Source organism: Dinoroseobacter sp. PD6 (assembly GCF_028807315.1).
In the GTDB taxonomy this organism is placed as follows: Bacteria; Pseudomonadota; Alphaproteobacteria; order Rhodobacterales; family Rhodobacteraceae; genus Dinoroseobacter; species Dinoroseobacter shibae.
Genome location: NZ_JARAMN010000001.1, coordinates 286,664 through 510,417, shown reverse-complemented (window position 1 = coordinate 510,417; position 223,754 = coordinate 286,664). Strand labels below are relative to the sequence as shown.

Below are 223,754 nucleotides of genomic sequence, written 5' to 3'. Positions count from 1 at the left end.
CCGCCATGTTCACCAAGAAGCTCACGCGCACCGAGACTACGGTCTGCATCCTGTTCTGGTTGACGGTGATGCAGAGCGGCTTTGGACTGGTGGCGGTATTCCATGACGGACAGGTCACCTGGCCGAGCCTCACCACCCTGCCTTGGTTGTGCCTTGTGGCGCTGTGCGGGTTGGTGGCGCATTTCTGCCTGACAACGGCACTAAGCATCGCCCCCGCCGTGATCGTGATGCCCTTCGATTTCCTGCGGCTTCCGCTCATCGGCATCGTCGGGTTCATGTTCTACAACGAGGCCCTGGGGCTGGGCCTCATCCTGGGTGCGGCCCTCATTATCGGCGCAAATGCCATAAATATCTGGGTCGAGCGCCCCAAACCGCGTCCTGACGCCGCGTTATAGATTGACGGTTTTTTCCACATTCGCATAAGTTTCGATCCAGGCACACGCAAGACGTGCGCAAATGGGATGGAACACATGCGAAAAATTCACCTGGCGTTGGCCAGTGGTACGGCAGTCGCACTGGCGACACAGGCCTTCGGCGGTGGAGTTGAACGGTCCACACAAAGCGTTGGGATTCTCTTTGAAGAGGGCACCTACGCTGAGCTGTCTTTCGGGCAGGTTGATCCGGATGCAAGCGGGGATTTTGTGCTCGACCGGTCCGTGTCGACCGGTGACATGCTCGCCTCGGAGAACATCTTTACCCTGTCGTTCAAGACCGATCTGAGCGACCGGCTGGTTGCCGCGCTGGTCCTCGACCAGCCCGTGGGGGCGCGGATCCGCTACCCCGAGGGCACCGGCCATCCCTTTGCAGGCTCCAAGGCGGATCTCGATGCGCGGGCGCTCACCGCGATGCTGCGCTACAAGTTCGACGGTGGGTTCAGCGTCTATGGCGGCCTGCGCGCCCAACAGGTGGAGGGCTTCGTCGCTCTGCCCACGATCCCGGGCTACGAGTTGACGACCAACAACGACCGCGAGTTGGGCTATATGGTCGGTGCGGCCTATGAACGTCCCGAGATTGGTCTGCGGGTGGCGCTGACCTATAACTCGGCCATCGACCATAATTTTGAATCTTCCGAGAGCTTCCTGACCCCGGGCGGGCCTGCCGTTCTGGACGACGGGTTCAAGACGACAATCCCGCAGTCGGTGCATCTCGAGGCGCAAACCGGAATCGCGGCAAACACGCTGCTCTTCGGCTCGATCCGCTGGGTCGATTGGAGCGAGTTCGAGATCGATCCGCCGGTCTACGCCGCTGGGATCGCATCGCTCGGCCAAGACTATGCCCTTGCCGCCTACGAAAGCGACACGATCACTTATAGGATCGGCGTCGGGCGACGTTTCAACGAGAATTGGGCCGGAGCGATCACCTATATCCACGAACCCGACAGCGGCGATATTTTCGGAAACCTAGGACCGATCGACGGTCGCGACGCAATATCGCTCGGGGTGACCTACAGCCGGGACAACATCAAGATCACCGGCGGTGTCGAATACAGCTGGCTTGGCGATGCCCTGTCCTAGGCGCCCAACGGACCGCCGGGAACGCCGGTCTCGGACTTCCGCGACAACACTTCGATCAGCTACGGGTTCCGGATCGGCTACTACTTCTGATCCGCCCACGACGGAAAAGGACCCCGCCCCGCGTGGGTGGGGTTTTTCTTTGCGCAGGTTTCGGATCGCAGGGCAGATTGTTTGGCGGTAGATGCGCCCCATGACGGTACAGAAATCTCTTTCGCTTCGCGCCTGGGCCGAGTTGGGCCTGCTTTCACTGATCTGGGGCGGCAGCTTCCTGTCGATCCGGATCGCGCTGGATGAAATCCCTTTCGTGACCTCGGTCGCCTACCGGGTGGGCATCGCGGCCCTGGTATTGTGGGCGGTGATCCTGTGGCGCGGAACGGCCGTGCCACGAGATCTGCGGCTTTGGGGCGCGTTCCTGGTCATGGGCCTTCTGAACAACGTCTTGCCGTTCTCGCTCATGGCCTGGGGGCAGCTTCATATCGAGACCGGGCTGACCTCGATCCTGAATGCGGCCACGGCGGTTTTCGGGGTGGTGGTGGCGGCCCTGGTCTTCGCCGATGAACGCCTGACCCTTAACCGGGGGTTTGGCGTCGCCCTCGGATTTCTCGGGGTGGCCACGGCCATCGGTTTGCACAACTTCCGGCATTTCGATCTGCGATCATTGGCGCAACTCGCGGTTATTGCCGGGACGGTGTCCTACGCGTTCGCAGGCGCCTGGGCACGCACACATCTCAAGGGGCTGGCCCCTGAAGTGGCGGCGGCCGGCATGCTGACCGCGTCCAGCCTGGTGATGATCCCCGGAGCGCTGATGTTCGACGGGGTGCCCACGGCCCTGCCTTCCGGTACCGCGATGCTGGCCGTGGGATACTATGCGCTGGTGGCGACGGCCTTTGCCTATCTGCTCTATTACCGGGTGCTGGCCGCGGCGGGCTCGGGCAACCTGATGCTTTGTACCCTTCTGGTGGCCCCGGTGGCGATCACGCTGGGTGCATTGGTGCGCGGCGAGGCGCTGCCGGGGTATGCGTTCCTCGGCTTCGGGTTGCTGGCGCTGGGGCTGATCGTGCTGGACGGACGCTTGACCCGGCGGCTGCTTTCCGGTTGAACCCGGGCACTTGTTCGCCCGCGACGGAGGCCCGCCAATGCTCTATGACACGCCCGCCGCCTGGGCTTCCGCGCCGGAAAAGCACGTTTTGTTGTTCGGCATGTCCGGCCTTGGCAAGACTTTCGTGTCCAACCGGCTGCGCGAGTCCGGCAACTGGTTCCATTACTCCGTCGATTACCGGATCGGCACCCGGTATATGGGCGAGCACATCGTGGACAATTTCAAGCGCGAGGCCATGCAGGTGCCCTTCCTGCGGGACCTGCTTATGTCGGATTCGATCTATATCGGGTCCAACATCACGCTGGAGAACCTCTCACCAGTCTCCACCTATCTCGGCAAGCCCGGCAATCCCGCGCTGGGGGGCGTGCCGATCGACGAATACCGCCTCAGGCAGGCGCAATTCCGGCGCGCCGAGATCGCCGCATTGCAGGACACCGCACATTTTATCGACCGCGCCAAGGCGCTCTATGGCTATCCACATTTCGTGTGCGACAGCGGCGGGTCGATCTGCGAATGGGTGGACGCCGAGGACCCCGAGGATCCGCTGCTCCGCGATCTGTCGGCCGTGACGCTGCTGGTCTGGATCAAGGGTGACGCGGCCCATACCGAGGAACTGATCCGCCGTTTCGACCGGGACCCGAAGCCCATGGCCTACCAGCCGGAATTCCTCGACCGGGTGTGGGCGACGTACCTGGCCGAGAATGGTGTGGCCCCCGAGGCGGTAGACCCGGACGCCTTCATCCGCTGGACCTATGCCCAGGCACTCGCGCACCGTCAGCCGCGCTATGCGGCCATGGCGCAGAACTGGGGCGTGACGGTCGAGGCCGACGATATCGCCCGGATGCGCGATGCCGCGGATTTCGAGGCACTGATCGCGCACGCCCTTGGCAATCGGAGCCCAAACGCCTAAGTCCACACCTCCACGCGACAAGCCGGACCCCTCTCATGCCGATCAAGATCCCCGAGACCCTGCCTGCCTTCGATGTGCTGTCCTCCGAAGGAGTGATGGTCATGGGCCAGGGGCGCGCGGATCGTCAGGACATCCGGCCCCTGCAGATCGGGCTTCTCAATCTGATGCCCAAGAAGATCCAGACCGAGACCCAGTTCGCCCGGCTGATCGGCGCCACGCCCCTGCAGATCGACCTGACCCTGATCCGGATGACCGAGCATCAGTCCAAACACACCTCAGCCGCGCATATGGAGGCGTTCTATCGTCCCTTCGCCGAGGTCCGAGACCGCAAGTTCGACGGGTTGATCATCACCGGCGCCCCGATCGAACATCTGGAGTTCGCGGATGTGACCTACTGGGACGAGCTGCGCGAGGTCTTCGCCTGGACCCAGACCAATGTGCACGCGACCTTCGGCGTTTGCTGGGGCGGGATGGCGATGATCAACCATTTCCACGGAGTGCAGAAGCACATCCTCCCCGCCAAGGCGTTCGGCTGTTTCCGGCACCGCAACCTTGCACCCGCCTCCCCCTACCTGCGCGGGTTTTCGGACGATTGCGTCATTCCCGTGAGCCGCTGGACCGAGATGAAACAATCGGAGATCGACGCGGTACCCGGTTTGACCACACTCCTGGGCTCGCCCGAGGTCGGTCCGTGCTTGGTCGAGGACCCCGGGCACCGCGCGCTCTATATCTTCAACCATTTCGAGTATGACACCGGCACGCTCAAGGAAGAATACGACCGGGATGTGGAGAACGGCACGCCGATCAACGTGCCCACGAATTACTATCCCGACGACGACCCCGCTCGCGCACCGCTCAATCGGTGGAGATCGCATGCACATCTTCTATATGGCAATTGGTTGAACGAGATATACCAGACCACCGAATATGACCTCGAGAAGATCGGTACTTAAGGCAGCCATCGGAGTGACCGCTTTGGCGGGACTGACGGCCTGCGCTGCGACCGGCAAGGACACCGTGACACGTTCTGACAAAACCCCGCCGCTTGGCGACCTGATCCAGGTGGATGGCAAGACCGTGCATGTGGCCGAGGCCGGACGCGGGCCTGCGGTCGTGCTGCTGCACGGCGCGTCGGGCAATCTGCGCGACCTGACCTTCGATCTGACCGGGCATCTCAACGAGGCGGGGTTCCGTACGCTGGCGTTCGATCGGCCCGGCTTGGGCTATTCCGATCGCCTGCATGACCGCGGCGAAAGTCCGCAGGAACAGGCGCGCCATCTGGCCAAGGCGCTGGACGCGCGCGGCGTGGATCGGGCGATAATCGTCGGGCACAGCTTCGGCGGGTCCGTTGCCATGGCCTGGGCGCTGGAACGACCGGACCAGGCCGCGGGCGTCGTGACCCTGGGCGGTGCGACGATGCCCTGGCCCGGAGGCCTGGGTCCTTGGTACAGCATTGCGTCGAGCGATCTTGGGGGCGCCACGCTGGTGCCGTTGCTGGTAGCTCTCGTGCCGCGCAGCCGGGCGCCCGATTTCGCGCAATCGCTGTTCAATCCCGACCCGCTGCCGACAGGGTATATCGACTATGTCGGCGTCGATCTGACACTGCGGCCTGCGCAGGTCCGCACGAATGCACGCCAGGTCAATGGCTTGAAGCCTCATATTCAAGTCATGTCTCAGAAATATCCGGGGCTCACCTTGCCGGTCGAGATCCTGCACGGGACCGCCGACAAGGTGGTGCCCGAAACGGTGCACGCGATCCCGATGTCGCGAATCCTGCCCAATGGCAACCTCGTGCTGCTGGAAGGTCGGGGCCACATGCCGCATCACGCCGAACAGGAGGCAGTCGTCGCGGCAGTGGCGCGGGCGGCACGGGCCTCCGGATTGCGCTGAGCCGCGCAATCGTCATACTGCCCGGACGACCGTGACAGGCGCCCTTCGGATCTGCGCGCCCCTGAGACGAGGACCGTCCCGATGTCCCTGCCCTTCGATGGTGCCATCTCCCATTTTGCGACCCATGATGCGCCGCCGGATGTCCAGGCGGCACTGGCCGGTGCCAAGAAAGGAGAGATCCTGTCACCGACCTACCCCTACGCGACGCGCATGGACAAGGACGACTACGAGGACACCCTGAGGGCGCTGCAGATCGAACTGGTCAAGCTGCAGTCCTGGGTCAAGGACAGCGGCGCGCGGGTCTGCGTGCTGTTCGAGGGGCGCGATGCGGCCGGAAAAGGCGGCACGATCAAGCGCGTGCGCGCTCATCTCAATCCGCGTTCCACGCGGGTGGTGGCCCTTTCCAAGCCCACGGACCGCGAAGCATCGGAATGGTACTTTCAGCGCTATATCAGACAATTGCCCGCAGGTGGTGAGATCACCTTGTTTGACCGCAGCTGGTATAACCGCGGCGTGGTGGAGCATGTCTTTGAGTTCTGCGCGCCCTCCGAACGGGAGGCGTTCTTTCGCCAGCTGCCGGAGTTCGAAGCCATGCTGGTGGATGAGGGAATTCACCTGGTCAAATTCTGGCTCAACGTCGGACGCGCCGAACAGCTGCGCCGTTTCCTGAGACGCGAGAAGGATCCGCTCAAGCAATGGAAGCTGAGCTGGATCGACGTGGAGGGGCTGAAGAAATGGGATGCCTATACGGGCGCGATTTCCGAGACTCTGACCCGAAGTCACACCGAGGTCGCGCCATGGACGATCATTCGCAGCGATGACAAGCGGCGTGCGCGTCTTGCCGCGATCCGTCAAATCCTCTCGGGTCTGGATTATACCGGCAAGAAGACACAGCTTGTTTCTGCCCTCGACCCGCAGGTCAGCGGAGGCCCGGACATCTGGGATGCCTAAACGCGGCTATCACCATGGCAATTTGCGTGCGGCGCTCGTCGATGCCGCCCTCAAGCTGATCGAGGAGAAGGGGCCGACCGGATTCACCCTGTCCGAGGCAGCCAAGAATGCCGGCGTGACCCCGGCAGCGGTCTATCGCCATTTCTCCGGCCGGGACGAGTTGATCATCGAAATCGCCGTGCAAGGGCATTCCATTTTTGCGGACCTTATGGAGTATGCGTTCAACGCCGGACAGCCCTCGGCGTTGGCGGCCTTCGAGGCGACGGGTCGGGCCTATCTCGCTTTTGCACGCAAGCATCCCGGGCACTACATGGCGATGTTCGAGAGCGGGATTTCGAACCAGGCAACACCGGAGCTGGCCACCGCGTCGGCCCGGTCTCGGCAGGTTCTGGAGCGCGCAGCGGAGGAACTGTCCAAGCATATTCCAGAGGACAAGCGCCCGCCGGCTTCGATGTTTTCGGCGCATATCTGGGCCATGAGCCACGGGGTTGTGGAACTTTTCGCCCGTGGCGCGCCGGGGTCCAAAGCCCCCTTCCCGCCAGAGGATCTTCTGGAAACCGGGATCGGGATCTACTTGCGCGGGCTGGGACTGATCGCGCCGGACGACTGAGCGGGGCTGGGCAATCAGGCTGCGAAATAGCGCAGTGCCTCGGGCGACCATTGGACCCGGGTGCGCGCGCCGGGATCGAGCACAGGAATGCCGGGCCCGTTCTTCATGGCGATCTCAACCAGGCGATCGGTCCCGTCGAGGCGGACATGGTAGCTGGTCATGTCCCCGAAATACTCCCGCTCGACGACCTCGCCCGGGGTGCCCTGCCCGGTCTCGTCGAAATCGAGCGCCATGCCTTCGGGGCGCACGCCCGCCACGCAGGTCCCCGTGGCGCCCTCAGCACATTGATCCGCCGTCACCGGCACCGTGCCGAGACCGGCGACATCAGCCCGATCGCCGCTGATCTGCGCGGGCAGGAAGGACATCGTACCGATGAATTCGGCCACCGCCCGGCTTGCGGGTTGCGCATAAAGCGTCTGAGGGGTGGCGAGCTGCGCGATGCGTCCCTCGAACATCACCGCGATCCGGTCCGACATGGTCAAGGCTTCCTCCTGGTCGTGGGTCACCAGGATGAAGGTGATGCCGACATGGCGCTGCAGCCGCCGCAGCTCGGTCTGCATCTGCTCGCGCATCTTCTTGTCGAGGGCCGATAGCGGTTCGTCCAGCAGCAGGACCTTGGGTTTCAGCACCAGCGCCCGCGCGAGCGCCACACGCTGCCGTTGCCCACCGGAGAGTGCATGGGCCGCGCGCGCGCCATAGCCCTTCAAACCCACCATGTGCAGGGCGTCGGCGACGAGACTGGCGCGCGCCTCCCCGGTCAGGTCGGTGCGTCGCCTCAAGCCGAAGCCCACGTTGTCGCCGACGCTGAGATGCGGGAAAATCGCATAACTTTGGAACACCATATTGGTGGGCCGCTTGTTGGCGGGCACCCCCACCATGTCCACGCCGCCGAGGGTGAGTGTACCACTCTCGAATTCCTCGAAACCGGCGATGGTGCGCAACAGGGTCGTTTTTCCGCAGCCGGATGGGCCAAGCAGTGAAAAAAACTCCCCCGCGCCGATATCAACCGAGACATCTCGCAGGGCGTGATAGCTGCCGTAGTATTTCTGGACGTTCTGGATGCGGATCAGGGGTGCGGTCACAAGAACCCTCCGGTGTCGGTCTGGCCGCTCTTGCGCAAGCCGCGTCGGCGGAAGGCTTCGGCGGTGATGATCAGAACGAGAGACAGCAAAATGAGGATCGTTCCCAGCGCCATGATCACAGGCAGCTTCTGCGGGAAGCGTAGCTGGCTCCAGATATAGACCGGCAAGGTCGGGTCGGTGCCGGTCAGGAAAAAGGCAATGATGAACTCGTCCAGTGAAATGGTGAACGAGATAAGAAGCGAGGCGACGATGCCGGGGGCCACCAGCGGCAAAATGATGAGCCGGAACGCGCTGAGACGCGTCTCGCCCAAATCGATGGCGGCTTCTTCGAGCGACCTGTCGAGGCCGCTGAAGCTGCTCGACAGAATGGCAATGCAGAACGGTGTGCAGATCAGGGTATGCCCAAGGATAACCGCCCAGAGCGACAGGTTGAGGCCCATTTGCAGCAGCACGACCAGCAATGAGACCGCGACAATGATCTCGGGCAGCACCAGCGGGATCATGATGAATCCCATGATCCCCGCCTTGCCGGGAAACTCGAACCGCGTGGCCGCACGCGACGCAAACACTCCGAGCGCTGTGGAAAACACGGCCGTCGACAGCGCGATGATCAGCGAGTTGCGCACCGCGTCATGCAACGCCGGGATCTGGGTCAGTTCCACGAACCAGTTTGTAGTGAAACCACTGAGTGGAAAGGCGATGATTGTGCTGTCGTTGAAAGCGAAAACCGGCAGCAAGGCCACCGGCAGGTAGAGGAAAACCAGATACACCACCGCATAGGTCCACAACACCCGGCGGCTCATTTGGGGGCCCGCCCGAAGTTGCGGGTCACAAACACCACAAGCAGGGCGATGGCGCTGACGATGGTCATGGCCGAGACCGCCAGGGCCGCGCCCATGGGCGCATCATTCAGACGCAGGAACTGGGTCTGGATCATGTTGGCGATCATCAGACCGTCAGGCCCCCCAACAAGCCGGGGTGTAACGTAGTCGCCGATCACCGGAATGAACACAATCAGGGTCGCGGCCACGATCCCGGGCATGGCTAGGGGCAGCGTGATCCGGCAAAACGCGCCCCAGGCGCTCTCGCCCAGGTCGCGCGCGGCCTCCAGCAGGGAGCGGTCGATTTTCTCGAGCGCCACGTAGATCGGCAGGATCGTGAAGGGCGCGTAAGCGTGGGCAAGCGTGATCACGACCGCATTGGCGTTATAGAGCAGGAAAGTCAGTGGCTCCTCAATGATACCAAGCCCTTGCAGACCAGAGTTGAGAACTCCGTTGAAGCCGAGGATTACCTTCCAAAGGAACACGCGGAGCAGGTAGGAGGTCCAGAACGGGACCGTGATCAGAAAAATCCATAGCGCCTTACGGTTCTGCGGGACGTGGAAGGACACGAAATAGGCGATGGGAAAGGCCAGCACCACGGTCACCACAGTCACCATCCCGGCGATCCACAGGGACCGGCCCATCAGCGTGCCATAGATCGGGTCTGTGACCGCTTCCCGGTAGTTCGCCAAGGTGAAGCTGCGATCGAACTCCATGAAGTTCTGGGTCCAGAAACTGAGCACCAGAATTGCAACGAGGGGAACGGCAAGCAGCAGAATCGTAAAGATCAGCGGCGGGCTGACCATGACATAGCCTTGCATGGCCTCACTGCGCAGCGCTGTCGTGTTTCGTGTTGTCATTTTTTCAGTTCCCTGCCCATTGCAGGATGCGGAGTTGCCTCGGCGGGAACAAGAGGTTTCATGCATGCAGCGGCTGCTTTGGATGCGGCTCAGACTTGCGGCTGTTTTATCAGCACGGGGTTGCGCCCTTCCAGAACAGTGTATTCGGGATGCGCAGCAAGGAATTCGTCCGTCGCGGTCCGGCAGCCGCCATAGTCATGATAGTCGTCCAGAACGATGCGCCCCCCTGGCGAAAGAGCAGCGTGCGTCTGCTCGAGACAGAACTTCACGGGATCGTACCAGTCACAATCCACATGGGCGAAGGCAACCGGAGCGAGGGGCACCGTAGGTACGGTGTCTTCGAACAATCCACGGTGCAGGGCGACCGCCTCATCCTTCAACGGCACATCATGGGCGGCCATCGTGGCGCAGACCCTCTCGTGGAGATCATCCATATAGCCGTAATACAGTCCCCCGTTTATGCCACGGGATGCGCCCGAAGCGATCATTTCATAACGTTATTTGGATTTTGCATCGTCCTTGTCAGAGGTCGGCTCTGGTATGGTGGAAAAGACGTCGAACCCGTGAAACGACCTGCCCCCCGCGCGCGCCGAATGCGCCAGAAGCACCGCCGAACCGCCAAGGGCGACGCCGAATTCGACAAAGCAACCGGGTACCTTTTCGGCGTCGACGGTTGCCGTCGCCGCCTCGATCCGCAGCAGTTTGTCGTTATTTAGATATGTCAGGCCCTCGTTTTTTAGCGTTAACGCCAAACGACTGGGCACCTGTTTCAACCCGAGGATGCTCAGGCCACGCTGCAAAGACAGTTTCACTGACCTGAGGTTTTGCATACCGCGCCTTTCCTGCGGACAAGATGCCGGGAGACTAGCTCAGCTCCTGCACGCTGTCGAAGACCTCCAGAACGGGGGGGCCATCATATAGCTCCGCACTGGATTTCGCGCCCTTGTGAGCCATGCGGAAAGCTTCGGATTTGGTCCAGCCTTCGAACGCTGCCCGATCGCGCCACAGGGTGTGCGACGCATAGAGGCGGACACCATCGCTCTCTTCGCCCTTCATGAGGTGGAAGGATACGAAACCATCCACGGTTTTCAGGTGGCTGTCGCGGGACTTCCAGACATCTTCGAACGTGTCTTCCTGACCGGCTTTGACACGAAAACGGTTCATGGTGAGAAACATCGGCTAAACTCCATAATTGCTGTGCGAGTCTGCGAGCGACGGCTGGCGCGGCGAGAGAACCGGATGCCCCGTGCAGGGTCAAGGGGCGAGCAGCGAAAAGGGCGCGCCACCGGCACGCCCTTCGCAAGCTCGAATGCAATCGGAACTCAGCGCTTGGAGAACTGGAAGCTCTTCCGGGCCTTGGCCTTGCCGTATTTCTTCCGCTCGACCACGCGGCTGTCGCGTGTCAGAAAACCCGCCGCCTTGAGCGCGCCACGCAGGGAGGGCTCATAGAGCTGCAGCGCCTTGGATACACCGTGACGCACGGCACCGGCCTGACCCGACAGCCCACCGCCCTTGACCGTGGCGGTGACATCGAACTGGTCCTCGACCCCGGCGACCTGGAACGGCTGGCGCAGGATCATCTGCAGCACCGGGCGCGCGAAATAGGTGTCCATGGACTTGCCGTTCACGGTGATCTTGCCGGAGCCCGGACGAATCCAGACACGGGCAACCGCGTCCTTCCGCTTACCAGTCGCATAGGACCGGCCCAGGTCGTCGCGGACAGGTTCGCGCGAGACGGTGGTTTCGGGGGTCGCCTCGGCGACGGAGCCCTCAGCGACGGCACTCAGGTCGTCGAAGGATTTGATCTCTTCAGCCATCTACTCAGCTCCGGGTGTTCTTGGGGTTCTTGGACGCGAGATCCAGCACTTCGGGGCTCTGTGCCTCATGCGGATGCTCGGCGCCGGCATAGACCCGCAGATTGGTCATCTGCTGGCGCGAGAGCGGACCGCCGGGCAGCATGCGCTTGACGGCCTGAGTGACAACACGCTCGGGGAACTTGCCTTCGAGGATCTGGCCCGTGGTGCGGGACTTGATCCCGCCCGGGTAGCCTGTGTGCCAGTAGTTCGGCTTGTTGCGCTTGTTGCCGGTCAGCTGGATCTTGTCCGCATTGATGACGATAACGTTGTCACCCATGTCCATATGCGGGGTGAAGGTGGCTTTGTGCTTGCCACGCAGGCGGGTGGCGACGATCGAGGCGAGGCGGCCAAGAACGATGCCTTCGGCGTCGATCAGGATCCACTTCTTCTCGATATCCGCCGGTTTTGCGGTAAAGGTTTTCATAGTCGCGCCCTATCAGAACGGTTGCCGGGCTGGGCCCGGTTGGATGCCGCGGTTCTAAGGGTTCTGACGGTCGCGTCAAGAGCGCTCTTGCGGGATTTTATGTTGCAAAACAACGGACTGGAAATAAGGTATCATTTTACCCCACATAATTATCGATATTTGGAACCGACAGAAGCCGCCAGACCGCTCGTTGGTTGGATTTCAGGCGACCGGTCGTACGGGTTTTCAGCTCGAAGGCGGAATCGAATAGGTCAGCGAAGCCCGGGCCACGACAGCCTTGGAGCCTTCCGAGCGGATCAGCACATCGCCCACCGCAAGGCTGCGCCCGAGCTTGAGCAGGCGCGCCTCGCCAATCAGGTCCTTTCCCGCCGCCGGCTTTCGCATGAAGTCGATGTTGCAGTTGGTGGTCACCGCCAAAGCGACGGGCCCAAGCCGCGCCAGCACCATCAGGTAAAGCGCGACGTCCGCCAGTGCGAACATCGAGGGACCCGACACGGTCCCGCCGGGGCGCAGATGTTTCTCGGTTATCACGAGGCGCACGCGCATTTGCTCTGCTGCGACCTCTTCGATGCGGAAATCCTCGGCGACTTGCGGAAAGGCCTCTTGCAGAAACCCTTCCAGCGCGGGTCCATCCATCTTGACGCTCATCTTGTCCCCCTGCCCTTTTGCCCCGTAAGGTCGCGCCAAATGAACGGGAGGACAAGATGGCCGAGGATCTTCTTTTACGCAGCGATGCGGACGGGATCGCAACGTTGACGCTGAATGCACCGCAGAGCCTGAACGTGTTGTCGGACGCGATGCTGGCTGCGCTGCAGGCACAGATCGACACACTGGCCGAGGACCGCACCACCCGGGTGGTCGTGCTGCGCGGGGCCGGACGGGCGTTCTGCGCGGGCCATGATCTCAAGGAGATGACGACCGCGCGGCAGTCCGAGGATGGTGGGGCCGCGGCCTTCAAGGATCTCTTCGATCGATGCGCGCGCATGATGATGGGACTGCAAGCTCTGCCCCAGCCGGTAATCGCCCAGGTCCACGGCATCGCCACGGCGGCGGGGTGCCAATTGGTGGCCACCGCCGATATGGCCGTTGCCGCCGAGGGGACGCGATTTGGGGTGAACGGCGTGAATATCGGGCTGTTCTGTTCGACCCCGATGGTGGCGCTCAGCCGCAACATTCCGCGCAAGCAGGCCTTTGAGTTGTTGACGACCGGCGAGATGATCGAGGCGCAGAAGGCGCAGGCTCTCGGCTTGGTCAATCGGGTGGTGCCAACCGAAGATCTGGAGGCGGAGACAAACGCGCTTGCCACCAAAGTGGCCGAGAAGCGCGGGGCCGTGGTCGCCATCGGCAAAAGGGCCTTTTACGAGCAGTCACAGATGAGCCTCGCCGACGCGTATGCGTTTACAGGGAATGTCATGGTGAAGAACATGGCGTTGCGCGACACCGAGGAAGGGATCGCCGCATTTCTTGATAAACGCCCGCCGAACTGGTCGGACGGCTAGCGCCGCTCAGAGCGTGCCGAGGATGCGCCGCACATAGTTGCGCGTCTCTTCGAAGGGGGGCACGCCGTTGTGGCGTGCGACAGCCTCGGGGCCCGCGTTGTAGGCGGCCAGAGCCAAGCGCCAGTTGCGAAACCGCAGGTATTGCGTCCGCAGATAGCGCGCACCGCCTTCGAGATTCTGTTGCGGATCATGGGGGTTCACGCCCAGCATGCGCGCCGTGCCCGGCATCAGTTGCGCCAGCCCGATGGCCCCCTTGTGCGACACCGCCTTGGGGTTGAAGCCGCTCTCCTGCTGGACAAGGCGCAGGAACAGGTCCTCGGGGATGCCATGCCGACGCGCCGCGTTGCGCGCCATGTCCAGGTAGGGCCCCCGATAGCTGCCACGATAGGAGGGGATCTCGCCGTCGCGGGAGATTGACCGGGGCTGCAGACGCACCGAATGCGAATACTGCGTCGCCCCGCGCCGATCGAGGACCGATGTCTGCGAGGAAAACAGGGAGGCGCGTGAATTGGTCGACCGCGTGGTGTCCGCGAGAGCCTGACCGATCGGGACAAGAGCCACGGTCGCCGACAAGCAGAACGTCGCAAGCGCCTTCGCGCGAGATGGTGGCGTCATCACTGTCTCCCCTGGTATCCCGAGGTTATAGAGCTTGAGATAAAAAACGCCAAGCCGCCCGGTGCAAGACGCGCATTGACCTTTCCTTTACGGTTTGGCGATGGTGTAACCTCGCCACAGAAACAGTGAGACAAGACGCGGGATTCGCGGGGAGACAGCAATGGCAGGTTCGGTCAACAAGGTCATTTTGGTCGGAAATCTCGGGCGCGACCCGGAAGTGCGCACGTTCCAGAATGGCGGCAAGGTTTGCAATCTGCGCATTGCCACCTCCGAGAACTGGAAGGATCGCAACACCGGCGAGCGGCGCGAGAAGACAGAGTGGCACTCCGTCGCGATCTTCTCGGAACCGCTCGCGCGGGTGGCAGAACAGTATCTGCGCAAAGGCTCCAAGGTTTATATCGAGGGCCAGTTGGAAACCCGGAAATGGCAGGACCAGTCTGGCCAGGACCGTTACTCCACCGAGGTCGTTCTGCGCCCCTACAAGTCCGAACTGACCATGCTGGACGGTCGCGACGGCGGCGGCGGTGGCATGGGCGGTGGTGGCGGCTACGTCTCGGACCAGTCCGGCGGCGGCGGATACAGCGATGACCGGTTCGGCGGCGACAGCGGCAACGCGCCTGCGGGAGGCGGGCGCCATAACGATCTCGACGACGAGATCCCGTTCTGATCGGGATTGCTGCCCGGCGAAAGGAGACCTGACGCCGGGTGCCATGCGCTCAGAGCAGGGTGTCCTCTGCGACAATGCGTTCAAAAAGAGAACCGACGCCATCCAAATGCTTCCCCGGCACCCAAGGCTGTGGCGCTGCGGACATGTGTTCGCGTTCAGGGCGTAGGCCCTCCACGAGCACGCTGCCGTCCGCATCGACGTCGACCGTTACCGCGCTGACACCGTAGAAATCGGAGCCCTCCCGGGGTTGGACCATCTGGAACACCACCAGGTCTTCGGTGAAATATTCCGGCGCAGCCATGCGTGTCAGCGCGGGAAAAACCCGGTCCTCTACTTCGATCTCCGCCTCGATTTCCCAGGTTAGGCCGCCATCGAGGCTTTCGAGAACCCGAAGCGTCGAGTCGCCAAAATCGTCGAATGTCAGGTAGAGATGGCCCTGCGGATTGCTGCTGATCTGCACATAGGCCTCGGCGGCAAAGGTGTTCTGAACCTCCAACTCGCGCCAGGCCCGGGTCGCACCCTCAAACACAAATAGCTCGACCTGGGGCAGATCCTCGGTCGTGATATTGGCGAGGTAGATGTCGTCTTCAACGACCGTCAGGCTGTAATGGCTCGCCAGAACCGCAAAGGAGCCGTTCTCGGAAATGTCGACGAGTGGGGCGTCGGGATCTGTCGCGTCGTACCAGGCGAGACTGTTATCTGTTGCCACGATCGCGCCAGTCACATCCGGGGTGGATATCCCCCGGACCGAAACCACAAGATTACCAAAGAGCTGAATATCGCTGGTCTCCCAGGTCATACCTTCATCGGCGGACATTGCGATATTGATCTCCGGTACGAAGAAGGCGTCTCCTACAGCCAAGGTATAAAGAAGCCCGTCCACCCCCATGACATGGTTCGGCAAGCTGACCCGTGCGGATTGACCCGCCTCGAATACCGTGACCGGAGCGGTCAGCGCCGACCAGTTTGCAAGGTGGGCGTCATAGCTCAGGGTCTGGTAGAAAACCTCGCGGTTGGCTCCCTGATAGGAGACTGTCAGCGTTCTGCCATCTTCGAGCAAATCCAGATGAGCGGTCGAGAAGAGATCACTGTTTTCAAATTGAAAACTTCTGTCCCAGGTACCTCCGTTATCCACGCTCGTGAACAGTGTCAGCCCGGAAAAACGCCCTGCATTCAGAACTACATGGAAGGCGCCGTCCGGGGTCTCGACGATCTTGTCCTGCATTCGGGACACGGTGATCGCCCGTGCCTCCCAGCCCCAAAAACCCAACCAGTGCGAAACGAGAGATTGCATCTCAAAGCCCTGTACAAGCCCCTCGGGCTCAGAAATGTGCGCTCCCTGAAACTATCAACCTTTGGGAAACCAAAACCTGAAATCCACTAGCAATGAATCGTATAGGGAAACAGTCGGCGCGAAAAGAACATCGGGTCGACGCGATGCAAAAATCATTGTCAATGCGCACAGAACGGGTGGAAAGCCTAGGCTTTGGGCGCAGACACCATGCCCGATGCCGACGCGCGTAATACGCTCAGAACGGCTTCGGACGGCACTTCGGAGGTTATAAATGCGTGCCCGATGCCCCGGGCCAGGATGAACCGAAGCGTGCCATCCATGACTTTCTTGTCCTGCCCCATCAGATTCAGCAAGGCCTCGGCATCGGGCAGATCTCCGGAAATGTCGCGCAGGTCCCGTTTCATACCCATCGTTTGCAGATGGGCGCGCACGCGACTGGGGTCTTCTTGCGCACAGAGACCCAAACGCGCCGACAGGTCGAAGGCCAGCGCGCAGCCGATCGCCACCCCTTCGCCGTGCAACAGACGGTCGGAATACCCGGTTGCCGCCTCGAGCGCATGGCAGAACGTATGGCCGAGGTTCAGCAGCGCGCGGTCGCCCTGTTCGGTTTCGTCTCGCACGACGATCTCGGCCTTCATCTCGACTGAGCGGCGCACTGCGGCGACACGCGCCGACCCATCGCCCGCCGCAAGCCGCGGTCCCTCGGTTTCGAGCCAGGCGAAAAAATCCGCGTCACCAAGCAGGCCATATTTTACTACCTCGCCGTATCCCGCCAGGAAATCCCGCGGCGTGAGTGTGCCGAGAACATCCGTATCTGCCAGAACGAGACGTGGCTGGTGAAACGCCCCGATCAGGTTCTTGCCATGGACCGAGTTGATCCCCGTCTTGCCGCCGACCGAACTGTCTACCTGTGCCAGCAGCGATGTGGGGATCTGGATGAACCCGACGCCACGCCGCAGAACCGCCGCCGCGAACCCGACAAGGTCCCCGATCACACCGCCCCCGAACGCGATCACCAGATCGCGCCGCTCTATTTTCTGTGCCAGCAACCAGTCCACCGTGCGGCTGAATTCCGGCCAGCCCTTGGTCGCCTCTCCCGCTGGGAGGATCAGTGCAGTGCTGTCGATACCGGCGGTCGCAAGGCTGTCCTGCAGGGTGGCAAGGTGCAGCGCTGCAACCGTCTCGTCACTGACAATGGCAACCTTCGGGCGCGGCAAAAAAGGCGAAATATGCGCCCCCGCCTGCGCAAGCAACCCGGGACCGATCACCACATCATAGGCCCGATCCTCCAGCGGGACATGAACGGTTTGTGGCGCTGGGGCGGCGGACATAGTCATGAAACGCGGCTTTCGATTGATTTGCTGAGAGGCGTCTAGCAGCCCGGGCCCTCGGGCTCCAGCCCCCGGCTCACGACTCGGCCATCAGACCCGGATGCGCCCGCAGGGCTGCGATCACCCGGCTGGCCATCTGGTCGATGGAGAGCTCCGGTGCGGCTTTCACATGCAACGCGGCCTTGGCATAGACCGGGACACGCTGGGCGTAAATTTCGGCCAGCGTCGCCTTGGGGTTGTCAGTCAACAACAGCGGGCGCGTCGACTTGTGCCGGACCCGGCTCCATAGCAGCTCGAGCTCCGCGTCGAGCCAGACAGACACGCCCTTCTCGGCAATCAACGCCCGATTGCGTTCGGCCAGGAAGGCCCCGCCGCCCGTGGACAGGATCGCAGGCACTCCACCAAGAAGCCTGGCGAGAACTTCGGTCTCACGGTCGCGAAAAAACGCCTCCCCGTCCCGTTCGAAAATCTCCGCGATCTTGGCATTGGCGGCTTGCTCGATCTCGTGATCGCTGTCGATGAAGGGCACGCCGAGCTGCGCGGCCACTGCCCCTCCGACGGCGGTCTTTCCCGCGCCCATCATCCCTACGAGCACCACCGGCGCGGTCAGCTTAAGAGTTGCTGCCTCGGCCACTTACCGCCACTCCTGCAAAAATTCACGCCAATGTGCTAGCATAGGCCTTGAATGGCGGGAAACACCGCGAAATACCATAGAGAAAAAACATAACACGCAGGCAGGCAAAGGTTTCGAGGCAGTGATCAGAAAACTCTTCTTGTTCGTGCTGATCCTGATCGCCCTCGGGGCGCTGGGACTGCTCGGCTATGGTTATTTGGGGGAGCTTCCTCCGGAGAGCACACCCACGAAGATCCCGGTGCAACTGGATGCGCAGTAACCCGGGCATCGCGCTATTCGTCGGCTTGGCGCTGGCGGGTACACCCGCGCTGGCGCAAGAGCCGATGTCGGCGATCGATTGGCTCTCAGACGTGATCGAAGCCCTGCCCCCGCCGGAAATACGCCAGAACAGCGACGTGGCCCCCACCGCAGGTGTGGAGCAGATCGAGGTCGCGCCCCTCGAAGACCTTGCGATCGATGGTGTCGGCATCCTGCCGCAATCCGTTTCGGGGCTGCCATCGGATTTCTGGGGCATAACGCCGGCGGCCGATCTGGCCACGCTGTTGCGCGTCCAAAGCACGGCCCTGCCCCTGCCCGCGCGCCGCCTGCTCAAGCGGATCTTGCTGGCTGAGCTTGACCCGCCGGTGGATACGGGGCCGGATCACACCTTGTTTCTGGCACGGCTCGATACCCTGTTGGCCTTTGGCGCGCTGCCCGACGCGCAAGCGCTTATCGAACGCGGCGGCCTGAGCGACGATCCGCAGATCTTCCGCCGCTGGTTCGATATCAGCCTGCTGCGCGGCGACGAAGCCCGGGCCTGTGCCACCTTGCGCGCGGTGCCGGACATCGCCCCCACCTTCTCGGCGCGCATATTCTGTCTTGCGCGGAACAATGACTGGCCAGCAGCGGCGCTCAGCCTCGAGACCGCGCGCGCCCTGGGCTTCGTGAGCGAGGCGGAAGACTTGCTCATGGCGCGGTTTCTCGATCCAGAGATTTTCGAGGGCATGCCGATGGCGGCCCCGCCCAACCCTCTCACACCGCTCGACTACCGGATGCTTGCCGCCCTGGGAGAAGCACCACCGGCCCGGTCGCTACCGCTGGCCTTCAACCACGCGCTGTTGGCGCCGACGCAAGGCTGGAAGCCCCGTCTTGAAGCGGCGGAGCGATTGGCCCGCACCGGGGGCATCACACATGGTCAGCTCTTTGCGCTCTATACCGAACGCAACCCGGCGGCCTCGGGCGGGCTCTGGGACAGGGTGGCGGCAGTGCAGGCATTTGATCTCGCCCTTCTGGCGGGGGATGCGCAGGCGGTGGCGGATACGCTTCCCAAGGCCGTGCAGGAAATGGCGCAAGTCGGCCTGACGGAGGTGTTTGCGGCCTATTACGGCTCGCGCCTGACGCGTCTTCCGACCCCGGACGCAACGCTGGACCTGGTACTGTCGCTCGTGCTCCTGACACCCGAAGCAGAAGGATACGCAGACAAGATCAGGGACCCGTTGCTCGCCGCCATTGCCCGCGGGCGCGCGCCTGAGGCGCTACCGAGCGAGGCGCTGCCTGCAGCGATGGCCAGCGCCTTTGCCGAGCCCGCACCCGACCTGCCCCCGATGTTCGCGCGGCTTTTGGCCGGAGGCCAGTACGGCGAAGCAACCCTGCGCGCGCTTGGTTTTCTGGGCCAGGAGACGCCGGATCCGGACGATGCCAGCACCGCAGTGCAAGTGCTGCGCGCCCTCGGGTTCGAGCAGACCGCGCGCGACATCGCTTTGAACCTGCTCTTGCGGGACCGGGTCGGATGAGCCTGCATTGGATCGACGCATTTCTCGATGCCCAGGCGGCAGAGCTGAACGCGGCTGAGAATACGCGCCTTGCCTATGCCCGCGACCTGATGGATTTCCAAGGCCATATCAGCCGTTGGGGGCTGGACTTCGACCAGGTCCAGCGCGCCGATATCGAAACCTATCTCATCGCCTGCTCCGATGCCGGTCTCAGCCAGGCCACTCGCGCCCGTCGGCTGTCGGCGATCCGGCAACTCTATCGTTTCGCCTATGAGGAAGGCTGGCGCACCGACAATCCCAGCCTGCAGATCAAGGGACCGGGGCGCGCGAAACGCCTTCCCAAGACCTTGTCGGAGGCGGATGTGGATCGTTTGCTCGCGGCGGCGCGGAACACGGGTCGCAGTCCGTCCGACCGGCAGCGCAATGCCTGCATGCTGGAACTGCTCTATGCGACCGGCTTGAGGGTGACGGAGTTGTGCGGACTACCGGTCGCGGCTGTGCGGGGCGATCCGCATCTGATCCTCGTGCGCGGCAAAGGCGGCAAAGAGCGGATGGTGCCCCTGTCGACACCAGCGCGCACCGAATTGCAGGCTTGGCTGAAAGTTCGCGACGCTGCCGAGCAAACCGCGATCAGCAAGGGGGCGGCGCCCTCGAAATACCTCTTTCCGTCACGCGGCAAGCTGGGGCATCTGACCCGGCACCGGTTCTACGCGCTGATCAAGGATATCGCCGTGGCAGCGGGCGTGGACCCGTCCGGGGTCACGCCGCACACCTTGCGCCATGCGTTCGCGACACATCTCTTGGCACGGGGCGCGGACCTGATGTCGATTCAGGCGCTTCTGGGTCATGCGGATGTGGCGACCACCGAGATCTACACACATGTGCTGGACGCGCGGCTCAGGGAACTGGTGCTGACCCATCACCCCCTGGCGACAAAGGGCTAGCCCGCGCGGCGCAATTCGGTCGGAAGAACGTCCTCGCTGGGCCAGAGCCCGGTTTTCAGCGTGTCATGGTAGCCTTGGGTCAGACCGGCCCTGGTCATCGCCGAGATGGCCGGGCGGGCATTGTAATCCAACCGCTCGATCGTGATCTTGTCCCCGGCCAACAGCGCGAAACGGGTCTCGGGCCGCCCGTCATTGGGCGGCAAGCCGATCGCACCGGCATTGACCCAGAGCACGTCGCCGATCTGACGTTGAAACGCCAGCCCGCAATGCCCGGCAAAAACGACATCCACCGCCCCCACGGCCGCCTCGATCAAGGCGATCTCTTCGAAGAAGTCGGCCTCGGGGGACGACGGCCAGAGAAACCGGCTGATGTCGCTTAGCCCCCCATGGATCACGGCGCAGCGGCGCGTGCCATGCTGGAACACGACCATATCCGGCAGTACGGCCATCCAGTCCTTCGCATCTTGGGGCAATTCGCGGCGGGCATAGGCGTACCAGGCGCGCGAGAGCAGATCGCAGGTCGTATCCGCCCCGAACCCGCAACCGCAATCCTCGGCATTCTCGGCCAGGTTGCGTTCGCAATTGCCCGCGACGACGGTGCCGCCCGTGGTGCGCATCAGCGACCAAGTGGCCTTGGGCTCGCCGCCATAGGCCACCGTATCTCCGGTGCAGATCCGGTGCGACGCGGGGATCCGATTGTCCGCGCAAAACGACAGCAGCGCGAGCGAAGCCTGCAGGTTCGAGTATGGGCCGCCATAGACGACCATCTTGCCCTGAAGCGCGCCCAAATCCCGTACGTCCATCTCAGTCCCTTGAACCGGCCCCTGCCCGCGCCCATAAGAGCATAAACACCACAAGGATACAGCCGCGAAATGGACCCGACTTTACTCGATTCGTCTTTCTGGATTTCCTGTGCCGTCATCCTGGTGCTCTTGTGCTGCTCGGGGTTCTTTTCGGGCAGCGAGACCGCCTTGACCGCCGCCTCCCGCGGCAAGCTGCATGCCATGGCCGACAAGGGCAACAAGGGCGCCGAACGGGCCCTGAAGCTGAAGGAGGACAATGAACGGCTGATCGGCGGGATCCTTCTGGGCAACAACCTCGCCAATATCCTCGCGACCTCATTGGCCACCGCAGTGTTCACCAAGGCTTTCGGTGACAGCGGCGTGGCCTTGGCGACCCTCGTGATGACGGCGCTGGTGCTAATCTTTGCAGAGGTTCTGCCCAAGACGTACGCGATTACCAACCCCGAGAGCGCCTCGACCCGGGCGGCGGGCCTTGTGGGCATGGTCATTACCGTGCTGGCGCCGCTGGTTGCGGCCGTCCGTTTTATCGTCCGGGGTGTGCTGCGCCCACTTGGGGTTCGGATCGAGGCCGGGGCGAACATGCTGTCGGTGCGCGAAGAGATCGAAGGGGCCCTGCGCATGGGGCATTCCGAAGGGGCCGTGGAAAAGGAGCATCGCGACCGGCTGCTCGGCGCACTCGACCTCAACGAGCGCAACGTGGAGGAGATCATGTTGCACCGCTCGAAAATCGAAATGATCGACGCGGAAAACACACCCGAACAGGTGCTCAGCCAGTGCCTGCAATCTCCCCACACGCGCTTGCCGATCTTTCGGGAAGATCGGGAAAACATCATCGGTGTGATACATGCCAAGGATCTGCTGCGCGCGATGGACAAGGTGATGCGCGGACCGGACGCCTCGGAAAAGGCATTGGAAGCGTTCGAGGTCACCGATGTGGCGATGAAGCCCTATTTCATTCCCGAGACCACGACTCTCGATGAGCAGATGAAGGAATTTCTGCGCCGCCGGACTCATTTCGCCCTGGTGGTGGACGAGTACGGCGCGTTGCAGGGGCTGATCACGCTGGAAGACATTCTCGAAGAAATCGTCGGCGAGATCACGGACGAGTTCGACCCGGATGCGGACCACCCGGTGCGCAAGGCCGAGGATGGCAGTTTCATCGTGGACGGAGCCATGACGATCCGCGATCTCAACCGGGCGACCGAATGGAACCTGCCCGACGAAGAGGCCATCACCGTCGCTGGTCTGGTGATCCATGAGGCGCAGATGATCCCGAGCATCGGCCAATGCTTCAGCTTCCACGGATTCCGCTTCGAGGTCGCCGGCCGCAAGGACAACCGCTTGTCCAAGCTGAAGATCCGCCCCCTCTAATCCCTGCGCCGTCTTTCCTAGCGGCCCTTGAAGAGACCGCCGATGATGCCGCGTACAAGGCGGTGTCCGGTAGTGCCCGACAGTTCCTTGATCACGGCCTGGGTCATGGCCTCGCCGAGGCTCTCGCTCTTGCGGCTCTTGCGCAGGGGGCGCGACGTGGACCGGCCGACTTTGGGCGCCGAGTAACGACGCGCGGCGCTGTATTCCCGCACGGCTGGGTCAGCCTCTTCCGCCCGAGCCTCGATCGCTTCGGCCTCCCGGGCCGCCTGCTCTGCGCGCGCGGTGAGCTTCTCGTAGGCGGATACCCGGTCGATCTCGGCCTCGTATTTTCCCGAAACGGGAGACGCGGCCATCACCTGGGCGCGCTGCGCAGGCGTGATCGGGCCCAGCTGGCTGCAGGGCGGTCGGATCAACGTGCGTTGCGCCATGCCTGGTCGGCCCTTTTGATCCAGCAAGGAGGTCACCGCCTCCCCCGTGCCCACCTCGCGGATCGCGGTTTCGATGTCGAGGTCGGGATTGTCGCGATAGGTCTCGGACGCCGCGCGCAATGCCTTGCGATCCCGCGCGGTGAAGGCCCGCAACGCGTGCTGCACCCGGTTGCCGAGCTGACCGAGGATGTCTTCGGGCACATCGTCGGGGTTCTGGGTGATGAAATACACGCCGACCCCCTTCGACCGGATCAGCCGCGCGACCTGTTCCACCTTGTCGACAAGCGCCTTGGGCGCGTCCTCGAACAGCAGATGCGCCTCATCGAAAAAGAAGACCAGCTTGGGTTTGTCGGGATTGCCGACCTCGGGGAGCGTCTCGAACAACTCCGACAACAACCAGAGCAGGAAGGTCGCGTAGAGCCGCGGCGCGCCCATCAGCTTGTCGGCCGCCAGGATGTTCACCTGCCCCCGGCCATCCGGCGCGCATTTCAGAATATCGCTTAGATCGAGGGCCGGCTCCCCGAAAAGCTTGGCGCCGCCTTCGTTTTCCAGCACCAGAAGGCGACGCTGGATTGCCCCAATGGACTGAGGCGACACGTTGCCATAGCGCAGGGACAACTCGGCCCGATTCTCTCCGACCCAGACCAGCAGCGATCGCAGATCTTTCAGATCATAGAGCGCCAGGCCCTGCTCATCCGACACCCGGAACGCGATGTTAAGCACCCCCTCCTGGGCATCACTCAACTCCAACAACCGGCTGAGCAGGAGCGGACCCATTTCCGTGACCGTGGTCCGAATCGGATGCCCTTGCGCGCCGTACAAGTCCCAGAAGACCGTGGGGAACCCGGCATAGCGATAAGTGTCAGCGATCCCGATGGTCGTGGCGCGTTGCATGAAGGGCCCGTGCAGCTCGTGCGCCGGATCCCCGGGTCGCGCGAGACCGGAGAGATCGCCCTTCACATCCGAGAGAAGAACCGGAACCCCCATGGCAGAGAACCCTTCGGCGAGGATTTGCAGGGTCACGGTCTTGCCTGTGCCCGTGGCACCAGCGATCAGCCCATGGCGGTTCGCAGCCCGCAGAAGCAGGTGTTGCGCCTCGCCGTACTCGGCCCCGCCACCGCCCACAAAAATCCGGTCGTCCAGATGCATATGTTCGCCTCCGCCCATGCATTTGGCATGAACATACATTGTTAACCATTTCGTGCCAGACTGGGCATGCGTCGGGGGTTTCTCCTCTTTCCTCCGGCAGAACTTCCTCCCTGTTGGACTGACCGCGCCATATTTGGTGCGGTCTTTTTTTCGCGTTTCGGGCTGCGCGGCCAACAAGGATCACAAAGGTCCGAAGGCCCGGGATCGCCAAGGCCCCGCAACCATGAAAACTGGCAAAAATGTGAGAGACGGGCTGTTGACCCCTGCGGCGTAAGGTCGTAGCGTCGCGCTATAAGTCGGCCAGTCCGACAGGGAGCAAAAAATAAAAAAAGGGTCTGTTTCGCAGACCCTTTTTCAATGGGCAGGACCGCCAGAACATGACCTCCGCATAGCAAGCGGCACGTCTGGCGTTTAAAACTCGTCAGACCAGAAGGACCCCTTCCAAGATGATCCGTTCCTCTTTGTCTCGCATCACGATCTTTGCAGTTACCGCGCTGCTTGCGGGACCGGCCTTGGCACAAGACGCCAGCAGCCCCGCCGAAGACGCCGCAGCCAACGAGGAGGTGGCGACCGGACAGACCTATATCCGCGAAACCATCACGGATTGGAGCTTGCGCTGCATTCGCGGCGAGGGCGCGCTGGAGGATGACAACTGCCAACTCTATCAGCTTCTTCTGGACACGTCGCAGAACCCGGTGGCGGAGTTCACCTTGTTGCCTGCGCCCGAAGGCAGCCAGGCAGCCGCAGCCATCACCATCGTCACACCTCTGGAGACGATCCTGACAGAAGGGCTGATCCTGTCGATTGACGAGACCACCTTGCCTCCACAGCCGTTCCTCTGGTGCAATCGGACTGGGTGTTATTCGCGGTTCGGTGTCTCGGATGTCGAGATCGACGCCATGAAGCGCGGCTCCGTGGCCACGGTGTCGATCGTGGCGCTGGCTGCACCGCAGCAAAGGGTCGAAGTCACGGCGTCGCTGCGGGGGTTCACGGCGGCTTTCGACAAGTTGAAAGCGGAGCTCACGCCCCCCGAGTAAGCACGCGCATCAGGGGGCTTTGCGCAGGGCCAGAACCGCGTTCAGCCCCCCGAAAGCAAACGCATTGCTCAAGGCAACCGAGACCTCGGCTTCGCGTGCCGTGTTCGGCACCACGTCCAGGGCGCATTCCGGGTCCGGTTCTTCATAGCCGATCGTCGGCGCTATGATCCCGTCACGTAGTGCCATGATACACGCCAGAAGTTCGACCGCGCCGGTGCCGCCGATCAGGTGTCCATGCATGGACTTGGTGGAGGACAGCATGACCTTGTCGGCGTGATGTCCAAACGCGTCCGCGACCGCTGCGCACTCGGTCTTGTCATTCGCAGCCGTTCCGGTTCCGTGTGCATTGATATAGCCGACCTCGTCCGGGTTGACGCGCGCATCTCGCATCGCCCCCGAAATGGCTCGCGCCGCGCCCTGTTTCGATGGCATTACGATGTCTGCAGCATCCGAGGTCATGGAAAATCCGATGACTTCGGCCAGGATCTCGGCCCCCCGTGCCTTCGCATGTTCGTAGTCTTCGAACACGAAGACGGCGGCGCCCTCGCCCTGCACCATGCCGTTGCGATTTGCGCTGAAGGGGCGGCAGCCATCCTTAGACATCACCCGCAGGCCTTCCCAGGCTTTCACGCCGCCAAAACACAGCATGGACTCCGACCCACCGGTGACCATCACCTTGCTCAGCCCGGAGCGGACGAATTGAAACGCCTGGCCCATGGCGTGGTTCGAACTGGCACAGGCGGTCGCGACCGTGAAACTCGGCCCCTTTAGATTATGAGCCATGGAGACATGGCTGGCCGCCGCGTTGTTCATCAGCTTCGGTACGACGAAAGGATGAACGCGGTTCTTACCCTCCTCATACACGGCCCGGTAATTCTCGTCCCATGTGTTCACCCCACCCCCGGCAGTGCCCAGAACGACCCCGGCCTCGGACGCGAGATCATCGGAAAAGAGGAGGCCTGATTGCGCGATCGCTTCTCGTGCTGCGATGAGGGTGAACTGCGTGAATCGGTCATAGAGGGAAATTTGCTGCCTGTTGAAGGCGGCTTCCGGATCGTAATCCTTGACCTGCCCCGCAATCCGGATCGAGAGGCGATCCACGTCCCGGATATCCAGCTCGGAGATCCCGCAGCGTCCCTCGCGGAACGCCTCCAGGGTCTGCGCCACGTTGACCCCGAGGGCGTTGATCGTGCCTTGGCCGGTGATCACAACGCGGCGCACGAATCAGGCGTCCGTCTGCTCGGCCACAAGGGTTTCCACCGCCCGCGTTATCGCGGCGACGTTGGAGATGTCGAAATCGCTTTTCTCGGGTTCATTTGCGTTGAACGGCACGGACACATCGAAAGTCTCCTCGATGGCGAAGATCGCTTCGACAAGCCCGAGACTGTCGATCCCGAGATCCTCCATCGTGGCCTCGGGCCGAATATCCGCAGGCTCCAGAACTGCCTGTTCAGCGATGATCGCGATGACCTTTTCGCGCACGGTATCGGACATGATGGTCACCCCCTGACGGTCTCTTGGCGTCGCAGCCCCACTCACGATGCCGCTGATTTAGTCATTACGCGTCAGTTTTGAAACAGCTTTCTGAAGCTCTGCGACCTGCTGAGCCAGCCGCGGGAGGCGGCGGATCGCCTTGTAGCTTTCCACATGGGATTGCATCTTCATCGCCGGATAGCCGAGCAGCACCCGGCCTGCAGGGGTCTTGGTGAAGATCTTCGTCGCCCCCCCGGCGATCACATCGTCTCCGATGACGATATTGTCGTTCACACCCACCTGCCCAGCCAGCACCACGCGGTTTCCGATCCGGCTCGACCCGGCGATCCCGACCTGACCGCACAGCAGGCAGTCCTCGCCGATCTGGACGTTGTGGCCAATGTGCACGAGGTTGTCCAGCTTGGTACCCCGCCCGATGGTCGTGTTGCGGATCGTGCCCCGGTCGATGCAGCTATTCGCGCCGATCTCTACATTCGCACCGATCTCGACCGAACCGAGAGAGTGGATGCGGGTCCAACTTTGTCCAACAGCATCGCCCCGGGCGCCGACAGTTTTGCGCACTTCCTCCACCGCCGATGTCTCCGGCGTCACGAAGGAAAAACCGTCCGACCCGATGCTTGCCCCGGGCTGGCAGATCGTCCGGTCCCCGAGGATCACGCGCGCGCCGATCTTGACCCCGGCATGGAGCAGGATGTCCCCCCCCAGCACGGCCTCTTCGGCAATGACGCAATGGGCTGCTATGCGGGCGCGCGGGCCGATCCGTGCTGCGCGACCGATCACGACGAATGGGCCGATGGCGGCGTCCGGTCCGATCTCGGCGGTCGGATCGATCACGGCGGTCGGGTGAATCCCCTGTGCGATTTCCGGGCCCGGGTCCATCAGCGTCGTCAAACCGGACATGGCATACCGGGCGCGTGACACCAGGATCGCGCCTTCGAGCCCGAAGTCCTGCCAAGGCGCATCGCCCCACAACATCGCCGCACGGGCCTTGCCTTGGGCAAGGCCGTCCGCATATTTCGGATCCATCGCAAGCGCCAATTCGTCGGGCCCTGCGATAGCAGGCTCTGAGGCGCCTCGAACCGTCAGGTCGGCGTTGCCGACGACCTGTGCTCCAAGCGCCTCAGCGATCCGGGATAGGGAATAGACCATAGCGCGTCCTCAGAGACCACAGAGGGCACGTCCCCCGGGGCTCTCCGAGACTTAGCTTTGAACCGCGCGTAGCACCACCCCGGCCTGCGCCAAGGCATCCCAAAGTCTGGCATCGCGGCCGTACACATCGCGGCGGTATTGGGTGTTGCCCTTGGCCGGGGCGAAAGCAGTCTGGTAGACCAGATGCACCGGAACTGGCTTGTCGAGGTAGACCCAGGTTTCCTTGCCCTTCGCGAGGGTCGTCTTGAAGAAACCCTCCGGATCCCGCTCCTGTTTGGACAGCAGTTCGTAGGCAAAATCGAACGGATCGGCGACACGCACGCAGCCATGGGAATACGCGCGGCTTTCACGCCCGAAGAGCGACTTGGCCGGCGTGTCATGCAGATAAATATTGTGCTTGTTGGGGAACATGAACTTCACCAACCCCAGCGCATTGCGGTTCGAAGGCGGTTGCTTGATGTCGAACGGAAAAGATCGCGCATTGAACTGAGTGAAATCCACTTCTGCCCGGTTCACTGTCCGTCCCGAAGCATCCACCAGTCGCATGTAACTGTGAGCGTTCGGGTTTTCCTGGAGCTTCGGCAGGTATTCCTTCGTGGCGATCGACCGGGGCACATTCCAGGTCGGGTTGATGACCATGTGATCCATCTCGTCGGAGAACTCCGGCGTGCGCCGGTCCGAGGTGTTCTTGCCCACGACCACGCGGGTCGCGAAGACCTCTTTGCCGTTTTCCATAACGCGGGCGTGGAAATCGGGAATGTTGACCATGATATGGCGCGGACCCAGCTCGAAGTTCATCCAGCGTTCTCGCTCCAGCCCCACGATGATGGATTTAAGACGCTCAGTGGTTTCGGTGTTGATCTCGCGCAGGGTGATCTTGGCGGCGACGCCGTCGGCGGCCAGCCCATGATCCTGCTGAAACCTCTGGACCGCGACTTGAAGCGCCGCGTCATAGGTCGCCGAAACCGTGCGCTTGAGGTAGCCCATGCGGATCAGCCGGTCACGCAGGGCAACAACCTGCGGTCCGGACTGCCCGGGTTTCAACGCGGCGGCCGTGACCTTGGGACCCCATCCACCTGCGCCGATGGTTTTCTCCATCTCCAGCTTCGCTTTCATCAACCGTGCATACCCGTTGGATTGCGGCGGCAACGCTTTGATGAATCGGCTCGCATTGCTTTTGGAGAAGGCCGTGATCTGGGCAAGCCGGTCACGCCGCGGCAAACTGCGGACGATTGTCTTGTCGATACGCGAGGGCGAGAGCGCGCCGCTTTGCACATCTTGCGCATATTGCAGGAAGACCGTACTCGCCTGAACGTCCAGCAGGCCGCGGGCACGCGGCGAGTCGGCATCGCGGAAAGCTGCCCTGAGCCCCTCGACGTCGTATCGCATCTCGGGCAGCCCGTGGACCCAAGCCGTATCCAGCGCCTTGAGCAGCGCAGCGCGGCGGCTCCTGTCCCCCGAAGAAGTCCAGAGCGGAGCGAAATCGCGCACGCGATAGAACTCTGCGAGAGCCGGATCGCCAGAGGCGGCTTCCGCGACAGCTTGCTTGAAGGCGGTCGACTGGGCCTGCACGGGCGCACCCAAAAGAGGCAGCATCATGGCGAAGGCGGCGACCAGAACTCGGAACAGCGCGAATGTGGGATGGGTAACGGAACGCGACACGGATCAATTCTCCTCGGGAAAGCACCAAAAACAGCATAAACGCAGGTTTTCTTAGACGGACCTTCACTTTTTGCCGCTACGCAGTGATTGCACGCGTTTCTTTTTTTCCCGCGACCAATCTGCAACGTGTTTGCGGCGGGACTTGGGCGGAAATCCGCCCAATAGGTAGAACTACCGGGGGTGTAGCGCCCTGTCACTTGGCGAGGATTCCAATTTGTGGCATGACACCAACACGTCTGGGGATGACTGTAATAGAGGCTGCGTCAAGCGGCCCTGGGCTATGGGGCGAGACGACCTATGAGCGACTTCAATGCTGGCCGCGTAACGCGGCGCGCGTTGCTCGGAGCATTTGCGGCAACAGCAATCTCTGCAGCACCGGTGTATTCTAATGCCTTCGGCTTCCTGCGCGGCGGCGGCGACATCCGTCGGCTCAAGATGCATTCAGGGCGCACCGGCGAACGCATCGACACGATCTACTGGGTCGAAGGCAAATACGTCAAGGAAGCCCTGAAGGAAATCAATTACTTCATGCGGGATTGGCGCCGGGACGCCGTTGCGCCGATCGATCGAAGGACAATCGATATCATGGCCGCGGCCCACAACATGCTGGACGTGGACGAGCCTTACTTGCTCCTGTCCGGGTATCGTAGCCCGCAGACCAACGCGATGCTTCGCAGTCGGTCGCGCGGCGTAGCCAAGAATTCGCTTCACATGCAGGGCCAGGCGGCAGACTTGCGGCTCGGCTCTCGCAGCGTGCGCCAGATCGCAGCCGCCGCTGCAGCGTGCAAAGCGGGCGGCGTTGGCAAATATTCCGGAAGCCAGTTCGTGCACATGGATTGTGGACCGGTACGCGTCTGGGGCCGCTGATCACTCAGAGTTCCGTCACGGTGGACAGCGCAGCGTAACGTTCCGCGGACGCGCCGTCGCACAAGTCCGTATCAGGCGTTGTCACAGCAGAAGCTGCAGCGCCGACCCCTCTCACAGTCGCTTCCAGATCGGACGAACCTTGTGCGAGAGCCAGCGTGAACCCCGCCACGAAACTGTCTCCAGCACCGGTCTTGCTGACCACGCTCACCTTTGGGGGGCGCACATGCCAGCCCTGCCCGCGTGATGTGACAAGAATACTGCCCTCCGCTCCCTTGGCTACAATCACGCTTTTTGCAGCCCCCGCGTCCACCAGCTCCCGCCCGAACTGCGCCACATCCGCAACTGTGTCGAGGTCCCGGCCTGCAAGCGACTGTGCTTCCTCGAGATCCATCCGCAGCACATGAAGGGTTTTGGCCCTTCCTGTTGCGAAGGCCTGCAAAGCGGCCCCGGACGTATCAAGAACGATCCGAACCCCCAGCACAGCAAGGCGATTGGTCAGCGCTACGAGATCACCCGGGCCGACACCTGGTGGCAAGCTGCCCGATGGCACGATCAGATCCCCGGCTCTCGCCAGTTTGCAGAGCGCCTCACATGATCGATCAACATCCACGTCCGTCCAGGTCTGTCCGGGCATGATGAAGCGATACTGCGCGCCGGTATCCCGCGCGATGACCGACAGGTTCTGGCGCGTTTCCACAGCCACGCCTAGATCATGCACCGGAATACCTTCGCCTCGAAGAAGCTGTCGAACCCGCTCCCCTGGCCCGCCGCCAAGCGCGAGCGCCGCAAGAGATTGTCCGCCGAGAAACGCAATGGCTCTGGAGACATTGACGCCTCCGCCCCCCGCATCGGCGCGGGGCGCAGAGCAACGAAGTTTCAGGTCCGGCGCAACGTGTTCGGCATTGGTCGACAAATCCAAGGCTGGATTGAGGGTCAGCGTCACAATACGAGTCACAAAGCCGCTCCGGTCAGGCTGGGGCCGCGTAGCCCTTCGCCCACCAGACAACCGCAGGCTCGTGCACTGCGCAACCGGTCAGAAGCCCCGTGTCACACGAGCCCCCAAAGGTCCGCCTCCGCGAGACGCGCATCGCTGGAAACATCCACAAGCTCGAGCCGGTGCGCGACAAGAACGACCTCCTCGATACCTGTTGCGACGATCCCGATCTCGGCAAGGCTGCCCGTTGTCTCGAAAACCTGTCGCTGCGCATCTCCCAAGGCGAGGTACAGAATATCATGGCCTTCTCCTCCATCGAATGTGTCGAAGTCGGTGCCGCTTTGTCCTCCGATGAGCCTGGGATCGCAAAACAGGAACACGTCATGACCGATACCACCGAGAAGTGTATCGGACCCCAGCCCGTCTATCAGAACGTCATTGCCATCCCCGCCCATAAGCAGGTCATCCCCCGTGCCACCGGCCAGAACATCGGCGCCGACACCGCCATCGAGGCTGTCATCACTGCTGCCGCCGGAGAGGAGGTCATCGCCCGCGCCTCCCGAAAGACTGTCGCGGCCGACACCGCCAATGACAGTGTCTTCCCCTTGCTGCGCCATGATAGTCGCGCCATCGCCGCGCACGAGCACCATGTCTCCGGCAGCACTTCCTTGAAAAACTGCGCCATCTTCTTCGAGCACGGTTGTCGCCTTGGTCAGGCTTTCCGCCTGAAAGACCCCCATGACACCGTGATATGCCGTGCTGGGATGGAATGGATCGAAGAACGCGACCTGATCCGGATCGTAATCGTCAGGCGCCGACGAAGCAGATAGCCAGAACCGCACCGAAGAACTTATGAAACTGCCAGCAGAGGCCACGAACCCGAAGGCGCTGGGATCGTCATCGATGGCCGCAGTAAGAGCATTCATGTCAACCACAACAATGTTCTCGCCGGCCGCGGCGCGTGTGGCCACCTCTGCCTGCAGCATGTCATTGTGATGCGCGACCGCATTGTCGACCTTGCGCAGATAAAACGATGGCATCCAGGACATGAAGACGAAGTTGCTGGGATCCGGCAGAGTGTTCAGAACCACCTGCCCGACGCCTGCATCCATCATCCGATCGACGCCGTCAAAAACACTGCCGAGCACTTCGACCGTGAACTCGCTATAAGAACTGGGCCCGCCACGACTGAAGTTTGGAAAGAAATTCATGTAGTCGACAAGACCCATCTGGATCAGCGACATCGTCCCGGACAGGTCCACGCCTGCGTTGGCCTCCAGGAACCGATCGACCTGCGCGGTATAGTTTAACTCAGCCTTCAGGCGAGGATCATCCCGATCGACCTTGATCGTGTAGGCGATGAACTTCTCTTCCAGAAAATCCTCGAGGATGGTGGAGCCAAGCGCCGAGGCACTGCCGATCGCGTAGTTCTCAAGGGTCGGAATCTCCAACAAATCCGAAGCATAGACCGTGTAGACGGACCCGTTGGAATAACCGATGGAGTAGCCGTTTTTCGCAAGCGGCAGGGGCACGCGGATGACATCCTTGGTCAGCCCGTACATGCCGCCCCAGTCGGTCAGACTCGCTCCGAATGTCGCAAGGTTGGAAAAGGAAAGTGTACTCGTCATTGCACGCGCCTCCAGCGATGTCCGCAGGCGCCAAGAGCCAGACTCAGCGTTTACAACCGTGAGGCCAGGCATCGGGCTGAGTGTGCTCCGATCCCGAGTGGCCCACTGTCAAACGCCGGTCTTGTTCGGAGCGTCCTGCAGTTTCCGTGCAAGAAGGAGTAGCCATCGATTATGGCCGAACTCGGAAGCAATTCAGGCGTTAGCTCGGATGGCTCGTTCAAATTGCTTTGATACAAGTCGGGCGGTGAAGATCAGCACGCGCATCAAGTCGATGGAAATATGGCGCACCTGAGAGGATTCGAACCTCTGGCCTCTGCCTTCGGAGGGCAGCGCTCTATCCAGCTGAGCTACAGGTGCCTCGGGGTGAGTTACAAGGAAAGCCGGGAGGCCGCAATCCAAAATCGCACTGCCTCGGTCAGGCGCCACGCGGCGGAGGTTGCGGGCGGGGTTATCGAGAACACTTCTTCGGCCGTCCGTTTTAGCAAACGTGAAAAAGCGCTGATGCCCACCGCATAGCTACCCGAACAGCTCGTGACAAAGCTCCAGCGCATCCACCAGCACATCCACCTCGGCCTCTGTATTGTAGAGACCGAAGGATGCGCGGCAGGTTGCTGGAACGCCCATATGTTCCATCAAAGGCTGGGCGCAGTGATGGCCAGCGCGTACTGCAACGCCCTTCTTGTCTAGCACGGTGGAGATATCATGGGCATGTGCTGCCCCCTCCAGCGTGAACGAGAAAATAGCAGCCTTGTCCGGTGTCTGACCCTGCACATTCAACCAGTTCAATCCATCGAGCCGGGTGCGCGCATAATCCCGCAGCTTGTCTTCATGGGCGGCGATATTCTCCATCCCAAGACCCATCATGTAATCGAGAGCCACGCCAAGTCCGATGGTCTGCACAATACCCGGTGTGCCGGCCTCGAACTTCATCGGCGGATCGTTGTAGGTGACAACCTCCCTGTGAACCTCGCGGATCATATCCCCACCTCCGATGAATGGCCGCATCTCAGCCATCCGCTCGGACTTGATGAAGATCGCACCGGACCCCGAGGGCCCATAGAGCTTGTGCCCTGTGATGGCATAGAAATCGCAGCCAAGATCGTCGACATTCACGGGCATATGAACGGCCGCCTGGCTGCCATCCACCAAAACAGCCACGCCCTTGGCGTGGGCCCCCTCGGTGATTGCCTTTACATCGACCTTGCAGCCCAAGACATTCGACAGTTGCGTGATGGCTACGAGCTTGGTTTTCGGACCGATCGCGTCGATGACTTTCTGCACATCGAGCGCACCGGTGGCATCCACGTCGACCCATTTCAGGACCACGCCCTGTCGCTCTCGCAAAAAATGCCATGGCACGATGTTGGCGTGGTGCTCCATCACCGACAGAACGATCTCGTCGCCAGCCACCATCCGGGGCATGGCCCAGCCATAGGCGACGAGGTTGATCCCTTCGGTGGTCCCGGAATTCAGGACAATCTGGTTTTCGTCTGCCACGCCCAAGAACCGCGCGATGGTACCACGCACGCTTTCGTATTTCTCGGTGGCGAGATTGCTCAAATAGTGCAGACCGCGGTGTACATTGGCGTATTCCTCAGCGTAAGCGCGGGTGACTGCCTCAATCACGACCTGTGGCTTTTGCGCCGACGCCCCATTGTCGAGATAGACCAGTGGCTTGCCGTTCACTTGGCGCGACAGAATCGGAAAATCAGACCGGATCTCATCAACGTTGTACATTCAGAGGCTCCCGGGGATAGACAGGCCAAGCATGGCGAGCAAAAGGCTCATGGCGAACAGAACGCCGAAGGCAGAGATGAGCACGCCCGCGAAGACGAGGCCGAGCGATGCGAACCCGTGGATCACGGCGACAAAATTTACCAACAACCACATGAAAAGGGCAATGCTCGCCAGCCCGATCAAGCTGCCGATGACCGGAAATAGGATCAGCGCCGCGAACTGAACCACTTGCAGGCAAAGCAGGATGAATTGCAGCCAGGTGACGAGTGCGAGCGACTCTTCGAAGGATCCGGTGCCCCCGAGGGCGCGACCGATCACATGCACACAACTCACCAGCACGATCAGCAACGCGAACTGGATGAAGGTCGCCATCAGCGGGCTCATCACGAAGGGTCCAGTCATCGCCCCGTCTTCGAAGCCGCCGCCGAGGGCGAACACGCCAAGTTGGCCCGCGATCACCGATAGCACCACGACCAGCGACAGCAGTTGCATCAGCACGTGGCGCGGCAGACCGAGCGACAGCACGGTCGAAGCCCCTTCCTGCGGCGCTTTGAGGGTCTGAACCACGAGGCTCAGCAGGTTGTTCAGGGTCAGGGTCATTCGTCGCCTCTGGTCCGTCGCGGACGCCTTCACGAAGTTTGAACCGGGGGGCGCTCGGCCTCCCATAGTCCACTCCCCCAGATGTAGAGGAAAGCTCCGAGAAGCAACAGACCCGTGGCGTTTTGTGCCGGGCCCTGTCCGATGAAGCCCGACACGAGTCCAAGCAGCAGAACGAGGGGCGAGATCACCAGCAGGCTCCAGAAGAGTGTCAGGCGTGCGCCATAAAAGCTCCCATGGCCGCCGAAAAGCCGTGCAAGCAGGCGCGTCAGAGCAGCGACGCCATAAAGCGCGAGGGGCGCTATGAACAACCAGCCCAGCAAAGCTCCGCCAAGACGGGCTTCGAGCGGAATGCTGGGGTCAAGAAACGCCTCTCGTGACAACCGAGGCCACTGCGCAACGAAAAACAACAGGCAGGCGACCGTGAGGTACATCAGAACCCGTCCTTCGTTCTTTTCCGCCGCAAGCTGGCGCCGCAGGACATCCCGCGGCGCCCGGTAAGCGCGGACGATCTCGGCCGAGACAGACATCAGCGGCGGCGCGCCAGCCAGTTTCCGAGACGTTCGGTGATCTCTTCGGCGAGGGCCTCTTCCTCGATCTCTTCGATTGCTTCGGCGAGAAACGCCAGCACCATCAGATCAGTGGCAAGACCTTCCGGGATGCCGCGGGAGCGCAGGTAGAACAGGCCTTCCTCATCTATCGCCCCCGAAGTCGAGCCGTGAGAGCACGCGACATCATCGGCGTAGATCTCCAGCTCGGGCTTGGCGAGGAACTGGCTGTCCTCATCGAGAAGAAGCGACTGGCTGATCTGATAGCCGTCGGTTTTCTGCGCGCCCTCCTTCACAAGGATCTTGCCCTGGAAAACGCCAGTCGCACCATTGCGCAGCACTTTCTTGAACACCTGGCGGCTTTCACAGTTCAGCGCGTCATGGGTCACGAACACCGTATCGTCATGGTGAAAATCCCCATCCCCGACACAGCAGCCCGCCACATGAGCAACACCATTGTCGCCAGTCATCTCGATGATGACCTCGTTGCGGGTCAGCACGCCATTGGCGGTCATGGTGAAGGACTTGAATACCGATTCCGCCCCGAGCCTTGTGAACATGTGGGTAGCGGCCTGTCGTTCGTGATCACGGCCTTGGGTCCGCACATGGTGGAACTCACCGCCATCGGCGATCTCGATCTCCATGCATTTGTTGAACCGCGCCGCTGCTGGCCCGTTCTCCAGAACAGTAAGGGAGGCGCCGGTCTCCACCTTGATCGCATGGTGCAGGATAGCGTCCGACGCTTCGTCCTTGTGCAGATAGATCAAAGAAACCGGCTTGGAGACCGGGCCTGTCGCATGGATCAGCACGCCATCGGTGGCAAAAGCCGTGTTCAGCGCCGCGAGGGGACGCGCAACCGGGGTCTGCCCACGGGTCTCCAGAACGCCGTAGACCTCCTTGGCCCAGTGGATGTCTGCCAATTGCGCCTCGGCGAGGCGCTCGATCACCACATTCTCACCGCTCAGGTCGTCGGAAGCACCTTCATCGAATACGCCGTCGACGAACACGATCTTGATGCGGTCCATCGTGCCAAACACAGGCGTTTCGTTCGGCTCGAACAGGGCCGCCGGGGTCGGCGCGGCGTCTGTCAGTCGCGTCGGGTTGGTGTACTTCCAATACTCGTCCCGACGCCCCGGCAGGCCCATGTTCTGCACTCGCGAAAGAGCTGCGGCGCGGGCCTCGCTGGCCCAGGTACCGCAATCCGGCATCGAAAGCACCGCGATGCGCGCCTCGGTCGCGGTCTGTTTTGTCTGCGGAAGCGCCATTACGCCACCTCGGCCAACAGGTCGGCATAGCCGTTGTTCTCGACCTCGAGAGCCAGTTCGGGCCCACCGGTCTTGATAATCCTGCCATCCGCCATGATGTGGACAACGTCCGGTTTGATGTGATCCAACAGGCGCTGGTAGTGCGTGATCACGAGGAAGGACCGCCCCTCGGATCGCAAGGCATTCACGCCCTCGGCCACGAGCTTCATTGCGTCCACATCGAGACCGGAGTCGGTCTCGTCGAGAATGCACATCTTCGGCTCCAGCATGGCCATCTGCAGAATCTCGTTACGTTTCTTCTCACCGCCCGAGAAGCCGACATTGACCGGACGCTTGAGCATGTCTGCATCGATCTTCAATGCTTTGGCCTTGGCACGCACCTCCTTGAGGAAATCGGCGGCCGAAAGTTCGTCCTCGCCGCGCGCCTTGCGCTGCGCGTTCACCGCGGTGCGCAAAAATGTCATGTTGCCCACGCCCGGGATTTCCACCGGGTACTGGAATGCCAGAAAGAGACCAGCGGCCGCGCGCTCTTCGGGCTCCATGTCGAGGATGTCCTCGCCCAGCAGCGTGGCGCTGCCCCCGGTGACCTCGTAGCCGTCACGCCCCGACAGGACGTAGGACAGGGTGGACTTGCCCGACCCGTTCGGTCCCATGATCGCATGAACCTTGCCCGGCTCCACGCTCAGGTCGACACCCTTGAGGATCTGCTTGTCCTCTTCTTCAAGTTTCACGTGCAGGTTTTTGATTTGCAGCATTTTTCTCGCTTCCCATCTTATTCCAAGACGACAGCCGTACCCGAGGCCGAAACCATGAGCATGCTGTCGCCGACAACTTCATAATCCAGATCGACACCGACCACCGCGTTTCCGCCTGCCTCGCGCGCCCGGTCTTCAAGCTCGCGCAAAGCGGTGTCGCGGGCGTCCTGCAACTTGGCCTCATAGGCCCCGGAGCGCCCACCGACGATATCGGTGATGCCGGCGAAGAAATCCCGCACGACATTGGCTCCCATGATCGCTTCGCCCACCACGACGCCGCGATAGGCAGTGATCTTGTGCCCTTCCACAGAGTTCGTGGTGGTGATGATCATGCGGCCGGGTCTTTCTTGTTGGCATAGTGCAGCTCATGGCCGAACCAGACGATGGCCAACAGCCCGCCCGACCAGATGAACTTCTTCAGCGGGCCGAAGTTTTCGGCCGATACACCGAAAACCTGAGGTACGAAGAAGCACAGAACGAACAGCAGGACGAAACCCGCGATATATCCACCCCGATAGAGCCAGTTCATGAGAATATTCCCTTTGCGTTGATCGGCGCCGCTTGAGGACGCATTTTTTGGCGCAGAGGCGCCGATGACAGGCTTCGGTCCGGGGCATGTTCCGAAGCCTTGGAGTCATCCGTGGGAGCGCAGATCATTTGCGCGTCTCCAGGACGATCTTGCTGAGCACCGAGGACAAGGCGACTGCGAAGGCCGCGGCAAGGGCGGCCACAACGGGCCCGCCTGCCCGCCAGAATGGTGCGGTCACGACCATCAAGCCAAATGTCATCAAGGCTGTCATTACCGCCCAGGCGCCACGCGGATGCCCTGCGGTCAGGAGCCATTTCCAGTTCATTTCTCTCCCCTCCGGCATATGATCTGCCCGACAAGGCTGCCGAGGAAGCCCGAAACTCCGGCCAGCGCAAGCGCTTGCGCCATGCTCAAGGCGTTCGTGAGGGCGCTCACTACCCACGCAAAAGACGCACAGAACACTCCCGCGACGCAGGCAGTCAGCAGGATCGGTTTCATCCCACATCTCCCGACTTGAAGACCCACTTCGTCAAGGCCCAGCCCGCTGCCACAGCGAGAACGATGCCGAGAATTGCGCCGAGCGGCCCCAGCATTTCAGCCCCGATGAAGGACAGGGTGAAGGCCAGCGCAAGCATGCCGGGCAGGAACCATTTCGGCCGCTCCGGCGTGCCCGCCGGTTTGAGGTCAGGCGGCTGTGTCATCAGCAGTCTCCAGGCGAGGTGGTGGGCCGTCAGCCCACCGACCCTTCGAGAGAGATGGCAACAAGCTGCTGGGCTTCCATGGCAAACTCCATGGGCAGCGCCTGCAAGACGTCCTTGCAGAACCCGTTGACCACAAGCGCCACCGCCTCTTCCTCGTCCATGCCGCGCTGGCGGCAATAGAAGAGTTGATCTTCGTCCACCTTGGACGTGGTCGCTTCGTGCTCCACCCGGCTCGAGTTATTCCGAACCTCTATATATGGCACCGTATGCGCGCCGCACTTGTCGCCGATCAGCAGGCTATCGCACTGGGTATAGTTGCGCCCGTTCTTCGCCTTGGGGTGCATCGACACGAGGCCGCGATAGGTGTTCTGTGCCTTGCCCGCGCTGATCCCCTTGGAGACGATCCGCGACTTGGTATTCCTGCCCAGGTGCACCATCTTCGTACCGGTATCGGCCTGCTGCATGTTGTTGGCGATCGCGATGGAATAGAACTCGCCTTGCGTGTCGTCGCCGCGCAGGATGCAGGACGGGTATTTCCAGGTCACTGCCGAGCCGGTCTCCACCTGGGTCCACATCACTTTGGACCGATCGCCCCGGCAATCGGCGCGCTTGGTGACGAAGTTATAGATGCCGCCCTTGCCGTTCTCGTCGCCGGGATACCAGTTTTGCACCGTAGAATACTTCACCTCGGCATCTTCCAGCAGAACGATCTCGACGACCGCAGCGTGCAGCTGCGCGATGTCGCGCTGAGGCGCGGTGCATCCCTCGAGATAGGACACATACGATCCCTTGTCCGCGATGATCAGCGTCCGCTCGAACTGGCCGGTGTTCTCGGCATTGATGCGGAAATAGGTGCTCAGCTCCATCGGGCATTTCACGCCCGGCGGCACATAGACAAAAGAGCCGTCCGAGAACACGGCCGAGTTCAGTGTGGCATAGTAATTGTCCGAAACCGGAACGACGGAGCCGAGGTACTTCTTGACCAGCTCGGGATGTTCCTTGATGGCCTCGGAGATCGAGCAGAAGATCACGCCGGCCTTTTTCAGCTCGGCCTGAAAGGTCGTGCCGACGGATACGGAATCAAACACCGCATCCACAGCGACGCGGCGGTCTTCCTCGGGCGCCTCGACACCGGCCAGGAGCGCTTGCTCTTTCAATGGAATACCGAGTTTCTTGTAGGTTTCCAAGAGCTTGGGATCGACTTCGTCCAGAGACTTCGGCTTCACCTCCATGCTCTTTGGCCGGGCATAGTAGTACTGGTCCTGGAAGTCGATTTCGGGGTAATCGACCATGGCCCACTTCGGCTCTTTAAGCTCCTTCCACCGCGCGAAGGCCTCAAGCCGCCACTCTGTCATCCATTCGGGCTCTTCGTTCTTTTCCGAGATCAGGCGTACGATGTCCTCGTCGAGGCCCTTCGGCGCGTATTCCATCTCGATGTCGGTTGCCCAGCCGTGCTTGTAGCGCTCTCCGACCGATTGAACCGCCTCGACCGTTTCGCGGTCCACACCCTCGCGCACTTCAACTTCTGTCAGAGCGTTCATCTGGTCATCCTCTCTGGCCCCCATACTCACCTTGCGGGGCGGTTTGTCTCGTCCCGATCAGGCGGCCCGGGCCGCATGTCGGTTCTTTGCTTTCCCCCAAGCTTCAGCGAAGCGCAGGGCGTCCTCTTCTTTCGTGTCCGGGCCGATGGAGACCCGGAGAGCACAGGCTGCGTCCTCGGGGCTGAAGCCCATGGCCTGCAGCACGCGGCTGGGCCTCACCTTCCCGCTGGAACAGGCGGAGCCCGCGCTCACCGCGAAGCCTGCGAGATCCATCTGCATCACTTGTGTCTCGCCTCGCCAGCCGGGTGTCACGGCACAGATCGTGTTCGGCAGACGTTGCACGTCTTTCCCGACAAAAATAGTCTGTGAGCTGGCAGAGTGAAGGGCTGTTTCTAGAATATTTCTAATTTCAGAAACTCGCGCCCAGACACCTTTGTCCAGATCTGCCTGCGCGGACTTGGCTGCAGCCGCAAATCCAGCGATACCGATCAGGTTTTCGGTGCCAGAACGCCAGCCCATTTCCTGCCCGCCACCGCGGATTTGTGCCAAAAGATCGACCCCGCGCCGCATCACGACAGCGCCGATTCCCTTGGGGCCGCCCAGCTTGTGGGCGGAAACGAAGCCGATGCGTGCCCCCGTCCAAGAAAACGCGACCGGAAGCTTGCCGAACGCCTGCGTCAGATCGCTAACCGCGAGCCCCTGGGGCAGGTCTTGCACGATCCCGGTCTCGGAATTTGCCATCTGCAGCGCCGTTCTTCCCGCGGTTTCGACCTTGACCGCACCATCCGCATCAACCCCGAGACCGGGGTTCGCCCAAGACGCCACCGCATCATGCTCGATCGGGGCGCAGTCGAGGTCCTGCCCGGCGCAGGCGAGGGCTGCGGCCTCCGTCGCGCCGGACGTGAACACCAGGTCGCAATCCTGCGCACCCAATGCCTCCAGGATCTCCGCCCGCGCCCGTTCGATCAATGCCTTTGCCGCGCGCCCCTCGCCGTGCACCGAAGATGGGTTTCCCACAAGGTCCATGGCCGCGCACATCGCCGTGCGCGCCTCGGTGCGCAGCGGGGCGGTCGCATTGTGATCGAGATAGACGCGTGGCTTCACGTTCGGGATCCTCAGTTCGCAACCGCGTCTGCATCGTCGACCACATCGTCGACAACGGTGAACAGCGTCGGTACCGCCGGGCATGGCGTCAGCTGGTTGGTCACCACGTCGGACAAGCGGGTCTGATGTAGAAACACATAGACATGCGCGCTCAACCCTTCCCAGAGCCGGTTGGTCATAGACTGCGCCCGTGAGCCGGACTTGGCACCGGACGCCCCCGCCCCGGTATGCATGGCACTGACCGTTTCGTCCACGGCCTGCAGGACATCCGATACGCGGATGGCATCCGGCGCCCGTGCCAGCCGATACCCTCCGCCGGGCCCGCGCACCGACTCGACCAGCTTTGCCCGACGCAGCTTGACGAAGAGCTGTTCGAGATACGTCAGCGAGATACTTTGCCGCTCGGCAATCTCCGACAACGTCACCAGCTTGTCGGCCGGGGCTTCGGCCAGATCGGCCATCGCCACCATCGCGTAGCGGCCCTTGGTACTGAGTTTCACGATCCCCTCCCCTGCAAAGGCCGCCGCACATTGACCTGCGCCCCTGCTTTCCTTAATTGCACAGGGCCGGGCTCCACAACGCTCGGTTTAGAATGGTTCTAGATTGCTCGATTGAATTCGTCAAGAAAACAGACGACGCAAACGGCAACGGCGGTGAGAGGACAGGCATCCATGCCCGAAGTGATTTTTCCGGGGCCCGAAGGACGGCTCGAAGGCCGTTACCATCCGCAGAAGGAAAAAGACGCCCCGATCGCGATCGTCCTGCATCCCCATCCGCAGTTCGGCGGGACCATGAACAACCGCGTGGTCTATAACCTGCATTACGCGTTCTACAACATGGGTTTCACGGTGCTGCGCTTCAATTTCCGCGGCGTCGGGCGCAGCCAGGGCGAGTACGACCAAGGGGTTGGCGAGCTGTCGGATGCCGCCAGTGCTCTGGACTACTTGCAATCGATGAACCCCAATTCCAAGCATTGCTGGGTCGCAGGCTTCTCCTTCGGAGCCTGGATCGGGATGCAACTTCTGATGCGGCGGCCCGAGATCACTGGTTTCATCTCCGTGGCGCCCCCGGCGAATACCTATGATTTCAGTTTCCTCGCGCCCTGCCCGTCTTCGGGACTGATCATCAACGGCTCCGCGGACCGGGTTGCGGCCCCGGCGGATACCGTGTCGCTGGTCAACAAGCTGCATGAGCAAAAGGGGATTACGATCACGCACGAAGAGATCCCCGATGCGGGCCATTTCTTCGAAGATCCGCATATGGAAGAGATGATCACCACCGTGGATGAATATGTTCGCCGCAGGCTGACGGAGACGACGCGCTAGCCATGTCGATCATTGACGATCTTGCGGACGCCTTGGCCAAGGACACGCTGGCGGAAGTCGCGCGGACCGGTAACGAACAACTTATCGTGGATGTCGGCAGACAGCTGGGGGCGAGTTCATCGACCATGGAAGAGGCGTATCAGACCTACATCCGCGTGCGTCAAGCCGAGGCGCGCGCACGCGCCTTTCTCGAGGCGCAATCTGCGCCACGCGCCTGAGGCGACAGCTTATGCCGACCCGCGACGGCGCGGTCTCTTGTGCGGGGCGGCGCAGAGGTCCTAGGCTATCGGCGGGAGACCACCCTTGGACCTGAAAGCCCACATCAAATCCGCACACGGGATCAGCGCTTTGAATGCGCGCCTCCGCCAGATCGTCTATGGCGGCAATGACGGTATTGTCACCACCTTTGCCGTGGTCGCGGGCTTCGCAGGGGCCGGTGCCGAGGGCACCGCGCAGATCGGGGCCGTGGCAGTGATCCTCTTCGGCCTTGCCAACCTGTTCGCGGATGCGGCCTCCATGGGCCTTGGCGAGTATCTGTCGTCCCGCGCGGAGCGCGACGTCTACCGCAAGAATCGTCGGGAGGAGATCCGACGCTTCCGCACGGAAACCGTATCAGAACGCAAGGAGGTGCTCGCGATTCTGGCTGAGAAGGGCCTGAGCGGTTCAGACGCCCGCGCCTTCGCCGACCAGTTAGAACACCATCCCGAGTTGATGGCCGATTTCATGATGCTCTACGAATTCGGCCTGTCGGCTCCAGAGGATGGCGAAGAAGTCTGGAACGGCCTGACCACCTTCATTTCCTTTCTGGCCTTCGGGGTCTTGCCGCTGCTGCCGTTCTTTTTCGGTGTGGCGGAGGCGGATGCGCTGGCCGTTTCCGCAGGCTCCAGCCTCGGGGCGCTCTTGCTGCTCGGATTGCTGCGCGCTCAGGCCACGGGGGAGCGGCACCTGCGCTGCGTGGTCGAAACCTTGCTTGTGGGTCTGGTATGCGGGGCCGTAGCCTATGTCGTGGGATGGGTCGTGATGAGCGGCTGAGGCACCGGATCAAGCCTGCTCGCTCGCGCAAGAATTGTCCGTTTGACCACAAAGCCGGTTCAACTGAGCGGCAACAACATCGCATCACGCAAGGCATACGTGAAATCCACTGGCAGTTCCCGTGGCGCTGAGGCTTAGTCCGACCATGCCAGCACCTGTCCCCCTGCCAAGTCCCGACGATATTCGGCATTCCGCCCTTGATGACGCGCAAGGCCTTTGCATCGGTGTCCTTCTTTGCGCGGTCGGACTGACCTTCCTGAGCCATCTCGGCCTCGTGACAGGCCAAACGGCGGGTCTGGCCTTGGTGATCAGTTATGCGACCGGCTGGTCTTTCGGCCTCGTTTTTTTCGTGGTCAATCTGCCGTTCTATTGGCTCGCCTACCGCAAACTAGGGCTCGAGTTCACTTTGAAATCTCTGGCCTGTGTCACGGCCCTGTCGCTCGCGACCGAAGCCATGCCGCTCGGGTTCACGATCGAGAAGATTACTCCCGTACTGGGCGCGGTGATCTTCGGCGCCACAACGGGGCTCGGGCTGCTGGCGATCTTTCGGCACAGAGGCTCTCTGGGCGGTCTCGGCGTGGTCGCCTTGCTTGTGCAGGATCGAACCGGAGTCCGCGCGGGATACGTGCAGTTGCTTTTCGATCTTGTCCTTTTTGCCGTGGCAGCCTTCCTGTTTCCGCTGTCGATCATCGCCTATTCCCTTGTCGGGGCAGCGGTGGTGAATGGGGTTATCGCCTTCAATCACAATCGGAAACGCTATATCGCGACGTGACTCACGTCCGTTTAGGGAGGCTTGTCATGCATTACGTCGCACTGTTTTGTGCCATCATCGCCGAGGTTATCGGGACAAGCGCGCTTCAAGCCAGCCAGCAATTCACGAAACCCGGCCCCTCAGCCGTGGTCGTCATCGGCTATGGTCTGAGCTTCTATTGCATGGCACTCGCACTGAAGGTGATGCCCCTCGGCATCGTCTATGCGGTGTGGTCGGGCATGGGGTTGGTGTGTATCGGCGTGATCGGCTGGATCGTCTTCGGTCAGAAGCTTGACCTGCCTGCGCTACTGGGGATCGGATTGATCCTGTCCGGTGTTCTTGTCATCCACCTGTTCTCGACCACGACAAGCCTTTGATCGGGCGCGAAACTGCAACATCCCCTTGACGCTGCCGTCCGGATACCTCGACACTGCGGCCATGTTGAGACCCGTTGCAATCTGCGCGCTCTTCGCGCTTGCCCCGCCTGCCCTGGCCGATGTCCGCCTCAGTTATTCGGACGCCGGTCGTACCTTGTTTTCGTTCGACGTGCCTGCCTTCTGGACAGTTGAAAGCGGCGGCGAACGCGCGATCACGCCCCCGGGGGAGGAGATAGCGCGTACAACCCCCCAGCTGGTGTCGATCCGGCCGACCGTCGATCCGACCGTCTGGATGGGATTTTTCTCCCCAGACGGAGTGCGCACTGTAGAGGAAGGCGTCGACTACCTGTCGGAAATCGAGAAGTTTCTGGCCAACGAACCGGAGGTGACATCGGTCGCGCCGGGACGGGTTGGCGGCCTGGCCGCTCAAATTATCAAGGGCAGCGGGCGTCGTGACGGGCAAGCCATCACCTTTACAATTGCGGTCGTTGACTTGCCCGGATCTCGTGTCGCGATCGCGGCGGGTGTCGCCGAAGCCCGCGCCGACCCGGAACTGGTTTTCGAGATCAACAGCGTATTCTCCAGCATGAGGGCAGGCCAATGACCCCGCGCACCATCATGAAAACAGGACTCGCGCTGCTGGTCGCAGGGGCTGTGTCCGGCTGCCAAACCGCGGTCGGCGTCAGCTATGGCTACGGGTATTCCGACCCGTTTTACTGGAACCACTACTATCGAGACGATGTGGATGTCGATATCGACGTGAACCGCCCCTCACGACCCGACCGGCCAGAGCGCCCACCGATCGCCAAACCCAAGCCGCCGATCGCGAAACCGCCAAGCATCCGGCCGCCCATGCACAAACCGTCGACGCGCCCTGCCCGTCCCGGAGGTGGACGCTTGCGCTAAGGCGGCCCTCACTCAGGTATTGTCGAGCGCGTCCACGATCACGAGTTCGCGCTCGGCCGCGCCACGCGCGTAGCTGAGGGCTTCTTGGTAGGCTGAAGAGGCATAGCATTTTTCGGCCTGCGCGCGGCTCTCGAAGCGCACGACAACGTGGCGTTCGCGCTCAGGCCCCTCCAATTGCGTGAAACTACCGCCCCGGGCGAGAAACTGCCCGCCGTGTTCCGCAATGGCGACCGTGGCGCGCTTGGCGTATTCGCCGTAACGGTCTGCGTCGGTGACATGCACATGTGCGATCCAGAATGCTGACATCTTGTTATCCTCCAATCACTGACTTGGCGGCGGCGATCGCCGCATCCGCTCTGCTCGCGTCCTTGCCCCCGCCCTGAGCCATGTCAGGACGACCACCGCCGCCCTTGCCCCCAAGCTCCGCCACCGCGGCTTTGACGAGATCGACGGCCGACAGGCGGTCGGTGAGATCCGCTGTCACACCGGCGGCAACAGCGGCCTTGCCCCCGGTATCGGCAATCAGCAGGATCGCCCCGGAACCGAGCCGCGCTTTGTGCTCGTCGATCAACGATGGAAGATCGCGCCCGGATACCCCGGACAGGGACTGCGCCAGAAAGGGCACCCCCGCCACATCTTCGGCCTCGGGTGCAGCGGTGCCTTGCCCGCCTCCAGCCATGGCCAGTTCCCGGCGCAACTGCGCCACTTCGTTCTGCAAGGCCTTGCGTTCGTCCAGCAGGGATCGCACGCGCTCCGGAACATCCGCAGCCTGCGCCTTGAGGCTGGCTGCAACTTCCGCAAGCCTGTGATCCTGAGCACTGAGATAGGCGAAAGCGTCTTCGCCGGTCAGCGCCTCGATCCGGCGCACCCCAGAAGACGACGCCGTCTCTCCCACCGTGACGAACACACCAATATCGCCGGTCTGCTTCACATGGGTGCCGCCGCAAAGCTCGAGCGAATAGGTCTCGCCCGAAACACCTTTGCCGGAGCCGGTTTGGCGGCCCATCGACACAACACGCACCTCGTCGCCATACTTCTCGCCAAAAAGGGCCTGCGCACCGAGATCACGTGCCGCGTCAGGGGTCATGATGCGGGTCTCAACGGGACTGTTCTGGCGAATGTAGGCGTTCACCTCGGCCTCGACTTTTTGCAGCTCTTCGAGCGTCAGGGCCTTGGAATGGCTGAAATCGAACCGCAAGCGGTCCGCGGCATTCAGAGATCCACGCTGCGCCACATGAGCGCCCAAGGCCTGGCGCAGCGCCTCGTGCAAAAGGTGCGTCGCGGAGTGGTTGGCCCGGATCGCCGTGCGCCGCGCGGGATCGACTCGCATCTCCAGCACGTCGCCGGCTTTCAAGGGTTGCGCTTTCGGGGTTACCTTGTGCGCGAAGAGGCCGTTCCTTTTCTGGGTGTCGTGGATCGCCCCGGAGCCATTGGACTTCAGATAGCCCCCGCTATCTCCGACCTGCCCGCCGGATTCCGCATAGAACGGTGTCTGGTTAAGCACCATCCATCCGGTCTCGCCCTCGGCCAGTTGCGCGACCTGCGCACCATCCTTGACCAGTGCCAGAACCTGTCCTTCGGCGACCTCGGTGTCATAGCCCAGGAACTCGGTTGCGCCATGAGTCTCTGCCAGATCGAACCAAATGCTCTCATCGGCAGTTTCACCGGAGCCTGCCCAAGCCGCGCGAGCTTTGGCCTTCTGATCCGCCATGGCGGCATCAAAACCCTCGGTTTCCACGGCACGTCCCTTCTCGCGCAGCGCATCCTGAGTCAGATCGAGCGGAAAACCATAGGTGTCATAAAGCTTGAACGCTGTCTCGCCCGGCAAGGCACCCCCCTCGGGAACATCGGCCACGGCCTCGTCCAGCAGCTTCAGGCCCCGGTCCAGCGTCTGCCGGAAACGGGTCTCCTCCAGCATCAGTGTCTCTTCGATCAACGCCTGCGCGCGCCCCAGCTCGGGGAAAGCCTGCCCCATCTGTCCGACAAGCGCGGGAACGAGTCGATACATGACCGGGTCCTGAGCGCCCAGCAAATGCGCATGACGCATGGCACGCCGCATGATCCGGCGCAGTACGTAACCGCGCCCTTCGTTCGATGGCATCACCCCGTCTGCGATCAGGAACGAGGTCGAGCGCAGATGATCGGCGATGACGCGGTGATGAACGTTCTTGTCGCCGTAAGGATCGACGCTGGTGGCATGCGCAGAAGCCTCGATCAAAGTCTTGAACAGGTCCGTGTCATAATTGTCATGGCTGCCCTGCAGCAATGCGCCGATCCGTTCAAGTCCCATTCCCGTGTCGATGGACGGCTTTGGTAAAGGCTCCCGCGTGCCATCCTCGAATTGCTCGAACTGCATGAAGACGAGGTTCCAGATCTCGATGAAACGGTCGCCGTCCTCTTCCGGGCTGCCCGGGGGCCCGCCCCAGATGTGGTCCCCATGGTCATAGAAAATCTCGGTACAAGGTCCGCAAGGCCCCGTCGGGCCCATCATCCAGAAATTGTCATTGGTCGGAATCCGGATGATGCGGTCATCGCTCAGGCCCGCGTGCTTCTTCCATATCTCGGCCGCCTCGTCATCGGTGTGGTAGACCGTGACGAGAAGTCGGGACTTGTCGATGCCGAACTCCTTGGTGATCAGGTCCCAGGCGAAGGGAATCGCATCTTCCTTGAAATAGTCCCCGAAGCTGAAATTCCCCAGCATTTCGAAGAAGGTATGGTGACGCGCGGTATAGCCCACATTGTCGAGATCATTGTGCTTTCCACCTGCGCGCACGCATTTTTGGCTGGTGGTGGCGCGGTTGTAATCGCGGTGCTCCAGGCCAGTGAAGACGTTCTTGAACTGCACCATCCCCGCATTAGTGAACATCAGCGTCGGGTCGTTGCGCGGCACAAGCGGTGAGCTGTCGACGATCTCGTGGCCGTGGCCACCGAAGAAGTTCAAGAACGTACTGCGGATTTCATTAAGGCTCGGCATCTTGGCATTCCCGGAGAGTTGTTCAAGCCGGTGTACCGCTGGCTTGCGGGGCTGTCCACACCAAGGCGCGCGGCGCCACACCTCATGAAAACGGCCCCGCGAAGGGGGCCGTTTTCATATCACTTCGTGCTCCGCAGATGCATATCAGTCGTCGAGGATCTCGGCCTCGCTGTCGGGCATCTGGAAATCCAGCCCGTGCGCTGCGCGGATCTTGTCCTCGAGCTCAAGCGCCGTCCTCGTGTTGTCGCGGAGATACTGCTTTGCGTTCTCCCGTCCCTGACCGATCCTCTCGTCTCCATAAGAGAACCAAGACCCCGATTTCTGCACGACGCCAGCCTTCACGCCGAGATCGATCAACTCGCCCATTTTGGAGATGCCTTCCCCGTAGATGATGTCGAACTCAACCTGTTTGAAAGGCGGGGCCACCTTGTTCTTCACGACCTTGACCTTCGTGGTGTTCCCGACGATTTCGTCGCGATCCTTGACCGATCCAATGCGGCGGATGTCGAGCCGGACAGACGAATAGAACTTCAGCGCGTTGCCGCCCGACGTGGTTTCGGGTGAGCCGAACATCACACCGATCTTCATGCGGATCTGGTTGATGAAGATCACCGTGCAGTTGGATCGCGATATCGCGCCGGTCAGTTTGCGCATGGCCTGACTCATGAGGCGCGCCTGGGCGCCGACTTGGGCATCCCCCATATCGCCTTCGAGCTCGGATTTCGGGGTAAGCGCAGCCACCGAGTCGACGACCACCATGCTGACCGCCCCGGACCTGACGAGAGTCTCCGTAATCTCGAGAGCCTGCTCGCCGGTATCGGGCTGAGAAATCAGCAACTCGTCCAGATCTACACCAAGTTTCCGGGCGTATTGTGGGTCCAGCGCGTGCTCTGCGTCCACAAACGCGCAGACACCACCCTTTTTCTGCTCTTCGGCAATGCAGTGCAGGGTCAGCGTGGTCTTGCCGGAACTTTCAGGGCCGTAGATCTCGATGATGCGGCCCTTGGGAATACCCCCGATTCCGAGCGCGATATCCAATCCGATCGACCCGGTCGAGGTCGCTTCGATCTCAGCCACGGGACTGTCGGCGCCGAGCTTCATGATGGAGCCCTTGCCGAATTGCCGCTCGATCTGCGCCAAGGCGCTGTCGAGAGCTTTCTGCTTGTCTGCGTTACGATTGTTGGTCACGTCCAAAAGACTCGCGCTGGCCATGTTTTGCCCCTTATTTCATACCGCCATCATCGCGGCAATCGCTGCGTTGTTCTTGCCCTGTTCTCTTTTTATGGGACCATAAAGAGAACAATTCAAGTGTAATCTAAGCCAGTTCAGATTGACCAAGCAGGGTTAAGAAAAGGTTTCCACATACGATCTCCGTCGGGGAACGGGTTAGCTCGCGTCTTTGACCGAAAGCACACCATCCCGCATCGCGGATTGCGTCTGCACAGTGGCGATCAGCTGTTTCAGGGAAAAAGGCTTAGGCAGGAAAACCGAATTCGGGATTGGATCCTCTTCCCCGGAAAGCAGGTCTTCAGCGTAGCCTGATACGAAAACAACAGGGATACCCGGACGCAGCGCGAGAGCCTGCCGCACCCAGCTCGGTCCATCAAGCCCGGGCATGATGACATCTGTCACAAACAAATCGACCTCGAGCGCGGGATTTTCCAACAACTCCAGGGCAGCCTCGGCATTTTCGGCCTCAAGCACGGTAAAGCCGTTCAGACGAAGCGCACGGGCAGCGAAAGCACGAACCGGGGCTTCGTCTTCAACCAGCAGAACGACGCCGTCCCCGGTCGCGGCTGGCCGCTCCGGCGGGGCGGCGGTACTTTCGGTCGGTATGACGGTCTGTCCATGGTAAGCTGGAAAAAAGATCTCGAACGCCGTGCCCTTACCGACGACGCTTTCAGCAAAAATGAAGCCACCGGACTGCTTTACGATCCCGTACGCGGTCGACAGGCCCAGCCCGGTACCCTCCCCCGTTCGTTTCGTAGTGTAGAACGGCTCGAAAATCTTCGTGATCTTGTCCTGCGGGATCCCGATGCCCTGATCCGTGACCGTAACACATGCGTAGTCGCCAGCGGGCAGCGTGACGCGCGCTCGCGTTATCGGGTTATCCAGGACAACGCTCTTGGCCTCGATGGTGATCTCCCCCCCTTCGGGCATCGCATCCCGTGCATTGACAACGAGGTTCATAAGCACCTGTTCCAACTGGCGCCGATCTGCCCGCATCGGGCTGAGATCGGGGTCAGTCATCAAGGTCAGCGATACCCGCTCACCGACAAGACGGTTCAGCAAATGGGTCAGGTCCGACAGCGTATCGCGCAGGTCGATCAACTCGGGCTGCAAGGTTTGTTTGCGCGAAAACGCCAGTAACTGGCCCACAAGACTCGCCGCCCGGTTCGCATTCTGATTGATCTGCACGAGATCTCCGTACTCGGGGTCTCCCTGATCATGCCGCAGCAGCAACAGATCGCAATGGCCTGAGATTGCGGTCAGCAGATTATTGAAATCATGCGCGACACCACCTGCAAGCTGCCCAATTGCCTGCATTTTCTGGCTCTGAACGAACTGGGCTTCCAAGGTCTTCAGCTCTGTCGCATCATGAAGAACCGCTGTCAGAACGGGGCCCTCTGCACTTTGGGAGCGCATCAGGGAGACCTGTAAAAAGCTCTCCTCTGTCCGGTCGCGAACGCGCAGTACTTCGGGCTGCAAGGGGTGGTGTGCGTGCAATGCATCTTGAAGCCATGAACGAACGGATCGCCCCAGCCCCGTGACAAGATTGGCAAAATTCATATCTGGGTCGATATGATCGATGCTCAGAAGGGATCGAGCAGATGCATTGGCCTGCAACAACTGACCGTCCACACCGAGTTTCAGAACCGCAACCGGAAGCTCTTCGAGACCCGTCTTTAGGTCATGAACACTGGAGAGGTTCTCGATGGGGATCATCGCGATCTCACGACGGCCCGCCGAAAGCGATGTCTGCTGCAGGTACACGGTTACGTGTCCATCTGGCGTGATGATCTCCGCGGTCGAGGCCGTGTCTGTTGGTGGGGTCACGAACACCGCAGTCAGATCGCGAGCCCGGATGCCGATCATGCGCCTTAGAGCATCGTTCATCGACAGGACCGTCCCGGTTTGCGAGACGGTCAGTACCGGAACCGAGCCGGAGCCGCCACCATTTCCCCCACGGGTCGCCAGCGCCTCCATCCGGAAGAGCATTTGACCGCTGGCATAGGATCGCAATGCGAACCGAGCATGTCCCTGCCGGACAGCCACATCCTCAATACTCATCGAGCCGCGCTCAAGGCCACGTCGCAACCGGCGCAGAAGCCCGGACGCATCGGGCATCACGCTCTCGACCGAGGCAACGATGCCAACATCTGCAAGCGCCGGAAACTGCGCCTTGGCCGCCCCGTTTGCCCAGAGAACCTGCTGGTCTGGGTCAACGACAATCGAAGGTGCGGAGTCACCCTCCAGAAAGGGAAAAAGCGCCACGAGTTTGGGATCAATGCGCGTGCCGGCGAAGCGCGCGCGCAGTTGCAGGAGAATCAGCAAGGCCACGAGGGTTATGGCCGAGACAGCCAACGACAACCTGATGGTCTGATCCTGCAGCAGGATCGCAACGGCCGAGATGACAGCGGCCGACCCGAGCAACAAGACAGCCTCCCGGGTGCCCTTGCCCGGAAAGATCCTTCTGCTTTGCCCCTGAAGCGGCTGATCGCTCACTCTGTCCTCCGGTTCACCGTTTGCCGCAGTCTTGGTCCGGTTGGATTAAGCTACGCTTAACAGCCGCCGCAATTCAACCTTTGGTTGAGCGTTCATTCCGAAGGATACCGAAGTAGAATCCGTCCCCCGGGTTTTCGGGCAACATCTGCGATGCCTCCAGAAGCGAAAATGCGGGAAACGCCTGCAAGAACCAAGCAGTCTGCGCGGCATTTTCCACCGTCAGTATTGAGCAGGTCGCGTAAACGAGGAAACCGCCCGGCCGCACCAGGGGTGCGGCGGCGGTCAGTACGGTTCTCTGGGTTGCAACGTACTCTGCAAGCCGGTCTGGCGTCAGCGTCCACTTGGCCTCGGGTGAGCGCCGCCAGGTGCCGCTGCCCGAACATGGCGCATCACAGAATACAAGGTCGAACGCGCGCGCCTCCGCGCGATTCCACATTCGCAGGTCTGCCCCTGCACGAGCTGCCCGATCTGGCAGGTCCCGCATCCTTTTGAGGTTTGCGTCGTGCACATGGATGCCCCCCCCACTTTGTGCCGCGAGGGCCAACGCCTTCCCGCCACCGCCGGCACAAAAGTCGAGAATGCGGCCCTTGTGAGGTACAGGGCTGCGCAACACGGCCAGTTGCGAGGCGGCGTCCTGCAACTCCACAAGGCCTTCTGTAAAGGCGCGCGACCTGACAACACTCCGAGCGCCCTCCACAACCCGAAGAGCGGTCGCCACGTCCGCAACCCGTTCAGTCGCGATTCCGTCTTCATAAAGGGCTTCTGCTGCTTGCCCCAAAGATGCCTTCAAGGTATTGACCCGCAAATCAACCGGGGCACGCTGCTGCAACGCCGTGCAAACGCCCAAAGCTACTTCGCCAAAGCTTTCTTGCAACTGGGCAAAAAGCCAGCCCGGCATATCCAGGGCCACATCATCCGGCATGTTCTCGGCTTGGCCGAATTGAGCGATCTCGTCCCCGGTCACCGGAAAGGGTGCGTAGGTTTGTCCGTTGAACAGGTCCTCAGGCGCCTGCCCGCGCTTTCGAAGCGCGCCGAGCATCAAACCTCGCGCGCTTAGACCACCGCCAAGCCAAGCGTAACTCGCCCGACAGCGCAAGGCATCAAACACGAGATCGCGCAAAGCGGCACGGTCTTTGGAGCCTGCAAAACGATGCGACCGGCACCAACGGCTCAGGGCCTGCTCCGCAGACTGCCCCGAGAGATATGCCTCCAGAATCTCGATGGCGCCTTGCACCCGCGCGGCAGGTGTCATGGATCAGCCCATCCGGTAATTTGGGCTCTCTCGGGTGATCTGCACATCGTGCACATGGCTTTCCTTCAGGCCCGAGCCCGTGATGCGCACGAAATTCGCCTTGCTGCGCATCTCGTCAACGGTGGCGGCACCGGTGTAGCCCATCGCCGCGCGCAATCCCCCCACGAGTTGGTGGATGACCGCGCCTGCCGAGCCCTTGTAAGGGACTTGCCCCTCAATCCCTTCGGGCACCAACTTGTCGGAAGCTGCATCTTTTTGAAAGTAACGATCGGCCGAGCCGCGCGCCATCGCCCCAAGACTGCCCATGCCCCGATAGGATTTGAACGACCGGCCCTGATAGAGGATCACCTCCCCGGGGGACTCGTCGGTGCCCGCGATCATCGAGCCGACCATGGCGCAGCTTGCACCTGCGGCGATGGCCTTCGCGAAGTCGCCGGAATACTTGATGCCGCCATCGGCAATCACCGGGGTTCCCGTGGCCTCTGCCGCTTCCGCGCAATCCATGATGGCCGTCAATTGCGGCACCCCCACGCCGGCCACGATCCTTGTCGTACAGATCGATCCCGGCCCGATGCCGACCTTGACCGCATCAGCCCCTGCATCGATCAATGCGCGGGTCGCCTCGCCGGTCGCCACGTTGCCCGCCACGACCTGCACCGAGTTAGACAAGGTCTTTGCGCGTTCCACGGCCTTGGCGACGCCCTCGGAATGACCATGGGCGGTATCGATGATGATCAGGTCCACACCCGCCTCGACCAGCGCCTGCGACCGCTCGAACCCGGCATCGCCCACGGTCGTGGCCGCGGCCACACGCAGGCGGCCCAACGCGTCCTTGCAGGCCTGCGGGTTCAGCACCGCCTGCTCGATATCCTTGATCGTCAGCAAGCCCGTCAGCTTGCCGTCACCATCGAGAACCAGCAGTTTCTCGATCCGGCGCGCGTGCATCAGGGACTTGGCCTCGGCGAGATCCGCGGGCTCTCGCAGGATCGCAAGGTTATCAGAAGTCATCATCACCGAAACCGGGGTGTTGTCATCAGACGCAAACCGCATATCCCGATTGGTGACAATCCCGAGAACCCGGCGCGTTTCGTCAACGACTGGAAAACCGGTGATCTTGTAGCGCTCCATCAGCGCCTTGGCGTCGGCCAGGGTCTGATCCGGGCGCAGCGTGACAGGGTTGTAGACCACACCGGATTCGAACCGCTTGACCTGCCGGACTTGGCGTTGCTGTTCGTCTATGGACAGGTTCCGGTGCAGCACCCCCATGCCACCGGCCTGAGCCATTGCAATCGCCATGCGCCACTCCGTCACCGTATCCATAGCGGAGCTCAGAAGCGGAATGTTCAGGGCGATGGATTTCGTGACTCTTGTGCGCGTGTCGGCCTCCGAGGGCAGGACGGAACTCGCCCCGGGAACCAGCAGAACATCATCAAATGTAAGGGCCTCGCGAATCTCCATCACGCACTCCTGTCGGGGGCTTCGTTAGGCACGTCCCCCTCGCATGGATTGCTCCGCACGGCAAGTGCTTGGCTGCGGATCAGGGGGCGCCCAGGCGCGCGCGCGAAGACGCAGACAGCCCGCGCAGGGCCGCCGACAGCGACGTGACATCGGCCCCAACCCCAAGGAACCGGGCGCCCGCGGCCGCAAAGCGCGCCGCATCTGTCTCGGAGAAGGCGAGCACACCGGGCACCTTGCCGCTGCGCGCGATCTCGCCGAGAGCGGCGCAGATCACCGCATCCACCTCGGGCGCGTCTGCGCGCCCGGGATAGCCCATGTCCGCGGCAAGATCCGCGGGACCGATGAAGAGCACATCGACCCCCTCCACCGCCGCGATCTCCGGAATGGCCCGCACCGCGGCATGGCTCTCGATCTGCACGATTGTGCAGATCTGCGCGTTTGCCGTAGTGACATACTCGGCATCGAGAGAATACCCAGATGCCCTGGCAAGGGCCGCTCCCACGCCGCGCACGCCGTCGGGGGGATAGCGCATGGCACGCACAATCTGCTGCGCTTGCGCGGCTGTTTCGACCATTGGCACCATGATCGTCTGGACCCCGAGATCGAGCGCGCGCTTGAGCACCCAGTCCTCGCCCACAGGGACGCGGACAATCGGCATGGCGCCCTGCCCGACCATGGCGCGCAGTTGGTCGATCATCTGCGCCGGATCGTTGGGCGAATGCTCTCCATCCACGAGGCACCAATCGAAGCCACAGCCCGCCGCCAGTTCCGCTACCGCGGGCGCGCCGAAGCCCAGCCAGATGCCGATCTGAACGTCGCCGGCCAAGAGGGCTTGTTTCAATTGGTTTTCAGGCGCTGCCATGCCGCGTCCCTCCTGACACCGCTAATACGAGCCGCACCCTAGCCACTCTGGCGCGCGCATCGCAAGACGCCACCGGGAGAGTTCCAGCCAAGACTTGGGGTTTCTGAGCCTGAGCGTACCGCACCGTACCTGATGATCCAGCTCCTCCGCGTCGGCCGAATGATCGTTCCCTTTTTCGCGCCTCTTAGACATGGGAACAAGTCAGGACAAATGAGCTCGGCCCGGTCATGATCACGCTGTGCGCCATCATTGACGGGAAACGCCTGGCACTGGGTCAATGGGGCGCGAAAGTAACGTGCTTGCCGTGGGGGTAATGCAGCGAAACGCCGTCCTTGAAGACGTGGACCTTTGCCGGCTCCGCGGTCAGGCGCGTGACCTGACCCTTGAGATCCTTGTGAATGCCCTGCAGCTTGCCGATGGTCGGATCCGCACCCGAGGGTGCCTCGAAATAGAGGAGCGTGACCTCACCCAGTGCCTCGGTTATGGCCACCTTTCCTTCGAAGACATAGTCGCCACCAGGCGCGGCTTCGACCATGTCTTCGGGCCGCACGCCGACATTCACCGCTGCCCCCATGAGGCTGTCGTCGGAAGGGTAATCCGACACGGCCCGCCCGCCGTCTGTCATCTCGACCGTGGTCTGCGCCCCCGTGCCGATGATCTTTCCCGGCAGAAGGTTCATCTTAGGCGAGCCAATGAACTGCGCCACGAACTCGTTTTCGGGTTTCTCGTACAACTCCAGCGGTGAACCAACCTGTGCGATCCCGCCCCCGGCAAGGACCACGATGCGCGTGGCCAGGGTCATCGCCTCCACCTGGTCATGAGTGACATAGACCATGGTGGATTCAGGCATCGCCTCCTTCAGCTGGGCGATTTCCAGCCGGGTCGCCACCCGCAAGGCCGCATCGAGATTCGAGAGCGGCTCGTCGAAAAGGTAAACCTTCGGATCGCGCACGATAGACCGACCGATCGCCACCCGCTGCCGCTGTCCCCCCGAAAGCGCCTTGGGCAGCCGGTCGAGATATTGCCCCAGTTGCAGCTTTTCGGCCGCCGCCTCCACCGCCGCGTCGATCTCGGCCTGACTTTTCTTGGCGATCTTGAGCGCGAAGGACATGTTCTCCCGCACTGTCATGTGGGGATAGAGCGCGTAGGACTGGAACACCATGGCAATGCCACGCTGCGCAGGCGGAACATCGTTGACCACGGTGCCATCGATCTCCAGCGTGCCGCCCGTGATTTTTTCCAACCCCGCGATCATCCGTAGCAGCGTGGATTTTCCGCATCCCGAGGGGCCGACGAACACGATCAGTTCCCCCTGCTGGATGTCGAGGTTGATGTTGCTCAATACCTTGACGTCGCCATAGGCCTTCTCGACACCCGTCAGTTTCAAATCCGCCATTGTCCCCTTCCACTCCTGATATTCAACACCGCGACCGCGTCACGGTGCCTTCAGCGCAATGCAGGGCTGCCAAGGCCCGAGATGCACGCGCCCGTCCGGGCTTGTCCCGCCTGAATTCAATTCCGCCCCGATCTGCATCCAGTTGCCCGGAGGCAGATCGACCGCACCGGGCGCATCGCTCATGTTGATGGCGACGAATACCGTCTCTTCGGGGTCCTTGCGCAGAAAGCTAATGACGTCGCCGACAACGGTCACATCCGAAATATCGCCTTTCACCAATGCCGGATGGGCGCGGCGGAAGGCCAGCGCCCGGCGGTAATGGTGCAACAGCGCGTCCGGGGCTTCTTCCTGGACCGCGACCGCTAGGCCGAGATGCTCGGTCGAGACCGGCAACCAGGGCCGGTGAATAGAGAAGCCGCCCGACATGTTGTCCGATTGCCAGACCATCGGCGTCCGGCAGCCGTCCCGCCCCTTGTATTCCGGCCAGAACTCGATGCCGTAGGGGTCCTGCAGGTCGTCGAAGGCCACTTCCGCCTCCGGCAGGCCCAACTCTTCGCCCTGATACAGGCATACGGACCCGCGCAGACACATCAGGAGGGTCAGCATTCCCCTTTGTGCGCCCGGGGTCAGGTCCCAGCGGGAGACATGGCGCATAACGTCATGGTTGGAAAACGCCCAGCACGCCCAACCGTCGGACGCAACCTCGTCGACCTTGTTGAGAACCTCCGCCACCCGCTTGGCGGTCAGCTTCTCCTGCGCAAGAAACTCGAAGGCGTAGCACATATGCACCCCGGCCTCTCCCCGGGTGTACTGGCCGAGGATCTCCAACCCGTACTGCGCGTCACCGACCTCGCCCACAGCCGCGATGGCTGGGTATTCCTCCATCATCGCGCGGAATTTTGCCAAGAATTCCAGGTTCTCCGGCTGGTTCTTGGAGTAAAGATGCCGCTGGTGATTATAGGGGTTCACTTCTGGCGCGATGTTGGAGTTGCGTTCTTCCGGCGGCAACGGAGGATTGTCGCGCAACTCTGCGTCTTGGACATAGAAGTTGATGGTATCGAGCCGGAAGCCATCCACGCCCCGGTCCAGCCAGAACCGCCCCACACCTAGCAGCGCATCCTGAACGTCGGCGCAGTGAAAGTTCAGATCCGGCTGCGAAGTCAGGAAGTTGTGCAGGTAGTACTGGCAACGCCGCGCGTCCCAATGCCAGCCTGAGCCGCCAAAGATCGACAACCAGTTGTTCGGCGGCGTACCGTCTGGCTTGGCATCGGCCCAGACATACCAGTCAGCCTTGGGGTTGTCGCGACTGGATCGACTTTCCTCGAACCAGGGGTGCTGGTCACTAGTATGGCTGAGAACAAGGTCGATCATCACCCGCAGCCCATACATATGCGCGGTCTCGATCAGGGCATCGAAATCCGCCAAGCTGCCAAACATAGGATCAACGTCGAAATAATCGCTGATGTCGTAGCCGAAATCCTTCATCGGCGACGTGAAGAACGGGCTGATCCAGATCGCATCCACTCCGAGCGAGGCGATATAGGGCATCCGCTCCACAATTCCCAGAAGATCGCCGATCCCGTCGCCATTGCTGTCCTGGAAGCTACGGGGGTAGATCTGATAGATCACCGCCCCACGCCACCAATCCGGATCGGCAGCGAGGCTCTTGACCTCGCGCATTTGCGCCTCTGCGTTCATCGGCAGGGGTTCCTTACTTGACCGAGCCGGCCAAGAGGCCGCGCACGAGAAAACGTTGCATGGAGAAAAACACCAGGAGCGGCACCGCGATGGATACAAAGGCCGCCGTGGCGAGGATCTCCCAGTTGCCGCCGCGGGTGCCCAGAAGCTCGACGATCTGGTTGGTCATGACCGTCGTCTGGCCCGTGGCATCGATCAGGAAGACCTTGGCCACCAGCAGGTCGTTCCAGGTCCACAGGAACTGGAAGATCGCGAAGGAGGCCAGCGCCGGGAAGGATAGCGGTAACACGATCTTGGTGAAGATCTGGAAATCCGTTGCCCCATCGACCTTGGCATTTTCGATGATGTCCCGTGGCAAACCGACCATGTAGTTGCGTAACAGATAGATCGCCAGCGGCATGCCAAACCCCGTATGGGCCAACCAGGTGCCAAGATACCCCTTCCCGATCCCGATCGCATTGTGCAGGGTCAGAAGCGGGATGAGTGCCAGTTGCAAGGGCACGACCAGCAAGCCCACAATAAGCGCAATCAGCAGCGCACGACCCGGGAATTCCATCCAGGCCAGCGCATAGGCCGCGAAGGCCGCCACAAGGATCGGGATGATCGTCGCCGGGATCGTCACGGTCAGCGTGTTGAAGAACGCCCGCGCCATTCCTTCCGAATTGTTCGGATCGAGGAGCATGTTTTCATAGTTCGCGAAGGTGAACTCCGGCGGTGTGGTGGCGGTCACAAAGACCCTTTGGCCGCGCCCACTGATCTGATCGTCAGTGCCCGACCAGACATAGGCGCCATCACTCTGCACGGTAATGGTTTCACCGTCTCCCAGGTCGGCCGTCTCGCCCGCGGTATAGGCGGCCACATCGCGGCTGGACGTGCCCCATACGCTGATTTCCGCCTCCGAAATGCCCTCGTCCTCGAAGAGATTGCCCTTGACTACGAACAGGTCGCCCTGTGGCATCCGGAAATCATCCGGGTCCGCCGCGCGCAAGGTGAGGTTCTGTTCCGACGGGAACATCGCCTTCCACCAGCCGCTCGACGAGATCTGCTCCACCGTCCGGAAGGACGACACGAACAGCCCGAACGTCGGCAGCAGCCACAAGACCACCAGCCCCACCACGGAGAGTTGCACAGCCCAGGTCAGCGAAGATTTGCTTCCAGCGATATTGTCCATCGGTCCCTCCCCGCGCCTCAGCGCATTTCCTTGCGCGCGCTGTGGATGTTCCAGATAAGGATCGGTGTCACCAGAAGCATGATCACCATGGCACTGGCCGACCCCACGCCCCAGTCATTGGCGCGGAAGAGCTTGTCGAACATGTAGTTCGCCAGCACTTGCGTCTCCCATTGCCCGTTGGTCATGGCGAAGACGATGTCGAACACCTTGAGCACCACGAGTGTGATCGTGGTCCAGACCACCACCACCGTGGGCATGATCTGCGGTACCTTGATCTTGAAGAAGATTTGCAATGGCGAGGCCCCGTCGATGATCGCGGCCTCGATGGTCTCTTCGGGAATGCCCCGCAAGGCGGCCGACAGGATCACCATGGCAAACCCGGTCTGCACCCAGACCAGCACGATCATCAGGAAAAAGTTGTTCCAGAACGGGATCGTCAGGAACGTCACGGGATCACCGCCCAGTCCAACGATGATCGCGTTCAGGATACCGATCTGCTCCTGCTCGATGGGGCGGCCGTCATAGACCAGCTTCCAGATCACCGAAGCCCCCACGAAGCTGATCGCCATGGGCATGAAGATGATCGACTTGGCGACGTTGCCCCATTTGATCCGGTCGGTCAGTTGGGCCGCCAGCAAACCGAAGGCGGTCGAGAGCGCAGGCACCACAATGAGCCAGAACATGTTGTTGCGCATGGCTTCCCAGAATTTCGGCTCCGAGGCCATCTGGGCGTAGTTGCCGAGCCCGACCCACTGATACCCGCCGCCGGGCACCCGTTCGAGCAGCGACAGGCGCAGCGTTTCAACCACCGGGTAACCGAGATAGAGCAGGAGAACGAACAGCGCCGGAAACAGGAAGATCCATGGCCGGATCTGGTTGGCGCGGTTTATGTTGCGCCCCGCCTTCGGACCCTTGGCCGGGTAGAGCACCTTATCGAGAAACTGATTGGCAAAGTAGAAATAGCCGACACAGCCGCCGACGCCGATGATGATGGTGATCAATCCCTGAAATGCCGGATGCATGACCACTCCCCCTCTTAAAAATGCCGCGTGGGGTTGCGGGCGGCCCGATCAGGCCGCCTGCCGTTTGCGCGTTTACTTGAGAGATTCCCAGGAGGCCTGGATCTCGCTCGCCACGTCGGCGGCGGATTTCGCACCGGAGGAGTAATCGACCATACCAGTCCAGAAGGTCCCTGCCCCGACGCCGCCAGGCATCAGGTCCGAGCCGTCGAAGCGGAAGGTGGTCGCATTGGTCAGGATCTCGCCCTGCCCGCGCAGCGTATCGCTGGCATAAGCCGCGGGGTTCGCGCCCTTGAACGGGGTCAAGAACCCATCCTGCGCCATCATGATCTCATGGGCGAAGGGCGTCTTGAGAAACTCGATGAAGGCGCTTGCAGCCGGGTTCTCGTTGGTGATCGCGAACAGCGTACCGGCACCCAGAACCGGACGCCCCAAGTCCTTTTCCTCAAAGGCCGGGAAGTAGAAGAAATCCGCATCCTCGCCCAGCTCGGTGCCCTCGGGGAAATAGGCGGGAATGAAGCTCGCCTGGCGGTGCATCATGCAGGCGGGGGGCGAAGCAAACAGGCCCAGCGGGCTTTCGCGGAAATCGACAGACGCGGTGTCGTTGGCATTGCCCACCACGTAATCGTCATTGCGGGTGAAGCTGCCGTACTCCTCGATCGCCGCAACCACGCGCGGGTCGTCGAAGGGCATCTCGTTGGACACCCAAGCATCATAGACCTCGGGCGGCTGGGTGCGCAGCATCAGATCCTCAACCCAATCGGTCGCCGGCCAGCCCGTAGCCCCCCCAGAGCCCAGTCCGACGCAAAGCGGCGTCTGACCGTCCTCGACCATCTGGTCCATCAACGCTTTGAACTCTTCCATGGTTTCGGGAACTTCGTAATCGAAATCCTCGAAGTTCTCGGGGATGTACCAGACCAGCGACTTCACGTTTACATTGAAGAAAAAGCCGTAGAGCTGGTCGTTGCCCGACCCGTCCGCATAGGTGCCAAGATCGATCCAGGACTGCCCGGCGGCATAATTCTCACGCAGCCAGTCGTCGGTGCCATCGGGAAGCGGGGTCAGGAAGCCGCGCGCTGCCATGGTGGTCGCCAGACCCGGCTGTGGAAACACGGTCAGGTCCGGGGCGGAACCCGCCTCGGCGTCAATCACGATCTGCTGCTCGAGACTGTCGGAGCCCACATAGGTCGCATTTGCCCCGGTCGCTTCGTTGAAGAAGGCCACAAGGTTTGAGAATGCATCGGCCTCCCCGGCGAGCCAGGGCCCGAAGATCGACAGGTCCTGCCCGGACAGGTCGGTGGCCTCGGCGAACGCTTGATAGCTGTCCCAGTTGAACTCACCCTCTCCCGGCGTGAACGCAAGATGGCCTCCGGCTCCGGCCATGCCAGCAGACAGGGCGAGCGCAGCCGCACTCGCGTGAAGTGTGTGTCTCATGTCAGTCCTCCCAGACCGGCGACATCCGTGGTCGCTCGTGTGTTCGATGCGCGCCCGACTCACGCTCAAAGCGCTTTGAATGCGCAAGCCTTCGTCCGTTAGCGCAAACCTGTCAATCTCAGAAATTCGCAACATGCGAATATTTTCATCGTGGCCTCACCGGGAAATCAAAATCAAGATCGAAAATTAAGCTTTTGACGCAGATCGCTTTTCCCGCTTAGGGTGAGGATCAAGCTGACCCCGCGCGACAACGGACACATGAACCTCAAGCAGCTTTCGGAAAAACTGGGCCTGTCTCCGACCACGGTGAGCCGGGCGCTGAACGGCTACCCGGAAGTGTCCGAAAACACCCGCCGCCGCATCCAGGAGGCTGCGGAACAGTACAACTATTTCCCGAGCGCACGAGCCCGGTCGCTGGCCACAGGGCGCGCCATGGCCATTGGACACGTGCTGCCGATGACCATATCCTCGGAGATGGTGAACCCTGTTTTCGGCGATTTTCTCGCCGGGGCCGCCGAGACCTACTCCAAGTCCGGGTATGACATTACCCTGTCGAGCGTGCGCGCTGAGGATGAGTTGAAATGCTACCGCGATTTCGCGGCCAAACGCATCGTCGACGGGGTGATCGTCCATGCACCGCGCACCGATGATCCCCGCATTGCGCTGCTGAAAGAGTTGGGGTTGCCCTTCGTCGTCCACGGACGCGCGCCCATCGCCGATGACAGTTATGCTTGGCTCGACATCAACAATCGGCGCGCCTTTTATCGTGCCACGAAGCTGCTGATCGACCTCGGCCATCGGGAAATCGCCCTGATCAACGGCCAGGAGCAGATGGATTTTGCACAACGTCGGCGTGCCGGCTATAGCGCCGCGATGCACTCTGCCGAGCTCACCCTGCGCCCTGAATTGATGGTATCGGAGGAGATGACCGAAGGCGTTGGATATGCTGCGGCCAAACGGATGCTGTCGCTGAAAAAGCCACCCACGGCGTTTCTCGTCTCCTCCATCATCACCGCCATAGGGGTCCGCCGCGCTGTCAGCGATCTCGGCCTGCGGTTGGGACAGGACATCTCGGTGGTCATCCATGACGACGAGATCAGCTATCTGCGCAACGGCGATACGGAACCGTTGTTCACTGCGACCCGCTCTTCGGTGCGCGCGGCGGGACGGCGCGCGGCGGAAATCCTGCTGCAGCAGATCGCACAGCCCGAAGCCGCCCCCGTGCAAGAACTCTGGGAAGTGGAGCTGTCCCTCGGCCAATCCACCGGACCCGTCCGCCACAGCTAGGATGCCGCCATGAGTTTCGATCGCAACACCTATCCCGACGGTTTTCTCTTCGGGGTCGCCACCTCGGCCTACCAGATCGAAGGTCACGGGCAAGGTGGTGCCGGGCGCACCCATTGGGACGATTTCTCCGCCACACCTGGCAACGTGGCGCGCGCCGAGCACGGCGCACGCGCCTGCGGACATCTGGACCGGCTGGAAGAAGATCTCGACCTGATTGCAGGGCTCGGCGTCGATGCCTACCGCTTCTCGACCAGTTGGGCACGGGTTCTGCCCGAGGGGCGCGGCGCGCCGAACATGGAGGGGCTCGATTTCTACGACCGGCTGGTCGACGGGTTGCTCGCGCGGGGTATCAAACCGGCCGCCACGCTCTATCACTGGGAACTTCCCTCGGCGCTCGCCGATCTCGGCGGTTGGCGCAACCGGGATATCGCGTCCTGGTTCGGCGATTTTACCGACACGATCATGGATCGCATCGGCGACCGGGTCTGGTCCGCCGCCCCGATCAACGAGCCTTGGTGCGTCGGCTGGCTCAGCCATTTCCAGGGTCACCACGCTCCCGGCCTGCGCGATATCCGTGCCACTGCCCGCGCCATGCATCACATCCTGCTCGCCCATGGCACCGCCATTGCTCGGATGCGCGACATGGGGATGCGCAACCTCGGGGCCGTGGTGAACATGGAGTACGCGCAACCTTTGGACGACAGCCCGACCGCGATGGCCGCTGCCGAGCTTTACGACGCCATCTACAACCAGTTCTTCCTGTCAGGTATGTTCCACAACACCTACCCGGAGCCTGTGCTCGCAGGACTTGCCCCGCATCTGCCCGACAGATGGCAGGATGATTTCGACACGATTGCCACGCCGCTCGACTGGGTCGGGCTGAACTATTACACGCGCAAGATCATCGGCCCCGGTGACAGCCCCTGGCCCGCTTATCGCGAGATCGACGGGCCCCTTCCCAAGACCCAGATGGGATGGGAGGTGTTTCCAGAAGGGCTGCATGCGCTGCTCACCATGATGCAGGCGCGCTTTACGGGCGACTTGCCGATCTACATCACCGAGAACGGCATGGCCTCGGCCCTCCCGGTCAACGACGCGGACCGCCTTGCCTATCTCGATGCGCATCTGGCGCAGGTCCGACGCGCTATTGCGGACGGCGTTCCGGTGGACGGCTATTTCATCTGGTCGCTGATGGACAATTACGAGTGGTCCTTCGGCTACGAGAAACGCTTTGGTCTCGTGCATGTTGATTTCGACACGCTGGTGCGCACGCCGAAAGCCTCTTACCGGGCGCTGGCATCTGCGTTAAATCGTTAGCGCTACCAAAAACGATCAGTGATTCCGCGGAGCCCTGCGATGACTTCCTTGCGAGACGCCCCTGCCCTTGTGGCCGATATCGGTGGCACGAACACCCGCGTGGCGCTGGCCGACGGCCCGGTCCTGCGCGCAGGCAGCGTCGAGAAGTACCGCAACGCGGACTACTCGTCTCTCGACAGCGTTCTGCGGAGCTATCTGGAGAAGATGGAAGTCGCCGGTTGCAGCGGCGCCTGCGTGGCGCTTGCCGGACCAGTGCGCAATGGGATCGGCCACCTGACCAATCTCGACTGGCGCATGGACGAGGACCTGCTGTCGGAGGCCACCGGGGCACCGGTGGTGGCCCTGCTGAACGACTTGCAAGCGCAAGGGTTCGCCTTGGGTCATCTGGAAGCTGCTTGCCTGCGCCCGGTGATCTCGCGCCCTCCCCCCGCCGCGCAAGAAACCCGCCTGATGATCGGCCTCGGTACCGGGTTCAACGCCGCGAGTGTTCTCTACACTCCCGCGGGCCGCATCGTGACCCCGTCGGAGGCCGGGCATGCAAACCTTCCCGTACGCACCGAACAGGAGTTGCGCCTATGTCGCTTCGTAGAGACCGCCCACGGCTTCCCCGCAGTCGAGGACGTGCTCTCGGGGCGCGGACTGGAGCGGGTTTATAACTTCCTCAGCCCGACACCCGATCAGCCGCAGCGCCTGTCCGCCGCCGAGGTCATGGCCGCCGCCGCCCGCGAGGAGCGGCAAGCACTGGATGCGCTGGAACTGTTCATCGGTCTGCTCGGGACGGTTGCGGGCAATCTCAGCCTGATCCACCTGCCATTCGGGGGCGTGTATCTTTGCGGCGGAGTCGCCCGGCATATCGGCCCCTATCTCGGCTCCATGGGCTTTGCCGAGGCCTTTGCCAACAAGGGCCGCTTTGCCGATTTCATGCGCGATTTTCCGGTGTGGCTGGTCGAGGACGATTTCGCCGCCCTGACCGGCTGCGCCAGCTTTCTGGATGAGCGCTGCCGCAACTAAGGGGCCGGCAAAGGCTCGGTCCGCTGTTCTGTCCGGCCCGCGCGCCAGAGCTTATGCACGAAGGCTGCCACGAAGACCGCCGACAGGATCAGAATGATTGTCGGTGCAGGCGCACTGTCGAGCCAGAAACTGGCATAGACACCGGAGATTGACGCGAGGCACGTCACCGCCACCGCAATCCACAGCATATGCACGAACCGCTTGGTCACAAGAAACGCAATCGCCCCGGGCGCGATCAGCAAGCCGATGGCAAGGATGATCCCGACCGCCTTGAGCACCGCAACGATGGTCAGCGAAATCAACGCCAGAAGCCCGTAATGAAGCCAGGCTACCCGTAGCCCCACCGCCCGCGCCTGCGCCGGATCGAAAGCATGAAGCAGGAAATCCCGCCATTTCACCAACAAGATGCCCGCAACCACCACAGCAATGATGCCCGCGGTCGCCAGATCCCCGGACCCGATCCCCAACATGTTGCCGAAAAGGATGTGGTCAAGGTGCATGTTGGTCTCGATCTTGGTGTAGATCACCAACCCGAGCCCAAACATCCCCGAGAACACCACCCCCATCACCGTGTCCTGCTTCACCCGGCTGTGGGCCTGCAGATATCCCGTCGCCAACGCGCAGGTCATTCCCGCCGCGAAAGCCCCGAAGATCAGCGGGATGCCCAGCACATAGGCCAGTACGATCCCGGGCAGCACCGCATGGCTGATCGCGTCGCCCATAAGGCTCCAGCCCTTCAGCACCACGAAGCACGACAGGATCGCCGTGGGCACCGAAATGAGCACCGCGATCAGGAATGCGTTCTGCATGAACGGAAACTGGAACGGCGCAAAGAGAGTATCGATCATTCTGCCGCCTCCAGGGGGCGCGTCGCACCCTCCGACGGCTGTGCCATGACCATGCCACGCGCGGCCCGCCGCCGCGCGGCCAGACGCCCGTGCTTGGGCGCAAAGAAGAACGCCAGCAGAAACAGGAGCGTCTGCAAGCAAATGATGATCCCGCCCGTCGCCCCGTCGAGATAGTAGCTAAAATAGGCCCCAACAGCCGCACTCCCCGCTCCGATGCAGACCGCGATGATCAACAGCCGTTGGAACCGGTCGGTCAAAAGGTAGGCGGTCGCGCCCGGTGTCACCACCATGGCGATCACGAGAAAAGCGCCAACCGTTTGCAACGCTGCGACCGTACAGGCCGAAAGAAGCACGAAGAACAGGAACTTCAATCGGACCGGGTTCAGCCCGATGGACCGCGCGTGGTTCTCGTCGAAGAATGTGACCATCAGGTCCTTCCACTTCACCAGAAGCACCGCGAGCGACACGCCTCCGATTAAAACCAGCTGCACTGTATCAGTCGGCGTGATCGCCAGGATATTGCCCAGCATGATGGTCTGGATATCCACGGATGTCGGCGAGATCGACATCATGAACAGGCCCAGCCCGAAGAAAGAGGTGAAGATCAGACCGATGATCGCGTCCTCCTTCAGCCCGGAGCGCTGGTTCAGAAACAGCATTGTACCTGCCGCCAAGCCCCCGGACAGGAACGCCCCGAGTGCGAACGGCAGCCCCAGCATGTATGCGCCCGCCACACCCGGCACGATCGCATGGCTCAGCGCGTCGCCGATCAACGACCAGCCCTTGAGCATCAGGTAACACGACAGGAAGGCACAGACCGCACCAACCAGCGCGCTGACCCAGATCGCATTTGTCATGTAGCCGTAACTGAACGGCTCCAGAAGCGTCCCGATCACCGCGTGTCCCCCTCATCGGGCGAGGTCAGCGTACGGGTCTTCTCGTCATAGGTAACGAGCGGGCGTTCGTCGTCGGTAAAGATCATCACCTTGCGCGCGTCGTCATCGTCATGCAGGTCCGCGCCCTCAAGAACGAAGTGACGCAGCACTCCGCCGAAGGCTCGCTCCAGGTTCGCTTGGGTGAAGGTCGTCTCCGTCGGACCGTAGCCGAGAACCGTGCCCTTCATCAGGATCGTCCGATCGCAGAACTCCGGCACCGAGCCGAGGTTGTGGGTCGAGACCAGCATCACGCGGCCCTCATCCCGCAGATCGCGCAGCAGGGCGATGATGGCCTCCTCGGTCTGCACATCCACCCCCGTGAATGGCTCGTCGAGCAGGATCACCTGCCCGTTCTGTGCCAGTGCACGCGCCAGAAACACCCGCTTGCGCTGGCCGCCCGACAACTCGCCGATCTGGCGCGTCCGAAACTCTGCCATGCCGACGCGCGCCAACGCCTCCTGCACCGCCTGCCGGTCCTTGGCGGAAGGAATGCGCAACAGTCCCATATGGCCGTAACGGCCCATCATCACCACGTCCTCCACCAACACAGGGAAGGACCAGTCGACCTCTTCGTTTTGCGGAACATAGGCGATCTTGTTGGCCTTCAGGGCAGCCGCGACCGTGCCGCCCATCACTTCGATCTCGCCCTTGGCGACCGGAACGAACCCCATGATCGCCTTGAACAAGGTAGATTTGCCCGCCCCATTCACCCCCACCAGTGCGGTGATAGAGCCTTGCGGAATTTCGAAACTCGCATCGTTGAGCGCGGTCAGCCCGTTGCGATAAGTCACTGTGACCCCACGCGCGCGCAGCCCGATCGGGACTGGGGTCTCAATGGCAGCGGCTTCGGGCATCGGGGCGGGCTCCTTTACAGGCTCAGTTGAGAGGGGTTGTGAGACCTTCGGCAACGGTCTCGGAGGTGACTCGCAGCAGATCGAGATATGTGGGCACCGGACCATCGGGCCCCGTCAGGCTATCCACGTAGAGCACACCGCCAAACCGCGCCCCGGTTTCGCGGGCAACCTGCTCGGCCGGGTCGTTGTTCACGGTGCTCTCACAGAAAACCACCGGGATCTCGTTGGCGCGCACGCCGTCGATGACCTTGCGAACTTGCTGGGGGGTGCCTGTCTGATCCGCGTTCATGGGCCAGAGATAGAGCTCCTGCATCCCGAAATCACGGGCGAGATAGCTGAACGCCCCTTCGCACGAGACCAACCAGCGCTGGCTGGCGGGCACCGCCTGCACCATCTCACGCAGCGGGGCGATGGTCGCGGTGATCTCGGCCTTGTAGGCCTCGGCATTCGCAAGATAGGTCTCGGCGTTGTCCGGATCGTGCTCGACGAAGGCCGCTGCGATATTGTCGACATAGACAAGCGCATTATCGAGCGACATCCACGCATGCGGGTTCGGCTTGCCCTCGTAACTGCCCGACCCGATGGAGACCGGATCGATCCCGTCGGTCAGCGTCACGGCAGGCACGTCGCGCAGGTTCGACAAGAACTGCTCGAACCAAAGCTCCAGGTTCAGCCCGTTCCACAGGATCAGGTCCGCGTCCTGAGCCTTCAGAAGGTCCCGCGGCGTCGGCTGGTAGCCGTGGATCTCCGCCCCCGGCTTGGTGATGGACACGACCTCTGCCGCGTCGCCGGCCACGTTTTGTGCCATGTCGGCGATCACTGTGAAGGTGGTCACGGCCTTCAACTTCTCCGCATCCGCAAGGGCAGGCAGGGCAAGAGCGGCGGCAAGGGTCACTCCAGATAGCAAACGCATCAATGTTTCTCCGTCGATGGGGTTTGCGGGGCTGGAATGAATATGAGAATGATTTGCAAGAAAGTAAAGGACATGCGTGTACAAAGGGCCCACGCAAGGCGTGCGCCCCAGTCACTTCATAGCAAATCGTCAGGCTGGCGCTGTGACCGGCTCCACACCCAGAAGGTCCTTGAGCCCGGTGTTATCCTTGACAAGACTTTCGAGCGTGATTGCGTCGAGAGAGCGATAAAAGGCCATCAAGGCTTCGCCAAGGGCCCCTTTCAGCCGACAAACCGAAATCAGCGGACAAGTGCACTCCTTGGCGTCGAAACACTCGGCAAAGGGCGTTCCGGCTTCGAACACCCGGAAAACACCGCCCACGGTGATGTCCTGCGCGTTGCGGGCCAGTCGAATGCCGCCCCCGCGTCCACGTACGGTTTCGATGAAACCGGTCTGGCCCAGCATGTTGATGACTTGTCCGAGATGGTTTTCCGACGCGTTGGTCGCCTTTGCGACCTCCGAAGTCCGGATGTTCCGCCCGGTATGCACCGCACAATACATGAGCGTCCGCATGGCGAGGTTGGTTCGGGTCGTAAGGCGCATGGACCTAAGATCCTTTTCGGGGGCGAGGACGCAGTCACGTCCACGTTAAGGATAGTCTAAGAGGTGTCTTTGATTTGGATCAAGCAGAAGAATCCAAGGCGACTGCACCCCACAAGCGACACGAGCAGCCCGGCAAGCCCGGCCGACAGCGTCGAATAGAATGCCCCGGTGAGTGGCACGAAGCATTTGGTAACGCCCAAAATCTGAGCAGACCGTAACACCGCGCAGGCGCAACGCGCGCGAACCCTTGCGAGTCCTTCGGAAAGCCCAAACAGCTTCGGCATGCCGAAGCCCCTCAAGATACTCGTGGTAGAGCCTGATGAATCCCGTGCGCGGATGATCATGGATGGCCTTGCGGAAGCTGGCGAGGCGGAAGTGATGGTGCTCGGGTCTGCAACAGGGCTTGCGCGGCACATGGCGGAACTGGGACCGGACGTCGTGTTGATCGCCATGTCGAACCCCTCTCGCGATACGCTCGAAGCGCTCAGTGTGGCCTCCGGCTTCAACGAGCGACCGGTGGCAATGTTCGTGGACCGCTCTGACGATGCCACGACGCGCGCGGCCATCGAGGCAGGCGTCAGCGCGTATGTCGTGGACGGACTGCACAAGGAACGTATCAAGCCGATCCTCGATGCCGCTATTGCGCGGTTCAACATGTTCGCCCGGTTGCGTACCGAGCTTGCCGCGGCCAAGACCGCTCTCGCCGAGCGCAAGACGATCGAACGGGCGAAGGGCCTGCTGATGACCGCGAAAGGGATCACGGAAGATCAAGCCTATGCCATCCTGCGCAAGACCGCGATGGATCAGGGCCGGAAGGTCTCCGAAGTCGCCGAAGCACTGGTCACAGCGTCGGACATGTTGCGATGAGCCGCGCGCCTTTGAACATCGGTTACCTCCCGCTGGTGGATGCCGCGCCCCTTATCATCGCCCAGAAGATGGGCTTTGCAGATACAGAGGGTATCAGGCTCGCGCTCCACAAGCAGCCGTCCTGGTCGGCACTGCGGGACGGCGTGGCGCTCGGCACGCTGGATGCGGGGCACATGCTCAGCCCCCTGCCCGTGGCGATGTCCCTCGGTCTCGGAGGACTGCCGACAGCGATGGACGCGCTTCTGGTCATGTCGGTGAACGGCAATGTCATCGGCGTGTCCAACGGCCTTGCCAGCAAGATGCGCAGCAATGGCTGGCGCGAGGATTTCAGAGATCCGCTAGCAACCGGCAAGCACCTGATCCGCGCCAGCGGACGCAAACTGCGCATCGGCGTTCCTTTCCCGTTCTCGATGCATGCCGAACTTGTCTATTTCTGGCTGAATGCACTGGGTCTGAAGACCCCCGACGAGTTGGATGTCCGCACCGTCCCGCCGCCGCATATGGCCGATGCCATCGCCGCCAACGAGATCGATGCTTTCTGCGTGGGCGAACCCTGGGGCTCCATTGCGGTCGAAACCGGCGTTGGCGAATTGATACTGCCCGCGAACTCGATCTGGACCTTCAGCCCGGAAAAGGTACTCGCTGCGCGACGCGACTGGATCGAGACCAACCCGGCAGAAACCCGGGCCCTGATGCGCGCCGTCGTGACCGCGGCGCGCTGGCTCGGCGACCCCGAGAACCGCCTTGTCGCCTCCGAAATCCTCGCGCAACCGGGGCTGATCGATGTGCCTTCCGAAGTCATCGACCGCGCTTTGTCCGGGCAGATCACTTCGAAACCGAAAGCGCTTGCTCACCGGGTGCCAAGGTTTCTCGAGTTTCATGCAAGTGCGGCGAACTTCCCGTGGCGCAGCCAGGCTGCCTGGATCGCCAGCAACATTGCCGCGAGGGTGGGGTTGGATCGCACCGAGGCGATGCGCATTTCCATGGCGTGCTACCGAAGCGATCTCTATCGCGCGAACCTGACCGATCTCGGGCTCGATATGCCCGGAGCATCCGCCAAGATGGAGGGCGCCTTGGCCCAACCCACGCCCGTTGCATCTGCGAAAGGTTCGATCATTCTGGGACCGGATGCGTTTTTTGACGGCTCGATTTTTGATCCGGGCAAGGGTTTGTGATCAATTACTGTGCAGGTGCAGCATTTTTCTGACATGAATCGGCCAGCCTGCTTCATGAGACTTTGAAAACCACGCGACTCGCTGCAATGGTCTAGGCATCGCGACGAGCAAAGATGTTCGCGCCAAGCCTCGTCCCCACAGCCGGGGATTTCCGGAGCAAAGCCGCTCAACCGCTTGCGTCACATGACGCGAGACAGGTTGATGCGGCTTTTTTGATTCTTGTCCCCGCCCGCCCGCTCGGGGATCAACCGAAGGAACCAAGATGAGACGAACGTGTGCTGCCCTCCTGGCAACCTCCGCCCTGATGTCCCCGGCGCTGGCGGAAATGCTGCCCGTCGAAAAGGACGAACTGAAATTCGGCTTCATAAAGCTGACCGACATGGCGCCCCTCGCCATCGCCTACGAGCGCGGCTACTTTTTCGATGAAGGCTTGTTCGTAACACTCGAAGCTCAGGCAAACTGGAAGGTGTTGCTGGATGGCGTGATCTCCGGCCAACTCGACGGCGCGCACATGCTTGCAGGCCAGCCGCTGGCGGCAACCATCGGCTACGGCACTCAGGCCCATATCGTGACGCCTTTCTCCATGGACCTGAACGGCAACGGCATCACCGTTTCCAACGAGATCTGGGAGCAGATGAAGCCGAACATCCCGAAAATGGAAGACGGCCGCCCGCAGCACCCTATCTCGGCCTCCGCGCTCAAGCCGATCGTGGACGACTACAACGCCTCCGGTCGTCCATTCAACATGGGCATGGTCTTCCCGGTTTCGACGCATAATTACGAGCTGCGCTACTGGCTGGCGGCCGGCGGCATTCACCCGGGCTTCTACTCGCCAGAGGACGTATCCGGCCAGATCAACGCCGAGGCCTTCCTTTCGGTGACCCCCCCGCCGCAGATGCCCGCCACCCTCGAGGCCGGCACGATCTACGGCTATTGCGTGGGCGAGCCGTGGAACCAGCAGGCAGTGTTCAAGGGGATCGGCGTGCCGGTCATCACCGACTACCAGATCTGGAAAAACAACCCGGAAAAGGTGTTCGGCCTGACCGCCGAGTTCGTTGAAGAGAACCCCAACACCACCCTCGCGATCACCAAGGCGCTGATCCGCGCGGCGATCTGGCTGGACGAAAACGACAATGCCAACCGGCCCGAGGCGGTCGAGATCCTGAGCCGTCCGAACTATGTCGGCGCCGATTATGACGTGATCGCGAATTCCATGACCGGGTTTTTCGAGTTCGAGAAAGGCGACCGCCGCGACATCCCGGATTTCAACGTGTTCTTTCGGTACAACGCGACCTACCCGTTCTACTCCGACGCAGTCTGGTACCTAACGCAGATGCGCCGCTGGGGGCAGATATCCGAGGCGAAACCCGACAGCTGGTACGACGAAGTGGCTCGCATGGTCTACAAACCCGAGATCTACCTCGAAGCCGCCCGGCTGCTTGTGGATGAGGGTCTTGCCGACGAAGCCGACTTCCCTTGGGACAGCGACGGCTACAAGGCCCCAACCCCAGCCGAGGATATCATCGACGGCATCGCCTATGACGGCAAGCAGCCCAATGCTTATCTCGAGAGCCTGACCATCGGCCTCAAAGGTGCGCAGAAGGTCGTCGGCAGCGAAATCCAAGGCTGATCGCACACAGGCGCCCTGCCCTCGCGGGGTGCATCCCGCCCGCAGTTCTCCTGACCCCTGCGGGCGGGCCTATTCCCCGAATGCCACAACCCCGCCCGCGGCGCGCTCTTCTCGCCGCCCCAGACCCGGAGCAGACCAGATGACTACCATCGATCCAGACTTCGCTGCGAAAGAGGCCAAGCAAGCCCGCCGCGAGCGCCTCTTCACCCGCATCAACAAGGCCGACGCCTGGCTGAAGGTTCTGGGCCTCGGCTGGATCACACCGATGGTCAAGGCCGCCGCGGGCGACAACCCCAAGGCTCAGATGAAGGACATCTGGCAGCTGTTCTGCGTGCCGATCCTGGCCATCGTGCTCTTCCTGACCGCTTGGGGCACGCTGGCGCCCAAGGTGCAGACATCGCTCGGCGCGGTGCCCGGGCCGGCGCAGGTCTGGGAACAGGCCGTCGCCCTGCACGAAGACGCCCAGGCCAAGGCCGAAAGCGCCCGTGTTTTCGAGGAACGGGTGGAGCAGCGCAACCAGCGCCTGATCGACGCGGGCCGCGCCGACGAGGTCAAGGACATCGCCTATACCGGTGCTCCCTCCTATTACGACCAGATCTGGACCTCGATCCAGACCGTATTCTTCGGCTTTCTTGTGGCGACGGTGGTTGCGGTGCCGCTGGGCATTTCCGCGGGCCTGTCGGTGACGGCCAACGCCGCGCTCAACCCGATCATCCAGATCTTCAAGCCCGTGTCGCCTCTCGCCTGGCTCCCCATCGTCACCATGGTCGTCTCGGCGGTCTACACCACCAATGACGGGCTGTTCGAGAAATCCTTCCTCGTCTCGGCGATCACGGTCACGCTCTGCTCGCTGTGGCCGACGCTGATCAACACCGCGCTGGGGGTGTCGTCCATCGACAAGGACCTGGTGAACGTCTCCAAGGTGCTGAAGATGAACACCTATACCAAGATCACCAAGCTGGTGCTGCCCTCGGCCCTGCCGCTGATCTTCACCGGCCTGCGCCTGTCCCTCGGGGTCGGCTGGATGGTGCTGATCGCGGCCGAGATGCTCGCGCAGAACCCCGGCTTGGGCAAATTCGTCTGGGACGAGTTCCAGAACGGGTCTTCGGACAGCCTGGCGCGGATCATGGTCGCCGTGCTGACCATCGGCATCATCGGCTTCCTGCTCGACCGGCTGATGTTCACGATCCAGTCGCTCTTCACCTTCACGAACAATCGGTGATCCCACATGACCGCGATTGAATTCAAGAACGTCTCCAAGAGCTTCGGGTCCGGCCCCAACCGTGCCGACGTGCTCCGCGACATCAACCTGACTGTGAAGGAGGGCGAGTTCCTTGTTCTGCTGGGCTTCTCCGGCACCGGCAAGACCACATTGATCAACCTGATGGCCGGGCTGGAGGTTCCGACCAAGGGCGAGGTCCTCTTTAAAGGGGCCCAGATCACCGAACCCAGCCCCGAACGCGGCGTGATCTTCCAGAACTACTCCCTGATGCCTTGGCTGACGGTGAACGGTAACGTGCGCCTCGCGGTGGACACCATGTTCCCGAAACTCAGCAAGGCAGCGCGCCAAGCGAAGGTCGACCACTACGTCAAGATGGTCGGGCTCAGCCATGCGACTACCCGCCGTCCGGCGGAATTGTCCGGCGGCATGCGCCAGCGTGTGAATGTCGCGCGGGCGCTGGCCATGAACCCCGAGGTCTTGCTGCTGGACGAGCCGCTTTCGGCGCTCGATGCCCTCACCCGCGCCAATCTCGCCGACGAAATCGAAGGGATCTGGGAAAAAGAGAAAAAGACCTGCGTCCTGATCACAAACGACGTGGACGAAGCCATCGTGCTTGCGGACCGCATCATCGCGCTGAACCCCGACGGCACGCTGGGCGACGAATTCGCCGTGACCATCCCCCGCCCCCGCGACCGGGTGGAAATGAACACCCATGTCGGCTTCAAGAAACTTCGCGCCGATATCACCAAGTACCTGATGGACGTGGGTATCGAGGCGAAGGTCGAGGGCACCAAACTGCTCCCCGATGTCACACCGATCCACGGCGTGCCTGCCGCAATCGCCAAGGCCCAGGCAGGCATGCTCAATGAGCGTTTTCTCGACTTCTCCCAACTGCACAAGGTCTATCCGACCCCCAAGGGCCCGCTGACCGTGGTCGAGGATTTCGACCTCAAGCTCAACAAGGGAGAGTTCATCTCGCTGATTGGGCACTCGGGTTGCGGCAAGTCGACGGTGCTGACCATGGCCGCCGGGCTGAACGAGATCTCCAAGGGAGCGATCAAGCTCGATGGCCGCCATGTGGAAGGCGCCGATCCCGAACGGGCCGTGGTGTTCCAGTCGCCATCGCTCTTCCCGTGGCTCACCGCGCGGGAAAACGTCAGCGTCGGTGTCGACCGGGTCTACCCCAACGCGAGCCAGGCCGAGCGGCAGGACGTGGTCGAATACTACCTCGAACGGGTCGGTCTGGCCGACAGCATGAGCAAATCCGGCGCCGAACTGTCCAATGGGATGAAGCAGCGGGTCGGCATCGCGCGCGCCTTCGCGCTCAGCCCGAAATTGCTGCTACTCGACGAGCCCTTCGGGATGCTCGACAGCCTCACGCGCTGGGAGTTGCAAGAGGTCCTGATGGAGGTCTGGTCGCGCACAAAGGTGACCGCGATCTGCGTCACACATGACGTGGACGAAGCGATCCTGCTGGCCGACCGTGTGGTCATGATGACCAACGGCCCACGGGCCACGATCGGCAAGATCACTGATGTGAACCTGCCCCGTCCGCGCACCCGCAAGGCCCTTCTGGAGCATCCCGACTACTACACTTACCGCCAGGAAGTGCTCGATTTTCTTGAGGAATACGAGCACGGCGCAAAACCCAGGAAACCCGCTCCGGCCCCTGAACCCATCGCCGCCGAATGACAGGCGCGTACTGAACCCACGACTTGAGAGAAGATTGAAAATGTTTGCGCTGAACCACGGATATCCACGGAATGTGAAGGATTGTTGCGCAGACTGGGCCCCTCACCTGCACCAGCCGGGGTCTGTCCATGACGCAAGACGAAATCATTCTTATCCAAAGGTCCTTCTCGCGGATCTTCGCACAGAAGGCGCGCTTCGGGGCCCTGTTCTACGAGCGTTTCTTTGCCTTGAACCCCGAAGCACGGGCGATGTTTCAAACCTCCATAACGCGACAATCCGAAATGCTGATCGAGGCGCTCGCCCTCGTGGTACGCGGCATGCGTACGGATGGCGCCCTGCCTCCGAAAGCGCTGCAAATGGCGGCGCGGCATGGCCGCTACGGGGTGACACCGGATCACTACGCGCAAATGGGCGAGGCTCTGATGGACACACTTGCGGAGGTTCTGGGCGACGCATTTGACACCGAGACGCGCGAGGCCTGGCAACGGGCTTACGGGCGCCTCTCCGAAATCATGATCGCCGCCGCGGCCGAACCGGCCCCAGACGCGATGGCGGCAAATCGAAACACCAGTTGACGAGCTGACCCTGCGGATCGGGCGGCCAGTCAACTCCCTGGCTGGAGACCGCCCATGAAGCAGAAACTGGTAATCATCGGCGCAGGCATGGCGTCGGGCCGTGTCATCGAGCATCTCCTCAAAGAGGACCCGGATGCATTCGAGATCACGCTGTTCAATGCCGAACCACGCGGCAACTACAACCGCATCATGCTCAGCCCCGTCCTGTCCGGCGACAAGAGCTACGCCGACATCATCACGCACACGGATGATTGGTACGCACAAAACGGCATCACCTGCCGCTTTGGCGAGCACGTGGTGCGGATCGACCGCGAGACCGGAACCGTCGTCGGACAAAGGGGCGCCCTGCCCTATGACAAACTTCTGATCGCTACGGGCTCCGCGCCGTTCATCATTCCCGTCGAGGGCAAGGATTTGCCCGGCGTCATAACCTACCGCGACCTCGACGACACCAATGCAATGATTGAGGCGGCGGCCAGCGGCGGCAAGGCTGTGGTCATAGGGGGCGGCCTGCTCGGGCTCGAAGCCGCCGCAGGCCTCAAGGAACGCGGCATGGATGTGACCGTGCTGCACCTGATGGGGCACCTCATGGAACGCCAACTGGACGAAAGCGCGGGCTTTCTGCTGCGAAGGGATCTGGAAAAGCGCGGCATCAAGGTGAAATGCCGCGCCTCCACCGCCGCGATCCTCGGAGAGACCCGGGTCGAAGGCGTGCTCCTGGAGGACAACGAGGGACTGGAAGCGGACCTCGTGGTCATGGCCGTGGGCATCCGGCCCGAAACAAGACTTGCAACGGATGCGGGGCTCGACGTTGCCCGTGGCATCACTGTCGATGCAGAGCTCCGGACATCGGACCCCGATATCCATGCGGTCGGCGAATGCGTCGAGTTCGACGGCCAGCTTTTCGGGCTCGTGGCCCCGCTCTACGACCAGGCTCGGGTGGTTGCCGACAGCCTGCTGGGCCGCAGCGCAGCTTTCACCCCGAAGGAGCTTTCGACCAAGCTGAAGGTCACCGGCTGCGATCTGTTCTCCGCAGGCGACTTCGCAGATGGCGCGGGCCGCGAAGACATCGTTTTCCGCGACCCGTCACGCGGCGTCTACAAACGCCTCGTGCTGGAGGAGAACAGGCTGGTCGGCGCGGTGTTCTATGGCGACACGCGTGACAGCAATTGGTTCTTTGGCCTGATCCAGTCCGGTGAGGACATCTCCGAGATGCGCGACACGCTCATCTTCGGGCCGGCCTACCAGGGGGGGGCCGCGCTGGACCCTATGGCGGCCGTTGCAGCCTTACCGCTTGATGCGGAAATCTGCGGCTGCAACGGCGTATCCAAGGGCGACATCGTGGCCGCGATCGAAGGCGGCGCGACGGATCTGGGCACCGTGCGTTCCTTGACCAAAGCTTCGAGTTCCTGCGGGACCTGCACCGGGCTGGTGGAACAGGTGCTCGGCGTGACCCTGGGGGACGATTTCGTGATCCCCGCCGCCGCGTCCATCTGCGGCTGCACCGACCTCAGCCACGAAGACGTGCGCCGCATGATCAAGAGCCGGGAGCTCAAGTCCATGGCCGCCGTCTGGCAGGAGCTGGGCTGGAAGACCTCCTGCGGCTGCCATGTCTGCCGCCCGGCACTGAACTTCTACCTGCTGGCGGATTGGCCTCTGGAGTATCGCGACGACCCCCAGAGCCGGTTCATCAACGAGCGCAAGCACGCCAATATCCAGAAGGACGGCACCTACTCCGTGGTCCCGCGCATGTGGGGCGGCATGACCACGCCGGACGAGTTGCGCGCCATCGCCGACGCAGCCGAAAAATACAACGTCCCGACGGTACATGTTACCGGCGGCCAGCGAATCGACCTTCTCGGCGTACGCGGCGAAGACCTGCCCGCGATCTGGGCCGATCTGAACGCCGCCGGCATGGTCTCCGGCCATGCCTATGCCAAGGGCCTGCGCACCGTGAAAACCTGCGTCGGCAAGGATCACTGCCGCTTCGGCACCCAAGACAGCACAGGACTGGGCATTGCGCTTGAGAAACGCCTTTGGGGGTCCTGGACACCGCACAAGGTCAAGCTTGCAGTCTCGGGCTGCCCGCGCAACTGCGCCGAGGCGACCTGCAAGGATATCGGCGTGGTCTGCGTCGACAGCGGCTACCAGATCGGCGTCGCCGGGGCCGCGGGGATGGACGTGAAGGAGACCGAGCGCCTCGCCGATGTCGCCACCGAGCAAGAAGCCCTCGACCTCATCACGGCCTTTTTCCAGCTCTACCGCGAGAACGCGAAGTACCTCGACCGCCCCTACAAATGGGTGGCCAAGGTCGGGCTCGATTGGGTCAAGGACCAGGTCTTCGACGCGGACACACGACAGGGCTTGATCGAAAGGTTCGAACTCTCCCAGTCGATCTACCAAAAGGACCCATGGGCCGAGGAAGCCCGAAAATCCGGAGAGAAATATCAGCCTCTGGCTGACTTCAAGTTGGAGGCGGCGGAATGAGCCAGGACTGGATCGACATCGGCGAACTCTCGGACATCCCTGCGCGTGGCGCGCGAGTGGTCAGGACCGCCGTGGGTTGCGTGGCGGTGTTCCGCACCGGATCGGACGAGGTGTTCGCACTGCAAAACCGCTGCCCTCACAAGGGTGGGCCTCTGTCCGAGGGAATCGTGCATGGCAAATCGGTGACCTGTCCACTGCACAACTGGGTGTTCAGCCTGGAAACCGGCGAGGCCCAGGGCGCGGATGTGGGGCATGTCCGCACCTATCCCGCGCGGATCGAGGCGGGACGCATCCTGCTGGAGACCAGCTTCCTGCAAGCTCGCATGGCGGCGGAGTGAGCGGCATGACGGACCAGAGCGTCTGCACCACCTGCCCCTATTGCGGCGTCGGCTGCGGGGTGCTTGCAAGTCCAAACGGGACCATTGCCGGCGATCCGACACACCCGGCCAATCTGGGGCGGCTCTGCTCAAAGGGCTCGGCCCTCGGCGAGACCCTAGATCTCGAGGGTCGTCTTCTCGCGCCGCGGATCGGCAACCGGCGCGCGAGCTGGGATGAGGCGCTCGATCTGGTGGCCAATCGGTTCCGGGCCGCGGCGGAGACCCATGGCCCAGACAGCGTGGCCTTCTACGTCTCCGGCCAGCTGCTTACGGAGGATTATTACGTCGCCAACAAGCTGATCAAGGGGTTCATCGGAACGGCTAATATCGACACGAACTCGCGGCTCTGCATGGCCTCTTCCGTGGCCGGTCACAAGCGCGCCTTCGGGACCGACACCGTGCCGGGACAATACACTGATTTCGAGACCGCGGAGCTTGTGGTACTAGTGGGCTCAAACCTCGCCTGGTGTCACCCGGTGCTCTTCCAACGGTTGCAGGCCGCGAAGGCCGTGCGCCCGGAGCTGAAGGTCGTGGTGATCGATCCCCGCCGCACCGCCACATCACAGCTTGCCGATCTGCACCTGGGCCTGCGCCCGGATGGGGACGCGGTCCTGTTCAACCTGCTGCTGACCGAGCTTGTGCGACGTGATCTCGTGGACCGTCGCTACGTGGCCGAGGCAGTGTCCGGGTTCGATGCCGCCGTGGCCGAGGCCGAACGCGCGGAAGCTGCACAGACCGGCCTCGATTCTTTCGAGTTAGCGCAGTTCCTCGACCTGTGGTGCCGTACCGAGAAGGTCGTCACCCTCTACTCCCAAGGCGTCAACCAGTCCGCCTGCGGCACGGACAAGGTCAACGCGATCCTCAACTGCCACCTTGCGACCGGGCGCATCGGGCGCCCCGGCATGGGCCCGTTTTCCATGACCGGACAGCCCAACGCCATGGGAGGCCGCGAAGTGGGCGGGCTGGCCAACATGCTGACCTGTCATCTCGATCTCGAAAACGCCGCGCACCGGGACGCCGTGCAGCAGATGTGGTCCGCTCCGACCATGGCCGACAAACCGGGCCTGAAGGCGGTGGAGCTTTTCGACGCTTGCGCGCGGGGAGAGATCAAGGCGCTCTGGATCATGTCCACCAACCCGGTCGTTTCCTTGCCCGATGCCGATGCGGTCGCCGCCGCGATCCGAGCCGTCCCCTTCACTGTGATGACCGATATCATGGCCGACACGGATACGGGCCGCTGCGTCGATGTTCTGCTGCCCGCCACCGGCTGGGGCGAAAAATCCGGCACCGTCACCAATTCCGAACGCTGCATCTCACGGCAACGCAGGTTCCTGCCCACCCCCGGCGAGGCCCGCGCCGACTGGAACATCCTCGCCGATGTCGGACGCCGCATGGGCTGGCCCGAGGCGTTCGACTACCGCTCCGAGGCCGAGGTGTTCCGCGAATTCGCACGCCTGTCGACCTTGGGCCACACCTTTGGCAAGGATTTCGACATCTCCGGGCTCGCAGACCTAACCGATGCCGAGTATGATGCCTTGCCTCCCACCGTTTGGCCGGTGCCGACCGAGGGGCCTAGCGGGGGTAGGTTCTTTGCAGATGGCGGGTTCTATCATCCCGATGGCAAGGCTAAGATGCTGCCGATCGCTGCCCCGGCCTCTGAGGCCCCAAACACCGCACGCCCGGTTCGATTGAACACCGGGCGGGTGCGCGATCAGTGGCACACAATGACGCGCACCGGCAAGGCGCCGCGCCTCGGGGCGCATATGGCCGAACCCTACCTGGAAATTCATCCCGGTGATGCCGCCGCGGCGGGCCTGTCGGATGCCGACCTCGCCAAGGTTTCCTCCGCCCACTGTAGTGCCATCTTGCGGGTCATGATCACCGATCGCAGCCAACAGGGCAGCGTCTTCGTCCCGATGCATTGGACCGATATCGTCTCCAGCACCGGGCGGATCAACGCGGTCGTGGCCCCGACCACAGACCCGGTCTCGGGCCAGCCGGCCTCCAAGGGCACTGCCGTAGCGCTCGAACAGGTCGCGGCGCACTGGTACGGCTTTGCGGTCAGCACCGCGACCATGACCCCGACCCGACCTTATGCCGCCATCGCCCGCACTCGGACCGGAACACGCGCCGAGGTTGCCGATTTCAAGCTCCCCGATAACTGGGAAGCCGAAGCCCGCAAAATCCTTAGCCTGCCCGGCGGCAGCGCCAGCGTGATCGAGGATTCCGCCCGCGGCACGGCCCGCGTCGCGATTCACGAAAAAGGCACGCTGACAGGGTTGTTCTTCGCGGCGGCCACCCCGGTGGCGCTGTCGCGGAGCCACGTGGTCGCGCTGATCGGTACGGCGGCCGATCCGATTCAGGCTCTTGCCGGGGTTCCCGCCGCCGACCGTCCCGATCCGGGTGCCATGGTCTGCGCGTGTTTCGACGTGGGGGCCAACAGCCTTCGCCGCGCCATCGACGGCGGGGCCACCACGCTGCACGCGCTTGGGGTCTGCACGCGCGCGGGCACCAATTGCGGCTCCTGCCGTCCGGAACTGGAGGCGATTCTGACCGCCGCGACAGCCATGAAATTGGCCGCAGAATGAGCCTCGCGTCTTATATCGCCATCGTGGCCCGCGGCCCGGGCCGTGCGCGACCGTTGACCGAGACGGAGGCGCGCGCGGCCATGGGCCATGTGCTGGACGGCACCGGCGCTGCGGAGGCCGTGGGCGCGCTCCTGATGACCCTGCGGCTGCGCGGGGAAACCGAGGACGAGATCACCGGATTCGCGGGCGCTTTGCGCGACCACATGCAGCGATGGCGCGCGTTGGACGTCGATCTCGACTGGCCCAGCTACTCGGCGGGACGCACGCGCGGGTTGCCATGGTATCTGCTGAGCGCACGGCTCGTGGCCCAGGCGGGCTACCGGGTGATGCTCCACGGGCGCAATGGGGGTGATGCCGCCTTGCGCAGTTATCTTGCGGCGCAAGGTGTGGCCATCGCGCAGACTCCCGCCGCGGCCACCGCAGCTCTCGACGCGTCCGGCCTCGTCTATATCCCGCTGGAGGCGCTATCGCGTCGGACCACGGACCTGCTGGCACTGCGCGCGCATCTGGGCCTGCGCTCCTGCGTCAACACGTGTCTGCGCGTGGCAAACCCAGCGGGCGCCCGAGTGACCGTCCAGGGCGTGTTCCACCCACCCTACCGCGCCCTGCAGGAAACCGCCTGCAAGCGGCTCGGTGATACCGCAGCGATGATCATCAAGGGGGGTGGCGGGGAGTTCGAGCGCCACCCGGGCAAAGCTGTCGTTTGCCACGGCCACGGACCGACCGGTGCCTGGACCGACGCGCCGGCGCTTCTCAGAGATCCGCGGCGCCTGACGGAAGTGACCGACAATCCGGCGCATCTGACCGCGCTCTGGAACGGGACGTGGCATCATCCATTCGCCTTGGCGACCGTGCTCGGGACTGCGGCCCTGGCTCTTTGGAGCCTGGGTGCCAACCAGACCCTCGCCGATGCCGAAGACCACGCCGCCCGGCTCTGGGCAACCCGCTCATCCCGCCGCGCCGCGTAACCCAGGAGGCCACCCCATGAAGACCTTCCCCATGTTCCTCCGGATGCGCGACAGGGATGTCGCCATCTTCGGTGGTGGCGAGCAGGCCGCCCAGAAATGCCGCCTCATCCTCAAGAGCGAAGCTCGCCTCACCGTTTGCTGGCCGGATCTCGACCCGGAACTGGCGGGTCTCGCAGCAGGCGGTCGGATTACCTGGCGACGGTCGATCCCGCAAGCTGCAGAAATGGAGCATCTGTCGCTCTGCTTCATCGCCACGGGCTGTCCGGGACTCGATGCCAGCCTTCACGCCCTGGCCGAGGCCGCGCGCGTTCTGGTCAACGTCGTGGACCAGCCAGAGCTTTGCGAGGCCTACACCCCCTCAATCGTAGACCGCGACCCAGTGGTGGTGGCCATTGGCACCGAGGGTACCGCTCCAGTTCTGGCGCGCCAGATCAAGTCCCGGATAGAAGAGTTGCTCGAGCCGGGTTTGGGTCGTCTCGCCGCCCTTGCGGGACATCTGCGCCCAGCCGCTGCCGCCCGCCTCGCCCCGCGTGCCCGCCGCGACCTGTGGCGCTGGGTGTTCAACGGCGCGCCAAGAGAGAGCCACAGGACCGGGGCGGAACGAAACGCCGCGCGCCTGATCAAGGATGCCATCGCAGCCGGAGTGGCGCCGAAGGCCAGCACGGGTACCATCGCGCTGGTGGGCGCAGGCCCCGGTGGCGCAGACCTGATCACCCTGCGCGGGGTGCAGCGATTGCAGGAGGCCGATGTCATCTTCTACGACCGGCTCGTGGACACTGCGGTGCTGGAACTGGCGCGGCGCGATGCGGAACGGGTTCTGGTCGGCAAGACGCCCGGCGCGCAAAGCTGGCCGCAAGACCGCATCAACCACGTCATGGTGCAAGCCGCCCGCGAGGGCAGAACCGTCGTCCGGCTCAAATGCGGTGACCCGGCGGTGTTCGGGCGGCTCGAAGAGGAAATCGCCGCCATCCGCAATGCGGGTCTGAAGCTTGAGATCGTGCCGGGCATCACCGCCGCCTCTGCCGCTGCGGCCCGGTTGGAAACGGGACTGACCCAGCGCGGGGCGGTCGACAGCGTGACATTCATCTCGGGTCAGCTCCGAGACGGGGACGCCAGCCCGGACTGGGGCAGCCACCTCAAACCGGGCACGGCGCTCGCGATCTACATGGGGGTCGGCCACGCGGCCCAGATCCGCGACAACCTGTTGGCCAAAGGCCATCTGGGCACCTGCCCTGTGGACGTGGTCGCCCGCATCGGCCATCCGGGCGAAACACTGCTGTCCACGACGTTGGCGGACATCGAAGGCGATCTTGCCCATGCCAAGATCACGAACCCCGCCATTCTGTTCATCCGAAATCCGAAGCACCCCGCGGCAGCCCAAACCCCGATCCCTTTGCGCGTTGCAGGCTGAGCGCAGACAAGGTTTTTCAAGAAAATCCTTGTGATGACTTTTACTTAAAAGTCATCCCGCGCTTCCGGCAGGCCGCGAAAACCAGTGGCCACAACGAACTTCTCCGAGCTGTCGGATCGGCTGGCATCCGGCTTGACGTTGATCACCTTGGTGAAGGCGCGCTTGAGCAGGGTCTGCAACTCCCGCTCCGCCCCGCCTGCCAGCACCTTGGCAACGAAGGTGCCGCCCTCTTCCAATACGTCGAAGGCGAGATAGGCCGCCGCCTCGCAAAGGGCGACGATGCGCAAATGATCGGTCTGCTTGTGTCCCGAGCTGGCCGCGGCCATGTCCGACATCACCACATCGGCCTTGCCCCCCAGCCACGCTTTGACCTGCGCGTCCGCGCCGTCCTCCATGAAGTCGAGCACATGGGTCTCTGCCCCCGGCACCGGGTCGATCTCCTTGAGGTCGACGCCCAGCACGCGCCCCTGCGCCTTGCCCGACTTCTCGCCCAGGGCATTGACCCGCCGAACCGCCACCTGGCACCAGCCCCCCGGCGCACAGCCCAGGTCCACCACGCGCGCCCCGGGCACCAGGAAGCGGAAGCGCTCATCGATCTCAAGGATCTTGTAGGCTGCACGCCCACGATACCCCTCGCGCTTGGCCTTCTGCACATAGGGGTCGTTCAGCTGCCGCTCCAGCCACAGGGTCGAGCTGAGCTTGCGGCCCCGCGCGGTCTTGACCCGCACACGCAAGTCCCGCTGCCCGCGGCCCGAATTTCCGGCTTTCTTCGGCATGATCCCGTTTCTCTCAGTAGGGCCCGTCTTCGAGCACGCCATCGGCGCTCATCTGCGCGTAGAGCAGCCCCTCGCGCAAGCCTCGATCCGCCACCGACAGCCGATCCGTGGGCCAGACCCGCAGCAGCGCCTGCAGAATCGCGGCCCCCGACATGATCAGCGAATGCCGATCGCGCCCGATCCGCGGATCCTTGCGCCGCCCCTCCGGCCCCATGGCCAGGTAGGTCTGTATCACCGTGTCGATCTGGTCCGAGGTCATCCGCAACCCGTCGACCTTGTTGCGGTCATACCGGCGCAGGTTCAGATGGCTCGCCGCCACTGTCGTCACCGTGCCCGAGGTGCCGATGATCTGGAAGCCTTCGCGCACCTGGTCGGTTTCATTGTAGGGCGAGAATTCTGCCAGGTTCTCTTCGAAGAACCAGCTCATCAAGGCAAACCGCGCCGCGTCGTCATCCACGTCGCTGAACTGGTCTTTCAGGGTCGCAACCCCCAGCGGCACCGAGATCCAGTCGACCACGCGCGCCGGCACCATGCCCGGCGTGACCTCGTCGAACCCAGCATGGAGCCGCATGATCGCCCCGGGACGCTCCAGCCTTGGCACCGCGCTCAGATCGATCCAGACCAACTCGGTGGAGCCGCCACCGATATCGACCACCAACAACTGCTCGGTCCGGGTGGAGACCAGCGGCGCGCAGGACACCACCGCCAGCCGCGCCTCCTGCTCTGGTTCGATGATTTCCAGCGCAAGCCCGGTGTCCCGCTGCACCAGCGAGATGAACTCCGGCGCATTGCTGGCCCGGCGACACGCCTCGGTCGCCACGAGGCGCATCCGCTGCACGTTGTGGGTCTTGAGCTTGCGCTGGCAGATCTTCAACGCCCCCACCGTGCGCGCCATGGAGGCCCGGCTCAGCCGCCCGGATGCCTCCAGCCCGTGGCCCAGTTGCACCGACTTGGAAAAGCTGTCGACCACGTGAAACTGGTTGCCCTTGGGCTGCGCGATCAGCATCCGGCAGGAATTCGTGCCCAGATCGAGCGCGGCATAGAGATCCGCCGGGTCCGGCGTGCCCTCCACACGCGACCGCGCCAGCCCATGACCAGCGAGGGCCGGGTTCTGAGACAACAATGGTGCCGGGCCGATCAGGTCGGGTACCGCGCGCAGGTGGGGAGTGGCCCGCCTGCGGGATCTCTTGGACATGTGTTTTATCCTTGCTTGCAAAAATTATAGAGAATCAGGGTGTTTTCAGCAAGCGCCGCAAACGCGGACGCCGCCTGCGCGCGCGCTTCATATAAACCATGAGTATTTTTCCGACCCGCGTCTCTGGCTTGCTGCCGCCGCCCTGCGTAGAAGCGAGGCATTGCAAATGGTCGGTCCTGTCGCGGCGCAGGTCGAAAACGTACCGCACCCCGCGCCCACGGCGCGGCATACAGGACATAGTTGGAGAGGAGCTTGGGCATGCCCGACGTAACCATCGTCTATTGGCGGGACATTCCGGCCCAGGTCATCGTGGGCAAAGGTCGTCGCGGCGCCAAGAAGCAACTGAGCGAACGCTTCGAGCAGGCGATCGACCGCTGCGCGATGAAAGTCGGCGCTTCCGGCAGCGATGCCTATCTGGCTGAATGGAGAAAGGCAGCGCCCTACCCCGTCGAGGGCGAGCAGGCCGAGATCGCGGAGGCGGAAGCTGCAAAGCTCGAAGCCGCCTACGACAAGGCCCGCCTCAAGGCGTTGATCGACAAGGAAGGCTGGGCCTGACCCCCCGCCGGATCAAGGAGGCCTTGATGGCTCTGTTGCAGTTTCGACGCCCCGCGCCGGGCACCCCCGGCTCGCCCGCCCTGGCGCGCATGCTTGATGGCTACTCCATCGAGGTGATGCCGCGCACCGCCGAGATGGTGGAAGATTTCAAGGCCCTGTTGCCCAAAGGCACGCGGGTTTATATCGCCCATATCGATGGCACGCCGATTGCGGACATGGTCGCCACGGCATCGCGCCTGTCTCGCGACGGCTTCCAGGTGATGCCGCACTTTCCGGCTCGGTCCATCCCCGACGCCGCCACCTTGGCCGACTGGATTGCCCGTTACCAGGACGCGGCGGGCATCACCCAGGGCCTGATCCTCGCAGGCGGGCGGGCGGAGCCTGCGGGCGCCTTCGCGGACTCGATGCAACTGCTGGATACGGGGCTTTTCGACAAGGCCGGCTTCACCCATCTGCATGTTGCCGGGCACCCGGAGGGCAGCCGCGACATTGATCCCGCCGGCGGCACCGCGGCGACGGACACCGCGCTCGCCTGGAAGCAGGGATTTGCCGAGCAGACCGATGCGCGCATGGCCATCGCGACCCAGTTCGCCTTCGACATGGGCCCCATCGCCGCTTGGGAAACGCGCCTGCGTGCCTCCGGGATCAGCCTGCCGATCCATCTCGGGATCGCGGGACCAGCCAAACTGCAAACGCTGATCAAGTTCGCAATCGCCTGCGGAGTGGGCCCTTCGCTGAAGGTACTGCAAAAACGCGCGATGGACGTGACCAAACTGGTGCTGCCCTACACGCCCGACGAGGTTCTGCGCGATCTGGCCGACTACCAGGTGCGCACCCCCGACAGCCTGATCACGCAGGTCCACCTCTTCCCCCTCGGCGGGATCAAGACAGCCGCGACCTGGGCCGCCGAACAGACCGCATCAGCAGCGGGCACCAAGGCACAGCGAGGCTGACAACGCCCAACATGATCCACGCCCTGCTCTTTGATCTCGACGGCACCCTGCTGGCGTCCGACCCGCTGCACGCAGAGGCCTTTATCGCGCTCTTTGCCGAGCATGGCCGCACCATCGATACCGCGTTCTACAATGCGCGCATCCACGGTCGCCTGAACGCCGAGATTTTCGCGGAATTCTTCCCCGATGCCGACGGTGCCGCCATGGCCGAGGCCAAGGAGGCCGCATTTCGCGATCTCTTGGGCCCCTCGGCATCGCCGATGCCCGGGCTCACAGCCCTTCTGGACCGCGCCGACGCACAAGGCTGGCGCACCGCAGTCGTAACCAACGCGCCCCGCATCAACGCAGAATTCATGCTGAAGGCCATCGGCCTCGCGGATCGGTTCGACACCGTGGTGGTCAGCGATGAATGCGCGGCGGGCAAACCCGACCCAGCACCCTACCGCGAAGCCCTCAGGCGGCTCGACTGCGCGCCGCGCGCCGCGCGCGCATTCGAAGACAGCCCCTCGGGCATCCGCTCCGCGGTTGCCGCCGGGATCACCACTCTCGGCCTTCGGTCCAGCCTTCCGGACATTGCATTGCGCGACGCGGGCGCCGCAGCCTCTCTTGCCGATTTCACAGACCCCACGCTGGAGCCCTATCTCCAACGCCAATCAGGAGCCGATCCATGACCCGTACTGTCATCGAGTCGAAAACCAAGACCGTCACCATCGGGTTCGACGAACCCTTTTGCGTGATCGGAGAACGCATAAACCCCACAGGGCGCAAGAAGCTCGCCGCCGAACTGGAGGCGGGCGATTTCTCTACCGTCGAGAAGGACGCACTGGAGCAGGTCGCCTGCGGTGCCATGGTGCTCGATGTGAACTCGGGTGCCGTTTTCACCAACAAGATGGCCGAGGACCCGCGCTACGCAGACAACAACTTCGTCGAGCCGATGCTCATGAAGGAGCTCGTCGCCCGGGTGCAGGCGCTTGTGGACGTACCGCTCTGCATCGACAGCTCGGTGCCCGGCGCGCTGGAGAACGGGCTGGAGATGGCCGAGGGTCGGCCACTGCTCAACTCCGTAACCGGCGAGGAGGACCGCCTCGAAACAATCCTGCCTCTGGTGAAGAAATACAACGTCCCCGTGGTGGCGATCTCGAACGACGACACCGGTATTTCCGAGGACCCTGACGTACGCTTCGCCGTGGCCAAGAAGATCGTGGAGCGGGCGGCGGATTTCGGCATCCCGGCCCATGACATCGTCGTCGACCCACTGGTCATGCCCGTGGGCGCCATGGCCACAGCTGGCCGGCAGGTCTTCACCCTGGTCGCCCGCCTGCGCGAAGAGCTTGGCGTCAACACCACCTGCGGCGCATCCAATGTCAGCTTCGGGCTGCCAAACCGCCACGGCCTCGGCGCGGCGTTCCTGCCCATGGCCATCGCCAGCGGCATGACCAGCGCCATCATGAACCCGATCCGCCCGCAGGAGATGGAGGCCGTCCATGCCGCCAACTTCCTGATGAACCATGACCCCAACGGCGCGACCTGGATCAATTTTGCCCGGGTGATGGAGGCGCACAAGGCCGGCATGCCGTTCCCCGAGGCCACCAAGGCCGGGACCAGCGGGGGTGGCGGGCGCTCCGGCCGCCGGGGCGGTCGGCGTCGGTCGGGCTGAGCCAGCCCACTCAGGATGCATCGGCGCTTGCCGCGCCCCGGGCGCTGGCGCAGGGTGACCTCATGGCTCCACCCTCTCCCACGCCGACGCGCGACATCTCTCCTGGCCTGGCGAGGTCCCTGGCCCGCCTGGCTTTGCGGGTGGCGATCCTTGTCATCGTTGCCTATGCCGCCCAGGCGCTCGTGCTGCATGCTATGCGCCTGACCGAGGCGTTGCCCGCCGCGAGTCGCGGGACCGCGCAAATGTCGGTCCTGCTGCTCGCCTTGATCCTTTACGCGATCCTGATCGCAATCCCCTTTGTGCCCGGTGTCGAAATCGGTGTCGCCCTGTTGATCCTGCGTGGGGCCGAGGTCGCACCCTTCGTCTATCTCGCAACACTGACCGGGCTGACGCTGGCCTACACTGCTGGACGGATCCTGCCCCATGGCTGGCTGCAATCGACCTTCGCGGACCTGCGCATGCACCGCGCAAGCGCGCTTCTCGACCGCCTGTCGGAACTGGGCCCAGAGCGCCGTCTCGCCCTGCTGCGCAGCCGCCTGCCGACCTGGCTCGGCCCGCACGTGGTACGCTTGCGCTATCTCCTCCTCGCACTGGCTCTCAACTTGCCCGGAAACGCTCTGTTGGGCGGCGGTGGGGGTTTGAGCCTCCTTGCCGGCTTCAGCCGCCTCTATCGGCCCGCAGGCACCTTCGTGACCCTTGCCCTGGCCACTGCGCCCATCCCTCTGCTGGTCTGGGCGGTTGGCCCCGAAGTGCTGTCGCGGAACTGATCACCGCCGCCCGCCTCGGGCAACACAACACCGCCGATCCATTCATTCAGCGCGTGATTGCCTTGACTTTTTCGATGCAATCGCTTCGATCTTTTCGGTGTTGGCCAATGTCTTAACCATTTAGATGTTAGTCATCGCAGTAGAACTTGTGAAAGAGAGTCCATGAGAGCTTTCCTGATCCTGGCGCTGAGCACGTTTGTCCTGTCTGCATGTGCCAGCCAATGGCAGACAGATTACGCGGCCCCGATCCCCGCCGAGGTGTCGCAGAACTGGCGTCTTGCCGGCGTGGAAGTCTTGGTGCCCGAAACCCTCACAGTCAGCGAGGACAACGTCTATTTCCCGATAGCCGACATCGTCTGGCGCGAAGAAGCGCTCACACCAGGGGTCACGCGCTATGACCAGGTGGACGCCATTGTGACCGACGGGATCACGCGCGGCGCCTCGGGTCTCTCGGGCAGCCAGCCCGTGAAGATCCTCGCCACCGTGGGCGAATTCCATGCGCTCTCGGAAATCGCGCGCTACGGGTTGTCGACATCGGCCGTACACAACATCGCCTTTGCAATGCAGGTGGTCGATGCGCGCACCGGTGCAGCCCTGAGCGAACCGACGATGATCCAGGCCGATTTCCCGGCCCTGTTGCGGGACGAAGCCATTCAGGCCGAAACCGCGGGCCAGACCCAGCGGGTCCGGATCACCGATCATATCGCGAAGGTGACGGCGGGCTATCTGGGCATTGGACCGGACATGCGCAACAGCTTCGTCACCATCGGTCAATAGACGAATGGCCCGCACCTGCGGCGCGCCTCATAATCTCTATGACGAAAATGACACCTCCGGGGTCGGCTTTGGGCTTTAGCCTGCCGACCCCTTCGCTATCTATGGCAGGACACTCCCTCCGGAAGGTGCCCTGTGATGAACAATCAGTCCCTGCCCCAGTCCGACGCGGATCCTGCGGCTGACGCCCTGGTGATTTTCACCCCATCCGGCAAGCGTGGGCGCGTGCCGACGGGCACCTCCGTGCTGGATGCGGCGCGGCTGCTTGATGTCGATCTCGACAGCGTCTGCGGCGGCCGAGGCATCTGCTCCAAGTGTCAGGTTACACCCTCGTTCGGCGAATTCTCCAAACATGGCGTTCACGCTCGGGAAAACGCGCTGTCAGAATGGAACGCGGTCGAAGCGCGCTATCACGAGAAACGCGGACTGGCCCAAGGCCGCCGCCTTGGCTGCCAGGCCTGCATTCTCGGCGATATGGTCATCGACGTGCCCGCCACCAGCCAGGTCCACAAACAGGTCGTCCGCAAGGCCGCCAGCCAGCGCGCGGTGACCATGGACCCGGCCACGCGGCTTGTCCTGATCGACGTCGCCGAGCCGGACATGCACGAACCCTCAGGTGATTACGAACGGCTCGCCACCGCGCTCGACGAACAGTGGCAGATCGGCCCCGTCACCGCCCCCCTTTCCGTCCTGCGCAAGCTGCAACCGGCCCTGCGGAGGGGCAAATGGCAGGTCACGGTGGCCGTCAACATCGCCGACACCCCCGCCCGCGTGATCGACATATGGCCCGGCTACCACGAGGGACCGCTCTGGGGCCTCGCCATCGACTTGGGCTCCACCACCATCGCCGCCCATCTGTGCGATCTGAAGACCGGACAGGTCGCAACCTCCGCCGGTGTCATGAACCCCCAGATCCGCTTCGGCGAGGACCTGATGTCCCGGGTGTCCTACGCGATGATGAACGCCGACGGCGCGCAGGCGATGACTGCGGCAGTGCTCGATGCGCTGAACACGCTCGCGACAGAAATCTGCGCCGAAGCCGAAGTCGCCCCCCGCGACGTGGTCGAGGCGGTCTTCGTCTGCAACCCGGTCATGCATCACCTTCTTTTGGGCATTGACCCGGTGGAACTGGGTCAAGCCCCCTTCGCGCTCGCCACCTCCGGGGCGGTTACACTTTCGGCGACCGAGCTTGGCCTGACTGCTGTGAACCCGGCTGCGCAGACCTACCTGCTGCCTTGCATCGCCGGCCATGTGGGGGCCGATGCCGCCGCCGTCGCCCTGTCAGAAGCCCCGGACAAATCCGACGAGCTGGTGCTCATCGTCGATGTGGGCACCAATGCCGAGATCCTGCTGGGCAATCGTGACCGGGTACTGGCCTGTTCGTCTCCCACCGGTCCCGCCTTCGAGGGTGCGCAGATCAGCTCGGGCCAGCGTGCCGCGCCCGGCGCCATCGAGAGGGTGGAAATCAACCCCGTGACCAAGGAGCCGCGGTTCCGCGTGATCGGGTGCGAGCTGTGGTCCGACGATCCCGGCTTTGCCGAGGCGACCGCCGCCACGGGCATCACCGGCATTTGCGGCTCCGGCATCATCGAGGCGGTGGCCGAGATGCGCATGGCGGGCCTGCTCGACGCGTCCGGGCTGATCGGCGGGCCAGAGCAGACCGGCACGCCCCGCTCGATCGCCGAGGGGCGCACCTATTCTTACGTGCTGCAGGACGATCGCCCGGCGGGCGGGTCCCTGATCGCCGTCACCCAAGGCGACATCCGCGCCATCCAGCTGGCCAAATCCGCGCTCTATGCGGGCGCGCGTCTACTGATGGACGAGATGGGCGTCGACACGGTCGATCGTGTGACCCTCGCCGGGGCCTTCGGCGCGCATATCTCGCCCAAGCACGCGATGGTGCTCGGCATGATCCCCGATGCGCCCCTCGACAAGGTCACTTCCGCTGGCAACGCGGCAGGCACCGGCGCGCGCATGGCGCTTTGCAGCCGTGCGGCCCGGGCCGAGATCGAACAGACGGTCTCCAACATTACCAAGGTCGAAACTGCCATCGAGCCACGGTTTCAGGAGCATTTCGTCGCCGCCAACGCGATCCCCCACGCCACCGCGCCCTTCGCGCACCTGCGGTCCGTGGTCCCCCTGCCGCAGCCGGGATTCAACGCGGGCGGCGGGGGTCAGCCAGGCACACGACGCCGCCGTCGACGGGGCTAAAATGCGATTGACGCCGCACGGCCCCTTGGCTATCCCCTCCGACACGGTGCGGGTATGGTGAAAAGGTATCACGCGAGCTTCCCAAGCTTAAGTTACGGGTTCGATTCCCGTTACCCGCTCCAGACCCATGACTGATCCTGCCAAACCCACCCCGCTCACACCGCTTCTGGCAGACGATCTGCGCGCCGCCGGGGTGCCGGAGCCTTGGAACTACGGCATGGCCGACCGCGTCCGGTTTCACGAGATCGACGCGCTCAATCACGTCAACAACGCGGTCTGTTTCAGCTGGTTCGAAAACCTGCGCGTGCATTACCTGCGCGACTACGGGATCTATCGCTACACGCCCGAAGACCCGATGCTGGTGATGCGCGCAGTGGGCGCAAGCTACAACGCGCCGCTCTTCCTCGGGCAGGACTACATCCTGACCGCGCGCACCCGCAGTTTCGGGCGCACCTCGTTCGTCATGGACTACGGCGCATTCTGCGACGGGGCCTTCGCCATCGAGGGCCACGCCGTGATCGTGCTGGTGGAGCAAGACGGTAGGACCGGCTACCCCCTGACCGACGAGATGCGCGCCATCATGGCAAGCCGCGACGGGGCGACACTCCGTCAGGCGTGAGCGCGCACAAATTCGACCAGGGCCCGGGTCGAGCCGTCCTTGCCCTCTGCCGAGACCTCGCCAGTGACCACCGGGCCAAGCGCGGTGGCGAGTTCCTTGCCCAACTCAACCCCCCACTGATCATAGGAGTTGATGCCGAGGATCGCCCCCTCCACGAACACCCGATGCTCATAGAGCGCGATGATCTGGCCCAGAACGAAGGGCGTCAGCTTGGGATAGATCAGCGTCGTGGACGGCCGGTTGCCCGGGAACACGCGATGCCGTGCCTGCCGATCCAGCTCCGCACCGCTCAGCCCCTGGTCCGCCATCCGCGCGGTCGCTTCCTCGAGGCTGCGCCCGCGTAATAACGCCTCGGACTGCGCGAGGCAGTTGGCGACCAGCAACTGATGCTGCCGAACCAGATCAGGCTCATGCCCCTGGGCGGCCAGCAGAAACTCGCAGGGCACCACCTGCTGCCCCTGGTGGATCAGCTGGTAGAACGCGTGTTGGCCGTTGGTCCCCGGCTCGCCCCAGACCACCGGGCCCGCTGTCCGCTCCAGGGTCGCGCCATCCATCGCCACGCGCTTGCCATTGCTCTCCATCTCCAACTGCTGAAGGTACGCCGGCAACCGCGACAACCGCTGGTCATAGGGCAGCACCGCGCGCGTCGCATGACCACAGATCTGGTGGTGCCAGATACCCACCAGCGCCAGCATAACCGGAATGTTCTGCGAAAGGGGCGCGGTGCGGAAATGGGCATCCATCGCCGCCCCCCCGGCGAGGAACGCGTCGAAATTCTCCGGCCCCACCGACAGCATCAGGCTCAGTCCGATCGGCCCCCACATCGAATACCGCCCCCCCACCCAATCGGCGAAGCCGAACACCCGCTCCGGCGTGATCCCGAAGGCCGCCGTCCGCTCCGCACTGGTGGACACGGCGGCAAATTGCATCGCGGGCAGGTCCACGGCGGATTTCATCCAGGCCCGCGCGGTCTCCGCATTGGTCATGGTCTCGATGGTGGTGAAGGTCTTGGAGGCCACGATCACCAGCGTCGTGGTCGGATCCAATGGCGCCAGCGTCTCTGCGATCTGTGCCCCGTCCACATTGGACACGAAATGCACCCGCGGCCCGTCCGCATAGGGTGACAGGGCAATCGCCGCCATGGCGGGCCCCAGGTCCGAGCCACCAATGCCAATATTGACCACATCCCTGATCCTGCCGCCCTGCCCGGTGTAGGCGCCCGACCGCACATCCTTGCAGAACGCCACCATCCGCGCATGCGTGTCGCGCACTTCCGGCATCACGTCCGTGCCATCGACCACAACCGATGCATCAAGATTGCGCAGGGCCGTGTGCAACACCGCGCGCCCCTCGGTCTCGTTTATGGGTTCGCCCGCGAACATCGCCTCGCGCCGCGCGGCGACCCCTGCGTCTTCGGCCAGCGCAATCAGCAGATCACGTCCTGCCAGGTCGATATTGGTCTTGGAATAATCGAAAAGCATGTCCCCGAGCCGAGCAGAAAACCCCTCGGCCCGCTTGGGATCGTCGAACAGGTCGAGGATTTTGCGATCCCGCGTGCGGTCATGGTGAAAGCTCAGGCGTTGCCAAACAGACATGGGTATTTCCGTGATTTGAATGCGTTATGCGGCCCAATGCACCATCGCGTTGCCGAGGATGGCGCGCACCGGCGCCTCCCTGACTGGCCCGGGCCGGTCGGCCTGTTCCAGCGCGGCCTTCTTGCCCGGCCCCACGATCAGCAGGTGGGTCTTCATCGCGTCGCGCAGCACCGGCGCGCTCAGGGTGATGCGCGGCTCCGCCGCACCAGGCGCGCGCATCGCAACCAGCGGCGGGGCGTTGTCGCTCAGCGCGAGATCCAGCTGATCCGCCCCGGGAAAGAGCGACGCGGTGTGCATATCCTCCCCCATCCCCAGTAGCAGAACAGAGATCGGCAGCACGCCTTCCAGCCCCTCGGTCAAGGCCGCGAGCCCCTCCTCAGGGGTCGCATCGCCGGTCACCAGCGGGATCAGCCGCGCCGCCGCTGCCCGCCCGGTCAATAGCCGCTGTCGCAACAGCGCGGTGTTCGAGCGCTCGGAGGTTTCGGGCACCCAGCGCTCGTCATTCAGCAACAAATCGACCCGGCTCCAGTCCAGGTCGACCGCACTCAGCAGGTCGAAGACCGGCCCCGGTGTCGTACCGCCCGGCACGCAAAGGGTCGCACGGTCATGGGTCAGCAGGCATTCCTTGAGGTCGGCCGAGATGCGATCCGCAAGCCGCATCATCAACATGTCCCGGTCCGGGTATGTGTGCAGGTCCATAGTGCCTCCCCTCAGGCTTCGAGATCGCGCCAGCGGCGGCCGTCCCGGTGCAAGAGCATCAGGCTGTCTTCCGGCCCGTTCGTGCCCGGATGATAGGCCTGCGGCTTGTCGCGCCGCGCTTCCCAACCAGCAATGAGCGGATCGGTCCAGGCCCAGGCGGCCTCCACCTCGTCCCCGCGCATGAACAATGTCTGATTGCCCCGCACCACATCCATGATAAGCCGCTCATAGGCATCCGGCATCTGATTTCCGCTCTCGCCCAGAGCCTCGGCGAAACTCATGTCGAGCGGCACGTCGATCAAACGCATCCCCCCCGGGCCCGGTTCCTTGATCGTCACCTGCAAGGTCATGCCCTCGTCGGGCTGCAGCCGGATCGTCAGGATGTTTGCACTGCGCCCCGCGTCGTCGCCAAAGATCGAATGCGGCGGCTCCTTGAAAACCACCACGATCTCGGACATGCGCGCGCGCAACCGCTTGCCTGTGCGTAGATAAAACGGCGTGCCGTTCCAGCGCCAGTTGGCCACATGCACCTTCAGCGCGATGAAGCTCTCGGTCGTGCTCCTGGGGTCGCCTACCTCTTCGAGATAACTCGGCCCGTCCTCACCCGCCCGGTATTGGCCGCGCACGATATCCTCGGGCGCCACCGGATCGAGCGCCCGGATAACCTTCAGCTTCTCGTCGCGCACCGCATCCGGGTCGAACTTGCTCGGCGGTTCCATGGCGATCAGGCACAACAGCTGCATCAGGTGATTCTGCACCATGTCCCGCATCGCCCCGGACTTGTCGTAATACTCGCCACGCCCGCCCACGCCCACGGTCTCGGCCACGGTGACCTGGATGTGATCGACGAATTGCGCGTTCCACAACGGCTCGAACAGCACGTTGCCGAACCGCACCGCCATCAGGTTCTGCACCGTTTCCTTGCCGAGATAATGATCGATGCGGTAAATCTGTTCTTCCGTAAAATACTCCGCCAGGCCGCGGTTGAGCTGGCGCGCACTCTCCAGGTCACGGCCGAAGGGCTTCTCGACAACGATTCGCGAGGCCTCCGTCGCGATGCCATGCCCGTGCAACCTCTCGGCCAGGTCACCGAACAGCGCAGGTGCCACCGAGAAGTAGAACGCCTGCACCACATCCGGCCGCATCAGGCCTGCCAACTCCGTCCAGCCGCCATCCCCGCGCGCGTCGATCGCCACATATGACAGCATCGCCAGAAACGCCTCGACCTGCCCGCCATCCTTGCAGGAGTTCGGCGCGAATTCCTGCAACGCTTCGCGCGTGAACGCCCGGTAGCCCTCGGCATCCATTTCGGACCGCGCCGCCCCGACGATGCGCGCTTCGCGCGGGATCTGCCCGGCGAGGTAGCGGTGGAACAACCCCGGCAGGATCTTGCGTCGCGCCAGGTCACCCGTGCCACCGAAAATCACCAGGTCGAAATCCTCGACCGGAATAACACGTGCCACCATTCCAACACCTCCAGCTGGTCTGTTGAGGGCCGGGGCTCTCGGCGACCTCAGTCTCTCGCATGACGCCTGTCCGGGACCAACCCAGATCGTTAGCGCTAACGGCGCCTGTTTAGAAAGCAAACGGCCCACTGTCCAGCACGTTAAGCGCCGCACGCACAATCACAACAGCGTCACTTCCGCCCGCCCGGGTTTTCTCAGGCGCGCGCAGCGACTATTCCTGCGGCAACACAACGGAGACTTCGATGAAAGACCTCGCGGCCAATGCCGGCAAATTCCAGGACCCGTTCGTCACTGCGACCGGAGAAACCCGCGCCTCCGTCGCGCTGACCAACCCGCAAACCCTTTGGTTCAACACCGGCACGCTCTGCAATATCGAATGCGCGAACTGTTATATCGAAAGTTCGCCGACCAATGACCGGCTGGTCTACATCACCGCCGCCGAGGTGACCGACTATCTAGACCAGCTCGAAGACCGCAACTGGGGCGTGCGCGAGATCGCGTTTACCGGCGGCGAGCCGTTCATGAATCCCGAGATGATCGAAATGACCGAGGCCGCGCTGGCCCGCGGCTACGAGGTGCTGATTCTCACCAACGCCATGTTGCCGATGATGCGCAAAACCATGCGCGAAGGCCTCTTGCGGCTGCATGCGGCCTATGGCGACAAGCTGACCCTGCGGATCAGCGTCGATCACTGGTCCGAGAAACTCCATGACGAGGAACGCGGCAAGGGCAGCTTCGCCAAGACCTTGCAGGGCATGGCCTGGCTGCGCGACAACGGTATCCGGATGGCGGTCGCGGGCCGAACGGTCTGGGGCGATACCGATGCCGAAAGCCGCGAAGGCTATGCCCGCCTCTATGCCGAGCACGGGTTTCAGATCGACGCCTTCAACCCGGGCGAGACCGTGCTCTTTCCAGAAATGGACGAACGCGCCGAGGTGCCCGAAATCACCACCGCCTGCTGGAGGATCCTGAACAAATCTCCCGATGACGTCATGTGCGCCTCGTCCCGCATGGTGGTCAAACGCCGCGGCGCAGACAAACCGGCCGTGCTCGCCTGCACCCTCCTGCCCTACAGCCCGGAATTCGAACTGGGCGAAACCCTGGCCGAGGCCGAGGGCGCGGTGCAGCTCAACCATCCCCATTGCGCCAAGTTCTGCGTGCTGGGCGGGGCGAGCTGTTCGGCCTGACAGCCTGCGCTCAGGCGGCCGTCACGGTGACCGATTGCGAGATCAGCATCGCGGGGCCCTCGGTTTCCATGAAGGCCACATCGCAGGCATCGCGCCCCACCGCGATCACCGCCATCTCATCGGGCGCGCACATGCCCGTGGCGTCCACCAGCCGCCAGGCGCCGTCGAGCCAGACCTCCGCCACCGCGTGAAAATCCGGCGGCGTCACCCCGCTCCCGTAGACCGACGCGTAACGCGCCGGAATGCCCGCCGCCCGGCAGAGCGCGCAGACCATATGCACGTAGTCCCGGCACACACCCTGTCGGTCCACGAAGGTCTCCATCACCGTGGTCTCGGAATTGGACGCGGTGGGGACGTAGATCATCTCCTCCGCAATCCACTCCAGGATGGCCGCCACCTTGGCGCCGCCCTGCATATCCCCGAACCGCCGATCGACGAATGTCGCAAACTTGTCAGACTGGCAGAAACGCGACGGGCGCAGGAAGCTCAGCGTCTCGCCCGGCAGATCATGCATCGGCGTATGGGCCAGCGGGGCAAGCTCCACCTTAGGTCGCGTCACCTCGACCTGGGCGGTGTAGCCAAGCCACATCTGAGGATAGCTGATCCGCGCCCAGGTGCGCTGGCCGATCCCCTCGGCCCCCTGCACCCGCGACACTCGCGCGTGATCGATGTCGAGCGCACTGCGCAGGATGCGCTGCCCCGGAAACTCCGCCAACTCCAGTGTCAGCAGCACCGTGCCCGACGGATCGAGATCGTAACTCATTTGCACGTCGATCTTGAGCTTCACGGCACTCTCCAGTTTTTCGAGGGTTCATCGGGAAAAGGGCGTGACCCGCCCCCGACCTTGCGGCCCGTGTGGACATTAGCCGACAGGGGCGCAAGGCCCCGCACCGGGTCAGGACAGCAACGCCGTGCTCAGGCTTCCAGTTCCGCGTCCCAATAGAGGAAATCCATCCAACTCTCGTGCAGGTAGTTGGGCGGAAACTTCCGCCCCATGTTGCGTAGCTGCTCAGCCGCCGGCTGGCGCGGGGTCTGGCGCAGGCTCATGCCCGAGGCCCGCAGGGATTTCGACCCTTTCTTGAGGTTGCACCGCGAACAGGCCGCCACCACGTTTTCCCAACTCGTCACGCCCCCGGAGGCGCGCGGCACCACGTGGTCGAAAGTCAGATCGCCCTTGTCGCCGCAATACTGGCAACAGAATTGATCCCTCAGGAAAAGATTGAAGCGCGTGAAGGCCACGCGCTTCTGGGGTTTGACGTAATCTTTCAGGACTACCACCGACGGGATTTTGATCTCCGTGGTGGGACTGCGCACCACGTCGTCGTATTCCGCAAGGATAGTCACCCGCTCCAGAAAAGCCGCCTTGACAGCTTCCTGCCAGGTCCAGAGCGAAAGGGGATAGTACGACAAGGGTCGGTAATCGGCATTCAGCACCAGCGCAGGATTGTGACGCAGGCTCTGCGGGTCTCGCACGAAACTCGTTCGGAACTCGCGCTCTACCAGATCACTCATGGGACTCCGTCTCCGCCTCGTCTATCCGCCTGCCGGACCAAGGCGGGGACACCCCGCCCCGTTCACTTTCCATGACTATATATGGCGTTCGCCACCTGACAAGCCCCGTAGATACGGTGGCTCGGTCGCAGGGCTACGCGGCAGATGTGACAGGGGCGTGACGCTGAAAAACCGGGCAGAGGCGCGGGGTCAGTCCGTCTCCAGCCGGAGCTTGTCGCGCATGAAGGCCAACGCCACCGACAACCCGTCCGGCGCGATGCCATGGGCCGTCCCCTTGGAGATATGGGCATATACCTCGAACCCCGCGGCGGTCAGGGCATTGGCCGCCTCCGGCAAGGATGCGGGCGGCACCACATCGTCCTGATCCCCGTGGATCAGCAGCACCGGCATCTTGACCTTCACCTCATCCTCCAGCCGCTCTGGCCCAAGCAGCCGCCCGGAAAAGCCCACCACACCCGCCACCGCCTCATCCCGGCGCGGCGCCACATGCAGGCTCATCATCGTCCCTTGCGAGAATCCCAAAAGCATGAGGTTTTCAGGGCTTATCCCCTCTTCCTCAAGTACCGTGTCAAGAAACGCATTCAGGTCGTCGACTGCCCGTTCCATCGCCACGGTCGCCTCTTCCTCCGAGGATCCATCGAGCCAGGGGATCGGAAACCACTGATAACCCATGGGGTTGTTCACACACCGCTCCGGCGCGTTCGGGGCGAGAAAGGCGGTGTCCGGCATGTGCGGCGACAGCGGGTCAGCCAGCCCCAGCAAGTCGTTGCCGTCGGCCCCGTAGCCATGGAGCAGCACGACCACCCGCTTCGCTGTTCCCTGCGCCGGGCCCTTGCGACCATGTTCCAGAATGCGCGTCATCGGATGCCCTCTCGGTTCTTTGCCACATGGTAGTAGGCCCAGAGCCCCCGCGCCGCAACCGCCCGCCAGGGTGCCCAGGGCGCGGCCATCTCGCGCAGGGCCTTCTCGGTGGGTCGCTCGGGCAGGGCGAAAAGCAGACGCGCCGATTCTTGCAAGGCCAGGTCCGCTGGCGCGAACACATCCGCCCGCCCGAGCGAGAACATGGCGTAGATCTCCGCGGTCCAGCGCCCGATCCCCGGGACCGCCACCAGCGTGGTGATGACCTCCTCCGTGGGGGCCGCGCGCAGATCGCGAAACGGGATCCGCGCCTCGGCCAGCGCCTTGGCATAGCGGATCTTCTGCCGCGACAGTCCACAGGCGCGCAGCTCTTGCTCGGTCGCCCAGATCACCTTGCGCGGCCCGGTCAGGCGCGCCTCCTTCAGCCGCCCCCAGATCGCATTGGCCGCCGCCACCGAAACCTGCTGGCTGACAATGGCCGAGAGCAGCGCCTCGAACCCATCCGGCCTGCGCCGCAGGGGCAGCGGCCCGGTCTCGGTAAAGGCCGCAGCGAATCGCGGCTCCACCCGGGCCAGGTGCGCGCTGCCCTCGGTCAGGCACTCGGGCGTCTCGATCAGGCGTCCGACGGACATGACGCACCCTCCACCCAGGCCAGGGCCGCGGCCACCGTCTCCACCTGCGGCAATTCCGACAGGTCGGGCCGGTCGATCATCACCACCCGGATCCCCAGCGCCCGCGCCGCGTCCAGCTTGGACCGGCTCGCCGCCCCGCCCGCATCCTTGACCACCAAGACCGTCACCCCAAGGCGCCGGAAGAGCGCAAGCTCATCCTCGACTGGAAAGGGCGGGCGCGCCACGAGGAATTCGCCGTTCTCGAAGGGGAACGCCTCCTCCGGCGGGTCGATCTGGCGGCACCAGCAATAGGCCGCCTCCATTTGCGCGAAATCCGTCAAAGTCTGCCGCCCCGTGGCCAGAAACACCCGGTCGCGCGGTCCCGGCACACGCGCCGCCGCCGCCGTGTCGGGCACCCGGTACCAGCGGTCGCCCGCAACCGCCGTCCATCCGGGCCGCCGCAGCATCAGATACGGTACGACACATTCGGCCGCGACCCGGGCGGAACGGCGCGACATCTCGGCGGCAAACGGGTGCGTTGCGTCCAGAATCCGGCCAATCTCGGCCTCGCGCAGGTACCGCGCGAACCCGTCCGCCCCGCCGAAGCCCCCGATCCGCGTCGGCATTCCGTCGCGCTCCGGCGCGCGGGTCCGCCCGGCCAGCGACAGCACTCCGTCCACACGGCCCGCCAGTGCCTGCGCGATCTCGCGCGCCTCCGCCGTCCCGCCAAGCAGCAAGAGCCGGCTCATGACGCCCGCCCCATGATCTGCCCCGCCCGGTCGATCACGACCGTATCGACCTCCGTCTCGGGCCCCACCATCCGGCGCAACTGCGCCAGTGCGCGGGTCGCCACATGCTCCGCCAGCGGCGGTCCGCACCGCTCAAGCGCCTCCAGCGCCGTGTTGCAGCCCGCGATCTCCGCCGCGCCGAAGCTGTCGGCAAGGGCCGCGAAATCCACCTGCGAGCGCTTGGAATGCAGGTCCACCGCCCCCTGCGCCAGCTTGGTCATCTTGCCGATCCCGCCCCCCACGGTCAGCCGCGGCACCGGGTGGCGGCGCAGGTATTTCACCATCCCGCCCACGAAATCGCCCATGTCCAGCATCGCATGATCCGGCAACCCGTAGAGCCGCTGTACCGTCGCCTCCGAAGTCGCGCCCGTGGTGCCCGCCACATGGGCGACCCCCTCGGCGCGCGCCACGTCGATGCCCCGGTGGATCGACGCGATCCAGGCCGCGCAGGAAAATGGCCGCACCACGCCCGTGGTCCCCAGGATCGACAGGCCGCCCTTGATGCCCAGACGCGGGTTCCAGGTCTTGGCGGCCAATTCGGCGCCCCCGGGGATCGACACGGTGATTGTCACATCCGGCGCAAGGCCATGGGCGGTGGCGAGCGCTTCGACCTCCGCCACCATCATCGCCCGCGGCACCGGGTTGATCGCAGGCTCGCCCACACCGATCGGCAATCCCGCCTTGGTCACGTGGCCCACGCCGTCCCCGGCGACAAACCGCACCCCGCCCTCCGAGGCCGCAACCCGCGCGATCACCAGCGCCCCGTGGGTCACGTCCGGATCATCGCCCGCATCCTTGGTGATCCCCGCCTCGGCCCAGCCCGGCCCGGACGCTTGGTGCGCCAGCGTAAAGACCGGCGTCTCCCCCTTCGGCAACGTGATCTGCACCTCGCGCGGAAACGCTCCATCCCAGAGCGCGCTCAGCGCCGCCTTGGTGGCCGCCGTCGCACAGGCCCCCGTGGTCCAGCCGCGGCGCAGGTCTCGGTCAAGGTCGGGCTTGCGTGTCATCGGCGCGACTATACGCCCGGGCGCGGGCGGCGCAAATCACCTCTCTTGCGGCGCATGGCCCCTTTGCGCGCCGGAAACCCTGCGTCATAACAGCCACATGAGCGACTCCCCCTTCTCCTCCCTGCCGCAGATGTCCCCGGGCTGGGTCTGGCTTTGCGGCGCGGGGCCCGGCGATCCGGGCCTGCTGACGCTGCATGCGGTCAATGCCCTGCGCCAGGCGGACGTGATCGTCTACGACGCCCTTGTCGACGACAGGGTGCTCGACTGGGCCAACCCGCAGGCGGAGAAGGTCTATGCCGGCAAGCGTGGCGGCAAGCCCTCCGCCAAGCAGCGCGACATCTCCCTGCGTCTGATCGCACTGGCCCGCGAGGGCCGCCGGGTGCTGCGGCTCAAGGGCGGCGATCCGTTCGTCTTCGGCCGCGGCGGCGAAGAGGCCCAGACCCTCGTGCAGCACGGCATCCCGATCCGCATCATCCCAGGCATCTCCGCCGGGATCGGAGGGCTGGCCTATGCGGGCGTACCGGTGACCCACCGGGACGTGAACCAATCCGTCACCTTCGTGACCGGCCACGACCAGAGCGGCGCGACGCCGTCCACTCTCGACTGGGAGGGCATCGCCCGCGGCAGCCAGGTCATCGTGATCTACATGGGCATGAAGCATATCGCCCGCATCGCCGAGGCCCTGATCGCGGGCGGCCGCGCCCCGGACGAACCGGTGGCCGTGGTCACCTCCGCCGCGACCGACGCCCAGCAGGTGCTTGAGACGACCCTCGGCACCGCCGCTGCGGATATCGCCCGCGCGGGCCTCGCCCCGCCCGCGATCATCTGCGTCGGACGCGCGGTCCTGATGCGCCAGGTCCTCGACTGGCAGTCAATGGCCACCGGCGCCGCGCCGCGCGACCTCGACCCCCTCGGCCGGGGCCGCCCGGCGGAGGCCGGGTGAGCGCCCCGCGCGGGCGCGGGCTGCTCCTTGCCGCCCCTGCGTCGGGCGCTGGCAAGACCACCGTCACCCTCGGCATCCTGGCTGCGCTGAGCGCGCGCGGGCTGGCCGTGCGGGGGGCGAAATCCGGCCCGGACTATATCGACCCGCAGTTTCACGCCGCTGCCACCGGGCAGGACTGTCTCAATCTCGACCCTTGGGCGATGACGCCCGACATGCTGCGCCACTTGGCCAGCGGGCCCGACCTGCTGATCGTCGAAGGGGCGATGGGGCTCTTCGACGGGGCGGCGGACGGCTCCGGTGCCAGCGCGGATCTCGCCCGCCATCTCGGCCTGCCGGTGGTGCTGATCGTGGATGCCGCGCGCATGGCCCAGTCCATCGCTCCACTGGTGGCCGGGTTCGCCCACCACGACCCGGATGTAACCGTGGCCGGGGTGATCCTGAACCGCGTCGGCTCGCCCCGACACACCGACATGCTGCGCACAGCCCTCGCACCCCTCGGCATTCCCGTGCTCGGCGCCGTGCCCCGCCGTGCGGATCTCGCAACGCCATCGCGCCATCTCGGGCTCGTGCAGGCGACCGAGCGCGCGGATCTCGACGCCTTCCTCGCCCGCGCCGGGGCCCAGATCGGCGCGACGGTGGATCTCGATGCGCTGACCGCCTGCGCCCGCCCCCTGCCCGACGGCCCCACCGTTCCGACCGCCTTGCCGCCGCCGGGCCAGCGGATCGCGGTGGCCCGAGACGCCGCCTTCGGCTTCGCCTACCCGCATATGCTGCAAGCCTGGCGCGCCGCGGGGGCGGAGGTTCTGCCCTTCTCCCCGCTGGCCGACGACCCCGCACCCGAAGACGCCGACGCGATCTTCCTGCCCGGCGGCTACCCGGAGCTGCACGCGGGCAAGCTCGCCGCCGCGACCATTTTCCTCGACAGCCTGCGCCGCGCGGCCGGACGCGACACCCTGATCTACGGCGAATGCGGCGGCTACATGGTGCTGGGCGATGGCCTCGTCGATGCCGACGGCATACGCCACCGCATGGCCGGACTGCTGACGCTCGAGACCTCGTTCGCTCACCGCAAACTGCACCTGGGCTACCGCACCCTACGGCCCCTCGGCGGCCCCTTCTCCGGCCCGTTCCGCGGACATGAGTTCCACTACGCCGCCACCCTGCGCGCCGAGGGGCCGCCGCTCTTCGCTGCCGCGGATGCCACCGGCGTGCCCCTGGGCGAGACCGGCCTGTGGCGCGGATCGGTCTGCGGCAGCTTCGCCCACATCGTCGCCCCAGACAGCGCCCCATGATCCCGCCGACGCGACCGAATAGCCGCTTCCCCCGCCGCCCCGAAGCCGCTAGCAACCGTTCATGAGCACGATCACCGACCCCGCCCAGACCGACGACCGCCGCGCCAGGCGCAATGTCGCCGTTCTGGTCGCAGCCCAAGCCTTCCTCGGCAGCCAGATCACCATGATCTTCGTGATCGGCGGGCTGGCGGGTCAGATGCTCAGCCCCCATCCCTGCCTCGCAACCCTGCCGATCTCGCTGATCGTGGCGGGATCCATGGCCACAGCCCCGTGGCTCTCGGGCGTGATGCAGCGGCACGGGCGTCGCACCGGCTTCGTGATCGGCGCCATGGGCGGCGCGCTCGGCAGCATCATCGGAGCAATCGGGCTCGCCACGGGGAGCTTCTATGTCTTCCTGCTCGGCTCCTTCCTGACCGGCAGCTACATGAGCGCCCAGGGCTTTTACCGTTTCGCCGCCGCCGACAGCGCGAGCGAGACTTTCCGGCCCAAGGCGATCTCCTACGTAATGGCCGGCGGACTGATCTCGGCCCTGATCGGGCCGCAACTGGTGAAGGTTACCACCGACCTCTTCGTGGTGCCGTTTCTCGGCACCTACCTGGTCGCACTGGCGATCAACCTGATCGGCGTTGGCCTCTTCTTCTTTCTCGACCTGCCCAAGCCCGCGCCCGTGCCCAAGGGAGTCGAGGGCGGTCGCAGCCGCCGCGAGATGCTGCGCGACCCGGTCATCCTGACCGCGGTGGTCTGCGGGATGGTCGCCTATGCGCTGATGAACCTGGTGATGACCTCGACCCCGCTGGCAGTGGTCGGTTGCGGCTTCACCACGGGCAACGCGGCGGATGTCGTCAGCCTGCACGTGATCGCCATGTTCGCGCCGAGTTTCTTCACCGGCCACCTGATCAACCGCTTCGGCGTGGAGCGGATCGTGGCCCTCGGCCTGCTGATCCTCGGGCTGGCGGGGGTTGTGGCGCTCTCGGGTGTGGCCTTGGGGAATTTCTTCGTGGCGCTGGCGCTTCTCGGGCTCGGCTGGAACTTCGGCTTCATAGGGGCCACAACCATGCTGGCCTCCGCCCACAGCACGGCCGAACGCGGCCGGATCCAGGGGCTGAACGACGCGCTGGTCTTTGGCTGCGTGACCCTCGCCTCGCTCGCATCGGGGGGACTGATGAACTGCTCCGGCGGCGACGTGGTCGCGGGCTGGAACGCGGTGAACCTGGCCATGGTGCCGCTGCTGGCGCTGGCTGGGGCCACCCTGATCTGGCTTGTGCTGAAACCCAAGCCCGCGCTCTGAGCACCCCCGCGGCAGCCAAGGATTTTAAGCAAAATCCTTGGCAAAACTTTTTGATGAAAGTTTTGCGCGCTACCACCGCCCCGTGGCGCTGACCCACGCAAGCCGCGCGCGCTTGGCGAACTCCGACAAGCCCAGACCGCCCGCTGCCACCAGACCCGGCGCCTTGGCCGCCTGCCGCAAGATCGTCTCCGCCTGCCAGCCCGCAAGCAGCGCCGGTCTCGCCGCAACCGGGACCATCCCTCGCGCACCGCGGGCCTCCGCCAGCCGCGCCAGGCCGCGCCGCGCCAACTCCGCCACCGCCTCCGCCCGCCCGTCGACCAGCGGAATGCGCCCCCGCGCCCCCAGGTCCGGCACCGCCTGCAGATACCGCGCCAGCGCCGCCGCCCAACCCTGCCCGCGCAGCACAGCCTCCGCCGCCGCCTCGGCACCAAGGGCCCGCCCCGCGGCCCAGACCAACCCGGCACCGGTCTCCTCCAGATAGGCGTCGAACGCCGCCTGATCCTCGAACGGATCGCGGTAAACCTCCCACCGCCGCGCCGCCACCAGCCGGTCCAGCACCGCTGCCGCTTCGGCGTCCAGCACCTCCGCCAGCGGTGTCGCCACTTCGTGGGACCGTACCTTCGCGCCGCTCCGGATCTCCTCCAGAACGTCGCGCCACCATTGCAGCCGCATCTCCGCGATCATCGGCTCTTCGGTCAGCCAGGGCGCGCGGCTCACCTCGATGTTGAACGCATAGAGCGGAAACAGTACCCGGCGCGCCGGCACCGGGGCGGCCATGGTCGCGAGAAACCGGTCCGGATCACCGCGCTCCACCAGCCCCGCGCAGGCCTCGAGGCTCATTCGGCGGCCAGCGCGATGCGGGGCGCACCGTCGCGGATCAGCTTCCACTGGATCGCCTCGACCAGCGCCTCGAAGCTTGCATCCACGATGTTGGCCGACACACCAACGGTGGACCAGCGCCGCCCCTGCCCGTCCTCGCTGTCGATCAGAACACGGGTCACCGCCTCGGTGCCGCCATTGGTGATCCGCACCTTGAAATCCACCAGCCGCAGGTCCTCGATATAGGGCGTATAGGGCCCCAGATCCTTGCCGAGCGCCTTGGCCAGCGCGTTCACCGGCCCCCGGTCGCAGCCGGTCTCGTCCATGGACTCCGACACCGACAGCATCTTCTCATCCCCGATCTTCAGGACCACCACCGCCTCCGAGAGGCTGACCATCCGGTCGTACTTGTTCTTGCGCCGCTCCACCGTCACCCTGTAGCGCTTGACCTCGAAGAACTCCGGCAGCCCCTCCAGATGCCGCCGCGCGAGCAGTTCAAACGACGCCTGCGCACTGTCGAAAGAGTATCCCATATCCTCCCGCCGCTTTACCTCGTCCAGAAGCGCCCCGAGCCGCGCATCCCCCTTCTGCACGGCGATCCCCGCATCGGCCAGACGCTTGCGCAGGTTCGACTGCCCGGCCTGGTTCGACATCGGAATGACCCGCGCATTGCCCACCGCCTCCGGCGGGATATGCTCGTAAGTGCTGGGGTCCTTCAGGATCGCCGAGGCATGCAGGCCCGCCTTGTGCGCAAAGGCCGACGCGCCCACATAGGGCGCGCTCTTGGTCGGAACCCGGTTGAGAATATCGTCCAGCGTCCGCGACACCCGCACCAGGTCCCGCAGCGCTGCGGCACTTACCCCGGTCTCGAACCGGCTGGCATACGGCTCCTTCAGCAGCAAGGTCGGGATCAGCGTCACCAGATTGGCATTGCCGCACCGCTCGCCCAGCCCGTTCAGCGTGCCCTGCACCTGCCGCGCGCCCGCGTCGATCGCGGCCAGTGCATTGGCCACCGCGTTGCCGGTGTCGTTATGGGTGTGAATGCCCAGATGATTGCCGGGGATCCCCGCCGCGATCACCTCCGCCGTGATCCGGCCCACCTCCGCCGGGAGCCGCCCGCCATTTGTGTCGCAGAGAACGACCCAACGCGCCCCGGCCTCCAGCGCGGCCTGCAACGTCTCCACCGCATAGCCCGGGTTCGCGAGATAGCCGTCGAAGAAATGCTCCGCGTCAAAAATAGCCTCGCGCCCCTGCGCCACCAGATGGGCGACCGAGCGCGCGATGTTCTCGGTATTCTCTTTCAGCGAAATCCCAAGCGCACGGGTCACGTGGTACTCATGCGACTTGCCCACAAGGCACACGGCCTGCGTGCCCGCATTCAGCACCGCAGCCAGCACATCGTCATTCTCCGCTGAGAACCCGGCGCGCTTGGTCATGCCGAAGGCCGCAAACCGCGCATGATCAAAGGTCGGCGCAGAAGCAAAAAACTCGCTATCCGTCGGGTTCGCCCCGGGCCAGCCGCCCTCGATAAAGTCGATCCCCAACGCATCCAGCGCCGCCGCGATCTGCTGCTTCTCGGGGGTCGAGAACTGCACGCCCTGGGTCTGCTGCCCGTCGCGCAAGGTGGTGTCGTAGAGGTAGAGGCGTTCCTTAGACATGAGCACCTCCTTTGATGACCTCGACCAAGCTACCAACCCTTTCCCGCCCTGGGCACGAACAGCCCTCGACCGCCCTCCCCGGCAAAACGATCCTCCCCGGGCCGCTTGCGGTCCGGTTCGCACCCGACCCGCCCCCCAGGGCGGGGGCGAAATCGCCCCCATCCTCGGGCCGGGCGCGAACCTCCTCTATCGCGCTGGTCATAGGAGAACCTTCAAACACTTCGGATCAAAGTCTCTTGGCACCTTCGCGACAGGTCCGTCCCTGAAATTCGAAATTTTCAGTCCTACAGCCTCTAGCTTCGCTTTCAAGTCATCGGCTGCTTCATAGTTTTTTTCCATACGCAGCTTTTGCCACTTCCTAAGAAACGGCGTAATTTCATCTACGTACAGCGGAGTATCACCTTCCGCCGCCGTACCAGTCAGTGTTACATGAAAATCGCGAAACCAGTTGACCTTTTCGGCTTCCGGAAACCCGAGGAAAGTGAGAGCCCACTTCAATTGCTCCGCGGTACCCCTGCGCGCGATTTCATGGAGCCGCGCAATAGCAGCCGGCGAATTTAGGTCATCGCAGAGCACTTCAAGCAACTCTTGATCGACACGCTTCATTGCTCGAACGCCATCCGTCAGATTGTACCAACCGGCCAGTGTTTTCTTTGCTTCCTCCGCCTTTTTCTCCGTCCAGTCCATCGGCTTGGAATAATGCGTGCCAAGAAACACGAACCGGATCACCTCCCCGGGCACACCCTGGTCCAGCAGATCCCGCACGGTGAAGAAATTGCCCAAGGACTTGGACATCTTCTTGCCCTCTACCTGCAGCATCTCGTTATGCATCCAGACCTTCGCAAAGCCCCCCTCGGGATGGGCGCAGCAGCTCTGCGCAATCTCGTTCTCGTGGTGCGGGAATTGCAGATCATTCCCGCCGCCATGAATGTCGAAACTCTCCCCCAAAAGCTCATGGCTCATGGCCGAGCACTCGATATGCCAGCCCGGCCGCCCGCGGCCCCAGGGGCTGTCCCAGCCCGGCAGCCCCGCCTCCGACGGTTTCCACAGCACGAAATCCATCGGGTCGCGCTTGTAGGGCGCCACCTCCACCCGCGCGCCCGCGATCATGTCGTCCACCGACCGCCCCGACAGCGCGCCATAGGCGCCGTAGCTGCGCACATCGAACAACACATGGCCCTCGGCCACATAGGCATGGCCGCGCGCGATCAGCGTCTCGATCATCGCCACCATCTGCGGGATATACTCGGTTGCCCGCGGCACATGGGTCGGCGGCAACGTCCCCAGCGCCGCCATATCCTCCAAGTACCAGCCCGTGGTCTCGTCGGTGATCTCCCGGATCGAGCGCCCGGTCTCGGCGGCGCGCGCGTTGATCTTGTCGTCCACATCCGTGATGTTGCGCACATAGGTCACATGCTCGGGCCCATAGACCTCGCGCAGCACCCGGAACAGCATGTCGAACACCACCGCCGGGCGCGCATTGCCCAGATGCGCCCGGTCATAAACCGTCGGCCCGCAGACATACATCCGCACGTTGTCGGGGTCGATCGGGGTGAAGACCTCTTTCCGGCGGGTCTTCGTGTTGGTCAGCTTGAGCTCGGTCGCAGTCATCACAGGTCCTTCGCGCGCAGCCCCAAAGGGTCCCCCCGGGCCTTATCAACTCATTCGCACAGTGGAAACAGATGACAACGGCCCGCCGAGAAACTCAGGCGGGGCAAATCGCGCAGATGCAGATATCCCGGGTCATGGCTCCGGTCATAGCCGGTCCCGCGCCCGGTTGCCAAGACGCAAAAAAGGGGCGGGCCCGACCGGACCCGCCCCAAATCGTCACAAGGCCTGCGGTTCAGAACCGGTAAGCCAGGCGCGCCTGCACCGTGGTGGCATCCACATCCACCCCGGAGCCGTCGAAATCGTCGAACTCGTGATAGAGCACTTCGCCCGCAAGGCTCAGGTTCTGGCTCAGCGGGTATTCCACCCCGGCCCCCGCGAACCAACCATCATCGCTGCCCAAGTTGTCGGTGCCCGCCCGCGCATAGCCGCCCGTCGCATAGATCAGGGACGGTCCTGCCTCGAAGCCGGCCCGCAGCTTCAGCCGCAGCACATCCTCCAGGCTCGCGGGCCCAAGGTCGATATCCGCGATGTCGTAATCGATCCCGGCGCCCAGAACGTAGGACCCGAAGTCATAATCGTAGCCCGCGATCAGGCCACCGATCAGACCGTCGCCATCGACGCCGGACGCATTCGTGCCGACGTCACCATACCCGATCTGCGCACCCACATAGCCGCCGGTCCAGTCCCGGCCGGAAACAACCACGGGGGCCGGCGCCATGGGGACCGGCTCCACCACCGGGTCCTCCAGGCTGCCCGCGAGGGACGGTGCCCCGAAAAGCGCCAGCGGAAGGGCCAGTGCGACAACGGGGGAAAACTTACTGCTCTTCATGGTGAACTCCTTGGTCTGAGTGGGCCCTTGCGGCCCTCACCGCTGCGTATGTGGGATTGCGTAGCTGCCGTTAAAGCCCCCGCGCGTTCACATCCGCATGGGTCCGCAGAATCGGCCAAAACCCGCTGGAAAGGGGCGTTTTTACGACCAACGAACGGCAACTTCCCGCGGAGTCCCACCAGCCCGATCACAGTGTCTTGAGCCACGCCGCACAGCGCGACGCCCGCGCCCTCGCGATCCCCTCTGGACACAGCCGTCCCGGGCGGGCAAGAAAATGAACAAGCGTTCAGAAATTAGGAGCCGCCATGCAGGTTTCAGATCACGCCATCCTCGTTACCGGCGGCGCCTCGGGCCTCGGCGAGGCCACTGTCCGCCACTTGCGCGCCAAGGGCGCGGCGGTCGCAGTGCTCGACCGGGATGCGACCCGCGGCCACCAGCTCGCCGCCGAAAGCGGCGCGCTCTTTTTCGAAACCGACGTCACCGACGATGTCAGCGCCGAGGCCGGCGTCACCGCCGCCGCCACAGCCCTGGGCCGGATCACCGCCTGCGTGACCTGCGCAGGAGTTGCGACCAGCGCCAAGACCCTGGGCCGCGACGGCCCCCACGGGCTCGACACCTTCCAGCGCACCATCGACATCAACCTGGTGGGCACCTTCAACATCGCTCGGCTCGCGGCGGCCGAAATGGCCCGCAACGCACCCGATGCGGACGGCGCGCGCGGGGTGATCGTCACCACGGCCTCCATCGCCGCCTTCGACGGCCAGAAAGGCCAGGCCGCCTATGCCGCCTCCAAGGCCGGGGTGACGGGCCTGTCCCTGCCCATGGCCCGCGATCTGGCCCGCGAGGGCATCCGCGTGATGTCCATCGCACCGGGCATCTTCCGCACGCCGATGCTGATCGGCCTCGGCGAAGAGATCATGGAGACGCTCGCCGCCGACGTGACCTTCCCAAAACGCCTCGGCGATCCGGTGGAATACGCCCGTCTCGTGGCCTTCATCCTGGAATGCGGCTACCTAAACGGCACGACCATCCGGCTCGACGGTGCGCTGCGCATGCCCTGAGCCCGCCCGCTCAGGCACCCCGCGCGCTGCGCCAGCCCGCGAGATTCAGCCCGGCAAAAAGCAGCGCGGCCACACAGACGATCGACGGCCCGGCAGGCGTGTCGAACACATAGGCCGCGCGCAACCCGGCCACCGCCGACAGCGCCCCGATGCCCGCCGCGATGGCCGCCATGGCCTCCGGCGTGCGCGCCAGCCCCCGGGCCGCCGCCGCCGGAATGATCAACATCGCCGCAATCAGCAACACGCCCACCACCTTGATCGCCACCGCCACCGTGATCGCCAGCGCCACCGTCAGCACCAGCTGTTCGCGCCGCGGATCGAGCCCGCTGGCATAGGCCAGCTCCTCGTTCAGGGTCGCCGTCAGCAGCGCCGCCCATCGCCACAGGATCAGTCCCACAACCAGGGCCGCGCCACCCCAGATCACCACCAGGTCCATCCGCGACACCGACAGGATATCACCGAACAGATACGCCATCAGGTCGATCCGCACCCCCGACAGGAACGACACCGCCACCAGCCCGAAGGCCAGCGCCGAATGGGCCATCACCCCCAGCAACGTGTCCATCGCATAGCCCCGCCCGGCCAGATACGTCACCGTCAGCGCCATGAGCAGCGCCACCAGAACCGCGCCTGCGAAAATCGACATCTGCAGCGCCAGCGACAGCGCCACGCCCAGAATCGCCGCATGGGCCGTGGCATCCCCGAAATAGGCCATCCGCCGCCACACCACGAAACAGCCCAGCGGGGCCGCGGCAAAGGCCACGCCGACCCCGGCCAGCGTCGCGCGGGTCATGAAATCGTCCAGCATCATTCCGCCGCCTCGTGACTGTGCGGATGGTCATGGTCATGGTCGTGATCGTGGTCATGGTCGTGCCGGTAGAGCGCCAGCGCGCCACCCGTCCCGGTCCCGAACAATGCCCGGTACTCCGGGGCCGAGGCGACCACCGCGGGCGCGCCTTCGCAGCACACATGCCCGTTGAGGCAGATCACCCGGTCCGACGCACTCATCACCACGTGCAACTCGTGGCTGATCATCAGCACGGCACAGCCGGTCTCGCGCCGCACCGTCTCGATCTGGCGATAGAACGCGGCCGAGCCGGGCTGGTCCAGCCCCTGCGTCGCCTCGTCCAGCAACAGCACCTCTGGCCGGTTGATCAGCGCCCGCGCCAGAAGCACCCGCTGGAACTGCCCGCCCGATAGCTGCGACATCTGCCGGCGCAGCAGGTCCGGCACGCCCGCGGCCTCCAGCGCCGCCTGGCAGGCCACTTTCGGCACCTTCTCGGGCAGGCGCATGAACCGCTCCACCGTGATCGGCAGGGTCGGATCGATATGCAGCTTCTGCGGCACATAGCCCAGCCGCAGCCCGGGCTTGAGCCGGATCTCCCCGCGCATCGGTTTCGCGGCACCGATGATCGCGCGCAGAAGGCTGGTCTTGCCCGACCCGTTGGGCCCGACGATGGTGACGATCTCGCCAGGCTCCAGGGTCAGGTCCACATGGCTCAGGACCGTGCGCGCCCCATAGGCCACGCTCAATCCGCGCACGGAAATCAGGCTCATGCGTCAGCCTTTTCGATGCAGGCCGGGCACAGGCCCTCCGCCTCCACCACGGTCTTCTCGATCTGGAACCCTGCCGCCTTCGCCGCCGCCCCCAGCGCCCCGCGCGAGGGCGGCGATTGCGCCTCCGCCACCGCGTCGCACAGCCTGCAGATCATGAAGGCGGGCGAATGCCGCTCGGTCGGATGGGCGCAGGCCACGAAGGCATTGAGCCGCTCGATCTTGTGCACGAACCCGTGCTCGGACAGGAAATCGAGCGCCCGGTACGCCACCGGCGGCTGGGAGCCGAACCCCGCCTCCCGCAGAAGATCGAGGATCGCATAAGCCCCAAGTGCCCGATGCTCGCGCAACAGCAACTCCAGCACCTTGCGCCGGACCGGCGTCAGACGCAGCCCTTCGGCAGCACAACGCGCCTCGGCCGCCGCAAGCGCCTGGCTGACGCAGGCACCGTGGTCGTGCTTCTCGAACCCGATCGGGGCCGCATTTTCCGCCGACATGCCCATGTCCTCGCTTGTCATGTTATTATATATCATATATCCCGCCGGTAACGTTATAAGATCACAAGGGGGCACCGATGTCCAGAAACCTGACCACTCTCTGCGTTGCAACCACCCTGCTTGGTGGCACCGCCCTGGCGGATGTGCCGACCGTGGCCACCGACATCGCGCCGGTCCACGCCCTCGTGGCCCGCGTCATGGACGGCGTCGGCACCCCCACCCTGATCCTGCCCCCCGGCGCCTCGCCCCATGAATACAGCCTGCGCCCGTCCGAGGCCGCCGCGTTGCAGGACGCCGACCTCGTGTTCTGGATGGGCGCGGACCTCGCCCCCTGGATGGAAGACGCCGTCGCGACCCTCGCCACCAACGCCCGTGTCACGACCCTGCTGGACGCCGAAGAGACCACCCTGCTGCCCTTCCGCGAGGGCGCCCTGTTCGAAGCCCACGATCATGATCATGGCGACGAGGAGCATGACCACGCGAGCCATGACCATGACCATGACCATGACCACGCGGAACATGATCACGCGCACGACCACGACCACGACCATGATCACACGCACGACTCTTCGGAAAAGGCCGCCAGCCACGATCACGCCCATGACGATCACGACCACGAAACCCACGCCGGCCACGACCACGGCGAACACGACCCCCATGCCTGGCTCTCGCCGCAGAACGCCGCGGCCTGGCTGACCCTGATCGCCACACAGCTCTCCACCGCCGACCCGGACAACGCCGCGACCTACTTCACCAACGCCACCGAGGGCCGCACCGAACTCGACGCCCTCTCGGCAGAGGTGGCAGAGATCCTCGCCCCCGCCCGCGGCGGCAGCTTCATCGTCTTCCACGATGCCTACCAGTATTTCGAAACCGCCTTTGACTTCCCCGCCTCCGGAGCGATCTCGCTCAGCGACGCTACCGATCCCAGCCCCGCCCGCATCGCCGAGATCCGCGACCGGGTCCGGGACGAGGGGATTACCTGCGTGCTGGCCGAGCCGCAATTCAACGCCGGGCTGGTGGACACCGTGCTCGACGGCACCGAGGCCAGAACCGGCGTGATCGACCCGATCGGGATCGACCTCACGCCCGGCCCCGACCTCTATCCGCAGCTGATCCGCAACATGGCTACGACCCTCGCGGGCTGCCTCTGATCCGACCCACCGCAGGGACTGCAAAGCCATGACCCGCAATCTCGGCCAGACCCACCTGCGCTGCCGCCGGCGGCGCGGGGATCCCATGGGCGACTACGACCGCCTGCCTGCGCATCTGCGCGCCTGGCTGGCGGGGGCCGCCCTGCCCTGGCGGCCCCGCTCGGTCCGCCGTGCCTATGCCAAGGCGCTGGCCCGCACCGGCGATCCGGACACGGCCTTGGCCGAACTGGACCGCCTGCAAGCCGTCCGCCTGGCCCAGGCCTCAACCGCCCCGGCTTCATCTGTGCAAAAATACTCCGGGGGAGTCGGGCATGCGACGGGGGCAGCGCCCCCTATTCCGGCTCGAAATTCAGCGCCACACCATTGATGCAATACCGCAATCCCGTGGGCTGCGGCCCGTCCGGAAAGACATGGCCGAGATGGGCGTCGCAGCGATTGCAATGCACCTCCGTGCGGGTCATGAACCAGCTCTTGTCCACGCTCTCGCCCACCATCTCCTCGTCCAGCGGCTGAAAGAACGACGGCCATCCCGTGCCGCTCTCGAACTTGTGGGCCTGGTCGAACAGCGGCGCATCGCAGCACACGCAGCGATAGGTGCCGGGGTCCTTGGGGAAATCCTCGTGGGTGCCCGCCCGCTCCGTGCCATGCTTGCGCGTCACCTTGTAGGCCAGATCGCTCAGCTGCGCCTTCCACTCTTCTTCGGATTTGACGACTTTTTCCATTTCGGTCTCCTGTGCCTGTCCGGGACCCGACCCCGCGTCTCGGCGGGGCACGAACATCATTGAAGGTCACGCCCATAGATATACTGTGCAGCCCAAGCGCCAAGACCCCGGAGGTGACGATGCCGCGATTGACCAAGGGCCGCTATGCCGCGCGCCTGGCCGAGAGCCCGGCCGACATCGCCGCCTGCCAGCGCCTGCGCGGGCTTGCCTTCCACGGCCCCGACGCGCCGCCGGACGCCGATGCCTTCGACGCGGCCTGCCTTCATGTGATGGTCACCGACATCGGCGACGGGGCGCTGGTGGGTTGTTTCCGCCTGCTGCCGCTGGCCACCGGAGCCGAGATCGCGCGCAGCTATTCCGCGCAGTTCTACGAGCTCTCCGCGCTCCGCGAGTTCGACAAACCGATGGTGGAGCTGGGCCGCTTTTGCCTGCATCCCGACCGCCACGACCCGGACATCCTGCGCGTGGCCTGGGGCGCGATGACCGCCTATGTGGACGCCCATGGGGTCGGCATGCTCTTCGGCTGCTCGTCCTTCCAGGGCACCGATGGCGAGCTTTACCGCGACGCCTTCGCCCTGCTCACCGAACGCCACCTGGCCCCCTCGCGCTGGCTGCCGCGGGTGAAATCGCCCCGGGTGTTTCCCTTCGCCCAGGGCCTGGCCCGGGTGAAGCCGGACCTCAAACGGGCGATGCGGGCCATGCCGCCGCTATTGCGGACCTACCTGCTCATGGGCGGCTGGGTCAGCGATCACGCCGTGGTCGACCGCGAGATGAACACGCTCCATGTCTTCACCGGGCTGGAGATCGGCGCCATCCCCCCCGCCCGCGCACGCCTCTTGCGCGCCACCGCGGCCGCTTAGGCGCCCATGCTGGGCTTTCTTCTGAAATCCCTCTTCTATGCAGGAAAGGCCGCGATAGACACACCCGAGCGGAAAGGCGCGCGCGGCGAACGCAAGGTGGCGGGCGCGCTTGCCCATGGGCTCGCGGCATCGGGCTACAAAACCCTGTCGGATCTGATTCTGCCCCTGGGCGACGCCACCACCCAGATAGACCATGTCGTCCTGTCACGCTTCGGGATATTCGTCATCGAAACCAAGAACATGTCCGGCTGGATCTTCGGAAGCGCCGATCAAGCCAGATGGACCCAGGTTCACAAACGCAGCAGGCAGAGCTTCCAGAACCCGCTGCGCCAGAACCATGCCCATGTCCTCGCCGTTCAGGGCGCGTTGGGCATCTCATCGGACCGCGTGCACAACCTCGTCGTCTTCACCGGAGAGGCGCAGCCAAAGACGCCCATGCCGGACACGGTCTGCTGGGGGCTGAGGGCGCTCGGCAAACCGATCGGGCGCTTCCAGACCCCGGTCCTGTCCGAAGCCGAAGTCGATCGACACCATGACACACTCCGGCGTCTCGACAGGGGCCCCGAGGCAAGAGACGCGCATATCGCCGCGAACAGGGCGCGCCACGCAACCCTCAAGACCGGGCCACGAAGGACCCGGCCCCCCGAGACGGGCGCAGCCGATACACCCAGCGCCTGCCCGCGCTGCGGCGCGGACATGGTCCAGCGCACCGCGCGCAAAACCGGAACCGCCTTCTGGGGGTGCCGGAGCTATCCCAAGTGCCGCGGGACGCGCCCGATCCGGTGACACCTTCCAAGAGCCATGCGCGCACGAGGTTGAGTTGCGGAACCGCGTTGTTCTTTCTGGCGTTCCCGCGCCCGGACAAAAACCCTCTGTCACTGTACAGTTTGGCGGCGACGTTACTCGCCCGGTCCCACCGACCTGCCCCCGATCTTGCCAAGCCCCGGCGTTTCACGACACACTGACCCGGGGAAGGGACGAGACGATGTGTTGGAGCGCATCTGCCTCCGTGGCCATGGTCGCCATCGGCGGTGCCGCGGTCTCCGCCACCGCCCTGCGGGGTGAGCCGAAGGCGATCTGGATCACGGTCGGGTTTTTCACGGTGATGGAGGGGCTGCAGGCCGCATAAGGCAGACACACCGACCCCGCACCGCGGACAGGCGCGCTCAGCCTGCGGCCGGCGCGGGCTCTGCGGCGTCGTCCGGACCCGGGTCGTCGCGCCCGGGACCGCGCCCGGTGGAGGTCTGCCGCGCCAAGGGCAGCCCATCGACCGCCGCCGGCAACGATTTCGGCGCCATGTAGAGATGCATGTCGGTCTGCGGGAACGGGATCGAGATGTCCTTGGCATCGAACGCCTCTTTCACCGCGCGCTGCAGGTCCCAATAAACCGCCCAGTAATCGGTGGTTTTGGTCCAGGGCCGCACGATGAAGTTCACGGCACTGTCGGCCAGTTCGTTCACGCGGATCACCGGGGCGGGATCCTTCAACACGAGGGGATGGCCCGAAACCACCTCCTCCAGAACGGCCTGGGCCTCCTGGATCGAATCGCCATAGCCGATGCCGAACACCATATCGACCCGGCGAGTATCGGACGCCGTGACGTTGGTGATGACATCGCCCCAGACCTTGGAGTTCGGGATCACGATGATTTGGTTGTCCGGCGTCACGATCTGGGTCGAGACGATAGAGACGTTCTTCACCGTCCCGCCAAGACCCGCGACATCGACATAATCCCCCTCATCGAAGGGACGGTTGATCATGATCATCACGCCCGCCGCCAGGTTGCTCAGGGTCTCCTGCATGGCAAAGGCCAGGATGAAGGCACCACCGCCGAACAGCGCGAAGAGCGGCGTGATGTCCACACCCAGCGAAGACAGGACCACCATCAACCCCACCGCAATGGTCAGCCAATAGACAATCGTCGCCAAGAACGCCTGCAACAGCTTGGACAAGTTCGGTAACTTCCGGAACATCCGCCGGGCATACCCCCGCACGATGCGGGCCACGAGCAGCAGCGCGAATATCGCGCCGCCGATCACCGCGATGCGGATCGCCAATTGCACGCCGCCATCGCGCGCAACCGCCCAGCTCAACGCGCCTTCGGCCAGCGTCCGCCAATCCGCCTCCTGCTTTTCCTGAACGACGATGGAGGATCGATAGGCCCGGTAGGTTTCCACCGTCGCCGGGTCCCCGCCCTTGCGCGCCAGATTGCTCACGACTTCCGAGAAGCGATCGAACCCGGCATTGCGTGTCTCCGTCAACGCGACAACGCGGGCCCGGGCGGCCTCCTGCTCCTGCGTCGGCAGACGCTCCAGCGCGAGCGATTCATCGACCACCGCCTGGGTTTGTCCGGCCACGATCCCCTGCCACGCAGCGGCAAGCTCCGTAAGCTGATCGACCGTCAGCGGCAGCAGCCGCAGGCGCAGCTCCTCGATTTCGAGTGTCGGATCGTCGAGACCCGCAGGATAGGCCGGCGCGGTGTCCTCGGGCGGCGCGGCCTCGGGATCCGCTTGTGCCGACACCTCCGCCGGGGCGGGGTCGGCGGACTGGGCGAACGCCCCGCCGACCGACACCACGACCAGAACAGCCAGCGCAAGCATCATGCAGCCAAAGCGTTTCCGAAAACTCATAATCCTGACGCGCGCGGCCATGGCACCTACCCCTTCACTTTTCCGCGGCCCAGCTACACGCACACCGGTGGGGAGACAACCCAACACACCCCGCACCACCTGCAGAACGCTTCGATCCTGCCTCCTCCCGGCAAAAACCGCCATGCGGCGCCCAACCGCCCTCCCCGCCCCCGACGAAGAGCGCGCCGAGACCGGCAAAGAAAAAAGCGCCCCCGGGCCGGAGGCGCTTTCAAAGTCTCGGCAAAGCCGGCTCAGGCGTTGGCTTCGCGGATCTTGTCGGCGGCTTCCTTGTTGTAGGACACGGCGTTGGTCTCGAACATCTGGTCCAGTTCGCCCGACAGGGTCATCTCGGTGATGATATCGCAGCCGCCGACGAACTCGCCCTTGACGTAAAGCTGCGGGATGGTCGGCCAGTCGGAATAGTCCTTGATCCCCTGCCGGATTTCCTCGTCCGCCAGCACGTTCACATCCGTGTATTCGACCCCCATGAAATTCAGAACCCCGGCCACCCGGCTCGAGAATCCGCATTGCGGCATTGTCTTGGTGCCCTTCATGAACAGAACGACATCGTTCTTGGTCACGGTCTCCTTGATACGCTCGTTTGCGTCACTCATGGTCTTTTCCTTTGGCATGATGAGGCACGAAGGATCGTGCATATTCCTGCGGGTCCTTCGGGACCCGGATTATGGAAGAGTGGCCGCCGCCCGGCCCGCCGGAGTGGTAATTCGCCTCGATCTCGGTATAGCCCTCGCCCGGGGCGGTGCCCCGCTCCTGCGGGAACCGCTTTTCGTACCATACCACCCAGACCGCACGCGCCAGAAGCACCGCAAGCAGCGCCCCCGAGAGCAGCACGATGGGCGTGGTCCAGGCCATCAGGGCGCCTTCGTGGTCAGCGCCAGCGCGTGCAACTCGCCCGCGGGCCCGTCCATCTTGCCCTTGAGCGCCGCATAGACCGCGCGCTGCTGCTGCACCCGGTTCTTGCCGCGAAAGCTCTCGTCGACGACCATCGCGGACATGTGCACCCCGTCATCCCCTTCGACGACGATCTGGGCGTTGGGGAAACTCTCGCGCAGAAGCGCTTCGATTTCATCGGCCTGCATCGGCATGGGCGAATTCCTGATTATTCCGTATGGGTATAGTAAGCCTCCCGCCCCGGTGCTGCAAGCCGCTCAAGGGCGCGACATGGGTGCCCCGGCGCAGGATCTCAGCCCAGTTGCGCGGCAAAGGCACCACGATAGAGCGTGCTCAACTCCGCAAGTGGCGCGCTGCTGGCGCCGAGGCTCACCTGCTCGCCGCCGAACCGGCCGACGCTGGCCACGGGCACGCCCGCCCGCCCCGCCGCGACCATGATCGCCTCGGCCGCATCGAACCCGCAGGCCACGATGTAACGCCCCTGGTCCTCCCCGAACAGCTGCGCCATGTCCGCCTCGTCCAGGCTGACGCCGAGCCCGGCCGCCTCCGCCATCTCGAACGCCGCGAGCGCCAGCCCGCCATCCGACAGGTCCGTACAGGCCCCGATCCACTCCCGCACCTCGAGAATCAGCTCGCCCGCCGCACGCTCGGCGTCCAGGTCCACGAACGGCGCATCGCCCTCCTCGCGGTTGAACACCTCGGCCAGCAGCGCCGATTGGCCCAGATGCCCCTCGCCCGCCCCGATCAGCAGCAAAATATCCCCCGTCTGGGGCTGGCCAGTGATGGCCTCGTCCACATGGTCGATCAGCCCCACCGCCCCGATGGTGGGCGTCGGCAGGATGCCCTGACCGTCGGTCTCGTTATACAGGCTGACATTGCCCGACACGATCGGCATGTCGAGCGCCGCGCAGGCCTCCCCGATCCCCTGCAACGCGCCGACGAACTGGCCCATGATCTCGGGTTTTTCGGGGTTGCCGAAATTCAGGTTGTCGGTGGTCGCAAGCGGACGCGCCCCCACCGCGATCAAGTTGCGATAGGCCTCCGCCACCGCCTGCCGCCCGCCCTGCACCGGGTTCGCCCGCACGTAGCGCGGGGTCACATCGCTGGTGAAGGCCAACGCCTTGTCGGTCCCGTGCACCCGCACGATCCCCGCGCCAAGACCGGGCGTGCGCAGCGTGTCGGCCATGACCTGTGTGTCGTACTGCTCCCAGACCCAGTGCTTGCGCGCATAGTTGGGGCTGGCCAGCAGCGCCTTGAGCCCGTCGATCGGGTCCACCGCGGGCACCGGGTCGAGCGGCGCGGCCTCGGGCGTCGGCACCCAGGGCCGGTCGTATTCCGGCGCGCTCGATGCAAGTTTCGACAGGGGCAGGTCCGCCTTGGTCTCGCCGTGATGCACGATCAGGAACCGGTCCTCGGCAATCGTCTCGCCCACGATGGCGAAATCAAGGTCCCACTTGTCGAACACCGCCTTGGCCTCGGCCTCCAACGCCGGGTTCAGCACCATGAGCATGCGCTCCTGGCTCTCCGACAGCATCATCTCGTAGGCGGTCATGGCGGTCTCGCGTACCGGCACCTTCTCAAGGTCCAGCCGTATGCCAAGCCCGCCCTTGTCGCCCATCTCCACCGCCGAACAGGTCAGCCCCGCCGCCCCCATGTCCTGGATCGAGATCACCGCCCCCGTGGCCATCAGCTCCAGGCAAGCCTCCATCAGCCGCTTTTCCGTGAACGGGTCGCCCACCTGCACCGTGGGGCGCTTCTCCTCGATGGTGTCGTCGAACTCCGCACTGGCCATGGTGGCCCCACCCACCCCGTCCCGGCCCGTCTTGGCGCCAAGATAGACCACCGGCATCCCCACGCCGGAGGCCGCCGAGTAGAAGATCTTGTCCGCATCCGCGAGCCCCGCGGCAAAGGCATTGACCAGGCAGTTGCCGTTATAGGCCGGGTGAAACCGCACCTCGCCACCCACCGTGGGGACGCCGAAACAGTTGCCATACCCGCCGATCCCCTCGACCACGCCCGCGACCAGCGAGCGGGTCTTGGGGTGCGACACCTCGCCGAAACTCAGGGCGTTCATCGCCGCGATGGGCCGCGCGCCCATGGTGAACACATCGCGCAGGATGCCGCCCACGCCCGTGGCCGCCCCCTGATAGGGCTCGATGTAGGAGGGGTGATTGTGGCTCTCCATCTTGAAGACCACCGCCTGGCCGTCGCCAATATCGACCACACCCGCGTTCTCGCCCGGTCCACAAATGACCTGCGGCCCCTCGGTCGGCAGCTTGCGCAGATGGATCTTGGAGGATTTATAGGAACAATGCTCGTTCCACATGGCCGAGAAAATGCCCAGCTCGGTGAAGCTCGGCTCGCGCCCGATGATCTCCAGGATACGCGCGTATTCTTCGGGCTTCAGCCCATGGGCGGCGATCAGGTCGGGCGTGATGGCAGGCTCGGTGATGGATGCGGGCATGGATGCGGGGTCCTCTGGCGTCTGTTGGCGCGTATCTACGCCAAGCCCCGGACGGGGAAAAGATGCGAAACGGCGACACCCGGCGTCCAAGCGGTTTCGAAACCGCTTGGAATGCGCCCGGATGGCCACCCAAGGGGCACAAAGCGCAGCGTTCGGCCCGCCGCGACATCCCCACCGCGCGCCCGGGTCGCGCCGGGTCCAAGCGGTTTCGAAACCGCTTGGTTGCGCGCCGCCCCGCATGTTGCGCCAGCGGCGATGTTGAGCCGTGAGTATTTTTGCACAGATGAAGCCTGCAGCCCGCGTCTGCCCTCGGTCGCCATTGACCCCGCGCCGTTGTCCCCATACCTGCTTGCCCATGGCACGCCCCCCTCTCCTTCAGCTTTCCGATATCCGCCTCGGCTATGGCGGCGACCCGGTGTTCGCCGGGCTCGACCTGGTGATTCAGCCCGGCGACCGCGTGGCGCTCGTGGGCCGCAACGGCTCGGGCAAATCCACCCTAATGAAGGTCATGGCCGGCCTGGTGGAGCCCGACACAGGCCAGGTCATCGCCGCCCCCGGCACCTCCATCGGCTATATGGAGCAGGACCCGGACCTGTCGGGCTTCCCCACCCTGGGCGATTTCGCCCGCGCCGCGCTGGATCCGTCTGAAAGCTGGCGCATCGACATGGCCGCCGAGGGGCTGAAGCTCGACCTCGATATCGCCACCGACGCCGCCTCCGGGGGCGAACGCCGCCGCGCCGCCCTCGCGCGCCTGCTGGCCGAGGCCCCGGACCTGATGCTGCTCGACGAGCCGACCAACCATCTCGACATCGAGGCCATTTCCTGGCTCGAAGACCACCTCACCAGCACCCGGGCGGCCTTCGTGCTGATCTCCCATGACCGGGCGTTCCTGAGCGCGCTGACCCGCGCCACCCTCTGGATCGACCGCGGCATGGTGCGCCGGCAGGAGCGTGGCTTTAGCGATTTCGAGGCCTGGCGCGACAAGACCTGGGAGGAAGAGGACCTCGCCCGCCACAAGCTCGACCGCAAGATCAAGGCCGAGGCCCGTTGGGCGGTCGAGGGCATCTCCGCCCGGCGCAAGCGCAACCAGGGCCGGGTCCGTGCGCTCGGCGAGCTGCGCCAGCAGCGCGCCGACATGATCCGCCGCCAGGGGACCGCCGACATGGCGCTGGAGGCGGGCAGATCCTCCGGCAAGCGCGTGATCGAGGCGCGCGGCATCACCAAGTCCTTCGGCGACCGCACCATCCTACGCCCCTTCGATCTGCGCGTGCTGCGCGGCGACCGGATCGCCTTTGTCGGACCCAACGGCGCGGGCAAGACCACGCTGCTGAAGATGCTCACGGGGGAAATCGCGCCGGACGACGGCACCGTCACCCTGGGCACCAATCTCGAGATCGCCGTCTTCGACCAGCGCCGCGAGGGGCTCGACCCCGACGCCTCGCTCTGGGAGAACCTGACCGGCGACCCGGAAATGCGCGTGTCGGGCCAGGCCGACCAGGTCATGGTCCGCGGCACGCCGCGCCACGTGGTGGGCTATCTCAAGGATTTCCTGTTCACCGATGACCAGGCCCGCTCCCCCGTCCGGGCGCTGTCGGGCGGCGAGCGTGCGCGGCTCTTGCTGGCGCGGATCATGGCGCGGGAAAGCAACCTGCTGGTGCTGGACGAGCCGACCAACGATCTCGACATCGAAACCCTCGACCTGCTGCAGGAAATCCTGTCGGACTACCCCGGCACGGTGCTTCTGGTGAGCCACGACCGGGATTTTCTCGACCGGGTCGCCACCACCACCATCGCGATGGAAGGCGATGGGCGCGCCACGGCTTATGCGGGCGGCTGGTCCGACTACCGCAGCCAGCGCGCAGCGGGGGGTGGCACATCGGCACCTCCGCCCAAATCCGCTGGAAAACCCGGCCCCAAGAGCCCAACCTCAAATTCTGATTCAATCAGAAAATCAAATGCTTCCGGCCTGTCCTTCACCCAACGCCACAGGCTCGACGCCCTGCCCGGCGAGATCGACCGCCTGACCGCCGAGATCGCCAAGCTCGAAGAGTTCCTCGCCACACCGGACCTTTACACGCGCGAGCCTGCGAAGTTCAAAAAGGCCACCGAGGCGTTGGTCGACCGCCAGGCCACCCTGGCCGCGGCCGAGGAAGAATGGCTCGACCTGGAATCTCGTGCCGAGGCCGAGACCACCCGTTAACCTATTCAGGAATTTGAATGTTTCGCATGCGAAACAAATCTCTGGAAGCCCTTGATCCTCCACAGTTACGCGAAAAAATTTGTCGGCGCGAAACACCCCCTCGGACAACGCGCCGTTAACCCCTGCCCCCCTTGCCGCCGCCCGGCAGCTTGCTAGGCTCGCGCCACGCAGTATCCGGAGCCCCCATGATCGGCCGCAAGCCTGACCTCGTCTGCATCGGCGCGCAGAAAGCCGCCACAAGCTGGCTCTACCGGGTGTGTCAGGCGCGCGAGGACATCTGGGTGCCGCCCTTCAAGGAGCTGCATTTCTTCGATCACAAGTTCTGCCCCGAAAACCGCAAATGGGCCCGCACGAACCTCGTCCAGGGGGTCGAGAAAGCCGCGCGCAGGCACTTGAAAAACAAGGCGAAACCGGATGCGGAGTATCTCGCCTATCTCGACCGGCTGGTGCAGCAGCCCGCCTTCAACGGCACCTGGTACAAGCATGTCTTCTCCCGCGCGCCCGCGCGCCAGATCTGCCTCGACGTGACCCCGGAATACTGCACGCTTCCGGAGGACGGGGTCGATTTCGTCGCGAAATTCCTGCGCGAGGCGCGCTTCATCTACATCATCCGCGATCCCGTCGACCGGGCGGCGTCGCAGCTGCGCATGAACCTGACCCGCCGCAAGATCAAACCCAAGACGGAAAAGGCCTGGATGCGCCACGCCACGGACCCGGTGATCGCCCATCGCGGCGACTATGCCACCTATGTGCCACGCTGGGATGCGCGGTTCGACGATCTGCGCCTGCTCTATCTGCCCTTCGGCCAGATCGCGGCGGAGCCCCAGGCGGTCATGCGCCGGATCGAGGCGTTTGCCGGGCTCGACCGGGCCGACCCCTGGGGGCTCGACCGCAAGTTCCACACCACCGACGCACTCGATGTGCCCGAGGCGGTGATCGCCCATTTCGAAACCGCCTTCGCCCCGCAGCGCGCCTTTCTGCGCGACCGGTTCGGCGCGGGCTTCATGGACGCGCTCTCGGCGGCCGCCTAGTTGAGGAAGTTTCCGGCGTCGAAGTTGCCGATATTGCCCAGCAGCTGACGAATCAGGGACACGCCCTCGATGTTGCTGTCGGTGACCCGGCGGTTGAGCGAGATCACCTCGCCATCGGCCAGGGAGAACCGCTCGATATTCTGCACGGTGCCGCCCTCGTCGAAGGAAATTGCAACCACCTGCCGGTCGATCGGCTGCGGCGCGCGATAGGCGAAATATTCCCACCGTGTGCCCACGAAATACCACGCGCGATCGGCGATCACCCCTTGTGAGACAGGACGCCCGACTTGGTCTTCGACCGAACTGCGATCGTCGATCCCCACGGTGATCTCGGCCAGATCCGCTTCGCTCGGCACGTATCCGGAATTGCGATAGGTCGCCGCACAGCCCCCCAGCGCCAGCAACGCAACACCGACCAAGAGACCGCGAAACAGCAAAGCGGCAGTGTTGATCATCGCAGGCACGTCCCCATGTGCAAACCGTCTGCAAACCTTGTACAGACATCCTGAGCAGCACCAGTGCGATACCGAACTCTCCGGGCCGGATCAAGCGCTGCGCCTTGTCTGCCCCCACGCCGCGTCCCCGGACCGGCAAGGGGCAGCCGAACCGCGCAGCCCCGATCCCGCCCGCGTCCGACCCGAAAGGAGCCCCCGAGATGCCCCAGCCCCCCAGCAACGGCCCCTCCGCGTCATCCGTTCTGCGCTTTGCCGATCTGTCCACCCGCAAACCCACCAGGTTCGAGATCGTGCCCGAGCCCGCCACCCTGTCCGCGCTCGCCGCGGACCTGGAGCTGAGCGATCTGCGCAAGCTGCGCCTGGCGGGCGCGCTGCATCCCGAGGGCAAGGCCGACTGGCGGCTGGAGGCGACCCTGGGCGCCACGGTGGTCCAGCCCTGCAGCGTTACGCTGACCCCCGTCACCACCCGGATCGAAGAGCCCGTTCTGCGCCGGTATCTCGCCGACTGGACCGACCCGGACGGCAGCGAGGTCGAGATGCCCGAGGACGAAACCGCAGGCCCCGTGCCCGCCACGCTGGATCTCGCCGCCCTGCTGGCCGAAGAGCTGGCGCTGGCGATCCCGCTCTATCCCCGGGCCGAAGGCGTGGCGCTGGGGGCCGCGGTCTTCACCGAACCGGGCAAACCCGCGATGACCGATGACGACGCCAAGCCCTTCGCCGCCCTGCAACAGTTGCGCGCGGGGCGCAAACCCGACGGCGGCTGACCGATCTTCCCCGATTGCGCAGCCGTTTGAACAAAGAGGCTTGTAAGGCCCTTGGTGCACAGGTAAACGCGGCGCAGAAAACACTTGCGCCCCATCGGAATCACAGTATGTTCCCGGCCTCGCTCTCACCCCGCGCGGCGGGGATTTTGCGCGCAAGAGATGACGCGGCGGTTTCGCCGAGAAACAACACCCGGGGCACTGCCCCCAGAACCGAGGTTGAGACATGGCAGTCCCTCAGAACAAGATCACGAAATCCCGCCGCGGACAGCGCCGCTCCCACGATGCTCTGGTCGCCGGCAACCCCAACGAATGCCCCAACTGTGGCGAGCTCAAGCGCCCGCATCACGTCTGCGCGGCCTGTGGCCATTACGCGGATCGTGAAGTGATCGCCCAGGCCGACGAGATCGATCTCGACGAAGACGCGGCCTGAGCGGCCACGGTTGTCAAAAACCGGGGTAGATGCGCATGGCCGCAGGGACATCGATCGGCACGACGCCCGGCGGGTCCACTTCCCCGGAAACTCCGCCTGAGCATGGGCTGACGGGGACAGTGATCTCCGTCGACGCCATGGGGGGCGACACGGGCCCGGCGGCGGTGGTCGGCGGGCTGGCCATTGCGGCCGAGAAAAACCCCGACATTGCCTTTCTGCTTCACGGTGACGCCACCGAGTTGACCGCGCTTGTTGCGAAACGGCGTGCGCTCGACGGCCGCGTGGCGATCCGCGGCACGTCCGACGTAGTGACCATGCACGACAAGCCGAGCCAGGTCATGCGCGGCGGCAAGGACACCTCCATGTGGTCAGCCATCGACGCCGTGCGCAACGGCGAGGCGACGGTCTGTGTCTCCTGCGGCAACACCGGCGCGCTCATGGCGCTGTCGATGGTGCGCCTGCGCAAGGTGCCCGGCATCAACCGCCCCGCCATCGCCTGCCTCTGGCCGTCGCGCGCCAAGTCCGGGTTCAACGTGATGCTGGACGTGGGCGCCGACATCAAGGCCGACGCGCAGGACCTGCTGCAATACGCGCTGATGGGCGCGTCCTATGCCCGCAACGGGCTGGGCAATCCCACCCCGCGCATCGGTCTGCTCAATGTCGGCACCGAAGAGCACAAGGGCCGGGCCGAGCTGAAGGCCGCCCATGACCTGATCGCCCAGGCCGCGCCGGACAATGATTTCGAGTTCGTGGGCTTCGTCGAAGGCGGCGACATCCCGTCGGACAAGGTGGACGTGATCGTCACCGACGGGTTCACCGGCAACGTGGCGCTCAAGACCGCCGAGGGCACCGCGGCCCTGATCCGCGATTTCCTGACCCAGGCCTTCGAGAAGACGCCCTGGTCCAAGATCGCGGCGATGCTCGCCTATACCTCCCTGCGGCGCCTGTCGAAACGGATCGACCCGCGCCGGGTCAATGGCGGCGTGTTCCTGGGGCTCAACGGCACGGTGGTCAAATCCCACGGCTCGGCGGATGCCACCGGGGTCGCCGCCGCCATCAAGCTGGCCTTCATCCTGGCGCAATCGGGCTTCACCGAGCGCCTCGCCGCGCGGGTGGCCTCCGCCGGGCGCGCCCGCGAGAGCGGCGCCGCCACACCAGAAGAAGAAGCAGTATCGGGTTCCGCGAATGGGTAAACGTGCAGTCGTCACCGGTGTGGGGCATTACCTTCCGAGCCGCGTGGTCCCGAATTCCGAACTCGAAACCCTGGTCGACACGACCGATGAATGGATCCGTACCCGCTCGGGCATCGAGCGGCGCCATTTCGCAGCGGACGGGGAACAGACCTCGGACCTTGCCACCGCCGCCGCGCAAGCGGCACTCGACCATGCCGGGCTGACCGCACAGGATGTGGACGCGGTGATCGTGGCGACCTCCACGCCCGATCTGACCTTCCCGGCCGTGGCCACCATGGTGCAGGCCCGGCTCGGCATGACCCGGGGGTTTGCCTATGACGTGCAGGCGGTCTGCGCCGGGTTCGTGTTCGCCATGGCCAATGCCAACGCGATGATCCTGTCGGGCCAGGCCGACCGGATCCTGGTGATCGGGGCCGAGACCTTCAGCCGAATCATGGACTGGACCGACCGGTCGACCTGCGTGCTCTTCGGCGACGGCGCGGGTGCCGTGGTGCTGGAGGCGCGCGACGGCACCGGTGGGACGGCCGACCGCGGGATCCTGTCGGCGGACCTGAATTCCGACGGGCGGCACCGCGATATCCTTTACGTGGATGGGGGCGTGTCCAGCTCGCAAACCGCGGGCTACCTGCGGATGGAGGGCAAGGAGGTCTTCCGCCACGCCATCGAGAAGCTCGCCGCCACCGCCGAGACCGCGCTCTCCAAGGCCGGTCTGACAGAGGCGGATGTCGACTGGGTCGTGCCCCACCAGGCCAACCTGCGCATCATCACCGCCACCGCGCGCAAGATGGGCATCGGCATGGACCGGGTCGTCGTCACCGTGGCCGATCACGGCAACACCTCGGCCGCGTCGATCCCCATGGCGCTGTCGGTCGGGGTGGCGCGCGGGCAGATCAAGCCCGGCGATCTGGTCGTCACCGAGGCCATCGGGGGCGGATTGTCCTGGGGATCGGTGGTATTACGCTGGTAAATGCGTGGAATCGGCGGATTTGGCCGATCTGAACGCCAATCGGCAAGCCCTTGATATTGACTCGAAAACCGTCCGGCGCATACTGGCCCCGGTTGCAACGAGGGGGGCAAGATGGCCGAGAAGACACTGACGCGCATGGACCTGAGCGATGCGGTATTCCGCGAGGTCGGCCTGTCCCGGAACGAATCCGCCCAACTGGTCGAGAGCATCCTGACCCATATGTCCGACGCACTTGTGCGCGGCGAAAGCGTCAAGATCTCGTCCTTCGGGACCTTCAGCGTGCGCGACAAGTCCGCCCGGATCGGGCGCAACCCCAAGACGGGCGAGGAAGTGCCGATCCATCCGCGCCGCGTGCTGACCTTCCGGCCCTCGCATCTGATGAAAGAACGGGTCGCCAATGGAAACCGCAACCGATAGGCCGCGGCGGCGTCTGCGCTGCACGGACCCGAAACCCTGATGGCCAAATCAGCGGAAGCCTTCCGGACCATCAGCGAGGTGGCCGACTGGTTGGAGGTGCCCACCCACGTGCTGCGCTTCTGGGAGAGCAAGTTTCCCCAGGTCAAGCCGGTCAAGCGCGCGGGCGGAAGGCGGTATTACCGGCCCGCGGACATGTCCCTGCTGGCCGGGATCCGGGTGCTGCTTCACGATGACGGGATCACCATCCGAGGGGTTCAGAAAATCCTGCGCGAACAAGGGGTCAAGCATGTGGCCGGCCTCTGCGACCGGCGCCTCGATGGCGCGGAGGAGACCGTGCAACCGGTGGAGGAGGACGCGCAAGCGGCCGAGGACACCGCCGAGGCCAAGGTGGTCGACCTGGTGGCGAGCACGGCCGAGATGCCCGCAGACGACGACGCCGCAGAGCCCCCCGCCGAAGCCGCACCGGAGGCGGCGCCCACCGAGGATCCCCTGCCGCTCTTCACGGCCCGCCATGGGGCGCCCGATCCGGATGCGGCCGAGGCTGCGCCCTCGGAAGCACCCGCCGTGCCAGACCCGGCGCCCACGGCTGCGCCCGGTGCAGCCGTCCCTGCCCTGCCCGGCCCCAGCCCGCAGCGCTCCGACGCTTTGGGGGCCTTCGCGCGCAGGCTGGCTGCCCATCCCGGCGCGCTGTCGCAGGTCGATCCGGACACCGCGCGCGTCCTGGCCGACCGGCTGGCGGCGCTCCGCGCGCGCATCGACGGGTCCGACCCGGCTTGAAGGGTGCGCGGCGAAACACGCGGCGCCGCGGGGGGCGAAATTCGGCTTGCCCCCGGCGTGGAAAGCGTTATGAACGCCGCAGTGTCGGGCTATGGCGCAGCCTGGTAGCGCGTCCGTCTGGGGGACGGAAGGTCGCAGGTTCGAGTCCTGCTAGCCCGACCACTTTTCCGACACTTGGCTCACTAGCGGCGCGGCCGCACCCTCTGAGGGAGGTCTGAACCATGTCCGCCCCTGCCTTGCCCACCCCCGGCGTGCTGCCCTGCCAGAGCCTTGAGGCGATGATCTCGGGGGGCGTGATCGCGGCCGATCCGGCCATCGCGCCGGGACAGGTGCAACCGGCGAGCCTCGATCTGCGTTTGGGAGCCGTGGCTTACCGGGTGCGCGCCTCGTTCCTCGCGGGCGACGGGGCGACCGTGGCCGACCGGCTCGCGGATTTCGAGATGCACCGGATCGACCTGAGCGGGGGCGCGGTTCTGGAAAAGGGCTGCGTCTACGTTGTGCCGTTGATGGAGTCACTCGCCCTGCCCCCGGGCGTGCAGGCGGTGGCCAATGCCAAGAGCTCCACCGGACGGCTCGATCTGCTGACGCGCACGATCACCGATGGCGGGACCGAATTCGACCGGATCCCGGCGGGCTACCACGGCCCACTTTATGCGGAGATCTGCCCGCGGTCGTTTTCGGTGCTGGTCCGGCCGGGCATGCGGCTCAACCAGATCCGGTTTCGCAGCGGTCAGGCCCTGCTCGACGATGCGGCGCTGCGGGCGCGCCATGCCGCGACCCCGCTGGTCTCGGGCCCGGCCCATGTCGACCAGGGGTTGGGGTTTTCGGTGGATCTGCGCCCCGCGACCGGGAGCCTCGTGGGCTACCGCGCCAAGCCGCATACGGGCGTGATCGACCTGGAGAAGATCGGGCATTACCCGCCCGGGGAGTACTGGGAAGAAATTCATACGGATCAAGGGCGTATCATCCTCGACCCCGGCGCGTTCTATATCCTGGTGAGCCGGGAGGCGGTGCATATCCCGCCCGATTGCGCCGCCGAAATGGCGCCGTACCTGGCCATGGTGGGCGAGTTCCGGGTGCATTACGCGGGCTTTTTCGATCCCGGTTTCGGCCATGCCGCCGCCGGGGGGACCGGGTCGCGCGGGGTGCTGGAGGTGCGGTGCCACGAAGCGCCCTTTGTGCTGGAGCACGGGCAGATCGTGGGGCGGCTGGTCTATGAGCGCATGGCCGAGGTGCCGACGCAGCTTTACGGTGCGGGGATCGCGTCGAACTACCAGGGCCAGGGGCTGAAACTGTCCAAGCATTTCGCGGCATAAGCCGTCACTGCGGCAGATCCGGGGCGAAGGGGGCGTGGGCAGCGGCGCGGGTGTTGCGCAGCGCGCGCTCTGTTAACTAGAACTTCGTGAATCGTCGGGCGATGTTGAGGCCCTGCTGCGCCTTGCGCTGAGTCTCCCGCGCGGCGCGTTGCTGTGCAGGGGACGCGGGCTGTCCCGGGGTCTTGCCGCGCGCGGCCATGCGTTTTACGCCAGCGTTGACGCCCTTGGTCATCGCCTTGCGCGCGAAGATGCGGAGCGCCATGTTGATAAGCTGGTTGACGTTCATGCCGTCCCTCCCGATTGCGACCACTCACATATAGGGTCGCAGGCCGTGAATATCAGGTTACTCCTCGAACATCTCGCTTTGATCTTCGTCCTCCCCGTCCTCCTCAAGGTTTTCGGCCCCCGGCAGCGGGCGGCTTTCGAGCAAGCCCGCCGCGCGCAGGTCCGACAGCCCCGGCAAGTCACGGGCCGATTCGAGCCCGAACTGGTCGAGGAAGGTTTGCGTGGCCACGAAGGTCGTCGGGCGGCCCGGCGTCATCCGCCTGCGCCCGAAGCGCACCCATTCCAGCTCGATCAACTGATCCAGCGTGCCGCGCGAGACCGAGACGCCGCGGATCTCTTCGATCTCGGCGCGGGTGACGGGCTGGTGATAGGCGATGATGGCGAGGGTTTCGATGGCCGCGCGGCTGAGCTTGCGGGTCTCGGTCACCTCGTTCTGCATCAAAAACCCGAGGTCGGGCGCGGTGCGCATGGCCCAGGCGTCGCCGACGCGGACCACATGGACCCCGCGCCCCTCGTAGCGTTTGCGCAGGCGGGTCAGGGCCTCTGCCGCGTCGCAGCCATGGGGCATACGGGCCTGCAGGGCGCGGACGGTCACCGGTTCGGCGGTGGCAAAGAGGATCGCCTCGACCATGCGTTCCTGGTCACCCATGGGCGGGGCCTCGAACAGGCTGTCGGCGGGGCCGTCGGGGGGCATCGGCGCGGCGCTGTCGGCGGTCTCGTCAGGCGTTTGCTCGGGGGTATCGGACATCACGGCTCGGATTTGCGTTTGAGTTGAATGGGGGCGAAGGTCTCGCCCTGGCGCAGTTCGATCTTGCCCGCCTTGGCAAGCTCCAGCGAGGCGGCGAAGGTGGCGGCGGTGGCGGAGCGGCGGCGCTTGGGGTCGTTGATCCAGCCTTCGGGCAGGTAGGCCGCAAGGTCGGTCCAGTCGCCCGCAAAACGGACCATGGTTTTCATCCGGTCGAGCGCCTGTTCCATGGTCAGCACGCTGTCACGGTCGAAGACGAAGGGGCGGAAATCGTCCTTGGTGCGGATCCGGGCATAGGCCTGCATCAGGTCGATGAGGGTCGCGGAATAGGTCACGCGCCGGGCCCGGGTCACCTGTTCGGGGGTGCCGCGGGCGAAGAAATCTTTGCCAAGCTGGTCGCGGGCCATGAGTTTGGCCGCCGCTTCGCGCATCGCCTCGAGCCGCTCGAGCTGGAACGCGAGATGGGCGGCGAGGTCTTCGCCCGACGGTCCCTCGTCCGCCGGGTCGGGCGGCAGCAGGAGGCGGGATTTTAGGAAGGCGAGCCAGGCGGCCATCACCAGGTAGTCGGCGGCCAGTTCGATCCGCAGCGCTTTCGCCTTCTCGATGAAGGCGAGATATTGTTCGGACAGGGCCAGCACCGAGACCTTGCGCAGATCAACCTTCTGGGTGCGCGAGAGTTGCAGCAGCAGGTCGAGCGGCCCCTCGAACCCGTCCACGTCCACGATCAGCGCCTCGGCGGCGAGACGCTCCTCGACGCTGGCGGGGGACAGGTTCAGGTCGGGTTGGCTGTCGGTCATCTGGGTCCTTGGCGCGCCCGCGTCAGGCGGAGGGCAAGGCGTTACGTTCGGCGTCGAGCGCGGGGATGTCAACGGGCTGGGGCGTTTGCCGCTGGGCCAGGGCGCGCGCGGCGCGGGTTTGCGCGGCCTCGGTCATGGGCGGCAGGGCGGCGGCGAGCGCCTGCATCTCGGCCAGATCGCCGTTGCAGTGCAGGACCAGGTCGCAACCGGCGGCGAGCGCGGCCTGCCCCCGCTCAGGGACCGTGCCCGAGAGCGCCTCCATCGAGATGTCGTCGGTCATCAGCAGCCCGTCGAAGCCAATCTCGGTGCGGATCAGGTCGATCATGCGCGGGGAGACCGTGGCGGGCAGGTCGGGGTCAAAAGCCTCGTAGACGAGGTGCGCGGTCATGCCCATCGCCATATCGCACAGGGCGACGAAAGGGGCGAAGTCGGTGGCGCGCAGGGTGGCGGCGTCGGCGGCCACACGCGGCAGGGCCTTGTGGCTGTCCACGGTGCCGCGCCCGTAGCCCGGCAGGTGTTTCAGGATCGGCAGGACGCCGCCCGCGCGCAGGCCGTCGGCCATGGCGCGGGCATTGGCCACCACGGTGGCCGCGTCGGTGCCGTAGCAGCGGTTGCGCAGGATCGGGTGGGTTTCGGGCAGCGCGATGTCCGCGAGCGGCGCGCAGTTCACGTCGATGCCGACCTCGGCCAGATCCAGCGCGATGGCGCGGCCCCGGACCCAGAAGGCGCGTGCAGACGCGGCCTGGTCGAGCGCGGGAGGGAAGCCGCGCCACTCCGGCGGGGCCATGCGGGCGACGCGGCCGCCTTCCTGGTCGATCAGGATCGGCGCGTGCCAGCCGAGAGCGGCGCGCAGGTCGGCGGTCAGGCGCGCGAGTTGCGCGCGGCTTTCAACGTTGCGACCAAAGAGGATGAAGCCCCAGGGGTTCGCGGCGGCGAAGAAGGCAGCCTCCTCGGGGGTCAGAACCGGCCCGCCGCAGCCGAGGATCGCCGCGCGGCGCGGTTCAGCCACGGGGGTGCGTCATTTGTAGACCACCGGGATGCAGGCGAGATCCTCGGCCAGAAAGACCGAGCAGAAGCGGCGCGCATCGGCGAGATCCTCGAACCCCATGGCGCGCAGGCGGTAGAAGCTGCGCCCGGCGCGCTCGGCCTGCTGGATCACCGGGTTCTTGCCTTCGAGATAGGGCGAGAACGTCTCGGCAATGCGCACCCATTCGGCTTCGGCGGTGTCCGCGTCGTCATAGGCGCCGAACTGCACCATGCGCGTGCCGGTGGCGATGCTCTCGGGGTCGGCGAAGGCCGCGACGCGCATCACGGCCGGCATGGCGGCGGTGGGCGCCGAAAGATCGAAACTCGCCCGGCTGGCGAAGGCCACGGCCTCGGGGCGCGCGGCGGGGCGCGGGGAGCGGGCGATGCCCGGCTTGGTGTTGGGCACGGTGCCGTTCTGGGCGGCCTCCTCCTCGGCCACCAGGTCGGAGATCAGCGCCTCGACCGCCAGCACAGTGGCCTGTTCGCGGTTAGGCTCTTCGGGCAGTGGGATGCCGGTTTCCTCGGGAGCGGTCGCATCGCGCGGTCCGTCCTGCACAAGCGGGACCGGTTGCGCTGGGGTTGCGGTGCTGAGGTCGATGGGGGGCGGGGCGAGCACGATCTTGTCCACCGGGGCCGCGGCCACGCCCTGGGCCTTGACCACGTTGACGGCGAGACCCTGGTGATCGGCCTGGCGGCCGCCGGGATCGTCGGGCTGCACCCGCATCGGCCCTTCGAGCGCCTGGATCACCGGGATGCCGGTCACGTCGCGCATGGCCAGGTTGTAGCCCCAGAGCCCCAGCCCGGCCACCAGTGCCAGGGACGCCACGCCACCGGCCCAGGTCACAAAGGGGGTGACGGCCCGCCCGAGGGGGCCGGGGTTATCGACGGACTCCTCTCCGCCATACGCCGGGTAGGCGTCGTAATCGTACACGGTCATGGTCCTGCCTCTCACGCCCTCCGCAGCGAAGGAGGGATCTGACTGCTCAGTCCCGGAGGCGGTGCGCGTTTTTTCGATCTCGGTTCAGATCAGCGCATCTCTTCCACCGGAGACACGCCAAGGATACCAAGACCGGTCGAAATAACAACGGCGCAGGCGCGCACGAGGGCGATTTTCGCCTGTGTTGCAGCTGAGTCACCCTCTTGCAGGAAACGCAACGACGGATCGTCATTACCCTTGTTCCACAGCGCATGGAGATCGGCGGCGATGTCGTAGAGTGCGAAGGAGATTCGGTGCGGCTCGTTGGTGCGGGCGGCGATCTCTACCAGGCGCGGCCATTCGGCCAGCGCGCGGGCGAGTTTCAGCTCCGCCGGGTCGGTCATGCCCGACAGGTCGGCTTGGGCCAGGGTGGCGTCATCCACGGGGATCCCGGCCTCGGTGGCCTTGCGCAGCACCGAGCAGACCCGGGCATGGGCGTATTGGACGTAGAACACGGGGTTTTCGCGGGACTGCTCCAACACCTTGTCGAAGTCGAAATCGAGCGGCGCGTCGTTCTTGCGGGTCAGCATCACGAAGCGCGTGACGTCCGGGCCGACCTGCTCGACCACGTCCGAGAGCGTCACGAAGGTGCCCGCGCGCTTGGACATCTTGAACGGCTCGCCATTCTTGAAGAGCCGCACAAGCTGGGTCAGCTTGATGTCGAGCGGGGTCTTGCCGTCCGACAGCGCCGAGACCGCCGCCTTCATCCGTTTGACATAGCCACCGTGGTCGGCGCCGAACACGTCGATCAGCGCGTCATAGCCGCGGTTCACCTTGTCGTAGTGATAGGCGATGTCGGGAGCGAAATAGGTCCAGCTGCCGTCGGATTTCTTGATCGGGCGGTCCACATCGTCGCCGTGGGCGGTGGAGCGGAACAGGGTCTGTTCGCGCGGTTCCCAATCCTCCGGCACCTTGCCCTTGGGCGGCTCCAGCGTCCCGCGATAGATCAGGCCCTTGGCGTCCAGATCGGCGATGGCGGCTTCGATCCGGCCGGTGCCGTAAAGGCTCTTTTCCGAGAAGAACCGGTCCATCTTGACGCCGAGGCTGGCGAGATCGGCACGGATCAGGTCCATCATGGCGTCGGTGGCGAAATCGCGCACCTCTGCGAGCCAGAACTGCTCTCCCTTGTCCACGAAGGCGTCGCCGACCTTGTCCTTGAGCGCCTCGCCCACGGCGATCAGGTAGTCGCCGGGATAGGTGCCGTCCTCGAAGGCGACCTGCTGGCCGTGGGCCTCCAGGTAGCGCAGGTAGACCGAGCGCGCGAGCACATCGACCTGTGCGCCGCCATCGTTGATGTAGTATTCGCGGGTCACGTCGTAGCCCGCGAAATCCAGCAGGCTGGCCAAAGCATCGCCGAAGACCGCGCCGCGCGTATGGCCCACATGCAAGGGCCCGGTGGGGTTGGCGGAGACGTATTCCACGTTGACCCGCCGCCCCTGCCCCATGCTCGACCGGCCAAAGCCGGTGCCGGTGGTCAGCACCGCACGCACCACGTCCTGCCACAGCGTGGGCACCAGGCGCAGGTTCAGAAAGCCGGGGCCCGCCACCTCGGCGCTGGCGACCCGGGGGTCAGCGGCGAGCTTGCCGGCGAGTGCCTCGGCGATGTCACGCGGCTTCATCTTCGCGGGTTTGGCGAGCACCATTGCGGCATTGGTCGCCATGTCGCCATGGGCGGCATCGCGCGGTGGCTCGACGGTCACATTGGCGAAGTCGAGCCCCTCGGGCAGCGTGCCCTCGGCTTGCATCTCGGTCAGGGCGGCCAGAACGCCCGCGCGGATATCGGTAAACAGGTTCATCGTCGGTCCCGGGTCAGGTGTCGCGTCCCTGTAGCAACTCGCCCGCGCGGGTCCAACCGAAATCAGGCGCGCGCGCTGCGGGCGCGGTCCCCCGCCGTGAGCCGGTCATGGGCCTGGAGCGCGTAGCGGTCGGTCATGCCCGCGATGTAGTCGGCCACGATACGGGCCAGTTCGGTGCGGGTACGGGTGGCGAGGATGTCGGGCTGCCAGCGCGCGGGCAGCAGGCTGGGGTCGGCCATGTAGCGCGGGAAGAGGTCGTTGATGACCGTGGTAACCTCGGCGCGCTTCTCCATCACGCTGGGGGCGCGGTACATGCGGGTGAAGAGAAACTCGCGGATCTGCCGCAGGCTGGCGAACATCCCGTCGGAGAACCGGATCACCGGTCGGCCCAGGTCGCGCACGGCCTGGGCGTCGGCCGGGGCGGCCTCGGCCAGCAGCGCGCGGGAGGTGTCGATGACGTCCGCCACCATCATGCCGAACACCCGGCGCAGGGCTTCGTGTTTGCGCCGCGCGGGGTCGAGATCGGGCCAGGCGGCGTCGACCTCGGCATAGGCCTCGGCCACCAGCGGCAGGTCGGCGATATCGGCCTGGTTGAAGAGCCCGGCGCGCAGCCCGTCCTGCAGGTCGTGGTTGTTATAGGCGATGTCGTCGGCCAGAGCGGCCACCTGCGCCTCGGCGCTGGCATGGGTGTGCAGTTCGAGATCGTGGCGGGCGTTGTAGCTGGCCAGCGCATGGGGCAACTCGCCCGTGACCGGGCCGTTATGCTTGGCGATGCCTTCCAGCGTTTCCCAAGTCAGGTTGAGCCCGTCGAAAGCCGCGTAATGACGTTCGAGCGAGGTGACGATCTTCAGCGCCTGGGCGTTGTGATCGAACCCGCCATAGGGGGCCATCAGCGCGTTGAGCGCATCCTCGCCCGTATGCCCGAACGGCGTGTGGCCCAGATCATGGGCCAGCGCCACCGCCTCGGTCAGGTCCGGGTTCAGCCCCAGCGCGCCGCAGATCGTGCGCGCCACCTGGGCCACCTCGATCGAATGGGTAAGGCGGGTGCGGAAATAATCGCCCTCGTGTTCCACGAAGACCTGGGTCTTGTGTTTCAGCCGCCGGAACGCACTGGCATGGATGATCCGGTCGCGGTCGCGCTGAAAGCACGAGCGAAAATCGCTCTCGGGTTCGGCCACAAGCCTGCCGCGCGAGCCTGCGGGTCCGCACGCAAAGGGCGCTGTCATATGATCTGCCTGTTCTTGTTCTGCGTTTTGAGGCATCTTATATACATCATAACGTTCAAAGAACAGTCGGAGCCCCCGGATGGACCTGACCCTGCCCCCCACCGTGACCGAGCGCGCCTTCGCGCGTCTCGCCGAAATCAACGCCGAGAGCGACGCGGCCAAGGCCCTGCGCGTGGCCGTGGAGGGTGGCGGCTGCTCGGGGTTCCAGTACGAGATCAAGCTGGACGATCCGGCGGAGGACGACCTGGTGCTGGAAGGCAAGGGTCAGAAGGTGGTGGTGGACGCGGTGTCCCTGCCGTTCCTGGAGAACGCGGTGATCGACTTCACCGAGGAGTTGATCGGCGCGCGGTTCACCATAGAGAACCCCAATGCCAGCTCCAGCTGCGGATGCGGGACGAGCTTTTCCATGTAAATCCGCGACCTTAAACGACAAAGGCCCGGCGCATGTCCGGGCCTTTGTCGTTTTCGCGGGGTTTATTCCGCCGCCGGTGTCTCGGACGAGGCCTCGGCCGTTTCGGCGGGCGCTTCGTCGGTCTTCTTGCGGCGCGAGCGGGTGCGCGGCTTGCGGGCGGGTTTGCTTTCGGGGGTCTCGACGAGCCCCGTATCGGTGTCGCCGTCGCCCAGGTCGATCACATCGGACGCGCCGGTCTCGGGCGGTTTGGCTTCGGCCGTCTCGGGCTGGGGCGCGTCGCCGGGATCGGAGCGGGACTGGCCCTGCGACGGCTGGTCGCCGCCTTGCCCGCTCTGGCCGTTCTGCCCGCGATCACCGCGTTCGTTGCGGTCGCCGCGCGATTTCTGCTGGTTCTGGGCTTGCTGCGCCTGCTGTTCCTGGCGGGCCTCCTGCTCGCGCATGGCCTCGCTCAGCATGCGGGTGTAATGCTCGGCGTGCTGCTGGAAATTCTCCACCGCGACGCGGTCATTGGCCAATTGCGCATCCCGCGCCAGGGTCAGGTATTTGTCGATGATCTGCTGCGGCGTGCCGCGCACCTTGCCCTCTGGCCCGGAACTGTCGAATACACGGTTGACGATATTGCCGACACTGCGCCGGTTATTCTTGTTCCGCGAGCGGGATTTCGATGATCTCATATCTGGTTATTTCCGCCTTTGTGGCAGTCATGGACATCGCCCGGAGCCATATCCGCTTTAGCCGCATCCTGCCGCCGAGCCGTTGCCCGTGCGCTGGATACCGGAGATGATTGGGTTGTACGAGCGGCCCTCGAACGGTGAGGTCGCGCTACCCGTGGCCTCAGTAAGCATGGGACGGGCGCCGGGGCAAGCAAAAAACAGACAAAATGTCCCGCAGGATCGCGTCCGATCTCCGTTTCGGGCCGAAACCTGCGTCAGATCAAGTTCGCCGTGACCACCCTGTCCTTGCAGTTGAGATCCCGTTGCACCGTGATCTGCCGCCAGCCCGAAGCGGCCAGAAGTGCGGGCACGGAGCGGCCCTGGTCATGGCCGATCTCCAGACAGAGCGTGCCGCCCGGCGCCAGAACGCGGGGCGCGTCGCGCGCGATCACCCGGTAGGCGTCGAGCCCGTCCGCGCCCGCCTCCAGCGCGCCGCGCGGCTCCCAGTCGCGCAGCTCGGGGGCGAGCGTGGCGTAGGTGGCGGCGTCGATATAGGGCGGGTTGGAGACGATCAGGTCGAATTGCTCGTCGACCTCGGCCAGCCAGTCAGAGCGCCGAAAACGCGCCCGCCCCGCCAGCCCGAGCCGGTCGGCATTGCGCCGCGCCACGTCCAGCGCGGGGGCCGAGATGTCGATACCCAGCCCGGTCGCCTCGGGGCGTTCTGCCAGCAAGGACAGCAGGATACAGCCTGATCCTGATCCAATATCGAGCACCGTGTCGAAAGGATGCGCAAGCGCCACCTCCACCAGGGTCTCGGTGTCCGGGCGCGGGTCAAGCACATCCGGCGTGACCTCGAAGTCATGCTTGAAAAACGCGCGGCGGCCGATGATCTGCGACACCGGCTGGCGCGCGGCGCGGGCCTTCACCGCGTCCTCCAGGGTATAAAGGGTCCAGTCATTGGGCCGGTCGCGGGTCTGCGGCGCCGGATCGCCCTGCCCCTGAGCATAGGCCCAATCGAAAAGCCGCCGCAGATCGCCCGCCGGGTCCGCCACGCCCGCTTCGGCCAGGGCCTGCAGCCACGCCGCATGCCGGTCGCTCACCCCTCGACCTCCGCCAGCAGCCGGGCCTGGTCGTCGGCGGCCAGAGCTGCGATCACCTCGTCGAGATCCCCCTGCATCACCTGGTCGAGCTTGTAGAGCGTCAAATTGATCCGGTGGTCTGTCATGCGGCCTTGCGGGAAGTTGTAGGTGCGGATGCGCTCGGACCGATCGCCGGAGCCCACCTGCCCCTTGCGCGCGGCCGAGCGTTCGGCATCGGCGCGCTGACGTTCCAGGTCATAGAGCCGCGCGCGCAGCACCTGCATGGCGATGTCGCGGTTGCGATGCTGGGATTTCTCGGAGCTGGTGACCACCAGACCCGTGGGGATATGGGTGATCCGCACAGCCGAATCGGTGGTGTTCACATGCTGGCCGCCTGCCCCGCTGGCGCGCATGGTGTCGATGCGGATATCGGAGGCGGGGATGTCGATATCCACCGCCTCGGCCTCGGGGAGTACCGCCACCGTGGCGGCGGAGGTGTGGATGCGCCCGCCGGATTCGGTGACCGGCACGCGCTGCACCCGGTGCACCCCGCTTTCGTATTTCAGCTTGGCGAAGACGCCGCTGCCGGAGACATGGGCGATCACTTCCTTTATGCCGCCAAGCTCGGTCAGGCTTTCGGACACGATCTGAAACCGCCAGCCCTGCGCCTCGGCATAGCGCTGGTACATGCGCAGCAGGTCGCCGGCAAACAGCGCCGCCTCCTCCCCGCCGGTGCCGGGACGGATCTCGATCATCGCGGGGCGGGCGTCGGCGGCGTCCTTGGGCAGAAGGGCCAGGCGCAGGGCCTGCTCCATCTCCGGGATACGGGCCTTGAGCGCGGGGATCTCTTCTTCGGCCAGGGCGCGCATTTCCGGATCGTCCAGCATCGCCTCGGCCTCGGCCAGGTCGGCGCGCGCCCGGCTATAGGCGGCGATCTCGGCCACCACGGGCTTAAGCTCGGCATATTCGCGCCCGAGGGCCGCGATATCCTCGCCCGCGGCACCCGCCGCCATGCGCGCTTCGATATACTCGAAGCGTTCCGTGATCTGGGCGAGTTTTTCCGTGGGCACCATGAGTTCGGGTTGTGCCGCCGGGACCGGGTGGGGTCAAGGGCAGGCAGACCGGGTCGGGGGCGCTGCCCCCGGACCCCCGCAGTATTTGAGCAAAGATGAAGATCGGGGGACTTGATCTCTCAAGTCTTCAAGTATCCCGGGGAGAGCGCGAGAGGGGCTGGCCCCTCTCGCCCCCGGCGACGTGCGAAGCACGGCGCAAAACCTCGTGTCCCGGCGCGCGGCACGCGCGGCGGGGCCTTTTGGCAGTTGGATCAGCGGGCGGTCTGAAGCTGGTCGAGCCAACCGGACAAACGCTCGGTGTTCACGCCCATGTCGGAGCTGCCGAAGCGCAGACGCCCGTAAGCCACCACTTGCGCACCGTCGCCCATGGGGATCGTCGTGACGCTGGTATAGTCGGGAAAGCCGAAGAGCAGGGAGCGGGTCATGTAGGTCACGCGCCCCTCCTCCGGGCTGCCGGCGAGCACGCGGGTGCGCGGGGTCGCGTCCGCAAGGACATGGAGCCGCGCCAGCAGCGCCTGAGGTGTTTCGTCGAAGACCGGGCTTTGCAGGTTGCCGTCCGAGCGCACCAGCGCCGCCCCGCTCCCGGCGCTCAGGCTCGGGTCGGTCGGGTCCACGTGCCATTCGGCCGGGTCACTGGGGGCGAGGCGAAAGACCGCCATGAGTGCGACGAAGGCGAACATCGCCACGATGATGAGAATACCGATCCAGTTGCCCATGGGCTCCCCTTTGGTGCGACTTGCGTGATGTCTGAGATATAGGGCGCGCGATCAGGCTTGCCCGCCCTTGCGGCGTGTCCAGGCCCAGAGGCACAGGATTTCCGTCATCACATGGGCGCCAGCCACCGCCGTCGCCCCGGACGGATCATAGGGCGGAGAGACCTCGACCACGTCGCCGCCCACCAGGGTGATGCCCGCCAAGTCGCGCAGCAGGATCGCCGCCTGCCCCGCGCTCAAGCCGCCCCAGACCGGCGTGCCCGTGCCCGGGGCGGTGCCCGGATCCAGGCAGTCGATGTCGAAGGTCAGGTAGGTCTTTTGATCGCTCAGGATGCCCCGGACCTTGGCCGCCACGGCCGCGGCGCCCGCTTCGTGCACCTCGCGGGCGTCGATCACGTGGAAGCCGAGATCGGTATCGTTGGTGGTGCGGATCCCCACCTGCACCGAGCGCGCAGGATCGATCAGCCCGTCCTTCACCGCCTTGTAGAACATGGTTCCATGATCCAGCCGGTCGCGATCCTCGTCAGGCCAGGTGTCGGAATGGGCATCGAACTGCAGAAGCGACAAGGGCCCGTGGACCTCGGCCAGCGCGCGCAGGATCGGATAGCTGATATAATGGTCCCCGCCCATGGTCAGCGGCGCGGCGCCAGCCGCCAGAATGGTGCGGATATGGGCCTCGAGCGCCGCTGGGAACCCCGCCGCGCGACCGTAATCGAAGGCCAGATCGCCGTAATCCACCACGGTGAACTCCGACAGCGGGTCGAACCCCCAGCCATAGGGCGGATCGAAGGGTTGCAGCGACGACGCCTCGCGGATCGCGCGGGGGCCCAGCCGACAGCCGGGCCGATTGGTCACCGACAGATCGAAGGGCACGCCGGAGACCGCGACATCCACGCCGCTCAGCTCCTTGGTGTAGCGGCGGCGCAGGAAGCTCAGCGCGCCGCCATAGGCCGCCTCATAGCTCAGACCGCGCGGGTCGGGACGGGTGAAGGCGCCATCGACCTCGCCGCCCGCATCTTCGAGCGCCATGGCTCAGGCAGCCCCCGCACGGGCCTTGGCCTCGACCGCGTCGGCCACGGATTCCGCGCGTGCGGCCAGCTCGGCCATGCCCTCGGCCACGCTGGGCGGGATCATCGGCACCTCGATCCGTTCGGGCGCAGGCGCGGGCGCGTTACGCAGCGCCTCGAGTTCCTGCCCGAGTTCGGCCAGCTTCGCCTCGGCCTCGCGCAGCTTGTCCTCCACCGCGGCGGTCTTGTCAGCCAGCATCAACCCGGCCATGAGCAGCATCCGCGCCTCGGGCATGCGGCCGGCCTGCTCGGCCAGCACCCGGGCCTCGGCATCGAGCATCGCGGCCGCGGCTTCGAGATATTTCTCTTCGCCCGCCTGGCAGGCGACGGTGAAATCGCGGGCTCCGATGGTGATCGTCAACTCGGGCATCTCAGGCCTCCTTCGCCAGCGGCGCCAACTCGCTCAGAATGGCGTCTATGTCGCGCAGATCGGCGGCCCGCACCTTCTGCAGCGCTTCGAGATCGGCAACCAGGGCGGCGTTGATCACGTCCGGGTCGGTCGCACCCTCGGCCGCGGCGAGGCGCAGATCGGCGTTCACAGTCTGCAGCTTCTGCATGGTATCGAGCATCTCGGCCCGCTCCTGCTCCGCCTTGGCCAGCCCGTCGCGCAGGGCGGACACTTCCGCCTCCAGTGCGCCTTTCTCGACCAGTTCCGCCTCCAGCGCGCTGACGCGGGAGGCCAGGGTCTCGGCCTGGGCGGCGGTCTCGGCCATCTCGGCGCCCGGCAAGGTATCGAGCCCGGCGCGGATGCGTTCCAGGGCCGCGGCGATGCGCTGCTCCAGTTGAGGGATTTCGCTCATGTCGTCTCCTTGTCTGCCTGCTCTGTCCTGCCGGCCCGGGTCTTTTGGTTGCCCGGTTGGGAGCCCGCACGCCGACGGGGCGCGATTCGGGCCGACCTTGCCGGGCAGGTTAACAAGCGGGCCAGCCGAATGCGCCCCCATTTTCGCACCCCGCCCCGGGGCGCGGGCGGCCCAAACCCGCGCCAGAGGTTGCACTTTGCCCCTTGGCTGATAAAGAGCGCGCGACAGCGCTCACTGCGCCTTTTGAAAGGACAGGTATCCCGTGGATATTTCAGCCCTGCGCTCCGCGCACCCCGATCACTGGATGAAGGCAACGGCGATCCGGACCCTTGCCCTCGACGCGGTCGCCGCCGCGAATTCCGGGCATTCCGGCATGCCGATCGGCATGGCGGATGTGGCCACGGTCCTGTTCGAAAAGCACCTGAAATTCGATGCGAGCGCTCCGGACTGGGCCGACCGCGACCGGTTCATCCTGTCGGCGGGCCATGGGTCGATGCTGCTCTATGCGCTGCTGCACCTGACGGGGTACGAGTCCATGCCCCTGTCGGAGATCAAGAATTTCCGTCAGCTCGGTGCCGCCACCGCGGGTCATCCCGAGTTTGGCCATGCCGCGGGCATCGAGACGACGACCGGTCCGCTGGGCCAGGGCATCGCCACCGCCGTGGGCTTTGCCATGGCCGAAGAGATCCTGCGCGCCCGCTGGGGTGCCAAGATCATGGATCACCACACCTGGGTGATCGCGGGCGATGGCTGCCTGATGGAAGGCATCAGCCAGGAGGCGCTGACGCTGGCCGGGCGGCAGGAGTTGAGCCGCCTGATCGTGCTGTGGGATGACAACGGCATCACCATCGACGGCAAGGTCGACCTGTCGGACCGCACCGACCAGATGGCGCGCTTCGCGGCCTCGGGCTGGGACGTCTTTTCCTGCAACGGGCATGACCCCGAGGATATCGACCGCGCGTTGAGTGCCGCGAAGGCGTCCGACAAGCCCGCCATGGTGGCCTGCAAGACCCATATCGCGCTTGGTCACGCGGCCCAGGATACCTCCAAGGGCCACGGCGCGCTGACGGATGACAGCCAGAACCAGGCCGCGCGCGAGGCCTGGGGCTGGACCCATGGCCCGTTCGAGATCCCGGCCGAGATCAAGTCCCAGTGGGAGGCGATCGGCGCCCGCGGGGCCGCCGAGAAGGCGGCCTGGGACGCCCGGTTCGCCAAACTGTCCAATGCCAAGCAGGTCGAGTTTTCCCGCGCGTTCTCGCGCCAGTTGCCCAGGAAGCTGAGCGCCACGATCAAGGCGCTGAAAAAGCAGACCTCCGAGACCGCGCCAAAGGTGGCGACCCGCAAGGCGTCGGAGATGGCGCTCGAAGTGATCAACCCGATCATGCCCGAGACCGTGGGCGGCTCGGCGGACCTCACGGGGTCGAACAACACCAAGACTGGCGATCTGGGTGTCTTCATGCCCGAGAGCCGCGACGGGCGGTATGTCTATTACGGCATCCGCGAGCATGGCATGGCCGCGGCGATGAACGGCATGAGCCTGCATGGCGGCATCCGTCCCTATGGCGGCACGTTCCTGTGCTTCACCGATTACGCGCGCGGGGCGATGCGCTTGTCGGCGCTGATGAAACAGCCGGTGGTTTATGTGATGACCCACGATTCCATCGGGCTGGGCGAGGATGGCCCGACCCATCAGCCGGTCGAACACCTGGCGATGCTGCGCGCCACACCCAACACCCTGGTGATCCGCCCCGCCGACGCGGTCGAGACCGCCGAGGCCTGGGAGATCGCGCTGGAGCAGACCGAAACGCCCACGGTGCTGGCGCTGTCGCGCCAAGGCCTGCCCACCCTGCGGACCGAGCACAAGACCAAGAACCTGACCGCCCAGGGCGGCTACGTTCTGGCCGAGGCCGAGGGCAAGCGCCAGGCGATCCTGATGGCCACCGGGTCCGAGGTGGCCATCGCCATGGCCGCGCGCGACCTGTTGCAGGCCGAGGGGATCGGCACGCGCGTCGTGTCCATGCCCTGCTGGGAGATCTTCGAAGAACAACCCGACGCCTATCGCCGCAAGGTGCTGCCCGCCGGGCCCGTCCGCGTCGCGGTGGAGGCCGCGATCCGCTTCGGCTGGGACCGCTGGCTCTATGGCGAGCGCGGCAAGCGCGAAAAGGGCGGCTTCGTCGGCATGCATGATTTCGGCGGATCGGCCCCGGCGGGCGATCTTTACAAGCATTTCGAGATCAGGCCCGAGGCGGTCGTCGCCAAGGTCAAGGAAATGCTTTGAGCCTCGCTCGCAGCGCCAGATCGATCCGAACGCCCGCCCTCACCCGGCGGGCGTTTTTCCGCGCCCCTTCTTTTGTGCCGAAATACTCCCGGGGGTCCGGGGGCAGGCAGCCCCCGGTCGGGCGCGCGCCGCGCGCACTCCGTCCGGGCGGTGCGTCCCGGTTCAGCCGCGCGGGATCAGCGCCGAAGCCCGCGTGACGAGAGGCACGATCACGAGCCCCAGGATCAGCCCGAACACCCCGTCCAGGGTCGCGGTAACCAGCCAACCGATGGCGCCCTGGGCGGCGGACACCGTGTGCGCGACCGCCTCGGCAATGGCGTGGATGGCATGGGCCGGACCGGCCACGCCCATCTCTTCGAGCCCGTGCAGGATGATTGACCCGCCGACCCAGAGCATCGCCGCTGTCCCGACAACCGTCAGCAGTTTCAAGAAGGTCGGCATGGATGTGACGATGCCACGGCCAAGGGCGCGGGTGCTCGCCAGACGCCCGGCCTGCGCCATGTGCAGCCCCACGTCATCGGCCTTAACGATCACCGCGACACTGCCATAGACCAGCGCGGTGATGCCCAAGGCCACCAGCGCCAGTGCCGGGATCTGGAGCATCACGCCGCCCGTGGCTGGCAGGGCCGCAAGGGCGATGGTCATGATCTCGGCCGACAGGATGAAATCGGTCTTGATGGCGCCCGCCACTTTCGCCTCCTCCAGGCTCGCAGACGTGACTTTCTCTTCAACTGCAACGGGTTCGTGGCTTTTCTTCGCGTGGAACACATGGAGGATCTTCTCCGCCCCCTCGAAGCACAGATAGGCCCCCCCAAGCATCAGCAGCAACGGGATCAGCCAGGGGGCGAAGGCCGACAGCAGCAGTGCGACGGGCAGCAGGATCACCAGCTTGTTCCGGATCGAGCCCTTGGCGATCCGCCAGACGATGGGCAGTTCGCGCGCGGCCTCGAAGCCTTGAACGTATTTCGGCGTCACGGCGGCATCGTCGATCACCGCGCCCGCGGCCTTGGCCCCGGCCTTGGTCGCCTGGCCCACCACATCGTCCAGAGAGGCCGCCGCAACCTTGGCGAGGGCGGCCACATCGTCCAACAATGCAATCAGGCCGCTCATATTGTTCTCCGATACCTCTGTATGCGCCCTGCTTGACCATAAAGGCTTGCGGCTTTCCGGCAACCCGTTAGCGCCACCATGTGATGTTTCCGCTAACATATTAAGATCGCGACATTTTTCCCCTTTTTTCTGCAGGTGCACCACGCTACATCCGGACGGAATACGATGGGATACCGTGGCGTTCCCCCGATCCGCCGCAGCATCGATCCGCCCCCGTCGCCAGATTTCGAGGAGTGCGCAGGATGACGATTACAGTTGGAATCAACGGATTTGGCCGCATCGGTCGCTGCACCCTGGCGCATATCGCGGAAAGCGCGCGCAACGATGTGCAGGTGGTCAAGATCAACGCCACCGGGCCGATCGAAACGAATGCGCATCTGCTGAAATATGACAGCATTCATGGCCGGTTCGGCGGCACGGTCACGGTGGATGGCGACCACATGGACCTGGGCCGCGGACCGATGAAGGTGTTCTCCACCTATGATCCGACGGAGCTGGACTGGTCCGGGGTGGACGTGGTGCTGGAATGCTCGGGCAAGTTCAACGCCCGCGACAAGGCGGCGGTCCATCTGGACCACGGCGCCAAGCGTGTGCTGGTCTCCGCCCCTGCCAAGAACGCCGACAAGACCATCGTCTACGGGGTGAACCACCGCAGCCTGACCAAGGACGATCACGTGGTCTCCAACGCCTCCTGCACCACCAACGGGCTGGCCCCGCTGGCCAAGGTCCTCAACGACGCGATCGGGATCGAGCGTGGCATCATGACCACGATCCACAGCTATACCGGAGATCAGCCGACGCTGGACCGGCGGCATTCCGACCTGTACCGCGCTCGCGCTGCGGCCATGGCGATGATCCCCACCTCCACCGGGGCGGCGAAGGCCATCGGCGAGGTGATCCCCGAACTCGCCGGCAAGCTCGACGGCACCGCCCTGCGGGTGCCTACGCCGAATGTCTCGGCGGTGGACCTGACCTTCGAGGCGGGCAAGGACGTGACCGTCGAGGACGTGAACGAGATCGTGCGCGAGGCGGCCCAGGGCCATATGGGCGCGGTTCTGGCCTACGACCCGGAGCCGAAGGTGTCGATCGACTTCAACCACACCACCCATTCCTCGATCTTTGCACCGGACCAGACAAAGGTTATCGGGGGACGGACCGTGCGGGTTCTGGCATGGTACGACAATGAATGGGGCTTCTCTTGCCGCATGGCGGACACCGCCGCGGCCATCGGACGCCTGATCTGACGCACGTCCCGCTGCGGCGCGCGTCGCCGCAGGGAGTGTTGACTCACGTGACAACCAAGATCGCCATCTGGCTGGGCGTGCTCCTGATCGGGGCCGCCCTTTTTGACGTCCTGGCCCGCGACAGCGCCGCGCTGATCGCTTTGGGTCGGCGGCTGATCGAGGTGATCGACTGGATGCGCTTCTGGGGATGAGCCCGGTATCACACCCGGGCTGATTTCCGCGCGGCGGCTTGTTTTCGAAGAATGTTAGCGATAACGTCGCGCCAAAGCCGCAGGGTGCGGCGGGAATGAAAGAGCGAGGGGCGCAGATGACTGTGCAAGTGGCAATCAATGGGTTCGGCCGGATCGGTCGTAATGTCCTGCGGGCGATTCTCGAAACGGAGGATAGCGGGCTGGAGGTCGTGGCGATCAACGATCTGGGCCCGGTGGAAACCAATGCGCATCTGTTGCGCTACGATTCGATCCATGGCCGCTTCCCCGGGACGGTCACCGTGTCCGGCGACACGATCGATGTGGGGCGTGGCCCGATCAAGGTCACCGCGATCCGCAATCCCGAGGACCTGCCCTGGTCCCATGTGGATATCGTGCTGGAATGCACCGGCATCTTCACCGCCCGCGACAAGGCTGCCCTGCACCTCAAGAATGGCGCCAAGCGTGTGCTCGTGTCGGCCCCGGCGGCCGGTGCGGACAACACCATCGTCTACGGGGTGAACCACATGAGCCTGTCGGGCTCGGACATCGTGGTCTCGAACGCCTCCTGCACCACCAACTGCCTGGCGCCCGTCGCCTCGGTGTTGCAAGAGGCCGTGGGCATCGTGAAGGGTTTCATGACCACCATTCACAGCTACACAGGCGACCAGCCGACGCTGGACACGATGCACAAGGATCTCTACCGCGCACGGGCGGCGGCGATGAACATGATCCCGACCTCCACCGGGGCGGCACGGGCCGTGGGCCTGGTGCTGCCGGAGCTGAACGGCAAGCTCGACGGGGTGGCAATCCGGGTGCCGACGCCGAACGTGTCGGTCGTCGACCTGACCTTCGAAGCCGCGCGCGAGACCTCGGTCGAAGAGATCAACGCGGCGATCCATGCGGCCGCCGAAGGACGGCTTTCGGGGGTTCTCGGCGTGACCGACGAGAAGCTCGTGTCGATGGATTTCAACCACGACGCCCATTCGTCGATCTTCGCCACGGACCAGACCAAGGTGCTGGAAGGCACCATGTGCCGGGTGCTGAGCTGGTATGACAACGAGTGGGGCTTCTCGAACCGGATGGTCGACACGGCCCGGGAGATGGGCAAGTTCCTCTGACGCCTAGGGGGTGAAGACGGGGATGTGCGGCGCGGCGTCGGTCGGGAGGATCCCGCCTAGACGCGGGTCGTCGAACACCTCCACCTCCTGCCGCACCGGCACGAAGCCTGCGCGGCGATAGAAGGCCACCGCCCCTGGGTGATCGAGGGTGCAGGTATGCACATGCATCCGGGTGATGGGACGCGTCCAGGCGCGGGTCAGCGCGATGTTCATCAGGTAGCGCCCTGCCCCACGCCCGACCCACGCGGGCACGAGGCCCAGGAAGGCCAACTCACAAGCGCCGGTCTCGCGGAAATCGAGCTCCAGCAGACCGACCACCGCCGCACCGTCGCGCAGATAGAACAGCTCCACCGCGTCGTCGTTCAGGATCGCGGCCAGTGCTGCGTCATCGAGCAGGAGCCGCGAGCACCATAGCCAGTCGCGCCCTCCCACATCCAGAAAGACCTGCCGGTACTGCGCCAGATCCGGCGCGCGGACCCGATCCAGAACCAGGGACGGCAACTCGGGCACCGGCGTGGGATCGGGGCGTGCGGTCATCTCCAGATGGGTGACGATAGTGGCCACCTTGCCCGGGGGCACCGGGCTGAACCCGTCGACTTGCTGCATTTGCATCCTCACTCAAGCTACGCGGCCCACTCTTCAGGACCATTGCATATTCCGCATAGCGGCTCGACCGCAATGCAGGTTGTTCTGCGCCGCAGCATTCCCCATCTTGGCCTTGTGAGCGCTAACGATGCCCACGCAAACGCAACCAGACCATATCTCCAAGGAGTGTCCCAATGACCAGCATTCTGAACACGATCCGCTCCGCCACCGCCAAGCGGATTGCCTATGTCCGCACGGTTTCGGAGATTCAAGCCATGCCGTGGGAAGTCGCCCATGATCTGGATATCGATCGTACCAAGGCCCGGGAAATCGCCCGTAAAACCGTCTACGGCTACTGAGCCGCGTTCATCTGCGGTGGGCCGAACCGGTCCACCAAGGCAGCCCTGACCTGCGATGTCACGAAGGGCGTGACATCGCCTCCGAGCCGGGCGATCTCCTTGACCAGTTTCGAGGCGATCGCTTGATGCTCGGCCTCCGCCATCAGGAAGACGGTTTCGATGGAATCGTCGAGACGGCGGTTCATTCCCACCATCTGGAACTCGTACTCGAAATCCGCCACCGCCCGCAGGCCCCGGATGATCATCGAGGCGCCCACATCCCGGGCGCAGTCGATCAGCAGGTTCTCGAACGGATGGGCGACGATTTCAGTGCCCGTCTCGGCCGACACGGCGGCGCATTCCGCCTCCAGCATCGCAACCCGTTCTTCCAGGGAAAACAAGGGCCCCTTGTCGCGATTGATCGCAACCCCGATCACCAGCCGATCCACGAGGGTCGACGCACGCCGGATGATGTCGAGGTGACCGAGCGTGACCGGGTCGAAGGTTCCGGGGTACAGTCCGATGCGCATGGGCATCTCCTTGGGGCTACGGCGCGACAAAACCGGATATCGGTCCGGAGTTCAAGCAGGCCGGGGCAAGACAGGAGGTGTCGCGGGGTCAGAACCCCATGATCATCCCTTCGAGCGCCTCTTTTTCCATGCTGACTTCCTGCAGCCGCGCCTTGACCGCGTCGCCCAGGGTGATCAGGCCGATCATTTCGCCGTCCTGAACCACGGGCATGTGGCGGAAGCGTCCTTCGGTCATCTGCATCAGAACCTTGTCGGCGCTTTCATCCGGGCCGCAGGTGACAAGATCCCGTGTCATCATGTTGCCAACGGTCTCGGTCAGGCAGCCTGCCCCGCGCACCCCCACCTCGCGCACGATATCGCGCTCGGACAGGATCCCGTCGGCGGTCTTGCCGTTGGAAGAGACGACCACGCTACCGATCTTGCGCAGCGAGAGCACCTTGGCGGCGTCCGCGACGCTGGCGTCCGGACCGATCGTCACCACCTCCGCGCTCGCCTTCGACTTCAGGATCTGATGCACCAGCATGGGGTCTCCTCCGATTGACTGGATCAAAAGTCGCCGGGTGCAGGGCCTTCTGTCAAGCGTCACGCTCCAGCCGGGCCAGTTCGTCGCGAAAAAACTCGGTGAAAATCCGGGTGAAGCGGCGCAGACGTACGACTTTTTGGTCATCCGCGTGGCGCACGATGTAAAAGCTGCGGCGCAGGGCGAAATCGGTCCGCAGCACCCGGGTCAGGTCCGGCGCCGCGGGAAGGGCGAAATCATGCACCACGCCGAGGCCGAGCCCCGCCCGCAGCAAGTTGAGCTGCACCGCCACGGAATTGGACGCCACCGCCGCCCGGTCGAGGCCGAGCTCGGTCAGATAGTCGAGCTCTCGGTCGAAGACCATGTCGGGGATATAGCCGACGATCCGGTGGGCGGCGATATCGGCCCGCGTGGCCACCGGCAGGCGCGCCAGCAGGTCCCGGTGCCCGGCCAGATGCAGGTGGTAATCGGCAAGCTTCTGCACCGTCAGGCGCCCGGTCTCGGGCGGGGAGACGGTGATCGCCAGATCCGCCTCGCGTTTGCTGAGGTTGATGACCCGCGGCAGGGCGATGATCTGCAACTCCAGCGCCGGATGGGCGTCGAGCATGCGGGCGCAAACGCTGGGCAGCAGGTAGTTGGCGCAGCCATCGGGCGCGCCGATCCGGACCGGTCCGCTGAGCTCCTCGGTGGTCCCGGCCAGCGCATCGCCCGCGGCGCGGGCGGCTTGCTCGGCGGCCTCCGCATGGGGCAGGTAGCGCGCCCCTGCATCGCTCAGCTGGTAGCCTTGCGGGGATTTGAGGAACAGCGCCTCACCCACGGCCTCCTCCAGCCGGGCGATGCGGCGGCCCACCGTGGCCGGGTCGAGCCGCAAGGTCCGCGCGGCCGCCGTCAGCCCCTCCCCCCGGGCCACATGCAGGAAAACGCGCAGGTCGTCCCAGTTCAGATCCATCCCTACCCTTGCGTTTTTGCAAAACTCTTTTGGCAGACTGCTCCTTTTCCCGGCAAAAATGCAAGGCTAAGGTGAGCCCGAGCAATCAGGGAGAGTTCCATGGAAGAGTTGAGCCATTTCATCAACGGCAAGCGCGTGGCAGGCACGTCGGGCCAGTTCGCGGATGTCATGAACCCGGCCACGGGCGAGGTGCAGGCCAAGGTGCCACTTGCGTCGCCCGAAGAGCTGGACGCCGCCGTGGCCGCCGCCGCCGCAGCACAGCCCGCCTGGGCGGCCACCAATCCCCAGCGCCGCGCGCGGGTGCTGATGGAGTTCGTGCGCTTGTTGAACCGAGACATGGACAAGCTGGCCGAGGCCCTGAGCCGCGAGCATGGCAAGACCCTGCCCGATGCCAAGGGCGACGTGGTGCGCGGGCTGGAGGTGGTCGAGTTCTGCATCGGCGCGCCCCATCTTCTGAAGGGCGAATTCACCGACAGCGCAGGCCCGGGCATCGACATGTATTCCATGCGCCAGGCCTTGGGCGTGGTGGCAGGGATCACCCCGTTCAACTTCCCCGCCATGATCCCGATGTGGAAGATGGCCCCCGCCCTGGCCTGCGGCAACGCCTTTATCCTCAAGCCGTCGGAGCGCGATCCGTCCGTGCCGCTGATGCTGGCCGAGCTCATGACCGAGGCCGGGCTGCCCGACGGGCTGCTGCAGGTGATCAACGGCGACAAGGGCGCGGTGGATGCGATCCTCGACAATGACACGATCCAGGCGATCGGCTTCGTCGGCTCCACCCCCATCGCGGAATACATCTATTCCCGCGGCTGTGCCAACGGCAAGCGCGTACAGTGTTTCGGGGGGGCCAAGAACCACATGATCATCATGCCGGACGCCGATCTCGACCAGGCGGCGGACGCGCTGGTCGGCGCAGGCTACGGGGCTGCGGGCGAGCGGTGCATGGCGATCTCGGTCGCGGTGCCCGTCGGCGAAGAGACCGCGGACCGGCTGATCGAGAAGCTGGTGCCGCGGGTCGAGGCGCTGAAGGTCGGGCCCTATACCTCGGGCACGGATGTCGATTACGGCCCCGTGGTGACCGCCGCGGCCAAGGCCAATATCGAGCGGCTGGTACAATCCGGCGTCGATCAGGGCGCCAAGCTGGTGGTGGACGGACGGGACTTCTCGCTGCAGGGCTATGAGAACGGGTTCTTCGTCGGCCCGCACCTGTTCGACAATGTCTCCAAAGAAATGGACATCTACCGGACCGAGATCTTCGGCCCCGTTCTGTGCACCGTGCGCGCCAAATCCTACGAGGAAGCCCTCGGTCTGGCGATGGACCACGAATACGGCAACGGTACCGCGATCTTCACCCGCGACGGGGACGCGGCGCGCGACTTCGCCAACCGGATCAATATCGGGATGGTCGGGATCAACGTGCCGATCCCGGTGCCTCTGGCCTACCACACCTTCGGCGGCTGGAAGAAATCGGGCTTCGGCGATCTGAACCAGCACGGGCCAGACGCGTTCCGGTTCTATACGCGGACCAAGACGGTGACCGCCCGCTGGCCCTCGGGCATCAAGGAAGGCGGCGAATTCTCCATCCCTGTGATGGAGTGAGGTGCCTCCTCACCGCCAACAAAAAAGGCAGCCCAAAGGCTGCCTTTTCTCATTTCAGAATATGCGTCGGCTCAGGACTTGCGGAATTTCCGCATGGCGCCGAGGCCACCGACACCTGCGAGCAGCAGCCAGCCCGCTGCCGGCAGGGGAATGGGGGTCGCTGCGGTAATGTAGCTCGCGGTCAGTTGCACGGTGCCACCGAACCCGACGCCCGGCGTCAGGGTCCCGAATTCGAACAATGGGCCGCGATTAAATTCCGTATCGGACAGCGTGAGCTCCAGCACGCCATCACCGAACGGGCCGAAGAACACCGTCTGTGTGCCGCCCCAGGTGACCCGGCCGACCGAACTGAGCGACCCGCCGAAGACGAAACCGTCGGTCTCGCCGCTCACCGTGCCCGTAAAGGGCGGCGGCGGCGCGGTAAAGTCGAATGCCACAAAGATGTCCTGTGCGGTCGTATCCTCGGGGAAGGAAAGCGCTTCCTCTTCCGTCCAGATATCGAACAGGTCGAATGTGGTGCTGTCCCCGAGGCTGAGGGTGAAGCTCACGGGTCCGGGGTTTGGCGCTACATTGACGACCAGGCCGGGGTCTGAAAACGCCGGGCCGCTGACATCGAAGGTGCCCGTAAAGGTCACCGCATGGGCGACCGCAGTGGAAAGGGCGACTGCTGCGCCCGCTGCGGCCAAGGTTTTTAAAGACATGTTACTCTCACAGATGAGGTTAAGCTCCATTAATTATTACCACGAGTTGCTCGTGGTTCCAAATCAATTGCTGGAAATCAGGTTGGCGCGTGTTTCCTCGGAGGCGTATTTTTCGGCGATGTGCCTCAAACCGTTCAAGGCAGCGACACAAACGCCTCCCAGCGATGGGGCTGTCCGGTGCAGGCCCGTGGCGCGGACGGTCCGGTGCCATGCGCGGCCCATGGGGATCGGCGTGCTTGATTCGCGCCCCGGTTTGCGTGTTCAGTGGCGAGCAAGCCGTGTCCAAGTCTGTTCCGGAGCCCGCCCGCCCATGTCCACCCCAGAGTTCACCCTTGGCATCGAGGAGGAATACCTCCTCGTGGACCGCGATAGCCTGCAACTTGTCGAGGCGCCCGAGGCCCTCATGGCGGCGTGTCGCGACAAGCTGGAAGGTCAGGTCAGCCCCGAGTTCCTGCAATGCCAGATCGAGATTGGCACCGGGGTCTGCGCCGATATCGCCGAGGCGCGCGCGGATTTGCGCAAGCTGCGCAGCACGGTCGCGGCGGAGGCTGCGCGCTTTAACCTCGCCCCCATCGCGGCCTCCTGCCATCCCAGTGCCGACTGGGCCGAACAGCACCATACCGACAAGGACCGCTACAATGACCTGGAAAAGGACTTGGGCGGGGTCGCGCGGCGTCTGCTGATCTGCGGGATGCATGTGCATGTGGGGCTTGACGATGACGACCTGCGGATCGACCTCTTACCACAGTTTTCCTATTTCCTGCCCCATCTGCTGGCGCTGTCGTCCTCCTCGCCCTTCTGGAAGGGGCAGGATACGGGGCTGGCCTCCTACCGGCTGACGGTGTTCGACAACCTGCCCCGGACCGGCCTGCCCCCGGTGTTCAACAGTTGGGCCGAGTACCAGCGCAACATCCATGTGCTGATCGATCTGGGCCTGATCGAGGACAGCTCGAAGATCTGGTGGGATCTGCGCCCGTCGCACAACTTCCCCACGCTGGAGAGCCGGATCTGCGATGTCTGCCCGCGGCTGGAGGATACCCTGAGCCTCGCCGCCGCGACCCAGGCCCTGATGCGGATGCTCTGGGGGCTCAAGACGCACAATATGCGGTGGCGGGCCTATGACCGCTTCCTGATTTCGGAAAACCGCTGGCGGGCGCAACGTTACGGCGCCCGCGGCAGCCTGATCGATTTCGGCCGCGGCGCGGTGGTCGACAGTCCCGAGCTGGTCGAGGAGTTGATCGAGCTGATCGGTGCCGATGCAAGGGCCCTGGGCGGGCTGGCGGAGGTCGAGCGCCTGCGCGAGATCGCTGCGGACGGCTCGAGCGCGGATCGCCAACGCGCTGTACGCCGCGGGGCCCTGGAGGCCGGGCAGAGCGACGCGGAGGCGATGAACGCCGTGGTGCGCCACCTGATCGATGAATTCCACCGCGACCTGTGATCGGCCCCGTGGCATCTTGCGCAGGCTCGACAGTGGCGTTAAGTGAACAAGCGTTCAATTCAAGGGGAGGAGGCGTGGGATGGATTTTGCACTCAGCGAGGAGCAGTCGGCAATCTTCGACATGGCCCGCGACTTCGGCGCCGAGAACATCGCGCCCCATGCCCTGGCCTGGGAGAAGGACGGCACCATCCCCAAGACCCTCTGGCCGGAGTTGGCCGCCCTCGGCTTCGGCGGGCTCTACGTGACCGAGGAAAGCGGCGGATCCGGGCTCAGCCGGCTCGACGCGACGCTGGTCTTCGAGGCGCTGAGCATGGCCTGCCCTTCGGTCGCGGCCTTCCTGTCGATCCACAACATGTGCGCGGCGATGCTGGACAAGTTCGGCTCCGACGACGTCAAGGCGCGCTTCCTGCCCCCTGCCCTCACCATGGAAACGGTGTTCAGCTACTGCCTGACGGAGCCCGGGTCGGGTTCGGACGCCGCCGCGCTCAAGACCCGCGCCGAGCGGACCAACGAGGGCTACCGGCTGACGGGGACCAAGGCGTTCATCTCGGGCGGGGGCTATTCGGATGCCTATATCGTCATGGCCCGCACCGGAGAGGACGGGCCGCGCGGCATCTCGTCCCTGATCGTGGAGGACGGGGCGCCGGGGCTGTCCTTCGGTGGTCTGGAGGACAAGATGGGCTGGCGCGCGCAGCCCACCCGGCAGGTGCAGCTCGATGACTGCGCGGTGCCGGCGGCGAACCTTCTGGGCGAGGAAGGCGCGGGCTTTCGCTACGCGATGATGGGGCTCGATGGCGGGCGGCTGAACATCGCGGCCTGTTCGCTCGGGGCGGCGCAGGCGGCGCTGGACGCGACGGTCGCCTATATGGGCGAGCGCCGGGCCTTCGGCAAACCCATCGACCAGTTCCAGGCCCTACAATTCCGCCTGGCGGATGCAGAGATCGAGTTGCAGGCCGCCCGCGTCTTCCTGCGCCAGGCCGCGTGGAAGCTGGACCAGGGCGCGCCCGATGCGACCACCCATTGCGCCATGGCCAAGAAGTTCGTGACCGAAGCCGGCAGCCGCGTGGCCGACCAGTGCCTGCAGCTTCATGGTGGTTATGGCTACCTCGCAGATTACGGGATCGAGAAGCTGGTGCGCGACCTGCGGGTGCATCAGATCCTGGAAGGAACCAATGAAATCATGCGCTTGCTGACGGCGCGCGCCCTTCTGGCGGCGCGCGGATGAGCGATATCGCGATCCGGATCGACGGGCGCGCGGGGCGGATCACCCTGAACAGGCCCCGCGCGCTGAACGCGCTGACCTACGAGATGTGCCTAGCGATCGACGCGGCCCTGCGCGCCTGGGCCGAGGACCCGGAGGTGGCGCTGGTACTGATCGAGGGCGCAGGCGAGAAAGCGTTTTCCGCCGGCGGCGACATCGTCGAGATGTACGAGACCGGCACGCGCGGCGATTACAGCTATGGCCGCCGGTTCTGGCGCGACGAGTACCGGATGAACGCGCGGATCGCGGGCTATCCCAAGCCGGTGGTGTCCTTCCTTCAGGGCTTCACCATGGGCGGGGGCGTGGGCGTCGGATGCCATGGCAGCCACCGGATCGTGGGCGAGACCAGCCAGATCGCCATGCCGGAATGCGGCATCGGGCTGATCCCGGATGTGGGGGGGACGTACCTCTTGGCGCGCGCGCCGGGGAGGCTGGGCGAGTATTACGGCATGACCGGGGCGCGGATGGGACCTGGCGACGCGGTGCTGACGGGCTTTGCCAGCCACTACCTGCCGCAGGCCGATTGGGACGCGGCCAAGGCGACGCTGGTCGAAACCGGCACCGTGGCCGAGTTGGAGGCCGCCTGCCCCGCCCCGCCCGAGGCTCGCATCGCCCCCTTCCGCGCCGAAATCGACACGGATTTCAACTATGTCTTCGGTGTGGAGGTGGAGGCGGCGCTCGACACCCGGGACACCGAGTTTTCGCGCAACGCCCTGCTGGGCCTGCGCCGGGGCGCGCCGCTCTCGACCGCGAGCGCGCTGCATCTGATCCGCATGGCACGGGGCTATGCGGACCTGCGCGAGGCTCTGCGGCATGAATACCGTTGGACCTGGCGCGCGGCTGAGCATGGCGATTTCATCGAAGGGATCCGGGCGCAGGTGATCGACAAGGACCGCACGCCGCGTTGGCAGCACGCCAAACTCGGCAATGTCACGCCCGAGGATGTGCGCGCCATGGTCGCCACCCTGGGGCCGGATGAATTGACCTTTGAAGGAGAGACGCCATGAAAATCGGGTTTGTAGGCTTGGGCAACATGGGCGCACCGATGGCGCGCAACCTGGCTGCCGCGGGCCATACGGTCACGGGGTTCGACCTGACCGCCCCGGTGCCCGAGGGCGTGACCGGGGCCGCCAGTGCCGCCGAAGCTGCCGCGGGCGCGGAGGTGGTCATCACCATGCTGCCCAACGGTGCGATCCTGCGCAGCGTGGCGGCCGAGCTGATCCCGGCCATGGCGCAGGGTGCGGTGCTGCTGGATTGCTCGACCGTGGATGTCGAAAGCGCCCGCGCCGTGGCGGCGCAGGCCGAGGCGGCGGGCCTTGGCGCGTTGGATGCGCCCGTCTCCGGCGGGACCGGCGGGGCCGAGGCCGGCACGCTGACCTTCATGGTGGGGGGCAGTGACGCGGCCTTTGCCAAGGCGAGGCCGCTCTTTGATATCATGGGCCAGAAGGCGGTCCATTGCGGCGGGGCGGGCAATGGCCAGGCTGCGAAGATCTGCAACAACATGATCCTCGGGGTCACCATGGTCGCCACCTGCGAGGGGTTCGCGTTGGCCGACAAGCTGGGCCTCGACCGGCAGGCGCTATTTGACGTGGTCTCGACCTCCTCGGGCTACAGCTGGTCGATGAACGTCTACTGCCCCGCGCCCGGGATCGGACCCGAAAGCCCCGCGGACCGGGACTACGCGCCCGGGTTTGCCGCGGAGCTCATGCTCAAGGACCTGCGCCTGAGCCAACAGGCCGCCGAGGCCGTGGATGCCGACACCCCCACCGGGGCCACGGCGACCGCCCTTTTCGAGACATTTGTCGAGACCGAGGGCATGGGAAAGAAGGATTTCACCGCGATCCTTCCGCGGTTTGCGGCCAAGGGGCGCGCGAGCTGAGGGGCCTGACGCGGGGGGCCTGCCCCCGCACCCCCGGAGTATTTCGGCAAAGATGAAAGGGTCAGCGCCCCTCGAAGGAGGCCGAGCGTTTTTCCAGAAAGGCCAGCACGCCCTCCTTGAAATCGCGGGTCTCGCCCATCTTGCCCTGAAGCTTCGCCTCCAGCGCCAGTTGCCCGTCGAGATCGTTGTTGAAACTGTCGCGCAGGGCTTGCTTGACTGCCTCGTAGGCGGCGGTCGGTCCCTTGGCGAGATGGGCCGCACGACCGCGCCAGACCGCCTCGAATTCCGTATCGGGCACAGCCTCCCAGATCATGCCCCAGGCGTCGGCCTGGCGCGCGGTGATCTTGTCGGCGAAAAGCGCGGCTCCCATCGCCTTGGCAAAGCCCATCTGCCGCGGCAACCAGTAGGTGCCGCCCGCATCCGGGATCAGGCCGATCCGGGTGAAGGCCTGCAGGAACACCGCACTTTCCGTCGCGATGACCACATCCGCAGCCAGCGCCAGGTTCGCCCCCGCCCCCGCCGCAGGCCCGTTGACCGCCGCGATGGTCGGCACCGGGCAGTCGAAGATCGCGCGCAGCATGGGCACGTATTCGTCGCGCAGGGTCCGTTCGAGATCGAGATTTGCGGCATTGGCCCGGTCGCCCAGGTCCTGGCCGGAGCAGAACGCCCGCCCGGCTCCGGTCATCACCAGCACCCGCGCCTCCGCCCCGGCGAGCTTCACCGCATCGGTTATTTCGGCACGCATCTGGCTGTTGAGCGCATTCATCACGTCCGGCCGGTTCAGGGTCAGGACCGCCGCGTCGTCCTCGATGGTCAGGGTGATGGTCTGATAACTCATGGGGCGTGCTCCTGCGCAACCGGTTTGCGGTCACTCTAGCAGGGGCACGCCCACAGGAAAGCGGAACGCGAGGTCACACGGGCCCGGCAATCACCGGGCCAGGGGGGCGCCCGAAAAGAAATGCGTTTCCGTGTTCCACAGCGGGTGACAGCTATGCACCACGGTGGCAAAGCTGCGGTTCTCGATCTGCTCCTGCGACGCGTGCAGCTTCCAGGGCCCGAACTCGAAAATGCCGTCGCCCCGGACCTTGGAGCCTTCGAGAAACACCACGTCGATCACCGAGTAATGGGAGGGTGTGCCGATCCGCCATTCGAGCCGCACGAAGGAGCATTGGCGCTGCCGCACGGAATGGCCCCAGATCATGCTCCAGCCTGGATCAGACTGCTCGATCCGCGTCAATTGCGTATCGCGTGTCACCGGGAAGAGCCTTCCTTCGACATATCCCCCAACTTGCTTGGCGAACAGCAGAACCATGCCGCCAAAAACCAAAATCAAGATCCTAGACACCGATCAACCCCCCTTTCAGAGCATAGGCAATGACACCGAGGACGAAGGCGCCCACGATCAGCCGGACCAGCCATTTCAACGTGTCCTCTATGGAGGTCAGCCGGTTCTCGACATTGAGCCGATGGACCTCTTCCACCGCGTTCCGGGTTTCGAGAATGTTCAGCCGGTTCTCGATGCTGCGCGCCCATTCATCCCCCATGACCACGCCTCCATTCTGCCAAGGCAGCGTTGTCTTCGGAGCCAGCGGCCGGGACCTCGTCGGGCGGGATATCTGGCGCGGACAACCGCGCCATGGCCACGGTGTTGGCGATCGAGCGCTGGAAATCCTGGGTTTTCGACTGATGTCGTGCGCCGAAATAGAAAGACACGATCGCCCCCAGCAGCCACCAGAGCGGCTCGGGCACCAGTGCCATGCCGGCCATGCGCGCCGCGAACCAGTCCGGGTCGGTCATGGCCGACACGAAGAGCCCCAGCGTCCCGAAGGCAAGCGCCGGGCGCGGCACCCGGTTGAGCCCGTCGATGACCCGGTCGAAGCGGCTCGCCCGGTTGCCCGCGAACTCGGCCGCGAACTGCGCCAGCGCCCCGGTGGTCAGGGCGTGCTCGCGCTGCGCACCTGCCTCGGCGTTTTCACGGAACACCTCGACCGTGTCCTTGACCACGTTACGGCCGCCGCCGAACACGAAGGAAAAAACCCGCTCGATCACCCCCATGACGCGGTCCGGGCGCGGTGCTCGGCCTCCGTCAGGTGAAAGCGCGGCGAGATGAACTCCTCGGCGCGGGTGATCCAGCCGCCCTTGCCGCCATCCTTGCGCCTGGCGTATTTGCGCGAGGCGGCGCGGCGGTCGGCAATGCGGTAATAGTAGTTGCGCCGGGCGATCCCGTAGGCATCCACCAGGTGCGACGGGGCCGCGTCATGGGCCGCATGGGCCGCCTTGGCGGTCTGCGGACCGATGGCGCCGTCCACGGACACGTCCAGCCCCATGTCCCGCAGCAGCCGCTGCAGGATCCGCACGGCGTTGCTGCCGGCATTGACATACATGTCGAACACCGTGGCATGGAGCGCCTCTGGCAGCAGCCCGATCTTCGGCGCCTCGAAATAGCGTTTGACGAAAATCTCTTCGGCCTGCGCGCGGCTCAGCTTTTTCACGTCCTGGGGCGTGATCGTGCCGTCGCCGGTCAGGTCGAGCCCGAGCCGCCGCATGGTATGGATCGTGACACCGTACTTGGTCGCGCCACCGGGATCGTCGGGGTCGTTCACATACCCGCCTTCGCGGGCCACGATTTCCTTGGCGAGGTGTTGGACATTGCGCACCGCATGCCCTCCTGAACTGGTTAAAGTCCGGGAGAGTGTCCAAAAAAGCAGTTAATTTCGATCAAGCCCTGCGCGCGCAGGGCGTTGCATGACGCACAGCCGGGAGGGATCAGGAACCGCTGGCCCCGCCGTAGCCGCCGTCCGCATCGGTCGCGTTAGGATCCTTGTAGACCCCCTGCTCCTTGAGCGCATCGACGACTTCCTTCGGCATGTAGGTCTCGTCGTGGCGTGCGAGCACTTCGGTCGCCATGAACACGCCGTTCTGCATCGACCCCAGCGCCACGGTGCCCTCGTTTTCGCCAAAGAGATCCGGCAGAACGCCAGTGTAGCTGACCGGGATGGACGCGCCGCCGTCGGTCACCATGAAGGTGGTTGTCTCGGACTCGCCGCGCACCAGAGTGCCCTCTTCTACAAGACCGCCGATGCGAAACACCTCGGACTCGGGCGGCGGCGCTTCTGCCACTTCGCTGGGCGAGCGGAAGAAGTTGATCCCGTCGCGCATGGCCGTGCCGATCATGATGGTCGCAATGGTCAGCGCCACGGCCGCGATGGCGATGATCTGGATCCGGCGTTTCTTCTTCAGACCACGCATGGCCGCCTCCGTCGCTCAGGGAAAGACGGGGGTCATCATCAGCCCCGTCGTCTCTTCAATATCTAACATGAGGTTGGCGTTCTGCAACGCCTGACCGGAGCTGCCCTTGGTCAGGTTGTCGAGCGCGGCGATGACCACGGCGCGACCCGGAATGCGGTCCCGCACCACGCCGATATGCACGAAATTGGAGCCGCGCACATGCCGGGTGGACGGATGCTCGCCCTCGGGCAACATGACCACGAAAGGCTCGTCCTCATAGGCGTCCGCCAGCGCATCGTAGATCTCGGTCGCCTCACCTTTTACATAAACAGTCGCCAGTATCCCCCTGTTTGCAGGGAGCAAATGCGGCGTGAACTGCACCTTGATCTCGCGCCCGGCAAGGGCCGAAAACTCCTGGTCGAACTCGCCAAGATGCCGGTGCATGCCCCCCACCGCATAGGCATGGGCCCCCTCCGACAACTCCGCATGGAGCAGGTTTTCCTTGAGCGACCGCCCCGCCCCGGAGACCCCGGTTTTCAGGTCGATGATGATCTCGTCCAGGTCGATCACCCCAGCCGCGATAAGGGGTCGCAGGGCGTATTGGCCGGTCGCCGCGTTGCAGCCGGTCCCCGCCACCAGCCGCGCATCGCGGATCTGTTCGCGGTAGAACTCCGTCAGCCCGTAGACCGCCTCGGCCTGCAGATCGAGGGCCGCGTGCGGGCCGCCGTACCATTTGGCATAAGCCTCCGGGTCGCGCAGCCGGAAATCCGCGGACAGATCCACGATCTTCACCGACTTGGGCAAGGCCGCGATGACGCTCTGGCTCGTGGCGTGGGGCAGCGCACAGAACACCAGATCCACACCACCGAAATCGATATCGTCGATCTTCACCAGCGCCGGCAGGTCGAGATGGCGAAGATGCGGAAACACCGCGCCCATGGTCTGGCCCGCCTTGCGGTCCGCCGACAAGGCCGTGATCCGCATCCTGGGATGGGTGGCGATGAGGCGCACAAGCTCCGCTCCGGTGTACCCGGACGCGCCCAGTATCGCGATATTGTACATGGTCTTCCTCGTCTCAGATCCCGCCTCGCGGCGCGCCTACAGGGGTTCGACGGCGCGAAACTCGATCTTGCGCCGCAGAAACTGCGTGGCCTTGTTGGAAACCGACTTCGGGTCGCCCGTGGTCAGGAACCCAGGCTCCGCCCCGAGACCCAGCATGTCCGGATGCCGTGTCAGGTAATCCGCCAGGCTCTCGGCCACAAGCTGCGCCTGGCTGTAGACCTTCACATCCGCGCCAAGGGCATCCTGGAATACGTCCTGCATCAACGGGTAGTGCGTGCAGCCAAGGATCGCAGCCTCGGGATGTGGCATCCGGCGCTTCAGCGCCTCGACATGGGAGCGTACGAGCGCTTCGGCCAGGATCATGTCGCCATCCTCGATGGCATCCACGACGCCGCCACAGGGCTGCGCCTCCACATCGACGCCGATGGCGCGGAAGGCCAGCTCGCGCTGGAACGCCCGGCTGGACACGGTGGCGGGGGTGGCGAAAAGGGCCACATGCTTGATCGCCACCTCGCGGGGTGGGGAGTTATCGCCCCATTGCCGTTCGGTCAGCGCCTCGATCAGGGGCACGAACACCCCCAGAACGCGCTTATCGGCCGGAACCCAGCTTTCCTGCATCCGGCGCAATGCGGCCGCCGAGGCCGTGTTGCACGCCAGGATCACCAGGTCGCAACCTTCGTCCCACAGGCGCGACACCGCCCCCGTGGTCAGCTCGTAGACATCCTCTGCATCCCGCACGCCGTAGGGCGCATGCAGGTTGTCGCCGTAATAGACGAACGGCACCTCCGGCAGGCGCCGGGACACCGCATCCAGCACCGTCAGCCCGCCAAGGCCGCTATCGAACACACCGACTGCCATCAGATCCTGTGCCTGTCCTCGAACTCGAACCCGTAGCCGTAATCCGGCAAGGGCGTTGGCGACAAGCGATAGGTCTCTTGCCGCAGAAAGTCCATCATTCCCTTCGGATCGTTGCGGAACGGATCGAGCGTTTCGGGCGCCAGCGGGCTACCGATCACGACCCGCACAGGCGCGCCAACTCGGGCCTTGAACTCCTTGATCAGCAGCGCCATCCGCAAGGTCGCATGCAGGTGGCTGGCCAGCTGGAACATCCGCGAATTGTGCCCCTCGAAGAAGATCGGCACCACGGTTGCGCCGGATTTGGCGATCATGCGCGCGGTGAAGCTGCGCCAACCGGGATCCATCGGATGCCCGAAGGGCGTGGCCGAGGTGCTGACCGTGCCACCGGGGAAAATGCCGATCGCGCCGCCACCGGCGAGAAAGCGCAGCGCCTCTTTACGGGTCTCGATATTGAGCGCCACCGCCTGCTTGGTGTCGTCGAAGCTGATCGGCAGGATGATCTTTTCCAGGTCCTCCGCCTTGCGGAACACCTGATGGGCAAGGATGCGGTATTCGTCCCGCCGCGCGCTCAGGATCTTGCCCAGCATCAGCCCGTCGAGGATGCCATAAGGGTGGTTGGCAATCACCACCACCGGCCCCTCCCGCGGAATGAGGTCGAGCGTGCCGCCGGACGCCTCCAGGCTCAGCCCGTAGCGGTCGGCCATCACGTCCCAGAAATTGCGCCCCGCCGCGACCTCTTGTTCATAACCCGCGGCCTGCCGGATCAGCTTCAGCCGCCCGGTCGCGTTCTCGGTCACCCGGATCAGGGCGCGCCCGGCCCTGGACGACGCCGAAGATGCGTAGCTGATCTCTCTTGCAACATGGCGCGCTTGGCTCATCGCGGGCTCCGGTGGACTCGGTATCCCCTCTAGCCCACTCGGTGGCCTGTCTCCAAGCCTATTCGGCGGCCTGCGCCACCGCGTCCTCCGCCGCCTCGAAGGCCGCCCACAGCTCCGCGCGCCTGGCGCGCATCGTCTCCACCGCCTGGGCTTTCACTGGACCGAACCCGCGCACCATGTCGGGCCAGGCCAGCAGCGCGCGCGCCGCCTCGGCCCGCGCCGGGGTCATCTCGGCCTGCACCCGGGCCAGATCGGCCTCGTAGAGCCGGATCAACTCCCGCTCCATCCGCCGCTCGGCGGTGTAACCGAACGGGTCCAGCGGCGTGCCCCGCAGCAGCTTGAGCGCTGCCAGCGGGCCATAAGCCTTTTCGATCCACGAACCGAAAGCCCGCTTGCGCGGTCGCCCGTCAGGCCCCGCACGGGACAAAAGCGGCGGCGCCAGATGATAGGTCAGCTCCAGCTCCCCCTCGAAGGCCGCCTCGGCCTTGGCGCGGGTGTCGCGCAAGAGGCGCGAAACCTCGTATTCATCCTTGTAGGACAGGAGTTTGTGGTAGTTCTGCGCCACCACCGCACGCAGGTCCGGGTCGGTGACAGCCTCCACCGCACGGCGGTACTTCTTAGCCAGCCGCGCGGATTGGTAGGCGCGCAAGTGGTCCGCGCGGAAGTCGATCTTTTCCGCAAGGGATTTCGGCCGCGCGGTCACCTCCGCCGCCAGCATCTTGGCGACCGCCTCGGGGTTCAGCACCGCCCAGCGCCCCAAATCGAACGCCTGCTTGTTCCGATCCGGTGCGGCCCCGTTCAGCTTGATCGCCTGGAAGATCGCGTCGCGTCCCAGCGGGATCAGGCCCCGCTGCCAAGCCGCACCGGTGACCACCATGTTGGAGAAGATCGCATCGCCCAGCACCTTCTGCGCCAGTTCCGAGGCATCAAAGAACACCACCGCTTCCGCCCCCAGCCGCGCCTGCAACGAGACCTGCAGGTCCGCGCCGGGAATGCGGAATTCGCGGTCGCGGGTGAAGGCGCCGGTCACGATCTCGTGGCTGTTGACCACGGCGCCGGTACGGCCCTTGGCCATCATGCCCTGTATCTTGCCCGCGCCCGTGACCACCAGGTCGCCGCCGATCACCCCGTGCGCCTCGCCGACCGAGACGCGCACGGCCGTAATATCCTCGGGCCGCGCGGCGATGCGGCAATGGATCTGCACCGCGCCACCCTTCTGGGCGAGGCCCGCCATCTCCATCATGCCGACGCCCTTGCCCTCCAGATGCGCGGCCATGGCAAGCGTCGCGCCAATGGTCACGACCCCCATGCCACCGACCCCGGTGATCAGCAGGTTGTGGGTGCCGTCGATCGCAGGCAGCGCCGGGTCGGGCAGATGCCCCAGGTCGACCTCCGCCGTGGCGGCCTTGCGCGGGCGCGCGCCAGAGACGGTGACGAAGGACGGGCAGAACCCCTTGAGACAGCTGAAATCCTTGTTGCAGGCCGACTGGTCCACGGCCCGCTTGCGGCCCAGTTCGGTCTCTGCGGGCACGATGGCAACGCAGTTCGACTGCACCCCGCAATCGCCACAACCTTCGCAGACATCCGTGTTGATGAACACGCGCTTGTCCGGGTCGGGGAATGTGCCCCGCTTGCGGCGCCGGCGCTTCTCGGCGGCACAGGTCTGGATATAGAGGATCGCCGTGGTGCCGCGCACCTGTTGCAACTCCTCCTGCACGGTCATCAGTTCGTCGCGGCCATGGCGCGGCAGGTCCGGCGGAAAGGCGGAAAAATCGACCTCTTCTTTCTCGTCATAGACGATCCGGATATCGCGCAGCCCGATCCCCTTCAGCTCCCACGCGATGCGGGCCGCATCGAGGCCGCCATCATTGGTCTGTCCCCCGGTCATCGCCACCGCGTCGTTGAACAGGATCTTGTAGGTGATGTTGGCCTTGGCCGCATGGGCCGCGCGGATCGCCTGGATGCCCGAATGGTTGTAGGTGCCGTCACCGAGGTTCTGGAACACATGCGAACGGGTCGAAAACTTCCCCTCCCCGATCCAGTTGGCCCCTTCGGCCCCCATATGGGTGTATCCGTTGGTGTCACGGTCCATCCACATGGCCATGACATGACAACCGATCCCCGCATAGGCGATCGCGCCCTCCGGCACCCGGGTCGAGGTGTTATGCGGACAGCCCGAGCAGAAATAGGGCGTGCGCGCCGCCAGGTCCTTGGCGTTGTCGGCCCGCCGCACCTCCGCCAGCCGCGCAAGCCGCGCCTCCAGGTCCTCGGACGCGCGCCCCTCCTCGATCAGGATCTGCCCGAGCTTCTCGGCAATCGTCACCGGATCGAGCGCGCCATAGGCCGGGAACAGCACCTCGCCCGGCGCTTTCTGGCCGCCGTAAACCCGCCGCCCGCGCCGGTCGTTGAAGATCGCCTCCTTGACCTGCACCTCCAGCAGCTTGCGCTTTTCCTCCACCACCACGATTACATCGAGCCCTTCGGCCCAACCCAGAAACCCCTTCACATCCAGCGGCCAGGTCATGCCCACCTTGTAGGCGGTGATCCCCAGTGCCTCGGCCCGCGCGCCGTCGATGCCTAGCAGGTCGAGCGCATGGGCCAGATCGAGCCAGTTCTTGCCCGCCGCGAGGAACCCGATCTTCGCCCCGGGCTTGCCCAGCATTCGCTTGTCGATCCCGTTGGCATGGCCGAACGCCTCGGCAGCGTAGCGCTTATGGGCGATCAGGCGTTCTTCCTGCGGGGTCCAATGGTCCACCAGCCGTATGTTCAGCCCGCCCTCGGGCATCGCGTAGTCCGGTGTGACGAATCGCATCCGATCCGCCCGCCCGTCCACGACCGCCGTGGCCTCCACCGTGTCCTTCATCGCCTTCAGCCCGACCCAAACCCCGGCATACCGGCTCAGCGCCCAGCCAAAGAGCCCGTAATCCAGGATCTCCTGCACCCCGGCGGGCGACAGCACAGGCATGTAGGCATCGAGCAGCGCGAATTCAGACTGATGACAGGTGGTGGAGCTTTCGCCGGTATGATCGTCCCCCATCACGAACAACACCCCGCCATGGGGCGAGGTGCCCGCGAGGTTGGCGTGCTTCATCACGTCGCCGGACCGGTCCACCCCAGGCCCCTTGCCGTACCACATCCCGAAGACACCATCCCGGCTGCCCTCGCCGCGCAGCTCGGCCTGCTGCGTGCCCCAGAGGGCCGTGGCCGCCAGATCCTCGTTCAGCCCGGGCTCGAAAATCACCCCAGCCTCGCGCAGACGGTCAAGGTTGCGGCCCATCTGCTGGTCCACCGCACCCAAGGGCGAGCCGCGATAGCCGGTGACATAACCGCCGGTGTTCAATCCCGCCGCCCGGTCGCGGGCCGCCTGCATCAGCGTGAGACGCACCAGTGCCTGCGTGCCGTTGAGCAGCACGGTCTCGCGATCGAGATCGTACCGGTCGCTCAGTCGGATATCCTGCAAACTCATCGCGCACCTCCCTGAACGGTCAAAGCATAGCATGAATATAGGTCAAAAAACCTGACCTACAAAATCATTTTCACGCCAAAGACTTCGTTGCGCCCGCATACCCCTTGCGGGTAACTGTTAGCGCAAAATGCAACGCGACAGGGACATGATCTGACCATGGATTGGGACAAACTGCGGATTTTTCACGCGGTCGCAGACGCGGGCAGCCTAACCCATGCGGGCGATTCGCTGCATCTGAGCCAATCCGCCGTCAGCCGCCAGATCCGCGCTCTGGAGGAGAGCCTCAACACGATCCTGTTCCACCGCCATGCCCGCGGGCTGATCCTGACCGAGCAGGGCGAGCTGTTGTTCGACGCCACCGCCGCCATGACCAAGCGGCTCGACGCCGCCTCCGCCCGGATCCGCGACAGCGAGGAGGAGGTGTTCGGCCAGCTGCGCGTCACCACCACCATCGGGTTCGGCTCGCTCTGGCTGGCCCCGCGCCTGTCGCGGCTCTACGACCGCTATCCGGACCTGAACGTCGACCTGATGCTGGAAGAGCGCGTGCTCGACCTGCCCATGCGCGAGGCCGATGTCGCCATCCGCATGAAAGAGCCCAGCCAGGCCGACCTGATCCGCAAGAAGCTGATGAGCATTCGCATGCGCCTCTATGCGTCGCCCAGCTATCTCGAACGCAACGGTCGGCCAACCCGGATGGAAGAGATCTCCAGCCACCGGATCATCTGCCAGAACGCCGACAGCGCCCAAGTCAGTGCCGGGCACACCCTGGTGCGCGAGATCTTCAACCACGATGTCACCCACTCGCTGATGGTGAACAACTATTTCGGGGTGCTGCAGGCGGTGATCAACGATCTCGGCATCGGTGTGCTGCCCGACTACCTGGTCACGGATTTCCCTCAACTCGAACAGGTCATTCCCGATTTCGAGAGCAGCGATGTGCCCGTCTTCCTCGCCTACCCGGAGGAACTGCGCCACTCCAAGCGCATCGAGGCCTTCCGCGATTTCGTCACCGAAGAGGTTATCGCCTACCGCCGGGCCAAGCGCGACGCGGACGACTGAGCCCCAAGAGGCATGCAAAAACCGCATGACGGGATTGCGCACCTGCGGCATTTTTCAATCTTGATCGAAAAGCAGGCACAAACTATCTCCAAGTGCATAGAGCGACAGCGTGTTGTTCTATACCTCCCTGTTGGACTTTGGCCGAGCTTTGTCTCGGCCTTTTTTTTGCCCATCGGCAGATACGCACGTGTGAGCCACTCCCCGGCTACGCAAAGCGCGCCAACAATGCTACCTCGGACCCATGACACAGACCGCAGCGAACCGCGCGCTGAGACGTATCAAGCGCTTTCTGACCCGGACACCGGACCCTGAACCACGATATCGGCCGAACCGGCGCGCTTTGTTCTATCCCGGGCAGGCCAAGGATGGCCCCGTCTTCATAACCTACCATGGCGGCGGCTGGGTAGGCGGGCGCGCAGAGGACCAGGTCGCCTAGTCGCAGAGCTTCGCGCGGATGGGCCGCGCCGCGTATTCGGTGGAATACAGCACCTATGAAAACTCGGGCGGCAGCCTTGACGCGTCGCTGGACGATGCCGTGGCGGCAGCGGCCTTCATAGTGCGCCGCCACAAGCGCGCGCCGCTGGTCTTCGTCGGCCACAGCGCGGGCGCCCCGCTTGCCTTCTGGGCATGCCTCGCCCACCAGGCTCAACTGGCCGGTCTGATCTTGTTTTCACCGGTCACCGATCTGTCGAATGAAGGCTTCGGAAACCGCCAGATCCCGCCCGGAGGCCGCAAGGATGCGTCCCCACAACACAACCTGTCCCGCCTGCACATCGGTACGCGCACGCCCTTCCTGTTGATGTTCCACGGCGCTGAGGACGACACCGTGCCACCATCACAACCCCAGAAATTTCTGCAGAGCTGGCAAGACGCCGGCTCGGAGGTCGCGCGGCTGATCACCTATCCGGACCAGAAGCACGGGTTCCAGAACCTCAATGCCCCGCGCATCACCGTTCAGACCGACCTGGAGGCCGCGATGGCTGACCTCGGGCACTATCGCAGACCGGCCTTCCTGGCGCCGGCCTGATCAGGCCGCGTCCTCTTCGGCATCTTCGCTTTGCTGCCGGGTCCACATGGAGGCATAGCGCCCGCCCCGGGCCAGCAGCTCGTCATGGGTGCCCTCTTCGACGATCACGCCGTTCTCCAGCACCACGATCCGGTCCGCATCGACCACCGTGGACAGACGGTGCGCAATGGTGATCACCGTGCGCCCCTGCCCCATGGCCGCAAGACTGTCCTGGATGTCCCGCTCCGTCTCGCTGTCGAGCGCCGAGGTCGCCTCGTCCAGCAGCAGGATCGGCGGGTTCTTCAGCAGGGTCCGCGCGATGCCCACGCGCTGCTTTTCCCCGCCCGAAAGCTTGAGCCCCCGCTCGCCCACCTTGGTCTCGTAGCCCTCGGGCAGGCTGTAGATGAATTCGTGGATCTCCGCCGCCTTCGCCGCGGCCTCGATCTCGGACCGGCTGGCCTCGGGGCGGCCATAGGCGATGTTGTAGAGGATCGTGTCGTTGAACAGCACCGTGTCCTGCGGCACCACGCCGATCTGCGCATGCAGGCTGTCCTGGGTGACGTCGCGCACATCCTGCCCGTCGATCCGCAGCGCGCCCTCGCTTACATCGTAGAACCGGAACAGGAGCCGCCCGATGGTCGACTTGCCCGACCCCGACGGTCCCACCAGCGCCAGCGTCTGTCCCGCTCCGACACGCAGGCTCACCCCCTTCAGGATCGGCCGCGCCGGGTCATAGCCGAAGACCACATCGTCGAGCACGATCTCCCCCCCGGTGACCCGCAGGTCGTGCGCGCCGGGCTTGTCCTGCACCTCGGCTGGCTGCTCCAGCAGCTCGAACATCTCGCCCATGTCGATCAGTGCCTGACGGATCTCGCGGTAGACGGTGCCGAGAAAGTTCAGCGGCTGCGTGATCTGCAACATGTACGCATTGACCATGACGAAATCGCCCACGGTCAGATCCCCGCGCTGCACTCCCATCGCGGCCATGACCATGACGACGACCAGCCCCCCGGTGATCAGCACCGACTGGCCGAAATTCAGGAACCCCAGCGTGTAGGAGGTCTTGAGCGCCGCCGCCTCATAGCCCTCCATCGCCGCGTCGTAGCGTTCCGCCTCCCGCGTCTCGGCGCCGAAATACTTCACCGTCTCGAAATTCAGCAGGCTGTCGATGGCCTTCTGGTTGGCATCGGTGTCCTGACGGTTCATCTCTCGCCGGATGCGCACCCGCCATTCCGTCACCTTGAAGGTGAACCCGACATAGAGCGCAATGGTCCCCGCCACCGCCGCCAGGTACCAGGCATCGAAATAGAGCGTCAGAATGATCGAGATCAGCGCCAGTTCCAGGATCAGCGGCCCGATGGAGAACAGCAGGAACCGCAGCAGGAACTCGACCCCCTTCACCCCGCGCTCGATGATCCGGCTCAGCCCCCCGGTCTTGCGCGTGATGTGGTAGCGCATCGAAAGCCGGTGGATATGGGTGAAGGTCTCCAGCGCCAAGGTCCGCAGGGCCCGCTGCGCGACCTTGGCAAAGATCACGTCGCGCAGCTGCTGGAAGCCGACGGTCATCAGCCGCGCCATGCCATAGGCGATGGTCAGCCCCACCGCCCCGATCGCCAGAAGCACACCGTCCGACACCTCCCCCGCGAGGGAGTCGACGGCGGTTTTGTACAAGAACGGCGTGCCCACCGCGATCAGCTTGGCCAGGAACAGTGCCGCCATCGCTAGCACCACACGCCGCTTCACCCAAGGCTTGTCATCGGGCCACAGATACGGCGCCACCTTGCGGATCACCAACAGACCGCGGCGACGGTTCTCGAGGTCTTCAGGGGGAGGATCGGAAAGCCGGGCACCACGCATGACCGCACCCTAGAAGTCGTGCCCGCGAATGGCCAGTGCGGCGTAAACGCCCGTCAGCGGGTCTCGCGCGGCACGGCAAAGACCTGGCCCGGATAGATCAGATCCGGGTCGCGGATCCGGTCCCGGTTGGACTGGAACACGCGTACATACTGGAACCCGTCGCCGTAGTTTTCCCGCGCGATCTGCCACAGGGTGAAGCCCGGCTGCACCGTCACCACCCCGGCCACCGCCAGCGCACCCGGGGTCGCCTCCAGCACCGGCACCTCGCCCGGCGCGGCGGTCTGACCCGGTGGAACCTCAGCCGCGGTGGAAGCGGCGGTCTCGGCCTCTGCCGCCTCTGCCGCGGCCTCCGCCGCCAGCACCGCATCGGCGCGCAAGGCCCGCTCGAACGGCGTCTCGAAGCGCGAGATCACCTTGCCATCCGGCGTCACCTCGTCGGCGCGCAGGGTATAGCCCCCTTGGGCGATCCCGGCCACACGCGCCTCCCACAGCCCCTCGGGCGAAACCTCCGCGGTCTCCACGAGGTCGTTGTTCAGGTAAAGCCGCACCAGCGCATCGGGCACCGCGCGCCCGGCCAGCAGCACCTCGCCCTCCGCATCGTAGGAAATCGTGTCGATCACCACATTGGCCGCTCCGGACACTCCGGGCCGGTCCGGTTGCGCGGGCGGCGTCGCCGGACGCGCGCCCGCCTCCGACAAGATCAGGACCGACGGGGCCGATCCCGGCGCGGGCGGGACGGAGGCACCGTCCGGCGCGGGTGACGCCATCGCTGGCGCGGTGTCGATATCCACCTGAGGCTCTGGCAGATCCCCCAGAGACGCTGTCTCCGGTGCCCGGGCCGGACCATCGGCCCGCGGTCCGGAGGCGTCCGCAGTCGCCGCCTGGTCCCTAGGGGCGGGTTCGGGATCGACCGCGCGCGCCGCCACCGGGCCCGTGAAGGGCGACACCATCGCCGTCTCCACCGACACCACCGCATCCCCGGCCTCGCCATCGCTTTCGAGGGTCAGCGCCCGGGCCTTTGCCGACGGGTCGAGGGTGAACAGCGCCACGAAACTGCCGCGCCCATCGGCCACGGTCTCGGCCACCTTGGCCCCGTCGAGCAGCACACGCACCACCCCGCCGGGCATCGCGCGGCCCGCGACAACTGCACTCCCCGCCCGGTCGACGCGCACCAGATCGAAGCGCGGCGGATCGGCGGCCGGGGCGGTCGGTGCCGCATCCTCGGGCGTTTCGGCCGTCTCGGCGGTCTCCACCTGCGCTGCCGCAGGATCTGCGACATCCGCGGGCGCAGGCGAGACCGGCTCTGCCGCGCTGGGGGCTTCGGCAGCCGGCACAGGCGCGGGTTCGGGTTCCACGGCCACCGCCGCCGTCTCCGCAGGTGCCGGGGCCTCCTGCACGACCTCCGGGGCGGGCTCGGCAATCTCCACCGGAGTCGCCTGCGGCGGCGCCTCGATGGTCTCGTCCAAGGCGACGGGCGCTTCGGGCGGCGCATTCGCGATACTTTCCGTCGGCGTATCCTCGGCCTCCGGCACAGGCGCGGACAGGCTCCACAGCACCACGCCCCCGGCCACAAGACCCAGGGCCACCAAAGCGCCCCAGACGACCTGCGGCCTGCCCGTGCACGCCGACTGATCCATTCCGTCCTGCATCCACGTCCCCAAGACTGTTTGCACGCCTCGCCACCCCGGATCGCCGGCCGGGCCGCAAGGATCGCTCATCGCAGCTTATCCAGCCGTTTACAAAGGCGAAAGGGTCTATCACACAGGCGTCGTACCCCTCACCGCTGCAAGAGCTTTCCCATGTCGTCCATCTGTGTCTTCTGCGGCGCCCGCGCCGGTCTCACCCCCAGCCATACCGAAACCGCCGAAGCCCTCGGGCGCTGGCTGGCCGAGGCGGGGCACCGGTTGGTCTACGGCGCCGGAGATGTGGGCCTGATGGGCAGTGTCGCCCGCGCGGCCCAGCAGGCAGGCGGCGACACGTTCGGGGTGATCCCGGTCCACCTGCTCGACCTGGAGGTCGGCAAGACGGACCTGACACGTTTCGTGGTGACCGAGACCATGCACGAGCGCAAGAAGGTGATGTTCGCCAATTCCGACGCCATCGTGGTGCTGCCTGGCGGCGCGGGGTCGCTGGACGAGTTCTTCGAGGTGCTGACCTGGCGCCAGCTTGGCCTGCACGCCAAGCCGATCCTGCTGCTGAACGCGGACGGCTACTGGACGCCGCTTCTGGCCCTTATCGACCACGTGATCGCCCAAGGCTTCGCCGCCGAGAGCCTGCGCGGCTTCATCACGGTCTGCGCGGATCTGCAGGCGGTGCAAGCCGCTCTCGGTCCGGCCTGAGCGCGTCGAAAAAAGGGGAGCAGACCGGCAGCACTGGAAACGCGAGGCGGGTACACACGCAGGGGTCGCCTCAGGTAAAACTCATGGACACGACGATCCGCCGGTCTGCGAGGACTGTTTCGCACAGCCGCGTTAATGTTCTGTGATCAAGACGTTTCCATCGCCCTAACGGTCCGGTTTTTCACCGCGGCAGCGCCGCAGCCTCCGCCGCCAACTCGGTGATCCCCGCCCAGTCGCCCGCCTCCATCATGGCTTGCGGCGCGACCCAGGACCCGCCCACGCAGAGCGTGTTGCCGAGCCCGAGATAGGTCGGCGCATTGGCCAGCGACACGCCCCCCGTCGGGCAGAACGCGACCTGCGGCAAAGGCGCGCCGATGGATTTCAGCGCAGGCGCGCCGCCATTTGCCTCCGCCGGAAAAAACTTCTGCACGGTATAGCCCCGCTCCAGCAGCGCCATGACTTCGGTCGAAGTCGCCGCCCCCGGCAGCATCGGCAGATCCGCCGCCTCGGCAGCATCGAGCAATCGGCTTGTCGCCCCCGGCGACACCCCGAAAAGCGCGCCCGCCGCCTTGGCCGCCGCCACATCCTCGGGCGTCAGGAGTGTTCCAGCCCCAACCACGCCGCCCTCGACCTGCGCCATCTCGGCAATCGCGTCGAGTGCCACGGGCGTGCGCAAGGTCACCTCCAGCGCGGGCAGGCCGCCCGCAACCAGCGCCTCGGCCAGGGGGCGCGCATGGGCCAGGTCATGGATCACCAGCACCGGGATCACCGGGGCCAGCCCGCATATCTCACGCGCCTGCGCGCTTGCCTCGCTCGGGGTCATGGGTCGTCTCCTTATACCACCACGCCAGCGCCGGTGCTGGCCGGGCCGACAGTCGTGCGGAACACGTCGAACAACTCGCGCCCGATGCCGTGACTGTTGCCGCTCAGATCCGGCATGGCCGGGGCACGGTCCTCGACCCCCGGCTCCAGCACCTCCAGAACGCCCGCCACCGCATCCACGCGTACCAGATCGCCGGTCCGCACCTTGGCCATCAGCCCGCCATCCAGCGCCTCGGGCGCCACGTGGATCGCCGCGGGCACCTTGCCCGACGCGCCCGACATGCGCCCATCCGTCACCAGCGCCACCTTCAGTCCGCGATCTTGCAGCACCGCCAGAACCGGCGTCAGCGCATGCAATTCCGGCATCCCGTTCGCCTTGGGCCCCTGGAACCGCACGATGACCACCGTGTCCTCGGTGAACTCGCCCGCCTTAAACGCGGCCTTCACCGCCTCCTGGGTCTCGAACACCCGCGCCCTGGCCTCGACCACGTGACGCTCGGGCGCCACGGCCGACACCTTCATCACCCCGCGGCCCAGATTGCCGCGCAACTCCTTCAACCCGCCCGAGGCCGCAAACCCGTCCGATGCCGGGCGCAGGATCTTGGCATTCAGGCTTCGGCGCGGCCCTTCTTGCCAGCGCAGCACACCGTCGATCAGCTTGGGCTCGCGGGCATAATCGGCCAAACCGTCGCCCGCGATCGTCTTGGTGTCGGGATGCAGCAGCCCCTCGGACAGAAGCTCCCCGATCATGTAGGCCAGCCCCCCCGCCGCATGGAAATGGTTCACATCCGCCAGCCCGTTTGGATAGACCCGCGCCATCAACGGCGTCGCCTCCGAAATATCCGCGAAATCCTGCAGGTCCAGGATCACACCCGCCGCCCGCGCCATGGCGGGCAGGTGAATCACCAGGTTCGTGGACCCGCCCGTGGCCATCAGCCCGACGATCCCGTTCACGAAAGCCTTGGCATCGAGGATGTCGCAGACCGGGCGATACTCGTTGCCGAGCTGCGTGATCGCCGCCAGGCGTTCCGCCGCCGCCGCGGTCAGCGCCTCGCGCAGGGGCGTGCCCGGGTTGACGAAGGACGCGCCGGGCAGGTGCAGTCCCATGAATTCCATCAGCATCTGGTTGGAATTCGCCGTCCCGTAAAAGGTGCAGGTTCCCGGCCCGTGATAGGAGGCCATTTCCGCCTCCATCAGCTTATCACGCCCGATCTCCCCGGCGGCGAACTGCTGGCGCACCTTGGCCTTCTGGTCGTTGGGCAAGCCGCTGACCATGGGCCCGGCAGGCACGAACACGCCGGGCAGGTAGCCGAAGGTGGCGGCGGCAATCACCAGCCCCGGCACGATCTTGTCGCACACGCCCAGATAGGCCGCGGCATCGAACGTGTTGTGGCTCAGCGCCACGCCAGTGGCCAGGGCGATCACGTCCCGCGAGAACAGGCTCAGCTCCATGCCGACCTGACCTTGCGTGACCCCGTCGCACATCGCCGGAACCCCGCCCGCGACCTGGGCCGTGGCGCCTGCGCGCCGGGCGGCCTCCTTGATCTTGTCGGGGTAATCCTTGAACGGCTGATGCGCGCTCAACATGTCGTTATAGGCGGTGACGATACCGATATTGGCGCTCCGCTCGGCCACGAGAGCCTCCTTGTCGCCCCCCATCGCCGCATAGGCATGGGCCTGATTGCCGCAGGACAGGTGTGCACGCCGTGGCCCATCCTCGGCAGCGCGCCGCATCCGGTCGAGATAGGTGCTGCGCGCTTCCGCGCTGCGGGCTTCGATTCTGGCCGTGACGTCGGAAATGACGCGATTGAGTGCCATGGCTCCTGTTCCTCCAAGGTTCCCGGGCTTGGCCGCGGTGTAGCCTGTTAGCGCTAACTTAGCAATGGCAATCTCCGCACTATCCAGGCCCAGCTGTGCCCTTCCTCGCAAGACCATACCCCGCCCTTGCAGTTTTCCGATAGCGGCCATGCGCAGACCGCATCTACTGCTCTGCTGCAACGCGGCATAGATCAGCCTCAACAGGATAACCGAGACACAAAGGACCGCCAGATGAGCACGTTCACCCCTCCGTCCACCCCGATCGATGTCGCCGATGTCGAACGCCGCGCCCACGAGCTGCGCGCCGAGTTCACCGCGCAAGCCTTCCGTAGCCTTCGCGCCTGGCTCGCGGATCACCTTACCGTCGGCAAGCGTCAAAGCCCCTCCACCTGATCCCGTCCCGAGACGGGTTCCGGACGCGCCGCGTGACCTCCTCCCCACGCGGCGCGTCCGTTCGTTCTGACTGCGCCGATGCGATCCCCGAAACACGGGCTTCCCCCTGACGCCCGACCGCGCTAGGCACGGGCCATGACAGCGCCCGACACCCGCCCGACAATTCGCCTCAAGCCCAAGGCCGACGCCCGTGCCATCCGCCACGGGATGCCTTGGGTCTATGCCGATGACCTGGTCACCGATCGCCGCACAAAGGCGCTCGCCCCCGGCAGCCTCGCCGTGCTCGAAGATGCCGAGCGCGCGCCCCTCGCCCTCGCCGCGATAACACCCGCATCGAAGATCATCGCGCGGGTGCTGGACGCCGACCCGCAGGCCGAGATCGACCAGGCCTGGTTTTCCACCCGCCTCGCCCGCGCCCTGGCGCTGCGCGAAACCCTCTATGATGCGCCGTTTTACCGCCTCGTTCATGCCGAGGGCGACGGGCTGCCCGGGCTGATCATCGACCGCTTCGGCGACACCTGCGTTCTGCAACCCAACGCTGCCTGGCTGGAGGCGCGGCTTGCCCCGCTCACCGCGGCGCTGCAAGAGGTCACCGGCGTTGCCCATGTTCTGAAATCCGCCTCGGGCCGCGCCCGCGCGCTCGAAGGGCTCGACGATGCCAGCGGCCCGCTGGCTGGTGCCCCCCCCGCCCGGATCGCGGTGCCCATGACCGGGGCGACCTACATCGCCGACCTCGCCGGCGGCCAGAAAACCGGGCTCTTCTACGACCAGCGCCCCAACCACGCCTTCGCCGCCCGGTTCGCAAAGGGCGCGCGGGTGCTCGATGTCTTCTCCCATGTCGGCGGGTTTGCCCTGGCGGCGCTGGCCGCAGGGGCCCAGAGCGCGCTGGCCGTGGACGGCTCCGCCCCGGCGCTGGCCCTGGCCGAGGAAGGCGCCGCCGCCACCGGCGTGGCCGACCGCTTCGCCACCCGCAAATCCGACGCCTTCGCAGCACTTGAAACCCTCGCCACCGAGGGCGCGCAATTCGACCTGGTGATCTGCGACCCGCCCGCCTTTGCGCCCGCGAAATCCGCCCTGGGCCAGGGCCTGCGCGCCTACGAGCGTGTCGCACGCCTCGCGGCTCCGCTTGTCGCACCGGGCGGCGCGCTGATGTTGTGCTCCTGCTCCCACGCGGCCGAGCTTGCGAAATTCCGCGCCGCCTGCCTGCGCGGCGTCGGGCGCGCGGGCCGCGCAAGCCAGATCGTCTATACCGGCGCCGCAGGTCCCGACCACCCGCTGCATCCGCAGCTGGGCGAGACCGGCTATCTCAAGACGTTGATGCTCCGCCTGCTGCCATGACCGAGCGGGTGCTGCTTGATGCCTGCGTGCTCTACCCGACCCTGCTGCGCGCGTTGCTGCTGAGCTGCGCCCGCGCAGGTCTCTTCACGCCCCTCTGGTCCCCGCGCATCCTCGCAGAGTGGTCCCACGCCGCCGCGCGCTCCGGCCCCGACGAGGCCGCCCTGGTGGCGGGCGAGATCGCCATACTGCGCACCGCTTTCCCGGACGCCGAGATCACGGCCCCAAACACCCTCACCGACACCCTCAGCCTGCCCGACGCCGATGATCGCCACGTCCTCGCCGCCGCCGTGCACGGGAAGGCCGACGCGCTGCTGACCGCCAACCTCAAGGATTTTCCGACCCGCACGCTGACCCGTCACGGGTTGTTGCGGTACGAGCCCGACAGCTTCCTGTGCCACCTGCGCGCCGCACCGGGCACCGATGCGCTGCTCTTGCCACAGGTTCAGCGCTCCGCCGATGTCCTTGGCGTAACACCGCGCAGCGTGCTCAAACGCGCCCGCCTGCCCCGGCTCGGCAAGGCGCTCTTTCCCGGCTGACCCGCCGACGACCACGTCCTGCCTCCCTCAAGTCTTCAAATATCCGCGCCGCAGGCCGCCGGACCGCAAGTCCGGCCCCCGGCGACGTGCGCAGCACGGCGCAAAACCTCTCGGCTCGACATGTGCAGCACGGCGCAACACCTCTCGGCTCGACCTACGCAGCACGGCGCGACACCTCAACCCGACAAATCGACGTCAGCCCGGCACGACCCAGCGCTTCTCCAGCGCCTCGATCGCCTTGATCCGCTCCTCGGTCTTGGGATGGCTCATCAGCCAGGCCGGCGCCTGCGCCCGCCCGGCCCCGGTGGTCAACCCCTCGAGCTTGCGAAACAGGGTCTTCTGCGGCTCCGTCCCGATCCCGGCCTTCACCAGCAGGGCCGAGGCATAGGCATCCGCCTCGTACTCGTCGCCCCGCGACAGCCGCGCCGCCAGAAGGCTCACCAGCATGTTCGCGATCGCCACGCCGACGAACGGGATGAACCGCCCCAGCACCGTGGCCAGCGCCACGCGGATCGCGTTCTGGCCGGAAAAATCGATCATCCGCCGCCTGGAATGCCCCAGCGCCACATGGCCCAGCTCATGGGCGATGACCGAGGCCATCTCGGCCGCCGTCACCTCCCCGGTCTGGTACTTGCGGAAAAACCCCCGGGTGATGAAGATCCGCCCATCGGGTGCCGCCAGCCCGTTCACCGGGTCCACTTCGTAGATGTTGACCTTGATCTGCTCGAGATCCAGCGCCTTGGCCATCCGGTCGGTCAACCGGCCCAACTCGCGGTCGCGCAACTCGGTGGAGCGCTTGTCCAACTCCCGCGCGGTGCGTTTCGCGCCGATCCAGTAGAGCCCGAGCCCCCAGGCCAGCGCCAAGAGAAGAGGTGTGAGTTTCAACATCAGCTTGATATGGGGCGCAAGCGCTGCGCCACAAGAGCGTTACTGCACCGGCCCGACCCGGGCCGCGCGCCCGCCGCGCCGGGCAGGCTCGGGCGGCGCGTCCATCGCGGCGCGCAGAACGGCCGTCATCGGGTGGTCCGGCGCCTCCGCCCCGTAATGGGCCAGCAACACCGCGACCTCGTCGCGCGGATCGGCCGGCTTCTCCGCCCCCAGAGCCCAGTCGAGAAACACCGACCGGCAATCCCAGATCGTGATCCCCTCGATGCGGTACGCCTCGCGAATCAGGTTGCGCGGATCGAGACGATCAAGATCAGGGGGAGAGGTCATTGGGCCACCATGCGATACCAGTTCCCCTGCACATAGACGCCCCGCGCCGCGGCGCAACCCCGCAGGCTCACCCCTGCCAGCGCGCCAGCACCGCCACGATCACCTCGGCGGCCGCGTCCGCCCCCGTGGCCATGTCCGCGCGCAGGGTCTCCATGTCCGCCCGCCCGGTCTGGCGCAGCAGGAAGGCCTGCCCCCCCGCGCCCACCGCGTCGGGGTCCAGCGCCCCGTCGGTCAGCAACCGGACCGAGGTCTGCACCTGCCGCAACAGGGCAAGCTGCCCGGTCAGCACCGCCGCCTCCTCCGGGCCCAGGCATCCCGCCGCGACCCCGGCGGCCAGCTGCAACCGGGTATCGGCGCACTCGGCCCCCGACAACAAGGCCGCCGCCTGACCCAGAAGCTCGATATCCTGCAACCGCCCCGGGCCCTGCTTGGCCTCGAACGGGCGCTCGGCGGGCTTTGCGGCTTCCAGCCGCGCGCGCATGTCGGCCACATCGCGGGCGACCTCCGCCTGCCGCCCGGGCCCCTTGCTGCGCAGCAAGGCGCAGCGGAACGCCTCCAGATCCTCGGCGAGGGCCCCGGACTCCGGCCCCGCGCCGCCGATCACGCGCGCCCGCGTCAGGGCCAGATGCTCCCAGGTCCAGGCATCGCTCTCCTGGTAGCTCTGGAAGGCCGACCAGGAGGTCGCAACCGGCCCCTGCCGCCCCGACGGCCGCAGCCGCATGTCGATCTCGTAAAGCCGCCCCTCGGCCATGGGCGCGGTCAGCGCCGTGATCATCGCCTTGGTCAGTTTGGCGTAATACGGCCCCGGCGCCAGCGGCCGCCGCCCCTCCGACGCCTCCACGCCCGCCCCGTCATAGACCACGATCGCATCGAGGTCCGACTGCGCCGTCAGCGTCCGCGCCCCGAGCGAGCCCATCCCCACGAACACCGCACCGCGTCCCGGCGGGGGCCCGTGACGGCGCGACAACTCCGCGGCGACACGGGGCCACAGCACCGAGACCACCGTTTCGGCCAGGTCGGTGTATTGCTCCGCCGCCACCTGCGCATCGACCAAGCCGCGCAGGTGATGCACACCGACGCGGAAATGCCATTCCTTTTGCCAGCGCCGCGCGGCATCGAGTTGATGCTCGTAATCGTCCAGCGGCGCCAGCCGCGCCTCCAGTTCCGCCGCGAGGGCCGCCTCACCGGGCCAGTCCGCAAAGAACGGCCCCCCGATCACCGCGTCCAAGACCCCGGAATTGGCCGCAAGGTAGCGCGACAGCAAGGGCGCCGTGGCACAGATATCCACGATCAGGTCGATCAGGGACGGGTTCGCCTCGAACAGGGAGAACAGTTGAACTCCCGCAGGCAAACCCTTGATGAAGCTGTCGAAGTTCAGCAACGCCTCATCGGGCCGCGCGGCCCGCCCGAGCCGGGACAGGATCTCGGGGCGCAACCGGCCGAAAATCTCCAGAGCCCGGGTCGAGCGCAGCGCCGGGTAGCTGCGCCAACGCTCCATCACCTCCGCGGCCCCCTCGGGCACGGCCTCGGGCGGCGGGCTGGACGCGCTCCGCTCGGGCGCAAAGAACGGCTCGGTCAGGGCCGCGACCTCCGCCAGCCGGTCCTTGAGCTGTCGCCGCCAGCCGGCCACGTCGGCCTCCCCCATCAGGCATGCCAGACGCCGGAACCCGTCATCGTCCTTCGGCAGGGCATGGGTCTGGGCATCGGCGATCATCTGCACCCGGTGCTCCACCTCCCGGTGGGCCCGGTAATGATCGCTCAGCACCGCGGCATCCTCGGGCCTCACCCAGCCCTTCTCAGCCAGAACCGTCAACCCCGCCACCGTGCCGCGCACCCGCAGGTCCGGGTCCCGCCCGCCCGAGATGATCTGCCGGGTCTGGGTAAAAAACTCGATATCCCGGATGCCGCCCTTGCCCAGCTTCATGTCATGCCCCGGCAGGGACACCGGCCCATGCAGCCCCTTGTGCGCCCGGATGCGCAGCCGCATGTCATGGGCATCCTCGATGGCGGCGAAATCCAGGTGCTTGCGCCAGATGAACGGGGTCAGCCGGGCCAGATACCCCGCCCCCGCCTCCAGGTCGCCCACCGCCGGACGCGCCTTGATATGCGCCGCGCGCTCCCAGGTGCGGCCGAGGGATTCGTAGTACCGCTCGGCAGCCTCCATGGCGATGCAGACCGGCGTGACCGACGGGTCCGGCCGCAATCGCAGATCCGTGCGAAAGACATAGCCATCGCCCGTCGGGTCCGACATGATCCCCACCGCCTTGCGCGTCGCCCGCACGAAGGCCGCCCGCGCCTCGCCGAACGCGTCCGGCGCGAACCGGTCCTGGTCGAACAGGCAGATCAGGTCGATATCGCTGGAATAGTTGAGCTCGAACGCCCCCATCTTCCCCATGGCGAGCATCACCATCCCCGCCGCCTCCGGCAGGTCGGCCTCGCCCTGGCCCGGCACCTTGCCCCGGCGCAACTCGGGCGCGAGGGCCGCGCGCAGGGCCGCACCCATGGTCGCATCGGCAAACAGCGTCAGGTTCTCCGTCACCGCCTCCAGCGGCCAGACCCCGGCAAGATCGGCAAACCCCGCCAGCAGCGCGACACGCCGCTTGGCCACCCGCAACCCCGGCTTGATCTGGTCCGGCGCAATCTCCGGCACCTCGGCGAGGATCTGCGCAAACGCCGCCTCTGGATCCTCCAGCGCGGCGGCAAACCAGGCGGCCTCCTTGGCCAGCAACCCTTCGAGATAGGGGCTCGACCCCGCCATCCCCACCAACGCATCGCGCAAGGCCCCCGTGGCTTCGGGACAATGGGCCGCAACCGCCGCCGCCCCCCGCTCTGGATCGAAGGGAAGCGGCAGGCGGGTCATGCGGGTCTCGAACGTCATGGCTGCACCCTGCGCCGCGCCGCAAACGCGGTCAAGCGGACGCCGTCGCGGCTCTCGCGCGCCATGCCATCCGGCTCACACCAAGGGGGGAATGGTGGGTGATAAGAGATTCGAACTCCTGACATCTTCGATGTGAACGAAGCGCTCTACCACTGAGCTAATCACCCGTGCGAGTGCAGATAGCCAAGCCGTGCGCCGGGTTCAAGAAGAAATCCGCCCCCGATCCGCCGGTTCGCCCCCGCAACCCCCGCAAACCGCCGCCAAGCCGTTTGGATCCGCCCCCGCGGCCCCCATATCTTCATCGGCCCCCTGCCACAGGAGTTGCGCTCACACATGAAACAGTTTCTTTTCGCCGCCGCGACGGCGCTGGCCCTCGTCGCCGCACCGACCCTCGCCCTGTCCGAGACCCTCACCCCCATCGCAGAGCTGAAGCGTGGCACCATGGTCATGATGACCGGCGACGTTGCCCGCATCACCGACGAGGATGAATTCATCCTCGCCGACGCCACCGGACGCGTCCCGGTCTATGTGGGGCCGAATTTCGTGCCCGCCGCCGAGGGCGAGACTGTCACCGTCTGGGGCTGGGTCGACGACGACCTGTTCTCGAACGAGGTCTATGCCCGTCGGATCCAGCGCGCCGATGGCACCGTGATCGAGCTGCGCCAGGGGTACTGACGCACCCAAGCGCACCGCACGACAAAACGCCCCCCGGTTTCCCGGGGGGCGTTTTCTGTTCAAAGACCGCGCAAGGCTCAGTGCGCCACCGCGCCCTGCCCCTCCTTCTCGGCCATCGCCTTCTGGGCGGCGGCGGCCTCCTCGGCCTCCTCGTCCCATTCGATGGGCTCCGGCTCCGAGACCAGCGCCACCTTGAGCACCTCGGACACGTGGCTGACGGGGATGATGGTCAACCCCTCTTTCACATTGTCCGGGATCTCCGGCAGATCCTTCTCGTTCTCCGCCGGGATCAGCACGGTGGTGATCCCCCCGCGCAGGGCGGCAAGCAGCTTCTCCTTCAGACCGCCGATGGGCAACACGTTGCCGCGCAGCGTCACCTCGCCGGTCATGGCGATGTCGCGCTTCACCGGGATCTGCGTCAGAACCGACACGATCGAGGTCACCATGGCGATGCCCGCGCTCGGCCCGTCCTTAGGGGTCGCCCCCTCGGGCACGTGGACGTGGATGTCCCACTTGTCGAAACGCGGCGGCTTCACCCCGATCTGCGGACTGATGGAGCGCACGAAGGACGCCGCGGCGTCGATCGATTCCTTCATCACGTCGCCCAGCTTGCCGGTGGTCTTCATCCGACCCTTGCCCGGCAGGCGCAGCGCCTCGATGCTCAGCAGATCGCCCCCCACAGAGGTCCAGGCAAGGCCGGTCACGACCCCGATCTGGTCCTCTTCCTCGGCCAGCCCGTATTTGAACCGCTTGACGCCCAGCATGTCCTCCAGGCTGTCGACGGTCACCTCGACCTTGTCCGCCTCTTTCCTGACGATCTTGGTCACGGCCTTCCGGGCCAGCTTGGCGATCTCACGCTCCAAGTTCCGCACCCCCGCCTCGCGGGTGTACCGGCGAATGATCTCCTGCAACGCCTCGTCCGTCAGCGAGAACTCGTCCCTCTTCAGGCCGTGGTTCTTCACCTGCTTGGAAATCAGGTGCTGCTTGGCGATCTCGGCCTTCTCGTCCTCGGTATAGCCCGCCAGCGGAATGATCTCCATCCGGTCCAGAAGGGGTCCGGGCATGTTGTAGGAGTTCGCCGTGGTCAGGAACATCACGTTCGAGAGGTCATATTCCACCTCCAGGTAGTGATCCACGAAGGTCCCGTTCTGCTCGGGGTCGAGAACCTCCAGCATCGCGGACGCGGGATCGCCCCGGAAATCCTGCCCCATCTTGTCGATTTCATCGAGCAGGATGAGCGGATTGGTGGTCTTGGCCTTCTTCAGCGCCTGGATGATCTTGCCCGGCATCGACCCGATATAGGTCCGCCGGTGACCGCGGATCTCCGACTCGTCGCGCACCCCACCCAGAGAGATCCGGATGAACTCGCGCCCCGTCGCCTTGGCCACCGACTTGCCGAGGCTGGTCTTGCCGACGCCCGGCGGGCCCACGAGGCACAGGATCGGCCCCTTGAGCTTTTTCGAGCGTTGCTGCACCGCCAGGTACTCAACGATCCGCTCCTTGACCTTCTCCAGCCCGTAATGATCGGTATCGAGGATCTTCTGCGCCCGGCCCAGGTCCTTCTTCACGCGGGATTTCGTGCCCCACGGGATCGACAGCATCCAGTCGAGGTAATTGCGCACCACGGTCGCCTCGGCGCTCATCGGGCTCATGTTCTTGAGCTTCTTGATCTCGCCATCGGCCTTTTCGCGGGCCTCCTTGCTCAGCTTGGTCTCGGCGATCCGCGCTTCCAGTTCGGCCACCTCGTTGGCGCCGTCCTCGCCATCGCCCAGCTCCTTCTGAATGGCCTTCATCTGCTCATTCAGGTAGTATTCGCGCTGGGTGCGCTCCATCTGGGACTTCACGCGGGACTTGATCTTCTTCTCGACCTGCAGAACGCTCATCTCGCCCTGCATCAGGCCATAAACCTTCTCCAGCCGCTCGGCGACGCTCAGGGTTTCCAGAAGCTCCTGCTTGCGACCGACCTCGATCCCGAGATGGCCGGACACCATGTCGGCCAGCTTGGCGGGCTCGGTGCTTTCGGCGACCGCCGCCAGCGCCTCTTCGGGGACGTTCTTCTTGATCTTGGCATAGCGCTCGAACTCGGCGCTCACCGACCCCACCAGCGCGCGCAGCGTGTCCGGGTCGCCCGCCTCTTCCTCCAGAAGCTCGGCATGGGCTTCGAAGAAGTCCTCGTTGTCGGTGTATTCCGTGATCGCCACGCGCTGGCGCCCTTCCACGAGAACCTTCACGGTCCCGTCGGGCAGCTTGAGCAGTTGCAGCACATTCGCCACAACGCCATAGGCAAAAATCCCTTCCGGCGCGGGATCGTCCACCGCCGGGTCGATCTGGCTCGACAGCAGGATCTGCTTGTCGTCCTTCATCACCTCTTCGAGCGCGCGCACGGATTTCTCGCGCCCCACGAAGAGCGGGACGATCATGTGGGGGAAGACCACGATATCGCGCAGCGGCAGCACAGGGTAATACTGGTTGAGTGTCTCAGACATGCTCGGTCCTTGTGTTGGGCAGACGGCCCGGGTCCCGGTCGGCAACCATGGGCGTCTCCTGGTCAGGCTTTCTAAGGTGGGCGGCGCACGGACGGTTTTCAATGCCCGGCCCGTCGCACCCGCGGGGGCCGCTCCGGGCTCACGGCGGTGAGGACTCCATGACAACCGGGGCGATTTTGCCCGACAGGATGCACGCCCATATCGCGGGCCGCAAGCAGGTCCGGCCGATTTCACGACATTCTTCTGCATTTGGCGACAATTGCGGGCTATTGAACCCGAAAATCCGTCATTTTCGCCCCCTTCAGGACCGCGCTTGCCAGAAGCGCGCGAAAAGTGGCACTGTTAACTCATATTAATTTTGGAGTTGCCTACCATGTCGTTTCGTATTTGCGCCACGGCGCTGACCCTCGGCCTCGCGGCCCCGGCCTTCGCCGCCGTCACCCCCTATTCCGATTACAGTGACTTCGCCTCGCTCACGACCATTGGCGCCACCGGGTTCGACATCGACACTTCCCCGGATTTCTCTGCAAATACCGCAGTGGCGACAAACTTTGGCATCGGTTCCTCGGAAGAGGGCGTCAGAAGCGATCCGGGCGCTGCTCCCTTGGAGTTCATAGGACTAAACGCCTTCGAGGTCGGCATGACCTTCGGCAACGATCAGGTGGGCAGTGTTGGAGCCTCAGCGATTTTCGACGTCGTGCTCGAAGCCTATTCCGGCGCAACCCTGCTCGGCAGCGTGACCGTGACCTCGAACGGAAATGACCTGTCGGACCAGTTCATCGGATTCGGCACGATGACGGCCTTCGACCGGGTGGTTCTCGACTACAGCGCGCCGGCCGCTCCAACACTGGCCCGCTTCATTACCGAGGTCCGCTTCGGCCTCGACACGCCCGCGCCGATCCCCCTGCCCGCAGCGCTGCCGCTGTTGCTTCTGGGGCTGGGCGGTCTCGGGCTCGCGCGCGCACGCCGACGCGCCTGACGCCAGAAACTGCGCTCCCGGCGGAAAATCTTTCGCCGGAGCCGCCCCGCACGCAACAAAACGCCGCACAGCGCCCCGCTCAGGTCACTTTCTTGGCCCTTTGTCGGTTGACGCCCCCCGATCCCCCCCCTAATGTCCCGCGCACGAACCGAGAGGAACAGCATAAATGCCCCGTATTGTCGTACTCGTAGGAAACAGGCGCATGGGCCGGTAACGGACACCCTTCCGATCCCCCGTGCGCCCCCGAAAACGACCGGGGGTTTTTTTATGCCCAACCGCAACGACCCGAGACAGAGACCCATGGCCGACACAACGGCCCGCGTGAAGCAAAGGATGACACGATGAGCACGCAGATGACCGGCGCACAGATGGTGGTTCAGGCCCTGAAGGATCAGGGTGTGGACACGGTATTCGGCTATCCGGGCGGGGCGGTTCTTCCGATCTATGACGAGATTTTCCAGCAAAACGAGATCAAGCACATCCTCGTGCGCCACGAACAGGCCGCGACCCACGCCGCCGAGGGCTATGCCCGCTCGACCGGCAAGCCGGGCGTCGTGCTCGTCACGTCGGGCCCCGGGGCCACCAACGCCGTCACCGGCATCACCGACGCGCTGATGGACAGTATCCCCATGGTCGTGCTCACGGGCCAGGTGCCCACCTTCATGATCGGCAACGATGCCTTCCAGGAGGCCGATACCGTCGGCATCACCCGCCCCTGCACCAAGCATAACTGGCTGGTGAAGGAAACCGATCTGCTCGCCGACACCATCCACCAGGCCTTCCATGTCGCGACTTCGGGCCGCCCGGGCCCGGTGCTGGTGGACATCCCCAAGGACGTGCAGTTCGCCTCGGGCACATATGTCCCGCCCGCCAAGGCCGACACGCGCCACTACCAGCCCCGCGTCAAGGGCGACGTGGCCGCGATCACCGCCATGGTCGAGCTGATGGAAACCGCCGAGCGGCCGATTTTCTACACCGGCGGCGGCGTGATCAATTCCGGCCCGGCGGCGAGCCAACTGCTGCGCGAATTCGTGGCCGAAACCGGCTTTCCGATCACCTCGACCCTGATGGGTCTCGGGGCCTACCCGGCCTCGGGCGAGAACTGGATCGGCATGCTGGGCATGCACGGGCTCTACGAGGCCAACCTGGCCATGCATGGCTGCGACGTGATGATCAATATCGGGGCGCGCTTCGACGACCGGATCACCGGGCGCGTGGCCGATTTCTCTCCCGAATCCAAGAAGATCCACATCGACATTGATCCATCTTCGATCAACAAGGTGATCCGCACCGACGTGCCCATCATCGGCGACATCGCCCATGTGCTCGAAGACGCCCTGCGCATCTGGAAGGCCCGCGGCCGCAAGACCAACAAGGCCGCGGTGAAGGCCTGGTGGACCCAGATCGAGGAATGGCGCACCGTGCGCTGCCTGGACTTCAAGAACTCCGAGACCACGATCAAGCCGCAATACGCCATGCAGCGGCTGGAGGCCCTGACCAAGGACCACCCCAAGCGCTTCATCGCGACCGAGGTGGGCCAGCACCAGATGTGGGCCGCGCAGTATCTCGGCTTCGACGAGCCGAACCGGTGGATGACCTCCGGTGGGCTCGGGACCATGGGCTATGGCTTCCCGGCCTCCATCGGGGTGCAGGTCGCGCATCCGGACGCGCTCGTGATCAACGTGGCGGGCGAGGCATCCTGGCTGATGAACATGCAGGAAATGGGCACCGCGATCCAGTACATGCTGCCGGTCAAGCAGTTCATCCTGAACAACGAACGCCTCGGCATGGTCCGCCAGTGGCAGGAGTTGCTGCACGGCGAGCGCTACAGCCATTCGTGGTCCGATGCGCTGCCCGATTTCGTCAAGCTGGCCGAGGCCTTCGGGGCCAAGGGCATCCTGTGCAAGGACCCCAAGGATCTCGACGACGCGATCATGGCGATGCTGGAGTATGACGGCCCGGTCATCTTCGACTGTCTCGTGGAGAAACACGAGAACTGCTTCCCGATGATCCCCTCGGGCGCGCCGCATAACGAGATGCTGCTGGGCGAGGCGGACACGCAGGGCGCGATCGGCGCCAAGGGCGCGGTGCTGGTCTGATGCGGACCGGCCCGGCGCTGGCGGTGGCGGCCCTTTTCGGGGTCGCCGCCTGCGACACCGCCACAACTTCGGCCCCGGCGAACATCGCCACCGACCCCCGCACCCAGCAAGTGACGGTGGACGGCACCGACTTCCTGGTGCTGATCGACGGCGAGGTGGCCACGGCCACCAGCCTCGCGACCGGCACCCGCGACCGCGAGGCAATCCTCCGCGGCGCCCGCAGCGCCATGCAAAGCCAGACCGACTGCGCAATTTCCGAGCTCTTCAAGTTTCCCAATATCGACCGCTACCAGGCGCGGCTGGCCTGCTGACCTCGCCCCCAACAGCTGAACCCGCCCATAAAACCGAAAGACCAGTGTCCGTGCCACGCGACGCACATTATCTCCGCTCCGCAGAACGCGAAGAGTATCTGGAGTATATCTTCCTCGGCAGGCTTTGCTCGCATGCCTGGAAGATGGAGCAGTTCGTCGAGGTCGCGCGGAGCCATACAGATGCTTTTGGCTATGACCTGATCCTGAAGGCAAACGGCGTACTTCGCCACGTCCAACTCAAGGCATCCGTGGACGGGGGAAGCACAGCAGAACAGAAGGTAAGCTTGCGTCTCGCCGAACAGCCTTCAGGATGCGTTGTCTGGATGAGTGTCGCGGACGACGCCTTGGAAATAGCGCGATACGGCTGGTTCGGTGGAAAGCCAGGCGCCCCCTTACCCGATCTCGGCGTGCGGGTCGGGAAACACACCAAGGGCGATGCGACCGGCACCAAAAAAGAGCGAAGCGCGACCCGGGTTCTCACCAAGGGTCGCTTCGAGTGGATTGAAACAACACAGGAATTGTTCGAACGCCTGTTCGGACATGAATAAGGAACACGATATGTCGCCCCTGAAGATCGAACAAGGCTCCTCGAAACACTCCGCCTATGACCTGCGCTCCAATTTCGGGGACCACCAGGAAACCCACACCCTGGCCGTGGTCGTGGACAACGAGGCCGGCGTGCTCGCCCGCGTGATCGGGCTCTTCTCCGGGCGCGGCTACAATATCGAGAGCCTGACCGTGGCCGAGATCGACCACGAAGGTCACCGCTCCCGCATCACCATCGTGACCACCGGCACGCCCCAGGTGATCGAGCAGATCAAGGCGCAGCTGGCGCGCATGGTCCCCGTCCACGAGGTCCACGACCTGACCGTCGAGGGCGCCAGCGTCGAGCGCGAATTGGCCCTCTTCAAGGTCGCGGGCACCGGCGACAAGCGGATCGAGGCCCTGCGCCTGGCCGAGATCTTTCGCGCCAACGTGGTCGACAGCACCCTGCAGAGCTTCGTGTTCGAGATCACCGGCACCCCCGCCAAGATCGACGCCTTCGGTGAGCTGATGCGCCCGCTTGGCCTGACGGAGATCGCCCGCACCGGGGTCGCGGCCCTCTCGCGCGGCGCGGCCCTGCCGGAGTAGGCATCGCTCGCCGGATGTCGCTCTGAGGCCAGTCGCGTCGAAAACCCACGCGATACCGCCCCCTCCCCCCGCCTAGGCTTGCGGCCAGACACAGGGAGGGGCCCATGCCGGACACCGCCGCAGAGACCATGCCAGAGCCTCCCGCCGCCCCGGCGCGCGGCCTGCCCAACGCTCATTACACAGACCCGGACATGCACAGGGCCGAGCAGCACGCGCTGCTCGCCGCGCAGTGGGCCGGGCTCGCAGTGGCTTCGGACGTGCCCGCCCCCGGCGATGCCTTGCCCCTGACCTTCTGCGGCGAGCCGCTCTTGCTGCTGCGCGACCGCGCAGGCCAGGTGCGCGTGTTCTACAATGTCTGCCGCCACCGGGGCATGATCCTTGTCGACGCCCCCCGCCGGATCGAGGGCGCGATCCGCTGCCCCTATCATTCGTGGTGCTACGCCACCGATGGACGCCTCGTCACCACCCCCCATGTGGGCGGGCCGGGCCGCAACACACATGCCCAGATCGACCGCGCCACCCTCGGGCTGATCGAGGTGCCCTCCCATGTCTGGCGCGATGTGGTCTTTGTGAACCTGTCGGGCACCGCCCCGCCCTTCGCCGAGGCCAATGCCGACCTCATCGCCCGCTGGGCCGCCCTGGACCAGCCCCTGCACCATGGCGGAGCAGAGAGCCGCTTCACCCTGACCGTGCGATGCAACTGGAAACTCGCGGTGGAAAACTACTGCGAAAGCTATCATCTGCCCTGGGTTCACCCCGGCCTGAACGAGATCTCGCGGCTCGAAGACCACTACAACATCGAGGCCCCCGGCGCCTTCTCCGGCCAGGGGACCGAGGTCTACCAACGGCCCCGCCGCCCCGACGGCACCCCGGCCTTCCCGGATTTTGCCGGCCTGCCTGCCATGTGGGACACCGGGGCGGAATACGTGGCGCTCTATCCCAACGTTCTGCTCGGCGCGCACCGGGATCACGCCTTCGCCATCCTGCTCCACCCCGATGGTCCGACCCGCACCCGGGAGCATGTGCACCTCTACTATGCCGCGCCCGACACCGACCCGGCCGCCCGCGCCGCCAATGCCGCCCAGTGGAAAACCGTGTTCGAAGAGGACGTCTTCGTGGTCGAGGGGATGCAGAGCGGCCGCGCTGCGCGCGGGTTCGATGGCGGCACCTTCTCCCCGGTCATGGACGGGCCGACCCGGTGCTTCCGCGCCTGGGCCGCCGCCGCGCTGTCCGAGACGTCCCGTGCGGCCGAGTGAGCCCGACCTTGCCGCAGCCTTGCGCGCAACCCTCGCCCAGAACGACGCGCGCGCGCTGATCGACCTCTACGAGCAAGCCGCCGCCCTGCGCCCCGCCGAGGCGCGGCTGTTTCTGACCCACGCCTATGTTCACGCCCTGGAAACCGGATCGCAAAAAGCCGCGCCCCTGAGGGCGCGGCTCGTGGCACTCGGCGCCGAGACCTGAGCACGCCCAGACCCCGGTCACCGTCCCGCTATGCGTGGCAGTCGCGGTCAGCCGCCGGCCGGATAAAGCCCGGCTTCCTGCGCCGCGGCCAGCTCATCAGGGTCCACCGCCCCGTCGGCATTCGCATCCATGGTGGTATAGGCTTCCTCCGTCAGGGTCGGATTGCCCACCAGCAGTTCGGCAAAGGAGTACACCCCGTCGCCATCCGCATCCATCTCGGTGTTGGCGCTCATCGCCGTGGCCGACGCCACCAGGGCCATTGCCGCGACACTGCTCAGGATCGTGGTTTTCATTTCTTTGGTCTCCTTGAGTTGACATGCGAAGGGGCGACTTCCGCCGCCTTCCCTCACCAAGAGCCAATTGCGCCCCTTTCCATCCCGCCCCGCCGCGCCCCGGCCCGAACGGGCGCGGACCCGCCCATTCCGGCACCCGCCGCGCGCAAACCGCCGCCGATATCCCCCGGCGCAAACCTGCTCGGCAGCTTTCCTCTTATTGTCCGGGGGCCGGAGCGGGCGCAGGGTCGCGCCATGACACGCATGCCCCCGCCAACCGACGCCCGGGAGGCCGCCCTCGTGGCCCTGATCCCCGGCCTCACCCGCGCCGCCCGCGCGCTGACAGGCTCCCGCGCCGAGGCCGAAGACCTGGTGCAGGAAGCCCTGCTGCAAGTCTGGACCCGGCAACGCGCCGGGGCCGAGATCACCGCCCTGCCCGCCTATGCCCGCGCCACCCTGCGCAACGGGCTCCGCCGCCGGGGCCGCCAGCCGGCAAGCGAGCCGCTGGAGGAAACCGACTGGGCCAGTGCGACCGCCGACACCGGCGAGCGCCGGGTCGCCTTTGCGGAGGTGATGGAGGCCATCGCCGCCCTGCCAGAGGACCAGCGCCGGGTCCTCATGGAGGTGGTGATCGAGGGCCGCACCCCCGAAGAGGTCGCCCGACGCGCGGGCATCCCGCCCGGGACGGTCCTGTCGCGCCTCGCCCGGGCCCGCGCCCGGCTGCGCAAACGCTGCGCGCTCGGCGCGGGCACCAGCGCGCAGACCCTGCTGCCCGAACCCGCCGGGCAGTCCCGTTAACCTTTCGCCTTATATTCAAGAAACAGAATGTTTCGCTCGCGAAACAAATCTCTGGAAGCCCTTGATCCCCCGCAAACTTCCGAAAAAATTTGTCGGCGCAAAAATCGCCTCTTCGCGCGAGGCGTTAACTTTCGCTCCCAACCGGCCGGTGCCCAAAGAAAAAGGCGGCCCGAAGGCCGCCTGTGGAGTTTCGCTGATCAGGCTCGTGATTATACCGCCCGAGTTTTCTGCCTGCGGCCTGATCTGCGTCTAGGGCGAGCGCACCCGCCCCGGATTCGAAATTTCTTTGCTGTCAAACTACCGCCGATACTGCGTCAGTCACCTTTAGTCAGAGCAATAACCGCGCGCTCCACGTAGTTATTCGGCAGTTTTTTCTGAGCAGCCTTCTGCGAGATGTAATTCCTAAATTTTCCATCGCCGATGTAGTCTTGGCGAAACCAACGCCTGAACTCACCGAGAGCGTCTTCGGGATAGCAACGGGCTAGTTGAGGATTACTTGCCGCTTGGGGAAAATAGGATGGAAAATTATGCGGGTAAGTCGCGCGGTTGCCATACTTTGCAGAAAGCCCGCACTTTTCCCAATGCGTCGACCAAGCTCTGCCCACGCTGATGTCTGGTACAAATGCTTCATCTATATGAAGCCCCGCTTCGCCAAGAGACACGATCATTGGAGCAAGCTCCTGAAAGACACCAAAGTATCCCGCTGGAACCGAATCGAACGTCAGGCTTACCCTATCGCGGAAGATCTTCCAGACATCTTCTACTTCGCGTTGCACGTAACCGGTTTGAGCGTAAATGAGCCGTTTCAGCCCATGACCAGCAAGCTTTCTATAGTTTCGAAGTGCTAGGTCAGCACCAGCTCGTTCGGCTTCGAAAGCAAAATACTCAAGGATCGCAAGACAAACTGTATCTGGATATGCGAGATGCCGTTTGCGCCCCTGCCAAACCTCAATGTGAGGCTCACTAGGGATATTGCCCGTTGCTTCAAACAACAGCTCTTTGACGCGAACTACTTCTTTCGTGGGTTTATCCGAATCCCAGTCAGCGGAGATCAACCCGATATACTTGTTTCGCAGCCCACAAAGGTCACCTATAGCTCTCTGATTTAGGTAAGGTGTGCCATCACTAAGCACTCCCATTCCGACACCGTCACGATTTACTTCCGCTTCAACGAAAAGGTCGTTCTGTTTCGTCTCGTCACGATAGGGCTGTGAACGACGGTTTGGTGGAAACTTTGCAATTTTTAACGACATCATTCTGCCCTCACTCAGCTACAGCCGCTCGTTCCGCCGCAGGTGTTGCACTTCATGCAGGTGCCGTTGCGCACCAGCGTGTAGTTGCCGCACTCGCCGCAGGCCTCGCCCTCGTAGCCCTGCATCTTGGCCTTGGCGCGCGGGTCGATCGACGTCGTCGTGGCCACGGTCGTTTCGCTGCGAAGCGCGGTCATCGTCGCCACCTCGCCGCCGCCGATCGTGCCGACGACCGGGATCTCCGCCGTCACCGGCTTGCCCCCGCCCTGCAGCACTACCAACTCCTGGGGCATCCGCTTGCGCAGGTAGCCGGTCGAGCTGATCTGCTTGAGCACTTCCAGCGACTTGCTGGCCGCACTATCGGACATCTCCTTGACGTTGGAGACCCCCTCTTCCTCGCCCCGGCCGATATCGTCGAAGGTCGCGCCCTGGGGCGCCACATGGGCCAGATCCGTGCGGTCGAGATAGCTCACCGCCAACTCGCGGAAGATGTAGTCCAGGATCGAGGTGGCGTTTTTGATGCTGTCATTGCCCTGCACCATGCCCGCGGGCTCGAACTTGGTGAAAGTGAAGGCATCCACGAACTCCTCCAGCGGCACGCCGTATTGCAGGCCGACCGAGACCGCGATGGCGAAGTTGTTCATCATCGCCCGGAAGCCCGCGCCTTCCTTGTGCATGTCGATGAAGATCTCGCCGAGGTTGCCGTCGGCATACTCTCCCGTGCGCAGATACACCTTGTGCCCGCCCACGATGGCCTTCTGGGTATAACCCTTGCGCCGCTCGGGCAGCTTTTCGCGGTGGGCCTTGATGACCTCCTTGATGACCACCTTCTCGACGATCTTCTCGGCGATGACCTGGGCCTTCTCCATGGTGGAGCCGGTTTCCAGAACCTCCGCGGCCTCCTCGTCATCCTCCACCAGGGCCGCGGCGAGCGGCTGGCTGAGTTTGGAGCCGTCGCGGTAGAGCGCGTTGGCCTTGGTGCCCAGCGACCAGCTCAGCTCATAGGCCTTCTGGCAATCCTCGATCGTGGCATCGTTGGGCATGTTGATCGTCTTCGAGATCGCGCCCGAGATGAAGCTCTGCGCCGCGGCCATCATGTGAATGTGGCTGTCCACCGACAGGAACCGTTTGCCGCGCTTGCCGCAGGGGTTGGCGCAGTCGAAGACCGAGTAGTGTTCGGCTTTCAGGAAGGGCGCGCCCTCCAGCGTCATGGTCCCGCAGACATGATCATTGGCCAGATCGATGTCTTTCTTCGCGAAACCCAGATGCCGCAGCATGTCGAAGGTCGGATCGTTCAGTTTCGCCGCGGGAATGCCCAGCACCTCGGTGCAGAACGCCTCGCCCAGGGTCCACTGGTTGAACACGAACCGGATGTCGAAGGCCGACGGCAGCGCCGCCTCGATCTTCTCGATCTGCTCAGGCCCGAAGCCGTGGCCGATCAGCGCCGTGTGGTTCACGCCGGGCGCGTTGCCGAGCGTGCCGTGGCCCACCGCATAGGCGATGATCTCTTCGATCTGGGCCGAGCTGTAGCCCAGCGTGTCCAGCGCCGCGGGGACCGAGCGGTTGATGATCTTGAAGTAGCCGCCGCCCGCGAGCTTCTTGAACTTCACCAGGGCGAAGTCCGGCTCGATCCCGGTCGTGTCGCAATCCATCACCAGACCGATGGTACCCGTGGGCGCGATCACCGTGGCTTGCGCATTGCGATAGCCGTGCTGCTCGCCCAGCTTCAGCGCCTCGTCCCAGGAGGACATGGCCAGCTTGACCAGCGTCTGGTCCGGGCAGTTGGCGTGATCGAGCGCTACCGGTTTCGTCGCGAGCGCTTCGTAGCCGTCGGTCTTGCCATAGGCCGCGTTGCGGTGGTTGCGGATCACGCGGAGCATGTGATCGGCGTTCTTGGCATAACCCGGGAACGGCCCGACCTCTGCAGCGATCTCGGCGGAGGTGGCATAGCTCACCCCGGTCATGATCGCGGTCAGCGCCCCACAGAGCGCCCGCCCCTCGTCGCTGTCATAGCCATAGCCCATGTTCATCAGCAGCCCGCCGATATTGGCATAGCCGAGACCGAGGGTGCGGAAGTCGTAGGAGCGCTGCGCGATTTCCTTGGACGGGAACTGCGCCATCAGCACCGAGATTTCCAGGGTCAGCGTCCAGAGACGGGCCGCGTGCATGTAGCCCTCGGCGTTGAACTTGCCGTCCTTGTAGAAGGTCAGCAGGTTCATGGATGCCAGGTTGCACGCCGTGTCGTCGAGGAACATGTATTCCGAGCACGGGTTGGAGCCGCGGATCGCGCCATCTTCGGGGCAGGTGTGCCAGTCGTTGACCGTGTCGTGGAACTGGATGCCCGGATCGGCGCAGGCCCAGGCCGCGTGGCCGATGGTTTCCCACAGCTCGCGCGCCTTGATGGTTTTCGCGACTTTGCCGTCGGTGCGGCGGATCAGCTCCCAATCCGCGTCGTCCTTGACGGCCTTGAGGAAGGCGTCGGTGACCCGCACGGAGTTGTTGGAGTTCTGCCCGGAGACCGAGTTATACGCCTCGGAATCCCAGTCGGTGTCATAGGTCGGGAACTCGATGGAGGCGTAGCCCTGCTTGGCGTAATCCAGCACCCGCTTGATGTAGGTCTCGGGGATCTGCACCTTCTTGGCGGCCCGGATCGCGGATTTCAGCGCGGCGTTCTTGGTGGGGTCCACCGCATCCTCGCCCAGCCCGTCCCATTCGCCGATCGCGGCGAAAATCTCGTTCAGCTTGGCCTCGTGCATTTTCGAGCCGGCGACGAGGGAGGCGACCTTCTGCTCCTCCTTCACCTTCCAGTTCACGAATTCCTCGATATCGGGGTGATCGGCGTCGCAGATCACCATCTTCGCGGCCCGGCGTGTGGTGCCACCGGACTTGATGGCCCCTGCGGCCCGGTCTCCGATCTTGAGGAACCCCATCAGGCCGGAGGACTTACCCCCGCCTGACAGAGCCTCTCCTTCGGCACGAAGGGAGGAGAAATTCGTGCCGGTGCCGGAGCCGTATTTGAAAAGCCGCGCCTCGCGGACCCACAGGTCCATGATGCCGCCGTCATTCACCAGGTCGTCGGCGACGGACTGGATGAAGCAGGCATGGGGCTGCGGGTGTTCATAGGAAGAGGTGGACTTGGTCAGCTTGCCCGACTTGTGATCCACGTAATAATGGCCCTGCGCAGGACCGTCGATGCCGTAGGCCCAGTGCAGGCCGGTGTTGAACCATTGCGGACTGTTCGGCGCGGCCATCTGGCGGGCCAGCATCAGCTGCATCTCGTCGAAATAGGCGCGGGCATCGGCCTCGGTGGAGAAATAGCCCCCCTTCCAGCCCCAATAGGCCCAGGCGCCTGCCAGACGGCGGAACACCTGGCGGGCGGAGGTTTCGCCGCCATAGCGTTTCTCTGCGGGCAGCTTCGCGAGCGCGGCCTCGTCTGCCACCGAGCGCCACAGGAATTCCGGCACGCCCTTTTCGCGGACGGGCTTCAGGGCGGCGGGAACGCCGGCCTTGCGGAAGTATTTCTGCGCGATCACGTCCGAGGCGACCTGGCTCCAGGAGCTGGGCACTTCGACCTCGTCGAGCCGGAACACCACGGTGCCATCGGGGTTGCGAATTTCGGACGCGGTGATCGAGAACTCGATCCCGGCGTAAGCGTCAGTTCCATCTTTGGTGAAATGGCGTTCGATTTTCATGTCTGCCCCATGTTGGCCATTTTCGTTTCCCGGCCATGCGGTTGGTCCGCCCGTGCCGATGTGATCTCGTGCGGAGGAGACCAAGCCAGCCGGGTCCGGCCCCCGAGATGCCGCGGCCATCGGGGTCAAGTGCTGAACCTTGTGTCTGTCTTGAGGATACCACCATATGTGGTGTTCGTCTCCTCCGCCCACACAATCTGGCGTAGAGCGGGGCTTAGGGTCAACTACATTTTGTGACGCGAATGGGTCAAAATACTATTGACGGTGGATTAACCCAGATTCGCTTGGGGGCTTGCGCCGGAGGGGTGTTGGGCCCCTTGGAGAACACATCCGGAAAATTAACGCATTCTTCATACAGGTTAAGGAATCGGGGCGGTTTGGCGGCCCAGATCTGTGCCATGCGAGGCCTGACCGGCGCGGCAGGACGATTCGCACCTGGTGGCGCCACGGGCTCCCGGGGCCGACGCTGCCACGCCCGTGCGGCGGGGCCTGCGCGAAAAGGAGCCCGGCGGCGCCTGGGGCACATTTGTGACATTGGCGCGGCGGATTGCCTTAAATTGAACTTAATTCGAGTCTATTCCGACCCAATCCCAGGCCCTGTGTGTGGTGCCTGGCGTTCGTAACGTAACCAGTGAGGCCATGTTTTGGCACCAATCTCAGTCCGCCCCCTGGCGGTCGCGGCTCTTGTCGCGATGACCCCTCCTGCGCCCGCGGCCGTCGTCGGGTATGATGATCAGGGCGCATTCCTCGGCGTGAGCCAGGATGCCTATCACGGCGGCAAGTGGAACGCGCGCGCGGCCAGTTCGACACCTGTGCCGGGGGATTACGGCGGCTTGCCCGGCCCCGTCTTGCCCGCGGTCGACCCCCTGATCGTGGTCGCGCTTGCGGTTCTGTTGGCGATCCTGCTGCTGCAGGACGGTGGTGACGATGGCGGTGACGGCACCTGGATCAGCGCAGCGCCTCCGCCAGCGCCTCCGCCGGTCGTCACGTTCGGGGACGATCCGGGGCCGAACCCGGTGCCCCCCGGCACGCCGGAGTTGCCGCCGGTCACCGCGATTCCGATCGCACCGGCGCTGCCCTTCCTGCTGGGCGCGGTAGTGGCGCTGTCGCTGGCGGCGCGGCGCAAGCGCTAGGTGATCGCACATCGGGCGGGCGGCAGTACGGCGGTCGCGGGTGTTCTACGGAGCCGGGCGCGGGCTTATATCGCAGCGTCGTGCGCATGCCGCAGTGATCGCCGCGCGCCTCGGCTGACCGGTTGCGCACGTCATCGCGGCGCATGGGGCTTTGCAGGATCTGTTGGTCGGGACGGCAAGATTCGAACTTGCGACCTACGGTACCCAAAACCGTCGCGCTACCAGGCTGCGCTACGCCCCGACGAGGGCTTCCTTAGACAGGTTCGCAGCGTTTGCAAAGACGCAAACCGCAGTCAATCGGCGCAAGGCCACGCGGCGGTGGTCTGGTCGAAGGCCGGGTGCCGCATCAGCGTACCTTCGGAGATGCCCAGACTCAGGGTCATGCCGCCGTTGATTTCCAGCACGGCGAACACCTCGTCGCCGCCGAAGATCGGTGTCTCGTCGAGCGGAACCGCGTTGCGATGGACCTTGCGGACGATGCCGGTGCGGTCGGCGAAGATCATGTCCAGCGGGATCAGCGTGTTGCGCATCCAGAACGACACCGGCTGCGGACGGTCGTAGACGAAGAGCATGCCCGCCTGTTGCGGCAGGCTTTCGCGGAACATCAGCCCCCGGCCCCGGGTCTCGTCGGTGTCGGCCAGTTCGATGTCGAAGGCAGCGCGCCCCCAGGGGCCCTCCAGTTCCACCCGGTCCGGGGCGCAAGCCGCGTGAAGCGGTAGAACCGCCAGGCACAGCACCAGCGGCAGAACCAGCGCGCGCAGAACCATGCGTCGGATCATTCGACTTTCTGCGCGGCGTCCCAACTCAGAACCTCGAGGGCGAGGCGCCCCCGCTCGCTCTCGCCGATGCGGACCGCCACGGCCTCTCCGGCCTGCAAATCGGAAAAGCCGCAGCGCCGCAGCACGTCCATGTGTACGAAGATATCCTCATCCGCGCCGAACACGTTGAGAAAGCCGAAGCCCTTCACCTTGTCGAACCATTTCACGCGCCCGGGGACCATGGGGACGTCGTCGAAATTCTGCGGCGCACCAAGCGGGCCTTCGTCGTCGAGATCCATTTCCGGGGGCGTGATGGCGACCACTTCGACCGCCTGGATGCCGCGCGGCGTTTCCTGCACGCGGATCTGGATCTGCGATCCATCGGCCACCGAACTCTGCCCGAAATTCCGCAATACGTTGGCATGCAGCAGGATATCGGGGCCATCGGCCTCGCCCACGACAAAGCCGAACCCCTTCTTGGGATCGAACCATTTGACTGTCCCATAGACAAGGGGACTACTGGTTATCGGCTTTTGCACGGGCGGTAATCCGGGGTAATCATGAGTGAGTGACAGGTCTTGTAACCAAGGTCTTAATGGTCACATGTGTTTTGGATGGGCGCAACAAAAAGTTGATAGGTCGCCGGGTTTATCTTAATGGTTTGTTAACCGTCAAGGGTTCAAGCGGCTGATTTTCCAATCGCTTTCCCCGTCGGCACGAGTCCACCGATAGCGATCGTGCAGGCGAAAATCACCATCCGCCCAGAATTCCATTTCCACCGGACGCAGGCGATACCCACCCCAAAAGGGAGGGCGGTCCGGATTGAGCCCCTTTTCGAGACCGAGTTTCGCCACACGCGCCATCAGTGCCGCGCGGCTTTCGAGGGGGCGGGATTGCTCCGACGCCCAGGCGCCGATCCGGCTCTGGAGGGAGCGCGACTTGTAATAGGCATCCGCCTTCGGTCCGTCCTCGCGGCTGACATGGCCGCGCACACGGATCTGCCGGCGCAGGGATTTCCAGTGAAACACGACCGCGGCCTTGCCGGCCTGGTCCAGTTCGGCTGCCTTGGCGGAGCCGTAATTGGTGTAGAACACGAAGGCGTCGTCTTCGATCTCCTTGAGCAGGACCATGCGCACATTGGGCAGCCCATCCGCGTCCACGGTCGACAGCGCCATCGCGTTGGGATCGTTCGGCTCGGAGGCCTCGGCCTCTGCCAACCACGCGCGGGTGATGTCGAACGGGTTGTCGCCCGCGAATTTGCCGGATCTCTCTGCCATGGCGAACTGCCTCCGATGGATGGACTGTGGCACCTGTTCTCTTGAAGGCATTAACCCTTTGGCCTACACGGTGCCGAACTGCAGGTAGTGGACAAGGTAAAGAGATGTCAACGGGATTGATGCACGGAAAACGCGGGCTGATCATGGGATTGGCGAATGACAAGTCCATTGCCTGGGGCATTGCGCAAGCGCTTGCGGAACAGGGCGCGGAGCTGGCGTTGACCTACCAGGGCGAGGCATTCCGCAAGCGCGCCGTGCCGTTGGCGGAGCGGCTGGGCGTCACCCAGCTTTACGATTGCGACGTGACCGACACTGCCTCGCTGGACGCGGTATTCGACGGGCTGTCGGAGGCCTGGGGCAAGATGGATTTCGTCGTCCATGCCATCGGGTTTTCCGACAAGTCGGAGCTGCGCGGGCGCTATGTCGACACCAGCGCCGAGAATTTCCGCATGACCATGGATATCTCGGTCTATTCCTTCACCGCCGTGTGCCAGCGCGCAGAGAAGCTGATGACCGATGGTGGCGCCTGCCTGACCCTGACCTATTACGGCGCCGAAAAGGTCATGCCCCATTACAACGTGATGGGTATCGCCAAATCGGCGCTGGAGACTTCGGTGCAGTACTTGGCCGAGGATCTGGGCAAGCAGAACATCCGCGTCAACGCGATCAGTGCGGGCACGATCAAGACCCTGGCCGCGTCGGGCATCGGGGATTTCCGCTACATCATGAAGTGGAACGAGTTGAACTCCCCCTTGCGGCGCACGGTGACGCAGGAAGAGGTCGGCAAATCCGCGCTCTACCTGCTGTCGGACCTGTCGAGTGCGGTCACGGGCGAAGTGCATCACGTGGATGCGGGCTACCACGTTGTGGGCATGAAAGCGGTGGATGCGCCCGATATCGACGCGGTGACGGGCCGCAAGTAGGGTGGACGTCGCGCAGATCCTGGCGTTCAACGTGGCCCTGCTGGTGGCCATGGCGAGCCCCGGTCCCGCGCTGCTGGTGCTGACGCATACAGCACTTTCGGCGGGGCGGGTGCGGGCGCTCTGGACCGGCTGCGGGCTGGCTTGCGTGGCTGCGCTCTGGACGCTTGCGGCGCTCTTGGGGCTGGAGGCGCTGTTCACCCTGTTTCCCGCGGCTTACGGGGTGATGAAGACCGCGGGCGCGCTCTACCTGATCTATATCGCCCGGGCGACCTGGCGGTCGGCGCGCGCGCCCCTGGCGGACGCGCCGCAGGTGTCAGCGCGAGGCGCGTTCCGGCGCGGTGCGGCGATCAACCTGCTGAACCCGAAATCGGTGCTGTTCTCGGCCGGTGTCCTCGTGGTGATCTTTCCGCCGGACCTGGGCGTCGGGGCGGTGGCGTTCATCACCCTGAACCACCTGGCGGTCGAGATCGCGGTCTATGCCCTGCTGGTCACCGCGCTCGCCCGACCCGGCGCGCGGCGCGCCTATGTCGGGGCGAAGACCTGGCTCGACCGGGTCTGCGCGGTGGTGCTGGGCGGGCTCGGCCTGCGGCTTCTGGCGGAGCGGGCCCCGTGACGCTCGCGGCCTTCGCCTCGATTGCCTTCATTCACCTGCTGGCGGCGATCAGCCCGGGGCCCTCTTTCGTGGTGATCACCCGAACCGCCGCGGCGGAGGGTCTGGGCGCGGGGCTCTTGCTGGCGCTGGCCTTCGGGGTCGGCGCGACGGTTTGGGCGGGCGCCGCCCTGCTGGGGCTTGCGGCGCTTTTCCAGGTGATGCCGGTGCTGCTGACGGCGATGAAGCTGGCGGGGGCCGCCTTCCTGTTATTCGTGGCGTTCATGATGTGGCGCCACGCGCCCGACCCGCTGCCGGAGGCGTCGGGGACGGTGCCGCGCACGGGCTGGGCGACATTCAGGCTGGGCCTCTTCACGCAGTTGTCGAACCCCAAGGTGCCGGTTTTCTTCGGCGCGGTCTTCGTCGGCATCCTGCCCACGGACATCACCGGGGGCGAGATCGCGATCGTGCTGGCGCTGGTGCTGCTGGTCGAGGGCCTGTGGTACGTGGTGGTGGCGCGGCTCTTCTCGCTGCCCGGACCGCGGGCGGTCTATATGCGTGCCAAGACCTGGATCGACCGGGTCCTGGGCGGCGCGCTGGCCCTCGTAGGCGCGCGGATCGCGCTGAGTTGAGGGTTCTGGTCACCGACAACGGGCTGGATTACAAACACCGCCAAACCGGATGAGGGACGGACATGACCGATCAACTGCCGCATGAAAAGGGCTTCCATGTCAGCTGGGACCAGATCCACCGGGACAGCCGCGCGCTGGCCTGGCGGCTGGACAAGCGCGGGCCGGGGCCGGACGGGTCCTGGCGGATGATCCTGGCGATCACCCGGGGCGGGATGGCCCCGGCGATGATCGTGGCGCGCGAGTTGGACATCCGGCAGGTGGCGACGATTTCGGTGCAGTCCTATCACCACCAGACCCAGGGCGAGACCGTGGTGCTCAACGCCCCGGATGCGGAGCTGATGGGCGACGGGACCGGGGTTCTGGTGATCGACGATCTGGTCGACAGCGGCCGGACGCTGGAGGTGGTGCGCCAGATGTATCCCAACGCCCATTTCGCCACCGTCTATGCCAAGCCCAAGGGCGAGCCCATGGTCAACACCTTCATCACCGGGGTGAGCCAGGACACCTGGATCTTCTTTCCCTGGGACATGGCGCTGCAATACGTGGAACCCTACCGGGGGACCTGAGATGACGCTCCCCCTCGCCCCGGCCATGGCCGCCACCCCGGCCCCGCCGGTGATGGAGGCGCGGCGCTGGCTCGCCGCGGCGCGCCTGCCCGCGGGGCTGGAGCTGCTGAATGTCAGCCAGGCCGCCCCGGTGGCCCCGCCGCCCCCGGCCCTGCGCGCGGCGATGGCGGCGGCACTGGATGAGGATCCGGGCACGCATCTTTATGGTCCCGTGCTCGGTCTGCCGGAGCTGCGCGCCGAACTGGCCGCGCAGATGACCGCGCGCTATGGCGGCACCGTGGCCGAGGGGCAGATCGCGATCACCTCGGGCTGCAACCAGGCCTTCGCGGCGGTGATGGCGACGCTGGCCGCGCCCGGCGATAACGTGATTCTGCCGGTGCCGTGGTATTTCAACCACCAGATGTGGCTGCAAATGTCCGGGGTTGCGGCGCGCGCGCTCGACACCGGCGACAGCCTGCTGCCGGACCCGGAGGCCGCCGCCGCCCTGATCGATGCGCGCACCCGCGCGATCGTGCTGGTCAGCCCCAACAACCCCGGCGGCGTGGAGTATCCTGCCGAGTTGCTCGCGGCCTTTCGCGATCTCGCGCGCAGGCGGGGCCTCGCGCTGATCCTCGACGAGACCTACCGCGATTTCGACAGCCGCGCGGGTGCGCCCCACGGCCTGCTGTCGGATCCGGACTGGGACGAGACGGTGATCTCGCTCTATTCCTTTTCCAAGGCCTATCGGCTGACCGGGCACCGGGTGGGGGCGGTGGCCTGTGCGCCCGACCGCCTGGCGCAGGTGGAGAAATTCCTCGACACAGTGCAGATCTGCGCGCCGCAACTGGGCCAGCGCGCGGCCCTCTGGGGGCTGCGGCACCTTTCGGACTGGCTGGCCGGGGAACGGGCCGAGATCCTCGCCCGCCGCGCGGCGATGGAGGCGGCGTTCCAGGGCCTGCGCGACTGGGAGCTTCTGGGCTGCGGCGCCTATTTCGGCTATGCGCGCCACCGGCTCGGGATCCCTTCGGACGCGCTGGCGGAGCGGATGGTGTCCGAGATCGGGGTGCTCGCCCTGCCCGGCACCATGTTCGCGCCCCAAGGCGCCGCGCGGGGAGGTCGCGAGATGCGCTTTGCCTTCGCCAATATCGACGCGGACGGCATCGCCGCCCTCGCCGACCGGCTGAACACCTACGCCCCGGCCTGAGCCCCCGCGATCAAGTCCCGGAATATCCCTTGGGTCCGGGGGGCCGCGCCCCTCCCTGCCCCGATCCACGTTCAAAACTGCGCCAAGCGACGCGCGCATCCGCTTGCCGCCCCTGCCGCAAGCGCCTAAACAGACGCCTGACAACGGGCACCGCCACACCGGCGCGGGGCGGGATCGGGGAGCGACGACTGCAATGAAGGGTAAAACCTCCAACTTCTTCATGTTCATCCTGCTGGGCCTGCTGATCGTGGCGCTGGCGGGGTTCGGCATTTCCAGCTTCGGCGGCTCGAACGCGCGCGTGGGCTCGGTGGGCGACACCGACATCACCGTGGATGAATACGCCCGGGCCTTGCAGACACAGCTGCGCGCCGCCGGTCAGCAGCGCGGGCGCGCCGTCTCCATGGCCGAGGCGCGGGAGCTGGGGCTCGACCGCCAGGTGCTGGCGCAATTGGTCAACACGGCGGCCATCGACAACGAGGCGGCGAAGCTTGGCGTCAGCGTGGGGGATATGCGCGTGGCCGAGCAGATCCAGACGATCCCCGCCTTTTCCGGGATCGGCGGCGGCTTCGACCGGGAGGCGTACGAGTTCACCCTGCAGCAAAACAACCTCTCCCCCGAGGAATTCGAGGCCGACGTGCGCAACGAGGCCGCGCGCAACCTGCTGCAGGCGGCGGTGATCGGCGGGCTGCGCGCGCCGCAGGCCTATACCGGCACGCTTTATGACTTCATCGCCGCGCGGCGGGACTTCACCTGGGCCGAGATCACGCCGGACCTGGTGGCCCTGACCCAGGCGATGCCAACGGATGCGGAACTGCGCGCGTTCTACGACGCGAACCCGGCGGCCTTCACCGCGCCCGAGACGCGCGAGATCACCTACGTGCTGCTGAGCCCGGAGATGATGCAGGACCAGGTCTCGCCCTCCGAGGAGGATCTGCGCGCGGCCTATGACCGGGCCGCGTCGGTCTATGTCCAGCCCGAGCGCCGCCTGTTGGATCGCGTCGTCTTCGGCACCGAGGCGCAAGCCGCCGAGGCCAAGGCCGCCCTCGATAGCGGCGCGCAGAGCTTCGAAGAGCTCCTGGCCGCGCGCGATCTGAGCCTGGAGGATGTGGATCTCGGCGAGGTGGCGCGCGACGATCTCGACGACGCGGTGGCAGAGGTCGTTTTCGGCGATCAGGAGACCGGAATCGTCGGGCCGGTGCGCACGGCCCTGGGCCCGGCCCTGTTCCGGATCAACGCGGCCCTGGCCGCCCAGGTCACCACCTTCGAAGAGGCGCGCGACGAGCTGACCGCCGCGCTGGCGGGCGATGCCGCCCGCCGGGCCGTGGCCGACGAAATCGAGGCGCTTGATGATCTGCTGGCCGGGGGCGCCACGCTCGAAGAGCTGGCCGCCGACACGCCGGCGGAGCTGGGCGAGCTGTCGCTGACGGCGACCACCACCGAGGGCATCGCCGCCTATCCGGAAGTGCGCGCCCTGGCCAACACCCTGAGCGAGGGCGATTTTCCCGAAATCGAGACCCTCGACGACGGCGGTGTCTTTGCCCTGCGGCTCGACGAGGTCGTGCCCCCCCGGCTTTTGCCCTTCGACGAGGTGCGGGAGGATGTGGTGGCGGGCTGGGAGGCGCAGCGCCTGCAAGACGCGCTAAGCGCGGAGGCCGCGCGCGTGGCCGAGGCCCTGCGCGGCGGCGAGAGCTTCGCCGACCAGGGCCTGGATCGGCAGGTGGAGACCGGCCTGACCCGCGAGGCCTTCATCGAGGGCACGCCCCCGGCACTGGTCACCGATGTCTTCGCGCTGGAGGCCGAAGGCGACGTGGCGCTCGTGCCCGGCAACGGCGTGGTGATCGTGGCCCAGCTGACCGCGATCCTGCCGCCGGATACCGAGGACCCGGATGCGGCCTTCCTGCGCAACGTGCTGGACCAGAGCGTCTCCCAGACCCTGGCCGAGGATGTGTTCACCGCCTATGCCACCGCGATCCAGCAGGAGGCCGGGATCACCATCAACCAGAGCGCGATCAACGGCATTCACGCACAGTTCCCCTGAGCCCGCCTGCCCCGCCTTCGGGCAGATGACCCGCGAGAGACCCCGCCATGGCCCTGACCCCCAGTTTCGATGCCTTCGAGGCCGCCCATGGGCGCGGCGAGAACCAGGTGGTCTACACCCGGCTGGCGGCGGATCTGGACACGCCCGTGTCGCTGATGCTGAAGCTGGCGGGCGCGCGCAAGGACAGCTTCATGCTGGAATCCGTCACCGGCGGCGAGGTGCGCGGGCGCTATTCGGTGGTGGGGCTGAAGCCCGACCTGATCTGGGAGTGTCGCGGCACCGGCGCGCGGATCAACCGCTCCGCCCGGTTCGATGCGGAAGCGTTCGAGGACATCCCCGGTGATCCCCTGGCCGCATTGCGCGCGTTGATCGCCGAGAGCCGGATCGAGATGCCCGATGAGCTGCCCGCGATCGCGGCGGGGCTGTTCGGCTATCTGGGCTATGACATGATCCGGCTGGTGGAGCATCTGCCGAATGTGAACCCCGACCCGCTGGGCCTGCCGGACGCGGTGCTGGTGCGGCCCTCGGTGGTGGCGGTTCTGGACGGGGTGAAGGGCGAGGTCACGGTGGTCTCGCCGGTCTGGGCAAACGGTTCGGCGGGGGGCGGACAGTCGGCGCGGGCCGCCTATGCCCAGGCGGCGGAGCGGGTGATGGACGCGGTGCGCGACCTGGAACGCTCCGCCATGGCCGAGCGGCGCGATCTGGGCGAGGCGGCCGAGCTCGGAGAGCCGGTCTCGAACTTCGCCCATGCCGATTACCTGGCCGCGGTGGAGCGCGCCAAGGACTACATCCGCGCCGGGGACATCTTCCAGGTGGTGCCGTCCCAGCGTTGGTCCCAGGCCTTCCCCCTGCCGCCCTTCGCGCTTTACCGCAGCTTGCGGCGAACAAACCCCTCGCCCTTCATGTTCTATTTCAACTTCGGCGGGTTCCAGATCGTGGGCGCCAGCCCCGAGATCCTGGTGCGGGTGTTCGGCCGCGAGGTGACGATCCGGCCGATCGCGGGCACCCGGCCACGGGGTGCGACATCGGCCGAGGATGACGCGCTGGAGGCGGATCTGCTGGCAGATGCCAAGGAATGCGCCGAGCACCTGATGCTGCTCGACCTGGGGCGCAACGATGTGGGCCGGGTCGCCAAGATCGGCACCGTGCGCCCGACCGAACAGTTCATCATCGAGCGTTATTCCCACGTGATGCATATCGTGTCGAACGTGGTGGGCGAGCTGAGCGAGGAGCATGACGCGCTCTCGGCGCTGCTGGCGGGGTTGCCGGCGGGCACGGTCTCGGGCGCGCCCAAGGTGCGGGCGATGGAGATCATCGACGAGCTGGAGCCGGAAAAGCGCGGGGTCTATGGCGGGGGCTGCGGGTATTTCGCGGCCAATGGCGACATGGACATGTGCATCGCCCTGCGCACAGCGGTGGTCAAGGACGAGACGCTCTATATCCAGGCCGGGGGCGGCGTGGTCTATGACAGCGACCCGGAGGCGGAGTTCCAGGAGACGGTGAACAAGGCCAAGGCGATCCGGATGGCGGCGCAGCAGGCCGGGTTGTTCGCGGGGCCCGCCGGGCGGAACGGCTGAGGCTCGGGATTTCGTGAACCCGCAGACAAGGCGTTTCGAAACGCCTTGGACAAGCGCCTTGCAAGGCGCTTGGGACGCGATTTGCAAATCGCGTGGGCAAGCCCGTTCGAACGGGCTTGGGCGCCGCTAGGACCCCGGGGCCAGCAAAAGCGCGGAGATCGGTGCAAGGCGCAAGGCATCCGGGTCCTGCGCGGCGCTCCAGTCGCGCAGGGCCGACAGCGTCTCGGCCCGGGTCTCGCCCAGCAGGACCGCCTGCCCGTCCGCGCCGGCGCGCAGCGCCCCCTGGTCGAGGCTGCGGCGCAGGGCGCCCTCACCCTCTCCGGACCCGCCAAGGACCCGGCCCACCGAAATCGCGGGCAGACCGATCGCCCGCGCCTCCTGCCCCACCGCGTCGAGTCCGCTGAGCGGCGCCACCAGCCCATGGCCCGTGTCGGCCAGCACCGCCACCAGGTGGCGCAGCAATTCCCGGTCGTCGAATACCGGGCTCGTCCGGGGCAGCCAGACCCCCATCGCGCCCGGCAGGCGCGCGATATGGACCGCAAGGGCGGTGTCGATGTCGCGCGGCTCCACCGGGTCGGGCAGCCCCGTCAGGGTGATCAGCACCTCGTGCCCCGCCGCGCGCAGCTCGGCCGCGCGCGCATCCGCCTCCGGCCATGTCGGGTCGAGCGCCACGGCCACGGGATCGGCGATCCGGCTCAGCACATCGGTGATCGCCCGCGCGTCAGAGGTCGCGCGCAGCACCAGGGCGAGCCGCGGCACACCCTCCGCCCCTTCGAAAGGCAGCGCATTTCGGGCCAGGGCACCAAGCGGCGCGGGCACCTCCGGCTCTGGCGTCAGGGCATCCTCGGCCTCCGCCACCGCGGCGGTCTCGCCGATCCGGGGGATGCGCGAGGACAGGCCAGGGCCGCGGGTGCCGAAGCTCTGGTCGCTGCCGAGCACCAGACGGCGGGGCAGCTCCCGCGGCGGCACGACCAGGGCCGTGCGCCGGTCGTCGGCGGGCGGTGCAGGCGTGTCGGCGGCCGGGCGCGGGTCGGCGGGCAGAGAGCCTGCGGCCGGGACGGGCGGCTCCGACGCTTCCATGGGGGCCGCGGCCACGGGAGGCAGCGGCAGGTCTGCGGGTGCCAGGGCCAGCCGCGGCGGCGGGCTGTCGGGACGGGCAAGCTCGACCGGCTCCGGCGGGCCGGACGGCATCGATGGCTCCGCGGCGAGCTCCGGCGGCCGGGGCGGCGCGACAGGCGCCGGCGCGACCGGTGGTTCGGCGGCCGTGCCGGGCACAGGCAGATCCGCGGGCCGGTCCGGCGTCCGCGTCGCCGCCTCGCCGATTTGCCGCGCGCCGGGGGCGGGCAGGATCGCGGCAGGGGCCGTCAAATCGCCCGGCTCCTGGGCAACCTCGGGGACCGGCAAAGGGGTTTGCAGGGCTGCGAGCGCCTCTCCCGGGGCGCGGTCGCGCACGGCCCCGGGCACCGGCAGGCCCGGCGGCGCGTCGGCCATTCGTGGCGCGGTGGCCGACGGGGTATCGGGCCCAGGCGCGGTCGGGACCGCTTGGCCGGGCGCGGGCTGCGCAACATTCGCCGGGGCGGTCTCGGCAAGTTCCGGGCCCGGGCCAGCGGGCGCGGCGGGGTCCGTCGGCGGCGCGGTCGGCGCCTCGGCAACCGCGGGCGCACCCAGTGCGGGGGCATCGGGCGGCGGGCCGCTGTCTGGACGCGGGGTCTGCAACGGGGCCGCGACACGATCGGTTGTGACGGGAGGTTCAGGCTCCGCAACGCTCGGCTGCACCTCGGCCCCTGGCGGGAGAGGGGGCGGGTCGGCGAGCAACACGTTCTCGCGCACCGGCGCGCGCGGCGCGGTGCGGTCGCTGATGTCCCGCAGGGGAAAATAAACCGACGCGGCCATCAGCACGATCATGCTGGCCGCACCGCCCCAGAACAGGCCCGAGAGTATGCCTCTACCCATGCAAAATGCCGCGTCTGCCTCACCTGCGGGGCCCCGATCCCGGTGGCCCCTTCTTGCTGCTGGTGCATCATCGCGCGCGCGGCGGGGCGGATGCAAGCCCCGAAGGCCCCCGGGGCACGGCGCAGGCCCTTGACCCCTGAGGCGGGCTGGTGGATCAAGAGGCCCGAACACAAGGGGCGCGCGATGCTGCTGCTGATCGATAACTACGACAGTTTCACCTATAACCTGGTGCATTACCTGGGCGAGCTCGGCGCGCCGGTGGAGGTGTATCGCAACGACGCGCTCGACGTGCAGGCGGCCATGGCGTTGAACCCGCAGGCGATCTTGCTGAGCCCCGGTCCCTGCGATCCGGACCAGGCGGGCATCTGTCTCGCGCTGACCGAGGCCGCCGCCGAGACCCGGACCCCCCTGATCGGCGTGTGCCTCGGGCACCAGACCATCGGTCAGGCCTTCGGCGGCAAGGTGCAGCGGCATTCGGAGATCGTCCATGGCAAGCTCGGCGCGATGCATCACGGGGGCAAGGGGCTCTTTGCCGGCCTGCCCTCGCCGCTGATGGGCACACGCTACCATTCGCTGGTGGTGGACCGCGATACCCTGCCCGACTGCCTGGAGGTCACCTCCTGGCTGGAGGACGGCACGATCATGGGGTTGCAGCACCGGGAGTTGCCGATCCACGGGGTGCAGTTCCACCCCGAGAGCATCAAGTCGGAACACGGGCACAAGATGTTGCAGAACTTCCTCGACACGGTGCCGGGGTTGGCCCCGGGGCGCGCAGAGATGCCCGCATGAGCGACGCGCTGAAACCCCTGATCGGGGCCGCCGCCGACCGTCCCCTGACCCGGGCGGAGGCCGAGGCGGCCTTCGAGATCCTGTTCGAGGGCGAGGCGACGCCGAGCCAGATGGGCGGGCTGCTGATGGCGCTGCGTACGCGCGGCGAGACGGTGGCGGAATACGCCGCTGCGGCCGCGGTGATGCGCGCCAAATGCAATGCAGTGCGCGCGCCCGAAGGCGCGATGGACATCGTCGGCACCGGGGGCGACGGCAAGGGGACGCTGAACATCTCCACCGCGACGGCCTTCGTGGTGGCGGGCGCGGGCGTGCCCGTGGCCAAGCATGGCAACCGCAATCTCAGCTCGAAATCCGGGGCGGCGGATGCGCTGGCGCAGATGGGGATCGAGGTCATGGTCGGCCCGGCGGTGGTCGAGCGGGCGTTGTCGGAGATCGGCATCGCCTTCATGATGGCGCCGATGCACCACCCGGCGATCCGGCACGTCATGCCCACGCGGGCCGAGCTGGGCACGCGGACCATGTTCAACATCCTCGGCCCCCTGACCAACCCGGCAGGCGTCAAGCGGCAGCTGACCGGCGCGTTCTCCCGCGACCTGATCCGGCCCATGGCCGAGACCCTGGCGGCGCTCGGCTCGGACGTGGCCTGGCTGGTTCACGGCTCGGACGGGACCGACGAGCTGACGATTACGGGCGTGTCCTGGGTCGCGGGGCTGTCGGAGGGGGCGGTGACCGAGTTCGAGGTCCATCCCGAAGAGGCCGGCTTGCCGGTCCATCCGTTCGAGGCCATCCTCGGGGGCACGCCCGAGGAAAACGGCGCCGCCTTCCGCGCGCTTCTGGCCGGGGAGGCGTCGGCCTACCGCGACGCGGTGCTCTTGAACGCCGCGGCGGCACTGAAGGTCGCGGGGCGCGTCACCGCCCTGCCCGACGGCGTGATGCTGGCGGCGGAGGCGATCGACAGCGGCGCGGCCCTGGCCAAGGTGCAGGGGCTGGCACAGATCACATCGGAGGCGACATGACCGACACCATTCTCGACCGGATCAAGGCCTACAAGCTGGAGGAAGTGGCCGCGCGCAAGGCCGCCCGCCCCCTGACGGAGGTCGAGGCGGCCGCGCGCCAAGCCTCCCCCGTCCGGCCCTTCGCGGGCGCGCTGCGGGCGGCGGCGCAAAATGGTTATGCCCTGATCGCGGAGGTCAAGAAGGCGAGCCCCTCCAAGGGTCTGATCCGCGCCGATTTCGACCCGCCCGCGATTGCGCGGGCCTACGCGGCCGGGGGCGCGACCTGCCTGTCGGTGCTGACCGATGCGCCGAGCTTCCAGGGGCATGAGGACTACCTCGTGGCGGCGCGCGCGGCCTGCGCCCTGCCCGTCCTGCGCAAGGATTTCATGTATGACCCCTACCAGGTGCCCGAGGCCCGGGCGATGGGCGCGGACTGCATCCTGATCATCATGGCCAGCGTGTCGGACGCCCAGGCCATCGAGTTGGAGGATGCCGCGACAAGCTGGGGCATGGATGCACTGATCGAGGTGCATGACGGCGACGAACTGGACCGCGCCCTGCGGCTGAAATCGCCCCTGATGGGAATCAACAACCGCAACCTCAAGACTTTTCATACCACGCTCGACACCACGCGCACCCTGGCGCCGCGTATCCCCGGCGACCGGATGATCGTGGCGGAATCGGGCCTGAGCGGGCCGGCGGAGCTTGCGGATCTCGCGGGCTACGGCGCGCGCACCTTCCTCATTGGCGAAAGCCTGATGCGGCAGGCGGATGTGGCCGAGGCCACGCGCGCGCTGCTCGCCAACCCGGTTCCCGTGGAGGGCGCGGCATGAGCGGTCTGACCCATTTCGACGCCCAGGGGGCGGCCCATATGGTCGATGTGTCCGACAAGGAAGTGACCGACCGGATGGCGATTGCCCGCGGCGCGGTGCGCATGGCGCCCGAAACCCTGGCGATGATCGAGGGCGGGCGCGCCAAGAAGGGCGACGTGCTGGCCGTGGCGCGGCTCGCGGGGATCATGGGAGCCAAGAAGACCGCCGATCTGATCCCGCTGTGTCATCCCCTGCCGATCACCAAGGTCGCGCTGGAGCTGGTGCCGGATGCCGATCTGCCGGGCGTGCGGATCGAGGCGACGGTCAAGACCTCGGGCCAGACCGGGGTGGAGATGGAGGCGCTGACCGCGGTGTCGGTCGCGGCCCTGACGATCTACGACATGGTGAAAGCCGTGGACAAGGCGATGCAGCTGACCGACATCCGGCTGGCGTTCAAGGATGGCGGCAAGTCCGGGCGTTTCGAAGCCGAATGAGTGCGCTCATCCCGGTCTCGCAGGCGCTCGACGCGCTCTTCGCTCTGATCACGCCCCTGGACCCCGAGGACGTGCCCCTGCGCAATGCCGCGGGCCGGGTGCTGGCGCGCGATGCGGTGGCCCGGCGCGACCAGCCGCCCTTCGCCGCCTCGGCGATGGATGGCTACGCGCTGCGCGGGGATGAGGCGCAGCCGGGCGCGCGGTTCGAGGTGGTCGGGGGCAGTGCCGCGGGCCATGGCTGGACCGGGCGTCTGGGCCCCGGCCAGGCGGTGCGCATCTTCACCGGCGCGCCGGTGCCCGAGGGCGCGGACCGCGTGGTGATCCAGGAGGATGTCACCGTCGACGGGGGCCGGATCACCCTGCTGGACAGTCTTGGCTCGGGCGACAACATCCGCCCCGCGGGGGGCGATTTCGCCGTGGGCGACCGGATGGCCGCGCCTCGGCGGCTCGGCCCCGCGGATGTGGCGCTGGCCGCGTCGATGAACCTGCCGGAGTTGTGCGTGGCGCGCCAGCCCGAGGTCGCGATCATCGCCACCGGGGACGAACTGGTCCTGCCCGGCGAGACCCCGTCGCCGGACCAGATCATCGCGTCGAACAGCTTCGGCCTCGCCGCAATGTTCGAGGCCGAGGGCGCGCTGGTGCGGGTGCTGCCGGTGGCCCGCGACACGCCCGAAGCCCTGACCGCGGTGCTGGAGCTTGCGCGCGGCGCGGACATGATCGTCACCATCGGCGGGGCCTCCGTCGGCGATCACGACCATGTCGGATCGGTCATGGATGCGCTGGGGATGGAGCGGGCGTTCTACAAGATCGCCATGCGGCCCGGGAAACCGCTGATGTGCGGGCGGCTCGGGGACGCGGTGATGGTGGGGCTGCCGGGCAATCCGGTCTCTTCCATGGTGTGCGGCACGCTCTTTGTCGTGCCCGCCCTGCGCGCGATGCAGGGCCTGCCCGCGGCCCCCGTGCCGACCCTGACGGGCCAGCTGGCGGTGGCGACCGGCCCCAATGGCCCGCGGGAGCATTACATGCGCGCCACCCTCGCCTTGGAGGGCGGCGCCTTCCGCCTCACCCCCGAGAACCGCCAGGACAGCAGCCTGATGACCGTGCTCGCAGGCGCCGATTGCCTCGTCGTTCGCCCGCCCCACGCCGCCGCCGCCCCCGCAGGCAGCGAAGTGCCCTTCATCCCCCTGGTGCCGCTCGCAGGCTGAGCCTGGACGAAGTTGACACAAAGCGGGAACAGGGCTAGAACAGTGGGTGAACCCGCCGGGGTTTAAGACCTTGTTTACCAGTTCTTGGTTTTACCAAGGCGCGGGTGTCTGCGGGCGGTGCCGGGCGACAGGCGTCCGAGAGGAGGGAGCAGTCATGCTGACCAGAAAGCAGATCGAATTGCTGGAGTTCATCCACAAGCGATTGCAACGCGACGGGGTGCCCCCGTCCTTCGACGAAATGAAAGACGCGCTGGACCTGCGGTCGAAATCGGGCATCCACCGGTTGATCACGGCGCTCGAGGAACGCGGGTTCATCCGCAGGCTCGCGCACAAGGCACGGGCGATCGAGATTGTGAAATTGCCCGAGGCCCTGATGGGATCGATGCAGGGCGGGTTCGCGCCGCAGGTGATCGACGGCGACCGGCCGGATCCGCCCGCCGGGGCGATGCCGGTGTCGGGCATTCACGCGGTGGAGTTGCCCGTGATGGGCAAGATCGCCGCCGGCACACCGATCGAGGCGATCAGCGAAGTGTCCCATACGGTGGCCGTGCCCGGGCAGATGATGCGCCAGGACGCGGAGCATTACGCGCTGGAGGTGAAGGGCGACTCGATGATCAATGCCGGGATCAACAATGGCGACATCGTGGTGATCCGGGAGACGAGCGTTGCCGAGAGCGGCGATATCGTGGTCGCGCTGGTCGACGGGCACGAGGCGACGCTGAAGACCCTGCGCAAGCGCGGTAACGCGATCGCGCTGGAGGCGGCGAACCCCGCCTACGAGACGCGGGTCTACCCGGCCGAAATGGTGCGGGTGCAGGGCAAGCTGGTCGGGCTGATCCGCTCCTACTGAGGCGCTCGGTCCGGGCGAGGACCAAGAGCTTTCGAAAGCTCTTGGGGCCCGGAGCCCACAGATCTTGCAAGGACCGGTCCGCTCGCCCGGTCCAGCCCGCGGTTTTGCGGGAAATCATCCAGACGATTTGCACGGCAGCAGGGCTGCGCGCCTCCAAGAGTTTTCGAAAACTCTTGGCCCGCGGCGGCTCAGCGGGTCGGCTCCGCGCCCGGCGCGCGGGCCAGGCGGCCCGGCGTGGTCGCACGTGCGGCCCCAGTCCACATCCGCTGCTCTTCTGCGGACTTCGCGCGGACCACCTGCAACCCGTCCTCGGTCACCGAGACCGCCAGCGCGCCTGTCCGACGCAGATCCCAGGCGTCGATGCTCTCGCAGGCCCCGGTGCTGCGCGGCAGCCGCGTGTTGGCCACCACCAGGTCCGCCGCGGCACAGGCCTCCAGAAACTGCGCCGCACCGGTCTTGCCGCGCAGCTGGATCACCCGGTAGGGCCCGAGGGCCACGCTGACCGCCCCCTTACCCGCCTCGATCCCCGCGCGCGCTGCCGCCACGTCCTGCGCCACCCCGTCGCCGTCATTCTCAAGCCAGTTGCGCGCAGCGAACCCGTCACCGCGGCCCTTGCTGAGCGCGCGTCCCTGCTCGGTCATCACGCCCAGCAGCCCGCCCGTGTCGGAGATCAGCAGCTCTGGCCGGTCGGACTGGGTCCAGAGCCCCAGGGCCAGCACCACCGGCGCCAGCCCCGCCCATCGCGCCCGCCAGGGCAAAAGCCCCACCACCAGTGCTCCCAGCACGATCAACGGCAGCACCACGGGCATCGGGCGGACCACATGGCCCACCGCCCCCTCCAGCCCCGCGACCGTGCCGGCCACCCAGAGGATCCAGCGGATCCCGACCTCCATCGCGAAGAGACCGACCCCCTCCAGCCCCAGGGGCACGCCCGCCAGCGCCACCAGCGCGCCGGGCATCACCAGCGTGCCCATGACCGGCACCGAGGCCAGGTTCGCGATCAGCCCGTAATGGGCGACGATGTTGAAATGCGCCGCCGCAATGGGGGCCGTGGCCGCCCCCGCCACCGCCGAGGACAGCAAGAGCGAGGCCGTCCCCTTGGCCCATTTCGGAATGCCCCGCCACCAGCGCACATCGCGCAGATGGGCATAGGTGATGACCAGCGCCGTGGTCGCGGCAAACGACATCTGGAACCCCGGGCCCAGCACCGCCTCGGGCCTGAGCGCCAGCACCAGCAGCGCCGCCCAGGCGACCGAACGCAGGGACAGCGCCCGGCGGTCGAAACACACGCCCACCAGGATCATCGCCACCATGATGAAGGCCCGCTCCGTCGCCACGCTCATGCCCGAGATGAACAGGTAGACGACCGCCGCGCCCAGGGCGCAGACCGCCGCCACCTTCTTGACCGGCACGCGCAGCGCCAGCCAGGGCCACAGCGCCATTAGACTGCGCAGGCCCAGAAACACCGTACCCGTGAGCAACCCCATATGCAGGCCGGAGATCGCCAGCAGATGGGCAAGGTTCGAGCCGCGCAGGTCTTCGACATGGGCGCGGTCGATGGCCGCCCGGTCGCCGGTGATGATCGCCGAGGCGAAGGCCCCGGGCTGGCCCGCGATCCGGTCGCGGATCGCCTTGGACAGCTTCAGCCGGGTCTCGTAGACACGCTCGGCGAAGCTCAGCTGCGCAGGCTCCGCCCAGAGGACAACGGGCACGCGGGTGTAGCCCACGGCCCCCAGCCCCTCGAACCAGGCATGGCGGCGAAAGTCGAAGCCGCCCGGCTCCACCGGCGCGTTGGGCGGCGACAGATGCCCGGTGGTCATCACGACCTGGCCCGGGCGTGGCGGCACCTCGGGCAACGGCCCGTGGAGCGACACCCGCACCCGCGCCGGGCGGCGGTCGGGCGCGACATCCTCCAGCCGCACATCTGCGAGGGTCAGGCGCATCGCCCCGGCATAGGAGCTGTCGATCTCGACGATGCGCCCCTCGATCGGCCCGTAATAGCGAAAGGGCAGCACCGGGGCGGCCACATCCGCCGTGCGCCAGGCCGCGAGCCCGTAGCCCCCCGCCGCCAGCGCCAGCGCCCAGCCCAGGGGCCGCAGGGACCAGGGCGCAAAGAGCCCCCAGAGCAGGCCGAAGGCAGCACATGACCACACCAGCCGCAGCACCGCCAGGGACGGCTCGCCCGCGGGCAGAAAATAGGCCAGCATCCCGCAGCCCAGCACCACGGGGGCCCAGGGGAACAGCACCTGCCGTACCTCTGCGTATTGGGTCACTTGTCCTGTCCCGCCGGGTTGGGTAAGTCCTGCGCAACCTTATCGAAACCTTGGTTGCCAATTGGTTAATGCGCCCGCCGCGCGCCCCCCAACGCGCAGGAGATCCCCATGAGCCCAACCGACGCCTCGCCCGTCGTCACCCGCTTCGCCCCCTCGCCCACGGGCT

Annotated in this window: 225 protein-coding genes, 5 tRNA genes and 1 pseudogene (2 of these 231 running past the window's edge); 107 read left to right on the top strand and 124 right to left on the bottom strand. The window is 65.2% G+C overall.

Annotated elements, in window-relative coordinates; translation table 11 throughout:
* The 8 genes from PVW48_RS02385 to PVW48_RS02350 all read left to right on the top strand — a co-directional run.
* A protein-coding gene (locus PVW48_RS02385; RefSeq protein ID WP_012178261.1) for a DMT family transporter crosses the window boundary here: on the top strand, positions 1 to 395 show its 3' portion. It extends 493 nt beyond the left edge of the window; 395 of the gene's 888 nt are visible here — the last part of the coding sequence; its start codon lies off the left edge, out of view; the stop codon is at positions 393 to 395.
* Positions 396 to 470: 75 nt separating this feature from the next.
* Complete coding sequence (locus tag PVW48_RS02380; protein WP_274580125.1) at positions 471 to 1,514, top strand: outer membrane protein transport protein; 1,044 nt, start codon at positions 471 to 473, stop codon at positions 1,512 to 1,514.
* 190 nt (positions 1,515 to 1,704) lie between these two features.
* Complete coding sequence (locus PVW48_RS02375) at positions 1,705 to 2,613, top strand: DMT family transporter (RefSeq protein ID WP_274580124.1); 909 nt, start codon at positions 1,705 to 1,707, stop codon at positions 2,611 to 2,613.
* A gap of 37 nt (positions 2,614 to 2,650) precedes the next feature.
* The gene (locus tag PVW48_RS02370; protein WP_274580123.1) at positions 2,651 to 3,523 is read left to right on the top strand and encodes an ATPase; all 873 of its coding nucleotides are present in this window, start codon (positions 2,651 to 2,653) and stop codon (positions 3,521 to 3,523) included.
* 35 nt (positions 3,524 to 3,558) lie between these two features.
* Positions 3,559 to 4,476: a homoserine O-acetyltransferase MetA gene (gene metA, locus PVW48_RS02365; RefSeq protein ID WP_012178265.1), complete on the top strand. Its 918-nt coding sequence runs from the start codon at positions 3,559 to 3,561 to the stop codon at positions 4,474 to 4,476.
* Positions 4,477 to 4,540: 64 nt separating this feature from the next.
* A complete protein-coding gene (locus PVW48_RS02360) occupies positions 4,541 to 5,413 on the top strand; it encodes an alpha/beta fold hydrolase (RefSeq protein ID WP_274580121.1) in 873 nt (290 codons plus the stop codon).
* An 81-nt stretch (positions 5,414 to 5,494) separates the two neighbouring features.
* The gene (gene ppk2 / locus PVW48_RS02355) at positions 5,495 to 6,364 is read left to right on the top strand and encodes a polyphosphate kinase 2 (protein WP_274580120.1); all 870 of its coding nucleotides are present in this window, start codon (positions 5,495 to 5,497) and stop codon (positions 6,362 to 6,364) included.
* Positions 6,357 to 6,974, top strand: coding sequence for a TetR/AcrR family transcriptional regulator (locus PVW48_RS02350; RefSeq protein ID WP_012178268.1), 618 nt, complete (start codon positions 6,357 to 6,359; stop codon positions 6,972 to 6,974). The genes ppk2 and PVW48_RS02350 overlap by 8 nt, the downstream gene beginning before the upstream one ends.
* 14 nt (positions 6,975 to 6,988) lie before the next feature.
* Here PVW48_RS02350 and PVW48_RS02345 read toward each other — a convergent pair whose 3' ends face one another.
* From PVW48_RS02345 to PVW48_RS02310, 8 genes and pseudogenes are all read right to left on the bottom strand, one after another.
* Positions 6,989 to 8,056, bottom strand: a complete 1,068-nt coding sequence (locus PVW48_RS02345; RefSeq protein WP_274580118.1) for an ABC transporter ATP-binding protein — start codon at positions 8,054 to 8,056, stop codon at positions 6,989 to 6,991.
* The gene (locus tag PVW48_RS02340; RefSeq protein WP_274580117.1) at positions 8,053 to 8,859 is read right to left on the bottom strand and encodes an ABC transporter permease; all 807 of its coding nucleotides are present in this window, start codon (positions 8,857 to 8,859) and stop codon (positions 8,053 to 8,055) included. Before PVW48_RS02340 ends, PVW48_RS02345 begins: the two co-directional genes overlap by 4 nt.
* The gene (locus PVW48_RS02335; RefSeq protein WP_274580116.1) at positions 8,856 to 9,737 is read right to left on the bottom strand and encodes an ABC transporter permease; all 882 of its coding nucleotides are present in this window, start codon (positions 9,735 to 9,737) and stop codon (positions 8,856 to 8,858) included. Before PVW48_RS02335 ends, PVW48_RS02340 begins: the two co-directional genes overlap by 4 nt.
* 89 nt (positions 9,738 to 9,826) lie before the next feature.
* A pseudogene (locus PVW48_RS02330) lies at positions 9,827 to 10,501 on the bottom strand (TylF/MycF/NovP-related O-methyltransferase).
* Positions 10,502 to 10,601: 100 nt separating this feature from the next.
* Positions 10,602 to 10,913, bottom strand: a complete 312-nt coding sequence (locus PVW48_RS02325; protein WP_274580115.1) for an antibiotic biosynthesis monooxygenase family protein — start codon at positions 10,911 to 10,913, stop codon at positions 10,602 to 10,604.
* A gap of 146 nt (positions 10,914 to 11,059) precedes the next feature.
* Positions 11,060 to 11,554: a 30S ribosomal protein S9 gene (gene rpsI / locus PVW48_RS02320; RefSeq protein WP_274580114.1), complete on the bottom strand. Its 495-nt coding sequence runs from the start codon at positions 11,552 to 11,554 to the stop codon at positions 11,060 to 11,062.
* Between the two features lie 4 nt (positions 11,555 to 11,558).
* Positions 11,559 to 12,017 carry a 50S ribosomal protein L13 gene (gene rplM / locus PVW48_RS02315; protein ID WP_012178274.1) on the bottom strand — a complete coding sequence of 153 codons (459 nt, stop codon included), beginning with the start codon at positions 12,015 to 12,017 and terminating at the stop codon, positions 11,559 to 11,561.
* A gap of 225 nt (positions 12,018 to 12,242) precedes the next feature.
* Positions 12,243 to 12,665: a PaaI family thioesterase gene (locus PVW48_RS02310; RefSeq protein ID WP_274580113.1), complete on the bottom strand. Its 423-nt coding sequence runs from the start codon at positions 12,663 to 12,665 to the stop codon at positions 12,243 to 12,245.
* A 56-nt stretch (positions 12,666 to 12,721) separates the two neighbouring features.
* Here PVW48_RS02310 and PVW48_RS02305 point away from each other — a divergent pair, with 56 nt between their 5' ends.
* Entirely contained in the window at positions 12,722 to 13,516 is a 795-nt protein-coding gene (locus tag PVW48_RS02305; protein WP_274580111.1) for an enoyl-CoA hydratase, read from the top strand.
* A 6-nt stretch (positions 13,517 to 13,522) separates the two neighbouring features.
* Here the strand turns inward: PVW48_RS02305 and PVW48_RS02300 are convergent, their stop codons facing one another.
* Positions 13,523 to 14,131 carry a lytic transglycosylase domain-containing protein gene (locus tag PVW48_RS02300; RefSeq protein WP_274580110.1) on the bottom strand — a complete coding sequence of 203 codons (609 nt, stop codon included), beginning with the start codon at positions 14,129 to 14,131 and terminating at the stop codon, positions 13,523 to 13,525.
* A 160-nt stretch (positions 14,132 to 14,291) separates the two neighbouring features.
* On the opposite strand from PVW48_RS02300, the gene ssb reads away from it, so the two are divergent.
* Positions 14,292 to 14,798, top strand: coding sequence for a single-stranded DNA-binding protein (gene ssb, locus PVW48_RS02295; RefSeq protein WP_012178278.1), 507 nt, complete (start codon positions 14,292 to 14,294; stop codon positions 14,796 to 14,798).
* A 49-nt stretch (positions 14,799 to 14,847) separates the two neighbouring features.
* Here ssb and PVW48_RS02290 read toward each other — a convergent pair whose 3' ends face one another.
* The 3 genes from PVW48_RS02290 to PVW48_RS02280 form a co-directional block, all read right to left on the bottom strand.
* The gene (locus PVW48_RS02290; protein ID WP_274580108.1) at positions 14,848 to 16,092 is read right to left on the bottom strand and encodes a hypothetical protein; all 1,245 of its coding nucleotides are present in this window, start codon (positions 16,090 to 16,092) and stop codon (positions 14,848 to 14,850) included.
* Between the two features lie 185 nt (positions 16,093 to 16,277).
* Positions 16,278 to 17,429 carry a 3-dehydroquinate synthase gene (gene aroB / locus PVW48_RS02285; protein ID WP_274580106.1) on the bottom strand — a complete coding sequence of 384 codons (1,152 nt, stop codon included), beginning with the start codon at positions 17,427 to 17,429 and terminating at the stop codon, positions 16,278 to 16,280.
* 70 nt (positions 17,430 to 17,499) lie between these two features.
* Positions 17,500 to 18,057, bottom strand: coding sequence for a shikimate kinase (locus PVW48_RS02280; RefSeq protein ID WP_012178281.1), 558 nt, complete (start codon positions 18,055 to 18,057; stop codon positions 17,500 to 17,502).
* Between the two features lie 121 nt (positions 18,058 to 18,178).
* Between PVW48_RS02280 and PVW48_RS02275 the strand changes: the two genes are divergently transcribed.
* Genes PVW48_RS02275 through PVW48_RS02265 form a run of 3 tightly spaced genes read left to right on the top strand, consistent with a single transcriptional unit; the run spans position 18,179 to position 20,752 of the window.
* On the top strand, positions 18,179 to 18,316 hold the full coding sequence (locus PVW48_RS02275; protein WP_085930398.1) for a hypothetical protein: 138 nt from the start codon (positions 18,179 to 18,181) through the stop codon (positions 18,314 to 18,316).
* Complete coding sequence (locus tag PVW48_RS02270; RefSeq protein WP_274580105.1) at positions 18,306 to 19,829, top strand: hypothetical protein; 1,524 nt, start codon at positions 18,306 to 18,308, stop codon at positions 19,827 to 19,829. Before PVW48_RS02275 ends, PVW48_RS02270 begins: the two co-directional genes overlap by 11 nt.
* Positions 19,826 to 20,752: a site-specific tyrosine recombinase XerD gene (locus PVW48_RS02265; protein ID WP_274580104.1), complete on the top strand. Its 927-nt coding sequence runs from the start codon at positions 19,826 to 19,828 to the stop codon at positions 20,750 to 20,752. Before PVW48_RS02270 ends, PVW48_RS02265 begins: the two co-directional genes overlap by 4 nt.
* Here PVW48_RS02265 and PVW48_RS02260 read toward each other — a convergent pair.
* On the bottom strand, positions 20,749 to 21,555 hold the full coding sequence (locus PVW48_RS02260) for a metallophosphoesterase family protein (protein ID WP_274580103.1): 807 nt from the start codon (positions 21,553 to 21,555) through the stop codon (positions 20,749 to 20,751). The two genes, PVW48_RS02265 and PVW48_RS02260, sit on opposite strands and share 4 nt — an antisense overlap.
* Before the next feature lie 69 nt (positions 21,556 to 21,624).
* Here PVW48_RS02260 and PVW48_RS02255 point away from each other — a divergent pair, with 69 nt between their 5' ends.
* Positions 21,625 to 22,926: an HlyC/CorC family transporter gene (locus PVW48_RS02255; protein ID WP_012178285.1), complete on the top strand. Its 1,302-nt coding sequence runs from the start codon at positions 21,625 to 21,627 to the stop codon at positions 22,924 to 22,926.
* Positions 22,927 to 22,943: 17 nt separating this feature from the next.
* On the opposite strand, the gene PVW48_RS02250 is transcribed toward PVW48_RS02255, so the two are convergent.
* The gene (locus PVW48_RS02250) at positions 22,944 to 24,503 is read right to left on the bottom strand and encodes a helicase HerA-like domain-containing protein (RefSeq protein ID WP_274580102.1); all 1,560 of its coding nucleotides are present in this window, start codon (positions 24,501 to 24,503) and stop codon (positions 22,944 to 22,946) included.
* A 446-nt stretch (positions 24,504 to 24,949) separates the two neighbouring features.
* Between PVW48_RS02250 and PVW48_RS02245 the strand changes: the two genes are divergently transcribed.
* The gene (locus tag PVW48_RS02245) at positions 24,950 to 25,540 is read left to right on the top strand and encodes an invasion associated locus B family protein (protein WP_012178287.1); all 591 of its coding nucleotides are present in this window, start codon (positions 24,950 to 24,952) and stop codon (positions 25,538 to 25,540) included.
* A gap of 9 nt (positions 25,541 to 25,549) precedes the next feature.
* Here PVW48_RS02245 and PVW48_RS02240 read toward each other — a convergent pair whose 3' ends face one another.
* The 4 genes from PVW48_RS02240 to PVW48_RS02225 are packed head-to-tail and all read right to left on the bottom strand — an operon-like array spanning position 25,550 to position 29,779.
* Positions 25,550 to 26,761 carry a beta-ketoacyl-[acyl-carrier-protein] synthase family protein gene (locus tag PVW48_RS02240; RefSeq protein ID WP_012178288.1) on the bottom strand — a complete coding sequence of 404 codons (1,212 nt, stop codon included), beginning with the start codon at positions 26,759 to 26,761 and terminating at the stop codon, positions 25,550 to 25,552.
* Positions 26,762 to 26,764: 3 nt separating this feature from the next.
* The gene (locus PVW48_RS02235) at positions 26,765 to 27,034 is read right to left on the bottom strand and encodes an acyl carrier protein (RefSeq protein WP_012178289.1); all 270 of its coding nucleotides are present in this window, start codon (positions 27,032 to 27,034) and stop codon (positions 26,765 to 26,767) included.
* Positions 27,035 to 27,091: 57 nt separating this feature from the next.
* Positions 27,092 to 28,183: a UDP-3-O-(3-hydroxymyristoyl)glucosamine N-acyltransferase gene (gene lpxD, locus PVW48_RS02230; RefSeq protein ID WP_274580101.1), complete on the bottom strand. Its 1,092-nt coding sequence runs from the start codon at positions 28,181 to 28,183 to the stop codon at positions 27,092 to 27,094.
* A 51-nt stretch (positions 28,184 to 28,234) separates the two neighbouring features.
* On the bottom strand, positions 28,235 to 29,779 hold the full coding sequence (locus PVW48_RS02225; RefSeq protein ID WP_443112666.1) for a L,D-transpeptidase family protein: 1,545 nt from the start codon (positions 29,777 to 29,779) through the stop codon (positions 28,235 to 28,237).
* Positions 29,780 to 30,142: 363 nt separating this feature from the next.
* Between PVW48_RS02225 and PVW48_RS02220 the strand changes: the two genes are divergently transcribed.
* On the top strand, positions 30,143 to 30,712 hold the full coding sequence (locus PVW48_RS02220; RefSeq protein WP_012178292.1) for a YcbK family protein: 570 nt from the start codon (positions 30,143 to 30,145) through the stop codon (positions 30,710 to 30,712).
* 4 nt (positions 30,713 to 30,716) lie between these two features.
* Here the strand turns inward: PVW48_RS02220 and PVW48_RS02215 are convergent, their stop codons facing one another.
* From PVW48_RS02215 to PVW48_RS02140, 16 genes are all read right to left on the bottom strand, one after another.
* Entirely contained in the window at positions 30,717 to 31,655 is a 939-nt protein-coding gene (locus tag PVW48_RS02215; RefSeq protein WP_274580098.1) for a 1-phosphofructokinase family hexose kinase, read from the bottom strand.
* 104 nt (positions 31,656 to 31,759) lie between these two features.
* Complete coding sequence (locus tag PVW48_RS02210) at positions 31,760 to 33,274, bottom strand: SGNH/GDSL hydrolase family protein (RefSeq protein WP_274580097.1); 1,515 nt, start codon at positions 33,272 to 33,274, stop codon at positions 31,760 to 31,762.
* 280 nt (positions 33,275 to 33,554) lie between these two features.
* Positions 33,555 to 33,631, bottom strand: a tRNA-Arg gene (locus PVW48_RS02205).
* Between the two features lie 159 nt (positions 33,632 to 33,790).
* Positions 33,791 to 35,011, bottom strand: coding sequence for a cysteine desulfurase (locus tag PVW48_RS02200; protein WP_274580096.1), 1,221 nt, complete (start codon positions 35,009 to 35,011; stop codon positions 33,791 to 33,793).
* Complete coding sequence (locus tag PVW48_RS02195) at positions 35,012 to 35,611, bottom strand: Yip1 family protein (protein WP_274580095.1); 600 nt, start codon at positions 35,609 to 35,611, stop codon at positions 35,012 to 35,014.
* A gap of 29 nt (positions 35,612 to 35,640) precedes the next feature.
* Positions 35,641 to 36,138, bottom strand: coding sequence for a YIP1 family protein (locus tag PVW48_RS02190; protein WP_012178297.1), 498 nt, complete (start codon positions 36,136 to 36,138; stop codon positions 35,641 to 35,643).
* The gene (locus tag PVW48_RS02185) at positions 36,138 to 37,421 is read right to left on the bottom strand and encodes a SufB/SufD family protein (protein ID WP_274580094.1); all 1,284 of its coding nucleotides are present in this window, start codon (positions 37,419 to 37,421) and stop codon (positions 36,138 to 36,140) included. The genes PVW48_RS02190 and PVW48_RS02185 overlap by 1 nt, the downstream gene beginning before the upstream one ends.
* Entirely contained in the window at positions 37,421 to 38,176 is a 756-nt protein-coding gene (sufC, locus tag PVW48_RS02180; protein ID WP_274580093.1) for a Fe-S cluster assembly ATPase SufC, read from the bottom strand. The genes PVW48_RS02185 and sufC overlap by 1 nt, the downstream gene beginning before the upstream one ends.
* Positions 38,177 to 38,193: 17 nt before the next feature.
* The gene (locus PVW48_RS02175) at positions 38,194 to 38,508 is read right to left on the bottom strand and encodes a heavy metal-binding domain-containing protein (protein WP_012178300.1); all 315 of its coding nucleotides are present in this window, start codon (positions 38,506 to 38,508) and stop codon (positions 38,194 to 38,196) included.
* A complete protein-coding gene (locus PVW48_RS02170; protein ID WP_012178301.1) occupies positions 38,505 to 38,705 on the bottom strand; it encodes a hypothetical protein in 201 nt (66 codons plus the stop codon). The genes PVW48_RS02175 and PVW48_RS02170 overlap by 4 nt, the downstream gene beginning before the upstream one ends.
* Before the next feature lie 124 nt (positions 38,706 to 38,829).
* Complete coding sequence (locus PVW48_RS02165) at positions 38,830 to 38,964, bottom strand: hypothetical protein (protein WP_274580092.1); 135 nt, start codon at positions 38,962 to 38,964, stop codon at positions 38,830 to 38,832.
* Positions 38,965 to 39,026: 62 nt separating this feature from the next.
* Positions 39,027 to 39,203, bottom strand: coding sequence for a hypothetical protein (locus PVW48_RS02160; RefSeq protein ID WP_157865290.1), 177 nt, complete (start codon positions 39,201 to 39,203; stop codon positions 39,027 to 39,029).
* On the bottom strand, positions 39,200 to 39,406 hold the full coding sequence (locus PVW48_RS02155) for a hypothetical protein (RefSeq protein ID WP_274580089.1): 207 nt from the start codon (positions 39,404 to 39,406) through the stop codon (positions 39,200 to 39,202). The genes PVW48_RS02160 and PVW48_RS02155 overlap by 4 nt, the downstream gene beginning before the upstream one ends.
* Positions 39,407 to 39,435: 29 nt before the next feature.
* Complete coding sequence (sufB, locus tag PVW48_RS02150; RefSeq protein WP_274580087.1) at positions 39,436 to 40,947, bottom strand: Fe-S cluster assembly protein SufB; 1,512 nt, start codon at positions 40,945 to 40,947, stop codon at positions 39,436 to 39,438.
* Between the two features lie 57 nt (positions 40,948 to 41,004).
* Positions 41,005 to 42,051 carry a cysteine desulfurase family protein gene (locus PVW48_RS02145; protein ID WP_274580271.1) on the bottom strand — a complete coding sequence of 349 codons (1,047 nt, stop codon included), beginning with the start codon at positions 42,049 to 42,051 and terminating at the stop codon, positions 41,005 to 41,007.
* 11 nt (positions 42,052 to 42,062) lie between these two features.
* Complete coding sequence (locus PVW48_RS02140; RefSeq protein ID WP_012178305.1) at positions 42,063 to 42,551, bottom strand: Rrf2 family transcriptional regulator; 489 nt, start codon at positions 42,549 to 42,551, stop codon at positions 42,063 to 42,065.
* A gap of 171 nt (positions 42,552 to 42,722) precedes the next feature.
* On the opposite strand from PVW48_RS02140, the gene PVW48_RS02135 reads away from it, so the two are divergent.
* The 7 genes from PVW48_RS02135 to PVW48_RS02105 all read left to right on the top strand — a co-directional run bounded on the left by PVW48_RS02135 (position 42,723) and on the right by PVW48_RS02105 (position 46,442).
* Positions 42,723 to 43,376 carry an alpha/beta hydrolase gene (locus PVW48_RS02135; RefSeq protein ID WP_274580086.1) on the top strand — a complete coding sequence of 218 codons (654 nt, stop codon included), beginning with the start codon at positions 42,723 to 42,725 and terminating at the stop codon, positions 43,374 to 43,376.
* Between the two features lie 2 nt (positions 43,377 to 43,378).
* Positions 43,379 to 43,594: a hypothetical protein gene (locus PVW48_RS02130; RefSeq protein WP_012178307.1), complete on the top strand. Its 216-nt coding sequence runs from the start codon at positions 43,379 to 43,381 to the stop codon at positions 43,592 to 43,594.
* Positions 43,595 to 43,679: 85 nt separating this feature from the next.
* Positions 43,680 to 44,408: a VIT1/CCC1 transporter family protein gene (locus tag PVW48_RS02125; RefSeq protein WP_012178308.1), complete on the top strand. Its 729-nt coding sequence runs from the start codon at positions 43,680 to 43,682 to the stop codon at positions 44,406 to 44,408.
* Between the two features lie 145 nt (positions 44,409 to 44,553).
* Positions 44,554 to 45,180: a YitT family protein gene (locus tag PVW48_RS02120; protein ID WP_012178309.1), complete on the top strand. Its 627-nt coding sequence runs from the start codon at positions 44,554 to 44,556 to the stop codon at positions 45,178 to 45,180.
* A 26-nt stretch (positions 45,181 to 45,206) separates the two neighbouring features.
* The gene (locus tag PVW48_RS02115; protein WP_012178310.1) at positions 45,207 to 45,536 is read left to right on the top strand and encodes a DMT family transporter; all 330 of its coding nucleotides are present in this window, start codon (positions 45,207 to 45,209) and stop codon (positions 45,534 to 45,536) included.
* Between the two features lie 25 nt (positions 45,537 to 45,561).
* The gene (locus tag PVW48_RS02110; RefSeq protein ID WP_157865294.1) at positions 45,562 to 46,140 is read left to right on the top strand and encodes a hypothetical protein; all 579 of its coding nucleotides are present in this window, start codon (positions 45,562 to 45,564) and stop codon (positions 46,138 to 46,140) included.
* Positions 46,141 to 46,154: 14 nt separating this feature from the next.
* Positions 46,155 to 46,442 (top strand): hypothetical protein, encoded by a 288-nt coding sequence (locus PVW48_RS02105; RefSeq protein ID WP_245533063.1) that lies wholly within the window; start codon positions 46,155 to 46,157, stop codon positions 46,440 to 46,442.
* Positions 46,443 to 46,454: 12 nt separating this feature from the next.
* On the opposite strand, the gene PVW48_RS02100 is transcribed toward PVW48_RS02105, so the two are convergent.
* From PVW48_RS02100 to PVW48_RS02045, 12 genes are all read right to left on the bottom strand, one after another.
* Complete coding sequence (locus PVW48_RS02100) at positions 46,455 to 46,748, bottom strand: DUF1330 domain-containing protein (RefSeq protein ID WP_274580078.1); 294 nt, start codon at positions 46,746 to 46,748, stop codon at positions 46,455 to 46,457.
* Between the two features lie 4 nt (positions 46,749 to 46,752).
* Positions 46,753 to 49,416: an alanine--tRNA ligase gene (alaS, locus tag PVW48_RS02095; RefSeq protein WP_274580076.1), complete on the bottom strand. Its 2,664-nt coding sequence runs from the start codon at positions 49,414 to 49,416 to the stop codon at positions 46,753 to 46,755.
* Between the two features lie 144 nt (positions 49,417 to 49,560).
* Entirely contained in the window at positions 49,561 to 50,628 is a 1,068-nt protein-coding gene (recA, locus tag PVW48_RS02090; protein ID WP_012178315.1) for a recombinase RecA, read from the bottom strand.
* Between the two features lie 174 nt (positions 50,629 to 50,802).
* Complete coding sequence (locus PVW48_RS02085; RefSeq protein ID WP_274580073.1) at positions 50,803 to 53,142, bottom strand: ATP-binding protein; 2,340 nt, start codon at positions 53,140 to 53,142, stop codon at positions 50,803 to 50,805.
* 73 nt (positions 53,143 to 53,215) lie between these two features.
* A complete protein-coding gene (locus PVW48_RS02080) occupies positions 53,216 to 54,394 on the bottom strand; it encodes an RsmB/NOP family class I SAM-dependent RNA methyltransferase (RefSeq protein WP_274580072.1) in 1,179 nt (392 codons plus the stop codon).
* A 3-nt stretch (positions 54,395 to 54,397) separates the two neighbouring features.
* On the bottom strand, positions 54,398 to 55,852 hold the full coding sequence (gene guaB / locus PVW48_RS02075) for an IMP dehydrogenase (RefSeq protein WP_274580070.1): 1,455 nt from the start codon (positions 55,850 to 55,852) through the stop codon (positions 54,398 to 54,400).
* Between the two features lie 79 nt (positions 55,853 to 55,931).
* Entirely contained in the window at positions 55,932 to 56,714 is a 783-nt protein-coding gene (locus PVW48_RS02070; protein ID WP_274580069.1) for an HpcH/HpaI aldolase family protein, read from the bottom strand.
* Between the two features lie 274 nt (positions 56,715 to 56,988).
* Positions 56,989 to 58,110 carry an ABC transporter ATP-binding protein gene (locus PVW48_RS02065; protein WP_274580067.1) on the bottom strand — a complete coding sequence of 374 codons (1,122 nt, stop codon included), beginning with the start codon at positions 58,108 to 58,110 and terminating at the stop codon, positions 56,989 to 56,991.
* A gap of 39 nt (positions 58,111 to 58,149) precedes the next feature.
* Positions 58,150 to 59,808, bottom strand: a complete 1,659-nt coding sequence (locus PVW48_RS02060; protein WP_274580066.1) for an alpha-amylase family glycosyl hydrolase — start codon at positions 59,806 to 59,808, stop codon at positions 58,150 to 58,152.
* Positions 59,809 to 59,821: 13 nt separating this feature from the next.
* The gene (locus tag PVW48_RS02055; RefSeq protein ID WP_274580064.1) at positions 59,822 to 60,979 is read right to left on the bottom strand and encodes a carbohydrate ABC transporter permease; all 1,158 of its coding nucleotides are present in this window, start codon (positions 60,977 to 60,979) and stop codon (positions 59,822 to 59,824) included.
* A gap of 17 nt (positions 60,980 to 60,996) precedes the next feature.
* Entirely contained in the window at positions 60,997 to 62,001 is a 1,005-nt protein-coding gene (locus PVW48_RS02050; protein ID WP_274580062.1) for a carbohydrate ABC transporter permease, read from the bottom strand.
* Positions 62,002 to 62,073: 72 nt separating this feature from the next.
* Positions 62,074 to 63,432 (bottom strand): ABC transporter substrate-binding protein, encoded by a 1,359-nt coding sequence (locus PVW48_RS02045; RefSeq protein WP_012178324.1) that lies wholly within the window; start codon positions 63,430 to 63,432, stop codon positions 62,074 to 62,076.
* A gap of 258 nt (positions 63,433 to 63,690) precedes the next feature.
* Here PVW48_RS02045 and PVW48_RS02040 point away from each other — a divergent pair, with 258 nt between their 5' ends.
* The 3 genes from PVW48_RS02040 to PVW48_RS02030 are packed head-to-tail and all read left to right on the top strand — an operon-like array spanning position 63,691 to position 67,047.
* Entirely contained in the window at positions 63,691 to 64,719 is a 1,029-nt protein-coding gene (locus PVW48_RS02040) for a LacI family DNA-binding transcriptional regulator (protein ID WP_044027697.1), read from the top strand.
* Positions 64,720 to 64,728: 9 nt separating this feature from the next.
* The gene (locus PVW48_RS02035) at positions 64,729 to 66,036 is read left to right on the top strand and encodes a GH1 family beta-glucosidase (RefSeq protein ID WP_012178326.1); all 1,308 of its coding nucleotides are present in this window, start codon (positions 64,729 to 64,731) and stop codon (positions 66,034 to 66,036) included.
* A gap of 39 nt (positions 66,037 to 66,075) precedes the next feature.
* Positions 66,076 to 67,047, top strand: coding sequence for a glucokinase (locus tag PVW48_RS02030; protein WP_012178327.1), 972 nt, complete (start codon positions 66,076 to 66,078; stop codon positions 67,045 to 67,047).
* Here the strand turns inward: PVW48_RS02030 and PVW48_RS02025 are convergent.
* From PVW48_RS02025 to PVW48_RS02005, 5 genes are all read right to left on the bottom strand, one after another.
* Positions 67,044 to 67,895, bottom strand: coding sequence for a metal ABC transporter permease (locus PVW48_RS02025; RefSeq protein ID WP_012178328.1), 852 nt, complete (start codon positions 67,893 to 67,895; stop codon positions 67,044 to 67,046). The genes PVW48_RS02030 and PVW48_RS02025 overlap by 4 nt on opposite strands.
* On the bottom strand, positions 67,892 to 68,791 hold the full coding sequence (locus PVW48_RS02020) for a metal ABC transporter permease (RefSeq protein WP_012178329.1): 900 nt from the start codon (positions 68,789 to 68,791) through the stop codon (positions 67,892 to 67,894). Before PVW48_RS02020 ends, PVW48_RS02025 begins: the two co-directional genes overlap by 4 nt.
* Positions 68,788 to 69,684 carry a manganese/iron ABC transporter ATP-binding protein gene (locus PVW48_RS02015; RefSeq protein ID WP_012178330.1) on the bottom strand — a complete coding sequence of 299 codons (897 nt, stop codon included), beginning with the start codon at positions 69,682 to 69,684 and terminating at the stop codon, positions 68,788 to 68,790. Before PVW48_RS02015 ends, PVW48_RS02020 begins: the two co-directional genes overlap by 4 nt.
* A gap of 22 nt (positions 69,685 to 69,706) precedes the next feature.
* The gene (locus tag PVW48_RS02010; protein WP_274580057.1) at positions 69,707 to 70,597 is read right to left on the bottom strand and encodes a metal ABC transporter substrate-binding protein; all 891 of its coding nucleotides are present in this window, start codon (positions 70,595 to 70,597) and stop codon (positions 69,707 to 69,709) included.
* 129 nt (positions 70,598 to 70,726) lie between these two features.
* Positions 70,727 to 71,179 (bottom strand): Rrf2 family transcriptional regulator, encoded by a 453-nt coding sequence (locus PVW48_RS02005; protein ID WP_012178332.1) that lies wholly within the window; start codon positions 71,177 to 71,179, stop codon positions 70,727 to 70,729.
* 282 nt (positions 71,180 to 71,461) lie between these two features.
* Here PVW48_RS02005 and PVW48_RS02000 point away from each other — a divergent pair, with 282 nt between their 5' ends.
* The 11 genes from PVW48_RS02000 (at position 71,462) to cysG (ending at position 86,171) form a co-directional block, all read left to right on the top strand.
* Positions 71,462 to 72,046, top strand: a complete 585-nt coding sequence (locus tag PVW48_RS02000) for an ANTAR domain-containing response regulator (RefSeq protein ID WP_012178333.1) — start codon at positions 71,462 to 71,464, stop codon at positions 72,044 to 72,046.
* The gene (locus tag PVW48_RS01995; protein WP_012178334.1) at positions 72,043 to 73,221 is read left to right on the top strand and encodes a CmpA/NrtA family ABC transporter substrate-binding protein; all 1,179 of its coding nucleotides are present in this window, start codon (positions 72,043 to 72,045) and stop codon (positions 73,219 to 73,221) included. The genes PVW48_RS02000 and PVW48_RS01995 overlap by 4 nt, the downstream gene beginning before the upstream one ends.
* A gap of 262 nt (positions 73,222 to 73,483) precedes the next feature.
* Positions 73,484 to 74,851: a CmpA/NrtA family ABC transporter substrate-binding protein gene (locus PVW48_RS01990; RefSeq protein ID WP_274580056.1), complete on the top strand. Its 1,368-nt coding sequence runs from the start codon at positions 73,484 to 73,486 to the stop codon at positions 74,849 to 74,851.
* A gap of 139 nt (positions 74,852 to 74,990) precedes the next feature.
* Positions 74,991 to 76,073 carry an ABC transporter permease gene (locus tag PVW48_RS01985; protein WP_274580055.1) on the top strand — a complete coding sequence of 361 codons (1,083 nt, stop codon included), beginning with the start codon at positions 74,991 to 74,993 and terminating at the stop codon, positions 76,071 to 76,073.
* 6 nt (positions 76,074 to 76,079) lie between these two features.
* Positions 76,080 to 77,765: an ABC transporter ATP-binding protein gene (locus tag PVW48_RS01980; protein ID WP_274580054.1), complete on the top strand. Its 1,686-nt coding sequence runs from the start codon at positions 76,080 to 76,082 to the stop codon at positions 77,763 to 77,765.
* Between the two features lie 128 nt (positions 77,766 to 77,893).
* A complete protein-coding gene (locus PVW48_RS01975) occupies positions 77,894 to 78,340 on the top strand; it encodes a globin domain-containing protein (protein WP_274580053.1) in 447 nt (148 codons plus the stop codon).
* Between the two features lie 54 nt (positions 78,341 to 78,394).
* Positions 78,395 to 80,827 (top strand): nitrite reductase large subunit NirB, encoded by a 2,433-nt coding sequence (gene nirB / locus PVW48_RS01970; protein ID WP_274580052.1) that lies wholly within the window; start codon positions 78,395 to 78,397, stop codon positions 80,825 to 80,827.
* Complete coding sequence (gene nirD, locus PVW48_RS01965) at positions 80,824 to 81,165, top strand: nitrite reductase small subunit NirD (RefSeq protein WP_012178340.1); 342 nt, start codon at positions 80,824 to 80,826, stop codon at positions 81,163 to 81,165. The genes nirB and nirD overlap by 4 nt, the downstream gene beginning before the upstream one ends.
* Before the next feature lie 5 nt (positions 81,166 to 81,170).
* Positions 81,171 to 83,792, top strand: coding sequence for a nitrate reductase (locus PVW48_RS01960; RefSeq protein ID WP_274580051.1), 2,622 nt, complete (start codon positions 81,171 to 81,173; stop codon positions 83,790 to 83,792).
* Positions 83,789 to 84,760 (top strand): glycosyl transferase family protein, encoded by a 972-nt coding sequence (locus PVW48_RS01955; RefSeq protein WP_274580050.1) that lies wholly within the window; start codon positions 83,789 to 83,791, stop codon positions 84,758 to 84,760. Before PVW48_RS01960 ends, PVW48_RS01955 begins: the two co-directional genes overlap by 4 nt.
* 16 nt (positions 84,761 to 84,776) lie before the next feature.
* Positions 84,777 to 86,171 carry a siroheme synthase CysG gene (gene cysG, locus PVW48_RS01950; RefSeq protein WP_274580049.1) on the top strand — a complete coding sequence of 465 codons (1,395 nt, stop codon included), beginning with the start codon at positions 84,777 to 84,779 and terminating at the stop codon, positions 86,169 to 86,171.
* A gap of 44 nt (positions 86,172 to 86,215) precedes the next feature.
* Here cysG and PVW48_RS01945 read toward each other — a convergent pair whose 3' ends face one another.
* Together PVW48_RS01945 and PVW48_RS01940 are read right to left on the bottom strand one after the other, a co-directional pair.
* Positions 86,216 to 86,947 (bottom strand): RlmE family RNA methyltransferase, encoded by a 732-nt coding sequence (locus PVW48_RS01945; RefSeq protein WP_274580048.1) that lies wholly within the window; start codon positions 86,945 to 86,947, stop codon positions 86,216 to 86,218.
* Positions 86,948 to 86,960: 13 nt separating this feature from the next.
* Positions 86,961 to 88,142 (bottom strand): Ppx/GppA phosphatase family protein, encoded by a 1,182-nt coding sequence (locus tag PVW48_RS01940; RefSeq protein WP_274580046.1) that lies wholly within the window; start codon positions 88,140 to 88,142, stop codon positions 86,961 to 86,963.
* 258 nt (positions 88,143 to 88,400) lie between these two features.
* Here PVW48_RS01940 and PVW48_RS01935 point away from each other — a divergent pair, with 258 nt between their 5' ends.
* The 9 genes from PVW48_RS01935 to PVW48_RS01895 all read left to right on the top strand — a co-directional run bounded on the left by PVW48_RS01935 (position 88,401) and on the right by PVW48_RS01895 (position 95,678).
* On the top strand, positions 88,401 to 88,697 hold the full coding sequence (locus PVW48_RS01935; protein WP_044027699.1) for a virulence factor: 297 nt from the start codon (positions 88,401 to 88,403) through the stop codon (positions 88,695 to 88,697).
* Positions 88,698 to 88,723: 26 nt separating this feature from the next.
* Positions 88,724 to 89,650, top strand: a complete 927-nt coding sequence (locus PVW48_RS01930) for a methylenetetrahydrofolate reductase (RefSeq protein ID WP_274580045.1) — start codon at positions 88,724 to 88,726, stop codon at positions 89,648 to 89,650.
* Positions 89,651 to 89,661: 11 nt separating this feature from the next.
* Complete coding sequence (locus tag PVW48_RS01925) at positions 89,662 to 90,321, top strand: HAD family hydrolase (protein ID WP_274580044.1); 660 nt, start codon at positions 89,662 to 89,664, stop codon at positions 90,319 to 90,321.
* Entirely contained in the window at positions 90,318 to 91,307 is a 990-nt protein-coding gene (locus PVW48_RS01920; protein WP_274580043.1) for a methyltetrahydrofolate cobalamin methyltransferase, read from the top strand. The genes PVW48_RS01925 and PVW48_RS01920 overlap by 4 nt, the downstream gene beginning before the upstream one ends.
* 62 nt (positions 91,308 to 91,369) lie before the next feature.
* Positions 91,370 to 92,074: a hypothetical protein gene (locus PVW48_RS01915; protein WP_274580042.1), complete on the top strand. Its 705-nt coding sequence runs from the start codon at positions 91,370 to 91,372 to the stop codon at positions 92,072 to 92,074.
* 162 nt (positions 92,075 to 92,236) lie between these two features.
* Positions 92,237 to 92,851: a DUF6778 family protein gene (locus tag PVW48_RS01910; protein ID WP_274580040.1), complete on the top strand. Its 615-nt coding sequence runs from the start codon at positions 92,237 to 92,239 to the stop codon at positions 92,849 to 92,851.
* Positions 92,852 to 92,986: 135 nt separating this feature from the next.
* Entirely contained in the window at positions 92,987 to 95,059 is a 2,073-nt protein-coding gene (locus PVW48_RS01905; RefSeq protein WP_274580037.1) for an ASKHA domain-containing protein, read from the top strand.
* A 48-nt stretch (positions 95,060 to 95,107) separates the two neighbouring features.
* Positions 95,108 to 95,181: transfer RNA gene (locus PVW48_RS01900), tRNA-Gly, on the top strand.
* A 5-nt stretch (positions 95,182 to 95,186) separates the two neighbouring features.
* Positions 95,187 to 95,678 (top strand): acyl-CoA thioesterase, encoded by a 492-nt coding sequence (locus PVW48_RS01895; RefSeq protein WP_012178353.1) that lies wholly within the window; start codon positions 95,187 to 95,189, stop codon positions 95,676 to 95,678.
* On the opposite strand, the gene pgi is transcribed toward PVW48_RS01895, so the two are convergent.
* From pgi to zwf, 3 genes are read right to left on the bottom strand one after another with little or no spacing between them, the layout of a single operon-like run.
* Positions 95,669 to 97,273, bottom strand: a complete 1,605-nt coding sequence (pgi, locus tag PVW48_RS01890; protein ID WP_274580036.1) for a glucose-6-phosphate isomerase — start codon at positions 97,271 to 97,273, stop codon at positions 95,669 to 95,671. The genes PVW48_RS01895 and pgi overlap by 10 nt on opposite strands.
* 24 nt (positions 97,274 to 97,297) lie before the next feature.
* Positions 97,298 to 97,972: a 6-phosphogluconolactonase gene (gene pgl, locus PVW48_RS01885; RefSeq protein WP_274580034.1), complete on the bottom strand. Its 675-nt coding sequence runs from the start codon at positions 97,970 to 97,972 to the stop codon at positions 97,298 to 97,300.
* A gap of 11 nt (positions 97,973 to 97,983) precedes the next feature.
* Positions 97,984 to 99,438 carry a glucose-6-phosphate dehydrogenase gene (gene zwf / locus PVW48_RS01880; RefSeq protein WP_274580032.1) on the bottom strand — a complete coding sequence of 485 codons (1,455 nt, stop codon included), beginning with the start codon at positions 99,436 to 99,438 and terminating at the stop codon, positions 97,984 to 97,986.
* Positions 99,439 to 99,680: 242 nt separating this feature from the next.
* On the opposite strand from zwf, the gene PVW48_RS01875 reads away from it, so the two are divergent.
* Entirely contained in the window at positions 99,681 to 100,625 is a 945-nt protein-coding gene (locus PVW48_RS01875) for a radical SAM protein (protein ID WP_274580030.1), read from the top strand.
* A 10-nt stretch (positions 100,626 to 100,635) separates the two neighbouring features.
* On the opposite strand, the gene PVW48_RS01870 is transcribed toward PVW48_RS01875, so the two are convergent.
* From PVW48_RS01870 to PVW48_RS01845, 6 genes are all read right to left on the bottom strand, one after another.
* Complete coding sequence (locus PVW48_RS01870) at positions 100,636 to 101,412, bottom strand: transglutaminase-like domain-containing protein (protein WP_274580027.1); 777 nt, start codon at positions 101,410 to 101,412, stop codon at positions 100,636 to 100,638.
* A 128-nt stretch (positions 101,413 to 101,540) separates the two neighbouring features.
* Entirely contained in the window at positions 101,541 to 102,137 is a 597-nt protein-coding gene (locus tag PVW48_RS01865) for an HNH endonuclease (protein ID WP_012178359.1), read from the bottom strand.
* A 189-nt stretch (positions 102,138 to 102,326) separates the two neighbouring features.
* Entirely contained in the window at positions 102,327 to 102,998 is a 672-nt protein-coding gene (locus PVW48_RS01860; protein ID WP_274580026.1) for an alpha/beta hydrolase, read from the bottom strand.
* Positions 102,995 to 103,627, bottom strand: coding sequence for a DNA-3-methyladenine glycosylase family protein (locus tag PVW48_RS01855; protein WP_274580025.1), 633 nt, complete (start codon positions 103,625 to 103,627; stop codon positions 102,995 to 102,997). Before PVW48_RS01855 ends, PVW48_RS01860 begins: the two co-directional genes overlap by 4 nt.
* Positions 103,609 to 104,355 (bottom strand): cobalt-precorrin-6A reductase, encoded by a 747-nt coding sequence (locus PVW48_RS01850; RefSeq protein ID WP_274580024.1) that lies wholly within the window; start codon positions 104,353 to 104,355, stop codon positions 103,609 to 103,611. Before PVW48_RS01850 ends, PVW48_RS01855 begins: the two co-directional genes overlap by 19 nt.
* Positions 104,352 to 105,401, bottom strand: coding sequence for a cobalt-precorrin-5B (C(1))-methyltransferase (locus PVW48_RS01845; protein ID WP_274580022.1), 1,050 nt, complete (start codon positions 105,399 to 105,401; stop codon positions 104,352 to 104,354). Before PVW48_RS01845 ends, PVW48_RS01850 begins: the two co-directional genes overlap by 4 nt.
* 97 nt (positions 105,402 to 105,498) lie before the next feature.
* Between PVW48_RS01845 and cobA the strand changes: the two genes are divergently transcribed.
* From cobA to PVW48_RS01830, 3 genes are all read left to right on the top strand, one after another.
* The gene (cobA, locus tag PVW48_RS01840) at positions 105,499 to 106,344 is read left to right on the top strand and encodes a uroporphyrinogen-III C-methyltransferase (protein ID WP_274580021.1); all 846 of its coding nucleotides are present in this window, start codon (positions 105,499 to 105,501) and stop codon (positions 106,342 to 106,344) included.
* Complete coding sequence (locus tag PVW48_RS01835; RefSeq protein WP_274580020.1) at positions 106,341 to 107,636, top strand: cobyrinate a,c-diamide synthase; 1,296 nt, start codon at positions 106,341 to 106,343, stop codon at positions 107,634 to 107,636. Before cobA ends, PVW48_RS01835 begins: the two co-directional genes overlap by 4 nt.
* A 61-nt stretch (positions 107,637 to 107,697) precedes the next feature.
* A complete protein-coding gene (locus PVW48_RS01830; RefSeq protein WP_274580018.1) occupies positions 107,698 to 108,924 on the top strand; it encodes an MFS transporter in 1,227 nt (408 codons plus the stop codon).
* A 69-nt stretch (positions 108,925 to 108,993) separates the two neighbouring features.
* On the opposite strand, the gene PVW48_RS01825 is transcribed toward PVW48_RS01830, so the two are convergent.
* From PVW48_RS01825 to PVW48_RS01810, 4 genes are all read right to left on the bottom strand, one after another.
* On the bottom strand, positions 108,994 to 109,764 hold the full coding sequence (locus PVW48_RS01825; RefSeq protein ID WP_274580016.1) for a squalene/phytoene synthase family protein: 771 nt from the start codon (positions 109,762 to 109,764) through the stop codon (positions 108,994 to 108,996).
* Positions 109,761 to 111,401 (bottom strand): citramalate synthase, encoded by a 1,641-nt coding sequence (gene cimA / locus PVW48_RS01820; RefSeq protein WP_274580015.1) that lies wholly within the window; start codon positions 111,399 to 111,401, stop codon positions 109,761 to 109,763. The genes PVW48_RS01825 and cimA overlap by 4 nt, the downstream gene beginning before the upstream one ends.
* Before the next feature lie 198 nt (positions 111,402 to 111,599).
* The gene (cysS, locus tag PVW48_RS01815) at positions 111,600 to 113,012 is read right to left on the bottom strand and encodes a cysteine--tRNA ligase (protein ID WP_274580013.1); all 1,413 of its coding nucleotides are present in this window, start codon (positions 113,010 to 113,012) and stop codon (positions 111,600 to 111,602) included.
* A gap of 232 nt (positions 113,013 to 113,244) precedes the next feature.
* A complete protein-coding gene (locus PVW48_RS01810) occupies positions 113,245 to 113,841 on the bottom strand; it encodes an outer membrane protein (protein WP_012178371.1) in 597 nt (198 codons plus the stop codon).
* A gap of 305 nt (positions 113,842 to 114,146) precedes the next feature.
* Here PVW48_RS01810 and PVW48_RS01805 point away from each other — a divergent pair, with 305 nt between their 5' ends.
* Complete coding sequence (locus PVW48_RS01805) at positions 114,147 to 114,902, top strand: SDR family NAD(P)-dependent oxidoreductase (RefSeq protein WP_274580010.1); 756 nt, start codon at positions 114,147 to 114,149, stop codon at positions 114,900 to 114,902.
* A 10-nt stretch (positions 114,903 to 114,912) separates the two neighbouring features.
* Here PVW48_RS01805 and PVW48_RS01800 read toward each other — a convergent pair whose 3' ends face one another.
* From PVW48_RS01800 to PVW48_RS01790, 3 genes are read right to left on the bottom strand one after another with little or no spacing between them, the layout of a single operon-like run.
* On the bottom strand, positions 114,913 to 115,710 hold the full coding sequence (locus PVW48_RS01800; protein ID WP_044028565.1) for a metal ABC transporter permease: 798 nt from the start codon (positions 115,708 to 115,710) through the stop codon (positions 114,913 to 114,915).
* Positions 115,710 to 116,459 (bottom strand): metal ABC transporter ATP-binding protein, encoded by a 750-nt coding sequence (locus PVW48_RS01795; RefSeq protein WP_274580009.1) that lies wholly within the window; start codon positions 116,457 to 116,459, stop codon positions 115,710 to 115,712. Before PVW48_RS01795 ends, PVW48_RS01800 begins: the two co-directional genes overlap by 1 nt.
* Positions 116,456 to 116,953: a transcriptional repressor gene (locus tag PVW48_RS01790; protein WP_012178375.1), complete on the bottom strand. Its 498-nt coding sequence runs from the start codon at positions 116,951 to 116,953 to the stop codon at positions 116,456 to 116,458. Before PVW48_RS01790 ends, PVW48_RS01795 begins: the two co-directional genes overlap by 4 nt.
* A gap of 77 nt (positions 116,954 to 117,030) precedes the next feature.
* On the opposite strand from PVW48_RS01790, the gene PVW48_RS01785 reads away from it, so the two are divergent.
* Positions 117,031 to 118,107, top strand: a complete 1,077-nt coding sequence (locus tag PVW48_RS01785; RefSeq protein ID WP_274580008.1) for a zinc ABC transporter substrate-binding protein — start codon at positions 117,031 to 117,033, stop codon at positions 118,105 to 118,107.
* A 28-nt stretch (positions 118,108 to 118,135) separates the two neighbouring features.
* On the top strand, positions 118,136 to 118,474 hold the full coding sequence (locus PVW48_RS01780) for a DUF6525 family protein (protein WP_012178377.1): 339 nt from the start codon (positions 118,136 to 118,138) through the stop codon (positions 118,472 to 118,474).
* Here the strand turns inward: PVW48_RS01780 and msrB are convergent.
* The gene (gene msrB / locus PVW48_RS01775; RefSeq protein WP_044027701.1) at positions 118,440 to 118,829 is read right to left on the bottom strand and encodes a peptide-methionine (R)-S-oxide reductase MsrB; all 390 of its coding nucleotides are present in this window, start codon (positions 118,827 to 118,829) and stop codon (positions 118,440 to 118,442) included. The two genes, PVW48_RS01780 and msrB, sit on opposite strands and share 35 nt — an antisense overlap.
* A 119-nt stretch (positions 118,830 to 118,948) precedes the next feature.
* Between msrB and PVW48_RS01770 the strand changes: the two genes are divergently transcribed.
* From PVW48_RS01770 to PVW48_RS01760, 3 genes are all read left to right on the top strand, one after another.
* Positions 118,949 to 119,689, top strand: a complete 741-nt coding sequence (locus PVW48_RS01770) for a GNAT family N-acetyltransferase (RefSeq protein WP_274580007.1) — start codon at positions 118,949 to 118,951, stop codon at positions 119,687 to 119,689.
* A gap of 6 nt (positions 119,690 to 119,695) precedes the next feature.
* The gene (locus PVW48_RS20100) at positions 119,696 to 120,475 is read left to right on the top strand and encodes an NERD domain-containing protein (RefSeq protein WP_274580005.1); all 780 of its coding nucleotides are present in this window, start codon (positions 119,696 to 119,698) and stop codon (positions 120,473 to 120,475) included.
* A 199-nt stretch (positions 120,476 to 120,674) separates the two neighbouring features.
* Positions 120,675 to 120,818: a hypothetical protein gene (locus PVW48_RS01760; protein WP_274580003.1), complete on the top strand. Its 144-nt coding sequence runs from the start codon at positions 120,675 to 120,677 to the stop codon at positions 120,816 to 120,818.
* Positions 120,819 to 120,855: 37 nt separating this feature from the next.
* Here the strand turns inward: PVW48_RS01760 and PVW48_RS01755 are convergent, their stop codons facing one another.
* From PVW48_RS01755 to purL, 5 genes are all read right to left on the bottom strand, one after another.
* Positions 120,856 to 122,292, bottom strand: coding sequence for a mechanosensitive ion channel family protein (locus PVW48_RS01755; RefSeq protein WP_274580002.1), 1,437 nt, complete (start codon positions 122,290 to 122,292; stop codon positions 120,856 to 120,858).
* A 278-nt stretch (positions 122,293 to 122,570) separates the two neighbouring features.
* On the bottom strand, positions 122,571 to 122,933 hold the full coding sequence (gene grxD, locus PVW48_RS01750; RefSeq protein ID WP_012178382.1) for a Grx4 family monothiol glutaredoxin: 363 nt from the start codon (positions 122,931 to 122,933) through the stop codon (positions 122,571 to 122,573).
* Positions 122,926 to 123,192, bottom strand: coding sequence for a hypothetical protein (locus PVW48_RS01745; protein WP_012178383.1), 267 nt, complete (start codon positions 123,190 to 123,192; stop codon positions 122,926 to 122,928). The genes grxD and PVW48_RS01745 overlap by 8 nt, the downstream gene beginning before the upstream one ends.
* The gene (locus tag PVW48_RS01740; protein ID WP_012178384.1) at positions 123,192 to 123,425 is read right to left on the bottom strand and encodes a BolA/IbaG family iron-sulfur metabolism protein; all 234 of its coding nucleotides are present in this window, start codon (positions 123,423 to 123,425) and stop codon (positions 123,192 to 123,194) included. The genes PVW48_RS01745 and PVW48_RS01740 overlap by 1 nt, the downstream gene beginning before the upstream one ends.
* Positions 123,426 to 123,523: 98 nt before the next feature.
* A complete protein-coding gene (gene purL, locus PVW48_RS01735) occupies positions 123,524 to 125,683 on the bottom strand; it encodes a phosphoribosylformylglycinamidine synthase subunit PurL (protein WP_274580270.1) in 2,160 nt (719 codons plus the stop codon).
* A 367-nt stretch (positions 125,684 to 126,050) separates the two neighbouring features.
* Here purL and PVW48_RS01730 point away from each other — a divergent pair, with 367 nt between their 5' ends.
* Positions 126,051 to 127,895: an ABC-F family ATP-binding cassette domain-containing protein gene (locus tag PVW48_RS01730; RefSeq protein WP_274579998.1), complete on the top strand. Its 1,845-nt coding sequence runs from the start codon at positions 126,051 to 126,053 to the stop codon at positions 127,893 to 127,895.
* 185 nt (positions 127,896 to 128,080) lie between these two features.
* On the top strand, positions 128,081 to 128,926 hold the full coding sequence (locus PVW48_RS01725) for a sulfotransferase family protein (RefSeq protein ID WP_274579997.1): 846 nt from the start codon (positions 128,081 to 128,083) through the stop codon (positions 128,924 to 128,926).
* On the opposite strand, the gene PVW48_RS01720 is transcribed toward PVW48_RS01725, so the two are convergent.
* Positions 128,923 to 129,381 carry an outer membrane protein assembly factor BamE gene (locus tag PVW48_RS01720; protein ID WP_274579996.1) on the bottom strand — a complete coding sequence of 153 codons (459 nt, stop codon included), beginning with the start codon at positions 129,379 to 129,381 and terminating at the stop codon, positions 128,923 to 128,925. The two genes, PVW48_RS01725 and PVW48_RS01720, sit on opposite strands and share 4 nt — an antisense overlap.
* A gap of 200 nt (positions 129,382 to 129,581) precedes the next feature.
* Between PVW48_RS01720 and PVW48_RS01715 the strand changes: the two genes are divergently transcribed.
* From PVW48_RS01715 to PVW48_RS01680, 8 genes are all read left to right on the top strand, one after another.
* Complete coding sequence (locus tag PVW48_RS01715; RefSeq protein ID WP_274579995.1) at positions 129,582 to 130,145, top strand: YceD family protein; 564 nt, start codon at positions 129,582 to 129,584, stop codon at positions 130,143 to 130,145.
* A gap of 223 nt (positions 130,146 to 130,368) precedes the next feature.
* The gene (gene rpmF / locus PVW48_RS01710) at positions 130,369 to 130,575 is read left to right on the top strand and encodes a 50S ribosomal protein L32 (protein ID WP_012178390.1); all 207 of its coding nucleotides are present in this window, start codon (positions 130,369 to 130,371) and stop codon (positions 130,573 to 130,575) included.
* A gap of 35 nt (positions 130,576 to 130,610) precedes the next feature.
* The gene (gene plsX, locus PVW48_RS01705) at positions 130,611 to 131,768 is read left to right on the top strand and encodes a phosphate acyltransferase PlsX (protein ID WP_274580269.1); all 1,158 of its coding nucleotides are present in this window, start codon (positions 130,611 to 130,613) and stop codon (positions 131,766 to 131,768) included.
* Complete coding sequence (locus PVW48_RS01700) at positions 131,761 to 132,735, top strand: beta-ketoacyl-ACP synthase III (protein ID WP_274579993.1); 975 nt, start codon at positions 131,761 to 131,763, stop codon at positions 132,733 to 132,735. Before plsX ends, PVW48_RS01700 begins: the two co-directional genes overlap by 8 nt.
* Before the next feature lie 111 nt (positions 132,736 to 132,846).
* Entirely contained in the window at positions 132,847 to 133,152 is a 306-nt protein-coding gene (ihfA, locus tag PVW48_RS01695; protein ID WP_012178393.1) for an integration host factor subunit alpha, read from the top strand.
* Between the two features lie 39 nt (positions 133,153 to 133,191).
* Complete coding sequence (locus PVW48_RS01690) at positions 133,192 to 133,929, top strand: MerR family transcriptional regulator (protein WP_274579992.1); 738 nt, start codon at positions 133,192 to 133,194, stop codon at positions 133,927 to 133,929.
* A gap of 85 nt (positions 133,930 to 134,014) precedes the next feature.
* A tRNA-Pro gene (locus PVW48_RS01685) sits at positions 134,015 to 134,091 on the top strand.
* A 59-nt stretch (positions 134,092 to 134,150) separates the two neighbouring features.
* Complete coding sequence (locus PVW48_RS01680) at positions 134,151 to 135,245, top strand: 2'-deoxycytidine 5'-triphosphate deaminase (protein ID WP_274579991.1); 1,095 nt, start codon at positions 134,151 to 134,153, stop codon at positions 135,243 to 135,245.
* 76 nt (positions 135,246 to 135,321) lie between these two features.
* On the opposite strand, the gene PVW48_RS01675 is transcribed toward PVW48_RS01680, so the two are convergent.
* From PVW48_RS01675 to PVW48_RS01645, 7 genes are all read right to left on the bottom strand, one after another.
* Positions 135,322 to 135,531: a hypothetical protein gene (locus tag PVW48_RS01675; RefSeq protein ID WP_274579990.1), complete on the bottom strand. Its 210-nt coding sequence runs from the start codon at positions 135,529 to 135,531 to the stop codon at positions 135,322 to 135,324.
* Positions 135,532 to 135,588: 57 nt separating this feature from the next.
* Entirely contained in the window at positions 135,589 to 136,224 is a 636-nt protein-coding gene (gene scpB / locus PVW48_RS01670) for an SMC-Scp complex subunit ScpB (protein ID WP_274580268.1), read from the bottom strand.
* A 53-nt stretch (positions 136,225 to 136,277) separates the two neighbouring features.
* Positions 136,278 to 137,072, bottom strand: a complete 795-nt coding sequence (locus PVW48_RS01665) for a segregation and condensation protein A (RefSeq protein ID WP_012178397.1) — start codon at positions 137,070 to 137,072, stop codon at positions 136,278 to 136,280.
* 22 nt (positions 137,073 to 137,094) lie between these two features.
* Complete coding sequence (locus tag PVW48_RS01660; RefSeq protein ID WP_274579989.1) at positions 137,095 to 138,081, bottom strand: glycoside hydrolase family 3 N-terminal domain-containing protein; 987 nt, start codon at positions 138,079 to 138,081, stop codon at positions 137,095 to 137,097.
* Between the two features lie 9 nt (positions 138,082 to 138,090).
* Complete coding sequence (locus PVW48_RS01655) at positions 138,091 to 139,035, bottom strand: SPOR domain-containing protein (protein WP_274579988.1); 945 nt, start codon at positions 139,033 to 139,035, stop codon at positions 138,091 to 138,093.
* An 89-nt stretch (positions 139,036 to 139,124) separates the two neighbouring features.
* Positions 139,125 to 140,870 carry an arginine--tRNA ligase gene (gene argS, locus PVW48_RS01650; RefSeq protein WP_274579987.1) on the bottom strand — a complete coding sequence of 582 codons (1,746 nt, stop codon included), beginning with the start codon at positions 140,868 to 140,870 and terminating at the stop codon, positions 139,125 to 139,127.
* 62 nt (positions 140,871 to 140,932) lie between these two features.
* On the bottom strand, positions 140,933 to 142,096 hold the full coding sequence (locus tag PVW48_RS01645) for a deoxyguanosinetriphosphate triphosphohydrolase (RefSeq protein WP_274579986.1): 1,164 nt from the start codon (positions 142,094 to 142,096) through the stop codon (positions 140,933 to 140,935).
* A gap of 85 nt (positions 142,097 to 142,181) precedes the next feature.
* Between PVW48_RS01645 and PVW48_RS01640 the strand changes: the two genes are divergently transcribed.
* The gene (locus tag PVW48_RS01640; protein WP_044028578.1) at positions 142,182 to 142,508 is read left to right on the top strand and encodes a HesB/IscA family protein; all 327 of its coding nucleotides are present in this window, start codon (positions 142,182 to 142,184) and stop codon (positions 142,506 to 142,508) included.
* 62 nt (positions 142,509 to 142,570) lie between these two features.
* On the opposite strand, the gene PVW48_RS01635 is transcribed toward PVW48_RS01640, so the two are convergent.
* From PVW48_RS01635 to PVW48_RS01605, 7 genes are all read right to left on the bottom strand, one after another.
* Complete coding sequence (locus PVW48_RS01635) at positions 142,571 to 143,182, bottom strand: DUF4167 domain-containing protein (RefSeq protein WP_274579985.1); 612 nt, start codon at positions 143,180 to 143,182, stop codon at positions 142,571 to 142,573.
* A 254-nt stretch (positions 143,183 to 143,436) separates the two neighbouring features.
* Entirely contained in the window at positions 143,437 to 144,261 is an 825-nt protein-coding gene (gene prmC, locus PVW48_RS01630; RefSeq protein ID WP_274579984.1) for a peptide chain release factor N(5)-glutamine methyltransferase, read from the bottom strand.
* Positions 144,258 to 145,313, bottom strand: coding sequence for a peptide chain release factor 1 (prfA, locus tag PVW48_RS01625; RefSeq protein ID WP_012178405.1), 1,056 nt, complete (start codon positions 145,311 to 145,313; stop codon positions 144,258 to 144,260). Before prfA ends, prmC begins: the two co-directional genes overlap by 4 nt.
* Before the next feature lie 251 nt (positions 145,314 to 145,564).
* Positions 145,565 to 146,029 (bottom strand): DUF1499 domain-containing protein, encoded by a 465-nt coding sequence (locus PVW48_RS01620; protein WP_274579983.1) that lies wholly within the window; start codon positions 146,027 to 146,029, stop codon positions 145,565 to 145,567.
* A gap of 51 nt (positions 146,030 to 146,080) precedes the next feature.
* Positions 146,081 to 147,055, bottom strand: a complete 975-nt coding sequence (gene speB, locus PVW48_RS01615) for an agmatinase (protein ID WP_274579982.1) — start codon at positions 147,053 to 147,055, stop codon at positions 146,081 to 146,083.
* 3 nt (positions 147,056 to 147,058) lie between these two features.
* Positions 147,059 to 147,463: a cell division protein ZapA gene (locus PVW48_RS01610; protein ID WP_274579981.1), complete on the bottom strand. Its 405-nt coding sequence runs from the start codon at positions 147,461 to 147,463 to the stop codon at positions 147,059 to 147,061.
* 1 nt (position 147,464) lies between these two features.
* A complete protein-coding gene (locus PVW48_RS01605; RefSeq protein ID WP_274579980.1) occupies positions 147,465 to 147,893 on the bottom strand; it encodes a hypothetical protein in 429 nt (142 codons plus the stop codon).
* Positions 147,894 to 148,155: 262 nt separating this feature from the next.
* Between PVW48_RS01605 and tkt the strand changes: the two genes are divergently transcribed.
* Complete coding sequence (tkt, locus tag PVW48_RS01600; protein WP_274579979.1) at positions 148,156 to 150,171, top strand: transketolase; 2,016 nt, start codon at positions 148,156 to 148,158, stop codon at positions 150,169 to 150,171.
* 162 nt (positions 150,172 to 150,333) lie between these two features.
* Here the strand turns inward: tkt and PVW48_RS01595 are convergent, their stop codons facing one another.
* Positions 150,334 to 151,281 carry a DUF808 domain-containing protein gene (locus tag PVW48_RS01595; protein ID WP_274579977.1) on the bottom strand — a complete coding sequence of 316 codons (948 nt, stop codon included), beginning with the start codon at positions 151,279 to 151,281 and terminating at the stop codon, positions 150,334 to 150,336.
* A gap of 242 nt (positions 151,282 to 151,523) precedes the next feature.
* Between PVW48_RS01595 and gap (PVW48_RS01590) the strand changes: the two genes are divergently transcribed.
* From gap (PVW48_RS01590) to gap (PVW48_RS01580), 3 genes are all read left to right on the top strand, one after another.
* The gene (gap, locus tag PVW48_RS01590; RefSeq protein ID WP_012178412.1) at positions 151,524 to 152,525 is read left to right on the top strand and encodes a type I glyceraldehyde-3-phosphate dehydrogenase; all 1,002 of its coding nucleotides are present in this window, start codon (positions 151,524 to 151,526) and stop codon (positions 152,523 to 152,525) included.
* A gap of 47 nt (positions 152,526 to 152,572) precedes the next feature.
* On the top strand, positions 152,573 to 152,716 hold the full coding sequence (locus tag PVW48_RS01585) for a hypothetical protein (RefSeq protein WP_274579975.1): 144 nt from the start codon (positions 152,573 to 152,575) through the stop codon (positions 152,714 to 152,716).
* Positions 152,717 to 152,832: 116 nt separating this feature from the next.
* Complete coding sequence (gene gap / locus PVW48_RS01580) at positions 152,833 to 153,834, top strand: type I glyceraldehyde-3-phosphate dehydrogenase (protein ID WP_274579974.1); 1,002 nt, start codon at positions 152,833 to 152,835, stop codon at positions 153,832 to 153,834.
* A gap of 3 nt (positions 153,835 to 153,837) precedes the next feature.
* Here gap (PVW48_RS01580) and PVW48_RS01575 read toward each other — a convergent pair whose 3' ends face one another.
* Complete coding sequence (locus PVW48_RS01575) at positions 153,838 to 154,440, bottom strand: GNAT family N-acetyltransferase (protein WP_274579971.1); 603 nt, start codon at positions 154,438 to 154,440, stop codon at positions 153,838 to 153,840.
* A 173-nt stretch (positions 154,441 to 154,613) separates the two neighbouring features.
* Between PVW48_RS01575 and PVW48_RS01570 the strand changes: the two genes are divergently transcribed.
* On the top strand, positions 154,614 to 154,778 hold the full coding sequence (locus PVW48_RS01570) for a hypothetical protein (RefSeq protein ID WP_203426319.1): 165 nt from the start codon (positions 154,614 to 154,616) through the stop codon (positions 154,776 to 154,778).
* Here PVW48_RS01570 and coaD read toward each other — a convergent pair.
* From coaD to PVW48_RS01555, 3 genes are all read right to left on the bottom strand, one after another.
* Positions 154,772 to 155,287, bottom strand: a complete 516-nt coding sequence (gene coaD / locus PVW48_RS01565) for a pantetheine-phosphate adenylyltransferase (RefSeq protein WP_012178416.1) — start codon at positions 155,285 to 155,287, stop codon at positions 154,772 to 154,774. The genes PVW48_RS01570 and coaD overlap by 7 nt on opposite strands.
* Positions 155,288 to 155,375: 88 nt before the next feature.
* Positions 155,376 to 155,810 carry a CBS domain-containing protein gene (locus PVW48_RS01560; protein WP_012178417.1) on the bottom strand — a complete coding sequence of 145 codons (435 nt, stop codon included), beginning with the start codon at positions 155,808 to 155,810 and terminating at the stop codon, positions 155,376 to 155,378.
* Between the two features lie 52 nt (positions 155,811 to 155,862).
* Complete coding sequence (locus PVW48_RS01555) at positions 155,863 to 156,756, bottom strand: LysR family transcriptional regulator (RefSeq protein WP_274579968.1); 894 nt, start codon at positions 156,754 to 156,756, stop codon at positions 155,863 to 155,865.
* Positions 156,757 to 156,855: 99 nt separating this feature from the next.
* On the opposite strand from PVW48_RS01555, the gene PVW48_RS01550 reads away from it, so the two are divergent.
* Positions 156,856 to 158,355, top strand: a complete 1,500-nt coding sequence (locus tag PVW48_RS01550; RefSeq protein WP_274579967.1) for a CoA-acylating methylmalonate-semialdehyde dehydrogenase — start codon at positions 156,856 to 156,858, stop codon at positions 158,353 to 158,355.
* A 71-nt stretch (positions 158,356 to 158,426) separates the two neighbouring features.
* Here the strand turns inward: PVW48_RS01550 and PVW48_RS01545 are convergent, their stop codons facing one another.
* Positions 158,427 to 159,086 (bottom strand): VPLPA-CTERM sorting domain-containing protein, encoded by a 660-nt coding sequence (locus PVW48_RS01545; RefSeq protein ID WP_274579966.1) that lies wholly within the window; start codon positions 159,084 to 159,086, stop codon positions 158,427 to 158,429.
* Positions 159,087 to 159,366: 280 nt separating this feature from the next.
* Between PVW48_RS01545 and PVW48_RS01540 the strand changes: the two genes are divergently transcribed.
* The 4 genes from PVW48_RS01540 (at position 159,367) to mmsB (ending at position 163,634) form a co-directional block, all read left to right on the top strand.
* Positions 159,367 to 160,494, top strand: a complete 1,128-nt coding sequence (locus PVW48_RS01540; RefSeq protein WP_274579965.1) for a carboxylate-amine ligase — start codon at positions 159,367 to 159,369, stop codon at positions 160,492 to 160,494.
* A 79-nt stretch (positions 160,495 to 160,573) separates the two neighbouring features.
* A complete protein-coding gene (locus tag PVW48_RS01535; protein WP_274579964.1) occupies positions 160,574 to 161,719 on the top strand; it encodes an acyl-CoA dehydrogenase family protein in 1,146 nt (381 codons plus the stop codon).
* A complete protein-coding gene (locus PVW48_RS01530) occupies positions 161,716 to 162,762 on the top strand; it encodes an enoyl-CoA hydratase/isomerase family protein (RefSeq protein ID WP_274579963.1) in 1,047 nt (348 codons plus the stop codon). Before PVW48_RS01535 ends, PVW48_RS01530 begins: the two co-directional genes overlap by 4 nt.
* A complete protein-coding gene (mmsB, locus tag PVW48_RS01525; protein WP_274579962.1) occupies positions 162,759 to 163,634 on the top strand; it encodes a 3-hydroxyisobutyrate dehydrogenase in 876 nt (291 codons plus the stop codon). The genes PVW48_RS01530 and mmsB overlap by 4 nt, the downstream gene beginning before the upstream one ends.
* 61 nt (positions 163,635 to 163,695) lie before the next feature.
* Here the strand turns inward: mmsB and PVW48_RS01520 are convergent, their stop codons facing one another.
* The 10 genes from PVW48_RS01520 to PVW48_RS01475 all read right to left on the bottom strand — a co-directional run bounded on the left by PVW48_RS01520 (position 163,696) and on the right by PVW48_RS01475 (position 173,126).
* Positions 163,696 to 164,472, bottom strand: a complete 777-nt coding sequence (locus PVW48_RS01520; protein WP_274579961.1) for an enoyl-CoA hydratase-related protein — start codon at positions 164,470 to 164,472, stop codon at positions 163,696 to 163,698.
* Between the two features lie 90 nt (positions 164,473 to 164,562).
* Complete coding sequence (locus PVW48_RS01515; protein WP_274579959.1) at positions 164,563 to 164,967, bottom strand: hypothetical protein; 405 nt, start codon at positions 164,965 to 164,967, stop codon at positions 164,563 to 164,565.
* Between the two features lie 4 nt (positions 164,968 to 164,971).
* The gene (locus PVW48_RS01510; protein WP_012178427.1) at positions 164,972 to 165,178 is read right to left on the bottom strand and encodes a hemolysin XhlA family protein; all 207 of its coding nucleotides are present in this window, start codon (positions 165,176 to 165,178) and stop codon (positions 164,972 to 164,974) included.
* A complete protein-coding gene (locus PVW48_RS01505) occupies positions 165,168 to 165,689 on the bottom strand; it encodes a holin family protein (RefSeq protein ID WP_274579958.1) in 522 nt (173 codons plus the stop codon). The genes PVW48_RS01510 and PVW48_RS01505 overlap by 11 nt, the downstream gene beginning before the upstream one ends.
* Complete coding sequence (locus tag PVW48_RS01500) at positions 165,680 to 166,291, bottom strand: holin-associated N-acetylmuramidase (RefSeq protein ID WP_012178429.1); 612 nt, start codon at positions 166,289 to 166,291, stop codon at positions 165,680 to 165,682. Before PVW48_RS01500 ends, PVW48_RS01505 begins: the two co-directional genes overlap by 10 nt.
* A gap of 109 nt (positions 166,292 to 166,400) precedes the next feature.
* Positions 166,401 to 166,883 carry a cytochrome c maturation protein CcmE gene (gene ccmE, locus PVW48_RS01495; protein WP_012178430.1) on the bottom strand — a complete coding sequence of 161 codons (483 nt, stop codon included), beginning with the start codon at positions 166,881 to 166,883 and terminating at the stop codon, positions 166,401 to 166,403.
* 15 nt (positions 166,884 to 166,898) lie between these two features.
* On the bottom strand, positions 166,899 to 167,924 hold the full coding sequence (gene argC / locus PVW48_RS01490) for an N-acetyl-gamma-glutamyl-phosphate reductase (RefSeq protein ID WP_012178431.1): 1,026 nt from the start codon (positions 167,922 to 167,924) through the stop codon (positions 166,899 to 166,901).
* A 36-nt stretch (positions 167,925 to 167,960) separates the two neighbouring features.
* The gene (locus PVW48_RS01485; RefSeq protein ID WP_274579956.1) at positions 167,961 to 168,782 is read right to left on the bottom strand and encodes a glutamate racemase; all 822 of its coding nucleotides are present in this window, start codon (positions 168,780 to 168,782) and stop codon (positions 167,961 to 167,963) included.
* Positions 168,782 to 169,660 (bottom strand): lysophospholipid acyltransferase family protein, encoded by an 879-nt coding sequence (locus PVW48_RS01480; protein ID WP_012178433.1) that lies wholly within the window; start codon positions 169,658 to 169,660, stop codon positions 168,782 to 168,784. The genes PVW48_RS01485 and PVW48_RS01480 overlap by 1 nt, the downstream gene beginning before the upstream one ends.
* A gap of 58 nt (positions 169,661 to 169,718) precedes the next feature.
* Positions 169,719 to 173,126 (bottom strand): indolepyruvate ferredoxin oxidoreductase family protein, encoded by a 3,408-nt coding sequence (locus PVW48_RS01475; protein WP_274579955.1) that lies wholly within the window; start codon positions 173,124 to 173,126, stop codon positions 169,719 to 169,721.
* A 156-nt stretch (positions 173,127 to 173,282) separates the two neighbouring features.
* Between PVW48_RS01475 and PVW48_RS01470 the strand changes: the two genes are divergently transcribed.
* Both PVW48_RS01470 and PVW48_RS01465 read left to right on the top strand, forming a co-directional pair.
* Positions 173,283 to 174,185: a LysR family transcriptional regulator gene (locus PVW48_RS01470; RefSeq protein ID WP_012178435.1), complete on the top strand. Its 903-nt coding sequence runs from the start codon at positions 173,283 to 173,285 to the stop codon at positions 174,183 to 174,185.
* Between the two features lie 454 nt (positions 174,186 to 174,639).
* On the top strand, positions 174,640 to 175,212 hold the full coding sequence (locus PVW48_RS01465) for an alpha/beta hydrolase family protein (RefSeq protein ID WP_274579954.1): 573 nt from the start codon (positions 174,640 to 174,642) through the stop codon (positions 175,210 to 175,212).
* Here PVW48_RS01465 and PVW48_RS01460 read toward each other — a convergent pair whose 3' ends face one another.
* Positions 175,213 to 177,048, bottom strand: a complete 1,836-nt coding sequence (locus PVW48_RS01460) for an ABCB family ABC transporter ATP-binding protein/permease (RefSeq protein WP_012178437.1) — start codon at positions 177,046 to 177,048, stop codon at positions 175,213 to 175,215. It lies immediately after the preceding gene.
* Positions 177,049 to 177,101: 53 nt separating this feature from the next.
* Positions 177,102 to 178,685, bottom strand: a complete 1,584-nt coding sequence (locus tag PVW48_RS01455; RefSeq protein ID WP_274579953.1) for a LysM peptidoglycan-binding domain-containing protein — start codon at positions 178,683 to 178,685, stop codon at positions 177,102 to 177,104.
* A 162-nt stretch (positions 178,686 to 178,847) separates the two neighbouring features.
* Here PVW48_RS01455 and PVW48_RS01450 point away from each other — a divergent pair, with 162 nt between their 5' ends.
* Positions 178,848 to 179,387 carry a TIGR00730 family Rossman fold protein gene (locus tag PVW48_RS01450; RefSeq protein ID WP_274579952.1) on the top strand — a complete coding sequence of 180 codons (540 nt, stop codon included), beginning with the start codon at positions 178,848 to 178,850 and terminating at the stop codon, positions 179,385 to 179,387.
* Between the two features lie 181 nt (positions 179,388 to 179,568).
* Here PVW48_RS01450 and eda read toward each other — a convergent pair whose 3' ends face one another.
* Entirely contained in the window at positions 179,569 to 180,210 is a 642-nt protein-coding gene (gene eda / locus PVW48_RS01445; RefSeq protein ID WP_012178440.1) for a bifunctional 4-hydroxy-2-oxoglutarate aldolase/2-dehydro-3-deoxy-phosphogluconate aldolase, read from the bottom strand.
* 11 nt (positions 180,211 to 180,221) lie between these two features.
* On the bottom strand, positions 180,222 to 182,027 hold the full coding sequence (gene edd, locus PVW48_RS01440; RefSeq protein ID WP_274579951.1) for a phosphogluconate dehydratase: 1,806 nt from the start codon (positions 182,025 to 182,027) through the stop codon (positions 180,222 to 180,224).
* A 231-nt stretch (positions 182,028 to 182,258) separates the two neighbouring features.
* On the opposite strand from edd, the gene PVW48_RS01435 reads away from it, so the two are divergent.
* The 3 genes from PVW48_RS01435 to PVW48_RS01425 all read left to right on the top strand — a co-directional run bounded on the left by PVW48_RS01435 (position 182,259) and on the right by PVW48_RS01425 (position 184,294).
* Positions 182,259 to 182,420: an RSP_7527 family protein gene (locus tag PVW48_RS01435; protein ID WP_157865298.1), complete on the top strand. Its 162-nt coding sequence runs from the start codon at positions 182,259 to 182,261 to the stop codon at positions 182,418 to 182,420.
* A 135-nt stretch (positions 182,421 to 182,555) separates the two neighbouring features.
* Positions 182,556 to 183,758, top strand: a complete 1,203-nt coding sequence (locus PVW48_RS01430) for an RSP_2647 family RNA methyltransferase (protein ID WP_274579949.1) — start codon at positions 182,556 to 182,558, stop codon at positions 183,756 to 183,758.
* Positions 183,755 to 184,294 (top strand): RSP_2648 family PIN domain-containing protein, encoded by a 540-nt coding sequence (locus PVW48_RS01425; RefSeq protein ID WP_274579948.1) that lies wholly within the window; start codon positions 183,755 to 183,757, stop codon positions 184,292 to 184,294. The genes PVW48_RS01430 and PVW48_RS01425 overlap by 4 nt, the downstream gene beginning before the upstream one ends.
* 195 nt (positions 184,295 to 184,489) lie before the next feature.
* Here PVW48_RS01425 and PVW48_RS01420 read toward each other — a convergent pair whose 3' ends face one another.
* The 4 genes from PVW48_RS01420 to PVW48_RS01405 form a co-directional block, all read right to left on the bottom strand.
* The gene (locus tag PVW48_RS01420; protein ID WP_012178445.1) at positions 184,490 to 185,182 is read right to left on the bottom strand and encodes a M48 family metallopeptidase; all 693 of its coding nucleotides are present in this window, start codon (positions 185,180 to 185,182) and stop codon (positions 184,490 to 184,492) included.
* Between the two features lie 39 nt (positions 185,183 to 185,221).
* Complete coding sequence (locus PVW48_RS01415; RefSeq protein WP_012178446.1) at positions 185,222 to 185,509, bottom strand: hypothetical protein; 288 nt, start codon at positions 185,507 to 185,509, stop codon at positions 185,222 to 185,224.
* 67 nt (positions 185,510 to 185,576) lie between these two features.
* Positions 185,577 to 188,387: a bifunctional [glutamine synthetase] adenylyltransferase/[glutamine synthetase]-adenylyl-L-tyrosine phosphorylase gene (locus tag PVW48_RS01410; protein WP_274579947.1), complete on the bottom strand. Its 2,811-nt coding sequence runs from the start codon at positions 188,385 to 188,387 to the stop codon at positions 185,577 to 185,579.
* A gap of 92 nt (positions 188,388 to 188,479) precedes the next feature.
* A tRNA-Val gene (locus PVW48_RS01405) sits at positions 188,480 to 188,554 on the bottom strand.
* A gap of 166 nt (positions 188,555 to 188,720) precedes the next feature.
* Here PVW48_RS01405 and PVW48_RS01400 point away from each other — a divergent pair.
* A complete protein-coding gene (locus PVW48_RS01400) occupies positions 188,721 to 189,062 on the top strand; it encodes a hypothetical protein (RefSeq protein ID WP_274579946.1) in 342 nt (113 codons plus the stop codon).
* 77 nt (positions 189,063 to 189,139) lie between these two features.
* Here PVW48_RS01400 and lon read toward each other — a convergent pair whose 3' ends face one another.
* Positions 189,140 to 191,548: an endopeptidase La gene (gene lon / locus PVW48_RS01395; RefSeq protein WP_274579943.1), complete on the bottom strand. Its 2,409-nt coding sequence runs from the start codon at positions 191,546 to 191,548 to the stop codon at positions 189,140 to 189,142.
* A gap of 373 nt (positions 191,549 to 191,921) precedes the next feature.
* Here lon and PVW48_RS01390 point away from each other — a divergent pair, with 373 nt between their 5' ends.
* The 7 genes from PVW48_RS01390 (at position 191,922) to PVW48_RS01360 (ending at position 197,529) form a co-directional block, all read left to right on the top strand.
* Positions 191,922 to 192,527: a VPLPA-CTERM sorting domain-containing protein gene (locus PVW48_RS01390; protein ID WP_012178450.1), complete on the top strand. Its 606-nt coding sequence runs from the start codon at positions 191,922 to 191,924 to the stop codon at positions 192,525 to 192,527.
* 341 nt (positions 192,528 to 192,868) lie between these two features.
* Complete coding sequence (locus PVW48_RS01385; protein WP_274579942.1) at positions 192,869 to 194,626, top strand: acetolactate synthase 3 large subunit; 1,758 nt, start codon at positions 192,869 to 192,871, stop codon at positions 194,624 to 194,626.
* Positions 194,626 to 194,937, top strand: coding sequence for a hypothetical protein (locus PVW48_RS01380; protein ID WP_274579941.1), 312 nt, complete (start codon positions 194,626 to 194,628; stop codon positions 194,935 to 194,937). Before PVW48_RS01385 ends, PVW48_RS01380 begins: the two co-directional genes overlap by 1 nt.
* Before the next feature lie 50 nt (positions 194,938 to 194,987).
* Positions 194,988 to 195,485: a hypothetical protein gene (locus PVW48_RS01375; RefSeq protein ID WP_274579940.1), complete on the top strand. Its 498-nt coding sequence runs from the start codon at positions 194,988 to 194,990 to the stop codon at positions 195,483 to 195,485.
* Positions 195,486 to 195,495: 10 nt separating this feature from the next.
* The gene (gene ilvN, locus PVW48_RS01370; RefSeq protein WP_012178453.1) at positions 195,496 to 196,068 is read left to right on the top strand and encodes an acetolactate synthase small subunit; all 573 of its coding nucleotides are present in this window, start codon (positions 195,496 to 195,498) and stop codon (positions 196,066 to 196,068) included.
* 104 nt (positions 196,069 to 196,172) lie between these two features.
* A complete protein-coding gene (locus PVW48_RS01365) occupies positions 196,173 to 197,324 on the top strand; it encodes an aromatic ring-hydroxylating oxygenase subunit alpha (protein WP_274579939.1) in 1,152 nt (383 codons plus the stop codon).
* Between the two features lie 19 nt (positions 197,325 to 197,343).
* Positions 197,344 to 197,529, top strand: a complete 186-nt coding sequence (locus PVW48_RS01360; protein ID WP_274579938.1) for a hypothetical protein — start codon at positions 197,344 to 197,346, stop codon at positions 197,527 to 197,529.
* A gap of 47 nt (positions 197,530 to 197,576) precedes the next feature.
* On the opposite strand, the gene PVW48_RS01355 is transcribed toward PVW48_RS01360, so the two are convergent.
* Complete coding sequence (locus PVW48_RS01355; protein ID WP_012178455.1) at positions 197,577 to 197,822, bottom strand: hypothetical protein; 246 nt, start codon at positions 197,820 to 197,822, stop codon at positions 197,577 to 197,579.
* Positions 197,823 to 198,056: 234 nt separating this feature from the next.
* On the opposite strand from PVW48_RS01355, the gene PVW48_RS01350 reads away from it, so the two are divergent.
* The gene (locus PVW48_RS01350; protein WP_012178456.1) at positions 198,057 to 198,599 is read left to right on the top strand and encodes an RNA polymerase sigma factor; all 543 of its coding nucleotides are present in this window, start codon (positions 198,057 to 198,059) and stop codon (positions 198,597 to 198,599) included.
* Positions 198,600 to 198,913: 314 nt separating this feature from the next.
* Here the strand turns inward: PVW48_RS01350 and PVW48_RS01345 are convergent, their stop codons facing one another.
* Both PVW48_RS01345 and PVW48_RS01340 read right to left on the bottom strand, forming a co-directional pair.
* A complete protein-coding gene (locus PVW48_RS01345; protein WP_274579935.1) occupies positions 198,914 to 199,855 on the bottom strand; it encodes a hypothetical protein in 942 nt (313 codons plus the stop codon).
* Between the two features lie 11 nt (positions 199,856 to 199,866).
* The gene (locus PVW48_RS01340; protein ID WP_274579934.1) at positions 199,867 to 203,541 is read right to left on the bottom strand and encodes a vitamin B12-dependent ribonucleotide reductase; all 3,675 of its coding nucleotides are present in this window, start codon (positions 203,539 to 203,541) and stop codon (positions 199,867 to 199,869) included.
* A gap of 692 nt (positions 203,542 to 204,233) precedes the next feature.
* Between PVW48_RS01340 and PVW48_RS01335 the strand changes: the two genes are divergently transcribed.
* Positions 204,234 to 204,674, top strand: a complete 441-nt coding sequence (locus tag PVW48_RS01335) for a hypothetical protein (RefSeq protein ID WP_274579933.1) — start codon at positions 204,234 to 204,236, stop codon at positions 204,672 to 204,674.
* Positions 204,675 to 204,838: 164 nt separating this feature from the next.
* Here PVW48_RS01335 and PVW48_RS01330 read toward each other — a convergent pair.
* The 4 genes from PVW48_RS01330 to pdxH all read right to left on the bottom strand — a co-directional run bounded on the left by PVW48_RS01330 (position 204,839) and on the right by pdxH (position 206,760).
* A tRNA-Pro gene (locus PVW48_RS01330) sits at positions 204,839 to 204,915 on the bottom strand.
* 52 nt (positions 204,916 to 204,967) lie between these two features.
* Positions 204,968 to 205,453, bottom strand: coding sequence for a DUF192 domain-containing protein (locus tag PVW48_RS01325; RefSeq protein ID WP_274579932.1), 486 nt, complete (start codon positions 205,451 to 205,453; stop codon positions 204,968 to 204,970).
* Entirely contained in the window at positions 205,450 to 205,971 is a 522-nt protein-coding gene (locus tag PVW48_RS01320; RefSeq protein ID WP_012178460.1) for a cold-shock protein, read from the bottom strand. Before PVW48_RS01320 ends, PVW48_RS01325 begins: the two co-directional genes overlap by 4 nt.
* A gap of 132 nt (positions 205,972 to 206,103) precedes the next feature.
* Positions 206,104 to 206,760: a pyridoxamine 5'-phosphate oxidase gene (gene pdxH, locus PVW48_RS01315; protein ID WP_274579931.1), complete on the bottom strand. Its 657-nt coding sequence runs from the start codon at positions 206,758 to 206,760 to the stop codon at positions 206,104 to 206,106.
* 53 nt (positions 206,761 to 206,813) lie between these two features.
* Between pdxH and fabI the strand changes: the two genes are divergently transcribed.
* The 7 genes from fabI to trpE all read left to right on the top strand — a co-directional run bounded on the left by fabI (position 206,814) and on the right by trpE (position 214,217).
* On the top strand, positions 206,814 to 207,632 hold the full coding sequence (gene fabI, locus PVW48_RS01310; RefSeq protein WP_274579930.1) for an enoyl-ACP reductase FabI: 819 nt from the start codon (positions 206,814 to 206,816) through the stop codon (positions 207,630 to 207,632).
* Position 207,633: 1 nt separating this feature from the next.
* Positions 207,634 to 208,245, top strand: coding sequence for a LysE family translocator (locus tag PVW48_RS01305; RefSeq protein ID WP_012178463.1), 612 nt, complete (start codon positions 207,634 to 207,636; stop codon positions 208,243 to 208,245).
* Positions 208,242 to 208,853, top strand: a complete 612-nt coding sequence (locus tag PVW48_RS01300; protein WP_274579927.1) for a LysE family translocator — start codon at positions 208,242 to 208,244, stop codon at positions 208,851 to 208,853. The genes PVW48_RS01305 and PVW48_RS01300 overlap by 4 nt, the downstream gene beginning before the upstream one ends.
* A gap of 62 nt (positions 208,854 to 208,915) precedes the next feature.
* The gene (gene gpt / locus PVW48_RS01295; RefSeq protein ID WP_012178465.1) at positions 208,916 to 209,419 is read left to right on the top strand and encodes a xanthine phosphoribosyltransferase; all 504 of its coding nucleotides are present in this window, start codon (positions 208,916 to 208,918) and stop codon (positions 209,417 to 209,419) included.
* A 1-nt stretch (position 209,420) separates the two neighbouring features.
* Positions 209,421 to 210,602: an aminotransferase gene (locus tag PVW48_RS01290; RefSeq protein WP_274579926.1), complete on the top strand. Its 1,182-nt coding sequence runs from the start codon at positions 209,421 to 209,423 to the stop codon at positions 210,600 to 210,602.
* Between the two features lie 193 nt (positions 210,603 to 210,795).
* Complete coding sequence (locus tag PVW48_RS01285; protein ID WP_274579925.1) at positions 210,796 to 212,640, top strand: peptidylprolyl isomerase; 1,845 nt, start codon at positions 210,796 to 210,798, stop codon at positions 212,638 to 212,640.
* 47 nt (positions 212,641 to 212,687) lie between these two features.
* Positions 212,688 to 214,217, top strand: a complete 1,530-nt coding sequence (gene trpE, locus PVW48_RS01280) for an anthranilate synthase component I (RefSeq protein WP_274579924.1) — start codon at positions 212,688 to 212,690, stop codon at positions 214,215 to 214,217.
* Between the two features lie 126 nt (positions 214,218 to 214,343).
* On the opposite strand, the gene PVW48_RS01275 is transcribed toward trpE, so the two are convergent.
* Positions 214,344 to 216,170, bottom strand: coding sequence for a divergent polysaccharide deacetylase family protein (locus PVW48_RS01275; RefSeq protein WP_274579923.1), 1,827 nt, complete (start codon positions 216,168 to 216,170; stop codon positions 214,344 to 214,346).
* A 183-nt stretch (positions 216,171 to 216,353) separates the two neighbouring features.
* On the opposite strand from PVW48_RS01275, the gene PVW48_RS01270 reads away from it, so the two are divergent.
* The 6 genes from PVW48_RS01270 to lexA all read left to right on the top strand — a co-directional run bounded on the left by PVW48_RS01270 (position 216,354) and on the right by lexA (position 221,315).
* On the top strand, positions 216,354 to 216,959 hold the full coding sequence (locus PVW48_RS01270) for an aminodeoxychorismate/anthranilate synthase component II (RefSeq protein WP_274580267.1): 606 nt from the start codon (positions 216,354 to 216,356) through the stop codon (positions 216,957 to 216,959).
* On the top strand, positions 216,956 to 217,975 hold the full coding sequence (trpD, locus tag PVW48_RS01265) for an anthranilate phosphoribosyltransferase (protein ID WP_274579922.1): 1,020 nt from the start codon (positions 216,956 to 216,958) through the stop codon (positions 217,973 to 217,975). The genes PVW48_RS01270 and trpD overlap by 4 nt, the downstream gene beginning before the upstream one ends.
* Positions 217,972 to 218,787, top strand: coding sequence for an indole-3-glycerol phosphate synthase TrpC (gene trpC / locus PVW48_RS01260; RefSeq protein WP_274579921.1), 816 nt, complete (start codon positions 217,972 to 217,974; stop codon positions 218,785 to 218,787). The genes trpD and trpC overlap by 4 nt, the downstream gene beginning before the upstream one ends.
* Positions 218,784 to 219,260 (top strand): cyclic pyranopterin monophosphate synthase MoaC, encoded by a 477-nt coding sequence (moaC, locus tag PVW48_RS01255; protein WP_274579920.1) that lies wholly within the window; start codon positions 218,784 to 218,786, stop codon positions 219,258 to 219,260. The genes trpC and moaC overlap by 4 nt, the downstream gene beginning before the upstream one ends.
* The gene (locus PVW48_RS01250) at positions 219,257 to 220,465 is read left to right on the top strand and encodes a molybdopterin molybdotransferase MoeA (protein ID WP_274579919.1); all 1,209 of its coding nucleotides are present in this window, start codon (positions 219,257 to 219,259) and stop codon (positions 220,463 to 220,465) included. The genes moaC and PVW48_RS01250 overlap by 4 nt, the downstream gene beginning before the upstream one ends.
* Positions 220,466 to 220,619: 154 nt before the next feature.
* Positions 220,620 to 221,315: a transcriptional repressor LexA gene (lexA, locus tag PVW48_RS01245; RefSeq protein ID WP_274579918.1), complete on the top strand. Its 696-nt coding sequence runs from the start codon at positions 220,620 to 220,622 to the stop codon at positions 221,313 to 221,315.
* A 188-nt stretch (positions 221,316 to 221,503) separates the two neighbouring features.
* On the opposite strand, the gene PVW48_RS01240 is transcribed toward lexA, so the two are convergent.
* The gene (locus PVW48_RS01240) at positions 221,504 to 223,588 is read right to left on the bottom strand and encodes a ComEC/Rec2 family competence protein (protein ID WP_274579917.1); all 2,085 of its coding nucleotides are present in this window, start codon (positions 223,586 to 223,588) and stop codon (positions 221,504 to 221,506) included.
* A 108-nt stretch (positions 223,589 to 223,696) separates the two neighbouring features.
* Between PVW48_RS01240 and gltX the strand changes: the two genes are divergently transcribed.
* A protein-coding gene (gene gltX / locus PVW48_RS01235) for a glutamate--tRNA ligase (protein WP_274579916.1) crosses the window boundary here: on the top strand, positions 223,697 to 223,754 show its 5' portion. Its footprint extends 1,358 nt past the window's final position; 58 of the gene's 1,416 nt are visible here — the first part of the coding sequence; its start codon is at positions 223,697 to 223,699; its stop codon lies beyond the right edge, outside the window.

Coding starts and splice junctions, on each gene's coding strand:
- PVW48_RS01465 (WP_274579954.1), top strand. CDS start 174,640: ATGGGCCGCGCCGCGTATTCGGTGGAATACAGCACCTATGAAAACTCG.
- PVW48_RS01425 (WP_274579948.1), top strand. CDS start 183,755: ATGACCGAGCGGGTGCTGCTTGATGCCTGCGTGCTCTACCCGACCCTG.
- sufB (WP_274580087.1), bottom strand. CDS start 40,947: ATGAACGCTCTGACAGAAGTTGAAGTGCGCGAGGGTGTGGACCGCGAA.
- PVW48_RS02335 (WP_274580116.1), bottom strand. CDS start 9,737: ATGACAACACGAAACACGACAGCGCTGCGCAGTGAGGCCATGCAAGGC.
- nirB (WP_274580052.1), top strand. CDS start 78,395: ATGAAGCAGAAACTGGTAATCATCGGCGCAGGCATGGCGTCGGGCCGT.
- rpsI (WP_274580114.1), bottom strand. CDS start 11,554: ATGGCTGAAGAGATCAAATCCTTCGACGACCTGAGTGCCGTCGCTGAG.
- aroB (WP_274580106.1), bottom strand. CDS start 17,429: ATGACTATGTCCGCCGCCCCAGCGCCACAAACCGTTCATGTCCCGCTG.
- ihfA (WP_012178393.1), top strand. CDS start 132,847: ATGGCCGAGAAGACACTGACGCGCATGGACCTGAGCGATGCGGTATTC.
- gap (WP_012178412.1), top strand. CDS start 151,524: ATGACGATTACAGTTGGAATCAACGGATTTGGCCGCATCGGTCGCTGC.
- PVW48_RS01720 (WP_274579996.1), bottom strand. CDS start 129,381: ATGATCAACACTGCCGCTTTGCTGTTTCGCGGTCTCTTGGTCGGTGTT.
- guaB (WP_274580070.1), bottom strand. CDS start 55,852: ATGGAGATTCGCGAGGCCCTTACATTTGATGATGTTCTGCTGGTTCCC.
- metA (WP_012178265.1), top strand. CDS start 3,559: ATGCCGATCAAGATCCCCGAGACCCTGCCTGCCTTCGATGTGCTGTCC.
- rplM (WP_012178274.1), bottom strand. CDS start 12,017: ATGAAAACCTTTACCGCAAAACCGGCGGATATCGAGAAGAAGTGGATC.
- PVW48_RS01550 (WP_274579967.1), top strand. CDS start 156,856: ATGGAAGAGTTGAGCCATTTCATCAACGGCAAGCGCGTGGCAGGCACG.
- PVW48_RS01805 (WP_274580010.1), top strand. CDS start 114,147: ATGCAGGTTTCAGATCACGCCATCCTCGTTACCGGCGGCGCCTCGGGC.
- PVW48_RS01915 (WP_274580042.1), top strand. CDS start 91,370: ATGGCTCCACCCTCTCCCACGCCGACGCGCGACATCTCTCCTGGCCTG.
- PVW48_RS01810 (WP_012178371.1), bottom strand. CDS start 113,841: ATGAAGAGCAGTAAGTTTTCCCCCGTTGTCGCACTGGCCCTTCCGCTG.
- PVW48_RS01860 (WP_274580026.1), bottom strand. CDS start 102,998: ATGACGCGCATTCTGGAACATGGTCGCAAGGGCCCGGCGCAGGGAACA.
- PVW48_RS01430 (WP_274579949.1), top strand. CDS start 182,556: ATGACAGCGCCCGACACCCGCCCGACAATTCGCCTCAAGCCCAAGGCC.
- edd (WP_274579951.1), bottom strand. CDS start 182,027: ATGGCACTCAATCGCGTCATTTCCGACGTCACGGCCAGAATCGAAGCC.
- PVW48_RS01540 (WP_274579965.1), top strand. CDS start 159,367: ATGTCCACCCCAGAGTTCACCCTTGGCATCGAGGAGGAATACCTCCTC.
- PVW48_RS01845 (WP_274580022.1), bottom strand. CDS start 105,401: ATGACACGCAAGCCCGACCTTGACCGAGACCTGCGCCGCGGCTGGACC.
- PVW48_RS01895 (WP_012178353.1), top strand. CDS start 95,187: ATGACTGATCCTGCCAAACCCACCCCGCTCACACCGCTTCTGGCAGAC.
- PVW48_RS01905 (WP_274580037.1), top strand. CDS start 92,987: ATGAACAATCAGTCCCTGCCCCAGTCCGACGCGGATCCTGCGGCTGAC.
- PVW48_RS01340 (WP_274579934.1), bottom strand. CDS start 203,541: ATGAAAATCGAACGCCATTTCACCAAAGATGGAACTGACGCTTACGCC.
- PVW48_RS01960 (WP_274580051.1), top strand. CDS start 81,171: ATGACGGACCAGAGCGTCTGCACCACCTGCCCCTATTGCGGCGTCGGC.
- PVW48_RS01760 (WP_274580003.1), top strand. CDS start 120,675: ATGTGTTGGAGCGCATCTGCCTCCGTGGCCATGGTCGCCATCGGCGGT.
- speB (WP_274579982.1), bottom strand. CDS start 147,055: ATGGCGCTCGAAGATGCGGGCGGCGAGGTCGATGGCGCCTTCACCCGT.
- PVW48_RS02065 (WP_274580067.1), bottom strand. CDS start 58,110: ATGGCGGATTTGAAACTGACGGGTGTCGAGAAGGCCTATGGCGACGTC.
- PVW48_RS01475 (WP_274579955.1), bottom strand. CDS start 173,126: ATGAGTTTGCAGGATATCCGACTGAGCGACCGGTACGATCTCGATCGC.
- PVW48_RS01730 (WP_274579998.1), top strand. CDS start 126,051: ATGGCACGCCCCCCTCTCCTTCAGCTTTCCGATATCCGCCTCGGCTAT.
- cysS (WP_274580013.1), bottom strand. CDS start 113,012: ATGACTGCGACCGAGCTCAAGCTGACCAACACGAAGACCCGCCGGAAA.
- PVW48_RS01380 (WP_274579941.1), top strand. CDS start 194,626: ATGCGGACCGGCCCGGCGCTGGCGGTGGCGGCCCTTTTCGGGGTCGCC.
- PVW48_RS01365 (WP_274579939.1), top strand. CDS start 196,173: ATGCCGGACACCGCCGCAGAGACCATGCCAGAGCCTCCCGCCGCCCCG.
- PVW48_RS01675 (WP_274579990.1), bottom strand. CDS start 135,531: ATGAACGTCAACCAGCTTATCAACATGGCGCTCCGCATCTTCGCGCGC.
- PVW48_RS02370 (WP_274580123.1), top strand. CDS start 2,651: ATGCTCTATGACACGCCCGCCGCCTGGGCTTCCGCGCCGGAAAAGCAC.
- PVW48_RS01555 (WP_274579968.1), bottom strand. CDS start 156,756: ATGGATCTGAACTGGGACGACCTGCGCGTTTTCCTGCATGTGGCCCGG.
- PVW48_RS01410 (WP_274579947.1), bottom strand. CDS start 188,387: ATGACGTTCGAGACCCGCATGACCCGCCTGCCGCTTCCCTTCGATCCA.
- PVW48_RS01250 (WP_274579919.1), top strand. CDS start 219,257: ATGAGTGCGCTCATCCCGGTCTCGCAGGCGCTCGACGCGCTCTTCGCT.
- PVW48_RS01855 (WP_274580025.1), bottom strand. CDS start 103,627: ATGTCCGTCGGACGCCTGATCGAGACGCCCGAGTGCCTGACCGAGGGC.
- PVW48_RS01795 (WP_274580009.1), bottom strand. CDS start 116,459: ATGAGCCTGATTTCCGTGCGCGGATTGAGCGTGGCCTATGGGGCGCGC.
- PVW48_RS02270 (WP_274580105.1), top strand. CDS start 18,306: ATGCGCAGTAACCCGGGCATCGCGCTATTCGTCGGCTTGGCGCTGGCG.
- PVW48_RS01655 (WP_274579988.1), bottom strand. CDS start 139,035: ATGACCGTGTACGATTACGACGCCTACCCGGCGTATGGCGGAGAGGAG.
- PVW48_RS01825 (WP_274580016.1), bottom strand. CDS start 109,764: ATGAGCCTCGAGGCCTGCGCGGGGCTGGTGGAGCGCGGTGATCCGGAC.
- PVW48_RS02260 (WP_274580103.1), bottom strand. CDS start 21,555: ATGGACGTACGGGATTTGGGCGCGCTTCAGGGCAAGATGGTCGTCTAT.
- coaD (WP_012178416.1), bottom strand. CDS start 155,287: ATGCGCATCGGACTGTACCCCGGAACCTTCGACCCGGTCACGCTCGGT.
- PVW48_RS02200 (WP_274580096.1), bottom strand. CDS start 35,011: ATGTACAACGTTGATGAGATCCGGTCTGATTTTCCGATTCTGTCGCGC.
- PVW48_RS02325 (WP_274580115.1), bottom strand. CDS start 10,913: ATGTTTCTCACCATGAACCGTTTTCGTGTCAAAGCCGGTCAGGAAGAC.
- PVW48_RS01930 (WP_274580045.1), top strand. CDS start 88,724: ATGGCTCTGTTGCAGTTTCGACGCCCCGCGCCGGGCACCCCCGGCTCG.
- PVW48_RS02050 (WP_274580062.1), bottom strand. CDS start 62,001: ATGCATCCGGCATTTCAGGGATTGATCACCATCATCATCGGCGTCGGC.
- mmsB (WP_274579962.1), top strand. CDS start 162,759: ATGAAAATCGGGTTTGTAGGCTTGGGCAACATGGGCGCACCGATGGCG.
- cysG (WP_274580049.1), top strand. CDS start 84,777: ATGAAGACCTTCCCCATGTTCCTCCGGATGCGCGACAGGGATGTCGCC.
- PVW48_RS01985 (WP_274580055.1), top strand. CDS start 74,991: ATGACTACCATCGATCCAGACTTCGCTGCGAAAGAGGCCAAGCAAGCC.
- pgi (WP_274580036.1), bottom strand. CDS start 97,273: ATGTCTGTTTGGCAACGCCTGAGCTTTCACCATGACCGCACGCGGGAT.
- PVW48_RS02060 (WP_274580066.1), bottom strand. CDS start 59,808: ATGAACGCAGAGGCGCAAATGCGCGAGGTCAAGAGCCTCGCTGCCGAT.
- nirD (WP_012178340.1), top strand. CDS start 80,824: ATGAGCCAGGACTGGATCGACATCGGCGAACTCTCGGACATCCCTGCG.
- recA (WP_012178315.1), bottom strand. CDS start 50,628: ATGGCCAGCGCGAGTCTTTTGGACGTGACCAACAATCGTAACGCAGAC.
- PVW48_RS01285 (WP_274579925.1), top strand. CDS start 210,796: ATGAAGGGTAAAACCTCCAACTTCTTCATGTTCATCCTGCTGGGCCTG.
- PVW48_RS01620 (WP_274579983.1), bottom strand. CDS start 146,029: ATGGGCAACTGGATCGGTATTCTCATCATCGTGGCGATGTTCGCCTTC.
- PVW48_RS01605 (WP_274579980.1), bottom strand. CDS start 147,893: ATGAGCGAAATCCCTCAACTGGAGCAGCGCATCGCCGCGGCCCTGGAA.
- PVW48_RS02375 (WP_274580124.1), top strand. CDS start 1,705: ATGACGGTACAGAAATCTCTTTCGCTTCGCGCCTGGGCCGAGTTGGGC.
- PVW48_RS02000 (WP_012178333.1), top strand. CDS start 71,462: ATGCCGAAGCCCCTCAAGATACTCGTGGTAGAGCCTGATGAATCCCGT.
- PVW48_RS01455 (WP_274579953.1), bottom strand. CDS start 178,685: ATGGATCAGTCGGCGTGCACGGGCAGGCCGCAGGTCGTCTGGGGCGCT.
- PVW48_RS02310 (WP_274580113.1), bottom strand. CDS start 12,665: ATGAGCGTCAAGATGGATGGACCCGCGCTGGAAGGGTTTCTGCAAGAG.
- fabI (WP_274579930.1), top strand. CDS start 206,814: ATGTCAACGGGATTGATGCACGGAAAACGCGGGCTGATCATGGGATTG.
- PVW48_RS01635 (WP_274579985.1), bottom strand. CDS start 143,182: ATGAGATCATCGAAATCCCGCTCGCGGAACAAGAATAACCGGCGCAGT.
- PVW48_RS01850 (WP_274580024.1), bottom strand. CDS start 104,355: ATGAGCCGGCTCTTGCTGCTTGGCGGGACGGCGGAGGCGCGCGAGATC.
- PVW48_RS02380 (WP_274580125.1), top strand. CDS start 471: ATGCGAAAAATTCACCTGGCGTTGGCCAGTGGTACGGCAGTCGCACTG.
- PVW48_RS02055 (WP_274580064.1), bottom strand. CDS start 60,979: ATGGACAATATCGCTGGAAGCAAATCTTCGCTGACCTGGGCTGTGCAA.
- trpD (WP_274579922.1), top strand. CDS start 216,956: ATGAGCGACGCGCTGAAACCCCTGATCGGGGCCGCCGCCGACCGTCCC.
- PVW48_RS01910 (WP_274580040.1), top strand. CDS start 92,237: ATGAGAGCTTTCCTGATCCTGGCGCTGAGCACGTTTGTCCTGTCTGCA.
- PVW48_RS01800 (WP_044028565.1), bottom strand. CDS start 115,710: ATGCTGGACGATTTCATGACCCGCGCGACGCTGGCCGGGGTCGGCGTG.
- PVW48_RS02010 (WP_274580057.1), bottom strand. CDS start 70,597: ATGCGTTTGCTATCTGGAGTGACCCTTGCCGCCGCTCTTGCCCTGCCT.
- PVW48_RS01700 (WP_274579993.1), top strand. CDS start 131,761: ATGGGTAAACGTGCAGTCGTCACCGGTGTGGGGCATTACCTTCCGAGC.
- PVW48_RS01980 (WP_274580054.1), top strand. CDS start 76,080: ATGACCGCGATTGAATTCAAGAACGTCTCCAAGAGCTTCGGGTCCGGC.
- PVW48_RS01665 (WP_012178397.1), bottom strand. CDS start 137,072: ATGACCGACAGCCAACCCGACCTGAACCTGTCCCCCGCCAGCGTCGAG.
- PVW48_RS02265 (WP_274580104.1), top strand. CDS start 19,826: ATGAGCCTGCATTGGATCGACGCATTTCTCGATGCCCAGGCGGCAGAG.
- PVW48_RS02015 (WP_012178330.1), bottom strand. CDS start 69,684: ATGCCCGAAGCCGCTGCCATTGAGACCCCAGTCCCGATCGGGCTGCGC.
- trpC (WP_274579921.1), top strand. CDS start 217,972: ATGACCGACACCATTCTCGACCGGATCAAGGCCTACAAGCTGGAGGAA.
- grxD (WP_012178382.1), bottom strand. CDS start 122,933: ATGAGTGACGCAAACGAGCGTATCAAGGAGACCGTGACCAAGAACGAT.
- PVW48_RS01925 (WP_274580044.1), top strand. CDS start 89,662: ATGATCCACGCCCTGCTCTTTGATCTCGACGGCACCCTGCTGGCGTCC.
- PVW48_RS01785 (WP_274580008.1), top strand. CDS start 117,031: ATGTCCAGAAACCTGACCACTCTCTGCGTTGCAACCACCCTGCTTGGT.
- PVW48_RS02105 (WP_245533063.1), top strand. CDS start 46,155: ATGAAAACAGGACTCGCGCTGCTGGTCGCAGGGGCTGTGTCCGGCTGC.
- scpB (WP_274580268.1), bottom strand. CDS start 136,224: ATGCCCCCCGACGGCCCCGCCGACAGCCTGTTCGAGGCCCCGCCCATG.
- PVW48_RS02135 (WP_274580086.1), top strand. CDS start 42,723: ATGCCCGAAGTGATTTTTCCGGGGCCCGAAGGACGGCTCGAAGGCCGT.
- PVW48_RS01990 (WP_274580056.1), top strand. CDS start 73,484: ATGAGACGAACGTGTGCTGCCCTCCTGGCAACCTCCGCCCTGATGTCC.
- PVW48_RS01830 (WP_274580018.1), top strand. CDS start 107,698: ATGAGCACGATCACCGACCCCGCCCAGACCGACGACCGCCGCGCCAGG.
- PVW48_RS02045 (WP_012178324.1), bottom strand. CDS start 63,432: ATGAGACACACACTTCACGCGAGTGCGGCTGCGCTCGCCCTGTCTGCT.
- eda (WP_012178440.1), bottom strand. CDS start 180,210: ATGACCCCGAGCGAGGCAAGCGCGCAGGCGCGTGAGATATGCGGGCTG.
- PVW48_RS01875 (WP_274580030.1), top strand. CDS start 99,681: ATGAAAGACCTCGCGGCCAATGCCGGCAAATTCCAGGACCCGTTCGTC.
- PVW48_RS01480 (WP_012178433.1), bottom strand. CDS start 169,660: ATGAGCCAAGCGCGCCATGTTGCAAGAGAGATCAGCTACGCATCTTCG.
- ssb (WP_012178278.1), top strand. CDS start 14,292: ATGGCAGGTTCGGTCAACAAGGTCATTTTGGTCGGAAATCTCGGGCGC.
- msrB (WP_044027701.1), bottom strand. CDS start 118,829: ATGGAAAAAGTCGTCAAATCCGAAGAAGAGTGGAAGGCGCAGCTGAGC.
- lon (WP_274579943.1), bottom strand. CDS start 191,548: ATGTCTGAGACACTCAACCAGTATTACCCTGTGCTGCCGCTGCGCGAT.
- ppk2 (WP_274580120.1), top strand. CDS start 5,495: ATGTCCCTGCCCTTCGATGGTGCCATCTCCCATTTTGCGACCCATGAT.
- PVW48_RS01755 (WP_274580002.1), bottom strand. CDS start 122,292: ATGATGCTTGCGCTGGCTGTTCTGGTCGTGGTGTCGGTCGGCGGGGCG.
- PVW48_RS02255 (WP_012178285.1), top strand. CDS start 21,625: ATGGACCCGACTTTACTCGATTCGTCTTTCTGGATTTCCTGTGCCGTC.
- pdxH (WP_274579931.1), bottom strand. CDS start 206,760: ATGCCTTCAAGAGAACAGGTGCCACAGTCCATCCATCGGAGGCAGTTC.
- PVW48_RS01740 (WP_012178384.1), bottom strand. CDS start 123,425: ATGCCGATGCAGGCCGATGAAATCGAAGCGCTTCTGCGCGAGAGTTTC.
- PVW48_RS02130 (WP_012178307.1), top strand. CDS start 43,379: ATGTCGATCATTGACGATCTTGCGGACGCCTTGGCCAAGGACACGCTG.
- PVW48_RS02190 (WP_012178297.1), bottom strand. CDS start 36,138: ATGTCTGTCTCGGCCGAGATCGTCCGCGCTTACCGGGCGCCGCGGGAT.
- PVW48_RS01275 (WP_274579923.1), bottom strand. CDS start 216,170: ATGGGTAGAGGCATACTCTCGGGCCTGTTCTGGGGCGGTGCGGCCAGC.
- PVW48_RS01725 (WP_274579997.1), top strand. CDS start 128,081: ATGATCGGCCGCAAGCCTGACCTCGTCTGCATCGGCGCGCAGAAAGCC.
- PVW48_RS01545 (WP_274579966.1), bottom strand. CDS start 159,086: ATGGAGCTTAACCTCATCTGTGAGAGTAACATGTCTTTAAAAACCTTG.
- PVW48_RS01715 (WP_274579995.1), top strand. CDS start 129,582: ATGCCCCAGCCCCCCAGCAACGGCCCCTCCGCGTCATCCGTTCTGCGC.
- PVW48_RS02115 (WP_012178310.1), top strand. CDS start 45,207: ATGCATTACGTCGCACTGTTTTGTGCCATCATCGCCGAGGTTATCGGG.
- PVW48_RS01955 (WP_274580050.1), top strand. CDS start 83,789: ATGAGCCTCGCGTCTTATATCGCCATCGTGGCCCGCGGCCCGGGCCGT.
- gap (WP_274579974.1), top strand. CDS start 152,833: ATGACTGTGCAAGTGGCAATCAATGGGTTCGGCCGGATCGGTCGTAAT.
- PVW48_RS02235 (WP_012178289.1), bottom strand. CDS start 27,034: ATGTCCGATACCGTGCGCGAAAAGGTCATCGCGATCATCGCTGAACAG.
- PVW48_RS01995 (WP_012178334.1), top strand. CDS start 72,043: ATGAGCCGCGCGCCTTTGAACATCGGTTACCTCCCGCTGGTGGATGCC.
- PVW48_RS02290 (WP_274580108.1), bottom strand. CDS start 16,092: ATGCAATCTCTCGTTTCGCACTGGTTGGGTTTTTGGGGCTGGGAGGCA.
- PVW48_RS01510 (WP_012178427.1), bottom strand. CDS start 165,178: ATGGGGGATGAATGGGCGCGCAGCATCGAGAACCGGCTGAACATTCTC.
- PVW48_RS02220 (WP_012178292.1), top strand. CDS start 30,143: ATGAGCGACTTCAATGCTGGCCGCGTAACGCGGCGCGCGTTGCTCGGA.
- PVW48_RS01400 (WP_274579946.1), top strand. CDS start 188,721: ATGAAACAGTTTCTTTTCGCCGCCGCGACGGCGCTGGCCCTCGTCGCC.
- PVW48_RS02185 (WP_274580094.1), bottom strand. CDS start 37,421: ATGGCGCTTCCGCAGACAAAACAGACCGCGACCGAGGCGCGCATCGCG.
- PVW48_RS01865 (WP_012178359.1), bottom strand. CDS start 102,137: ATGAGTGATCTGGTAGAGCGCGAGTTCCGAACGAGTTTCGTGCGAGAC.
- argS (WP_274579987.1), bottom strand. CDS start 140,870: ATGAACCTGTTTACCGATATCCGCGCGGGCGTTCTGGCCGCCCTGACC.
- PVW48_RS01355 (WP_012178455.1), bottom strand. CDS start 197,822: ATGAAAACCACGATCCTGAGCAGTGTCGCGGCAATGGCCCTGGTGGCG.
- PVW48_RS02225 (WP_443112666.1), bottom strand. CDS start 29,779: ATGCTGCCTCTTTTGGGTGCGCCCGTGCAGGCCCAGTCGACCGCCTTC.
- alaS (WP_274580076.1), bottom strand. CDS start 49,416: ATGCCGAGCCTTAATGAAATCCGCAGTACGTTCTTGAACTTCTTCGGT.
- PVW48_RS01450 (WP_274579952.1), top strand. CDS start 178,848: ATGTCGTCCATCTGTGTCTTCTGCGGCGCCCGCGCCGGTCTCACCCCC.
- PVW48_RS01345 (WP_274579935.1), bottom strand. CDS start 199,855: ATGATGTCGTTAAAAATTGCAAAGTTTCCACCAAACCGTCGTTCACAG.
- moaC (WP_274579920.1), top strand. CDS start 218,784: ATGAGCGGTCTGACCCATTTCGACGCCCAGGGGGCGGCCCATATGGTC.
- PVW48_RS02070 (WP_274580069.1), bottom strand. CDS start 56,714: ATGGCAGCGCCTGAAAACCAATTGAAACAAGCCCTCTTGGCCGGCGAC.
- PVW48_RS01520 (WP_274579961.1), bottom strand. CDS start 164,472: ATGAGTTATCAGACCATCACCCTGACCATCGAGGACGACGCGGCGGTC.
- PVW48_RS01460 (WP_012178437.1), bottom strand. CDS start 177,048: ATGCGTGGTGCCCGGCTTTCCGATCCTCCCCCTGAAGACCTCGAGAAC.
- PVW48_RS01935 (WP_044027699.1), top strand. CDS start 88,401: ATGCCCGACGTAACCATCGTCTATTGGCGGGACATTCCGGCCCAGGTC.
- PVW48_RS01270 (WP_274580267.1), top strand. CDS start 216,354: ATGCTGCTGCTGATCGATAACTACGACAGTTTCACCTATAACCTGGTG.
- PVW48_RS02035 (WP_012178326.1), top strand. CDS start 64,729: ATGAGTTTCGATCGCAACACCTATCCCGACGGTTTTCTCTTCGGGGTC.
- plsX (WP_274580269.1), top strand. CDS start 130,611: ATGGCCGCAGGGACATCGATCGGCACGACGCCCGGCGGGTCCACTTCC.
- PVW48_RS01575 (WP_274579971.1), bottom strand. CDS start 154,440: ATGCAGCAAGTCGACGGGTTCAGCCCGGTGCCCCCGGGCAAGGTGGCC.
- prfA (WP_012178405.1), bottom strand. CDS start 145,313: ATGGTGCCCACGGAAAAACTCGCCCAGATCACGGAACGCTTCGAGTAT.
- lexA (WP_274579918.1), top strand. CDS start 220,620: ATGCTGACCAGAAAGCAGATCGAATTGCTGGAGTTCATCCACAAGCGA.
- PVW48_RS02245 (WP_012178287.1), top strand. CDS start 24,950: ATGATCCGTTCCTCTTTGTCTCGCATCACGATCTTTGCAGTTACCGCG.
- pgl (WP_274580034.1), bottom strand. CDS start 97,972: ATGGACCTGCACACATACCCGGACCGGGACATGTTGATGATGCGGCTT.
- PVW48_RS01690 (WP_274579992.1), top strand. CDS start 133,192: ATGGCCAAATCAGCGGAAGCCTTCCGGACCATCAGCGAGGTGGCCGAC.
- PVW48_RS02300 (WP_274580110.1), bottom strand. CDS start 14,131: ATGACGCCACCATCTCGCGCGAAGGCGCTTGCGACGTTCTGCTTGTCG.
- ilvN (WP_012178453.1), top strand. CDS start 195,496: ATGTCGCCCCTGAAGATCGAACAAGGCTCCTCGAAACACTCCGCCTAT.
- ccmE (WP_012178430.1), bottom strand. CDS start 166,883: ATGCGTGGTCTGAAGAAGAAACGCCGGATCCAGATCATCGCCATCGCG.
- PVW48_RS01645 (WP_274579986.1), bottom strand. CDS start 142,096: ATGACAGCGCCCTTTGCGTGCGGACCCGCAGGCTCGCGCGGCAGGCTT.
- PVW48_RS02340 (WP_274580117.1), bottom strand. CDS start 8,859: ATGAGCCGCCGGGTGTTGTGGACCTATGCGGTGGTGTATCTGGTTTTC.
- PVW48_RS02040 (WP_044027697.1), top strand. CDS start 63,691: ATGAACCTCAAGCAGCTTTCGGAAAAACTGGGCCTGTCTCCGACCACG.
- PVW48_RS01560 (WP_012178417.1), bottom strand. CDS start 155,810: ATGCTGGTGCATCAGATCCTGAAGTCGAAGGCGAGCGCGGAGGTGGTG.
- PVW48_RS02160 (WP_157865290.1), bottom strand. CDS start 39,203: ATGAAACCGATCCTGCTGACTGCCTGCGTCGCGGGAGTGTTCTGTGCG.
- PVW48_RS02350 (WP_012178268.1), top strand. CDS start 6,357: ATGCCTAAACGCGGCTATCACCATGGCAATTTGCGTGCGGCGCTCGTC.
- PVW48_RS02080 (WP_274580072.1), bottom strand. CDS start 54,394: ATGACACCTGCCGCGCGGGTGCAAGGCGCCATCGAGATTCTGGAGGCA.
- PVW48_RS01530 (WP_274579963.1), top strand. CDS start 161,716: ATGAGCGATATCGCGATCCGGATCGACGGGCGCGCGGGGCGGATCACC.
- PVW48_RS01325 (WP_274579932.1), bottom strand. CDS start 205,453: ATGATCCGACGCATGGTTCTGCGCGCGCTGGTTCTGCCGCTGGTGCTG.
- cobA (WP_274580021.1), top strand. CDS start 105,499: ATGAGCGACTCCCCCTTCTCCTCCCTGCCGCAGATGTCCCCGGGCTGG.
- PVW48_RS01595 (WP_274579977.1), bottom strand. CDS start 151,281: ATGAGCGGCCTGATTGCATTGTTGGACGATGTGGCCGCCCTCGCCAAG.
- PVW48_RS01385 (WP_274579942.1), top strand. CDS start 192,869: ATGAGCACGCAGATGACCGGCGCACAGATGGTGGTTCAGGCCCTGAAG.
- PVW48_RS02120 (WP_012178309.1), top strand. CDS start 44,554: ATGCCAGCACCTGTCCCCCTGCCAAGTCCCGACGATATTCGGCATTCC.
- argC (WP_012178431.1), bottom strand. CDS start 167,924: ATGTACAATATCGCGATACTGGGCGCGTCCGGGTACACCGGAGCGGAG.
- PVW48_RS01790 (WP_012178375.1), bottom strand. CDS start 116,953: ATGTCGGCGGAAAATGCGGCCCCGATCGGGTTCGAGAAGCACGACCAC.
- PVW48_RS01770 (WP_274580007.1), top strand. CDS start 118,949: ATGCCGCGATTGACCAAGGGCCGCTATGCCGCGCGCCTGGCCGAGAGC.
- PVW48_RS01335 (WP_274579933.1), top strand. CDS start 204,234: ATGACCCCTCCTGCGCCCGCGGCCGTCGTCGGGTATGATGATCAGGGC.
- PVW48_RS01940 (WP_274580046.1), bottom strand. CDS start 88,142: ATGTCCAAGAGATCCCGCAGGCGGGCCACTCCCCACCTGCGCGCGGTA.
- PVW48_RS02305 (WP_274580111.1), top strand. CDS start 12,722: ATGGCCGAGGATCTTCTTTTACGCAGCGATGCGGACGGGATCGCAACG.
- PVW48_RS01780 (WP_012178377.1), top strand. CDS start 118,136: ATGACCCGCAATCTCGGCCAGACCCACCTGCGCTGCCGCCGGCGGCGC.
- PVW48_RS02030 (WP_012178327.1), top strand. CDS start 66,076: ATGACTTCCTTGCGAGACGCCCCTGCCCTTGTGGCCGATATCGGTGGC.
- PVW48_RS02175 (WP_012178300.1), bottom strand. CDS start 38,508: ATGATCATCACCACCACGAACTCTGTGGAAGGGCACAAGATCACTGCC.
- PVW48_RS01570 (WP_203426319.1), top strand. CDS start 154,614: ATGACCAGCATTCTGAACACGATCCGCTCCGCCACCGCCAAGCGGATT.
- PVW48_RS02005 (WP_012178332.1), bottom strand. CDS start 71,179: ATGCGCCTTACGACCCGAACCAACCTCGCCATGCGGACGCTCATGTAT.
- PVW48_RS02195 (WP_274580095.1), bottom strand. CDS start 35,611: ATGACCCTGACCCTGAACAACCTGCTGAGCCTCGTGGTTCAGACCCTC.
- PVW48_RS01680 (WP_274579991.1), top strand. CDS start 134,151: ATGTCCGCCCCTGCCTTGCCCACCCCCGGCGTGCTGCCCTGCCAGAGC.
- PVW48_RS01745 (WP_012178383.1), bottom strand. CDS start 123,192: ATGGCCTGGACCACGCCCATCGTGCTGCTCTCGGGGGCGCTGCTTGCG.
- PVW48_RS01920 (WP_274580043.1), top strand. CDS start 90,318: ATGACCCGTACTGTCATCGAGTCGAAAACCAAGACCGTCACCATCGGG.
- trpE (WP_274579924.1), top strand. CDS start 212,688: ATGGCCCTGACCCCCAGTTTCGATGCCTTCGAGGCCGCCCATGGGCGC.
- PVW48_RS01975 (WP_274580053.1), top strand. CDS start 77,894: ATGACGCAAGACGAAATCATTCTTATCCAAAGGTCCTTCTCGCGGATC.
- PVW48_RS02100 (WP_274580078.1), bottom strand. CDS start 46,748: ATGTCAGCATTCTGGATCGCACATGTGCATGTCACCGACGCAGACCGT.
- PVW48_RS01485 (WP_274579956.1), bottom strand. CDS start 168,782: ATGGCAGTCGGTGTGTTCGATAGCGGCCTTGGCGGGCTGACGGTGCTG.
- sufC (WP_274580093.1), bottom strand. CDS start 38,176: ATGCTGCAAATCAAAAACCTGCACGTGAAACTTGAAGAAGAGGACAAG.
- PVW48_RS02170 (WP_012178301.1), bottom strand. CDS start 38,705: ATGAACTGGCTCTATCGGGGTGGATATATCGCGGGTTTCGTCCTGCTG.
- rpmF (WP_012178390.1), top strand. CDS start 130,369: ATGGCAGTCCCTCAGAACAAGATCACGAAATCCCGCCGCGGACAGCGC.
- zwf (WP_274580032.1), bottom strand. CDS start 99,438: ATGGTGGCACGTGTTATTCCGGTCGAGGATTTCGACCTGGTGATTTTC.
- PVW48_RS01610 (WP_274579981.1), bottom strand. CDS start 147,463: ATGCCCGAGTTGACGATCACCATCGGAGCCCGCGATTTCACCGTCGCC.
- PVW48_RS01470 (WP_012178435.1), top strand. CDS start 173,283: ATGGATTGGGACAAACTGCGGATTTTTCACGCGGTCGCAGACGCGGGC.
- PVW48_RS01350 (WP_012178456.1), top strand. CDS start 198,057: ATGACACGCATGCCCCCGCCAACCGACGCCCGGGAGGCCGCCCTCGTG.
- PVW48_RS01415 (WP_012178446.1), bottom strand. CDS start 185,509: ATGACCTCTCCCCCTGATCTTGATCGTCTCGATCCGCGCAACCTGATT.
- PVW48_RS02165 (WP_274580092.1), bottom strand. CDS start 38,964: ATGACATTTGGCTTGATGGTCGTGACCGCACCATTCTGGCGGGCAGGC.
- PVW48_RS20100 (WP_274580005.1), top strand. CDS start 119,696: ATGCTGGGCTTTCTTCTGAAATCCCTCTTCTATGCAGGAAAGGCCGCG.
- PVW48_RS01390 (WP_012178450.1), top strand. CDS start 191,922: ATGTCGTTTCGTATTTGCGCCACGGCGCTGACCCTCGGCCTCGCGGCC.
- PVW48_RS01290 (WP_274579926.1), top strand. CDS start 209,421: ATGACGCTCCCCCTCGCCCCGGCCATGGCCGCCACCCCGGCCCCGCCG.
- PVW48_RS01505 (WP_274579958.1), bottom strand. CDS start 165,689: ATGGGGGTGATCGAGCGGGTTTTTTCCTTCGTGTTCGGCGGCGGCCGT.
- gpt (WP_012178465.1), top strand. CDS start 208,916: ATGACCGATCAACTGCCGCATGAAAAGGGCTTCCATGTCAGCTGGGAC.
- PVW48_RS01945 (WP_274580048.1), bottom strand. CDS start 86,947: ATGCCGAAGAAAGCCGGAAATTCGGGCCGCGGGCAGCGGGACTTGCGT.
- PVW48_RS01535 (WP_274579964.1), top strand. CDS start 160,574: ATGGATTTTGCACTCAGCGAGGAGCAGTCGGCAATCTTCGACATGGCC.
- PVW48_RS01435 (WP_157865298.1), top strand. CDS start 182,259: ATGAGCACGTTCACCCCTCCGTCCACCCCGATCGATGTCGCCGATGTC.
- PVW48_RS02210 (WP_274580097.1), bottom strand. CDS start 33,274: ATGACGAGTACACTTTCCTTTTCCAACCTTGCGACATTCGGAGCGAGT.
- PVW48_RS01420 (WP_012178445.1), bottom strand. CDS start 185,182: ATGTTGAAACTCACACCTCTTCTCTTGGCGCTGGCCTGGGGGCTCGGG.
- PVW48_RS02250 (WP_274580102.1), bottom strand. CDS start 24,503: ATGCATCTGGACGACCGGATTTTTGTGGGCGGTGGCGGGGCCGAGTAC.
- lpxD (WP_274580101.1), bottom strand. CDS start 28,183: ATGGTCTATTCCCTATCCCGGATCGCTGAGGCGCTTGGAGCACAGGTC.
- PVW48_RS02155 (WP_274580089.1), bottom strand. CDS start 39,406: ATGACACAGCCGCCTGACCTCAAACCGGCGGGCACGCCGGAGCGGCCG.
- PVW48_RS02025 (WP_012178328.1), bottom strand. CDS start 67,895: ATGATCGATACTCTCTTTGCGCCGTTCCAGTTTCCGTTCATGCAGAAC.
- cimA (WP_274580015.1), bottom strand. CDS start 111,401: ATGTCTAAGGAACGCCTCTACCTCTACGACACCACCTTGCGCGACGGG.